General features: G+C 65.3%; 201 protein-coding genes, 3 tRNA genes, 4 pseudogenes and 1 riboswitch. Of the genes and pseudogenes, 84 read left to right on the forward strand and 124 right to left on the reverse strand.

All coding sequences use genetic code 11. The features are described 5' to 3' along the window. Window positions 1-233 precede the first annotated feature (233 nt). On the reverse strand, window positions 234-2,066 hold the full coding sequence (gene ggt, locus AB0313_RS09990; protein WP_366305297.1) for a gamma-glutamyltransferase: 1,833 nt from the start codon (window positions 2,064-2,066) through the stop codon (window positions 234-236). Window positions 2,067-2,153: 87 nt separating this feature from the next. On the opposite strand from ggt, the gene AB0313_RS09995 reads away from it, so the two are divergent. Next, window positions 2,154-3,101 carry an L-lactate dehydrogenase gene (locus tag AB0313_RS09995; protein WP_141945087.1) on the forward strand — a complete coding sequence of 316 codons (948 nt, stop codon included), beginning with the start codon at window positions 2,154-2,156 and terminating at the stop codon, window positions 3,099-3,101. Window positions 3,102-3,216: 115 nt separating this feature from the next. Continuing rightward, window positions 3,217-4,533 (forward strand): GNAT family N-acetyltransferase, encoded by a 1,317-nt coding sequence (locus tag AB0313_RS10000; RefSeq protein WP_366305299.1) that lies wholly within the window; start codon window positions 3,217-3,219, stop codon window positions 4,531-4,533. Here AB0313_RS10000 and AB0313_RS10005 read toward each other — a convergent pair. Further along, window positions 4,530-5,138, reverse strand: a complete 609-nt coding sequence (locus tag AB0313_RS10005) for an HD domain-containing protein (protein WP_141945083.1) — start codon at window positions 5,136-5,138, stop codon at window positions 4,530-4,532. The two genes, AB0313_RS10000 and AB0313_RS10005, sit on opposite strands and share 4 nt — an antisense overlap. Window positions 5,139-5,166: 28 nt before the next feature. After that, window positions 5,167-6,048, reverse strand: a complete 882-nt coding sequence (gene gluQRS, locus AB0313_RS10010) for a tRNA glutamyl-Q(34) synthetase GluQRS (RefSeq protein WP_366305301.1) — start codon at window positions 6,046-6,048, stop codon at window positions 5,167-5,169. Window positions 6,049-6,374: 326 nt separating this feature from the next. Between gluQRS and AB0313_RS10015 the strand changes: the two genes are divergently transcribed. Next, entirely contained in the window at window positions 6,375-6,836 is a 462-nt protein-coding gene (locus tag AB0313_RS10015) for an Lrp/AsnC family transcriptional regulator (protein WP_174237621.1), read from the forward strand. Window positions 6,837-6,847: 11 nt separating this feature from the next. Here AB0313_RS10015 and AB0313_RS10020 read toward each other — a convergent pair whose 3' ends face one another. After that, the gene (locus AB0313_RS10020) at window positions 6,848-7,303 is read right to left on the reverse strand and encodes an Lrp/AsnC family transcriptional regulator (RefSeq protein ID WP_307309082.1); all 456 of its coding nucleotides are present in this window, start codon (window positions 7,301-7,303) and stop codon (window positions 6,848-6,850) included. Between the two features lie 106 nt (window positions 7,304-7,409). On the opposite strand from AB0313_RS10020, the gene AB0313_RS10025 reads away from it, so the two are divergent. Beyond that, window positions 7,410-8,066, forward strand: coding sequence for a LysE family translocator (locus AB0313_RS10025; RefSeq protein ID WP_141945075.1), 657 nt, complete (start codon window positions 7,410-7,412; stop codon window positions 8,064-8,066). Here AB0313_RS10025 and AB0313_RS10030 read toward each other — a convergent pair. The 5 genes from AB0313_RS10030 to AB0313_RS10050 form a co-directional block, all read right to left on the reverse strand. Then, on the reverse strand, window positions 8,063-9,040 hold the full coding sequence (locus AB0313_RS10030) for a hypothetical protein (protein ID WP_366305304.1): 978 nt from the start codon (window positions 9,038-9,040) through the stop codon (window positions 8,063-8,065). The genes AB0313_RS10025 and AB0313_RS10030 overlap by 4 nt on opposite strands. Before the next feature lie 43 nt (window positions 9,041-9,083). After that, window positions 9,084-9,587 (reverse strand): DUF456 domain-containing protein, encoded by a 504-nt coding sequence (locus AB0313_RS10035; protein ID WP_307309091.1) that lies wholly within the window; start codon window positions 9,585-9,587, stop codon window positions 9,084-9,086. A 94-nt stretch (window positions 9,588-9,681) separates the two neighbouring features. Continuing rightward, entirely contained in the window at window positions 9,682-10,881 is a 1,200-nt protein-coding gene (locus AB0313_RS10040; RefSeq protein ID WP_366305306.1) for an NADP-dependent malic enzyme, read from the reverse strand. A 287-nt stretch (window positions 10,882-11,168) separates the two neighbouring features. Next, entirely contained in the window at window positions 11,169-11,777 is a 609-nt protein-coding gene (locus AB0313_RS10045; RefSeq protein ID WP_366305308.1) for a TetR/AcrR family transcriptional regulator, read from the reverse strand. A 136-nt stretch (window positions 11,778-11,913) separates the two neighbouring features. After that, window positions 11,914-13,200 (reverse strand): MFS transporter, encoded by a 1,287-nt coding sequence (locus AB0313_RS10050; protein ID WP_366305310.1) that lies wholly within the window; start codon window positions 13,198-13,200, stop codon window positions 11,914-11,916. 126 nt (window positions 13,201-13,326) lie between these two features. Between AB0313_RS10050 and rraA the strand changes: the two genes are divergently transcribed. The 3 genes from rraA to AB0313_RS10065 all read left to right on the forward strand — a co-directional run bounded on the left by rraA (window position 13,327) and on the right by AB0313_RS10065 (window position 17,222). Beyond that, window positions 13,327-13,821 carry a ribonuclease E activity regulator RraA gene (gene rraA, locus AB0313_RS10055; protein ID WP_141945067.1) on the forward strand — a complete coding sequence of 165 codons (495 nt, stop codon included), beginning with the start codon at window positions 13,327-13,329 and terminating at the stop codon, window positions 13,819-13,821. A gap of 96 nt (window positions 13,822-13,917) precedes the next feature. Beyond that, window positions 13,918-15,582, forward strand: coding sequence for an MDR family MFS transporter (locus AB0313_RS10060; RefSeq protein ID WP_141945065.1), 1,665 nt, complete (start codon window positions 13,918-13,920; stop codon window positions 15,580-15,582). A 200-nt stretch (window positions 15,583-15,782) separates the two neighbouring features. After that, a complete protein-coding gene (locus AB0313_RS10065; RefSeq protein ID WP_366305313.1) occupies window positions 15,783-17,222 on the forward strand; it encodes a sugar porter family MFS transporter in 1,440 nt (479 codons plus the stop codon). Between the two features lie 123 nt (window positions 17,223-17,345). On the opposite strand, the gene AB0313_RS10070 is transcribed toward AB0313_RS10065, so the two are convergent. The 6 genes from AB0313_RS10070 to AB0313_RS10095 form a co-directional block, all read right to left on the reverse strand. After that, window positions 17,346-18,572 carry an MFS transporter gene (locus AB0313_RS10070; RefSeq protein ID WP_366305315.1) on the reverse strand — a complete coding sequence of 409 codons (1,227 nt, stop codon included), beginning with the start codon at window positions 18,570-18,572 and terminating at the stop codon, window positions 17,346-17,348. A gap of 43 nt (window positions 18,573-18,615) precedes the next feature. After that, a complete protein-coding gene (locus AB0313_RS10075; protein ID WP_366305511.1) occupies window positions 18,616-19,056 on the reverse strand; it encodes a MarR family transcriptional regulator in 441 nt (146 codons plus the stop codon). Between the two features lie 41 nt (window positions 19,057-19,097). Next, a complete protein-coding gene (locus AB0313_RS10080) occupies window positions 19,098-19,589 on the reverse strand; it encodes a GNAT family N-acetyltransferase (protein WP_307309331.1) in 492 nt (163 codons plus the stop codon). A 179-nt stretch (window positions 19,590-19,768) separates the two neighbouring features. After that, window positions 19,769-20,932, reverse strand: a complete 1,164-nt coding sequence (locus tag AB0313_RS10085) for a mannitol-1-phosphate 5-dehydrogenase (RefSeq protein WP_366305316.1) — start codon at window positions 20,930-20,932, stop codon at window positions 19,769-19,771. Beyond that, window positions 20,932-22,977, reverse strand: coding sequence for a PTS mannitol transporter subunit IICBA (locus AB0313_RS10090; protein WP_366305317.1), 2,046 nt, complete (start codon window positions 22,975-22,977; stop codon window positions 20,932-20,934). The genes AB0313_RS10085 and AB0313_RS10090 overlap by 1 nt, the downstream gene beginning before the upstream one ends. An 87-nt stretch (window positions 22,978-23,064) precedes the next feature. After that, window positions 23,065-23,793 (reverse strand): TetR/AcrR family transcriptional regulator, encoded by a 729-nt coding sequence (locus AB0313_RS10095; protein ID WP_141945056.1) that lies wholly within the window; start codon window positions 23,791-23,793, stop codon window positions 23,065-23,067. Window positions 23,794-23,954: 161 nt separating this feature from the next. Between AB0313_RS10095 and ptsP the strand changes: the two genes are divergently transcribed. From ptsP to AB0313_RS10110, 3 genes are read left to right on the forward strand one after another with little or no spacing between them, the layout of a single operon-like run. After that, window positions 23,955-25,640 (forward strand): phosphoenolpyruvate--protein phosphotransferase, encoded by a 1,686-nt coding sequence (ptsP, locus tag AB0313_RS10100; protein WP_366305319.1) that lies wholly within the window; start codon window positions 23,955-23,957, stop codon window positions 25,638-25,640. Window positions 25,641-25,676: 36 nt separating this feature from the next. Further along, window positions 25,677-26,114 (forward strand): helix-turn-helix domain-containing protein, encoded by a 438-nt coding sequence (locus AB0313_RS10105; protein WP_141945052.1) that lies wholly within the window; start codon window positions 25,677-25,679, stop codon window positions 26,112-26,114. A 59-nt stretch (window positions 26,115-26,173) separates the two neighbouring features. Continuing rightward, a complete protein-coding gene (locus AB0313_RS10110) occupies window positions 26,174-26,947 on the forward strand; it encodes an alpha/beta hydrolase (protein ID WP_366305321.1) in 774 nt (257 codons plus the stop codon). 24 nt (window positions 26,948-26,971) lie between these two features. Here the strand turns inward: AB0313_RS10110 and AB0313_RS10115 are convergent. Beyond that, a pseudogene (locus AB0313_RS10115) lies at window positions 26,972-28,337 on the reverse strand (helix-turn-helix domain-containing protein). 88 nt (window positions 28,338-28,425) lie between these two features. Here AB0313_RS10115 and ald point away from each other — a divergent pair. Then, on the forward strand, window positions 28,426-29,544 hold the full coding sequence (ald, locus tag AB0313_RS10120) for an alanine dehydrogenase (protein WP_141946682.1): 1,119 nt from the start codon (window positions 28,426-28,428) through the stop codon (window positions 29,542-29,544). Between the two features lie 72 nt (window positions 29,545-29,616). On the opposite strand, the gene AB0313_RS10125 is transcribed toward ald, so the two are convergent. The 6 genes from AB0313_RS10125 to AB0313_RS10150 all read right to left on the reverse strand — a co-directional run bounded on the left by AB0313_RS10125 (window position 29,617) and on the right by AB0313_RS10150 (window position 37,580). Then, complete coding sequence (locus AB0313_RS10125; RefSeq protein WP_366305323.1) at window positions 29,617-30,678, reverse strand: Gfo/Idh/MocA family oxidoreductase; 1,062 nt, start codon at window positions 30,676-30,678, stop codon at window positions 29,617-29,619. Window positions 30,679-30,765: 87 nt separating this feature from the next. Then, window positions 30,766-32,481: an ABC transporter family substrate-binding protein gene (locus AB0313_RS10130; protein WP_141945046.1), complete on the reverse strand. Its 1,716-nt coding sequence runs from the start codon at window positions 32,479-32,481 to the stop codon at window positions 30,766-30,768. Window positions 32,482-32,531: 50 nt separating this feature from the next. Then, window positions 32,532-34,730, reverse strand: coding sequence for an ABC transporter ATP-binding protein (locus tag AB0313_RS10135; RefSeq protein WP_366305325.1), 2,199 nt, complete (start codon window positions 34,728-34,730; stop codon window positions 32,532-32,534). After that, window positions 34,727-35,716 carry an ABC transporter permease gene (locus AB0313_RS10140; protein WP_366305327.1) on the reverse strand — a complete coding sequence of 330 codons (990 nt, stop codon included), beginning with the start codon at window positions 35,714-35,716 and terminating at the stop codon, window positions 34,727-34,729. Before AB0313_RS10140 ends, AB0313_RS10135 begins: the two co-directional genes overlap by 4 nt. A 2-nt stretch (window positions 35,717-35,718) precedes the next feature. Continuing rightward, window positions 35,719-36,702: an ABC transporter permease gene (locus AB0313_RS10145; RefSeq protein WP_141945040.1), complete on the reverse strand. Its 984-nt coding sequence runs from the start codon at window positions 36,700-36,702 to the stop codon at window positions 35,719-35,721. A 266-nt stretch (window positions 36,703-36,968) separates the two neighbouring features. Then, entirely contained in the window at window positions 36,969-37,580 is a 612-nt protein-coding gene (locus AB0313_RS10150) for a helix-turn-helix domain-containing protein (protein WP_366305329.1), read from the reverse strand. A gap of 119 nt (window positions 37,581-37,699) precedes the next feature. On the opposite strand from AB0313_RS10150, the gene AB0313_RS10155 reads away from it, so the two are divergent. The 4 genes from AB0313_RS10155 to AB0313_RS10170 all read left to right on the forward strand — a co-directional run bounded on the left by AB0313_RS10155 (window position 37,700) and on the right by AB0313_RS10170 (window position 40,722). Then, window positions 37,700-38,257, forward strand: coding sequence for an NADPH-dependent FMN reductase (locus AB0313_RS10155; RefSeq protein WP_366305330.1), 558 nt, complete (start codon window positions 37,700-37,702; stop codon window positions 38,255-38,257). 186 nt (window positions 38,258-38,443) lie between these two features. Then, window positions 38,444-39,736 (forward strand): PLP-dependent aminotransferase family protein, encoded by a 1,293-nt coding sequence (locus AB0313_RS10160; RefSeq protein WP_366305331.1) that lies wholly within the window; start codon window positions 38,444-38,446, stop codon window positions 39,734-39,736. Window positions 39,737-39,780: 44 nt separating this feature from the next. Next, window positions 39,781-40,209, forward strand: coding sequence for a universal stress protein (locus AB0313_RS10165; RefSeq protein ID WP_141945033.1), 429 nt, complete (start codon window positions 39,781-39,783; stop codon window positions 40,207-40,209). Window positions 40,210-40,386: 177 nt separating this feature from the next. After that, on the forward strand, window positions 40,387-40,722 hold the full coding sequence (locus tag AB0313_RS10170; RefSeq protein ID WP_141946678.1) for a hypothetical protein: 336 nt from the start codon (window positions 40,387-40,389) through the stop codon (window positions 40,720-40,722). A gap of 46 nt (window positions 40,723-40,768) precedes the next feature. Here the strand turns inward: AB0313_RS10170 and AB0313_RS10175 are convergent, their stop codons facing one another. From AB0313_RS10175 to AB0313_RS10195, 5 genes are all read right to left on the reverse strand, one after another. Beyond that, window positions 40,769-41,386 (reverse strand): phosphatidic acid phosphatase, encoded by a 618-nt coding sequence (locus AB0313_RS10175; protein WP_366305333.1) that lies wholly within the window; start codon window positions 41,384-41,386, stop codon window positions 40,769-40,771. Window positions 41,387-41,389: 3 nt separating this feature from the next. Continuing rightward, window positions 41,390-42,874, reverse strand: coding sequence for a dihydrolipoamide acetyltransferase family protein (locus tag AB0313_RS10180; RefSeq protein ID WP_366305335.1), 1,485 nt, complete (start codon window positions 42,872-42,874; stop codon window positions 41,390-41,392). Window positions 42,875-42,881: 7 nt separating this feature from the next. Beyond that, window positions 42,882-43,862 (reverse strand): alpha-ketoacid dehydrogenase subunit beta, encoded by a 981-nt coding sequence (locus AB0313_RS10185; protein ID WP_141945029.1) that lies wholly within the window; start codon window positions 43,860-43,862, stop codon window positions 42,882-42,884. After that, a complete protein-coding gene (pdhA, locus tag AB0313_RS10190; RefSeq protein ID WP_307309161.1) occupies window positions 43,862-45,094 on the reverse strand; it encodes a pyruvate dehydrogenase (acetyl-transferring) E1 component subunit alpha in 1,233 nt (410 codons plus the stop codon). Before pdhA ends, AB0313_RS10185 begins: the two co-directional genes overlap by 1 nt. A gap of 150 nt (window positions 45,095-45,244) precedes the next feature. Beyond that, complete coding sequence (locus AB0313_RS10195) at window positions 45,245-46,363, reverse strand: histidinol-phosphate transaminase (protein ID WP_366305337.1); 1,119 nt, start codon at window positions 46,361-46,363, stop codon at window positions 45,245-45,247. Between the two features lie 103 nt (window positions 46,364-46,466). Between AB0313_RS10195 and AB0313_RS10200 the strand changes: the two genes are divergently transcribed. Continuing rightward, entirely contained in the window at window positions 46,467-46,892 is a 426-nt protein-coding gene (locus AB0313_RS10200) for a phage holin family protein (RefSeq protein ID WP_141945023.1), read from the forward strand. Window positions 46,893-47,085: 193 nt separating this feature from the next. Then, window positions 47,086-47,997, forward strand: a complete 912-nt coding sequence (locus AB0313_RS10205; RefSeq protein WP_307309167.1) for a hypothetical protein — start codon at window positions 47,086-47,088, stop codon at window positions 47,995-47,997. A 60-nt stretch (window positions 47,998-48,057) separates the two neighbouring features. Here AB0313_RS10205 and AB0313_RS10210 read toward each other — a convergent pair whose 3' ends face one another. Beyond that, window positions 48,058-49,434: a hypothetical protein gene (locus tag AB0313_RS10210; protein ID WP_366305339.1), complete on the reverse strand. Its 1,377-nt coding sequence runs from the start codon at window positions 49,432-49,434 to the stop codon at window positions 48,058-48,060. Continuing rightward, complete coding sequence (locus AB0313_RS10215; protein WP_141945019.1) at window positions 49,431-49,736, reverse strand: hypothetical protein; 306 nt, start codon at window positions 49,734-49,736, stop codon at window positions 49,431-49,433. The genes AB0313_RS10210 and AB0313_RS10215 overlap by 4 nt, the downstream gene beginning before the upstream one ends. Window positions 49,737-49,902: 166 nt before the next feature. Between AB0313_RS10215 and purB the strand changes: the two genes are divergently transcribed. Beyond that, the gene (purB, locus tag AB0313_RS10220) at window positions 49,903-51,345 is read left to right on the forward strand and encodes an adenylosuccinate lyase (protein ID WP_366305341.1); all 1,443 of its coding nucleotides are present in this window, start codon (window positions 49,903-49,905) and stop codon (window positions 51,343-51,345) included. Window positions 51,346-51,482: 137 nt separating this feature from the next. Continuing rightward, a complete protein-coding gene (locus tag AB0313_RS10225) occupies window positions 51,483-52,160 on the forward strand; it encodes a histidine phosphatase family protein (RefSeq protein ID WP_141945015.1) in 678 nt (225 codons plus the stop codon). Here AB0313_RS10225 and AB0313_RS10230 read toward each other — a convergent pair. The 3 genes from AB0313_RS10230 to AB0313_RS10240 all read right to left on the reverse strand — a co-directional run bounded on the left by AB0313_RS10230 (window position 52,157) and on the right by AB0313_RS10240 (window position 54,040). Beyond that, window positions 52,157-53,146 (reverse strand): serine/threonine-protein kinase, encoded by a 990-nt coding sequence (locus AB0313_RS10230; protein WP_366305343.1) that lies wholly within the window; start codon window positions 53,144-53,146, stop codon window positions 52,157-52,159. The two genes, AB0313_RS10225 and AB0313_RS10230, sit on opposite strands and share 4 nt — an antisense overlap. Then, window positions 53,143-53,406, reverse strand: coding sequence for a hypothetical protein (locus AB0313_RS10235; RefSeq protein ID WP_366305345.1), 264 nt, complete (start codon window positions 53,404-53,406; stop codon window positions 53,143-53,145). The genes AB0313_RS10230 and AB0313_RS10235 overlap by 4 nt, the downstream gene beginning before the upstream one ends. A 118-nt stretch (window positions 53,407-53,524) precedes the next feature. Then, window positions 53,525-54,040, reverse strand: a complete 516-nt coding sequence (locus AB0313_RS10240) for a MarR family transcriptional regulator (protein WP_307309182.1) — start codon at window positions 54,038-54,040, stop codon at window positions 53,525-53,527. A gap of 159 nt (window positions 54,041-54,199) precedes the next feature. On the opposite strand from AB0313_RS10240, the gene AB0313_RS10245 reads away from it, so the two are divergent. The 5 genes from AB0313_RS10245 to AB0313_RS10265 all read left to right on the forward strand — a co-directional run bounded on the left by AB0313_RS10245 (window position 54,200) and on the right by AB0313_RS10265 (window position 59,389). Beyond that, a complete protein-coding gene (locus AB0313_RS10245; protein ID WP_307309185.1) occupies window positions 54,200-54,703 on the forward strand; it encodes a GNAT family N-acetyltransferase in 504 nt (167 codons plus the stop codon). Window positions 54,704-54,770: 67 nt separating this feature from the next. Then, window positions 54,771-55,205, forward strand: coding sequence for a hotdog domain-containing protein (locus AB0313_RS10250; protein ID WP_366305348.1), 435 nt, complete (start codon window positions 54,771-54,773; stop codon window positions 55,203-55,205). 169 nt (window positions 55,206-55,374) lie between these two features. After that, on the forward strand, window positions 55,375-56,451 hold the full coding sequence (locus tag AB0313_RS10255) for an extracellular solute-binding protein (RefSeq protein WP_366305350.1): 1,077 nt from the start codon (window positions 55,375-55,377) through the stop codon (window positions 56,449-56,451). Between the two features lie 47 nt (window positions 56,452-56,498). Then, a complete protein-coding gene (locus tag AB0313_RS10260; protein WP_366305352.1) occupies window positions 56,499-57,569 on the forward strand; it encodes an ABC transporter ATP-binding protein in 1,071 nt (356 codons plus the stop codon). Then, on the forward strand, window positions 57,566-59,389 hold the full coding sequence (locus AB0313_RS10265; protein ID WP_366305354.1) for an iron ABC transporter permease: 1,824 nt from the start codon (window positions 57,566-57,568) through the stop codon (window positions 59,387-59,389). The genes AB0313_RS10260 and AB0313_RS10265 overlap by 4 nt, the downstream gene beginning before the upstream one ends. On the opposite strand, the gene AB0313_RS10270 is transcribed toward AB0313_RS10265, so the two are convergent. After that, on the reverse strand, window positions 59,390-60,445 hold the full coding sequence (locus AB0313_RS10270) for an FAD-dependent monooxygenase (RefSeq protein ID WP_366305356.1): 1,056 nt from the start codon (window positions 60,443-60,445) through the stop codon (window positions 59,390-59,392). It abuts the gene before it with no gap. Between the two features lie 56 nt (window positions 60,446-60,501). Between AB0313_RS10270 and AB0313_RS10275 the strand changes: the two genes are divergently transcribed. Next, on the forward strand, window positions 60,502-61,041 hold the full coding sequence (locus AB0313_RS10275) for a TetR family transcriptional regulator (protein ID WP_141945000.1): 540 nt from the start codon (window positions 60,502-60,504) through the stop codon (window positions 61,039-61,041). Window positions 61,042-61,068: 27 nt separating this feature from the next. On the opposite strand, the pseudogene AB0313_RS10280 reads toward AB0313_RS10275, so the two are convergent. The 3 genes and pseudogenes from AB0313_RS10280 to AB0313_RS10290 form a co-directional block, all read right to left on the reverse strand. Beyond that, window positions 61,069-62,258, reverse strand: a pseudogene (locus AB0313_RS10280) (4-hydroxybenzoate 3-monooxygenase). A gap of 89 nt (window positions 62,259-62,347) precedes the next feature. Beyond that, complete coding sequence (locus AB0313_RS10285; protein WP_366305358.1) at window positions 62,348-63,115, reverse strand: IclR family transcriptional regulator; 768 nt, start codon at window positions 63,113-63,115, stop codon at window positions 62,348-62,350. A 106-nt stretch (window positions 63,116-63,221) separates the two neighbouring features. Further along, window positions 63,222-64,286 carry an FUSC family protein gene (locus tag AB0313_RS10290; protein WP_366305360.1) on the reverse strand — a complete coding sequence of 355 codons (1,065 nt, stop codon included), beginning with the start codon at window positions 64,284-64,286 and terminating at the stop codon, window positions 63,222-63,224. A gap of 154 nt (window positions 64,287-64,440) precedes the next feature. Here AB0313_RS10290 and AB0313_RS10295 point away from each other — a divergent pair, with 154 nt between their 5' ends. The 6 genes from AB0313_RS10295 to AB0313_RS10320 all read left to right on the forward strand — a co-directional run bounded on the left by AB0313_RS10295 (window position 64,441) and on the right by AB0313_RS10320 (window position 70,635). Then, a complete protein-coding gene (locus AB0313_RS10295; RefSeq protein ID WP_366305362.1) occupies window positions 64,441-65,277 on the forward strand; it encodes an ACT domain-containing protein in 837 nt (278 codons plus the stop codon). Between the two features lie 259 nt (window positions 65,278-65,536). Further along, a complete protein-coding gene (locus AB0313_RS10300; RefSeq protein ID WP_366305364.1) occupies window positions 65,537-66,895 on the forward strand; it encodes an MFS transporter in 1,359 nt (452 codons plus the stop codon). 79 nt (window positions 66,896-66,974) lie between these two features. Beyond that, entirely contained in the window at window positions 66,975-67,658 is a 684-nt protein-coding gene (locus AB0313_RS10305) for a GntR family transcriptional regulator (protein WP_307309207.1), read from the forward strand. After that, window positions 67,655-68,443, forward strand: coding sequence for an aspartate/glutamate racemase family protein (locus AB0313_RS10310; RefSeq protein ID WP_366305366.1), 789 nt, complete (start codon window positions 67,655-67,657; stop codon window positions 68,441-68,443). The genes AB0313_RS10305 and AB0313_RS10310 overlap by 4 nt, the downstream gene beginning before the upstream one ends. Before the next feature lie 30 nt (window positions 68,444-68,473). Beyond that, window positions 68,474-69,901 carry an amidohydrolase family protein gene (locus tag AB0313_RS10315; protein WP_366305368.1) on the forward strand — a complete coding sequence of 476 codons (1,428 nt, stop codon included), beginning with the start codon at window positions 68,474-68,476 and terminating at the stop codon, window positions 69,899-69,901. An 8-nt stretch (window positions 69,902-69,909) separates the two neighbouring features. Next, window positions 69,910-70,635, forward strand: coding sequence for an aspartate/glutamate racemase family protein (locus tag AB0313_RS10320; protein WP_366305370.1), 726 nt, complete (start codon window positions 69,910-69,912; stop codon window positions 70,633-70,635). Window positions 70,636-70,656: 21 nt separating this feature from the next. Here AB0313_RS10320 and AB0313_RS10325 read toward each other — a convergent pair whose 3' ends face one another. The 6 genes from AB0313_RS10325 to AB0313_RS10350 all read right to left on the reverse strand — a co-directional run bounded on the left by AB0313_RS10325 (window position 70,657) and on the right by AB0313_RS10350 (window position 76,447). Then, window positions 70,657-71,577, reverse strand: coding sequence for a diacylglycerol kinase family protein (locus tag AB0313_RS10325; RefSeq protein WP_141944966.1), 921 nt, complete (start codon window positions 71,575-71,577; stop codon window positions 70,657-70,659). Window positions 71,578-71,659: 82 nt separating this feature from the next. Continuing rightward, window positions 71,660-73,033: an NAD(P)(+) transhydrogenase (Re/Si-specific) subunit beta gene (locus AB0313_RS10330; protein WP_366305372.1), complete on the reverse strand. Its 1,374-nt coding sequence runs from the start codon at window positions 73,031-73,033 to the stop codon at window positions 71,660-71,662. Beyond that, on the reverse strand, window positions 73,030-73,350 hold the full coding sequence (locus AB0313_RS10335) for an NAD(P) transhydrogenase subunit alpha (protein WP_141944961.1): 321 nt from the start codon (window positions 73,348-73,350) through the stop codon (window positions 73,030-73,032). The genes AB0313_RS10330 and AB0313_RS10335 overlap by 4 nt, the downstream gene beginning before the upstream one ends. Beyond that, window positions 73,350-74,546, reverse strand: coding sequence for a Re/Si-specific NAD(P)(+) transhydrogenase subunit alpha (locus AB0313_RS10340; RefSeq protein ID WP_366305374.1), 1,197 nt, complete (start codon window positions 74,544-74,546; stop codon window positions 73,350-73,352). Before AB0313_RS10340 ends, AB0313_RS10335 begins: the two co-directional genes overlap by 1 nt. A 143-nt stretch (window positions 74,547-74,689) precedes the next feature. Further along, window positions 74,690-75,502 (reverse strand): IclR family transcriptional regulator C-terminal domain-containing protein, encoded by an 813-nt coding sequence (locus AB0313_RS10345; RefSeq protein WP_366305376.1) that lies wholly within the window; start codon window positions 75,500-75,502, stop codon window positions 74,690-74,692. A 108-nt stretch (window positions 75,503-75,610) separates the two neighbouring features. Next, window positions 75,611-76,447 carry a shikimate dehydrogenase gene (locus AB0313_RS10350; protein ID WP_307309230.1) on the reverse strand — a complete coding sequence of 279 codons (837 nt, stop codon included), beginning with the start codon at window positions 76,445-76,447 and terminating at the stop codon, window positions 75,611-75,613. Window positions 76,448-76,591: 144 nt separating this feature from the next. On the opposite strand from AB0313_RS10350, the gene AB0313_RS10355 reads away from it, so the two are divergent. Continuing rightward, window positions 76,592-77,929, forward strand: coding sequence for an MFS transporter (locus AB0313_RS10355; RefSeq protein WP_141944955.1), 1,338 nt, complete (start codon window positions 76,592-76,594; stop codon window positions 77,927-77,929). 78 nt (window positions 77,930-78,007) lie between these two features. Here the strand turns inward: AB0313_RS10355 and AB0313_RS10360 are convergent, their stop codons facing one another. The 16 genes from AB0313_RS10360 to AB0313_RS10435 all read right to left on the reverse strand — a co-directional run bounded on the left by AB0313_RS10360 (window position 78,008) and on the right by AB0313_RS10435 (window position 93,349). Continuing rightward, the gene (locus tag AB0313_RS10360; protein ID WP_366305378.1) at window positions 78,008-78,433 is read right to left on the reverse strand and encodes a hypothetical protein; all 426 of its coding nucleotides are present in this window, start codon (window positions 78,431-78,433) and stop codon (window positions 78,008-78,010) included. Between the two features lie 7 nt (window positions 78,434-78,440). Next, window positions 78,441-79,682, reverse strand: coding sequence for an ABC transporter permease (locus AB0313_RS10365; RefSeq protein WP_141944952.1), 1,242 nt, complete (start codon window positions 79,680-79,682; stop codon window positions 78,441-78,443). Beyond that, window positions 79,679-80,398 (reverse strand): ABC transporter ATP-binding protein, encoded by a 720-nt coding sequence (locus AB0313_RS10370; protein ID WP_307309241.1) that lies wholly within the window; start codon window positions 80,396-80,398, stop codon window positions 79,679-79,681. The genes AB0313_RS10365 and AB0313_RS10370 overlap by 4 nt, the downstream gene beginning before the upstream one ends. A gap of 2 nt (window positions 80,399-80,400) precedes the next feature. Continuing rightward, entirely contained in the window at window positions 80,401-81,930 is a 1,530-nt protein-coding gene (locus AB0313_RS10375; protein WP_366305381.1) for an HlyD family efflux transporter periplasmic adaptor subunit, read from the reverse strand. A 109-nt stretch (window positions 81,931-82,039) separates the two neighbouring features. After that, window positions 82,040-82,852, reverse strand: a complete 813-nt coding sequence (locus AB0313_RS10380; protein WP_366305383.1) for an IclR family transcriptional regulator C-terminal domain-containing protein — start codon at window positions 82,850-82,852, stop codon at window positions 82,040-82,042. A 23-nt stretch (window positions 82,853-82,875) separates the two neighbouring features. After that, window positions 82,876-83,550 (reverse strand): 3-oxoacid CoA-transferase subunit B, encoded by a 675-nt coding sequence (locus AB0313_RS10385; RefSeq protein WP_366305385.1) that lies wholly within the window; start codon window positions 83,548-83,550, stop codon window positions 82,876-82,878. A gap of 1 nt (window position 83,551) precedes the next feature. After that, entirely contained in the window at window positions 83,552-84,253 is a 702-nt protein-coding gene (locus AB0313_RS10390) for a 3-oxoacid CoA-transferase subunit A (protein ID WP_366305387.1), read from the reverse strand. Window positions 84,254-84,256: 3 nt separating this feature from the next. Then, window positions 84,257-85,459, reverse strand: coding sequence for a thiolase family protein (locus tag AB0313_RS10395; RefSeq protein WP_366305389.1), 1,203 nt, complete (start codon window positions 85,457-85,459; stop codon window positions 84,257-84,259). Then, window positions 85,456-85,896 carry a 4-carboxymuconolactone decarboxylase gene (pcaC, locus tag AB0313_RS10400; RefSeq protein WP_366305391.1) on the reverse strand — a complete coding sequence of 147 codons (441 nt, stop codon included), beginning with the start codon at window positions 85,894-85,896 and terminating at the stop codon, window positions 85,456-85,458. Before pcaC ends, AB0313_RS10395 begins: the two co-directional genes overlap by 4 nt. Next, window positions 85,893-86,711 carry an alpha/beta fold hydrolase gene (locus tag AB0313_RS10405; RefSeq protein WP_366305393.1) on the reverse strand — a complete coding sequence of 273 codons (819 nt, stop codon included), beginning with the start codon at window positions 86,709-86,711 and terminating at the stop codon, window positions 85,893-85,895. Before AB0313_RS10405 ends, pcaC begins: the two co-directional genes overlap by 4 nt. Next, window positions 86,704-88,176, reverse strand: a complete 1,473-nt coding sequence (locus AB0313_RS10410; RefSeq protein WP_366305395.1) for a lyase family protein — start codon at window positions 88,174-88,176, stop codon at window positions 86,704-86,706. Before AB0313_RS10410 ends, AB0313_RS10405 begins: the two co-directional genes overlap by 8 nt. Further along, window positions 88,173-88,730: a protocatechuate 3,4-dioxygenase subunit alpha gene (gene pcaG, locus AB0313_RS10415; protein ID WP_141944929.1), complete on the reverse strand. Its 558-nt coding sequence runs from the start codon at window positions 88,728-88,730 to the stop codon at window positions 88,173-88,175. Before pcaG ends, AB0313_RS10410 begins: the two co-directional genes overlap by 4 nt. A gap of 2 nt (window positions 88,731-88,732) precedes the next feature. Continuing rightward, window positions 88,733-89,602, reverse strand: coding sequence for a protocatechuate 3,4-dioxygenase subunit beta (pcaH, locus tag AB0313_RS10420; protein WP_141944927.1), 870 nt, complete (start codon window positions 89,600-89,602; stop codon window positions 88,733-88,735). 44 nt (window positions 89,603-89,646) lie between these two features. Next, window positions 89,647-91,530: a TIM barrel protein gene (locus tag AB0313_RS10425; protein ID WP_366305398.1), complete on the reverse strand. Its 1,884-nt coding sequence runs from the start codon at window positions 91,528-91,530 to the stop codon at window positions 89,647-89,649. Continuing rightward, window positions 91,530-92,411, reverse strand: coding sequence for a shikimate dehydrogenase (locus AB0313_RS10430; RefSeq protein WP_366305400.1), 882 nt, complete (start codon window positions 92,409-92,411; stop codon window positions 91,530-91,532). The genes AB0313_RS10425 and AB0313_RS10430 overlap by 1 nt, the downstream gene beginning before the upstream one ends. A 149-nt stretch (window positions 92,412-92,560) precedes the next feature. After that, on the reverse strand, window positions 92,561-93,349 hold the full coding sequence (locus AB0313_RS10435) for an IclR family transcriptional regulator (RefSeq protein ID WP_366305514.1): 789 nt from the start codon (window positions 93,347-93,349) through the stop codon (window positions 92,561-92,563). A gap of 308 nt (window positions 93,350-93,657) precedes the next feature. Between AB0313_RS10435 and AB0313_RS10440 the strand changes: the two genes are divergently transcribed. After that, on the forward strand, window positions 93,658-94,977 hold the full coding sequence (locus AB0313_RS10440; RefSeq protein ID WP_366305402.1) for an MFS transporter: 1,320 nt from the start codon (window positions 93,658-93,660) through the stop codon (window positions 94,975-94,977). 104 nt (window positions 94,978-95,081) lie between these two features. Here the strand turns inward: AB0313_RS10440 and AB0313_RS10445 are convergent, their stop codons facing one another. The 7 genes from AB0313_RS10445 to AB0313_RS10475 all read right to left on the reverse strand — a co-directional run bounded on the left by AB0313_RS10445 (window position 95,082) and on the right by AB0313_RS10475 (window position 103,193). Next, entirely contained in the window at window positions 95,082-96,389 is a 1,308-nt protein-coding gene (locus AB0313_RS10445; RefSeq protein WP_366305404.1) for an MFS transporter, read from the reverse strand. 11 nt (window positions 96,390-96,400) lie between these two features. Next, window positions 96,401-97,837, reverse strand: coding sequence for an FGGY-family carbohydrate kinase (locus tag AB0313_RS10450; RefSeq protein WP_366305406.1), 1,437 nt, complete (start codon window positions 97,835-97,837; stop codon window positions 96,401-96,403). A 28-nt stretch (window positions 97,838-97,865) separates the two neighbouring features. Beyond that, window positions 97,866-98,609, reverse strand: coding sequence for an SDR family NAD(P)-dependent oxidoreductase (locus AB0313_RS10455; protein ID WP_366305408.1), 744 nt, complete (start codon window positions 98,607-98,609; stop codon window positions 97,866-97,868). An 81-nt stretch (window positions 98,610-98,690) separates the two neighbouring features. After that, on the reverse strand, window positions 98,691-100,133 hold the full coding sequence (locus tag AB0313_RS10460) for an FAD-binding oxidoreductase (RefSeq protein ID WP_366305410.1): 1,443 nt from the start codon (window positions 100,131-100,133) through the stop codon (window positions 98,691-98,693). Window positions 100,134-100,367: 234 nt separating this feature from the next. After that, window positions 100,368-100,973, reverse strand: coding sequence for a glycerol-3-phosphate responsive antiterminator (locus tag AB0313_RS10465; protein WP_366305412.1), 606 nt, complete (start codon window positions 100,971-100,973; stop codon window positions 100,368-100,370). Window positions 100,974-101,131: 158 nt separating this feature from the next. After that, the gene (locus tag AB0313_RS10470) at window positions 101,132-102,217 is read right to left on the reverse strand and encodes an ATP-dependent DNA ligase (protein ID WP_141944918.1); all 1,086 of its coding nucleotides are present in this window, start codon (window positions 102,215-102,217) and stop codon (window positions 101,132-101,134) included. Window positions 102,218-102,269: 52 nt separating this feature from the next. After that, on the reverse strand, window positions 102,270-103,193 hold the full coding sequence (locus tag AB0313_RS10475) for an AEC family transporter (RefSeq protein ID WP_366305414.1): 924 nt from the start codon (window positions 103,191-103,193) through the stop codon (window positions 102,270-102,272). Window positions 103,194-103,344: 151 nt separating this feature from the next. On the opposite strand from AB0313_RS10475, the gene AB0313_RS10480 reads away from it, so the two are divergent. Together AB0313_RS10480 and AB0313_RS10485 are read left to right on the forward strand one after the other, a co-directional pair. Next, window positions 103,345-104,595 (forward strand): pyridoxal phosphate-dependent aminotransferase, encoded by a 1,251-nt coding sequence (locus AB0313_RS10480; protein WP_307309280.1) that lies wholly within the window; start codon window positions 103,345-103,347, stop codon window positions 104,593-104,595. A gap of 105 nt (window positions 104,596-104,700) precedes the next feature. Next, on the forward strand, window positions 104,701-104,937 hold the full coding sequence (locus AB0313_RS10485) for a hypothetical protein (RefSeq protein WP_141944914.1): 237 nt from the start codon (window positions 104,701-104,703) through the stop codon (window positions 104,935-104,937). 78 nt (window positions 104,938-105,015) lie between these two features. Here AB0313_RS10485 and AB0313_RS10490 read toward each other — a convergent pair whose 3' ends face one another. The 3 genes from AB0313_RS10490 to AB0313_RS10500 all read right to left on the reverse strand — a co-directional run bounded on the left by AB0313_RS10490 (window position 105,016) and on the right by AB0313_RS10500 (window position 106,672). Further along, window positions 105,016-105,303, reverse strand: coding sequence for a MoaD/ThiS family protein (locus tag AB0313_RS10490; protein WP_141944912.1), 288 nt, complete (start codon window positions 105,301-105,303; stop codon window positions 105,016-105,018). Then, a complete protein-coding gene (locus tag AB0313_RS10495; protein ID WP_366305417.1) occupies window positions 105,296-106,405 on the reverse strand; it encodes an exo-alpha-sialidase in 1,110 nt (369 codons plus the stop codon). Before AB0313_RS10495 ends, AB0313_RS10490 begins: the two co-directional genes overlap by 8 nt. Before the next feature lie 66 nt (window positions 106,406-106,471). Next, a complete protein-coding gene (locus AB0313_RS10500) occupies window positions 106,472-106,672 on the reverse strand; it encodes a hypothetical protein (RefSeq protein ID WP_141944910.1) in 201 nt (66 codons plus the stop codon). Between the two features lie 275 nt (window positions 106,673-106,947). Between AB0313_RS10500 and AB0313_RS10505 the strand changes: the two genes are divergently transcribed. From AB0313_RS10505 to AB0313_RS10530, 6 genes are all read left to right on the forward strand, one after another. Then, window positions 106,948-107,814: a hypothetical protein gene (locus tag AB0313_RS10505; protein WP_366305419.1), complete on the forward strand. Its 867-nt coding sequence runs from the start codon at window positions 106,948-106,950 to the stop codon at window positions 107,812-107,814. 101 nt (window positions 107,815-107,915) lie between these two features. Further along, window positions 107,916-108,677, forward strand: coding sequence for a class F sortase (locus AB0313_RS10510; protein ID WP_366305421.1), 762 nt, complete (start codon window positions 107,916-107,918; stop codon window positions 108,675-108,677). A gap of 81 nt (window positions 108,678-108,758) precedes the next feature. Next, on the forward strand, window positions 108,759-109,271 hold the full coding sequence (locus AB0313_RS10515; protein ID WP_141944904.1) for a universal stress protein: 513 nt from the start codon (window positions 108,759-108,761) through the stop codon (window positions 109,269-109,271). A gap of 306 nt (window positions 109,272-109,577) precedes the next feature. Beyond that, the gene (locus tag AB0313_RS10520) at window positions 109,578-109,943 is read left to right on the forward strand and encodes a metal-sensitive transcriptional regulator (protein ID WP_141944902.1); all 366 of its coding nucleotides are present in this window, start codon (window positions 109,578-109,580) and stop codon (window positions 109,941-109,943) included. A gap of 56 nt (window positions 109,944-109,999) precedes the next feature. Next, entirely contained in the window at window positions 110,000-110,239 is a 240-nt protein-coding gene (locus AB0313_RS10525) for a cation transporter (RefSeq protein WP_141944900.1), read from the forward strand. A gap of 26 nt (window positions 110,240-110,265) precedes the next feature. Further along, a complete protein-coding gene (locus tag AB0313_RS10530; protein ID WP_366305424.1) occupies window positions 110,266-112,611 on the forward strand; it encodes a heavy metal translocating P-type ATPase in 2,346 nt (781 codons plus the stop codon). Here the strand turns inward: AB0313_RS10530 and AB0313_RS10535 are convergent. Next, a complete protein-coding gene (locus tag AB0313_RS10535; protein ID WP_366305426.1) occupies window positions 112,592-112,864 on the reverse strand; it encodes a DUF2277 domain-containing protein in 273 nt (90 codons plus the stop codon). The genes AB0313_RS10530 and AB0313_RS10535 overlap by 20 nt on opposite strands. 212 nt (window positions 112,865-113,076) lie before the next feature. Here AB0313_RS10535 and AB0313_RS10540 point away from each other — a divergent pair, with 212 nt between their 5' ends. Beyond that, window positions 113,077-113,340 (forward strand): WXG100 family type VII secretion target, encoded by a 264-nt coding sequence (locus tag AB0313_RS10540; RefSeq protein ID WP_141944894.1) that lies wholly within the window; start codon window positions 113,077-113,079, stop codon window positions 113,338-113,340. Between the two features lie 151 nt (window positions 113,341-113,491). On the opposite strand, the gene AB0313_RS10545 is transcribed toward AB0313_RS10540, so the two are convergent. After that, complete coding sequence (locus AB0313_RS10545; RefSeq protein ID WP_174237558.1) at window positions 113,492-114,529, reverse strand: DMT family transporter; 1,038 nt, start codon at window positions 114,527-114,529, stop codon at window positions 113,492-113,494. Window positions 114,530-114,600: 71 nt separating this feature from the next. On the opposite strand from AB0313_RS10545, the gene AB0313_RS10550 reads away from it, so the two are divergent. After that, window positions 114,601-115,146 carry a CGNR zinc finger domain-containing protein gene (locus AB0313_RS10550; RefSeq protein ID WP_307309310.1) on the forward strand — a complete coding sequence of 182 codons (546 nt, stop codon included), beginning with the start codon at window positions 114,601-114,603 and terminating at the stop codon, window positions 115,144-115,146. A gap of 1 nt (window position 115,147) precedes the next feature. Here the strand turns inward: AB0313_RS10550 and AB0313_RS10555 are convergent, their stop codons facing one another. The 3 genes from AB0313_RS10555 to AB0313_RS10565 all read right to left on the reverse strand — a co-directional run bounded on the left by AB0313_RS10555 (window position 115,148) and on the right by AB0313_RS10565 (window position 117,583). Then, on the reverse strand, window positions 115,148-115,525 hold the full coding sequence (locus AB0313_RS10555; RefSeq protein ID WP_141944890.1) for a hypothetical protein: 378 nt from the start codon (window positions 115,523-115,525) through the stop codon (window positions 115,148-115,150). Window positions 115,526-115,624: 99 nt separating this feature from the next. Beyond that, a complete protein-coding gene (locus AB0313_RS10560; RefSeq protein WP_366305429.1) occupies window positions 115,625-116,209 on the reverse strand; it encodes a hypothetical protein in 585 nt (194 codons plus the stop codon). A gap of 78 nt (window positions 116,210-116,287) precedes the next feature. Next, a complete protein-coding gene (locus AB0313_RS10565; protein WP_307309336.1) occupies window positions 116,288-117,583 on the reverse strand; it encodes an MATE family efflux transporter in 1,296 nt (431 codons plus the stop codon). 183 nt (window positions 117,584-117,766) lie between these two features. On the opposite strand from AB0313_RS10565, the gene AB0313_RS10570 reads away from it, so the two are divergent. Together AB0313_RS10570 and AB0313_RS10575 are read left to right on the forward strand one after the other, a co-directional pair. Then, complete coding sequence (locus AB0313_RS10570; protein ID WP_307309315.1) at window positions 117,767-118,201, forward strand: DoxX family protein; 435 nt, start codon at window positions 117,767-117,769, stop codon at window positions 118,199-118,201. 129 nt (window positions 118,202-118,330) lie between these two features. After that, on the forward strand, window positions 118,331-119,329 hold the full coding sequence (locus tag AB0313_RS10575) for a hotdog domain-containing protein (protein WP_366305431.1): 999 nt from the start codon (window positions 118,331-118,333) through the stop codon (window positions 119,327-119,329). On the opposite strand, the gene dnaB is transcribed toward AB0313_RS10575, so the two are convergent. Continuing rightward, entirely contained in the window at window positions 119,326-120,708 is a 1,383-nt protein-coding gene (gene dnaB / locus AB0313_RS10580) for a replicative DNA helicase (protein WP_141944884.1), read from the reverse strand. The genes AB0313_RS10575 and dnaB overlap by 4 nt on opposite strands. Before the next feature lie 750 nt (window positions 120,709-121,458). Between dnaB and AB0313_RS10585 the strand changes: the two genes are divergently transcribed. Then, window positions 121,459-122,025, forward strand: a complete 567-nt coding sequence (locus AB0313_RS10585; protein ID WP_366305433.1) for a hypothetical protein — start codon at window positions 121,459-121,461, stop codon at window positions 122,023-122,025. Here the strand turns inward: AB0313_RS10585 and AB0313_RS10590 are convergent. The 6 genes from AB0313_RS10590 to rpsF all read right to left on the reverse strand — a co-directional run bounded on the left by AB0313_RS10590 (window position 122,022) and on the right by rpsF (window position 125,483). Continuing rightward, window positions 122,022-122,648, reverse strand: coding sequence for an FMN reductase (locus AB0313_RS10590; RefSeq protein WP_141944882.1), 627 nt, complete (start codon window positions 122,646-122,648; stop codon window positions 122,022-122,024). The genes AB0313_RS10585 and AB0313_RS10590 overlap by 4 nt on opposite strands. 108 nt (window positions 122,649-122,756) lie before the next feature. Next, window positions 122,757-123,605, reverse strand: a complete 849-nt coding sequence (locus tag AB0313_RS10595) for a PhzF family phenazine biosynthesis protein (protein ID WP_366305435.1) — start codon at window positions 123,603-123,605, stop codon at window positions 122,757-122,759. A 92-nt stretch (window positions 123,606-123,697) separates the two neighbouring features. Then, on the reverse strand, window positions 123,698-124,150 hold the full coding sequence (gene rplI / locus AB0313_RS10600) for a 50S ribosomal protein L9 (RefSeq protein WP_018769834.1): 453 nt from the start codon (window positions 124,148-124,150) through the stop codon (window positions 123,698-123,700). A 17-nt stretch (window positions 124,151-124,167) separates the two neighbouring features. After that, window positions 124,168-124,407 (reverse strand): 30S ribosomal protein S18, encoded by a 240-nt coding sequence (gene rpsR, locus AB0313_RS10605; RefSeq protein ID WP_003800144.1) that lies wholly within the window; start codon window positions 124,405-124,407, stop codon window positions 124,168-124,170. 124 nt (window positions 124,408-124,531) lie between these two features. Next, window positions 124,532-125,104: a single-stranded DNA-binding protein gene (locus tag AB0313_RS10610; RefSeq protein WP_141944878.1), complete on the reverse strand. Its 573-nt coding sequence runs from the start codon at window positions 125,102-125,104 to the stop codon at window positions 124,532-124,534. Between the two features lie 73 nt (window positions 125,105-125,177). Next, the gene (gene rpsF, locus AB0313_RS10615) at window positions 125,178-125,483 is read right to left on the reverse strand and encodes a 30S ribosomal protein S6 (protein ID WP_015939036.1); all 306 of its coding nucleotides are present in this window, start codon (window positions 125,481-125,483) and stop codon (window positions 125,178-125,180) included. 375 nt (window positions 125,484-125,858) lie between these two features. Further along, window positions 125,859-126,008: riboswitch (cyclic di-AMP (ydaO/yuaA leader) on the forward strand. A 5-nt stretch (window positions 126,009-126,013) separates the two neighbouring features. Here rpsF and AB0313_RS10620 point away from each other — a divergent pair. The 3 genes from AB0313_RS10620 (at window position 126,014) to AB0313_RS10630 (ending at window position 129,915) form a co-directional block, all read left to right on the forward strand. Further along, window positions 126,014-127,108 carry a glycoside hydrolase family 16 protein gene (locus tag AB0313_RS10620; protein WP_366305438.1) on the forward strand — a complete coding sequence of 365 codons (1,095 nt, stop codon included), beginning with the start codon at window positions 126,014-126,016 and terminating at the stop codon, window positions 127,106-127,108. Between the two features lie 144 nt (window positions 127,109-127,252). Then, window positions 127,253-128,431, forward strand: a complete 1,179-nt coding sequence (locus AB0313_RS10625; RefSeq protein WP_366305440.1) for a glycosyltransferase — start codon at window positions 127,253-127,255, stop codon at window positions 128,429-128,431. Further along, entirely contained in the window at window positions 128,428-129,915 is a 1,488-nt protein-coding gene (locus AB0313_RS10630) for a lipopolysaccharide biosynthesis protein (RefSeq protein WP_160147591.1), read from the forward strand. Before AB0313_RS10625 ends, AB0313_RS10630 begins: the two co-directional genes overlap by 4 nt. Before the next feature lie 26 nt (window positions 129,916-129,941). On the opposite strand, the gene AB0313_RS10635 is transcribed toward AB0313_RS10630, so the two are convergent. From AB0313_RS10635 to AB0313_RS10665, 7 genes are all read right to left on the reverse strand, one after another. After that, on the reverse strand, window positions 129,942-130,955 hold the full coding sequence (locus AB0313_RS10635) for an aminoglycoside phosphotransferase family protein (protein WP_160147590.1): 1,014 nt from the start codon (window positions 130,953-130,955) through the stop codon (window positions 129,942-129,944). Further along, entirely contained in the window at window positions 130,952-132,925 is a 1,974-nt protein-coding gene (locus AB0313_RS10640) for a hypothetical protein (RefSeq protein WP_307304914.1), read from the reverse strand. The genes AB0313_RS10635 and AB0313_RS10640 overlap by 4 nt, the downstream gene beginning before the upstream one ends. Before the next feature lie 50 nt (window positions 132,926-132,975). Beyond that, window positions 132,976-133,779, reverse strand: a complete 804-nt coding sequence (locus tag AB0313_RS10645; RefSeq protein WP_307304917.1) for a glycoside hydrolase family 16 protein — start codon at window positions 133,777-133,779, stop codon at window positions 132,976-132,978. Between the two features lie 7 nt (window positions 133,780-133,786). Beyond that, window positions 133,787-136,000, reverse strand: a complete 2,214-nt coding sequence (locus tag AB0313_RS10650; protein WP_366305443.1) for a hypothetical protein — start codon at window positions 135,998-136,000, stop codon at window positions 133,787-133,789. A 76-nt stretch (window positions 136,001-136,076) separates the two neighbouring features. Then, a complete protein-coding gene (locus AB0313_RS10655; protein ID WP_366305445.1) occupies window positions 136,077-137,375 on the reverse strand; it encodes a glycosyltransferase in 1,299 nt (432 codons plus the stop codon). Then, the gene (locus AB0313_RS10660; protein WP_307304926.1) at window positions 137,372-138,376 is read right to left on the reverse strand and encodes a glycosyltransferase; all 1,005 of its coding nucleotides are present in this window, start codon (window positions 138,374-138,376) and stop codon (window positions 137,372-137,374) included. The genes AB0313_RS10655 and AB0313_RS10660 overlap by 4 nt, the downstream gene beginning before the upstream one ends. Next, the gene (locus AB0313_RS10665; protein WP_366305516.1) at window positions 138,369-139,271 is read right to left on the reverse strand and encodes a glycosyltransferase family 2 protein; all 903 of its coding nucleotides are present in this window, start codon (window positions 139,269-139,271) and stop codon (window positions 138,369-138,371) included. The genes AB0313_RS10660 and AB0313_RS10665 overlap by 8 nt, the downstream gene beginning before the upstream one ends. A 433-nt stretch (window positions 139,272-139,704) precedes the next feature. Here AB0313_RS10665 and AB0313_RS10670 point away from each other — a divergent pair, with 433 nt between their 5' ends. The 5 genes and pseudogenes from AB0313_RS10670 to AB0313_RS10690 all read left to right on the forward strand — a co-directional run bounded on the left by AB0313_RS10670 (window position 139,705) and on the right by AB0313_RS10690 (window position 145,777). Beyond that, the gene (locus AB0313_RS10670; RefSeq protein WP_366305447.1) at window positions 139,705-141,102 is read left to right on the forward strand and encodes a hypothetical protein; all 1,398 of its coding nucleotides are present in this window, start codon (window positions 139,705-139,707) and stop codon (window positions 141,100-141,102) included. Beyond that, window positions 141,099-141,221, forward strand: a pseudogene (locus AB0313_RS10675) (PKD domain-containing protein); the annotation flags it as partial. The gene AB0313_RS10670 and the pseudogene AB0313_RS10675, both read left to right, overlap by 4 nt. 102 nt (window positions 141,222-141,323) lie before the next feature. Next, window positions 141,324-141,944: a hypothetical protein gene (locus tag AB0313_RS10680; protein WP_366305449.1), complete on the forward strand. Its 621-nt coding sequence runs from the start codon at window positions 141,324-141,326 to the stop codon at window positions 141,942-141,944. A gap of 316 nt (window positions 141,945-142,260) precedes the next feature. Beyond that, window positions 142,261-144,948 carry a LuxR C-terminal-related transcriptional regulator gene (locus tag AB0313_RS10685; protein WP_366305451.1) on the forward strand — a complete coding sequence of 896 codons (2,688 nt, stop codon included), beginning with the start codon at window positions 142,261-142,263 and terminating at the stop codon, window positions 144,946-144,948. Between the two features lie 169 nt (window positions 144,949-145,117). Continuing rightward, window positions 145,118-145,777, forward strand: a complete 660-nt coding sequence (locus AB0313_RS10690; RefSeq protein WP_307304937.1) for a NeuD/PglB/VioB family sugar acetyltransferase — start codon at window positions 145,118-145,120, stop codon at window positions 145,775-145,777. A gap of 82 nt (window positions 145,778-145,859) precedes the next feature. On the opposite strand, the gene AB0313_RS10695 is transcribed toward AB0313_RS10690, so the two are convergent. From AB0313_RS10695 to AB0313_RS10755, 13 genes are all read right to left on the reverse strand, one after another. Beyond that, a complete protein-coding gene (locus AB0313_RS10695; RefSeq protein ID WP_366305453.1) occupies window positions 145,860-147,164 on the reverse strand; it encodes a M18 family aminopeptidase in 1,305 nt (434 codons plus the stop codon). Window positions 147,165-147,186: 22 nt separating this feature from the next. After that, window positions 147,187-148,590, reverse strand: a complete 1,404-nt coding sequence (locus AB0313_RS10700; protein WP_366305455.1) for an amino acid permease — start codon at window positions 148,588-148,590, stop codon at window positions 147,187-147,189. 277 nt (window positions 148,591-148,867) lie between these two features. Then, window positions 148,868-149,761 carry an ABC transporter permease gene (locus tag AB0313_RS10705; RefSeq protein WP_366305457.1) on the reverse strand — a complete coding sequence of 298 codons (894 nt, stop codon included), beginning with the start codon at window positions 149,759-149,761 and terminating at the stop codon, window positions 148,868-148,870. Further along, window positions 149,761-150,684 carry an ABC transporter ATP-binding protein gene (locus tag AB0313_RS10710; RefSeq protein ID WP_141944852.1) on the reverse strand — a complete coding sequence of 308 codons (924 nt, stop codon included), beginning with the start codon at window positions 150,682-150,684 and terminating at the stop codon, window positions 149,761-149,763. The genes AB0313_RS10705 and AB0313_RS10710 overlap by 1 nt, the downstream gene beginning before the upstream one ends. A gap of 141 nt (window positions 150,685-150,825) precedes the next feature. Continuing rightward, the gene (locus tag AB0313_RS10715) at window positions 150,826-152,328 is read right to left on the reverse strand and encodes a bifunctional phosphatase PAP2/diacylglycerol kinase family protein (RefSeq protein ID WP_141944849.1); all 1,503 of its coding nucleotides are present in this window, start codon (window positions 152,326-152,328) and stop codon (window positions 150,826-150,828) included. Window positions 152,329-152,350: 22 nt separating this feature from the next. Continuing rightward, window positions 152,351-153,580, reverse strand: coding sequence for an MFS transporter (locus tag AB0313_RS10720; RefSeq protein ID WP_366305459.1), 1,230 nt, complete (start codon window positions 153,578-153,580; stop codon window positions 152,351-152,353). Then, window positions 153,577-154,350 (reverse strand): DeoR/GlpR family DNA-binding transcription regulator, encoded by a 774-nt coding sequence (locus tag AB0313_RS10725; protein ID WP_366305461.1) that lies wholly within the window; start codon window positions 154,348-154,350, stop codon window positions 153,577-153,579. The genes AB0313_RS10720 and AB0313_RS10725 overlap by 4 nt, the downstream gene beginning before the upstream one ends. A 55-nt stretch (window positions 154,351-154,405) precedes the next feature. Then, a complete protein-coding gene (locus tag AB0313_RS10730) occupies window positions 154,406-156,088 on the reverse strand; it encodes an ATP-binding cassette domain-containing protein (protein WP_366305463.1) in 1,683 nt (560 codons plus the stop codon). Between the two features lie 25 nt (window positions 156,089-156,113). Next, entirely contained in the window at window positions 156,114-158,102 is a 1,989-nt protein-coding gene (locus AB0313_RS10735; protein ID WP_307304963.1) for a penicillin-binding transpeptidase domain-containing protein, read from the reverse strand. Window positions 158,103-158,168: 66 nt separating this feature from the next. Next, window positions 158,169-159,611 (reverse strand): NAD(P)/FAD-dependent oxidoreductase, encoded by a 1,443-nt coding sequence (locus AB0313_RS10740; protein WP_366305465.1) that lies wholly within the window; start codon window positions 159,609-159,611, stop codon window positions 158,169-158,171. After that, complete coding sequence (locus AB0313_RS10745) at window positions 159,604-161,067, reverse strand: glycosyltransferase 87 family protein (protein ID WP_366305467.1); 1,464 nt, start codon at window positions 161,065-161,067, stop codon at window positions 159,604-159,606. The genes AB0313_RS10740 and AB0313_RS10745 overlap by 8 nt, the downstream gene beginning before the upstream one ends. An 832-nt stretch (window positions 161,068-161,899) precedes the next feature. Next, a complete protein-coding gene (locus tag AB0313_RS10750; protein WP_141944834.1) occupies window positions 161,900-162,484 on the reverse strand; it encodes a histidine phosphatase family protein in 585 nt (194 codons plus the stop codon). Beyond that, window positions 162,481-163,989: a CCA tRNA nucleotidyltransferase gene (locus tag AB0313_RS10755; RefSeq protein WP_307304973.1), complete on the reverse strand. Its 1,509-nt coding sequence runs from the start codon at window positions 163,987-163,989 to the stop codon at window positions 162,481-162,483. Before AB0313_RS10755 ends, AB0313_RS10750 begins: the two co-directional genes overlap by 4 nt. Before the next feature lie 208 nt (window positions 163,990-164,197). On the opposite strand from AB0313_RS10755, the gene AB0313_RS10760 reads away from it, so the two are divergent. The 5 genes from AB0313_RS10760 (at window position 164,198) to trxA (ending at window position 170,315) form a co-directional block, all read left to right on the forward strand. Next, window positions 164,198-164,698, forward strand: a complete 501-nt coding sequence (locus AB0313_RS10760) for an NUDIX hydrolase (RefSeq protein ID WP_141946659.1) — start codon at window positions 164,198-164,200, stop codon at window positions 164,696-164,698. 60 nt (window positions 164,699-164,758) lie between these two features. Then, the gene (gene murJ / locus AB0313_RS10765) at window positions 164,759-166,900 is read left to right on the forward strand and encodes a murein biosynthesis integral membrane protein MurJ (RefSeq protein ID WP_366305470.1); all 2,142 of its coding nucleotides are present in this window, start codon (window positions 164,759-164,761) and stop codon (window positions 166,898-166,900) included. 153 nt (window positions 166,901-167,053) lie between these two features. Further along, window positions 167,054-168,766, forward strand: a complete 1,713-nt coding sequence (locus tag AB0313_RS10770; protein ID WP_366305472.1) for a discoidin domain-containing protein — start codon at window positions 167,054-167,056, stop codon at window positions 168,764-168,766. Window positions 168,767-168,991: 225 nt separating this feature from the next. Beyond that, on the forward strand, window positions 168,992-169,948 hold the full coding sequence (gene trxB / locus AB0313_RS10775; protein WP_307304982.1) for a thioredoxin-disulfide reductase: 957 nt from the start codon (window positions 168,992-168,994) through the stop codon (window positions 169,946-169,948). Window positions 169,949-169,988: 40 nt separating this feature from the next. Then, entirely contained in the window at window positions 169,989-170,315 is a 327-nt protein-coding gene (trxA, locus tag AB0313_RS10780; protein ID WP_141944823.1) for a thioredoxin, read from the forward strand. A gap of 3,670 nt (window positions 170,316-173,985) precedes the next feature. Here trxA and AB0313_RS10785 read toward each other — a convergent pair. From AB0313_RS10785 to rpmH, 8 genes are all read right to left on the reverse strand, one after another. Further along, a complete protein-coding gene (locus AB0313_RS10785) occupies window positions 173,986-175,287 on the reverse strand; it encodes a ParB/RepB/Spo0J family partition protein (RefSeq protein WP_366305475.1) in 1,302 nt (433 codons plus the stop codon). A gap of 66 nt (window positions 175,288-175,353) precedes the next feature. After that, on the reverse strand, window positions 175,354-176,436 hold the full coding sequence (locus AB0313_RS10790; protein WP_307304994.1) for a ParA family protein: 1,083 nt from the start codon (window positions 176,434-176,436) through the stop codon (window positions 175,354-175,356). 89 nt (window positions 176,437-176,525) lie between these two features. Next, window positions 176,526-177,176 (reverse strand): 16S rRNA (guanine(527)-N(7))-methyltransferase RsmG, encoded by a 651-nt coding sequence (rsmG, locus tag AB0313_RS10795; protein WP_141944819.1) that lies wholly within the window; start codon window positions 177,174-177,176, stop codon window positions 176,526-176,528. Window positions 177,177-177,192: 16 nt separating this feature from the next. Beyond that, window positions 177,193-177,756, reverse strand: a complete 564-nt coding sequence (locus AB0313_RS10800; RefSeq protein WP_366305477.1) for a R3H domain-containing nucleic acid-binding protein — start codon at window positions 177,754-177,756, stop codon at window positions 177,193-177,195. Then, window positions 177,756-178,721 carry a membrane protein insertase YidC gene (yidC, locus tag AB0313_RS10805; RefSeq protein WP_141944815.1) on the reverse strand — a complete coding sequence of 322 codons (966 nt, stop codon included), beginning with the start codon at window positions 178,719-178,721 and terminating at the stop codon, window positions 177,756-177,758. Before yidC ends, AB0313_RS10800 begins: the two co-directional genes overlap by 1 nt. 15 nt (window positions 178,722-178,736) lie before the next feature. Beyond that, the gene (gene yidD, locus AB0313_RS10810) at window positions 178,737-179,129 is read right to left on the reverse strand and encodes a membrane protein insertion efficiency factor YidD (RefSeq protein ID WP_174237556.1); all 393 of its coding nucleotides are present in this window, start codon (window positions 179,127-179,129) and stop codon (window positions 178,737-178,739) included. Then, the gene (gene rnpA, locus AB0313_RS10815) at window positions 179,122-179,532 is read right to left on the reverse strand and encodes a ribonuclease P protein component (protein ID WP_366305480.1); all 411 of its coding nucleotides are present in this window, start codon (window positions 179,530-179,532) and stop codon (window positions 179,122-179,124) included. The genes yidD and rnpA overlap by 8 nt, the downstream gene beginning before the upstream one ends. A gap of 40 nt (window positions 179,533-179,572) precedes the next feature. Beyond that, entirely contained in the window at window positions 179,573-179,710 is a 138-nt protein-coding gene (gene rpmH, locus AB0313_RS10820) for a 50S ribosomal protein L34 (RefSeq protein ID WP_003800212.1), read from the reverse strand. Between the two features lie 467 nt (window positions 179,711-180,177). Between rpmH and dnaA the strand changes: the two genes are divergently transcribed. The 12 genes from dnaA (at window position 180,178) to AB0313_RS10880 (ending at window position 193,426) form a co-directional block, all read left to right on the forward strand. Further along, window positions 180,178-181,599, forward strand: a complete 1,422-nt coding sequence (gene dnaA, locus AB0313_RS10825) for a chromosomal replication initiator protein DnaA (protein ID WP_018769876.1) — start codon at window positions 180,178-180,180, stop codon at window positions 181,597-181,599. A 537-nt stretch (window positions 181,600-182,136) separates the two neighbouring features. Further along, window positions 182,137-183,261, forward strand: coding sequence for a DNA polymerase III subunit beta (dnaN, locus tag AB0313_RS10830; protein WP_141944811.1), 1,125 nt, complete (start codon window positions 182,137-182,139; stop codon window positions 183,259-183,261). Window positions 183,262-183,378: 117 nt separating this feature from the next. Then, on the forward strand, window positions 183,379-184,263 hold the full coding sequence (gene gnd / locus AB0313_RS10835; protein WP_307305019.1) for a phosphogluconate dehydrogenase (NAD(+)-dependent, decarboxylating): 885 nt from the start codon (window positions 183,379-183,381) through the stop codon (window positions 184,261-184,263). A 45-nt stretch (window positions 184,264-184,308) separates the two neighbouring features. Next, window positions 184,309-185,514 carry a DNA replication/repair protein RecF gene (recF, locus tag AB0313_RS10840; RefSeq protein ID WP_307305022.1) on the forward strand — a complete coding sequence of 402 codons (1,206 nt, stop codon included), beginning with the start codon at window positions 184,309-184,311 and terminating at the stop codon, window positions 185,512-185,514. Continuing rightward, window positions 185,504-186,058, forward strand: coding sequence for a DciA family protein (locus AB0313_RS10845; protein WP_141944805.1), 555 nt, complete (start codon window positions 185,504-185,506; stop codon window positions 186,056-186,058). Before recF ends, AB0313_RS10845 begins: the two co-directional genes overlap by 11 nt. A 377-nt stretch (window positions 186,059-186,435) precedes the next feature. After that, window positions 186,436-188,520, forward strand: a complete 2,085-nt coding sequence (gene gyrB / locus AB0313_RS10850) for a DNA topoisomerase (ATP-hydrolyzing) subunit B (RefSeq protein WP_307305027.1) — start codon at window positions 186,436-186,438, stop codon at window positions 188,518-188,520. 56 nt (window positions 188,521-188,576) lie between these two features. Further along, entirely contained in the window at window positions 188,577-191,255 is a 2,679-nt protein-coding gene (gene gyrA / locus AB0313_RS10855) for a DNA gyrase subunit A (protein WP_141944801.1), read from the forward strand. Continuing rightward, the gene (locus AB0313_RS10860; protein ID WP_141944799.1) at window positions 191,248-191,898 is read left to right on the forward strand and encodes a DUF3566 domain-containing protein; all 651 of its coding nucleotides are present in this window, start codon (window positions 191,248-191,250) and stop codon (window positions 191,896-191,898) included. The genes gyrA and AB0313_RS10860 overlap by 8 nt, the downstream gene beginning before the upstream one ends. A 97-nt stretch (window positions 191,899-191,995) precedes the next feature. Further along, window positions 191,996-192,069: transfer RNA gene (locus tag AB0313_RS10865), tRNA-Ile, on the forward strand. Window positions 192,070-192,139: 70 nt separating this feature from the next. Beyond that, a complete protein-coding gene (locus AB0313_RS10870) occupies window positions 192,140-192,256 on the forward strand; it encodes a DLW-39 family protein (protein ID WP_018769884.1) in 117 nt (38 codons plus the stop codon). Window positions 192,257-192,327: 71 nt separating this feature from the next. Then, window positions 192,328-192,403 (forward strand) — tRNA-Ala (locus tag AB0313_RS10875). A gap of 84 nt (window positions 192,404-192,487) precedes the next feature. Continuing rightward, window positions 192,488-193,426, forward strand: coding sequence for a DMT family transporter (locus AB0313_RS10880; RefSeq protein ID WP_366305484.1), 939 nt, complete (start codon window positions 192,488-192,490; stop codon window positions 193,424-193,426). Between the two features lie 22 nt (window positions 193,427-193,448). On the opposite strand, the gene AB0313_RS10885 is transcribed toward AB0313_RS10880, so the two are convergent. Next, on the reverse strand, window positions 193,449-194,294 hold the full coding sequence (locus AB0313_RS10885) for a glycosyltransferase family 2 protein (protein WP_307305042.1): 846 nt from the start codon (window positions 194,292-194,294) through the stop codon (window positions 193,449-193,451). 136 nt (window positions 194,295-194,430) lie between these two features. Continuing rightward, window positions 194,431-195,360 carry a hypothetical protein gene (locus tag AB0313_RS10890; RefSeq protein WP_366305486.1) on the reverse strand — a complete coding sequence of 310 codons (930 nt, stop codon included), beginning with the start codon at window positions 195,358-195,360 and terminating at the stop codon, window positions 194,431-194,433. Between the two features lie 155 nt (window positions 195,361-195,515). On the opposite strand from AB0313_RS10890, the gene AB0313_RS10895 reads away from it, so the two are divergent. The 3 genes from AB0313_RS10895 to AB0313_RS10905 all read left to right on the forward strand — a co-directional run bounded on the left by AB0313_RS10895 (window position 195,516) and on the right by AB0313_RS10905 (window position 197,959). Next, window positions 195,516-196,061 carry a peptidylprolyl isomerase gene (locus AB0313_RS10895; RefSeq protein ID WP_307305048.1) on the forward strand — a complete coding sequence of 182 codons (546 nt, stop codon included), beginning with the start codon at window positions 195,516-195,518 and terminating at the stop codon, window positions 196,059-196,061. A 9-nt stretch (window positions 196,062-196,070) separates the two neighbouring features. Beyond that, on the forward strand, window positions 196,071-196,949 hold the full coding sequence (locus tag AB0313_RS10900) for a rhomboid family intramembrane serine protease (protein WP_141944789.1): 879 nt from the start codon (window positions 196,071-196,073) through the stop codon (window positions 196,947-196,949). Window positions 196,950-197,491: 542 nt separating this feature from the next. Next, entirely contained in the window at window positions 197,492-197,959 is a 468-nt protein-coding gene (locus tag AB0313_RS10905) for a carboxymuconolactone decarboxylase family protein (protein WP_366305489.1), read from the forward strand. A 218-nt stretch (window positions 197,960-198,177) separates the two neighbouring features. Here AB0313_RS10905 and AB0313_RS10910 read toward each other — a convergent pair whose 3' ends face one another. Next, a complete protein-coding gene (locus AB0313_RS10910) occupies window positions 198,178-198,783 on the reverse strand; it encodes a DNA-3-methyladenine glycosylase I (RefSeq protein WP_366305518.1) in 606 nt (201 codons plus the stop codon). Window positions 198,784-198,815: 32 nt separating this feature from the next. Next, on the reverse strand, window positions 198,816-199,067 hold the full coding sequence (locus AB0313_RS10915; RefSeq protein ID WP_141944788.1) for a cell division protein CrgA: 252 nt from the start codon (window positions 199,065-199,067) through the stop codon (window positions 198,816-198,818). Between the two features lie 173 nt (window positions 199,068-199,240). Here AB0313_RS10915 and AB0313_RS10920 point away from each other — a divergent pair, with 173 nt between their 5' ends. The 3 genes from AB0313_RS10920 to AB0313_RS10930 are packed head-to-tail and all read left to right on the forward strand — an operon-like array spanning window position 199,241 to window position 200,843. Beyond that, the gene (locus AB0313_RS10920; RefSeq protein ID WP_307305056.1) at window positions 199,241-200,032 is read left to right on the forward strand and encodes a class E sortase; all 792 of its coding nucleotides are present in this window, start codon (window positions 199,241-199,243) and stop codon (window positions 200,030-200,032) included. A gap of 2 nt (window positions 200,033-200,034) precedes the next feature. Next, entirely contained in the window at window positions 200,035-200,205 is a 171-nt protein-coding gene (locus AB0313_RS10925) for a hypothetical protein (RefSeq protein WP_366305491.1), read from the forward strand. Further along, a complete protein-coding gene (locus AB0313_RS10930) occupies window positions 200,202-200,843 on the forward strand; it encodes an aminodeoxychorismate/anthranilate synthase component II (RefSeq protein ID WP_141944784.1) in 642 nt (213 codons plus the stop codon). The genes AB0313_RS10925 and AB0313_RS10930 overlap by 4 nt, the downstream gene beginning before the upstream one ends. Window positions 200,844-200,868: 25 nt before the next feature. Here the strand turns inward: AB0313_RS10930 and pknB are convergent, their stop codons facing one another. Genes pknB through AB0313_RS10965 form a run of 7 tightly spaced genes read right to left on the reverse strand, consistent with a single transcriptional unit; the run spans window position 200,869 to window position 210,328 of the window. Next, window positions 200,869-202,821, reverse strand: a complete 1,953-nt coding sequence (gene pknB, locus AB0313_RS10935; protein ID WP_174237554.1) for a Stk1 family PASTA domain-containing Ser/Thr kinase — start codon at window positions 202,819-202,821, stop codon at window positions 200,869-200,871. A gap of 15 nt (window positions 202,822-202,836) precedes the next feature. Then, complete coding sequence (locus tag AB0313_RS10940; RefSeq protein ID WP_366305494.1) at window positions 202,837-204,564, reverse strand: protein kinase; 1,728 nt, start codon at window positions 204,562-204,564, stop codon at window positions 202,837-202,839. Next, window positions 204,561-206,021, reverse strand: coding sequence for a penicillin-binding protein 2 (locus AB0313_RS10945; protein WP_307305063.1), 1,461 nt, complete (start codon window positions 206,019-206,021; stop codon window positions 204,561-204,563). Before AB0313_RS10945 ends, AB0313_RS10940 begins: the two co-directional genes overlap by 4 nt. After that, window positions 206,018-207,406 (reverse strand): FtsW/RodA/SpoVE family cell cycle protein, encoded by a 1,389-nt coding sequence (locus tag AB0313_RS10950; RefSeq protein ID WP_141944778.1) that lies wholly within the window; start codon window positions 207,404-207,406, stop codon window positions 206,018-206,020. Before AB0313_RS10950 ends, AB0313_RS10945 begins: the two co-directional genes overlap by 4 nt. Continuing rightward, window positions 207,403-209,106: a protein phosphatase 2C domain-containing protein gene (locus AB0313_RS10955; protein WP_141944776.1), complete on the reverse strand. Its 1,704-nt coding sequence runs from the start codon at window positions 209,104-209,106 to the stop codon at window positions 207,403-207,405. The genes AB0313_RS10950 and AB0313_RS10955 overlap by 4 nt, the downstream gene beginning before the upstream one ends. Before the next feature lie 2 nt (window positions 209,107-209,108). Further along, the gene (locus AB0313_RS10960; protein ID WP_141944774.1) at window positions 209,109-209,591 is read right to left on the reverse strand and encodes an FHA domain-containing protein; all 483 of its coding nucleotides are present in this window, start codon (window positions 209,589-209,591) and stop codon (window positions 209,109-209,111) included. Beyond that, window positions 209,588-210,328 (reverse strand): DUF3662 and FHA domain-containing protein, encoded by a 741-nt coding sequence (locus AB0313_RS10965; protein WP_366305497.1) that lies wholly within the window; start codon window positions 210,326-210,328, stop codon window positions 209,588-209,590. The genes AB0313_RS10960 and AB0313_RS10965 overlap by 4 nt, the downstream gene beginning before the upstream one ends. Window positions 210,329-210,723: 395 nt before the next feature. Here AB0313_RS10965 and AB0313_RS10970 point away from each other — a divergent pair. Both AB0313_RS10970 and rlmN read left to right on the forward strand, forming a co-directional pair. Beyond that, window positions 210,724-210,806: transfer RNA gene (locus AB0313_RS10970), tRNA-Leu, on the forward strand. A gap of 208 nt (window positions 210,807-211,014) precedes the next feature. Beyond that, window positions 211,015-212,247 (forward strand): 23S rRNA (adenine(2503)-C(2))-methyltransferase RlmN, encoded by a 1,233-nt coding sequence (gene rlmN / locus AB0313_RS10975; RefSeq protein WP_366305499.1) that lies wholly within the window; start codon window positions 211,015-211,017, stop codon window positions 212,245-212,247. Between the two features lie 4 nt (window positions 212,248-212,251). On the opposite strand, the gene AB0313_RS10980 is transcribed toward rlmN, so the two are convergent. Further along, window positions 212,252-212,983, reverse strand: a complete 732-nt coding sequence (locus AB0313_RS10980; RefSeq protein WP_366305501.1) for a TetR/AcrR family transcriptional regulator C-terminal domain-containing protein — start codon at window positions 212,981-212,983, stop codon at window positions 212,252-212,254. A gap of 81 nt (window positions 212,984-213,064) precedes the next feature. Between AB0313_RS10980 and AB0313_RS10985 the strand changes: the two genes are divergently transcribed. After that, the gene (locus AB0313_RS10985) at window positions 213,065-214,510 is read left to right on the forward strand and encodes an NAD(P)/FAD-dependent oxidoreductase (RefSeq protein WP_366305503.1); all 1,446 of its coding nucleotides are present in this window, start codon (window positions 213,065-213,067) and stop codon (window positions 214,508-214,510) included. Window positions 214,511-214,576: 66 nt separating this feature from the next. Then, window positions 214,577-215,059: a pyridoxamine 5'-phosphate oxidase family protein gene (locus tag AB0313_RS10990; protein ID WP_141944765.1), complete on the forward strand. Its 483-nt coding sequence runs from the start codon at window positions 214,577-214,579 to the stop codon at window positions 215,057-215,059. A gap of 21 nt (window positions 215,060-215,080) precedes the next feature. On the opposite strand, the gene AB0313_RS10995 is transcribed toward AB0313_RS10990, so the two are convergent. Both AB0313_RS10995 and AB0313_RS11000 read right to left on the reverse strand, forming a co-directional pair. Continuing rightward, window positions 215,081-215,689, reverse strand: a complete 609-nt coding sequence (locus AB0313_RS10995) for a hypothetical protein (protein ID WP_141944763.1) — start codon at window positions 215,687-215,689, stop codon at window positions 215,081-215,083. Between the two features lie 60 nt (window positions 215,690-215,749). After that, on the reverse strand, window positions 215,750-216,358 hold the full coding sequence (locus AB0313_RS11000) for a hypothetical protein (protein WP_366305506.1): 609 nt from the start codon (window positions 216,356-216,358) through the stop codon (window positions 215,750-215,752). A 190-nt stretch (window positions 216,359-216,548) separates the two neighbouring features. Between AB0313_RS11000 and AB0313_RS11005 the strand changes: the two genes are divergently transcribed. Together AB0313_RS11005 and AB0313_RS11010 are read left to right on the forward strand one after the other, a co-directional pair. Then, window positions 216,549-217,106 (forward strand): NAD(P)H-dependent oxidoreductase, encoded by a 558-nt coding sequence (locus AB0313_RS11005; RefSeq protein WP_366305508.1) that lies wholly within the window; start codon window positions 216,549-216,551, stop codon window positions 217,104-217,106. 16 nt (window positions 217,107-217,122) lie between these two features. After that, window positions 217,123-217,503, forward strand: a complete 381-nt coding sequence (locus tag AB0313_RS11010) for a VOC family protein (RefSeq protein ID WP_141944757.1) — start codon at window positions 217,123-217,125, stop codon at window positions 217,501-217,503. Window positions 217,504-217,594: 91 nt separating this feature from the next. Here the strand turns inward: AB0313_RS11010 and AB0313_RS11015 are convergent, their stop codons facing one another. Continuing rightward, a complete protein-coding gene (locus AB0313_RS11015) occupies window positions 217,595-217,996 on the reverse strand; it encodes a DUF5997 family protein (protein ID WP_141944755.1) in 402 nt (133 codons plus the stop codon). Here AB0313_RS11015 and AB0313_RS11020 point away from each other — a divergent pair. Then, window positions 217,959-218,780, forward strand: coding sequence for a LysR family substrate-binding domain-containing protein (locus AB0313_RS11020; protein ID WP_366305520.1), 822 nt, complete (start codon window positions 217,959-217,961; stop codon window positions 218,778-218,780). The two genes, AB0313_RS11015 and AB0313_RS11020, sit on opposite strands and share 38 nt — an antisense overlap. Window positions 218,781-218,859: 79 nt before the next feature. On the opposite strand, the pseudogene AB0313_RS11025 reads toward AB0313_RS11020, so the two are convergent. Next, a pseudogene (locus tag AB0313_RS11025) lies at window positions 218,860-219,156 on the reverse strand (hypothetical protein); the annotation flags it as partial.

The raw sequence follows: 219,156 nt of genomic DNA on the forward strand, positions 1-219,156 counted from the left end.
CACCGCCATCGCCTCCATCCTCATGGTCATCGGCTGGTACGCCTGCCGCCACCGCATCCGCGAAATCGCCGAAACCCGCGAAGGCTTCACCGGAATGTCCCCGGTCGTCGCCAACGCTCCGGCGGACACCTTCAAGAAGTAACCGCCTTAAGCGTCCAACGGCGGCGCCTGGGTTCTGGGATTTCCAGAACCCAGGCGCCGCCGTCGGGGTTTAAACGGGCGGTTCCTTTCGGTTACTTCGCCGGTTTCACCACCATGGCCGAGCCGCCGCCGCGCCTGACGGGTTCCGCGGCAGCCAGGGTGCGTCCGTCCTCCAGGAACTCGATGGCGGTGGCTGCCCCGATCTCCGACGCGGACGTGAACGAGTCGCCGGAGGGGGTCAGCTTGTGGCCAAAGCGGGACGTCAGTGCCGCGCCGTACTTGTCGATGAAGGCAGGCTCAGCGGTGACACTCGCCGTGTTCCGCTGGGAGGCGCGGGGCGCCGCGATGGCGTCCGGGGTACTCATGCCCAGGTCAATGCGGTTGACGATGGTCTGCAGGACGGTGGTGATGATGGTGGAACCGCCCGGGGAGCCCAGCGCCAGGAAAGGCTTGCCGTCCTCCAGCAGGATGGTGGGTGACATGGAGGAACGCGGCCGCTTGCCAGGCTCAATCCGGTTGGGGTCCGTGGCGCTGTAGACCGCCGAGAAGTCCGTGAGCTCGTTATTGAGCAGGAAACCGCGGCCGGGAACAACCATGCCGGAACCGCCGGTCTGTTCAATGGTCAGCGTGTACTCCACCACGTTGCCCCACTTGTCGGAGACGGTCATGTTGGTGGTTGAAATGTTCTCCGTGTCCTTTTCATCGGCGAGCGCTGCCGGCTTGGCCGGGCAGCTGCCGTCGTAGTTGGCCACGTCCCCGGGCAGCACCGGCTTGGCTGCGGCGTGGTTCGGGTCCAGCTGGCAGGCCCGTTCCTTTCCGAAGATGGGATCGGTCAATTCTTTGGTGGGCACATTTACGAACGCCGGATCGCCCACGTACTTGCCACGGTCGGCGAAGGCCAGGGCGCTGGCTTCGAGGTAGTGGTGCAGCACGGCGGGCTGATCAGCCTTCAGGCCCGGGAGATCGAACACGTCCAGAATGTTAAGCGACTCCCCTACCGTGGTGCCGCCGCTGCTGGACGGAGCCATGCCGTACACGTCATACCCGCGGTAGTTCACGTGGGTGGGGTCCTGGTCCACAGCCTTGTAGTGGGCCAGGTCCTCGGCGGTCATGGAACCCACCGGGACCGGCAGCGTGGTGTCAGGGGACTTCGGCGGGCTCTGGACGGTCTTGGCGATCTCGTCGGCCAGCGGTCCGTTGTAGAACGCGTCCATGCCGTCGCGGGCCAGCATGCGGTAGGTGTCGGCGAGGTCGTGGTTCTTGAAGACCGAGCCCACCTCCGGCAGCTTGCCGCCCTGCAGGTACAGGTCCTTGGTGGAGGTAAATGCCTCGAACCGGGCCTGGTTGTCTTTGGTTTGGTTGCGGAAGGTATCGTCCACCACGAAGCCCCGGTCGGCCACTTTGATAGCCGGCTTCAGGGCGTCCCCGAGGCTCAGCGTTCCCCACCGCTTCAGGGCGCGTTCCCACGTGGCAGGGGTGCCGGGGACGCCCACGGAGACGCCGCTGGTGACGAGTTCCGGAGTGAACCTGTACGGCTTGTTGGTGGCGGGGTCTATGAAGGCATCCGGCTTGATCCCTGCCGGCGCCGTTTCCCGGCCGTCGATGGTGCTGACCTTCCCGGACTTTGCGTCGTAGTAGACAAAGTAGCCTCCACCGCCGATTCCGGCGCTGTACGGCTCAGTGACTCCCAGGGTTGCTGCCGCGGCGACGGCAGCGTCAACCGCGTTCCCACCCTTGCGGAGGACCTCGATGGCCGCCGCCGACGCTTCAGGATCGACGGTGCTGACCGCCCCGCCATACCCGGTGGCAGTGGGGTTTTTGTCGGTATGCCGGGGATCGGCTGACGCGGGGCTCATGGCTCCCGTGGTGACGCTCATCGCCAGCGCCGCAGTAACAGCTGCGAGCCGGCGTCCGAGATGTGGCATGGTGGCTCCTAGGTGGGGGTCGAGTGATGTGGGCCACGCTACTCTTCGGGTAGGACAGTCTCAACGACTCCGGGAAGGACTGGGACCATGGCAGGATCCAAACTGGCAGTTGTCGGCGCCGGCAGCGTAGGTACCTCGCTGGCCTACGCCGCGCTGATCCGCGGCTCGGCAGCCAATATCGCATTGTTCGATGTCAACGCGCCCAAAGCGGAGGCGGAAGCCCTGGACCTGGCGCACGGCAGCCAGTTCGCCGCGGCCTCGGCCGCTGTCAGCGGAGGCGGGGATATCGCGGTGACCGAGGGCGCCGACGTCGTGGTCATTACGGCGGGCGCCAAGCAGAACCCCGGCCAGAGCAGACTGGACCTGGCCGGCACCAATGTGCGGATCCTGGAGCAGCTGATGCCGCAACTTCTGGACCGTGCCCCTGACGCGGTCTACGTCCTGGTGACCAATCCCTGCGACGTCCTGACGGTGGCCGCCCAGCGCATTTCCGGCCTGCCCGCGGAACGGATCTTCTCCTCCGGCACGGTGCTGGACACCTCCCGGCTGCGCTGGCTCCTGGCCCGCCGTGCGGGGGTTTCAGTCACCAGCGTCCACGCCAGCATGGTTGGTGAACACGGCGACACGGAATTCCCCCTGTGGTCGGGGGCCACCATTGGTCCCGTACCCATCCGCGAGTGGACTGAAGGCGGGGAGCGGATCTTCACCTCCGAATATCTGGCCACCACCGCCCGGGAAGTGGTGCAGGCCGCCTACAAGGTCATCGCCGGGAAGGGCGCGACGAACTACGCCATCGGCCTGTCCGGCGCCAGGATCGTCGAGGCGTTGCTTCGGGACGATAATGCCGTCCTGCCCGTCTCCACCGTACTGTCCGGGCTTCACGGGATCTCCGGGGTGGCACTCTCCCTCCCCAGCGTGGTGGGCCGCGGGGGCGTGCACCGGGTCCTGGAAACACCCATGGACGACGGCGAGCTGGCGGCCCTGCGGCATTCCGCTGACACCCTGCGCAACACCATGGACGCCCTGGGCATTTGAGCGCGTGAGCCTGCGTAATGCAACGGCGCCGCAACCCTGCGCCGCAACGGTTCGCATAAGCTCACAACAGAAATGCACGCTGAACGGCTCAACGACGAACCAACAGGAGTAACGCATGACCAACTGGCGGATCAGGGATTTCCACTCGGCCGACCTGGACGGGATCCTGCACCTGTGGGAGACCCTGAAGGCCAACAACGTCGAACCCGTCTACGCCCTGTCCGAGGTCCTCGCATCCTGCGAGAAGGACCATGCCGTGGTGGCGGTACAGGGCGAACAGGTGGTGGGCGCCGCGGTGGGCCGCGCCGCGCATGACCAGGGCTGGATCGTGTTCCTGGCCACCCTGCCCGAGTACCGCGGCCGGGGCATCGGCACCTCGCTGCTGGCCGCCGTCGAAAACCGGATGGCCCCGCACGGGCTGAACAAGCTGTCGGCACTGATGCCGGAATCCGAGACCCGGGTGGAGGCCTTCCTGGGCCGCGGCTTCGCGCTGAAAAAGAACCTGCGCTACTTCGAACGCACCATTCCGGTCCAGCGCCAGGAACTCGGCGCCCTGGGCCAGCTCGGCGGCCGCGTCCTGGCCCGCGACCTGTGGGAAAACGTCGCCGGAATGCACCGGGAGAAGGAACTGCTGGAACGCCGCCTGGTCCTCCCCCTCGCGGAGGCGGACCTGGCTGATGAGTTCGGCGTGGTGCCGCCGCGCGCCGTCGTCCTCTTCGGTCCGCCCGGTACCGGCAAGACCACCTTCGCCAAGGCCATCGCCTCCCGCCTGGAGTGGCCATTCGTTGAAGTCTTCCCCTCCCGCCTGGCCGGCGACCCCCGGGGCCTGGCAGGTGCGCTGCGGGAGACCTTCCTGGAGATTGCTGAGCTGGAACATGCCGTGGTGTTCATCGACGAGGTGGAGGAGATCGCCTCACAGCGTGCCGGGGACCCGCCGTCGCCGCTGCAGGGCGTCACCAACGAGCTGCTCAAGATCATCCCGGCGTTCCGCGAGCAGCCGGGCCGGCTCCTGGTCTGCGCCACCAACTTCATCCGCGCCCTGGACTCGGCCTTCCTCCGGCACGGCCGGTTCGACTACGTCATCCCCATCGGCCTGCCGGACCGGCAGGCCCGCGCGGCCATGTGGCAGCGGTTCATCCCCGCCACCGTGGTGGACAGCGTGGACGTGGAGCTCCTGGTGGAACGGACCGAGGGCTTCTCCCCCGCTGACATCGAGTATGCCGCCCGCAGTGCCTCACAGCGCGCGCTGGAAAAGGCAGTGTACGACGACGGGGGGCTGGCCTCCGGAGGCGACGTTTCCGTCCGCGAGGCGGTGCGGAAGGGACCCTCCACCCAGGACTACCTCGACGCCATCGGTGACACCCGCACCACCGTGAGCCCCGAAGTGCAGGCGGATTTCCTGGAAGACATCGAGGCGCTGGGCCGGGTCTAATCCCCCGGCCCGGCGCCGTACCGGAGGTTTTCGTAGTCGGTGTCGTCCGCCTCGTCCAACTCTGCGTCGAATTCCTCCAGCAGCCAAGGGTTGACGCGGGCCAGGATCTTGCGGATCTCCTGCTCTTCGACGGCGGCGTAAAGTACCGGTCGGGCGTCCCGGTATTTGGTGACAGGCGGCTTGTCGGGCCACTTTTCGGCCAGCGCCTGGACGCGTTCGGGCAGTGAGTTGTGGGCATTGTCGGCGATCTTGACCAGGGCAGCATCATGGTCCCGGGCTATCTCACGAATCCCCGACAGGTAGTCATCGGGGTTGCTGTGCAGCCGGTTGGTGACCCGTTCAATGATGTCCACCGAGCGCTTTGGAACCCCCATGTCCAGCAACGCCTGCCGGGTCATGGGGGTGTCTTCGGCAATGTCGTGAAGGTAGCCGGCGATCCGGATGTCGTCGTCGAAATCCGCCAGCGCGTCCCCCACCGCCAACACGTGGTCTTTGTAAGGCCGCTTGAGCTTGTCCTTCTGGCGGTTGTGCGCCACCTCCGCCAGGACGCGGGCCGTCTCGGGCGTGAAACTGCTGGCGGCGCGGTGCTGCGGGGAATCTGGCATGCCTCCAGCCTACGGGGTGGAGCAAGTGCTAAGGGGCGGACCAGACCCACGGTTCCCGTGGCAGGCGGCTGGGATCGAACACTGCCAGGGCCCGTTCGAGTGGTCCGGGCGGGAGCCCCAGTGAGTCCAGAAGGCAGTCCCGCACAGCGCCGGAAGTAATACCCTCCGCTGCCAGGTCCGCGAGCGTCACTGCACCGTCGCGCTTGGCCAGCCTGGCGCCGTCGTGGTTCACCACCAACGGAACATGCGCATATTCCGGAACCGGAATACTTAGCCGCGACGCGAGATAGGCCTGGCGGGGGGTGGAGGGAAGCAGGTCGTCGCCGCGGACCACCTGATCGATGCCTTGTTCGGCATCGTCCACCACCACGGCGAGGTTGTAAGCGGTCACGCCGTCGTTCCGGCGCAGCACAAAGTCATCCACCGCTCCCGTGTATTCGCCGCGGAGGACGTCCCGCACGGTGTAGTCCGCCACGCCGGCGCGCAGGCGGATTGCGGCAGGGCGCATGGACCGCTTGTACTCCAGCTCCGCCGGGTCCAGGTCGCGGCATGTTCCGGGGTAGGCGCCCTGGGGCGAATGCGGGGCCGACGGCGCCTCCTGGATCTCGCGGCGCGTGCAGAAGCACTCGTAGGTCAGGCCCGCCTCCTCCAGGCGGCCAATCGCCTGGGCATATAGGCTTTCCCGGTCTGTCTGCCGGACGACGTCCCCGTCCCAGGTCACGCCCATTGCGGCCAAGTCGCGGAGCTGCACTGCCTCGGCTCCTGCCCGGGCGCGGTCCAGGTCCTCCATCCGTAACAGGAAACTGCGGCCCGTGGACCGGGCGAAGAGCCACGCAAGGATGGCCGTCCGCAGGTTGCCCACGTGCAGTTCGCCGGAAGGGCTGGGAGCAAAGCGGCCGGCGGAGGTCATACCCCCACCCTAGACGGCACAACACAAGAGCCCCTCAGCTACCGATGACTGCGGAAATCCGACCGTCGGTAGCTCAGGGGCTCTTGCCGTGTATGCAGAGTGAGCGTGGTGTGAACAAGCCTCAATCAGCGGCGGCCTCCTTGCGGGAAGCGGTGTCCAGGGTGCCGGGTGGTGTGCCGGGAATCTGTAGCCTGCGGGCAGCAGCGGTAACTTTTGCCCTTGTTGCCACTATTCCAGCAGGAACCCTACAGTTGGAGCAACAAGCGTCATCTATATTGGTCACTCTGACCAGTTCGCAGAGTTACAGCAGGCAGGAAGTGGTCAAACTGCAGGAACTGGATGCCACAGACAAGCGGATCCTCAGCGCCCTCGATGAGGATCCCCGCGTCCCGGTCATGGTCCTGGCGCAGCGGTTGGGGCTGGCACGCGGGACGGTCCAGTCGAGGCTGGAGCGGATGTCGGCATCCGGTGCCCTCCGGCCCAACAGCAGCAGGGTGCTCCCGGCGGCACTTGGCCGGGGGGTGGCGGCCGCCGTCAGCGCCGAGCTGGACCAGAGCCACCTCAACGAGGCCATCGCCGCCCTGCGCAAAATACCCGAGGTCCTGGAGTGCCATGCTCCTGCCGGCGACACGGACCTCCTCATCCGCGTGGTGGCCAAAAGCCCGGACGATCTCTACCGCGTATCCGAGGAAATACGGCTCTGCCCCGGCATTGTCCGGACGTCCACCAGCATGTTCCTCCGCGAGGTCATCCCCTACCGCACCACCGGGCTCCTCGGGGACCAGTAGGAGGAGCCTGGCTACACCGGCGGCCCGGCGTTGGATTTCAGGTTCTTCATAACCAGCGTTGAGGTCAGCCGCTCCACCCCGGGCAGGGATGTGAGCTCCGTGTCGTAAAAGCGCTGGTAGGCCGGCAGGTCTGCCGCGATGATCTTCAGCAGGTAGTCCGGTGAACCGAACAGCCGCTGGGCCTCAATGATGTTGGGATTCTCCGCCACCCGGTTCTCGAAGATCTCCATGGTGGATCTGTCCACCTGGCGCAGCGTGACAAACACGATCGCCTCGAACCCCAGGCCCACGGCAGCGGGGTCAACGTCTGCTTTATATCCGCGGATGACTCCGGACTGTTCCAGTTCCCGCAGCCTCCGGTGGCAGGGTGCCACGGTCAGTCCCACCTTCGCGGCGAGCGCAGTGGCCGTCATCCGGCCGTCCTCCTGAAGGTGGCGCAAGATAGTTCTGTCGATCGCGTCAATCACGCAATAAACCTATCGCCTCCGCTGCGGGTCCGGCGAAAAAAGGACAGCACTTTTGGGCGGATTCTCCCTATGGTTGCTCCTGAGAGCCCTTCGACAGGAGAACCCGATGAACCCCCAGCTGTTCCTGGCCTTCTTGGTGGTGGCTGCAGCCCTCGCCTGCACCCCGGGAGTGGACTGGGCCTACACCATCGCTGCGGGTCTTCGGCAACGCAGTTTCGTTCCCGCGGTTGCCGGCCTCTGCGGCGGGTATGTCCTCCACACGGTCCTTCTGGTGGCAGGGCTGGCAGCCGTACTGGCGGGGATGCCTGGCGTCCTCGGCTGGATCACCCTGGCGGGCGCGGGCTACCTGCTGTGGCTCGGGGTAGCCACCCTTCGCTCCTGGCGTGGCGCCAGCTTCAGCGCCGATGCCGGCGGAGGTTCCGGTACCCAGCTGCGCACGTTCCTGCAGGGCATGGGCACCAGCGGGATCAACCCCAAGGGCCTGCTTTTCTACGTGGCCCTCATTCCGCAGTTCATCAGTGCCGACGCCGCCCTGCCCGTGCCGGTGCAGTCGGGGTTGCTCGGCATGACGTTCGTTGCCTTGGTGGGCGTTGTTTACACGGTGGTGGCCCTGCTCTCGCGCACGCTTCTGCAGAGCCGCCCGGGTGCCGCCCGGGCTGTCACCCTGGCCAGTGGCATCATCATGGTGGCGCTGGGAGTGGTACTGCTCGGTGAGCAGCTGCTGCCGCTGCTGGCCAGCCGGTCCGTGGACCTGGTTGGCTAGTCGCCGCTGAGTTCCTTCCAGTCCTGCTCCCAGATCCGGCGCATTTCCTCGTCCTTGCGGATGGGGGCCGGAGCTTCCAGCTCCCGCTGCGGTTCGGGGTCCCCGCGCCGGCGTCCCCAGTCGCGCGGGTTCAGCGATCGGCGGCTTGATTCCAGGACCAGCAGCGCCCGGTCGGTCAGCGCGTCATTGCGAAGGGCAAGATGTGTCTTGCGGCGGCGCAGGACCTCGGCAATCGCCTGGTGCGCCGCATCCAGCCGGCCTTCCCGGCGCAGGGCGCGGGCACGGACAAGCAGCAGGGCAGCCGAGAGATCGTCCGCGTTCAGCAGCCCCTCCGTCCAGTCGATGACGGTTCGGCTGCGGCCGAGCGTGAGGGCCAGGGAACAGCGTGCAAGGGCCATGGGGAGCGACGGCGGCAGCCCGGTCAGCGCGTCGAGCGCCGCTTCCGTGCGGCCAGTCTCGCGCAGCGAGTGGGCCAGGGCCAGGAACACCGATTCCTCACTGAACAGCACGGGGATCTCCACCCGCTCGGCCAGTTCGATCCTGGTGACAATGCGGGTGAGGTAGGTGGAGGAGTAGCGGTTGGCTTCGTCGTCGTTCCTGGTGGTGAGCCCGCGCTGGAGGAGCTCGGACGCGCGCAGGTACCCGCCGTGCTTGTACACCAGCAGGCCGGCCATCAGGTAGCAGAGTCCGGCCCAGCCGGGGTAGGCGCGCGCAAGCGTGATGAGGCGTTCCGGCTCGCGGCTGGTGAAGACGGCCTCGTGGACGGCCCTGGCCGGCTTGGGCATCAGCCGTTTAAGCCGCGGCACCTCGCCGTCGATGGAGAGCAGTGCCGGGTTGCGTCCACCCAGGACCCCTGTCAGCAGGCCGCCCACTCCGCCGGCAAGGTCATGGACCGGGGTGCGGAGCTGGGCCCGCCCAAACGGGGTGAGGTCGCGGCTGTCCCAGTAGATCGGTGCAGTTTCCCCGGCGCTCATCTTTCCATGCTAACCGCGAAGAGGTAAGGGCCGGGCGGTGTGGTCAGCTCCCGGATGCAGTAATCCACACCCCGATGATCCAGGTGCTGGCAGCGAGGCAGGCCAGCGCGAATTCAGCGAGCATGCCCAGGCCTGTTGCCTTCAAGGCAGCCCAGCTGGACCGCGCCGCCGTCGGGAAGTTGCGGGTCCGGAGGAACTCACTGACCAGCAGGCCGGCAGCGAAGCCCGCGAAGAGGCCCACTACCGGGATGACGAACATGCCCACCACGCCGGCCGCGAGGGCCACCACAACGCTGCGGCTGGGAATGGCGTGCTGCTTGAGTTTCCTGCCCGTGAGGAGGGCACCGGCCGCCATCCCGGCGGCAACGAAGACCATGGCCACGGCGAAGATGACCCACCCCACCGTCCCGGCCCCGCCCCAGATGGCCCAGGCCAGCAGGCTCACGGCGATCAGGACGCTGCCGGGCAAAACCGGAATGATGATCCCGGCGACCCCCACCAGGATCGCCAGGCCGCACAGGATGGTCACCACGGTTTCGGAGCTCATGGACCCCAGTCTAGGGGGACGCTTTTAACGCCCGACGGCGGTGCCTCCTCTTCAAAAGGAGGCACCCCCGTCGTGGTTTCGGCAGGAAGAAGCCTTACTCCGCTTCCGCGGCTGCGGCGACGGCGGCGGTGACGGCGGGGGCCACACGCGGGTCCAGTGGGCTGGGGACGATGTAGTCGGCCGACAGGTCCTCGGCGGCAAGGTCCGCAATCGCACGGGCGGCCGCAAGCTTCATGGCCGGCGTGATGCGGCGGGCGCCGGCATCCAGGGCGCCCCGGAAGATGCCGGGGAACGCCAGCACGTTGTTGATCTGGTTGGGGAAATCGCTGCGGCCCGTGGCCACAACGGCTGCATACTTCACCGCCACCTCGGGCAGGACTTCGGGGTCCGGGTTGGAGAGGGCGAAGACGATGGCGTCCTCGTTCATCGAGGCCAGGTGGGCCTCGTCCAGCTTGGAGGAGGAGACACCGATGAAGACGTCGGCTCCCGCCAGCGCTTCGGCCGGTCCGCCGGTGACGCCCCGGGGGTTGCTGCGACCGGCAATGTCCGCCTTCTTGCTCCCGGGGCTGGCAGCCAGGTCTTCCCGGCCGGAGTTGATGACACCCCGGGAGTCCAGCAGCACGACGTCGCTGATGCCCGCGGCCAGCAGGATTTCGGCGACGGCGATGCCGGCGGCGCCTGCGCCGGACACCACTACTTTGAGGCCTTCCAGGCCGCGGCCGGTCACCTTGGCGGCGTTGGTCAGGGCGGCGAGGGCCACGACGGCGGTACCGTGCTGGTCGTCATGCATGACCGGGCAGTCCAGGGCTTCGATCAGCTTTTCCTCCAGCTCGAAGCAGCGCGGCGCGGAAATGTCTTCCAGGTTCACGGCGCCGAAGCTGGGGCGGAGGCGGACCAGGGTTTCCACGATCTCGTCCACGTCGGTGGTGTTGAGGACCAGCGGGATGGAGTCGAGGTCGCCGAAGGTCTTGAAGAGCGCGGACTTGCCTTCCATGACAGGCAGCGAGGCGCTGGCACCGATGTTGCCCAGGCCCAGGACGGCGGTCCCGTCGCTGACGACGACCACCAGGCGCTCGGCCCAGGTCAGGGTCCGCGCCAGTTCGGGCCGGGCGTGGATGGCACGGCTGACCTCGGCCACACCCGGGGTGTAGGCGATCGAAAGGTCCCGCTTGTTGGACAGCGGGACGGTGCTGGTCACGGACAGCTTGCCGCCCTGGTGGGCGCCGAAGATCTCGTCCTCGGTGAGGGCCGTGGCTGCTGAATTGTCGGTGGCGGTGATTGCGTCAATGGACACGTCATTGTCTCCTGGTGCTCGCCGTGGGCACACGGCACATGGGGCTGGAGCCCGGCCGGGCCCAAGCGGGGAAAGAAGTGCGACAGGAAACCCAGGGGTGGTGGGTCCATGGGAACGCCGGGGATGTTTCCGCCCTGCCGCTCCGGTGCCTCCATGGTAGGCAGGCGTGGAACGGCAGGGAGGAGCCTCTTGACACGGCATCGCAATGCCAAAACGATTAATCAGCCCTGTTAGTGGTCCACATCACGGGATTATGGCGTATTTAATCCGCTTTTGGTCTAGACCAGTTACGCGGACTTGCCTACTGTGAAGCCGGATTCAGCGGCGGGGGAGAGCCTGCCGCAGGCCTTTTTCAGGTCCTCCTCGGCTTCGAAGAGGGAAAGCCGCCGGTTGCGCACGGACTGGACCAGACCAGTGACTGTCAGGAGGAGGACCCGGGCGCCCACAGCGTCCCCGCAGGCTCCCGCCACGAGTTTTTCACTAAGTGCGTCTATCTCGCGCAGGAGTTCGGTGGTGTCCTTTTCGGGGACGTATACGCCCCGGCTGAGGCACTGCTCCACTGCGGGCTGCATGACGCGCATGTGGAAGATCTCCATCAGCAGGCCGGAGAGGGCACGGCCACGGAAGCGCGGCGAGGAACCGCGGGCACCGGACTGCAGCTCGTCCAGCTGCTGCCGGTACAGGGCGAGCATCAGGTGCGTGGGTGAGGGGAAGTAGCGGTAGAGCGTACCCAGCGGCACGTCGGCTTTCTCTGCGACCTGGGAAAGTTCCACGGCATCAAGTCCCGTGCGCGCAAACCCTGCAGCTGTCTCCAGGATCCGGGCGTAGCGGAGGCGCTGGCGTGGAGCGGAAGGCCGGGCGGCCATGGGCGGATGGTCTGAAAAAGTCTCGGGCATCAGCATTCCGGGGTTGTGTTTTAGCGGCTGCGGCCAGGAGCGCCCCCACTTCCGTACCGCCCTGCAGCCGCTTCAACTATACGGCACACCTCCGTGCCCTAATTCGTCAGCCAGCCTTACTATCGGTACTTCCGGGTCACCTGACGCCCTTGATTTTCACCACGAAGACGGCGCCGAGCAGCCCAATAACGGCAGCCGTGAGGAACAGCGTGCGGTAGCCGCCCCAATACGTCACGGCCACCAGCGCCAGGGTGGGAGCCACCACCTGGGGCAGCGAGTTGGCCACATTGATGACCCCCATGTCCCGGCCCCGGCTGACGGCGAACGGCAGGACCTGTGTCAGCAGCGCAAAGTCGACTGCCAGGTAGGCGCCAAAGCCGATGCCGAGCACTGCGGCTCCGGCGAGCGCGCCGGGCCACACGGGGAAGAAGGCCATGATGGCCCCGGCCATGGCGATAGTGGCGGACGACCCAATGACGAAAGGCTTCCGCCTGCCCGCCCGGTCGCTCCAGGGCCCGGCCACCACGGCAGTGATCATCACCATCGCCGCGTATATCCCGGTCAGGACCAGCACCCCGGCTGCGGGATCCTCATAGCCGATGACGTCGCGCAGGAAGAAGAGCAGGTACACGATGGTCAGTTGGTTGCCCACGTTGACCAGGAAGCGGGTAAGCCAGGCCCATGCGAAATCCTGGTGACGCACGGGGCTGATCCAGAAGCCCCTCAGGAACCCGGCAATCCGGAACCTGGCGTTGGCGTCCCCGGGCAAAGCCGGGTCGTTCCGGTGGAACAGGTACGGCAGCACGGACAGCAGCAGGGCGGCAGCGCACAGCCAGTAGCCCACCATGAAGTTTCCTGACACCACGGCGCCGAAAACGGCGCCGGTCAGGATGCCAAGGGTCTGGCCCATCGCCGCCAGTCCGCCCACTCCCCCGCGCTGGACCACGGGAACACGGTCCGGGACCGCGGCCGTGATGGCGGCATACGCGGCATTTGCTCCGAGCTGCACCAGGCACCAGAACAGCACCATCAGCGCCACGGCAGCCGAGAAAGACATGGCCAGCAGCGCCGCCGTTGCCAGCACGGCTCCGGCCAGCACCCACGGGGCACGGCGGCCAAAGCGCGAAGTGGTACGGTCCGAGAGCGCACCGAAGAGCGGATTGGCCACCAGGGAGACGGCAGCGCCGCACGCCGTCACCAGTGACAGGATTGCTTCCTTGCCCGGCGCGTCGATACTGATTGCCTGCTGGCCGATGAACACGTTGATGGGACCGAAGAACGCGGCATTGATACCCACGTTGACCAGCACCAGGCCCGTTACCCAGCGTGCGGTAACCTTTTCCACCGGCTCCGCGAGCGCCGCCGTGGCGCTTTTGCCTGCCGGAGCGCCGTGCGGCGGCGCGGGCGTGTTGGACAGACTCATTGGCGTAGCTCCCCTTGGTACGTCCGGTGGGCGGTGGGATCAGACTATCGTGGGCGTTGGCTGGGCCCGCGAACCTGCGCCGGCCCGCTTGCCCGCGAGCCAAGTCCAAGCATGGAGGAGAACCAGATGAGCGCACCTACACCGGCTGAAGGCACAGCGGTGAACACCGCGGACCTCTACGACGAGCGCGGCGACGGGCTGGCGTCCGTCTCACTGCAGTTCCAGTCGCTGGGCGGACGCTCACACTTCAGCGGTCCCGTCCGGACCATCCGCTGTTTCCAGGACAACGCCCTGGTGAAGTCCACCCTGGGCTCGCCCGGCAATGGCGCGGTGCTGGTGGTGGACGGTGGCGGCTCGCTGGGCACCGCCCTGATGGGGGACATGATCGCCGAAAGCGCCGTGGCCAACGGGTGGGCCGGCGTCGTCATTAATGGCGCCATCCGGGACCGGGTGGCCATCGCCCGGCTGGACCTTGGCGTCAAGGCCCTGGGCAGCAATCCGCGGAAGAGCCTGAAAACCGGCGCCGGCGAGGTGGACGTGGACCTGGTGATCGACGGCGTGACCTTCCGCCCCGGAGCCACCATCTGGTGCGATCCGGACGGCATCCTCGTGGAACCGTAGGAGGAATTTTGGCGGCCAGGGAATAGAAAGAACAGCTAAGATAGTTACTGAAAGCAACTATCGCTGCTTAAGTCCCTTTCTTCCCTTGGAGCACCCATGTCCAAAGCCACTGCCGCGCCCGGCGCCGGAGAAGTCCTGACGCGCCGCCAGATCGTCACAGTGATGGTGGGCCTGATGCTGGGCATGTTCCTGGCATCCCTTGACCAGACCATCGTCTCCACGTCCATCTACACCATTGCCAACGACCTGGACGGGCTCTCCCTGCAGGCCTGGGCCACCACCGCCTACCTGATTACGTCCACCGTCAGCACGCCGCTGTACGGCAAGCTGAGCGACATCTTCGGACGCCGCCCGCTGTACCTGACCGCCATCGCCGTGTTCCTGGTGGGCTCGCTCTACGCCGGGTCGGTCCATTCGATGACCGAACTGGCCATAGCCCGCGGCATCCAGGGCCTGGGCGCCGGCGGCCTGCTGGCACTGGCGCTGACCATCATCGGCGACATCGTCTCGCTCAAGGACCGCGCAAAGTTCCAGGGCTACTTCATGTCCGTCTTCGGGATCTCCTCGGTCCTGGGTCCGGTGGTGGGCGGCGCCTTTGCCGGTTCAGCCAACATCCTGGGCTTCGACGGCTGGCGCTGGGTGTTCTTCATCAACATCCCCATCGGCCTCGCCGCCCTGACGGTGGTGTTCCTGTTCCTGCACCTGCCTGCAAAGCACCTGAAACAGAAGATCGACTACTGGGGCGCCGCCGCCATCACCGTGGCCATCGTGCCGCTCCTCCTGGTCGCTGAGCAGGGCCGCACCTGGGGCTGGACCTCCACCAACTCCTTCCTCTGCTACGGGCTGGGCGCCGTGGGCATTGCCTGGTTCCTGCTGGCCGAAAAGCGGGCCGGCGACTACGCCCTGATCCCGCTGCGGCTCTTCCACAACGTGACGTTCGGGCTCTCCTCGCTGCTGAACTTCATCATCGGCATCGGCATGTTCGGCGCCATCGCCATGCTCCCCATGTACCTGCAGCTGGTGAAGGGCCTCACGCCCACCGAGGCCGGCCTGATGATGATCACCTTCACCGTGGGCATCCTGTTCGGGTCCATCACGGCAGGCCGCACCATCTCGGCGTCCGGCACGTTCCGCATCTTCCCCATCATGGGCACAGGCATCCTGACCGCCGCCGCCCTGGTGATGGGTTTCTCCCTCGGGGTGGACACCGGCCTCTGGGTGCCGGGCCTGATCGCCGTGTTCTTCGGCGTGGGCCTGGGCTTCTGCATGCAGCCCCTCACCCTGGCCATGCAGACCTCGGTTCCGCCGCGGGACATGGGCGTGGGAACGTCGTCCGCGGCGTTCTTCCGCTCCATGGGCGGCGCGGTGGGAACCGCCGTCTTCATCTCCATGCTGTTCAGCCTGGCCGCTGACAGGATTGCCGAGGGCATGAAGACCGCCACCACCGATCCGGCCTACCTTGCAGTCCTGAAGGACCCGGCAGTCGCATCGGACCCGGCCAACGCCAAGCTGTACGACTTCTTCAAGAACGGCGCGTCCAACGATTCGCTGAACGACACCAGCTGGCTGCACACCGCCAACAGCACCCTGACCAGGCCCATCACCGAGGGCTTCGCCACCTCCATCGACACGGTGATGCTGACCGCCGCGGCCCTGACCGGCCTGGCGTTCCTCATCAGCTTCGCCTTGCCCCGGAAGAAGCTGACCGACCAGAAAGCATCCCCGCAGGACGAGGACAACATGCAGATTCCGGCCCACTAGGCCGGAAGGGCAGGGAACGGACGACGACGGCGGCACGGCCCGCCGTCGTCGTCCTGCTTTAAGGAGGACAAGAGGCGCCAAGTGGAACATGGGCCGGTGACGTGCCACACTGTTTAGCGCGTGTGCGCCGGCCCCTCTGGCCGGTACCGCAGCCGACGACGTCCGCACCGCATCCATAGAACCCAAACCCAGGGAGAACCATGCCCACTGCACAGGAGCAGACCACCACCGGGATACCGCGGCGGGTGATCTGGCTGGCGCTCGCGGGGGCGGTGGGCGGATTCCTCTTCGGCTTTGACTCGTCCGTGGTCAACGGCGCCGTGGACGCCATGAAGGAAGAATTCGCGCTGTCCGAGGCCGTCACCGGCTTCGCCGTCGCCATCGCCCTGCTGGGCTGTGCCGCCGGAGCCTTCCTGGCAGGCAAGGTGGCCGACCGGTATGGACGCATCCCGGCCATGAAGCTGGGCGCCCTGCTGTTCCTGGTCAGCGCCATCGGTACGGGATTCGCGTTCGGCGTGTGGGACCTGGTGTTCTGGCGCCTGGTAGGCGGACTGGGCATCGGCCTGGCCTCCGTGATCGCGCCCGCATACATCTCCGAGATTTCGCCGCGCAAGGTCCGCGGCCGCCTCGCGTCGCTGCAGCAGCTGGCCATCACCACCGGTATCTTTGCCGCCCTGCTCTCGGACGCGCTCTTTGCCACCAGTGCAGGCGGCGCGGACCAGTCGTTCTGGCTGGGCATCGAGTCGTGGCGCTGGATGTTCCTGGCCGCTGCCGTACCGGCCGTCGTCTACGGCTGGGTCGCCTTCACCCTGCCCGAGTCCCCGCGGTTCCTGGTCTTCCAGGGCAAGGAGGACGAGGCCCGGAAGATCTTCGCCTCCATCGCCCCCGGGGAGGACACCGACCGGCATATCCGTGACATCCGGGAGGCCATCGAGGAAGACAAGCTGGCGGGCCAAAAAGGGTCCCTCCGCGGTAAGACGTTCGGCCTGCAGGCAGTGGTCTGGGTGGGCATCATCCTGTCCGTGCTGCAGCAGTTCGTGGGCATCAACGTGATCTTCTACTACTCCACCACGCTGTGGAAGGCCGTGGGCTTCCAGGAAAAGGACTCCCTGGCCATCTCGGTGGCCACCTCCATCACCAACATCCTGGTAACCCTGGTGGCCATCGCTTTGGTGGACCGCGTGGGGCGCCGCCCCATCCTCCTGACCGGCTCCGTGGGCATGGCCGTGTCCCTCGGCGCCATGGCGCTGGCGTTCTCTTCGGCAAAGGGCAGCGGCGAAGACATCACCCTGCCCGGCGCCTGGGGACCCGTCGCGCTGGTGGCCGCCAACGTCTTCGTGGTCAGCTTCGGCGCGTCATGGGGGCCGCTGGTGTGGGTGCTCCTCGGCGAGATCTTCCCCTCCAAGATCCGTGCCCGTGCGCTCGGCCTGGCGGCTGCGGCACAGTGGGTGGCCAACTTCGTGATCACCCTCAGCTTCCCGGTGATGGCCGCGGTTTCGCTGCCGCTGACCTACGCCATGTATGCCCTGTTCGCCGCGGCGTCCTTCTTCTTTGTCATGTTCAAGGTGCCGGAGACCAACGGCATGTCCCTGGAACAGGCCGACACCCTGTTCGTACCCAAGGGGTCCGCCAAGGCCTAGGAACGCCCCATCACGTTCCGCGGTTTATCCCCCGACGCTCCATCAGCTCCCGCGGTTAAACAGCAAACCCTCCATCACATGTCGTGATGGAGGGTTTGCTGTTTCCTGCGGGGGGAACGGCGGTTAGACGACGTGCGGTTCGTGCGAGGACAGGTAGGCGCGGCCGCCAAACGCGATTGCGATGGCCACCACCATGGCCACGGCCCCGGCGAAGAACGGTACCTGCGGGCCAAAGTGCTCGCCCAGCTGCGCGGCCGCGAACGGGGCCAGGGCGCCGCCCATCCAGCGGACAAAGTTGTAGCCGGAGGATGCCACGGGGCGGGGTGAGTCAGAGACGCCCATGGCCAGCTCGGTATAGATGGTGTTGTTGACTCCCAGCAGGGCGCCGGCAACAATCACCAGGACGACGACGGCAGGAACGGAGTGCCCGGCCGCCAGTCCCAGCCCGGCCAGGTCCAGCATGAGCAGGAACAGCGTGCCCGTGAGTACCTTGACGGCGCCGAAGCGGGCCTGCAGCGGGGGTGCCACGAAGACGGAGAATACGGCCACGGCCACCCCCCAGCCGAAGAAGACGCCGCCAATGCCGTAGGCATTCATGCCCAGGATGAACGGCGTGAAGGCCAGGATGGTGAAGAAGCCGTAGTTGTAGAACAGGCCGCTTGCCGCCGTCGTCCGCAGGCCCTTGTGCCCGAGTGCCAGCAGGGGGTCGCGCAGGCGGACCTTGCGCTCGGGCAGCGGGGTCTTGGGCAGCAGGGCGATCAGGGCGATGAAGGCGGCAGCCATCAGCACGGCGGTGCCGAAGAACGGGGCGCGCCACTGCCAGCCGCCAAGGAGGGCGCCGAGCAGCGGGCCGAGGGAAATGCCCAGGCCCAGGGCGGCTTCGTACAGGATGATGGCCGTTCCGGCGCCGCCGCTGGCCACGCCCACGATCACGGCGAGGGCGGTGGCCACGAACAGGGCATTGCCCAGCCCCCAGCCGGCACGGAAGCCCACCAGCTCCCCGACGCTTCCGGACAGGCCGGACAGCGAGGAGAAGACGACGATCACGGCCAGGCCGATCAGCAGTGTCTTCTTACCGCCGATCCGGGAGGAAACGAAGCCCGTGATCAGCATGGCCAGCGCGGTGACCATGAAGTAGCTGGTGAAGAGCAGGGAGACCTGGCTTTGCGTTGCCTCGAGGTTGGTGGCGATGGCGGGGAGGATGGGATCCACCAGGCCGATGCCCATGAAGGCGAACACTGCGGCGAGGGCGGTGGCCCACACCGCCTTGGGCTGCTTCAGGAACGAGGCCTTTTCAGCCTGCAGGGTGTTTTCTGGTGCTTGCAGGGTTTCTGCGAGCTGGCCGTCCATGGAGGGTACTCCTAAGTTCGAGGCTGGTTTGGTACTGATCAGTTCAGTTCTGGATGAATGCATTGATCTTGTCGATGACCGGCAGGGCGTCCGCCAGGGCTTTGCGGTCCTGGTCGGTGAGGGTGCCGAGGATCTCGGCCATCACCTGGTTGCGGCGCTTGTTCGCGGAGTCGACGGCGGCACGGCCTTCGTCAGTCAGGATCACCCGGACAGCGCGGGAGTCGGTTGGGTCCGGCTCCCGCCGGGCAAGGCCGGCGCGTTCAAGCTTGATGATCTGCTCCGTAGCGCTGGGTACACGCACGCCGAGGTTCCGGGCAATCTCGCCGACGCGCTGGCCTTCTCCCATCAACATCTTGAGGGTGCTGAGCTGGGCGGCGCTGAGTTCACCGTCGGCGTCCAGGCGCCGAACGAGGTAAACACCGTGTCGGAGGGCTTCGCGGAACCCGCTGGCGAGTTCCTGCAGTTGGACATCGTTCGTATTCATCATTAGGTAGCCTAACAGTTAGGGTGCCTAACGGTCAAGGGTTAAAGCTTCAGCTTCATGCCCACATGGCTTCCTTCGAACCCGAGCTGCCCGTAGAACCGTTGGGCCGCTGAACGGCTCGCATGGGTGGTCAGCTGCATCAGGCTGCAGCCGCGCCTCCTTGACTCCCCGATTGCCCACCCCACCATGAGCTTCCCCACGCCCTGGCCGCGAAGTGCTGCCGCTACCCGGACGCCCTCAAGCTGCGAGCGCCAGGCTCCCTGCCTGGAGATGCCGGGGAGGAAGCTCAGCTGGAAGGTGGCAACCACCGGGCCGCCCGGTTCGCCTGGCGGCACCAGCCCGCCCACCAGCAGCAGGTGGTTGGGATCGGCCTCGATCGCCTCGAAAGCGCGCAGGTACGGCTCCATGTCCTCGGCAATTTCGCGGCCTGCGCCCAGGGCATCGTCTGCCAGCAGCCGCACCATGGCAGGCAGGTCGTCGCGGGTGGCATGGCGCAGGCGGAACGTGCCGCCTTCAACCTCGGCGGTGAACACGACAGGAGCGGCATCGTCAGTAGGGATCACCCGCCCAGCTTGGCACAGGAAAAGAACGACGCCGGCACTCGCGGAAGTGCCGGCGTCGTCCTGATGCGGCGTTGCCGGAATTCCTGCAGGATCTGATGGAGCGTGGCGTCAGGGGGTGCAGGAAGTGATGGCGCGTGGCAGGGGGTGGCTCAGGCGGGGGTGCCGGCCATTTCCGCCTGCCGTTCCTCCACCAAGGTGGCAACGGCGTTGAACAGCGGGTGCCCGGGCTCGAGGCCGGTGATCCTGGCCGTGGCGTCAGCGGGGTTCTCGGACCCCAGGATGGCCGCGAGCTCGGTGGCCTCGGCATCGGCGGGATCGTTGAACCGAAGGGCGGACGCAATGGCACCCAGCAGGGCCTCCGGCACCACGCCGCGTTCGGCGAGTTCCGCGGCCGGGCCGATGAAGCGCTCGTGCCGGCCCAGCTTCCGGAGAGGAGCCCGGCCCACCCTGTTCACGGTGTCCGGCAGGTACGGGTTCGTGAACCTGGCCAGGATCTTCCGGACGTAGGCCTCCTGCTCATCGTTGCTGAACTCGTGCTTGGCCACCAGGAGCTGCTTGGTCTCCTCCAGCACTGCGCGCACATCCTCGGCCACGTCCTGGTCCGCCATGGCCTCGGAGATTTTCTCCAGGCCTGCTTCGAACCCGAAGTACGCCGCCGAGGCGTGCCCGGTGTTGACCGTGAACAGCTTCCGTTCGATGTACGGCGAGAGGTCGTCCACGAAGGTGGCTCCGGGGATTACCGGGGCGGCATCACCAAAGGCGGTCCGGTCGATGACCCACTCGTAGAAGGTTTCCACGGTAACGTCCAGGCCCTGCCCCGCCTCCTGGTTGGGCACGATCCGGTCCACGGCGGTGTTGGCGAAAACCGCCTTCCCATCCAGCACAGCGGCGGTGACCCCCGGCTGGGAGGCCACCTCCTTTGCCAGGATGTCCGTGGCGTTGATCGCGTTCTCGCAGGCCATCACCTGCAGGGGCGCCATGCCGGGCTCCCTGGCAACGATGCCCTTGGCGATCACGGGCGCCACGAACTTCAGGATGTGCGGCCCCACGGCGGTGGTGACGATGTCCGCCGTCGCAATTTCCTGGACCAGCTCCGCTTCCTGGGCGTTGGAGTTCAGGGCCCGGAAGTTGTCCACCGTGCGCACCGCGGGGTTCTCGCCCACCTCATGCACGGCGTAGCTGTCCGCTTCCTTGAGCCGGTTGATGAGTTCCTCGGCGACGTCCGCGAACACCACCTCGTAGCCTGCGTCGTGCAGGAGCAGGCCCACGAAGCCGCGGCCGATGTTGCCGGCACCAAAATGTACTGCCTTCACTACGCGTTGACCTTTCCGAAGAGCTCAAGGACTTCGTCCTCGGACGTGGCAGCCTCAAGCCGTGCCACCTGCTCCTTGTTCGTGAAGACCTTGGCGATGGAGGACAGGATGTGCAGGTGTTCGTTGTTGATGCCTGCGACACCCACCACGAACTTAACTTCCTTGCCGTTCCAGTCGATGCCTTCGGGGTAGCGGATGACGGACACTGCCGACTTGCGGATATGGTCCTTGGCGGCGTTGGTGCCGTGCGGGATGGCAAGGAAGCTGCCCATGTAGGTGGACACCGATTCCTCGCGTTCGTGCATGGCGGCGATGTAGCCTTCGTCCACGGCGCCACGGGCCAGCAGCAGCCTGCCCGCCTCGTCAATTGCGGCGTCGCGGGTGGTGGCGGAACCGGTCAGGATTACGCTTTCGCGCGCCAGGATCTCCGGGGAGCCTGCCGGTGCCGCGGCAGCGGCTGCGGGCTGGGCGTCCAGCGGCGCGTTGGCGGCGTGCGCGCCGTGGGTGGCACCGGCGTCGCCTGCTTCGCCCTCGGTGTTGCTCTCCCGGACCAGCTCTACGATCTCGTCATAGCGTGGGCTATTCATGAAGTTGTCCACGGAGTAGTGGACGGCACTGGAGGTGACCGGCTTGGCGCGTTCGGTCAGGTCCTGGTGGGTGACCACAACGTCGTAGGTGTCGCTGAGGTTGGCGATGGAGGCGTTGGTGACCTTGACGTCCGGGAACCCGGCCGCCTTGATCTTGTTCCGCAGCACCGAGGCGCCCATGGCGCTGGAGCCCATGCCGGCGTCGCAAGCGAAGACGATGTTCCGCACCGGGCCGGCGAGGACGCCCACTCCGCCGCGGCCGGCGGCAGCGGCGCCTGCGGCGGTCCCTGCACCGGCACCGGTGAGCGTGGAAGCAACGGAGCTCTTCTTGCCCTTCATTGCCTCCATGCGGGAAGTGGCGTCGCCGAGGTCCGCCTCGTCACTGTGCTTGGTGGTCCGCAGGATCACCGAGGAGACCAGGAAGGACACCGTCGCGGCGAGCACCACCGACAGGATCACGCCGAAGTAACTGTCGCGGGAGGTCTGCGCCAGCACGGCGAAGATGGAACCAGGCGCGGCCGGTGCCACGAGGCCCGAGTTGGTGATGGCCAGGGTGGCGATGCCGGTCATGCCGCCGGCGATCGTGCCCAGGATCAGCAGCGGGCGCATCAGGACGTACGGGAAGTAGATCTCGTGGATGCCGCCGAAGAACTGGATGATGGCCGCGCCGGGCGCCGATGCCTTGGCAGCGCCGCGGCCGAAGAACGTGTAAGCGAGCAGCAGGCCCAGGCCGGGGCCGGGGTTGGCCTCCAGCAGGAACAGGATGGACTTGCCCTGCTCCAGGGACTGCTGCACGCCCAGCGGGGTGAGCACGCCGTGGTTGATGGCGTTGTTGAGGAACAGGACCTTGGCGGGTTCGATGAAGATGCTGGTCAGCGGCAGCAGGCCGTTGTGGACCAGGAACTGCACGAAGTTTCCCGCGGCCGTACTGAAGGCGGTAACCAGGGGCGATATGCCGTAGAAGCCCAGCAATGCCAGGAGCGCACCCCAGATGCCTGCGGAGAAGTTGTTGACCAGCATTTCGAAGCCGGGGCGGATCTTGCCGTCCCAGATCATATCGATCTTCTTCATGGTCCAGCCGCCCAGGGGGCCCATGATCATGGCGCCGATGAACATCGGGATGCCGGCGCCCACGATCACGCCCATGGTGCCGATGGCACCGACCACGCCGCCGCGGACGTCGTAGACCATCTTGCCGCCGGTGTAACCGATGAGCAGCGGCAGGAGGTAGGTGATCATGGGGCCTACCAGGCCAATATTGGGCTTCCCATCAGTCTCGCCGAAACCACCGAGCTGCGGAACGGGCAGCCAGCCCTTCTCGATGAAGAGGGCGGTGATGATGCCCCAGGCGATGAACGCGCCAATGTTGGGCATGATCATGCCGGACAGGAATGTCCCGAACTTTTGGACGTGCACGCGCGCGCTGGTGCGGGGTTTTGCAACTGTCTCTGTTGCCATGTGATTTCCTAACCGTCATTCCTGCTGCTCCGCAGGATTGGTCCGATGATTACGACGACGTACTGCTGGGTATTGCGGGTTGTGGGGCTAACCGGCCGGGCTGGTGGAGATCCGGTGCAGCCATTCGAGGAAAAGCTTGAGTTCCGAGCTGGAAAGCTGGTCAGAGTGCGAGGCCTGAAGTGCGGCGTTCAGGGCGATCGCTGCCACCACCACCGAGGACTTCCCGGTGCCGCCCGTGGCCGGGCCGCTGGCGGGCTCGGCGGACACTGCGAAGATCATGGCGTCCCGGGTCATGGTGGACAGTTCAAGGTTGCGTTCGGTGGCGGGCTCCGCAATCAGCATCAGCGTCACGCCCACGTTGGCCGCCAGGATGGACCTGGCCGCCTCCCTGGGCTGGACGTTGAGCTGGCCCGCCGCCGCTGCCTTGTTCAGCATCTCCTCCATCAGCGCCTCGGCGTCAGCCACGATGGCCGGCCGGCTTTCCGGGCGGATGTTGCCGAACATCACCAAGTACAACTCGGGCTGGTTCAGGCCGAACTGGACGTGGTTGTCCCACATTCTCCGGATGTCCTCAAGAGGCTGTCCGGAGGGGGCGAAGTCCCTTTCGCCCGCGACATATTCTTCAAACCCTGCGGCGACGACGGCGTCGAACAGACCTTCCTTGTCACCGAAGTGGTGGTACAGCGTAGGAGCCGACACCCCTGCCAGCTGGGTGATCTGGCGGGTGGAGACCGGAGCCCCCGCGGAATTTGCCAGCAGTTCCGCGGCAGCACGGAGCAGCCGCATTTTGGGGGGAAGCTGGCCATCCAAACTCATAACCGCTACCCTAGCACCTATAGCGTTGCTATATGAACTGAATCACATACAATTTTTTCAGGCACGTTTCCTGCCCCTGGACGTAGCAGTCCTCCGGCGGACCCGGCACGGCGCCGGAGAACTTGGCGGGCCTGTCTACCGGCAGAGAATGAGGACCTTCAGTGCAGAACTTCCCAGGAGTAGGCGTCAGCCCCGGCCGTATCATCGGCACCATCCGGCAGATGCCCAAACCCATCAGTGAGCCTCCCGCCGGTGAACAGCTGGCACCGGACACCACTGCCGAGGAAGCCACTGCAGCACTGAAAGCGGCCTCCCAGGCCGTCCATGACGAACTGAAGGAGCGCGCCGCGCACGCCGTAGGCGATGGCAAGGCGGTACTGGAAGCCACGGCACTCATGGCCAAGGACACCATGCTGATCAAGGGCGCGGCCAAGCTGGTGGCCCGGGGCACCTCCGCCGAACGGGCCATTTGGGAATCCGGCTCCTCCGTGTCCGAAATGCTGCACAACCTGGGCGGTTACATGGCCGAGCGCGCCACCGACGTCCTGGACGTCCGCGCACGCATCGTGGCCGAGCTGCGGGGCGTGCCCGCACCCGGCATTCCCGCCTCCAGCACCCCGTTCGTCCTGGTGGCGGAGGACCTTGCCCCTGCCGACACCGCCACGCTTGATCCCAACAAGGTGCTGGCACTGGTTACCGCGGGCGGCGGCCCCCAGTCGCACACCGCCATCATCGCCCGCTCCCTGGGCCTGCCGGCCGTGGTTGCTGCCGTGGGCGTCGACGAACTGCCGGACGGCACCGAGGTGTACGTGGACGGCGCGGCCGGCCTCATCACCGCCGAGCCCGATGAATCCCTCCGCGCGACGGCGGAGGCATGGGCTGCCACGGCGTCGCTGCTGGCTGAGTTCACCGGCACGGGCACGACGGCGGACGGCCACGAAGTGCCGTTGCTCGCCAACGTGGGCGGCGGCAAGGACGCAGAAGCGGCCGCGAAGCTGGGCGCCCAGGGTGTGGGCCTGTTCCGCACGGAGTTCTGCTTCCTGGAACGGGACACCGAACCGTCCGTTGAGGAACAGGCGGCCGCCTACAAGAGCGTCTTCGATGCCTTCCCGGGCAAGAAGGTGGTCCTGCGCACCCTGGACGCGGGCGCCGACAAGCCGCTGCCCTTCCTCACCGACTCCACGGAGCCCAACCCGGCCCTCGGCGTCCGCGGCTACCGCACCGACTTCACCACCCCCGGCGTCCTGGACCGGCAGCTCGAAGCCATTGCACTGGCGCAGCAGCAGTCCCAAGCCGACGTCTGGGTCATGGCCCCCATGATCTCCACAGCGGAGGAAGCCTCCCGCTTCGCCTCCATGTGCGCAGACGCCGGGATCAAGACCCCCGGCGTGATGGTTGAAGTCCCCTCGGCTGCCCTGACCGCCGAGTCCATACTCCGCGAAGTCGCCTTCGCCAGCCTGGGCACCAATGACCTCACCCAGTACGCCATGGCCGCGGACCGCCAGCTCGGCCCGCTGGCCAACCTGAACACCCCGTGGCAGCCCGCGGTCCTGCGCCTCGTGGGGCTGACGGTGGAGGGGTCCCGGGCGGAAGGCCACAACAAGCCCGTTGGCGTCTGTGGTGAGGCTGCCGCGGACCCGGCCCTCGCCGTCGTCCTCACCGGCCTTGGCGTCAGCACCCTCTCCATGACGGCGCGTTCGCTCGCCGCTGTGGCAGCGGTCCTGAAGACAGTCACCCTGTCCGAAGCCCAGGAACTGGCCAAGCTGGCCCTGTCCGCACCGAGCGCCACCGAAGCCCGCGCGTGGGTGCGGGAGAAGCTGCCCGTACTCGAGGAGCTGGGCCTCTAACCCCGCCGCCGGCCGCACGCGGGATAGGCTACGTCCATGGCACTGATAGCCCCCCGCGTCACGGCCGGCCTCCCTGCCGGTGAGGCCCGCAGCCTTGCGCGCTCCCTCGAGGACAGCAATGACATCACCGTCTTCGTGGACGGCACCGTCCACCGCCTGCCCGGGCAGGCCCGGGACGCTGTCGTGGATCTGCTCGCCAGGCTCAGCCGCGGCGAAACTGTGACGGTCAGCAGTGTGGAGGAGATGCTCACCACCTCACGGGCAGCCGAACTCGCGGGCATTTCGCACACCTACCTGCGGAACATGACGGACCGCGGCGAGATTCCCGTGGAGTACCGGGGGTCGCACCGCCGGATCCGGACAGCCGACATCATGGCGTGGCTGGAGCAACAGAAGGCCGCCGCCCAAAAACACGCGGACCAAAAGCGCAAACACGAGAAGGCTGCCGCGGACCCCGCCGGCGCAGGTAAATAGTGCTGCCCCGATTGTTCCGCGTGCGGGGCCGGAAGGACCCGCGGCTTCAGGCAACCGAGGTGGAAGCAAACGGACTCAGGGGCCGCATCCTCTGGGCCGGCGGAACTCCCGCCCCGGCACCGGACGCCGCCGGCTCCGCAGCACCCGCCTACATCCTCATCCACGGCATCGGCGTTTCCCACCGCTACCTCCGGCGGCTCCACCACGAACTCGCCGCCGTCGCCCCCACCTATTCCCTGGATTTGCCGGGCTTTGCCGGCACGCCAAAACCCGGGCGGCAGCTGTCCGTGGCGGACTATGGCGCCTTCATCGCCCAGGCGCTGAAAGCGAACGGCATCAGGTCGTACATCCTGGTGGGCCACTCCATGGGCGCACAGTTCGCCATCGAGACGGCCCTCTACGCCCCCGGGCAGGCGCAGCGGCTGGTCCTGATGGGTCCGGTCGTGGACGCGCGGCACCGTAGTATCCGGCGGCAGGGCCTGGCGCTGTTCCTGGACGCGCTCCTCCGGGAAAGTGCCTCCTCCAACTGGCTCGTCTTCTCGGACTACTTCCGCTGCGGCCCGCGCTGGTACTTCACTATGTTGCCCGTGATGTTGGCCTACCCCACGGAGTCGAGGCTGGCAGGGATCAACGTTCCCGTGCTGGTCCTGCGCGGCAACCATGACCAGGTGGCCGGTGCCGACTGGTCGCTCCGGCTTTCGCAGGTGGTGCCGCAGGGCAGCTTCGTTGAAATTGCCCGGGCAGGACACGTGGCCCAGCACCTGCGCCCGCGCGAAGTGGCAGCCGCGATCAGGTCCTTTGCCGGTTCACCGGATGGAGCGGCCGCCGGGTAGCTCTGGTCCCGGGCCTTGATTTCCTCAGATGCGCGGCCGCGACGCCCACCGGCGCATCTTGAGTGCGGCGTGCAGTTCCAGCCGGGGCAGGCCCTTCAACGGGTCCACCCCCAGCAGCTGCCGGATCCGGCCCAGCCTGTTGTAAATGCTGCTGCGGTGCAGGTGGAGCCTGGTGGCCACGTCCTGGACGGAACCGTCGTTGTCATAGAGCAGCTCAAGGACAGGGATGAGCTCGCCGTTGCGGTCATGGTCCTCCAGCATCCGGAAGTACACGGAGCCCGAGTCAGCCCAGGCGCCCACCCCTCCCCCGGCCGAGGCCAGGAGCTGGTACACGCCGGTGGACCGGCAGTCCACCAGCTCGCCAAGCTGGGAATCCACCGCCGCCGCCTGGGCTGCCACCCGGGACTGCCGGTACGCCTCCGAGAGCTGGCGGGTTTTGGCAAAGCCCTCGCTGATGCCCAGGATGATCCGGTGCACCGGGCGGCCGGAACGCTTGGCCAGCTCAAGCTGGTAGTGGACCAAAAGCTGGGCGTGGTTGGCCCGGCCCGTGGTCTCGCGGAACAACACCACGGAGTGCGTTTCCGTTCCGGCACTGAAGAGCGCGGCATCCATTCCCACCGTTGCCTGCAGGGCGGTGGACCGATGGATCAGGGTGGACGCGATGGGGTCAGGTCCGCTGGCCCATCCGTCCGCGTCCAGCACCGTGACCATCTGCCATGGACCCCGGCCCTGGACTTCCTTCCAGCCCGCCACCGCGGCCACCGCATTGGGCTCCCCGGAACATGCCAGCAGGAACTCCCGCTCACGGCCCCGGCGGAACTCGGATTCAGCCGTATTTGAGTCAAGCAGAAGGCCTGACAGCAGCTCAAGCTCATGGTTGACGCCCGGCAACTGCGTGAGGATCGCCGTCGGGCTTTCCTCTGCCGACTCCTGCTGCACCCACAGGTAGCCCACTCTGAAACCCCGGACCATCAGCGGGACGCAGACGCGGCCCAGCATGCCGAGCTCCGGGTTGGCGGGAATCACGACGGGGCGGACGGCCGTGGCGATTCCGTGCGAGAGCTGCCATGCGCTCACGTCCGCCGGGACCTTCTTGCTCAACAGGAAATTCACGCGCACCCTGTCGGCATGCGACTGGTTGGAGCTGTAGGCGAGCAGGAGGCCGTCCAGGTCCTCAAGGGACAACCCGCGGCCCAGCTTCTGGGCCACCTGCTCGACGAGCTGTTCCACATCCTGCTGCTGCATGGGGCAACACTACTGCCTTGGCGGCGCGACAGACGAACCAACAGGAGGCGGCACCTGACGCTTCAGGACTCGACAGGTGTCGAGCCGACGGTATGAAAAACCGCGGAATATCAAGGTTGTTAACGTCCCAGGTTTGACAGCCCATGTCGCCTGGCTCACAGCCGGATTTATCGTTGAAACACGAAAGCATTTCCGCATTTCCGGCCCACCGGCCCTACAAACTGGAGCAGACGATGATCATCGGCGTCCCCAAAGAAATCAAGAACAACGAATTCCGCGTGGCCATCACCGCCGCCGGTGTCCACGAATTCCTTACCCACGGCCACACCGTCCTCGTAGAGCGCGGGGCCGGCCTGGGTTCGGGCATCACCGACGAGGAATACTCGATCGCCGGCGCCGAGATCGTCAACGAAGCCGATGACGTCTGGGCACGCGCCGACATGGTGATGAAGGTCAAGGAGCCCATCAAGTCCGAGTACCACCGCTTCCGCAAGGGCCTGATCCTCTTCACCTACCTGCACCTGGCAGCCGAGCCGGAACTGACCAAGGAACTCATCAACTCCGGCGTCACCGCCATCGCCTACGAAACCGTCCAGGAGGGCCGCTCCCTCCCGCTGCTGGCACCGATGTCCGAAGTTGCCGGCCGCCTGTCCGTCCAGGTCGGCGCCACCTCGCTGATGGCCCCCGCCGGCGGCAAGGGCGTGCTCATGGGCGGCGTGCCCGGCGTCCGCCCCGCCAAGGTGGTTGTCCTGGGCGCCGGTGTTGCCGGCACCAACGCAGCAGCCATGGCCCTGGGCCTGGGCGCCGACGTCACCATCCTGGACATCAACATTAACCGCCTGCGCGAACTGGACGCCCTGTACCAGGGCCGGCTGAAGACGGTGGCCTCCAACAAGTACGAGATCGAAAAGTCCGTGGTGGACGCGGACCTGGTCATCGGCTCAGTCCTGATCCCCGGTGCCAAGGCCCCCAAGCTGGTCACCAACGACCTCGTGGCCCGGATGAAGCCCGGCTCGGTCCTGGTGGACATCGCCGTGGACCAGGGCGGCTGCTTCGAGGACACCCACCCCACCACGCACCAGGAACCCACCTACAAGGTGCACAACACCATCTTCTACTGCGTCGCCAACATGCCGGGCGCCGTCCCCAACACCTCCACCTACGCTCTGACCAACGTCACCCTGCGCTACGCGGTTTCCCTGGCGAACCTGGGCGTCAAGGCCGCCTTCGACCGCGACCCCGCCCTCGCCGCCGGGCTCAACATCGCCGCCGGCCACGTGGCCCACCACTCCGTGTCCGAGGCCCACGGCCTGCCCCTCGTCGCTGACTGGCACGAGCTGGTTTCCGCCTAGTCACCCTTCATCGATTGCTCCGTAGTTGTCCTTTTGAACGCTCAGAACGGCAATTACGGAGCAATCGATCACTCATTTAAATACGCGTGCGGCTTCGATAACCTTCAGGACCTCCACGGCATCCTCCGGGTTTACGGGGAGGGGCAACTGTGAACTGGCGCCGCCGTCGAGGATTTTCGCTGCCAGCATGCGGTAGAACTCGGGGTAGTTCCCCCGTTCCGTGGGGAGCCGGTCCAGGTGTCCGTCCCGGCCCAGGAACCCGGCCCATTCCGTGTCTTCCCGGCCGTAGGCAGGGTCCAAAGGGCTGCCACCGGCAGCAAGGTAGGGCTCCTGAGGGTCCACGCCGTTCTTGGTGAAGCCGCCGATGGAGCCAAGGACACGGAAGCGGGGCCCCTGCTGTGCGCACAGCACATTCATGCTGAGATGGCTGGTCACCCCGGAATCATGGCGCAGAACCAGGAAAACATCGTCATCCGCACGCTCGTCGGACCGCCGAGCCTTCAGCTCGGCGTGGAGCACCGTGGCGGGTCCAAACAGCTGCAGGGCCTGGTCGATGAGGTGGCTGCCAAGATCGAAGAGCACCCCACCTCCGTCCGCCGCCGTGGCCCGCGCCTTCCACGCCTTGGCGATGGCCGGGGACCAGCGCTCGAAACGTGATTCGAACCGCGTCACGGCGCCGAAGGCCTGGGCAGCCAGCAACTTCTGCAGGGTGAGGAAATCGCCGTCCCACCTCCGGTTGTGGAACACGGTCAGCACCCGGCCCAGCTGCCGCGCCAGCTCAACCAGCTCCTGCCCCTGCGCGCTGGTGACCGCGAACGGTTTGTCCACCACAACATCCAGCCCTGCTTCCAGGGCGGCCCTGGCCAGCGGATGGTGCGTCGCCGGCGGCGTGGCCAGCACCACCAGGTCAAGGTCCGTTGCCCGTTTAAGGACCTCCGCTACGTCGCGCACCACATCAACCCCCGGAAGCCGGGATGAGGCACCCGCCTGCCGCCCGGCGTCGGACGTTGCAATGACGTCCAGCGAATAGCTGGGGTCGGCAGACAGCAGCGGGGCGTGGAATACGCTCCCTGCCAGCCCGTAGCCGACGACGGCGGTGCGGATGCTGCGCGGGGAGCCTTCGGTTCCGGTCATGGAAGCTACGCTACCCCTCGGTGCGCACTGTTAAACAGGGCTGGCACCCCTGGTCACCAGGGGTGCCAGCCTGTCCGCTGGGCTGTGTTACTTCTTTTCCCAGCCGATGGTGGTCCAGTCCGGAACCTGGGACAGGCTCTGGAACAGCGACGGGCCGTAGTTGGCCAGGCCGGAACGGACGAAGGAGATCTGCGGGCCGTTGAAGACCACGCCCATGGAGTAGTACTTGGCCATGTGCTCCTTCTCCACGTCCATGGCTGCCTTGTTGCGGGCGGCGTTGTCCTCGATGGAAGCGAGGTCGGCGATCTTCTTATCCAGCTCGGCGTCGCCCAGCTTGTTCTCGTTGACCTTGGAGTCGTAGTACTGCTTGACCGCATCAGTGGCATCGGGACCAACGGTGTAGCCGGAAATGCTCAGATCGAATTCGCGGCTGCCCAGGACCTTGCCGAAGTCGGCGGAGGCGCGCTGGTCAATCCCGACATCCATGCCGCCGGCCTGGAGCTGCTTCTGCAGGGTCTGGGCCACTGCGAGGGTGGTGGGATCATCACCGAAGTTGCTGATCTTGAAGGCAGCGGGCTTGCCGTCCTTTTCCATGATGCCGTTGGCGTTGGCCGTGTAGCCGGCGTCGGTGAGGACCTTCTTGGCGGCATCGGGTCCGGTCTCCTTGACCGGGTAGTTGTCCTGGTAGTAGTCGGAAAACGGCATCAGCATCATGGATCCGGAGCTGGGCTCCTCCCAGTTGAGGCCGTTGAAGCGGACCTTCCGGAGGGCTTCGCGGTCCACGGCGGCGAAGATTGCCTTGCGCACGTTGACGTCGGTGATGCGCTGGGCGTTGAGGTTCAGGCCGCCGGCAAAGAGCCGCTGGCCGCGCCGGATGTCGGTGTCCTTGGTGCCGTCAAGCTGCTTGTAGAGGGAGATGGTGTTGGCGTTCATGGCGTCGATCTCGCCGTTCTTGAACGCAGCAATCTGCGCGCTGGTCTCCAGCTGGCGGAAGGTCACGTTGGACAGGACGGGCTTCTGGCCCCACCACTTGTCGTTCGGCACCATGGTCACCGTCTTGGCCGCGGCATCGTACTGGTCCAGCTTGAAGGGACCGGCCATCCACTCGGGGTGCAGGTTGCCGTTGAAGCCCTCGTTGAAGATCTTGGGGGTGTTGACGGCGGGGTGGATGAGGCCGAAGAAAAGCGAATCCACCGGGAACACCGGACGGCTGGTCTTGACAATGACTTCTTTGTCGTTGCTGCCGGCCTCGACGGAATCGACGAACTCGTAGGCGCCTGAGCTGACGATGTCATAGCCGGCGTCCGGGCTCTTGAGGATGTTCCAGGTGTTCTTGAAGGCCCTGACGTCGATGGGGGTGCCGTCATTGTAGGTGGCCTTGGGGTTCACCTTGATGGTGATGGTCTGCTTGCCGTCCTTGACCACGCTGTCCACCGACTCGCAGAAGTCCGGGTTGGGGGTGACCTTGCCCTTGAAGTCCACCTTCCAGCAGCCGCCAATGCCGCCGCTGTTCATTGCCACCGGGTTCATGGGGACCTGAAGTGCGGAGTTGTCAGCGCTGTTGCCGTTGTTGGAGAAGCCGTTGAAGTCAGGGCCGATGTTGCCCACGGGAAGGGTGACCTTGCCGCCCTGCTGAAGATCGGCTGCCGGCTTCTCGTTAATGCTGATCAGTTTGGAGAGGTCGCTCCCCGAGTCCTGTCCCTTTGCTGTCTCCGGACCGCTGGCACCGCCACCGCCGCAGGCCGTCAGCGCCAGGGCCGCAGCAATGGCTGCAGCTCCGGCGATCCTGTTCAGTTTCCTCATGGTTTTCCCTTCATTGTGGTGCGAGTGGTGGTGCTTGGGGTCGAGAAATCTCAGGGGGAATGGTGCTCCGCGGTTTCGTGGACCACCAGCATGTCCTCATCCAGTTCCCCGTCAGGGAAGAAGCATGCGAACCGCTGGTCTGCGGTGGAGGCCGCGGCTTCCAGTGGCGGTTCCAGGGTGAGGCACTTTTCCTGCTTGGCCGGCGGCAGCGCCGCAAAGACGGGACAACGGGTGGCGAAGTTGCACCCCTTGGGAGCCTGCAGCGGCGAGGGCAGGTCGCCCTGGAGGATGATCCGTTCGCGGGTGCGTTCCAGCTGCGGGTCCGGTACGGGGATGGCGGAGAGGAGCGCGCGGGTGTACGGGTGCCGGGGGTTATCGAAGACGCGGTCCACCGCGCCGATCTCCACGATCTTCCCGAGGTACATGACCGCCACGCGGTTGGAGATGTGGCGCACCACCGATAGATCGTGCGCCACGAGCAGGTAGCTCAGGCCCAGGTCTGCGCGCAGGTGGTCCAGCAGATTGATAACGCCGGCCTGGACAGACACGTCAAGGGCTGAGACGGGCTCGTCCAGGACCACCAGCTTGGGGTTCACCGCGAGGGCCCGGGCGATTCCGATCCGCTGGCGCTGGCCGCCGGAGAACTGGTTGGGGAAGCGGTTGACGTGGTCCGGCTGCAGGCCCACCAGCTTCATCAGTTCCATGATCCGTTTCCTGATGGCGTCCCGGCCCATGCCGGCGTTCTCCAGGGGTTCGGCCAGGACTTCGTAGACGGTGAACCGGGGATCCAGCGCGCCGGTGGGGTCCTGGAACACCATCTGGAGTTCGCGCCGCATCCCGGCTTTGGTCTTCGCGTCGGCCGCCTGCTTGTTGCTGAGGCTCCCGATCACCACCTCACCGTCCTGGCCGGGGTGGAACTCCATGATTTCCAGCAGGGTGGTGGTCTTTCCCGAGCCCGACTCGCCCACAATGGAGAAGCACTCGCCTTCGCGGATGTCGAAGCTCACGCCGTCCACGGCCTTGACGGTGCCGATTTTCCGCTTGATCAGGGCACCCCTGGTCAAGGGGAAGTGCTTGCGCACCTCCTTGAGCTGCAGCACGGTCCGACGCTCGTCCCGGGGTACTGTGTCGAAGCGGGACACCGGCACCGGCGGGGCAGCGAACACGTCGTGGACATCCACGGAGCCGCCAAGGGATCCCGACTTGATGCAGGCGGCACGGTGCAGCGTACCAGCGCCGACCGGTTCCAGGCCCGGCTCACCGTCGAGGCAAGCGTCCGACGCGAGCGGGCAACGGGGGGCGAACGAGCAACCCGTGGGAGGGGTCAGAAGGTTCGGCGGCATCCCTTCGATGGGAACCAGCGAGGTCTTTTCCGTCACGTCCACCCGGGGGACGGCGCCGAGCAGCCCCAGGGTGTAGGGCATACGGGGACTGTAGTAGATATCGTCCACGGCGCCGGTTTCCACCGGCTTTCCCGCGTACATGACCATGATGTCGTCTGCCATCCCGGCCACCACACCAAGATCGTGCGTGATCATGACGACGGCGGCGCCGGTCTCCTCCTGCGCCGTGTGGAGCACCTCAAGGACCTGGGCCTGGATGGTAACGTCCAGGGCCGTCGTCGGCTCATCGGCGATCAGGACGCGCGGGTTGTTGGCGATGGCAATGGCAATCATGACGCGCTGGCGCATCCCGCCGGAGAATTCGTGCGGGAACGCCTTCAACCGTTCCCTGGGGCTTGGAATACCCACCATGGCCAGGAGTTCGACGGCGCGTGCTTCCTTTGCCTTCCTGCTCATGGCGGGGTGGTGGATGGTCAGCGCCTCGATGATTTGCGTGCCGACGGTAAACACAGGGGTCAGCGAGGAGAGGGGGTCCTGGAAGACCATGGCAAGGTCGTTGCCGCGGAACGCGCACATGTCCTTGTCGCTCAGTCCCAGCAGTTCCCGGCCCTTGAGCCGTACGGAACCGGAGACCTGGGCCGTTGGCGGGAGCAGTCCCATGATGGCCAGCGAGGTGACGGACTTGCCCGACCCCGATTCACCCACGATTCCCAGCGTCTTCCCGGGCAGGAGGTCGAAGTCGACGCCCCTGACAGCGTGGACCACGCCGTTTTCGGAGTTGAACCGGACATTCAGGCCCCGAACGGACAGGACGGCATCGGCAGGGGCATGCAGCCCCGCCGCGTGCAGGCGCTCCACGCCGGCCCGGGCTGGTTCGGTGGCTCCGGTGGTGGTTTTGCTGCTCATGCCGCCTTCTTTTCCGCGCTGGTCTTGCGGGCTTTGGCCTTCTTGGCTTTTCCGGTGGAACTTGAGCTGGGATCAAAGGCGTCCCGCAGGCCATCGTTCATCATGGCCAGGGAGCCGGTCAGCAGGAACATCACCGTGAGTGGTACCCAGAACATCCAGGGGAAGGTCTGCACCTGGGAGGTGGCGCCCCCGATCAGTACGCCGAGGCTCACGTCCGGCACCTTGATGCCGATGCCGATGAACGAAAAGGCCACCTCGGCCAGGATCGCCGCCGTGACGCCGCGGGTGATGTCCAGGATCAGGAGGGAACCAATGTTCGGAACCAGGTGCCGCCACACGATGCGCCGCGGCGGGACGCCCATGTACTGGGCTGCCTTGACGAAGTCCCGCTGCATCAGCGACATCGACATGGAACGGATCAGGCGAGCCGTTCCCATCCAGCTGAACACCAGCAGGACGATGATCAGCAGCAGCCAGGAAGGAACGTCGCGCGTAAGGCCCGCACCTCCGCCGCTGGTGGCGACGGCGACCACCAGGAGCGCCGGCATCATGATCAGCGCCTCCAGGATGAACAGCATCACCTTGTCCACCTTGCCGCCGAAGTAGGCCATGGTGCAGCCGTAGACGGCGGCGATCAGGACTGACACCAGGCCCACCACAAGGCCGATGAGGATGGAGATCCTGGTGCCCTCGACGGTCATGGCATAGAGGTCGATTCCCGCCTGGGACGTCCCAAGATAGTGGTCGGCGGACGGCGGCATCCCGATGTTGAAGGGGTCGATGGTTTCCTTGTCCCACGGCGTGAAGAACCCGCCGATGAACGAGAAGACCGTCAGGGCCACAAAGATGGCGAGGCCCGCCACTGCCGTCCTGTTGCGCAGGAACCGGCGGAAGATGATGGTGTTCTTGCCGATGACGACGTCGGCACTTTCCAGGTGCGCGTCCTGCGCCACCGCTGCCGGGTCAACGGCGTTCAGGTTGGTCATGGCTACTGCACCCGTACTCTGGGGTCGACAAGCGTGGTGGCGAAGTCCGCCAGGATGGCGCCGATGGCGAAGATGACAGAGCCGTAGGCCAGCGTTGCCGTGGCTGCGTTGACGTCCTGCAGGGAGATGGCGTCGATGCTCCAGGAGCCAACGCCGGGCCAGGCGAAGATCTTTTCGGCGAAAAACCCGCCGGCGAAAATGGCCGGGACGGTGAAAGCGATGCTCTGGGCCACGGGGATGAAGGAAACGCGGAGGGCGTGCCGGGCGATTGCCCGGTTCCGGCTTAAGCCCTTGGCCCGGGCGGTCCGGACAAAGTCTGCATTGACGTTGTCCAGCAGGTATTGCCGCTGCGCGATCTGGTAGGCGCCCCAGCCCACCAGCGTGATGGCAACCGTGGGCACCACATAATGCGCCAGCAGGTCAACGAACTGGGGCCATCCGGGGGCAACCCCTGGCGTGGAGATGCCGGTGACGAAGAAGATCCGGTCACCCACGGTTTCGTTGATGCTGATGGCACCCAACTGCACCAGGAAGTAGGCGATGGGAGCAGGAACGATGTAGGCGAGGTAACTATAGGACGTGATGACGCGGTCCTGGAACTTGTACTGCCGCGCCGCCGAGTAGACACCCAGTGCGACCCCGATGACGAGGGTCAGGATGATGGACGCCAGGAAGAGCCGGGTGGAAATCCAGACCCGGTCCCCGAACTCGGCGTTGATGTATGCCCCGTTGGGGCTCCGGCCCCAGTCCCACCGGGTAACAATTGCGGTGAGCCAGTCCACGTAGCGCTGCCACGGGCTGAGGTCCGGGTCCAGGCCCTTCAACCGCATGGAGTTGGCGACTTGTTCCGGAGTGGGCCGGGGAATGCGTTCCTGCTCCAGAAGCGCCGGCTTAAGCGAGCTGACCGCCAGGAAATAGCCGGCGGACGTGGTGAGGAAGATCATCACCACATACGTGATGCCGCGCTTGGCGAGGTACTTGAGCATGGGCGCCGCTGCATCCTTCCGTCTTCCCCGGACGAGTACGGATTGTGCCGCCTGACCGGGTCCTGCACCAGCGGTAACTGGCCTTCCCGCAGCCTCATGGGCCTGTCCTGGTGGACTATGTCGCGGGTCACATTCCAGAGGAAACTATCACAAGGCCCAAGCCGAAAAGGGCGCGAATACCCAGAAATCCGGCGCGCCGTATCAGATCGTTATGAATAGTTCTGTGAAGTTGTTTTGACTGGACGCAGGGAACCGCAATGCGTATTCTACGTGGCCATTACAACCCGTGTGACAAGATCACGCCACGACACTGCCAGTCGCTCAGTTGTGACGCCATGCTGACGGATGAGGTGCAGGAGCCGCTCCGGGTCCAGAGTGGCGGTCAGGGATCCGGCCATCAGCCACGGTTCCGGTGAACGGAAGCCCGCCTCGCGAAGCAGCATCTCCACATGCCGGTTCCAGAGAGCAACGGCCGGGACCTCGAACCTTCCCCTGACTGCGTGTCCGGCGGCCAGGACCAGGTCCCCGTACTCCACCACGTAGGCAATCCGCTCGGCCCCAAAGGCCAGGAGACGGTCCAGTGGCGGGGCGCCGGGTCCCAGTGGCGGCGGCCCGAACAGGAAGCGTGCCTGGAAGGCGGCCTCGGAGTCGTCCAGGAGGGTCAGCATCAGTCCGGCCCGGCTGCCGAACCGCCGGAAGACCGTACCCTTGCCCACGCCGGCACGCTCCGCCAAGCGGTCCATGGTGAGTGCGGCCACGCCACCCTCCTCAATGAGATCGCGGGCGGCCAGCAGGAGGCGCTCCCGGTTCCTGGCGGCATCACTGCGTTCCGCGGCTGCTGCCGGCGTCATGTCCGGGCGCACTGGGATGGAACTCACAAGGACAGTGTAGTCATCGGAAATACAACCGGACCGTGGTCCGTTTAGTCTAGTGAAGGCTCCCCGAGCCCCAGTTTCGACCGCAAGCGGCCCCCGCCGCCCAGCTACCAGGAGTTCCCATGACCAAGAGCACAGTCTTGACCCTTGTCGGCAGCCTCCGCGCCGAGTCCACCAACCAGAAGCTGGCCGAGGCAATCCAGCTCAACGCCCCCGAGCAGGTTGACGTCGTCATCCACGAAAGCCTGGGCAACATCCCGTTCTACAACGAGGACATCGACGTGGAGGGCAAGGTTCCGGCTGCCGCAGCGGCACTTCGCGCAGCAGCCGAGAAGGCCGATACCGTCCTGCTGGTCACCCCGGAACACAACGGCACCGTTCCTGCGGCCCTGAAAAATGCCATCGACTGGCTGTCCCGCCCCTTCGGCGCCGGCGCGCTGTCAGGCAAGCCGACTGCCGTCGTGGGCACCGCCTTCGGCCAGTACGGCGGAGTCTGGGCCCAGAATGAAGCCCGCAAGGCAGCCGGCATCGCAGGCGCCCACATCCTCGAGGACGTAAAGCTCGCCGTCCCGGGCTCCATGGTTCGCTTCGCCGAGGTGCACCCCAAGGATGACGCCGAGGTAGTGGAGCAGATCAAGGGCATCTTCGACGCCCTTGCCGCTTCCGCACAGGCAGCCTAGTCAGGCCTGCCCCGCACGGTGCCCGGTACGCGTTAAGCGTGCCGGGCACCGCCCGTTTCCCCGCCCGAAGTTCCGCGGCCAGCCATTCTCCCAACCGATACCTTGGCGGGACCACGTATATCTGACGTAGCCGTAAGGATAAACAAACGTTGCTTTGCGGGCAACGCCTGGCTGTATCCTGACCCTGTGACCCACGAAACACTTGACACGTCCGCAGGCACCCTCCCCGCGGAGGCCATTGATGCGATCGAGCGCGCCGCCACGTCGGCCCACCGCCATGACGAGCTGTTTTCGGAGCGCGCAGCCAACATCCGCCAGTCCGCCGTGCGCGATGTCTTCGACATTTCCATGCGGCCCGGCCTGGTGTCCCTTGCCGGCGGAAGCCCGTACCTGCAGTCCCTTCCCATGGAGCGGCTGGCAGCGACGGCAGCCAGGATCATTGCAGAGGACGGCCTGACCGCCCTCCAGTACGGCGCTGGCCAAGGTACCGCCGAACTCCGGGCGCAGATATGCGAAGTCATGTCAGCGGAAGGCATCGTGGATGCCCGCCCCGAAAACGTGGTGATCACCGCAGGCTCCCAATCGGCACAGGACGTGGCCACCAAGCTGTTCTGCAACCCGGGCGACGTGGTGCTGGTAGAGGACCCCACCTACGTGGGCGCATTGAACACATTCGAGGCCTACCAGGTCCAGGTGGAGACCGTGGAAATGGACCGGGATGGCCTCGTGCCGCACCTTCTGGAGGCGCGGATAGCGGCCCTCCAGCTGGCTGGAAAGACCATCAAGTTCCTCTACACGATTCCCAACTTCAACAACCCCTCAGGCATCACCCTGGCCCAGGAACGCCGGCAGCAGGTGGTCGATATATGCAGCAGAGCGAATATCATAGTGCTCGAGGACAATCCCTACGGCCTGCTTCGCTTTGAGGGCGATCCCCTCCCTCCCCTGCGGGCCGGCAATCCGGACGACGTCATCTACCTGGGCTCCTTCTCCAAGATCTTCGCTCCGGGCCTTCGCATCGGTTGGGCCCTCGTCCCGGAGCACCTGCAGCGCCGCTATTATCTCGCGGCGGAATCTGTAACGCTCTGCCCGCCGGCCTTCAACCAGATGCTGGTCTCCGCCTACCTGCGCGACTACGACTGGAAGGGACAGATCGCTACCTACCGGGGACTGTATGCCGAGCGGTGCCGCGCCATGCTGGCCGCACTCAAGGAGTACATGCCCGCCGGAAGCACTTGGACCAGCCCGCAGGGCGGCTTCTTCGTCTGGGTGACGCTGCCTGAAGGCGTTGACACCTACCCGCTCCTGCACAAGGCGATCGACGCCGGCGTCGTGTTCATCCCCGGCGCGGCCTTCACGCCGTCGGACGAGCCATCCAACAAGCTCAGGCTCGCTTTCAGTGCCGTGCCTCCGGACGCCATCGCCGAAGGGGTGCGCCGCTTGGCGCCGGTGCTGCAGGAAGCCATCGCCGCGCTGTAGCGTAAGCCACACGAGAGCCGAAGACCGAGCAAAGGAACATGCATATGGCTGGAATCATCGTTGTAGGGGTGGACGGCAGTGAGACCGCGAAGAAGGCGGCGGAATCGGCAAGGGACCTGGCCGCAGGCATGGACGCTTCGCTGCACGTCGTCTCAGCCTTCGACAGCGACCGCACGGAGGTCTTCGGCAGCGGCAGCGACCGCTGGATCGTTTCCGACGCCGATGCCGCGGAGCAGGTGGCCCGCACGGTGGCCGAATCACTGGGCGGCGACACCCCCGTCACGTATTCCGCAGCGCGCGGCCGCCCCGCCGACGCCCTCATCAAGGAAGCTGTGCGGATGGACGCACGCATCATCGTGGTAGGAAACCGGCGCATGCACGGCATCGGCCGGGTGCTCGGCAGCGTGGCCAACAGCGTAGCCCACAACGCCCCCTGCGACGTATATATCGCCAACACCTACGAAACCGATTAAGCCACCCCCAACCGCCGGGGAGTAACGCGGAACACCCTCCGTGGTGGCGGATATCGCTGCGGGGGGTGTCCGTTCTCACCGCAATACCACCCTTTCAGCTGATGGCGCAACGATAAAATTGGGTAGGCCCCCAAAGGCGTGGACTCTGAAGAATCCACCTCCAGCGAAGGGCTTACCTTGATCACTCTGCAGCGCCGCCAGCTTGTTGGCCACGATATCCTCCTGGCCCGCCATGGCAACCACATCAGCTCCATGCGGGTGGACCGAAGCAATGACCGGGTGGTGGCCCTGCTTGATGACGGCAGCCTGGACAGCGCACCGAACCTCATCAGTCCCACTCTGCAGCTGCCTGCGACCGTACGCAGCGTCCTGCGCGAGGACTGGAAGATGCTCAGCGCATGGGCCGGCATGGCCGCGCTGGTGGGTGGCCTGATGACCGCAGCCGCAGTGGTGCTGGGAACAACGGCCGATCCCGCTATCCTCGACGCCCTCAGTTCCTACAACGCCTACTAGGCTCCACACCCCCGCCGCGCTGCCCCGCACGGCGAAGGGGCCTTTTTCAGTGCACCATCCAGCCCTGCAGCAGCCACCAAATCCCGGCCATGACTACGCCGCCGAAAAGCGAACCGGCCACCACCTGAGCCAGGGAGTGGGCCCGCAGCACCACCCGTGACCAGCTGACTGCGGGGATCAGCAGCAGCAGCGGGGCCCACCCGGAACCCAGTATCAGCACCGATACGACGGCGGCGCAGGACATGGCAGCGGCATGGCCACTCATCTTCCAGAAGGGGCTGACGGCGGCCATGACGGCCACGCCGCCCACCACCGCCAGGACCATCGCAACCACGGCCGGGGGCGCCCCAACGGCGTTGAGCACGAGCAACCCTACGGCGATGCTGCCCAGCGCCATTAGGAGTACGGGCGCACGCTGCTTCCGGTCGCTTACGTGGTGGTCTGTGACCTTCCCCATCCTGACCAGGACCAGCAGCACCACAAGCGGCAGCACGCAGACAAAGAGGGCCGCCAGCGCTCCATAACCAATGGTCTCGGGAAATCCAGGCTGTGACAGTGGACTGATCAGCAGCTGCAGGCTCACCACCACCGGCGGCTGGAGGACCTCCGTCACCCAGGTGGCGGTGCGGTTCTTCAGCCGGATTGCGCCGTTGGTCGCCGTCACTGCCTAGTCCAGGAGCAGCGCGGGCTCTTCCAGGATGGCCGCGACGTCAGCCATGAAGCGGGCCGACAGATCACCATCCACCACCCGGTGGTCGAAGGATCCGCCCAGCGTGGTGATCCAGCGGGGAATCACCTCGCCGTCCAGGACCCAGGGTTTCTGCTTGATGGTTCCGAAGGCAACGATGGCCACCTCGCCGGGATTGATGATCGGAGTCCCCGTGTCAATGCCCAGCGCACCGATGTTGGTGATGGTGAGCGTCCCGCCCTGCATCTCCGCCGGCTGCGTTTTGCCGGCCCTGGCAGTGGTGGCCAGGTTGTTCAGCGCCTGGGCCAGCTCCTTGAGTGACAGGTCCTGGGCGTTCTTGATGTTCGGCACCATCAGGCCGCGCGGTGTGGCTGCGGCAATGCCCAGGTTCATGAAGTGCTTGACCTGGATCTCGGCGCTGCCGTCTCCGTTGTCCACCCAGGCTGCGTTCACGCTGGGGTTGCGGGCGGCAGCCCAGATGACGGCCTTGGCCAGGATGAGGAGCGGGGAAACCTTGATGCCTTCAAAGTCACGGGAGGCCTTGAGCCGCTTGACGAACTCCATCGTGCGGCTGGCGTCGACGTCCACGAAGATGCTTACGTGCGGTGCAGCGAAGGCCGATTCCACCATTGCCTTGGCCGTGGCCTTGCGGACGCCCTTGACCGGAATCCGCTCCACCCTCTGGCCCTGCGGTTTTCCCGCCTTGCCCCAGAAGCCGTCCGCCTTGTCCAGTTCGGCATCGCGCTGCGCCTGGTAGCTGACCAGGTCCTCACGGGTTACCTCGCCATGGGAACCGGTGGCGACGACGTCCGCAAGGTCGATGCCGAGGTCCCGGGCAATCTTACGGACGGGCGGCTTGGCCAGGACGCGGTTGACCAGGCCGGTGATGGTGCCGCCGAAGGTGGGGCGGTTGTCGACGGCGGCCGCGGCGTCCGCGGACACCGCGGCGGGGGTGCGGGGCTGGACGGGCTCCACCTGGGGGGCGTTCACCGTCACGGCGGACGCCGGACTGGCGGTGTTTGAGCCGGTCGAAATCCGCGGGCGCCGCTTGACGGCGTCGGCCTTGGGGCCTGAACCCACCAGCGGACCGCCGGCCGGGGCACTTCCGCCCGCACCGCCGTCGGGCGTTTCCTCCCCTGCGACGTCCTCCGGCAGCTTGCCGTACAGCGGCTGGGCCGGTGCCTTGGGGGCGGGGACATCCGCGGGCGTGGGGTCGCCGTCCACCTGGTCGGTGACGCTGATGATGGCGGTGCCGACGTCGACCGTCACTCCTTCCTCCACCAGCAGTTCGGTGACGGTCCCGGCAAACGGGGATGGCAGTTCCACGATGGACTTGGCGGTTTCGATCTCGCACAGGACGTCATTGATGGCGACGGCGTCACCCGGTTTGACCTTCCAGGAGACGATTTCCGCTTCGGTCAGGCCCTCGCCGACATCGGGCAGGTTGAACTTGTTCAGGGTCATGGTGTCCTCAGTAGGAGAAGGCGCGGTCCAGCGCCTCCAGGATGCGGTCGATGTCCGGAAGGTAGTCTTCCTCCACCTTGGCAACGGGGTACGGCATGTGGAAGCCGCCGACGCGGATCACCGGCGATTCAAGCGAGTGGAAGGCGCGTTCGCTGATGCGGGCTGCGATTTCGCCGCCGATCCCGCCGAACGTGGGCGCCTCATGCGCCACGATCAGGCGCCCGGTCTTCTGCACTGAGGCGGTGACGGTGTCGAAGTCGATCGGCGAGATGGACCGCAGGTCGATGACCTCGACGCTCCGGCCGTCCTCCGCTGCGGCGTTGGCAGCCGCAAGTGCCACGGGAACCAGGGGGCCGTAGGCAACGACGGTTGCGTCCGTGCCTTCCCGCAGCACGTGCGCCTTGAAGGGGTCTTCCGCCGGGCCCTGGTCCTCGACGTCCACCTCGCCCTTGAGCCAATAGCGGCGCTTGGGTTCGAAAATGATCACCGGGTCCTGGCAGGCGACGGCCTGCTGGATCATCCAGTAGGCGTCGTGCGGGTTGGACGGTGTGATGATGCGCAGGCCGGCTGTATGGGCGAACAGTGCCTCCGGGGATTCGGAGTGGTGCTCCACTGAGCCGATGCCGCCGCCGTAGGGAATCCGGATCACTACCGGCACTGTGAGGTTGCCGTGGCTGCGGGCGTGCATTTTTGCCAGCTGGGTGGTGATCTGGTTGAAGCCGGGGAAGACGAAACCGTCGAACTGGATCTCGCAGACGGGGCTGTATCCGCGCAGGGCCAGGCCGATTGCGGTTCCGATGATGCCGGATTCAGCCAGCGGGGTGTCCACCACGCGGTCCGGGCCGAACTCGCCGATCAGCCCGTCAGTGACGCGGTAAACGCCGCCCAGCGGGCCGATATCCTCGCCCATCAACAGCGATTTGGGGTTGCCGGCCAGGGTGGCCCTCAGGCCTTCGTTGATGGCCTTGGCGATGGTCATGGTGGGCATCAGTGGCCTGCCTTTGCTGCCTGTCCGGCGGTCTCTTCCCCGTCGGCGAATCCTGCACTGTACTCCTCGAACCACGCCAGTTCCTCGGCCACCAGGGGGTGCGCTTCGGCATAAACGTTGGCGAAGGACTGCCGGATGTCAGGGTTTTCCAGATCGTGGGCGGTCCGCCGGACATAGGCGGCGAGCTCGTCACCGTCGGCCTTGACCTTGGCAAAGAAGGCGTCGTCGGCCAGGCCTTCGGCACGCAGGTACTTCTCAAGCCTGGCCAGCGGATCCTTGGCCCGCCAGGCGTCCTCCTCCGCCGACTGGCGGTACTTGGTGGGATCATCGGCGGTGGTGTGCGCGCCCACCCTGTAGGTGAAGGCCTCGATCAGGACCGGTCCGTTGCCTTGGCGGGCATGCTCCAGCGCCCACTCCGTGACCGCGTGCACGGCAATGACGTCGTTGCCGTCCACCCGGATGCCGGGGAAGCCGTACCCCTTGGCACGGTTGGAGAGGGGAACCCGGGTCTGGACGTTGGTGGGAACCGAGATGGCCCAGTGGTTGTTCTGGCAGAAGAACACGACGGGGGCCTTGTACGAGGAGGCGAAGACCATTGACTCGTGGACGTCGCCTTCCGAGCTGGCCCCATCGCCAAAGTAGGCGATCACCGCGGCATCTGGCTTCTGGCCTGCGCCGTCCGATGCTGCGGAGAGCTTCTGGTCCCGCTGGATGCCCATTGCATAGCCAACGGCGTGGAGGGTCTGTGCCGCCAGGACCAGCGTGTACAGGTGGAAGTTGGTGTCCTTGGGGTTCCAGCCGCCGTTGGACACTCCGCGGAACTGGCGCAGGAGCTCGGCAAGGTCCACGTTGCGGGTCAGTGCCACGCCGTGCTCACGGTACGTGGGAAAGATATAGTCCTGCGGCTGGCTGGCCCGGCCGGAGCCGATCTGCGCTGCTTCCTGGCCCGTAAGCGGCACCCACAGGGCCAACTGGCCCTGCCGCTGCAGGGCGGTTGCCTCGACGTCGAACCGGCGGATGGCAGCCATGTCGGCGTAGAGGCCGCGCAGGTCCTCAGGGGTGAGCTTGTCCGCATATCCGCTGAACACCGGATCAGTGCCCAGCTTTCCGTCAGGCGCGAGCAACTGCACCATCTGGGCCGGTGGCTCGCCCATGACGGCTTCAGCATCGGCTTCCCGCTGGTCGTCTACCGCTGTTCCGTCGAACTCGGTGGAAGGCAGATGAGTGCCCATACCGTTCTCCTCGCTTGCCGCATCCGGATGCAATGCAATGTCGCTGGGATATATGCCGCAAACGGAATACATTCCGTTTGCGGCATATACATTGGCTTACTGATCCTAACTTTATCTTCGGTAAGTAGCGGAAGGGCTACTTGTTAAGTGCTAGGAAGTTACGGGCGCCTTTGTATAGTCGGCACACAACTCAAGGAAGCGGGTATTCGCCTCGGGTTCACCGATGCTGACCCGGACGCCCTCTCCGGCGAAAGCCCGCACCGAGAGGGCACGCGAGCCTGCGAGCTCAGCGAAAGCAGCACTTTCAGCCCCGAGGGCAAGCCATACGAAGTTCCCCTGGGGATCGGGGATGGTCCATCCGAGCTTCCGAAGGCCCGCGGTTACGCGGTCCCGTTCGTCCACGAGTTTTTGTACCCTTTCCACAACCTGGGCGTAATTCTCAAGGGAAACAATTGCCGCCGCTTCGGCTATCTGGGACACGGCGAAAGGGGTTGCCGCAACCCGAAGGTACTGGGTGAGTTCCGGGTGGGAGACGCTGTAACCGACGCGCAGCCCGGCCAGGCCGTGGGCTTTGGAGAACGTCCGGAGCACCACAACGTTGGGGTATTTGCGGTACAGGTCTATTCCGTCCACGGAGTCCTGCGCCCTGACGAACTCCTGGTAGGCCTCGTCGATCACCACCACTACATCTGCCGGGACCGACCGGATGAAGGCCTCCGTTTCTGCTGCGGTGAGGGCCGGGCCGGTGGGGTTGTTGGGCGTGCAGAGGAGGATGACTTTGGTGCGGGCACTCACGGCGGCCGCCATGGCTTCCAGGTCGTGCCGCCCGTCCGGGGTCAAGGGGACGCGGACGCTCTCTGCCCCTGCCAGGCCCACGCTGATGGGGTATGCCTCGAACGAGCGCCAGGCATAGATGACTTCGTCGGCCTTGCCGTCGTCATTCTGGCCCGCAAAAGCTGCGAGGATCTGGTTCAGGGCGCCCAGGCTTCCGGCGCCGGTGACGATGTCACCGGCGGGAACGCCCAGGAACCCCGACAGCGCCGCACGGAGCTTGCTGCTCAGCGGGTCCGGGTAGCGGTTGAAGTCCGTCTGGTGTGAAATTGCATCGAGGACGGCCGGAATCGGCGGCAGCGGGTTCTCATTCGAGGACAGCTTGTAGCTGGCCAGTCCACTGACGGCGGCAGGCGGCTTTCCTGCCACGTAGCGGGGCAGGCGGCTCAGCACCGGGCGCGGCGGAACTCCGCCCGCCGCGGTCTCAGATGAAGTCATGGCCCCTAGCCTACTTCCAGCCCCTGCGCGGAGCGGGGGCTGGCCGGCTGAATTTGGTGGCCGGCGCCAACCACGCGGCAGGACCATATGGAAGCATAGTGGCATGGGTTCGTTCCTCCTTCGGGTCATCGTTAATGCCGCAGCCCTCTGGGTGGCCAGCTGGGTCCTGCCGGGCATGGACATTTCCAGCACTGCGGCATCCGACGCGGTGGCCCGGAGCGGTATTTCACAGGACACCCAGACCGTCGGGGTTGTCCTGGCTTATCTCTTCATCGGCCTGATCTTCGGCGTCGTGAACGCGTTCGTGCGGCCGCTGGTGCGACTGCTTGCACTTCCCATCACCATCCTGACCCTTGGCCTTTTCGCGATCGTCATCAATGCAGCGATGCTGTACCTGACGGCCTGGATCAGCAGTTACACCCCGGTGCACCTCACCATCGATTCGTTCTTCTGGACTGCCGTCCTGGCCGCAATCATCATTTCCCTGGTTTCACTGGTGGCGGGGTTGCTGCCGGGCGGCCGGCGCTGACCTTCCTCCAAGGGCCTGCCCGTCTGAGTACGCGTGCGCCCGGAAACAGGTACCCAACAGGTGCCGGTCCCCGTTACAGCTCTCCAAATTCCAGTACCGGCCACCCATGACCCTGCAGCGGTCTGCCTTCTAGGCTGCAAGCCGGGCCGGCAAATGGCCCGTACTGTCAGTTCCGGAATTTTGGGGGCCACACATGAAGCCCATAAAAACCCTGCTCGCTGCCTGCCTGCTTCTTGCCTGGCCAGGGGCCCCGGCCTGCGCAGATGCCGGGGCCGGCAGCACGGCGCCCCTGGCCGCGGTGCTGGGCAACGACATCTCCTGGCCCCAATGCGGCGGCGATCTTCCTGCCCCCTCTGCCTTCGCGGTGGTGGGCGTCAATGGAGGGCGGCCGGACACAGTCAACCCGTGCCTGGCTGCCCAGCTTGCCTGGGCGGACCAAAGCGTGGATCCACAGGGGGCCAAGCAGGCTGCTGTATACGTGAACACTGCAGCCCCAGGGCCGGCGGAGTCCCTGTGGTGGCCCGCAAACAACACCTACCAAAGCGTGGAAATCGCGAATCCTTACGGGATGTGCGGCGGGGATGCCTCTCCAGCCTGCGCGTTCATCCATGGCTACGCCATGGCGTCCAGCGCCGCGGCCGCCCTGAAGGATGCGGGCGGCAATGCCATGCGGCAGATGTGGTGGCTGGACGTCGAAACCGGTAACAGCTGGCAATGGGACAAGGCAGTCAATACGGCGGAGCTGGAGGGCATGACCGCTTATCTGCAGGGGGCAGGGGCCGAAGTGGGCATCTACTCCTCTGGATACCAGTTCAATGAAATTGTGGGCGACGTCAGTCCGCGCAGCAACCTGTACAACCTCCAGAACTGGCTGGCGGGCGCCTACTCCGCAGAGTCAGCGCAGGAGTATTGCGCTGCCGCCCCTTTGACCCCGGGTGGAACCGTCACCACCACGCAGTTCACGGCAGACGACCTGGACTATGACTACCGCTGCCCTGCCCCCGCCCCGGCACCGGCTCCATCACCGGCTGCCCAGCCGGCTCCTGCACCGGACAAGACGCGCTCGAATCTGTATGCCGAACTGCACGCCGCCCAAATCTCGTAAGTCCAGCTGCCGGGTGCGGACTGGGTCAGCTGCAGCCGGAATTTTCTGCAGGCTGGTCATTTACCGGGCACCCGGCTGCGGCCGTCCGGAAAAGGGGTCACGGCGATCCTTGGGAGCCGGGGGCGGCGGGGTCCTGGACAGGGAGAAACGGGTGGCAGTGACAGCACCGCCCGCGCCCAGGACAGCACCCAGCGCCGCCGTGGACCGGACCAGCGACGGGTCTTTGCTGAGACCTACCTGGCGGGCCGCCTCCTCGTAGCCACCGAGGCGATGCCCGGGCCCCAGGCCCGCATCTTCCCCATCAGGGGTAGTCACCGGGTTGGTCATGGTGACTGTCACCGTGTCCCGGGCATCCGGATTCGGAGCTCCGTCTGCGCCGGGGACCCAGTCCGCTTCATGCTCCAGATGCAGGGAACTCACCCCCGTTCCCGGTGTAATTCCGCCGACCGGTGATCCTGCAGTCAGCACGTACCGGACATCGTAAGTACGGAGGAAACGCGGATCGGCAGCGAGGTTCATGGCATGGATGCCGCCCTGGCTGTAACCCACCGCTACCACTGGGGCCCCCTGCTTGGCACCGGCGGCCTCGAGTGCCTCAAGGACGGCGGCATTCACTTCGGAGGAACCATAAAGCATTCCTTCGGCGATGCCTGCTTCATCGAACGGGTTGGAACCACCCGCTCGAATGCCTGCTGGCTCGGTGCCGGGGATGATAACGACGTAGGCGGTTTCCGCTCCGTTTGGCACCTCGAGGACTTCCATGAAGCCGGGGCCGCGTGCCTCTATCTGTCGTATCCGCGCCAGCAGGCCCGACGGCGAAGCCTCAAGTTCCACTGCCACTTCTTCTTCCCGCTGCACCCCGATGTGCCTCGGCCTGAAACCCGAGGCGAGGCCAAACACGGCATCCCGCACCCACGGGTTATGTGCAATGTTGGCTTTCATCACCGAAGCCCGCGCGCCGAGCTGGTTCACGAGCCATTCGGCGGTTTGCCCGTCGGCGGCCTTGGAGGCGAGGATCACGAGAGCCGAACGCAGGAGCTCATGCGGGCTGCGGTAGCCGAAGAACCGTCCGGCAGCAGCGCGGTCTTCGGCGTTCTCATAGTCCAGGATGCAACTGCGGACCCCGGCGCTGATCCGCTGCATTTCAGTGCGGACAGTCCGCAGCGCCCACCCGCTGTCCCGCACGCTTGCCACATGGCCCACATCTGACCACGCAGCCTGGTGGTCCACCCGGCACAGCTCGTCCAGGATCCGCCCGGCCTCCTCCTCAGCCCGCAGGAGGTCCTGTGCCAGCCATTCGAGCTTTTCGGCACCTGCAGTAAGTTCCTCAAGCTGCACACTGATGCCGCATGTGCCGCCGCGCACGCTGAGGCTGCCATCCCGGGAAGGGCCGTAGAGCCTGATGCCCCCATCTCCCGGCGGAGGCGCGGCGCTCATCCTGGCCAGCCGGAAGGAGCGAGTGGCCGGGCGCCGTCTTCCTGGGCCCGCCGTGCCACCGCGCGTCCCGCTTCCTCCAGCCGGTCGAGCGCACGGCGCAGGCTGGCTGCCTGATGGGCAACAGCATCCCGGTATGCCCGGCCAGCCGGAGATTGCCAGTCGAGCATCTGGATGTCCTGGAACCCGCCAAGCACCTTTTCCACCCCGGCGCTGCAGGACGCAAGACGTCCCGAGAGCGACTGCAGCTGGGCCGCCAGCTGCTGCGGGCTGCCCCCTGTCCCGTCCATCAGACCATTCCCCATGCCAGCTTCCCGTCCCGGCCCTTCCGGCCAGGTGATCCTCCTGGCCCTGCTGCTTCCAACGCTAGGGGCGCGCCCCACGCGCGGTAAGTGCCGACGTCGGCTATGTGGACAAGTAACGTGGACCCCGCGCTTAAGGCGCCGCCAGACTTCATGAAAGAATCAGTACATGCCTGAAACTGCCGCCACCGCTGATACCCGCACGCCCTCAGGACGCCTGGCCCTCGCCGCGTCATCTGAGAAAATCGCGCTTGGACCCCTCGACGGCCGTTACCAGGCCGCCGTCGCGCCTCTCGTGGACTACCTGTCCGAGGCAGCGCTGAACCGTGACCGCGTGGCCGTTGAAGTCGAATGGCTCATCCACCTGACCAGCAACAACGTCCTTCCCGGCGCCGGACCGCTCAGCACAGAACAGCAGGACCAGCTCCGCGCGATCGTCACTGAGTTCGATGCGAACTCAGTGACGGAGCTCGCCGAGATCGAAGCCGTCACCGTCCACGACGTGAAGGCCGTGGAGTACTACATCGGGCGCCGGTTGCCCGCCATCGGCATCGAAAACCTGACTGCCATGGTCCACTTCGGCTGCACCTCCGAGGACATTAACAACCTGTCCTACGCCCTCGGCATCAAAGGTGCCGTGGAGGACGTGTGGCTGCCCGCCGCCCGCAAGCTCGTGGCGCAGATCAGCACCATGGCCGAGGAAAACCGCGCCGTTCCCATGCTGTCCCGCACGCACGGCCAGCCTGCCACTCCCACCACGCTGGGCAAGGAGCTGGCCGTCATCGCGCACCGCCTGACCCGCCAGCTCGACCGGATCGCCAAGACCGAATACCTGGGCAAGATCAACGGCGCCACCGGCACCTACGCCGCCCACGTGGCCTCCGTTCCGGGTGCCGACTGGCAGCAGGTATCCAAGTCGTTCGTCGAGGGCCTGGGGCTCACCTGGAACCCTTTGACCACCCAGATCGAAAGCCACGACTGGCAGGCCGAGCTGTACGCCGACGTCGCGCGCTTCAACCGCATCCTGCACAACGTCTGCACGGACATCTGGAGCTACATCTCCATCGGCTACTTCGCGCAGATCCCGGTTGCCGGCGCCACGGGTTCGTCCACCATGCCGCACAAGGTCAACCCGATCCGCTTCGAAAACGCCGAGGCCAACCTGGAGATCTCCTCCGGCCTGCTGGACGTCCTGGGCTCCACCCTGGTGACCTCCCGCTGGCAGCGCGACCTCACCGATTCCTCCAGCCAGCGCAACATCGGCGTGGCCTTCGGCCACTCCCTGCTGGCCATCTCGAACGTTGCCAAGGGCCTGGAGCGCCTGGACGTTGCCGAGGACGTGCTGGCCGGAGATCTGGACACCAACTGGGAGGTACTCGGCGAGGCGATCCAGATGGTGATGCGTGCCGAGGCGATCGCCGGCGTCGAAGGCATGGAGAACCCCTACGAGCGCCTCAAGGACCTCACCCGCGGCCAGCGGGTGGACGCGGCGCGCATGCAGGAATTCGTGCAGGGCCTGGGCCTTTCCGCGGAAGCCGAAGCCCGGCTCCTGGCCCTCACGCCCGGCAAATACACCGGCATCGCCGACCAGCTGGTGGACCACCTGAAGTAAGGCTACGGGCAGGTCAAAACGTACGACGGCGGCGCCGGGCCCGGGAGGGTCCGGCGCCGCCGCCATATCCCGGCTTGGGTTACGGCCTGCCGCTGGTGCGTGTGAGCCGGTGTCCGATCGGGTGGGAAACTGGAATCATGAGGCTGCTCCTGATCCGACACGGCGAAACTCCCGGCAACGTCCTGGGCCAACTGGACACCGACCACCCCGGCCCAGGGTTGACCGAACTGGGTGAACGCCAGGCCGAGGCCATGGCACGGGCGCTGGCCAACGAGCGCATCGCGGCACTCTACGCCTCCACGCTGATCCGGACGCAGATCACCGCCGCCCCGCTGGCCCGCCTGCATTCCCTGGATATCGAAGTCCTGGACGGCCTGCATGAAATCGAGGCCGGCTCCCTGGAGAAACTCACGGACCACGAATCCCACAAGCGCTACATGGGGACGGTCATCTCCTGGGCCGCAGGGAACCTGGACCAGCGCATGCCGGCGGGACCCGACGGCCATGCCTTCTTCGAACGCTTCGACGCTGCGATCGCGAACGTGGTGGAGCGGGCAGTACGGGAACGGCACGGAACGGCTGCCGTGGTCAGCCACGGCGCCGCCATCCGCACCTGGGCCGGCCTGCGGGCCCGGGGTGCAGGCCACGATTTCGCGGCACGGCACATCCTGGCGAACACCGGAATCGTGGCAGTCGAAGGCAGCCTGGACGCCGGGTGGAACCTGATCCACTGGGATGGAAGCCCGGTGGGCGGCCTCGCCCTGGCAGACCCGACGGCGGAGGATCCGACAGGACGGGATGTGGCGGCGCCCTAGGCCCGCTGCCGGTGGCGCCGGGCCGGGAATACCAGCATTGCTGAACACGGGCGGACGGCGCCTCGGTTGCGCACGGTACCTTCGCCGCGCTCGATGCTTTGGCGGGGTCTGATACCTGAATTCATAAACTGCGCCGCCGGGATGAGGCGGCCGGCCATCGCGGCGGCGGCTGCCGCCGTCGGGCGTTCATGGGGATTCATGGCGGTGAGGTGACGCAGGAGGACGCTCCAGTCGCCGAGGGTGTCCGGGATTTCCGGCGACCGCAGCGTACGGGCCACCAGGGACTCGATGGCAGTCCCTGGGAACGCCTTGGCCCCTATGAGAAGCTCCAGCAGCACGAGCCCCATGGAGTACACGTCCCAGGAAGGGTCTGTTGCTCCGCCAGCTGCTTGCTCCGGGCTCATGTAGTGCACGGTTCCTGAAGAGATGCCGGGTTCCGGAGCCGCGCCGGCTGCAGCAGCAATCCCAAAGTCAATGATCCTTACAGGGCTTCTTCGCAGCCCGCTAAGCATCAGGTTGGCAGGTTTGATGTCGCGGTGCACCAGCCCTCTGGCGTGGAGGTGCGCAAGCGCGTCGAAGAGGCCGCGGGCCCAGCGTGCTACCTCGCCGGGCTGGGGGCGTTGCCCCCGGCCGACCTCGGCCAGGCTGGTCCCCAATGCGAGTTCCTGCACCAGGAAGGGCCGTCCCGACTGCGGGCCGCCGCCCGGCATGACCCCGTGCGCAATGAGCCGCACAATGGAGGGGTTTCTAAGGCCGCCCAGGACGCCGGCTTCGTTGCGGAGCCGTTGGTGCTGTTTGGGGCCGTTGGCCGCCGCAATTTTGACTGCGACGTCGGGCCCGCCCTCCAGGTCCACCGCACGGAAGACCTCGGCGGCAGAGCCCCGGCCCAGTCGTTCCCTGAGCTGGTAGCGCCCGGAAATGGGAGGGCGCCCGTCGGCTTCCAGGGCCAGTTGCGGGGCCGGTCGGCTCGCTTCGCTGACACTCATGCCGTCAGCGCCATGGACGCGTGATCCTGGCGTGATCCGGCGATCCCTGCATCGAGCTGGAAGCCGCAGCTGCAGCGCCATACCGGGGGAAGCGTGGTGCCATCGGCCCCCATGGACGCAAACGTGTAGCTGGCGCCCTCCCAACCAATTGCCGGCGTGACGAGCTGCATGCGTGTGCCGCAGTGGACCGCCGGTTCTCCCTGCGGCGCTGTGGTGCCGTCCAGGGAGGAAGGGGTCAGGCCCGGAACTGGGGCACCCAAGCGGGGATCAGGCGGCGAAACTTCGAGGAAAGTAACCAACACACTCACGACTCCGTTGGGAAGCAACAGCAGGAACAATCGTAAGCTTACATATAACTAGGCTGACTAGCTAGTCAGGCTAGTGAACTTTTAATTCTTCGCTTTCGTGCACCTGGAGTGACTCCGTCATCCGCTGGAGAAAATCGACCACGATGCGCGCTTCCTCCGCGGACAGGCTCTCCGCAACGGCCATCATGCGGCGGTGCATTGCGCCGAGGGTCTCGCGCACCTCTTTGTCCGATTCAACCGTGGGAACGACGACCACCGAGCGGCGGTCCGAGGGATGCGCTTCGCGGCGGACGTGGCCACTGGCCACCAAGCGGTCAATGAGCGAGGTGGTGGAGGCGCTAGTAATATTGAGGAACTTACTCAGGTCCTTGGGAACAACCTGCTTGCCCGAAGCCTGCACCCTCAGCAGGTACCGCAGGGCGAGGATGTCCGTCTCCCCCATCCCCATGGAGTCCCTGGTGCTGCGGCGGATCTCAGTCTCAGCCGCCCTGTAGTCCCGCAGTGACTTCAACACCGCCGCACTGTAGTCCAGCTGCCCGTCGGGTCCGTACCAGTAGCCGGATCCCTCGTTGCCCGTAGAAACCATGGCATCATTCTAGACCAGCTGATAACTAGCCTGCCAAGCGACCTCTGCATGGCCTACCGGCCGCGAAACGTTATCCGGGCCCTAACGGACGGGAAACACCGGCGTAACCGTGCCCCCGTAGCCTTGTGAGGCATACCCCTCCGGCGAATCGAGGCAGTCATGCAGACCAATCCCAGGCTTAACATCCGCCAGGTTTCCTGGTCCAATCCCGTCGGCGCCGACCTGCGCCGGGCCCAGCAGGCCGAACTGGACGCGCGCTTTGGCCGGGCCGACCACGAACCGGGGCCGCCGCCGTCGGGCGCTGACTGTGCCGTATTCCTCGTGGCGTACGACAAAGGCTCCGGCCAGCCCGTCGGGTGCGGCGGACTTCGCCTCCTGGATGGATCCACCGCGGAAATCAAACGCCTCTACGTCCTGCCCTACACGCGGGGCTCCGGGGTTGCGAGCTCCATCCTGGCAGCCCTCGAAGCAGAGGCATTCCGGCAGGGCATCACCCGCATCAAGGCCGAAGCGGGGTCGGCGCAGCCGGACGGGCGCAACTTCTACCAAAATTCCGGGTTCGAACCAATCCCCAACTTCGGCCCGTACGCCGGCGTGGAGCACTCATACTGCTACGCCAAAAGCATCAACGCCCACAGCGCGGCCCAGACCGCCATGGCCTGACAGCCGCCCTGTTCGGCGTCGCCGTCATACTGGCCCGGGGGCCGGACCGTTCAGCTAACCTCACCCTATGGAAACAGCAGACATCACTTTCCGGACCCGCAAGTGGGTGCGGCCCGAGGACCTCAATGCCAACGGGACGCTCTTCGGCGGCAGCCTGCTGAAGTGGATTGACGAAGAAGCCGCCATCTATGCCATCCTCCAACTCGGCAATGGGCGCGCAGTGACCAAGTACATCTCGGAGATCAACTTCGTCAGCTCGGCTGTCCAGGGCGACCTCATCGAGATGGGCCTGACAGCCACCCGGTTCGGCCGCACCTCGCTGACCATGAGGGCCGAAGTCCGCAACATGATCACCAGGCAGAGCATCCTCACCATCGAGGAAATCGTGTTCGTGAACCTGAACCAGGACGGCAAGCCAGAGCCGCACGGCTACACGGAAATCACGTACGACAGGGACCGCATCCCCACCCACCACCTCAGCGCAACGGCGCCCAAGGACTGAACGTTCTTCCCCGGTTCACGCCAGGGACCTCCACCGTTTCTCCAGCTGGTCAAAAATGAGCAGCCGGGCTGTTTATCGAATCGATAGCCATAACAGCCCGCAATTCACCCTGCCCGGCTATAGGCTGTGCGGACATGCTCCGATTCCAGTCCAGAAATGAGTCCTGATCGTGCGTAAATTGCAGACTTTGGTTGCCGCCGCCGTTGCCGCCACCCTTCTCGCCGGATGCGGCGGAGCTTCCACCCCTCCAGCCTCATCCGGGGACGCTTCCGGGGCCCCGGCAGGTGCATCGGGGGACACCCTTGTGGTCTACACCAACTCCAACGGTGAAGGCCGCGGTGACTGGCTCACGGCCAAGGCGGCGGCTGCCGGGTTCAAAATCGAGATTGTCGGAGCGGGCGGCGCCGATGCCACCAACAAGTTGATTGCCGAGAAGAATAACCCCATCGCGGACGTCGCTTTCGGCCTGAACAACATGTACTTCTCGCAGATCAAGAACGAGGGTGCTTTGGAGGCGTACCAGCCCGCGTGGGCCGGGGACGTTGACAAGGGTCTTGGCGACGGAGAGACATACTGGCCCCTGGTAAAGCAGGCCATCCTCCTGGGCTACAACTCGGACAAGATCAGCAAGGATGCCGCGCCCAAGGACTGGACGGACCTGTGGACCAAGGACCAGTTCAAAAGCCGCTATGAACGGGTGACGGGGCTGGGCACGGCTACGGCGCAGCTGGTTTTCGCCGGCATCCTTTCCCGTTACCGCGATGACTCGGGGAATCTGGGGATTTCCGACGACGGCTGGAAGCAGGTGGAGCAGTACTTCAAGAATGGCAGCCCCGCTGTAGCCAAGACGGACCTCTTTGCCCGTATCGCCTCGGGCGACGTGGACATGGGCCAGATGCCGTCCTCGATCATTGCCGACCGTGAGAAGTCCTTCAAGGTGAACGTGGACACGGTGATCCCTTCAGTGGGGGTCCCCCTTGCCGTGGAGCAGATAGCCCTGGTGAAGGGGACGAAAAAGAAGGAACAGGCGCAGAAGTTCATCGACTGGTTCGGCAGCGCCGATGTGCAGGGTGAGTTCGCGCAGCAGTTCAATTCCATGCCGGTCAACAAGGGCGCCCAGGCGAAGGCAAACCCCGAGGTGGTTGGCTTTTTCGCAAACCTCAAACAGCAGGACATCGACTGGGACTTCGTCCAGAAGAACATGGGCGCATGGGTGGAAAAAATCGAGCTTGAATACATGACGTAACCCGTCCTGCCCGCCACCGTTCCCGCGTCCCCACAGACAGGCTTGCCATGATCCGCTTGGAAGACATCGAAGTTACTTTTGGCGATTTCACTGCCATTCCGCACCTGGACCTGCATGTGCGGCCCGGCGAGTTCTTCACCCTGCTGGGGCCGTCCGGTTGCGGAAAGACAACGGCCCTGCGCACCCTGGCAGGCTTCATCCAGCCATCCAGGGGCACTGTCAGGGTGGACGGAAAAGACGTGACCCGGCTGCCAAGCGATAAACGCCAGGTGGGCATGGTGTTCCAGAACTACGCCCTGTTCCCCAGCATGAGCGTATGGGAGAACATCGCTTTTGGGCTTCGCGTTCGAAAAGAGAAACCTGCAGACAGCGACCGCCTGGTGCGGGACATTGCACGGCGGGTGGAGCTCAGTGATGAGCAACTCGCCAAGAACGTGGCCGAGCTCTCGGGCGGCCAGCAGCAGCGCGTGGCTGTTGCCCGGGCCTTGGTGCTGCGGCCCAAAATCCTACTGCTTGATGAGCCCCTGTCCAACCTCGATGCCAAGCTCCGCCATCAACTGCGGCAGCAGCTCAAGGACCTGCAGAGTGAATTCGGCATCACTACCGTGTACGTCACCCATGACCAGGACGAAGCCCTTGCCATGAGTGACCGTGTCGCGGTGTTCAACAAGGGCGTCATTGAGCAGGTGGGGACACCCCAGGAAATCTACGACCAGGCGGCCACGGAGTTCGTCTGCAACTTCATCGGCGACAGCTCCGTCCTGACCCCGGAGTTTGTCGCAGAGCTCAACCGGTTCTCCGGGGTAAGCCTCAGCACGGACGCCAGGTCATACCTTCGGGTGGAAAAGGCTTCCCTGGACCAGCCTGCTGACGAAGGGACTGCCGTCGGGCTTCCCGCCACGGTGCTTTCCCGCACCTATCACGGCCTGCACAGCCGGTATGTGGTCCGCAGCCATGGCGCGGACATCCGACTCCTGGTCCGGGAGGACGGCGGCGCTCATCCCGAGACAGGCGCCAACACCACCGTCTATGTCCGCCCCAGGCACGTCCTCCAGTACCATCCTGACACTGGTGTTTCGCTGGGCCAGGACCAGGACGAGGCAGTTGCCTTGCCATGAGCGGCAACACCAGAGTGCGCCATATGGCCCGTTCACCCTTCGTCCTGGTGGTGGGCATCGTCCTGACCTGGTTTATCGCCGCCTTCCTGGTGTGGCCAAACATCAACATCCTGATTGCCACGTTCTTTCCCGACGGCAGCTTCTCGGGCCGCGCTGCTGAAAAGCTGTTCTCATCGCAGCGTGCCATGAAGGCATTGGGCAACAGCTTCCTGCTGGCCGCGGCACTGTCCCTGACCGTCAACCTGGTGGGCGTCTTCATCGTCCTGGTGACTCACTACTTCCGGATCCGCGGCTCGAGGATCCTGTTCCTGGGATATGCCACCACCTTCATCTATGGCGGCATCGTGCTGGCGGCCGGGTACAAATTCATTTATGGGGACAGGGGCATCGTGACATCTCTGCTGGTCCGGGTTGTCCCCGGAATGGACCCCGGCTGGTTTTCCGGGTTCTTTGCCGTGCTGGCTGTCATGACCTTTGCCACCACCACCAACCACATGCTGTTCGTTGCCAACGCCCTCAAAGGCATCGACTACCAGACCATCGAAGCCGCGCGGAACCTTGGCGCGTCCACGTGGACCATCCTGCGGCGCATCGTCCTGCCAATGCTCAAGCCCACGCTGTTCGCCGTCACCATCCTGTCCTTCCTCACCGGACTGGGTGCCCTCAGCGCCCCGCAGGTGCTGGGCGGCCGCGATTTCCAGACCATCACACCGATGATCCTGACGTTCACAAACAGCCCCACGTCGCGTGACCTCGCGGCGCTGCTGGCCGTGATCCTTGGCGTGGCCACCATGGTGATGCTCGCCGTGATGTCCCGCCTGGAGAAGGGCGGGACGTACTTTTCGGTATCCAAAGTTTCCTCTGAGCTGCAAAAACAGGAGATCAGCAACCCGGCGGCCAACCTTGCCGTGCATGCCGTGGCATACCTCCTTTTTGCCATCTACACCCTGCCGGTGGTGTTGATCGTGCTCTATTCTTTTGCCGACGGCGCGGCTATCCAGACCGGACAGCTCTCACTGGCAAACCTGACCCTGGACAACTACGAACGCGTCCTCACCCAGCAGTCCGGGCTCCGGCCCTTCATCGTCAGCGTCGTCTACAGCGCCCTGGCCGCTGCCATCGCGGTCGGAGGGCTCCTCTTCGTGGCCCGGCTGCTGCAGAAGTACAAGAACTGGGTTGCTTCGGCTTTTGAATTCCTCCTGCATATCCCCTGGATCCTGCCTTCTGCGCTACTGGCACTGGGCCTGATCGTGAGCTACGACCACCCCAGCCCGCTGGTCGGCGGCGCGGTTCTCACCGGCACCACGGTGATCCTGCTGATCGCGTTCGTCATTGTGAAGATCCCGTTCACGCTTCGAATGCTCAAGGCGTCCTTTGCCTCCGTCAACTCCTCACTGGAGGAGGCGGCAGCAATCATGGGAGCCAAGACACTGTATGTCTTCAGACGGATCCTCCTGCCGCTGGTGCTCCCTGCAGCGGCTGCCATCACGGCTCTGAACTTTAACAGCCTGCTGGATGACTATGACACCGCCATCTTCCTGGCCCACCCCCTGGTGCAGCCGCTGGGTCTGGTGATCAAGTCCAACACGGACGGTGCCGAGGGCACCGAGGGCATAGCGAATACCTTCGTCTATACCGTGCTCCTCATGATCATCACCGGCGTGACGATGTACCTGGTGTACGGCAGGTCGGGGCGGCGGAGGACCAGGAAGCCCCTTCCCGCCGCACCTCCCGCAGGGCCGCTCCCCGCCTCGGGCATTGCCGCCGACCAGGCGACTGCTCAGGATGACCCCGCCCGCCCGGCCGCAGCCGTCCGCTGATCAACCGCCCGCATGGCTGCCGACGGCGGGAGGTTCCTTCCGCCGTCGGGCCAGGTTGAGCAGGGCGTCACGGACGGGCTGGCCACCTTCCGCCAGGGCTACCCGCATCATCACCGCCGAGGCGCGGCTAAGCGCCCGGGTCCGCAGCCACCGCTGCCTGTTGTAGGCGGCAAGTGCCTTCCCCCGCGGCAGGCTGTTCAAGAGGTCCGCCAGGGTGACGGCATCCACCAATGATTCACACGCGCCGCGCCCCAGGTTGGGCATCATGGCATGGGCCGCGTCGCCTGCCAGTACGGCGGTGCCGCGGACGTAGGACCGCAGCGGGGGCGTGGTCCAGATCCGCTGGGCGAGGGAAAGTTCCGGGACCGCGGCGGCAAGCACCGCACTGATGGCGGGAGCGTGGCCGGCAAAGCGGTCCCGGGCCTGCCCAAGAGCCTCCTCAACGTCTATGCCGTTGGGGCCAAGCCCGGAGCGCCAGCTGGCATACCAATTGGTTCCGCCTGGGGACGCTGCGATGCCGAACAGGTCCCCGCGCCCCCAGTATTCGCCCACCTCATCGGGATTGACCGGCGCCGGGATGGTGCCCCGAACGGCAAGGCAAGACGTTGCCCTCGCGTCCGTCGCGGCGCCCCAGACCTGGTGGCGGACCAGGCTGTGAACACCGTCGGCACCCACCACGAGGCCGTCAGCGGGAGGCAATGACCGCAGGTTGCTGGTGACGCGGCGGACGCTTCCCGGGACGGCCCGGTCGAGGAGCGTCAGCAGATCAACCCTGGACATCCCAAACAGCTCGCCGCCGCTGACCGTGGCCCAGGGCTCACCAGCCGCATTGCGGATGGATCCGCTGCCCAGGATGGGACTGACCGCACGGGCCTGGCCCAGGATGCCGATCCGGGCGAGGGCCCGCTGGGCATTGGGCCACATAGCGAGGACGGTGCCAACGGTGGGCAGCTCCGGCCGTTTCTCGTAGACAGTGACCTGGAAACGGTCCGGTTCCAGGCACGCCGCGAGGGCCAGCCCTGCGATTCCACCACCAACGATCGAGATCGTTTCCATGCCCCAATTTTACTACTTTTGTAGTTTATTGGAAGGGGTCCCATTACACTGAATCCATGCCCGACCGACGCACCCAACTGCTTGACGCAGCACTCAGCGTCGTGGCGGACAAGGGAATGAAGGGCCTCACCCACCGGGCAGTGGACGCGGCCGCTGGCCTGGCCGAAGGCACCACGTCCAACTACTACCGCAGCCGGGCAGCGTTGGTGGAAGCGGTCCTGGACCGCCTGCTCCAGCTGGACGCCGAACTTCTGCAGGACGTGGGTCCGGCAGGAACCCCACGGGACGTTGACCAGCTGGCAGGACAGCTGGCGGGGATGGTACTGGCGCTTTCCCGGCAGCATTCAGGCCTTACCCGGGCCCGGCTGGCCCTTTCGCTGGACCGTCCCGAAGCCGTGACAGCCGGGCACCACCTCCTGCTCGGCGGACTCGAACAGATGCTGGCAACACTTGGAGTGCCTGCCCCCGCGGCCCGGGCACGGGACGTGGCGGATTACGCGGACGGCGCCCTGCTGCACCTGCTCACGGTGCGCCGCGAAGACGATCCCAACCCCAAAGCCATCGCCGCCACCATCCGGCGCCTGCTGATGCACTGACGCCCCCGGGCCGCCGTCGTACTCCTGTCAGGAAGCTCCGGGCCAGCCCGTGTAAGCCTCGGCGAGGTAGGCCATGCCGTGCCGGGAGGAGACCACCGAGTTCAGTTCGCCGAGCTGCTGCCGGGCACGGGAAAAGTCGTCGGCGTCCGCGGGAGTGTGAAGCATGGTGGTCATCCAGTACGAGAACTGCTGCGCCTTCCACACCCGGTCCAGGGCACGGTCGCTGTAGCCCTCGAGGATTGCGTCGGAGCCGGAGTTGTAGTGGCTGTCCAGCCCCTCGAACAGGACCCGGACGTCGTTAATGGCGAGATTAAGGCCCTTGCTCCGGTGGGCGGCACCGTGTGGGCGGCGTCGCCCGCCAGGAACAGGTTGCCGTGGCGCATGGGGGTGTGGACGAAACTGCGGAACGGCAGCACCATCTTCTCCAGGACCGGGCCTTCCTTGAGCTCGAAGCCGTTGCCGTTGACGCGGCTGCGGAATTCGGCCCAGATCCTGTCGTCATCCCAGTCCGCCGCGTTTTCCCCGGGGTCGCACTGGAAATACATCCGCTGCATGGTTTCGGTGCGCTGGCTGATCAGGGCGAAGCCGTTGGCCGAGTTGGCGTAGATGAGTTCGTCGGAGCTGCGCGGCGCCTGGGCCAGGATGCCGAACCAGGCGAAGGGATATTCGTGGAAGTACCACTTGCGGCGCCCCTCGGGGATCTGGACCCGGCAGTGGCTGCGTGAGCCGTCCGCGCCCACCAGGAAGTCGGCCTGGATCTCGAAGTCGAGGCCGTCGGCATCGGTGAACCAGACCTTCGGCTTTGCCTCCAGGTCATGGACGGACGTGTTTGTGACGCTGTAGCGGACATCGCCGCCGTCATCCTTCCGGCGCGCGGCCAGGTCCAGGAAGACGTCCGTCTGCGGGTACAGCCACACGGACTCCCCCACCAGGCCTTTGAAGTCGATGCGGTGGCTTTCGCCGTTAAAGCGCAGTTCGATGCCGTCATGCCGGTCGCCGTCGCGCAGCACCCGGTCCGAGACGCCGCTGTCCACCAGCAGGTTGACGGTCCCGTGCTCCAGGATGCCGGCACGCACCGTGTGGGCGATTTCCTCGTGGCTGCGGATCTCGATCACCGTTGACTCGATCCCCGCCGTGGACAGCAGGTGGGAGAGCATAAGGCCCGCGGGACCGCCGCCCATGATGGCTACCTGCGTGGTGACGACTTTTCGTGCCATGGTCTGTTTCTCGCTTCATTGCGGGGCCGCCGTTGGCGTACCGGTTGTTTCCTCTGCCCATCAGTGTGCGCGAAAGAGAGTGACCTCCGTTACGGCAATTCCGCTGAATGGTGCCAGGAATCAGCAAGCTGCCGGGCGATCCCCCGGGCGGCCGTCTGCAGCGCCGGTACCAGCGCCTGGAGGCGCATCTCGCGGAGGGGAACCACGACGCCGAGCGAAGCCACCGCGAGATGCCTGCGGTTGAGGACCGGGACGGCTATGCCCCAGGTGTCCGGGTCCACCGCGGCCTTGAGCTGCGCGTATCCCTCCCGGCAGGTTTCGGCGAGCAGCGCCCGGACGGCGTCCGGCCCGGCCATCCCGTCAGGGTCGGGCAACTGGCCGAGGTATTCCTCCTGCACCGCCTTGTCCTGGTGCGCCATCAGCGCCAGGCCAGCGGACGAAATGTGGACAGGCATCCTTCCTGCCACCTGGGCCCGGTTGGCCACCGAACCCCGCCGGGACAGCCGCTCGACGAACAACACCTCCCAGCCATCCAGGACCGCCAGGTTCACATTCTGGTTCAGGACCTGCTGGATGTCCTCCATGAACGGCATGGCGGCCTGTCGAAGGGCGAGCGTGGGGGACGCCCTGTTCACCAACTCCCACAACCGGACGCCGGGGCGGACCGTGCCGCCGGGCGCGGTCTCGAGCAACCGGTGGGCGGCGAGTTGGCCCACCAGCCGGTGCGTGGTGGTCAGCGGCAGGCCCGCCCGCTGGGCAAGTTCGCTGAGCTGCAGGGCGGTGACATCCGGCGGGAAGGCGGAGATCAACCGGACAATCCGGTCCACCACCGAATCACCGGATTGTGAGTTGGCCACCGCTGACACCCGCTTCCATTCAATGGGGAATCCAGCGTACCCCGGAAAGGACGCGGCAGGGTGCCGAGTCGCCCCCCCGGACAGGTGCGGCGAAAGGGAAAGGCGGTCAGGCCGTCGTCGCGCTTTGCCTGGCACGGCGCCAGGCCCCGGGGGCCAGCACCACGGCGATGCCGACGGCGGCGCCAATGACGGTCTCGATGATGCGGTCGCGCAGCAGGGCGGACGGCGAGGCGGGGACCACCAGGAGTGTGGAGACCAGCGCCAGTGGTGTCACGAAGACCTGGGCCAGGAGGTACTGGCGGATGATAAACATCTCGGCGCCGAACTGGCAGAGCGCCATCACCAGCACGGTCTGCCAGGGCTGCAGGCCTATCAGCAGGACCGCGGCCAGGACCAGCAGTCCCAGGACGGTCCCGATGATCCTTTGGATGCCGCGGCGTACCCGGTGCCGGGTGGTGTGGCCTACCAGGGGAACCACGGCGGCCACCATGGCCCAGTAATTGTGCCCGAATCCCAGCCGGCCGCCTGCCCACGTGGCCAGCGAGCCGGCAAGTCCCGCGGCCACCAGGTAGCCGGACCCTTCAAGCCACGCTGTTCGCTTCTCAGCGCGGGTCCGCCGGATCCGGGGAGGCCTGGTCCAGGGGGTCCGGTGGCTGGCGATGATGCGGGAAGAGAAGCCCACCAACAGCGCGAAAACGGTGGTGAGGACTGCCACCAGCATGCCCTGCCACAAGGGTGGCTGGTTGGGAATGGAGGCGATGGCGGCGAACGCGAAGATGTGGAAGAGCGAACCGGCCGGCCGCAGCCTCAGCCAGGAGATGGCGACGGAGCAGGCGCCGGCCACCAGCGTTGTGGCCAGGACCAGCAGCCAGGTGTGGGTGGCGGCGTCCAGGCCCCAGACCGGTCCCATCCGCGCCGCGACCGCCGCCAGGAAGATCACCAGCAGCATCAGCAGCCCTGCCCGCAGCTGCAGCACGAAGCGGACCGCATGTGGTTCGCCGCGGCCGTAGATCCCGGTGAAGGCGCCAAAGGACGCGAAGATTGCCAGGTCCAGCCTGTTCAGCAGCACCAGTGTGATGAGGGGGACAAAGACGCCCACCGCGCACCTGAACGCAGGGTGGTGGTCCTTGTTGCCAGGGCCAATGCTGAACATTTCGGCAAGCATCTTCACGGGCAGCGCCTTCCTGGGGGTAAATTCTGACGGGCGGCGGCGCTGACGTTCCGGATAAATCCTACGGCGCGTGCTACCGAAAGCCCCCGTCGCGTTCCCATGAATGGAATCGGAAGGCAACGCGGCGGTAACAGCGCCGCACGATGCTTGATCCATGAAGCGCCTTCCACACAACACGCCCGCCGCCGAGCTTCGCTGTGAGGTGTGCGGCCAGATGCCCGAGCCGCCCAAGGGACGCCTGACCCTGGCGAACGTGGCGGCGATGCTGCCCATCGAGCTGCTGGTGCATGCCCTGGTACTGGAGGCCCACCTCCCCTACGTGGCGAAGGTGCTGGTGCTGACCTTCACTGCAACGGTCCTGGTGATCTGGGTGGCCGAGCCGTCAGCCGCCCGGATCCTGCTCCGCTGGCTGCACGCGCCGGCCCTGCGGCGCCGCCGGCAGCTGGCGGCAGCCCCTTCGCTGTGGCGCGCCCGGACCGTACTGCGGGACCAGCCCGGCTCACTGCAGCGGATTACACGCGCGCTGGCGCGGCTGGACACCAACATTTTGAGCATCCACGTCCACCCCGTGCCGGGCGGCGTCCTGGACGAGTTTGTGTTGTCCGTGCCGGGGGACGTGGGCGAGAGTGAGTTGCTGGCGGCACTGCACGACGGCGGGGGAACCGGCGCCCATGCGTGGCCCACCACGGCGCTGGCCATGGCCGACGGGCAGACCGGGGCGCTCACCCTCGCGGCGCGGATCGCCGCAGCCCCGGACGAACTGCCGCTGGCGGTGGCCGAGCTGCTGCACGCACGGATCATCCCGCCGTCGGACGCCGGCACCAGCGCCGCCGACGACGGGACGTACCTCAAGATCCCCACTGCATGGCAGGGGCCTATTGCCTTTTCCCGGCCCGGGGAACCCTTCACGCCGGCAGAGTCGGCCCGCGCCCACCGGCTTGCGGAGCTGGCCGAGATACTTTCCCACCGGCGCGAGGACTCCCCGGCATAGCCAGCCGGGGGCAGTCACAATCCGTTCGCACGGCCTGCCGGCGCGGGGACAGCAAGAAACCCTTGACAGTGGCGGGAGTCACTCCTACCTTTGATTTTGGGATCCCAAGTTGGGATCCCAAAAATGCGGCAGCACCTGGCGCTCCGGATCGCCTGGCGCACCGCCCTCCCGCCCGGCAGGCGCACCTGCCCTGCCGGGCGGACTCCATGCACCTTACGCTCCCTCCCCCATCCGTAAACTTCCCCGTGAAGGAGAAGCTGTGTCCATCCCAAACACTGAAACAACGGCCACGCCAGACGAGGCCGCAGCCCTGACCACCGAACAATCCGGAAAGGGCGGCACGCAACGGCGCACTGCCGTCCGCTGGAAGCTCTTCCTGCTGCTCCTGGTCCTGGTGTCCGTCAATTACATCGACCGCGGATCCATCTCCGTGGCGCTGCCCATCATCCAGAAGGAATTCAACCTGGCGCCCGAACTGGTGGGCCTGCTGCTGTCCGCCTTCTTCTGGACCTACGCCCTGATGCAGGTCCCCGTCGGCTGGCTGATCGACAAGTTCGGGCCGCGCAAGGTCATGACGGCGTCCTGCCTCGGCTGGGGCGCAGCCACGGCGGCGTCCGGCATGGCCGGCGGCTTCCTGAGCATGTTCATTGCCCGTCTGGGCATCGGCGTCACCGAGGCCGGGGTGATGCCCGCCGGCGGCAAGCTCAATGCCATCTGGATGCACAAGTCCGAACGCGGCCGCGGCGCCACCATCCTGGACGCCGGCGCACCGCTCGGCGCAGGGCTGGGCGGCATCATCATCGCCGGCCTCATCGCCTCCACCGGGAGTTGGCGCTGGTCCTTCGTCATCGCCGGTGCGGCCACCGTCCTCATGGGCCTCGCCGTTTGGTGGTACGTCCGGGACAATCCCCGCCAGCACCGCGGCGTCAACGACGCCGAGGCCTCCTACATCGAAGCCTCGCATGCCGCCGAGGACGCCGAGGCAGCCGTGGATGGCAGCAAGGGCAGGCGCGGCCTGCTCCCCTACCTCAAGTTCCGCTCCTTCTGGGCCATGTGCCTGGGCTGGCTGGGATTCAACGGCGTCTTCTACGGCCTGCTGACCTGGGGCCCGCTGTACCTGGCCCAGGCCAAGGGCTTCGACCTGAAAACCATCGGCTGGTCCACGCTGGTCATCTTCGGTGCCGGCTTCGTCGGCGAAATCATCGGCGGCACCATCGCCGACAAATGGCGGGCATCCGGCGCATCGGCAAACCTGGTGATGCGAACCCTCCTGGGCATCTCCAGCGCCATCGTGGTGGCCGGCCTGGTGGGCGTCACCGTGGTCCCGGACGCAACCACCGCCGTCGTCCTGCTCTCGCTCGTCCTGTTCTTCCTGCGCTGGGTGGGCCTGTTCTGGAGCATCCCGGCCATCCTGGGCGGACGCACCAACGCCGGCGTCCTGGGCGGTGCCATGAACCTCAGCGGCAACATCTCCGGCTTCGTCACCCCCATCGTCGTCGGCCTGATCGTCGGGGCCACCGGTTCCTACACCTGGGCCCTGCTGTACTTCGTCGGTTCCGCAGTGATCATGGGCGCCTCAGTCCTCACCCTGAACTACAACAAACGGCTTCCTGTCTAAGCTGACCCTCGCAGGGAAACTTGCAACCAACGCCCCCGCAGCCGGGAGCAGTGCCAACGAGAATCCGAAATGGAGCATCATGCTGACCGCAGAAGAGACCCAGGACAAGGACCGCCCCCTTCGCGAGACTGTCCGGGACACCCTCCGCACCCGGATCTTCGAAGGACACTACGCTCCCGGCACGCGGCTGGTGGAACGCGACCTCGCTGCGGAATTCTCCGTCTCCCGGCTGCCGGTGCGCGAGGCCCTGCGGATGCTCCGCCAGGAAGGCCTTATCAGCGACCGGGGCGCCCGCGGGGCCGAGGTGAGCAGCCTCAGCCCCAAGGACGTGGAAGACCTCTTCGACGTCCGCCAATCCCTGGAGGTGCTGGCCTGCCGGCTCGCCGCCAAGCGGGCCACCACGGAAGACCTGGCCTACCTCGAGGGTCTGCTGGACAACGCGGAGGCCTTCCTGGCCAAGGGTTCGGTCATGGAGGCACACCGCGCCAACAGCGAATTCCATGACGCCATCACGGCCATCGCGGACAACAACTTCCTCAAGTCCGCCCTGGAACCCCTCCAGGGCCGCATGCACTGGCTGTTCCGGCACGTCAGCGACCTGCCCGAGCTCATCCGCGAACACCGCGAACTGTACGCCGCCATCGCCAGCGGCGACCCGGACAAGGCAGCCGCCCAGTCCGCTTCCCACATTGGCAAGTACCGGGACCAGTTCCCCGAAGACTTCCAAAAGACCGAACCAGAATTCCACCGGAAGAGAAAATGAAACTCCTGGTCATCAACCCCAACATCAGTGCCGACGTCACGGCGCTGATCGAATCCGAGGCCCTCCGCGCCGCCTCCCCCGGCACCGAGCTGCTGGTCCGGACCGCCGGCCACGGCGTGGAGTACATCGAGACCCGCTTCGAAGCACTCATCGCCGCCGGCGCTGTAGCCGAAATCATCGCCGAACACACCCGGCCCGGGGCAGACCCTGTGGACGCCGTGGTGGTGGCTGCCTTCGGCGACCCCGGCATGCCGGCACTCAAGGAAATGGCGGACGTCCCCGTCATCGGCATCACCGAGGCCGCCCTGTCCGCGGCAGCGCTGCTGGGCCACCGGTTCTCCATCATCGCCATCTCCGACCGCATCAAACCCTGGTACCGGGAGTGCGTGGAGCGCTTCGGCCTGGCGGGACGGCTTGCTTCCATCCGCTCCATCAACGACTCCCTCACCAGCATCGCCTCCGTCCAGCAGGACTTCCGGGACACCCTGCTGGCACTCAGCCGGCAGGCCGTAGCCGAGGACGGCGCCGACGTCGTCATCCTTGCAGGCGCACCACTGGCCGGGCTGGCCCGCGACCTCAAGGGACAAATCCCCGTACCGGTGGTTGACGGGATCTCGGCCGGGATCCGCGTGGCGGAGGCCGTGGCCGCGCTGCAGTCCGGCCTGCACCGCGCCGGCGCCTTCGCCCCACCGCCGGCCAAGGACCGCAAGGGCCTTTCCGGCAACCTGGACGCAGTCTTCGCCGCCCGCCAGGAGCCCGCCGGCACTCCGCAGCCCGCAGCCTAAGCAGACTTCACCATTCCAGGAAGGACACCGATGTCCCACCAGCCAGACCTTGTTATTTCCAATGCCACCGTGGTGAACAGCGACGGCCGCCGGGAAGCCCACATCGTGGTTTCCGAGGGCCGGATCGCAGCCCTCGTGGATGCCGCCCAGCCCGTCCCGACAGCCGGCCGCACCATCGATGCCATGGGCAAGCTCGTGATCCCCGGCGGCGTGGACGGACACTGCCACGTGGCGCAGGTGACCGGCCGCTTCCGCACGCTGGACGACTACCGCACCACGTCCACGGCAGCCCTGTGGGGCGGGACCACCACCATCATCGACTTCGGCATCCCCCGGGACGCCCAGGAAAGTCCCCTGGCCGCCGTCCTGCACAAGAAGGAACTCGCCACCCAGTCCCGGTGCGACGTGGCCCTCCACGGTGCCGTCATCAGCTGGGACGAAACGGTGCCGTGGCAGCTCGAACAGCTGGCCGCGGAAGGCGTCCGTTCGGTGAAGATGTACACCACGAACCGCGGCACCACCATGGCAGACGGCGATACCATCCTGAAGGTGATGCGGGAGATGGTCCGCCTGGACGGGCTCACGTACATCCATGCCGAGCACGACCCCATCATTGCCGACTGCACGGAACAGCACGCCCAGGACGGCCGGATCGGCATCGAGCACCTGCACCGGACCCGGCCTGAGCTGGCTGAGGAGATCTCCGTGAAGGAGACCCTGGCCATGGCCGAATACACGGGCGCGCCGGTCTATTTTGTCCACCAGTCCACACCCGGCGCCGTGGACCTGGTGGCACAGGCACGTGACCGCGGCCTCGACGCATACTCCGAAACCTGCCCGCACTACGTCACCCTGGACGACTCCGTCTACGCGTCCACCTTCCCCGAGTGGTTTGCCTGCTGCCCGCCCATGCGCAGCGCGGAAACCGTGGCGGCCCTCAAGGAGCGGCTGGTGTCCGGTGCCATCCACGCCATGTCCTCCGACCACTCCTGCTACGACCTGTCGCAGAAACGCGAGCGCACCGACGACGTGCGTGCCATGCCGCACGGACTCCCCGGCGTGGAGACGCGCATGCCGGTCACCTTCACGGCCATGACGTCCGCAGGTGCCACGGTGGAGCAGTTCGTCAGCGCATTCTCCGCCGAACCCGCACGGATCAACGCCGTCCCCGGCAAGGGCCGCATCGCCGAGGGGTTCGACGCCGACCTGGTGATCTTCGACCCCGCCGAGGAACGCACGGTGGACGGCGCAGCACTGCACATGGGAACTGACTTCTCGCCCTTTGACGGGACGGCGTTCACGGGCTGGCCCGACGTCGTTGTTTCCAACGGCCGCGTGGTCCTGGACAGGGACGGCTTCCATGACCCCGGAGCCACCGGCCGTTTTATCCACCGCAACTGCTTCAGGGAGCATCAATCAACAGCCGCCGAATCCCACCAGCCCGCCGGGATCTTCTAGGAGCCTCCATGCCTGCAACTACACGCCCCCGCCGCATCGGCATGATCGTGCCGTCCTCCAACACCTGCCTGGAACCCCAGACGTACCGCATCCTGGGCGGCCGGGACGACGTCACGGTGCACTTCACCCGGATCCCCGTCACCCGGATCGCCCTCGATGACTCCTCCGACCGCCAGTTCGACCCCGCGGTCATGCGCGGGGCGGCACAGCTGCTGGCGACGGCGGACGTGGACGTGATTGCCTGGAACGGCACGTCCGGCTCATGGCTGGGGTCGTCCCACGACCGGGAACTGGCCGCGGAGATCACCGGCGCCACGGGTATACCCGCCACCACCTCCACGCTGGCCTACCTCGAGGCATTCCGGGCCTTCGGCACCGAACGGATCGGCCTGTTCACGCCCTACACGGAGGACGTGAACCGCCAGGTGATCGCCTGCTATGAGCGCGAAGGGATTAAAACCGTGGACCACCGGGCCCTGGGCCTGAGCGACAACGAGTCCTTCGCCCGCGTCAGCGACGACGAGATGCGCCCGGGCTCCCTGGAACTGGCCGCCGCGGCGCCCGACGCCCTGGTGTACCTGTGCACCAACCTGTACGGGGCCAACATCACCGCGGAAATCGAGGAAACCACCGGTGTTCCGGTCCTGGATTCCGTGGCCGTCACGCTCTGGCACGCCTTGAAGCTCGCGGACGCGCCGCTGCTGGACTTCCGCTGGGGCCGGCTGCTGGGGTAGAACCCCTGCATCCGCAGGTCCCTACATCCGCAGGGTCAGGGCACCGGGCTCCATGGTCATGAGCACGTGCTTACCCTGGCCCTCGTGGTCGCCGTCCAGCTGGTAGTCGTCCTTGTGTTCCAGGGTGATCTCAACGGTCTTGCCCTGGAAGTACTCCACGGCGGTGTCCTTGCCCCGGCCCTTGCCGATCATCCCTGCCACCACGGAGAGCCAGCCCAGCTTGCCGTGGTGGGGTGCCAGGACGGCAATGTCCAGCAGGCCGTCGTCGATTTTGGCGTCCGGGAAGATTTCCAGGCCGCCCTGGACCTTGCCGCAGTTGCCCACCATGACGCTGCGCACGCCGCGGTGGACCACTGATTGGCCGTCGATCACCACGGTTGCCTTCACGGGCTTTCCGGGCAGGTTACGGATGCCGGCATCCACGTAGGCCAGCCAGCCCACTTTGTCTTTCAGGTCCTCGTTGGTGTCCGCCATGATGGTGGCGTCGTAGCCCATGCCGGCCATGACCAGGAACAGCTGGTCCTTGTCCGGGTCGCTGCGGCGGGCACGGACCACGTCGATCTTCCGTTCGGTACCGATCAGCGCACCGGCCATGGCGCCGTCGTAATCGGTGACGTCCATGCCCAGGTTGCGGGCCAGCAGGTTCCCGGTGCCCAGGGGCAGCAGGCCCATGGGGGTCTCGCCGCCGGAGAGCACCTCGGCCACGCAGCGCACGGTCCCGTCACCCCCTGCAGCGATCACGATGTCCGCCCCCTGCTCCAGCGCTTCCTTGGCCTGCCCCACGCCGGGATCCTCCTTGGTGGTCTCAAGCCAGATGGCTTCCCCCCAGCCGTTTTCCACGCAGTGCTTGGCCACCAGGCCGCGCACGTCGATGTCCACCGGCTTGGCGGGGTTGACGATGATGGCGGCGCGCTTGGGTGAAGTGGAGCTGATGTCAGTCATGGCGTCCTCTGATGGCGGATGGAAAGCAAGCTTCTGAAAGAAGGGTAACCCGGCACGGGGGTGGTCACGCGCAGCGCGGGGCCTACAGGGCCTTCACCGCGCCCAGCACCTGGGCCAGGGATTCCTTGGCATCGCCAAACAACAGCGAGGTCTGCGGTTCATACAGCAGGTCATTTTCGATGCCCGCGAATCCCGGCCGCATGGACCGCTTCAGGAACACCACCTGCCGCGCCTCCGCCACTTCCAGGATGGGCATGCCGTAGATCGGGGACCCGGAAGAGGTCTTGGCGGCCGGGTTCACCACGTCGTTGGCACCCACCACCAAAGCCACGTCCGCGGTCTTGAACTCCGGATTGATCTCGCCCATCTCCTTCAGTGACTCGTACGGCACATTGGCCTCGGCCAGGAGTACATTCATGTGCCCGGGCATGCGGCCGGCCACCGGATGAATGGCGAAATCCACCTCGATCCCCCGGGCCTCCAAAGCCAGCGCCAGTTCCGCGGCCGTGTGCTGGCCCTGGGCCACCGCAAGTCCGTACCCGGGGACGATGATCACGCGCTGGGCGTAGCCCAGCAGGACCGCCACGTCCTCCGGCGAGGACGAGCGCACCGGACGCTCGCTCACGGCGGTGGATCCCGCCGTCGAGCCTCCCCGGAAAGCACCGAACAGGATGCCCGCCACGCTGCGCCCCATGGCCGCCGCCATGGCCCGGGTGAGGATGGTGCCGGAGGCGCCCACCAGGGTGCCGGCCACCACCAGCAGGACGTTGCCCAGCACCAGGCCGGACGCCGCGACGGCCAGTCCGGTGAACGCGTTGAGCAGCGAGATGACGATGGGCACGTCGGCGCCGCCCACGGGCAGCACCAGCAGGACACCGGCGGCGAGGCCCAGGACCAGCAGGAGGACCGCAAGGGGCAGCGAAGCGGTCATCACCACGGCCACGCCGGCGGCCACCGCGGCCAGCAGGACCACGGCCATCACCACGGGAAGCCCGGGGAACACCACCGGGCGGGTGGTCATGAGCTCCTGCAGCTTGGCGAAGGTGATGCCTGATCCGGCAAAGGACACGGCGCCCACCAGGAGCGTGAAGACAATGGCCACGCGCACCCAGGGATTTTCCGCGTGGCCCAGCTCCAACAGCGCCACCAGGGCCGCCGCCCCGCCGCCTACGCCGTTGAACAGGGCCACCAGCTGCGGCATCTGGGTCATTTTCACGCGGCGTGCCACCGGAGCTGCCACCGCGGAACCGACCGCAATGGCGGCCAGGATCCAGGGAACGTTCTCCAGCCGGGCGGACAGGAAAACAGTGGCGACGGCGATCAGCGCCCCTAGTGCACCCACCAGGTTTCCGCGGCGGGCGGTGCGGGGAGAGCTGAGCCCGCGCAGGGCCAGAATGAAGCAGACCGCCGCGGCGAGGTAGAGCAAGGAGGTCCAGACCGGATCGAGGACGCTCATTTGCCGCCTGCCTTGGGCTCCGCGCCTGTCCTGGCGGCGTCCTTTTTCGCGTGGAACATGTGCAGCATCCGGTCCGTCACCACGAACCCGCCCACCAGGTTGGCGGTGGCAAGGACGACGGCGAGCAGCGCCACGGCCAGGACCCACGGGTTGGCTGCCTGGCCGGCCACGATGATGGCACCCACCAGGATGATGCCGTGGATGGCGTTGGCGCCGGACATCAGCGGGGTGTGCAAAGTGCTGGAGACCTTGGACACCACTTCGAAGCCAACGAACACTGCCAGGACCGTGATGGTCAGCAGGGCTGTTCCGTCCATCAGAGCGCTCCTTCCTGCCGGGCCACAGCTGCCGGTGTCCCTGCTGCCGTAGCCGCACGTGCTGCCAGCAGCTCCGCGGTGGGCTGGTGCCGTACCTCCCCGGCGTGGGTGAGGCAGGCGCCCGCCACCACTTCGTCATCGAAGTCGAGGACAAGCGCACCGTCCCGGACCATGAGTGCCAACAGGTTGGCCACGTTTTTGGCGTAGAGGCGGGAGGCGTCCGAGGCCATGGCGGAGGCGGCGTCCTTCAGCCCCACCAGCGTGATGTGCCCGGTGCCGTCGCCCGTGGGGATGGGGATGTCCCGGCCGGGCACGGAGCCCTCCACGTTCCCGCCGGACTCTGCCGCCAGGTCGACGACGACCGAGCCCGGGCGCATGCCCTGCACCATCTCGCGGGTCACCAGGAGGGGCGCCGGGCGCCCGGGGACGGCCGCCGTCGTAATCAATACGTCCGACTGCGCCACGTGCGGTGCCAGCAGCTGCCGTTGCCGGGTGCCGGCGTCGGAGCTTAGCTGGCGGGCATAGCCGCCGGCTGCCTCCGCGGTCTCGAGGTCCAGCCTGATGAAGGTGCCGCCCATGGACGCCACCTCATCGGCGGACGCCGGGCGGATGTCGTTGGCGAAGACGCGGGCACCCAGGCGCTTGGCCGTGCCAATGGCCTGCAGCCCGGCCACACCGGCCCCGAGCACCAGCACGCGGGCCGGCGGGATGGTGCCCGCGGCAGTCATGTACAGGGGGAAGAAGCGGGGCAGCCGGATGGCGGCCTCCAGTACGCTGCGGTACCCGGCCACCAGCGCCTGGGACGTCAGGGCGTCCATGGACTGGGCGCGGGAAATGCGGGGCACCAGTTCCAGGGCAAAGGAGGTCACCCCGTTGTCCGCGAGCGCCTGGACTGCCGGGAGTTCGGACGACGGCGACGCGAGCCCCACGGTCACGGCTCCCTTTTTGAGGCACGCGGCAACGCGCGGGTCCAGGGGACGGACGTGGGCCAGGATGTCGACGGCGGAGATGTCCAGTTCCGGAACAACGGCCGCACCGGCGTTGTGGTATTCGGCGTCTGCGTGTCCGGCCCCGTTCCCCGCACCGGCTTCCACGGCGACGTCAAGTCCCATCCCGGTCAACTGCCTGACGGTATCCGGCGTGGCAGCCACACGCCGCTCACCCTCCCGGCGTTCCCGCGGAATCCCCAGTTTCACCCGCCGACTCCTCTTCCTGACGAGCAATGCAGCGGCTCTGCTGCACGCAGTTGGCTAGAGTCTAGGGCCACTGCTGCCGCTGCGGGAGTAGTGACGCCGGCTTCGGTGGCAAAGCGTTACCTCAGCCGCACCGGGAACCTCGGTCAGTGCGCGGCCCGGCCCGCTTTGGGGGTGGCAGGGGCGGCCTTGGGTACCGGTCCGCCGTAGTCGAGCGCGATGCGCCGTGCGGCTTCCATCAGCTGGGGCAGGACTGACGCTTCGATGTCCTGGGCCGCAGCCCTGTGGGTCTGCAGCGAAACGTTGGCCGCGGCCACAACCTCATGTCCGCGCAGGACCGGGACGGCCACGCCCCGCAGGCCTTCCTCCAGTTCCTGCGACACCATGGCCCAGCCCCTGGTCCTTGCCGCCTCCACCTCGGCACGCAGGTCCTCGACGCTGCCGATGGAGCGGTCGGTGAAGCGTTGCAGCCGGACCGAGTGGAGGTAGTCCTCCAGCTGCGGCGCGGGGAGCCCCGCAAGGAGGACCCTGCCCATGGAGGTGGCCCAGGCCGGGAAGCGGGTACCCACCGTGATGGACACGCTCAGCAGGCGCGGTGAGGGTATACAGGCGACGTAGACCACGTCACCGCCATCCAGGATGCACAGCGACGTTGTCTCATTGAGCTCCGCCGCCAGGTCCCTCAGATGCGGCTCGGCCACCCGGGGCAGCGTCAGTGCGGCCAGGTATGACCGGCCCACATCCAGGGACCGCGCCGTCAGCTCGAAAGCCGGCCCGTCAGCACGGAGGTAGCCAAGGTCGGCGAGGGTGAGCAGGAAGCGCCGGGCAGATGCCCGGGTCATGTCCGTCCGGGCGGCCACCTGCGACACGGTAAGGCGGGGCTGGTCCGGGGTGAAGGCCAGCAGGACATCAAAGGCCTTCTCAACCGACTTAACGAAGTAGCCTGCCTGCTCCTCCACGTTGCTGTTCCCCTCCGAACCAACCGGGCATGCCGGCACGGGACTGCCGGTCTTTCGCACCTGTTCGATCATATCGGGCGGGGAAGACCCCGCCCGGCGACGGCCAGCCTAGTGGGTATCCCGAAGCCGGACGAGCGTGTCCTGCAGCAGACTGCCCGCTCCGCTGTCCAGGCCCAGAAGTGGCACCATGGCCACCGCCTGCTCCCGAAGGTGGTCCCACCCGTCGATGCACCGCACGCCCATTGCCTGTGCGCAGGCAACGGTGGCGGTGGTATGCCGGGCGTACACGAAGTCGTACAGGACGGCATCCGGGGCCAGTGCGGCACCGCCCCAGGCCGGCACGTCAGACCTGCTTTTTCCAATGGGCGTCGCGTTGACGATCAGGGAAGCACCAGCGGCGGCCTCCTGGGCTTGCTCCCACGTGACGCCGCGCGCGTCGAGGCCCAGCTCGCGCGCAAGCTCCAGCAACTCCGCGGAAGCATGGGGATCGCGGTCGGTGATGGACACAGCCCCCACGTGTTTCCGGATGGCAATGAGGGCCGCACGGGCGGCTCCCCCTGCTCCGAGCAGGAGGGCATGGCGCTGGTAGGTGTTGCCGAGCAGCACTTCGGCAGCGGTGATGTCGGTGTTGTGGCCTTCCAGGCCGCCGCCCGCCCGCAGAAGCAGGTTGCAGGCCCCGCTCAGCCGCACGGACTCGTCAGCATTATCGGCTGTTTCAGCTGCCCAGTGCTTGTGCGGCATGGTCACGTTGGCGGCGAGCATATCCCGTTCCAGGAGCCTCCTGCGGACCTGCGCAAGATCGCCGTGGGGTGGGACATCCCATGCCTCGTACGTCCAGCCGTTGCCCAGCCGGGCCAGAACCGGATTCCAAAGCCCGGGCGACATGGCCTGGGAAGCCGCCGACCCGATCAGGACCAGCCGGAAAGCCTGGGTGCGAGGTTCCATACAAAGATCCACCTTCCGCCGACATCGACGTTGTGATTGCCGTCACCGGCTAGTATCCTCTTTCTAGGCGCATTTCGCACACTTGTTCGGAATGCGTACAAATTAGAAAAAGATCCCCACCTTCAGCGTGGAAGGGACCCCACAATGACCAACATCGCAGCAGGAGCCCAGGCCCAGTCGACGCCTGAGGCGCAGCGCCGTCTCAGGCGCGCAAAAAAGGCAGCGTTGGCAGCCTTCCTCGGCGGCGCACTGGAGTACTACGACTTCTTCATCTACGCCACGGCCGCCTCCCTCGTCTTCTCAAAGATCTTCTTCCCTGCGGGCGATCCCACCGTGGCGCTCATCGCGTCCTTCGCCACCTTCGGTGTCGCCTACGTCGCGAGGCCGTTCGGCGCAGTGGTGTTCGGGCACCTGGGTGACAAGATCGGCCGCAAGAACACCCTCGTGCTCACCCTCGTCCTGATGGGCAGCGCCACCTTCCTGATCGGCGCCCTGCCGGACTTCAGCCTGGCAGGTTACTGGGCCCCCGGACTGCTGGTGGTGCTGCGCCTGCTGCAGGGCCTGTCCGCCGGCGCTGAAACCGCCGGCGCTTCGGCCTTGTCCACGGAGGAAGCCCCCGAGGGCCGCCGTGGTTTCTTCGCCAGCTTCGCCATGAGCGGCATTTCGGCCGGCATCGTGCTGGCGTCCCTTGCCTTCCTGCCCGTGGCTGCCATGAGTGAAGCAGACCGGATCGCCTGGGGCTGGCGGATTCCGTTCTGGCTCTCCCTGGTGGTCCTCATCGTCGCCTATCTCGTACGCCGCTCCCTGGAGGAACCGGAGGTCTTCGAGGAAAAGCATGACCACGGCGAACTGGTGAAGCTCCCCTTCGCCAAGATGTTCCAGACCCACCCCGCCCAGTTCTTCCAGGTGGCGCTGATGTCCTTCGAGACCGTCACCAACACCTTCATGCAGTCCTTTGGCCTGGCCTATGCGGTTTCGGTGGGCGTCCCGGCCTCCACCATGCTGTGGGTCAGCATCCTGGGCAACGTCCTGGCCATCGTCAGCCAGCCCCTGCTGGCGCGGATGTCGGACACCTTTGGCCGCCGCCCCATCTTCATCGGGGGCGTGCTTGGTTCCGGGGCCATGATCTTCGTGTACTTCTGGGTCATTTCCACCGCGAACATCCCCATGATCTTCCTGACCAGCACCCTGATCACGGCCGGCACCTACGCCATGTCCAATGCCATCTACCCGGCCTGGTTCGCGGAGCTGTTCAACGTCAAGGTCCGCTATTCGGGCATGGCCATCGGCCTGCAGATCGGCATCCTCTGCGCCGGCTTCACGCCGCTGCTCGGCACTGCCCTGGTGGGTGCGGACAAGGCGAACTGGGGACCGGCTGCCTGGATCGTTGCCGGTTCATCCGTCCTTGCCGTCGCAGGTGCCTGGTGGGCGCGCGAGACCGCCAAGACCCCGTTGCGCGAGCTGGGCAACCACGTGCGGTAGGGGCCTTCCCGGCAACGCAGCAAACAAAAGGCGCACGACGGCGGGAGGCACCCGCCGTCGTCCGTTCCCTTTTTCGCCTTATTGTCCGGCCGGCGCCGCCGGGGCGCTGGCCGGGGCTGTAGCCCCGTTGTTCTGGCTACGCCGTCCCTGGCCCGGTGTTTGGGTCCCGGCATTGTTGCCGTTGCCGGCACCCGCGCGGCCATTGGTTCCCTGGAAGTTCCCCGCATTGGTGCGGGCGCCCCGGGCACCCATGTCCAGCTGTTTCTGCACCATGGAGCCGCCGAAGAACCCGGCCACCACCAACAGCACGCACACCAGGACCTTCGTGGAGCGGCCCGGCGTATAACGCTTCCTGGGAATGAAGGGCTCGTCGTCGGGTTGGACCTCTGCGGGTTCGTCGGGGAAGGGCGCGGGCTCCCCGCCCGAGGCCGTCAGGAAGACCGGAGCCGGCAGAGCCTCGGTGACGTCGGCGGTGTCCGGATTGCTTGGACTGGAACTGTTCACTGGTTTCCTATTCATAGCGGAGGGCATCAATGGGCCGCAGCTTCGCGGCCTTGTTGGCGGGGTAGACCCCAAATACCAGTCCAATGACGGCGGATACCGCCAGGGACAGCCAGACTGTCCATGCCTGCACCTCGGGTTGTACACCGAGAACCGGGAATGCGCTGCCGGCGAAGCCGACGGCGATCCCGGCCACTCCACCGATTACGGAAATCACCAGGGATTCGATCAGGAACTGCGTCACGATGCTGCCCCTGGACGCACCGATGGCCTTCCGGATGCCGATCTCGCGGGTACGTTCGGTCACGGTGACCAGCATGATGTTCATGACGCCGATCCCTCCCACCAGGAGGCTGATGGCCGCCACGGCGCCGAGCAGGATGGTCAGTGTCTGGGTGGTGTTGGTGGCGGTCGTGAGGATCTGCGCCTGGTTGCGCACCTGGTAGTCGCGGTTGGTGGAGTCAACGTGGTGGCGGGCGTCCAGGATCATCTGGATCTCGTTTTGTGCCTGGTTCATGACGTCCGCGGAGGCAGCCTGCACGGTAATCGATGCCAGTGTGGGCGCGTACCCGGTGAATTTGTTCTGCGCGGCGGAGAACGGCACCACCACGATGTCATCCGGATCGTTCAGGCCCGTGGACCCCTTGACTGCGAGGACGCCGGACACCGTGAAGTTCTGGCCGTTCAGCTGGATGGTCTGGCCCACCGCGGAACCGGTGGCGTTGCCGAAGAGGTCGCTGGCCACCGTGTTGCCGATGACGGCCACGGGGTTCCCCGCCTGCTGGTCGGCGTCGGTAAAGGACGCCCCGGACGCCATGGCGCTGTTGGTGATATCGAAGTACGACGCCGTGGTCCCCAGGAAGCTCGCCACGGAATGGGTGGCGCTGGTGTACGTTGCGGTGACGCCCTGCGCCTGGGCGATCGGTGCCGTCCGGGCCACATCCGGCGCCAGCACAGCGTCCGTGAGCGCGTGCTCGTCGTCGAGGGTGAGGTTGGTGCTGCGGGTGCGGCTTGTCCCGGCCTGGCCGCCCGTGCTGCGTCCCCCCACGCTGGTGGAACGGCTGACGGTCAGGACGTTCGTGCCCAGCTTGCCGATCTGGGCCTTGATGTTGTTGCTGGTCCCGGCCCCGACCGCGAGCAGGATGATGACAGCGGCAATGCCGATCAGGATTCCCAGCGTGGTGAGTACCGAACGCATCTTGTTGGCGGCCACCCCGGACAGGGCGAACCGCGCGGATTCGAGAAGGTTCACGGCGCCACCGCAAAGGTTCCCGCGGGCACCGGTTGCTGCCGGACATCGGAGACGATCCTGCCGTCCTGCATCCGCACCACCCGGCCGGCACGCTCTGCTACGTCCATTTCGTGGGTGATCATCACGATGGTCCGCCCACTGGCGTGCAGGGTCCCGAAAAGATCCAGGATCTCGGCCGAGGACCGCGAATCCAGCGCTCCGGTGGGCTCATCGGCCAGAAGGAGGACCGGGTTGGTCACCAGGGCCCTGGCGATGGCGACGCGCTGCTGCTGGCCGCCCGAAAGCTGCGACGGCTTGTGTCCCGCCCGGCTGGACAGTCCCACGGTATCCAGCATGGCAAGCGCGCGGCTGCGCCGCTCGTGCCGCCCCACTTTCGCGTAGGCGAGCGGCATGGCCACATTGTCCACGGCCCTGGTCCTTGAGATCAGGTTGAAGTTCTGGAACACAAAGCCGATCTTGCGGTTGCGGATCTGTGCCTGCTGGTATTCATCCAGTTCCCGGGTGTTGATGCCGTCCAGGCGGTAGCTTCCCGTGCTCGGGGCATCGAGGCAGCCGATGATGTTCATCATGGTGGACTTGCCGGATCCCGAAGCCCCAATAATGGCCACGAAGTCGCCCCGCTCGATCGAGATGTCCACCTTGTCCAGTGCGCGGACCTCAGCCTCGCCCCTGCCGTAGACCTTGCTGACGCCGGACAGTTCGATGACAGTGGGCATGCCTACTGGCCGCCGTTCCGGGCGCCGCCCCGGTTGCTGCCGCCGCCCAGCCCCCCGGCGCCGAAGCCGCCGCCGGTCGGGGTGCTGCCGGTGTCAAGGGTGCTGGAGATGGCGGGCAGTTCAACCTGGTCCCCTTCGGCGAGGCCGGTCAGGACCTGGGTACGCCCGTTGGCGCTGATCCCCGCGGTGACCGTTACCGGTGTGGGGGTGCCGTTTTTCAGGACGTTGACCGTCTGCCGGTTACCCGTAGTGGTGATGGCCAGGCTGGGGACCACCAGGGCGTCGTCGGCCGTGGCCGTCGTGACCGAAATGTTGGCACTCTGGCCAAGCCTCAGCCCTGCCGGGGGATTGGCGATGGAGACCGTCACCGGGTAGGTGACCACGCCGTTGGTCGTGCTCGCGGTCTGGGCTATGGAGACCACCTTGCCGGTGACTGGTGCCGCGGCCGGGTCCTGTGCCAGTGCGGGAAAAGTGAATTGGGCCGTCTGGTCCGGTTTCATGCTGGTGACGTCGGATTCAGAGAAGCCAGCCACCACCTGCAGGTGGCCCGTGTCGCTGATGGTGACCAGGCCGCTGCCGGAGCTTGCCCCGCCGGACGACGAGCTCGCCGACGAGGCGGACGCGGCCGCCCCGGTGCCGCCACTGGCTGCCGTCCCGGAGGAACCTGCCGAGGAAGCCGGGGAGGACCCCGTCAGCGCGCCGGCCGTCGCACTGACCGACGTGACGGTTCCGGCCACGGGTGAGGTCAGATTGCAGGCGGCGAGGTTTGCCTTGTCGGTGTCGACGGCGAGTTGGGCGCTGGTGACGTTGGTGCCCCCTGCCGAGGCCGCGCTGTTCTGGGCGTTGCCCAGGGCGGTGGTGGCGGAGGCGACCTGCTGCTTGTCCTTGAGCTGCGTGGACGCCTCCTGGTTCTGGGCCTGGGTCAGCGCGGCCTGGTCCTTGGCCAGCTGGTTTTGGGCTGCCGCCACCGGGTCCGTCCAGTTGGCAGGTTTCGGGCTGGGGACGGGCACGGACTGCGCGGCAGTCACGGCAGCGTTATCGGCATCGACAGCTTTCTGGGCCGCGGACACAGTTGCCGACTGCTGGGACGCGTCCAGGCCGGCGGACTGCTGGGCGTTGACCAGGGCCTGGTTTGCGGTGGCCACCTGCCCGGCGGCGGATACCTGCTGCTGGTTGGCCTGGGCCGTCACTGAATCGAGTTGGGCCTGGGCGGCGTTGAGGGCGTTCTGGGCGTTGGTGGGATCGATGGACAGCAGCGGCTGGCCGGCAGTCACCTGCTGGCCCAGTGTTGCTGCCACCGAAAGGATCACGCCGCTGCAGTTTTGCGCGTTGACCACCGTGGTGGTTTGCGGGGCGACATTGCCCGAGGCTGTGGCCACCGATGAGATGGCTGCCTTGCTCACCGTTACCGTTCTCGTGGCCGCCGCCGGGGTGGTGGATCCAGCCGCGGTAGCCGTGAGATAGGTGCCTGCGCCGAGGGCCACGATGACGGCGCCCAGGCCCAGGTTGATAACGAGGGTTTTTGAGGTCATGGCTGGACCCTAAAAGGGCCGCCTGAAGAAATGCCGTGAAATTAGTGGGAGCAGGGCGATTGAGACTTAATGTTTCGTTCCAACCAGGTTCACCCGCCTGCAAATGGAGCTACCCCCGCGCAGTGAGGTCTGCGGAGATGAGCGTGGCGGTGGCCATGATTTCCTTTGCCACCGACGCGAGGTAGCCTTCGGGGTCAGGCTTGGCCTCGACTGACTGGGCCTGCAGCGACACGTTCACGGCTGCCACCACCTTGGCACCGTCATACACGGGCGCCGCGACGGACATGAGGCCAAGTTCCAGTTCCTGGTTGAGCAGGCACCAGCCTTGCGCGCGGACGGTTTCCAGGACGGCCAGCAACTCGGCCGCTGTGCCCAGGGCACGCGGAGTAAGCGGCTTGATGTCCGCGGCCGCCAGGTACTCCTTGAGCTCGGCAGGGGGCAGGTGCGCGAGCAGTACACGGCCCATCGACGTGGCGTACGCGGGGAAGCGGGTGCCCACTGTGATGCCGATGGTCATGATCCGGCGGGTGGTGACCCGGGCAATGTAGGCGATGTCGGTGCCGTCCAGCACGGCAGCGGAGGTGGACTCGCCCAGCTTCAGGGACAGTTCCTCCAGGTGTGGCTGCGCCAGCTGTGGCAGGGACAGCCCCGAGAGGTACGCGTACCCCAGCTGGAGGACCTTGGCCGTCAGGGCGAACGTCTTGCCGTCGGTCCGGACGTACCCCAGTTCCACCAGGGTGTGCAGGAACCGGCGGGCGGTGGCGCGCGTCAGGTCGGTGCGGGAGGCGACCTCGCTGAGCGTCATGACGGGACGCTCAGCGTCGAAGGCCCGGATCACGGCCAGGCCCCGGGCCAGCGACTGGACATACTGGTCGCTGGCCTGCGGGGCTGTCCTGGTCTCTGTCCCTGCGGCGTCGGTCATGGTTACCAATCCTAGGGGCGTCCTCAGGCAGACGCGGCCTTGAGGGGGACGGGGATGAGCTCCTGGAGTTCTTCGAGGGTGCAGCCGAAGGTTTCGCGGACGGTCACGCCCTCGGGTCCGGTGAGGAACACGCCCCTGTCGGTGTAGACGCGGGTGACGCAGCCGACGCCGGTGACCGGGTAGGTGCAGGCGTCCACGATCTTCGAGGCGCCCTCGCGCGTGAGGAGGGTCATCATGACGAAGACGTCCTTGGCGCCGGTGGCGAGGTCCATGGCACCGCCGACGGCGGGAATCGCGCCGTGTGCGCCAGTGTGCCAGTTGGCCAGGTCGCCGGTGACGGAGACTTGGAACGCGCCCAGCACGCAGATGTCCAGGTGCCCACCACGCATCATCGCGAACGAGTCCGCGTGGTGGAAGTACGACGCGCCGGGGAGTTCGGTGACCGGAATCTTGCCGGCGTTGATCAGGTCCTCGTCGATCTCATCCCCCTTGGCCTCGGGGCCCATGCCGAGCATGCCGTTCTCCGTGTGGAGGGTGATGTTCTGTTCCTCGGTGAGGTAGTTGGACACCAGCGTTGGCTGGCCGATGCCCAGGTTCACGAAGGACCCGGGCGCGATGTCGCGGGCTACCAGCTTGGCGAGGTCATCGCGGCCGAGGGCGGTTTCGGAGGTCTTGATGCTGGTGTCGGTGAGGCTCATTTCAGGCCGCCTTTCCTGCCGTGGTGGAGGTGCCCAGGCCGCTGCCGGCAACCTTGACGATGCTGTTGACGAAGATGCCGGGGGTCACGATGTTCTCCGGGTCCAGGCCGCCGGTGGGGACGATCTCGGACACCTGCACAATGGTGTGTTTCGCGGCGGCGGCCATGATGGGGCCGAAGTTGCGGGCGGTCTTGCGGTAGACGAGGTTGCCTTTCCCGTCCGCCTTGAGTGCCTTGATCAGTGCGACGTCGGCGTGGATGGGGGTCTCGAAGACCTGCCATTTGCCGTCCAGGAACCGGGTTTCCTTGCCCTCGGCCAGCATGGTGCCGTAGCCGGTGGGGGTGAAGAACCCGCCGATCCCGGCACCGGCGGCGCGGATCCGTTCGGCCAGGTTTCCCTGCGGCACCAGTTCGAGCTCGATCTGGCCGGCCTTGTACTTGGCGTCGAAGTGCCAGGAATCGGACTGCCGCGGGAAGGAACAGATCATCTTCTTCACCCGGCCTTCCTTGATGAGCAGCGCCAGGCCCTGGTCACCCTGCCCGGCGTTGTTGTTCACCACGGTCAGGTCGGTGGCGCCGCAGTCCAGCAGCGCGTCGATCAGTTCGAAGGGCTGGCCGGCGTTGCCGAACCCGCCGATCATCACGGTGGAGCCGTCCTTGATGCCGGCCACGGCATCCTGGACCGAATCAACAAAGTTGAGCATGGCTTATGCCTTTCCGTTTGAAGCAGTCACGTTTTCAAGCACCACGGCCAGGCCCTGGCCCACGCCGATGCAGATGGCGGCCACGCCCCAGCGTTCACCGGAGGCCTGCAGGGACCGGGCCAGGGTGCCCAGGATCCGGGTCCCGGAAGCACCTAGCGGGTGGCCCATCGCGATGGCGCCGCCGTGCCGGTTCACAATGTTGTGGTCGATGCCCCAGGCGTTGATGCAGGCCAGGGACTGCGCGGCGAACGCTTCGTTAAGTTCGACGGCGCCCACTTGGTCCCAGCTGATGCCCGCCTTCGCGAGGGCCTTGTTCGCCGCCTCGACGGGGGCGTAGCCGAAGTACTGCGGATCATTGGCGTGCGCGCCGCGCCCGGCGATGCGGGCCAGCGGATCCAACCCCAGCAGCCCGGCGGCCGCCTCAGACCCGATCCACGCCGCGGAGGCGCCGTCGGACAACGGCGACGCATTGCCGGCGGTAACCGTGCCGTTCTCGGTCCGGAACACCGTCTTGAGCCCCGCAAGCTTCTCCGCGGACGAGCCGGGGCGCACCCCTTCGTCCCGCACCAGGTCCGTTCCCGGCACCGGAGCCACCAGGTTGTCATAGAACCCCTCGTCCCAGGCGGCGGCGGACAGGTTGTGCGAGGCCGCGGCGAACTCGTCCTGCGCCTCCCGGGTGACCCCGTACTTCTCGCGGAGCCGCTCGGTGGCCTCGCCCAGGGAGATGGTCCACTCCTTGGGCATCGCCTTGTTCACCAGGCGCCAGCCCAGCGTGGTGGACGCCAGGGTCATGTCGCCGGCCGGGTACGGCTTCTCCGTCTTCGGCAGCACCCACGGGGCACGGGACATCGATTCCGCACCACCGACGAGCAGCAGGTCGGCGTCGCCGGCATTGATCTGGCGGGACGCGATGATCGCCGCATCCAGCGAGGACCCACAGAGCCGGTTTACGGTCGTGCCCGGGATCGACACCGGCAGCCCGGCCAGCAGGGTGCCCATCCGGGCGATGTTGCGGTTTTCCTCGCCGGCGCCGTTCGCGTTGCCGAACACCACCTCATCAATCCGCTCAACATCAAGACCCGGAGCGCGCCGCACCGACTCCTTGATCACGTGCGCGGCAAGGTCATCCGGACGCACAGCGGCAAGCCCGGAGCCGAACTTACCGAACGGGGTGCGCACGGCGTCGTACACAAAAGCCTGGTTCATGAAGGTTCATCCATTTCTTTGAAGGCCTGCTGGGCGGTCTTGAAGGCGGTGTTGGCGGAGGGAACTCCGCAGTAGATGGCGGTCTGCAGCAGGATTTCCTTGATCTCGTCCCTGCTGAGGCCGTTGGTGATGGCAGCACGGATGTGCATGGCCAACTCCTCCCAGTGGCCGTGCGCCACCATGGCGGTAATGGTGACCGCGGAGCGCATCTGCCGGGTCAGGCCGGGACGGGTCCAGATGCCGCCCCAGGCGATGCGGGTGATCATGTCCTGGAAGTCGTCGGTGAACTCGTCCTTGTTGGCGTTGGCACGGTCCACGTGTGCATCACCCAGGACTTCACGCCGGACCACCATGCCGCCGTCGTAAATTTCCTGGCTGGTGGCGCCGGGTTGGACTACGCCGCGACGGTCAGCAGACTGCCGTTCCGCGCCGCTCATTTGGCTGCCGCCCGCGATTCGACCCAGCTGATCAGGCTGCGCATGAGATCGGCGAGATGCGCCGGGGCCTCGGCGGGAGCCAGGTGGGCGATCCCCTCGATGGTGACAGCCGTGGCGGTGCCGCCCCCGGCGGTGATGCCCGCAGCCACTTCCTCCGCCATGGCCGGGGTAGCCACACCGTCCAGTGCACCGGCGATGACCTGGGTGGGGACGGTGATGCCGCCGAGCTCATTGCGGACGTCAAAGGCGGCCAGCGCTTCGCAGCAGAAGGCGTAGCTGAAACGGTCCGCGTCCCGGAGGGAATGCAGGAGCCGGCTGCTGAATTCGGGTTCCCGGTCCATGAAGCCCGGGGCGAACCAGCGCTGCGCGGAGCCCTGGATCATTACCGGCGTGCCCTGGGTGCGGACGGTTTCGGCGCGCTCCAGCCAGCCCTCGGGGGTACCGATCTTGGCGCCGCTGTTCTGCACGGACAGGCTCTTGAGACGCTCCCCGTGCCTGATGCCCAGGTGGAGCCCCACGGCACCCCCCAGGGAAACACCGGCGTAGTGGAAATTCTCACCGGGGGCGATCGAATCAACCAGGTCCACCAGAGCGTCAGCCAGCGCGGCGACGTCGAACGCGTCGGTGGCGACCGGAGAAACCCCGTGGCCTGGCAGGTCCCACGCCACCACGTCGTAGTCATGACCGAGCAGGGATGCCACCCTGTTCCACAGGATCGACGAGGTGCCCAGGGACGGACCGGCCACGACCAGGGGGTGGTCGCCCAGGGGTCGCTGGGGGGACAGCAGCGCTGCTTTCAGGGCCGGTTTAGCCATGGGAAGCTCCATTCGCGTCGGGGGAAACAAAGTCAGGGAAGGCTGCCAGGATGCGGCGGGTAATCTCCGCCGACTGGCCAAGGTAGCTGGCGGGGTCCAGGAGCTCTTCCAGCCGTGCATCAGGGACGACGACGGCGGGAACTGCGTCACGGACCAGCTTGCGGTACGTGGCGGCCTGCTCTGCGGGGGGCACCTGCAGCGTTTGGTCCACCACGTGCTGCAGCTGCTGCTTGCCGCTGCGGCCGTCCTGCTCCGTCAGCAGTGGGGCCACTGCGGTGCTAACGCCTTCGGCCAGCAGCAGCGGTCCGGCAAGCTCCAGGTTGCGGCGCATGGCGGCCGGGAACACGCCCAGCCCTTCGGCGAGTTCCCGGATGTGCCCGGCCGCACCGAGGGTGAGGGCCAGCAGCTGCCGCAGTGCCGGCCACTCGGTATGCCAGGCCCCGTCCGGGCGTTCGTCGTTGAAGTTGGCGGCCGCCACGTGCAGCTGGGCTGCCAGCTGTGGCGCCTGCAGGGCGGCACTGCGGACCAGGACGGACAGTACGGGGTTCTGTTTCTGCGGCATGGCGGAGGACACCCCGCGGCCGGCGGCGCGCGGCTCGGCGAGCTCGGCCACTTCCGGACGGCTCAGGAACAGGACATCCGCGGCGATCTTGCCGAAGGCGTCCAGTACAGAGGCGAGAGCGTGCCCGAGGGACGTAATGGCAAGGCGGTTGGTGTGCCAGGGAGCCGGGGCCGGGGCCAGGCCAAGCTGGGCTGCCAGGTTGTCGGCAAGGCTGAACGGCGTCGCATGCGAGCCCTCTGTCAGCACGGTTCCGGCCGCGAGAGTTCCGGCCGCACCGCCGAACTGGACCGGGAACTGCAGTGCCTCCAGCTGGCGGCCCGCGGCGGCCACGCCCTGGAACCACTGCGCCGCCCGAAGCCCGAAGGTGTAAGGAAGCGAATGCTGCGTCAGGCTCCTGCCCACGCACAGGGTGTCCCCATGCTGCCCGGCCAGGTGCGCGAGCGCCGCCGTGGTGCCTTTCAGGTCCGCCAGGACCGCGTGGACGGTGTTGCGGGCCAGCAGCATCAGGGCGGTGTCCAGGACGTCCTGGCTGGTCAGCGAGGTGTGGACCGCCCGCGCCGCACCAACTCCGGCGGTGTCCAGCGCCGCAACCTTCTTCCGGAGGTCCGCCAGCAGCGGGATTACCGGGTTGCCGCCGCCCTGGGCACGCACCGCGATATCGGCCAGGTCGTAGCGCCCCGCCTCAGCGGCGGAGGCCACGACGGCGGCGGCACCGGCAGGTGCCAGGCCCGCCCGTTGCAGCACGGCGGCCCAGCCCGATTCGACGGCGAGGATCGCCGCCATCACTGCCCGGTCCCCCGTCAGTGCCGCCACCAACGGTGACGCTGAGACGGGACTGAGCAGGCCGGCGTCGGCCTCTTCCGCGAAGGCGCGCAGATCTCCCGTGGCGGCGGCGTGAGTCACTGGAAGTCCAGGAAGACCGTCTCGTCCCCGCCCTGGAGACGGATGTCCCAGGTGAGGCCGCCGTCGGGATCGCGGCGGGCGATCAGCGTCTTGCGGCGCTCGGGGTCGAGCGCGCTGAGCAGGGGATCGTTGGCCAGGGCCTCGGTGTCCTCGGGGAGGTAGATGCGGGTGAACAGGCGGTTGGTGAGGCCCCGGGCGAAGAGCGCCACGGAGATGAAGGGTGCGGCACCCGGCTTGGTGGGGCCGGGGTTGACGGTGGTGAAGGTGAACACGCCGGTGTTGCCCACGGCGCCGCGGCCCCAGCCGGTGAAGGTGTAGCCGTCACGGACCAGGGACCCGGTGCGCTGGACGATGTTGCCCTCCGCGTCGGGCTGCCAGATTTCCAGGATGGCGTCCGGAATGGTGTGCCCGGCGCCGTCATACACGGTGCCCTGCAGGCGGATGGAACCGGGTGAGCCCGGGGCCAGGAGTTCGTTGTCCTTCTCGAACGGGAGGGCGTAGCCGTAGAACGGGCCCACGGTCTGGCCGGGGGTGGGTACCAGTTTGGTGCTCATCTCTACTCCTCATCCCCGGCGTCGCCGTATGCTTCATTTTCGGTCCAGGTCCGCTTGGGACCGGTCAGGACGATGTCCCAGTTGTAGCCGAGTGCCCACTCGGGTTCGGTGAGGCTGTGGTCGTAGGTGGCCACCAGCCGGTCGCGGGCGTCCTGGTCCACGATGGTCTGGTAGATGGGGTCCAGCGGGAAGAGCTGGTCTCCGGGGAAGTACATCTGGGTGATGATGCGCTGCGTGAATTCGGTGCCGAACAGCGAAAAGTGGATGTGCGCCGGGCGCCACGCGTTCAGGTGGTTCTTCCACGGGTAGGCGCCGGGCTTGATGGTGGTAAACCGGTACGAGCCGTCCGGGCCGGTGATGCAGCGGCCGATACCCGTGAAGTTGGGGTCGATCGGGGCAGGGTGCTGGTCGCGCTTGTGGATGTAGCGGCCGGAAGAGTTGGCCTGCCAGATCTCCACCAGCTGCCCGGCTACCGGGCGGCCGTCGCCGTCCAGGACCTTGCCGGAGACGATGATGCGCTCACCGAGCGGTTCGCCGTTGTGCTGGATGGTCAGGTCCGATTCCAGCGCGTGCACGTCCTGGTGCCCGAACGCCGGCGAGTACAGCTCGATGGTCTCGGGGTCGGCGTGCTGCAGGCTCTTGGTGGGGTGGCGCAGGATGCTGCTGCGGTACGGCGGGTAGTCCAGGCGGGGCTGGATCTCGGCCTGGGCGCCGTCCTTGAGCGCGCGCTGGTAAGCCTCGCCGATGGCGCTGATCTCTGCGCTGAGGTCCGCCTGGGATTCGATGGCCTTGTCCAGCTGGTGGGCAGCCTTCGGTTCGGCCGGGGGCACGAGTTCCTCGGACTCCAGCTCTGAAGTGATGTCTTCCGGCACGGCTGGCTCCTTTCTGATCTGTTGATTGTCTTGCGTCTGTGGCTTTATGGGCGAGGGCTGCGGTGCAGCGAGTCGTACTGCACGGCGTGGCGCACCGGAGCATTCGGGGCGCCGTAGCCGTCATAGTTTCCGCGGCGCTCCACCATCTCGAAGAACACACTGCCCACCGTGGCCGTATAGAAGTGCAGGAATTCGCCGTCGGCGTCGCGGTCGAACAGCAGGTTGAGTTCCTGGAGGGTGGCCAGGAATTCCGGCTCAAGATCAAACCGGGCGTCAAGGTCCTCGTAGTAGTTGGCCGGGATCTGCAGGAATTCCAGGCCCCGGTCCCGCGCGGCGCGGGCCGTTGCCACGAGGTCGTCCACGGCGAAGGCGATGTGCTCCTGGTAGGTCTTGCGGGCCTCGTTCCGCGCCTGCTGGATGGGGGCGAGGTTCAGGACGAGCCGAACCGCACCGTGGGAGGTCTGCATGACCTGGGAACGGACCAGGCCGCTGGGGCTGGGCACCTCGGCGAACGGCTGCGGCTCCAGGGCCAGGGCGCTGGTGTAGAAGAGGACGGCCTCGTCGAAGTGCTGCCACGGCTGGGCGAGGTTGACGTGGTCAATGACCGCACTGGCCCCCGCGGAGGGGTGTTCCAGCCCTTCCCCAAATTCGTGCGTCCAGGCAGCCGTTCCGTCCGGGCTGCCCTGGCAGAGGAAGATCTCGGTGGAGTCCGGCGCGGAAATGCCCTGGAACACTTCCTCGTCCGCCTGGACCTTGCGGGCCACCACCGGGGCCTTGAGCTGCTGCGCCCGGGCGGAGGCAATCACGGGGGAATCGACGTCGAACCCCAGCGCCGCGATGGCGGGTTCCGCGTGCCGCGCCGCCTGTTCATTGATGATCACCCGGGCCTGGCCCATGGTCCACAGCTGGACGTCCTTGGTGCGGTGCCGGCCCTCGAACGCGAAGCCGAGCTGGCCAAGGAGCTTCTCCAGCTGCGCGGTATCGTCCGCCTTCACTTCGGCGAAGTTGAACCCGGCTGGTTCGTTCACCTTGGGCAGCGTGGCCAGTTCCATGGGATAACGACGGCGGTTCGCGCCGCCGCTGCCCTGCGCGGCGTCCGTGGAGGTGCCCGCGAGCCACTTGGCGCTCTGTTCCTCCAGCCAGATGAGCGAGCGCATGGCGTCCACCGCGGTGCGTTCGACGTCGGACTGCCGGAAGACGTCGTTGAAGACCTCCAGCGAGACCGGCCCGGTGTAGCCGGCGCGGACCACGTGGCCCATGAACTTGGCCAGCTCGAACTGCCCCTCACCCGGGAAGACCCGGTAGTGGCGGCTCCAGGACAGGACGTCCATGGAGAGCTTGGGGGCGTCGGCTACCTGGACGAAGAAGATCTTGTCCGGGTTGAAGGCCTCGATGTGGGAGGTCTCCCAGTCGCGGGACAGGATGTGGAAGGAGTCCAGGCAGGTGCCGAGGTTGGGGTGGTCCACCATCTCCACGAGGCGGTGGGCGTGCTCGTAGTCGTTGACGTACTTGCCCCAGGCCAGTGCCTCGTAGGCGACTTTGATGCCGTGGTCGCCGGCGAGGTTGGCGAGCTGCGCCAGCTGTTCGGCGCGGACGGTGTCGTCGTCAATCGTGGCGGTGGCAACGTTGGAGCAGACCAGGACAGTGTCCATGCCCAGGCGGGACATGAGCTTGAATTTCGCTTCCGCGCGGCGGAGGTTGGCTTTCAGCAGGTCAGGGGTGACGCCGTCGAAATCCCGGAACGGCTGGTACAGGTCCAGGCCCAGGCCCAGGTCCGCGGCCATCATGCGTACCTCTTCGGGGCTGAGGGGCGAGGTAACCAAGTCCTGCTCGAAGATCTCGATGCCGTCGAAGCCCGCGATGGCGCAGGCGTGCATCTTTTCCTTCAGCGTGCCGGAGAGGCAGACGGTGGCGATTCCAGTGCGCATCAGGCGGCCACCTCCTCGGCGGCCACGAGTTCGAGGAAGTGCGAGCGCATGCGGTCAGGATCCGCGACCAGGCCGGTGAAGATGCGGAACGCGTCGGCGGCCTGGCCCACGGCCATGCGACCGCCGTCCAGGACGTCGCAGCCTTTGGCGCGGGCGCCGCGCACCAGTTCGGTCTCGATGGGCCGGTAGACAATATCCGCCACCCAGTGCCGGGATTCGACCAGGTCGAGGTCCAGGGGGACCCCGGGGTGGGCTGCCATCCCCACCGGGGTGCAGTGCACCAGGCCGTCGGCCAGGGGCATCAGCTGCGGCAGCTCCGCCGTCGCGCCTGCCTTGATGGTGCGGCCGGGGAAGAAGCCGGACAGCTCGGCTGCCCGGGCTGCGGCCCGCGCGGGGTCAACATCCACCAGGTGCAGCGTGCGGACTCCGGCGGTCAGCAGGGCATAGGCGACGGCGGAGCCGGCGCCACCGGCGCCAAGCTGCACCACGCGGTCCAGCCTGGCTCCGGGCAGGCCGGTAGCCAGCGCTGCAGCGAAGCCCGAGAAGTCGGTGTTGTGGCCGATGAAGCGGCCGTCGCGGATGACCACGGTGTTGACGGCGCCCAGCCGGCGGGCGTCCGGGCTCACCTCATCGAGGTGTTGAAGGACCAGCTGCTTGCAGGGGTGCGTGATGTTCAGGCCATTGAAGCCCAGGGTGCGGGCGCTCTGCAGGATGGCGCCCACAGACTCACCGGGCAGTCCCAGCTCCAGAAGGTCGATAGGCCGGTACAGGTAGCGCAGGCCCTGCACGTCGCCTTCCCGTTCGTGCATGGGCGGCGTGAGCGAGGGCATCACGCCATCACCAACCAGTCCCACGAGGTAGGACTCAGTTCGATTGCTCATGCGGGCAGCTCCTTTGGTACGGCACCGGATACGCATAACTGGCTGCGTAGCGGGTGATAGGGATTACAGTACAGCAAATGTTCACTTATCGCACTAGTGTTCTAGATACGAACAAATTGGGCAGGAAGAGCCCGCGACCCGGATGACTCCTACCGTTGCGGCAGCCGGGCGGCCAGTTCTGCGGCAGCTTCCTGCAGCAGGGGCACGTGGGCGGTCAGCCCCTCGAGGTCCAGCCGGAACACCGGCACGGCAGTTGCCAGCGAAGCGAAGGCATGCCCCTGGTCATTGAGCAGCGGTACGGCCACCGCGCGCATGCCGGCCTCGTTTTCCTCGTCCATGACGGCGTAGCCCTGTCGGCGCACCTTCTCGATTTCAGCCCTGAAGGCATCGCGGTCCGTGATGGATTTCCCGGTGAGCGCCTCCAGCGGAAGCTCGGCCAGCAGCTTTTCACGCTCCGCATCCTCCGCGAACGCCACCAGGGCCTTGCCCACCGCCGTAGTGGAGAGCGACCCGAGGTGGCCGGGGTCGCTGGTCACGCGGAAAGTCTGCGGCCCATCCACCTTGCTGACGGTCAGGTGGTGCAGGCCGTCGCGGACACTGAGGATGGTTGCTTCGCCGGTTTGCTCAGTGACGCGGCGGAGGATGGGCATGGCCGTCCCGGCAAAGCCATGGTGGTTGGAGACACGCTGTCCCAACTGGAAGATTCTCAGGCCCAGGTGGTAGCGGCGCCCGTCCGGCTCATAGTCGACAAAGCCATCGCGGGTCAGGGAGCCAAGCAGCCGGTAGGTGGTGCTGAACGGAAGCTCCGCCCGGCGCGATATGTCCGCGGCGGTAGCGCCACGCGGTTCGTCACCCAGCAGGACGAGCAGGCCAAGGGCCTTGCCCACCATGTCCGTGCGGTCCGCAGGACGCGCGCCGACCTTCCCCGCCGGAGGCATGGCATTTACGGGTTCTGCGGCCGTTGCGGCGACAGCGGATTCTTCATTGGCCGCTGTGGTTTGGTTCACACTCATAACTCCATATTGCCACAATGTGAGAGCTGCTTCTAGATGATGATTATTTTTCTTGACAGGTGACAGCCCTCACAGTCATAGTTTCTATATCGCACAAGTAGCTCCCACAATGTGGCTACTTATGCCGGGTCTTTTCCGGACTCCAGCCGCATCGCACCCCGCCCGCACCAAGGCAGCGGCGGCTGCGACCCCCAGATCCATCCGCGACAATGTCGTCACACCAAAGGAACACCATGAGCAAGACACTTCCGTCCGCAGGGGCGGGTGCCCTCACCTCCGCCGGGACGCCCAGGAAGGCTGCCCTCGCCAGCTTCCTCGGCAGCGCCGTCGAGTACTACGACTTCTTTATCTTTGGCTCCGCAGCGGCGCTGATCTTTCCCACCGTCTTCTTCCCCAGTGCGGATGCCAACGCTGCCATCATGTCCTTCGCCACCTTCGGGTTCGCCTACGTGGCCCGGCCCATCGGCGCCATCATCCTGGGCCACTTCGGCGACCGGGTGGGCCGCCAGAAGGTCCTGATGTTCACTTTGGTGCTCATGGGTGCATCCACCTTCGTCATCGGCTGCCTGCCGGACTTCCGCACGGTTGGCTGGTGGGCTCCGGCCCTGCTGGTACTGGCCCGCCTCTGCCAGGGCCTCTCCGCCGCGGGAGAGCAGGCCGGCGCTTCTTCCATGACCCTGGAGCACGCCCCGGACAACCGCCGTTCATTCTTCACCTCGTGGACCCTCACCGGCACCCAGGGCGGCCAGATCCTCGCAGCCCTGGTATTCATCCCCGTCCTGACCCTGCCGGATGAGATCAAGTTCGGCATCGGCTGGCGCATCCCGTTCTGGCTCAGCGCCGCCGTGGTTGTTGTAGCGTTCCTGATCCGCCGCACCCTGCACGAACCGCCCGCCTTCGAAGAGGCCCGGAAGACAGCCCAGATCGCCAAGCTGCCCGTAGCGGACCTGCTCAAGGGCCACTGGCGCGACGTGCTCCGCGTGATCTGCTGCGCATTCATCGCCGCGGTCTCCACCGTTTTCGGCACCCTGGCCATCAGCTACGCCAAGACCGTGGCCGGCGTGGACGGCACCACTACCCTGTGGCTGGTGGTTGCTGCCAACATCGTGGCCCTGGGCACCCAGCCGTTCTTTGGGATGCTGGCGGACAGGATCGGCCGCAAGCCCGTCTTCATCTACGGCGCCCTGGCCAGCGCCGTCCTCACGCCCGTGTTCCTGCTGAGCCTGGAGTCCCACAGCGTCCCCCTGATGTTCCTGGCCGCGATCGGTTACTTCTCCGGCGGCTACGCAGCCGCCAACGCGGTCTGGCCATCTTTCTACGCGGAAATGTTCAGCACGAAGGTCCGCTTCTCCGGCCTGGCCATCGGAACCCAGCTGGGCTTCCTGATGGCAGGCTTCGCACCGGCCATCGTGGCTGCGATGGGCGGCATCAAGCCCGGCGGCTGGGTGCAGATCACCATCTTCACCGGCATCATCTGCGCCGTTGCGGCTGTGTCCGCCCTGACCGCCAAGGAATCCTTCCGGACCCCCACCAAGGAACTGGGCCTGAAGTAGGGGCGCCCCCACCCTAGTCACGAAACCGGCGAAGCCCGCCACCCCCAGGAATGGCCAGGGGGTGGCGGGCTTGGTCGTGGGCTGGAGGGCCAGCGAAAAGCAGGCTAGATCGTGCTCGGCGATGGCTCCATGGCGCTGGCAGTCTCGACGTTCCGGCGTTTCCTCATCAGGACTGCGAAGTAAACCGCGGCCGCAGCCCCCACCAGCCCAATGCCGGCCGTGACAAGGAAGAACAAACTATTTGCCCCTGCCACATCGTCACCGAAGGCGGTGTAGATAGCGCCACTGATCTGCGGAATAACGATGTCGGGGAGGTAACCCACGAAGGAAATGATTCCGATGGCCACACCGGTCGCCGCGGCAGGGACACGGCAATCATCAAGCAGTGACCAGTAGATCCCACGGATTGCGTACAGGAAGAGGCCAACAACCACCACCAACACGTAGGCCAGGCCATTCGAACCGCTTGGCAGGAGGCTCAGGCTGATGAACCCGAGGGCTGCGACAACCATTGAAACCGCCAGGACCCGGCTCTTGCCGAGCCTGTCTGCGAGGAAGCCTCCTCCGAACCCGCCGATCGGGCGCATCCACAGGACGATCACCGTCACTACGCCCGCATTGACCGGGCTCACGGCGTGATTCACGTTGAGGTACCCGGAGAAGTAGTAGTGTCCCCAGAACAGCGTGTAACCACAGAAGAGGACCAGGCTCATCACCCATACCTCGCGGATTTTCAGGATTCGACGTACCGCGGCGAAAGTCGACTCAACCGGTTCTCCGTGGGACCCTGCGCTCTTTTGCTGAGCATCGGAAAGTACGAAGAAGACAAGGACGGCGATAACGATGAGCACTGCACAGTACATGTAGACCACGGCCTGGAAGCCTGCCCGCGTCTGGGTGATGTCGGAGGTTCCGTCCCCGGCAAACAGCGCGAAGAGACCGACTGCGCAACTGGCCAGAATTGCTTCCACCAGTCCCCGGCCGCCGTCGAGCGCACCAAAATAAGTACCTTCCTCATTCTTATCCGCCAGCAGGCTGACAGTTTTGAGAATTGCGCTCCAAAATGTAAAGACTGTGGCAAATCCCCAGACAAGGTATACGTAGACCAGGGTGGACTTGTCCGGTACCTGCGCGTAGAAGAGGCCCGTCACCGCCGTGAGCACCAGCGAAAATGTAATGAGGTAGCGCACGGAGATCTTGTCGGCCAACCATCCGCTGGGTATGTAGCCGATTACGAAGATGATCCCGAGCATGGAGTACAGGCCTGCCAACTCTGAGTTGCTGAGGTGAAAGACGGCTAAGATTGTGGATTCAAAGTTCTGTCGAAGGTACACCAGCGGGTAGATTGAGCCCGCCGCGAGAATGAGCAAAACAAGCTGAAAAATCTTCTTTGATTTGCCGAGCTTGAGCATGGAATAGCTCCTTATTTATCAGATAGTATTTTGTGGATTTTTTCCAGGATGGGGTCCGTGTGCATCGGTATTTCAGCCGCCACGGTGCACAACTGCCCGTACAGTGCGGCGTCCTGCGGGTTGGGCTCGAAGCGGTCCTCGCGCCGAACCATGTGGGCACATGCTTCGTCGAAGTCAGGGTAGATTCCGCACGCGACGGCAACGCAGATGGCGGCACCGAGACCGGCGGCGTTCCGGACAACATTCCGGACCACTGGAATATTGAAGACGTCGGCGAAGATCTGCATCATGAGATCGCTGTTTGAGCCGCCACCCGAGACAACAAGGGTCCTGAGGTTCATGTCTCTTTCGGCGGTCATGGCAGCCATGTTTTGCTTCATTGTGAAGGCGATGCCTTCCAGGACGGCGCGGTACATGTGTGCGTAACCGTGCCGTTCGTCGAAGCCGATGAACATTCCTTTCTTGAAGGGCTTGTTCGGTGGCGCGAGCCAGTCAAGAACGCACAGCAGACCGTCGCTTCCTGCCGGAATATCCGAGGCCAACTGGTTCAGGCGCTCCTCGGCGCTGGCTCCGGCCTCTGCAGCAGCACGGGCGTTCTCCGTACCGAACAGGTCACGCAGCCAGGAGACCGTCCACATGCCCCTCCGGATGCCGGCGCATTCGTATATGTAGCGGTATGGCTCGGCGGCAAAGTTCGAGAAGTATGTCCGCGGTTCGGCCGCAAATTCCTTCCCAACAACCATCCCGGCAATGTAGGTGCCCAGCGAGACAAGGCCCGTTGCGTCGTCGCGGAGGCCGGAACCCAACGCTTCGGCAGCCTTGTCGTTGGCGGTGTGGACCACCGGTATGCCCTGGGGGATCCCCGTGCGCTCTGCGAAGGAGGCGTTCACAAAGCCACCCACGTCGCCGGGCATCTGTAACCGGTACAACATGTCACTGGCCACGTTGAACGACGTGAACTTTTCCCGATCGTCAAACCAGTCCCACGTGCGGCCATCCATGGGCCAGGGTCCGATGTAGTTGGCCGCGGTGTCCGTGAGCTCACCGGTGAGCCGCCCCATGAGATACCCCGAAGCGGTGGTGACGTAAGCGACGTCGTCGTTGTTGTGCTCATACGCCTTGGAGAGACGGTGGTCCATCCAGCTTTGGACAGGCTCGGCGAGGGTCCCGTCCGTGCGAACAAGGGCCCGACAGCACCGGATGGTGCACAATCCAACGCCGATGATGTCCTTGGGGTCTCCGGGAAAGGCTTTCATCGCCCGGGAGGCTGCGGCAACGATGGAGTCGTAAAGGTCGTCGTCAGGGTGTTCCGCGATACCCTCCCCGGGGGTATGCATGGGAGCCAACGGCTCACTTGCCTCGCATACGATGTGGCCGTTCGTGTCGAAGATGACTACCTTCGAGCTTTGGGATCCACCATCAAGTCCGATGATGTAGTTGGTGGTCATGTCATTTCCTCATCTGCTTTGACGGCGCCTAGCGCACCAGATAGCCGCCGTCGACGCTCAGGATGTGGCCATTGACGTAGTCGGACGCCCGGCTGGCCAGGAATACTGTCGCGCCCATGAGGTCCTGGGTCTGGCCCCAGCGGTTTGCCGGGATGTGGTCCAGGACCCGGCGATTGGCTTCCGGGTCAGATCTGGTGGCAGTGGTTAGTTCGGTTGCGTAGTAGCCGGGCGCAATGCCGTTGACCTGCACACCGAACTGGGCCAACTCGTCGCAGTAGGCCTTGGTGAATCCTGCAATGCCGTGCTTGGTGGCTGCATACGCCGGTGACCATTGTCCTCCCAGGAATGTGAAGACCGAGCAGATGTTGATGATCTTGCCGCTGCCCTGCGGAACCATGTGCTTGGCGCACTCGTGGGACATTTCGAAGGCTGCTGTCAGGTTCAGCGCCACCATTGGGTCCCACTGTTCGCGGGTGTAGTTGAGGACGTCGGGTTCGTTGATGCTGCGTCCGGCACAATTGACGAGAATGTCAACGCTTCCAAACTCGGATATGCAGGCATCCACAACCTTTTTAGGGTTTCCCTTTTCCGTGATGTCGGACATGATGTAGGCGTATTTTGCACCGGCTTCCTCAACCATGGTCGCCGTGCTGCCATCGTCAGGCATGATGCTGGCTGCCAATACGTTGGCTCCTGCCTTGGCCAGCGCAAGTGAGAAGGCTTGACCGAGGCCGGTATTTCCGCCGGTTACGATCGCATTCTTGCCTTTCAATGAGAAAAAGCTCATTTGAAAATCGGCAATGTTCAAATCGGGCATACAAACTCCCTGGTTCTTAATTGGTAATGAGCTGGATCAGAGAGGGAAGATTGTCCCTGGATTCATGATTCCGTTCGGGTCGAAGGCAGACTTGAGAGCTTCCAGCATGTACAGCGAGGAGCCGTATTCTTCTGCGAGAAAGTGCGTCCGGTGCTTGCCCACACCGTGGTGATGGCACATTGAACCGCCGAGCTTGAGCGTTTCCTCCACGATGATGTTCTGGATCGGGTCGTGGTAGGCCGTGCGTTCCTCGGTGGGGTCCACGTCTATCTTGTAGTAATAGACGAAATACATATTTGTTCCATTGAGATAGCTGTGGCTGGAGTGGCCACCCAGGAGGCTGAATTGTGCCGGCACTTCCTTCCGGATTCGTGCAATGGCATTGTTGTAAATGTCGTTGATGACACTCCAGTTTCCGGAGATCTCAGTGGTGAAGCCGTTGTTCAATGTCTCGCGTATCTCCACCCTTTCCTCTTCGATTTTGGAGACGTCCCAGTTCAGGTGGTTGAACCAGTCCTCGATCAGCGAGTCTGCGACGCGATCAGCCGTATTGAAGGAGGAGACAATCTGCTCGATGGCTTTCCCGGTGGCATCGGCGATGAGCTCGGGACCCTCCGCCATGAAAATCAGTACGCAACGGCCTTCGGAAAAATGCCCGAAGTGGTACAGCCCATCCTCCTTGTCGTAAAGGCGGGCAACAGAAGGCTTGTAGCCCTGGGCCACTACTTCCCGGAGGATTTCGAAGCCGGTCTTCATGTCGTCCAGCAGATAACCGTAGAACCGGTTATTTTCAGGGAAGTAGCGGAAGATCTTGACGCTTACCTCGGTGATGAAGTTGAGGGCTCCCTCGTTTCCAAGCACCAGGTGGCGGATGTCCGGTCCGGCCGCCCGGCGCGGGACGTTCTTGATTCGGCAAATCTCACCATTGGCAAACACCGTTTCCACGCCGACGAGCATGTCCTCGATGCCACCGTAGAGAGTCGAGAACTGTCCAATGGACCGCGTTGCAACGAGGCCGCCGAACTGCGCGATTGGCTTGGACTGCGGGGAGTGCCCGGTCGTGTAGCCGATCTTTCGAAGTTCGTCCTCAAGATCCTGCAGCCGAACGCCGCACTGGACCGTCGCCAGCATGTTTTCGGTGTCAATGTTGATGATCTCGTTCATTGATGACCCGTCAACAACGACAGAATTCTCAACGACGGTTTCAAGGCCGCCCTCGGTTGCTGACCCTCCGGTCTTGGGTACGACGCTGATTCCGTATTCGTTCGCCAGTTTTAGTACTGACGAAACTTCTTCCGGGGTCCCGGGCCTGACGACTGCCGCCGGCAGCGGCAATGAATAAATGCCAAAGACATTCTCGACTTTGTAATAGCGATCGACGCTGTTCTCCCGCAGCGTTTGCTCATCCGTGATGACGCGGTCGCTGCCGAGGATATCGACGTAGGCGCTTACGATCTCTTCGCGTTTGAGGGTTGTCAATTTGTCTGTTTCCGTTCATTTTAGGCATTGGCGCTTTTGCGCGCTGGCTCAACCTCCACCTTGTCCAGGAAAGGCACAAAAAAAGAGAACAGCGATCCCCTTGGAATTGGGGGCCGCTGTTCTCTAATTTTTAGCAACCGTCACGGGCAGAGCCCGGAACAAGTATGAAGTTTTAAGTTGAGAAGGACTCTAGCATGTGGCCGGAGGTCTGCCTAGGGGCAGTTCGAATTTCTGCTACATGCGCCAGACGTCCCGGTTTGACGAAGCCACTGCTGTGGCACCTGCGCCCAGCGCCCCGATCACGTCCTCCTTGTCGCACACCAGGCCGCCGGCAATCAGCGGAAGATCTATGTCTTCGCAAACCCAGGAGATCACGCGGGGCATGCATCCCGGCAGGATCTCAATAGCGTCTGCGCCTGATACGGAAACCTGTTTGGGCAGATTGTTGTAGCTGAACGAGTCAATCAGGAAGAGGCGGTGAATCGACAGGAATCCCGCCGTCTTCGCCGCCCGTACCATGGCAGCCTTTGAGCTGAGAATGCCGTCCACATGGGTGTTTGTTCTGAGGAAATCAACCACGACCGGCTTGCTGGCGAAGCCATCAAGGAGATCCACATCGACAAAAACCGTCTTGCCCGCCGACTTGAGCGTCTCCACGATCCCTCTGATCGACATCACGGATCCAAAGAGGACAAAGACAACAGGGCACGGCGCCGTCAGAACTGCCCGCAAGCCATCCTCATCCTTGATGCTGGCGATCACTGGGTGATCCGACAGCATGGCATTTATCCTGGCAGATTCATCCCGCGCATGGCGGCTCTTGGTCGGTGATTCTGCCACAGCATTTATCTCCTGGTGTAATGATCTGTCCCGTTGTGCGGAAGCCAATGGGCTGCCATCTTCGGGAACGGTTCAACAATGGTATCCCCGGCCCAGCGCCCCCGTATCTGTTGGATACGTACCGTGGCGGACCCGCCTGCGGCCACGCACCACCGTGGTTACCTGCCGGTCTCCAACACTGAGGCGAGGTCGAAGTTCACCGGCTCCTCCAGCTGCTCATAGGTGCACGATTCCGGATCCCGGTCCGGGCGCCAGCGGTTGAACTGGGCCGTGTGGCGGAACCTCTCGCCCTCCATGTGGTCGTAGCGGACCTCCACCACCAATTCGGGCCGCAACGGGACAAAGGACAGGTCTTTCCCGGCGCTCCACCTGCTGCCTTCGGCATTCCGCGGGGTCCGTTCGCCTTCTGCCTGTTTGGCCCACGCCCAGGGATGGTTGTCGAAGTCCGTCACCAGGGGCTGGAGCTGTTCGAACAGTTCCTGGCGCCGTTTCATCGGGAAGGCGCCGATCACGCCCACGCTGGCCAGGCCGCCGTCGTCCTTGTACAGGCCCAGCAGCAGCGAGCCAATGGCGTCCGGCCCGCTCTTGTGCAGCCGGTAGCCGGCCACAACGCAGTCCGCGGTGCGCTCGTGCTTGACCTTGAACATGACGCGCTTGTCCGGCTCATACCGGCCGTCCAGGCGTTTGGCCACGATGCCGTCCAGTCCGGCGCCCTCGAACTGCTCAAACCACCGCGCCGCCGTGTCCTTGTCCGTGGTGGCGGCCGTCAGGTGCACGGGTGCCTTGCTGGCCGCGAGCGCCTTCTCCAGCGCCGCACGCCGCTCCGCAAAAGGCCTGCCGGTATAGTCGTCGGCGTCCAGGGCCAGGAGGTCGAAGGCCACGAAACTTGCCGGTGTCTGCTGTGCCAGCAGTTGTACCCGGCTGGCGGCGGGATGGATCCTTTGCTGCAGGGCGTCGAAATCAAGCCGGTCACCGGAGGCACCCACCAGGATGATTTCGCCGTCCACCACGCAGCGCGGCGGCAGGTTTTCCTTGAGCGCCGCAACGAGTTCCGGGAAATAGCGGGTCATGGGCTTTTCATTGCGGCTGCCGATCTCCAGGTCATCCCCGTCGCGGAAAATGATGGACCGGAACCCGTCCCACTTGGGTTCATAGCTGAGCTCCCCGCCTCCCGGGATTCCGTCGATGCCGCTGACGGCCTTGGCGAGCATGGGCGGGACGGGCGGCATCACGGGAAGTTCCATGTGCCCATTCTTGCCCGGCCGGCGCCCCGGGCGGTAGGGTGGCGCGCGCTTGTCAGGCCGCCAGCAGCCAGACGACCAGGACCAGGACCGGGGCTGCGGCGGCCGTGGTGAGCAGGATGGTTTCGCGTGCCACCGCCACGCCGCGCCCGTACTTGCTCGCGAACAGGAACACGTTCTGCGCCGACGGAAGGGCTGCCATGAGCACGACCCCCAGGAGCATGCGGTGGTCCAGGTTGAAGAGGAAACGTCCGACGACGAACGCCACCGCCGGCATCACGGCGGACTTCAGTGCCGTGGCGGTGAGGATTTCCGCTGTGTGCCCCCCGCTGCGGAGCATCGTGGTCCCGCGCAGCGACATGCCGAAGGCCAGGAGCACCACCGGGACCGCCGCGCCCCCCAGGAGGGTCAACGGCGCCATCACCGGGGACGGCAGCTGCACGTGGAACGCGGCGAGGACCACGCCCAGGAGCGAGGCGATGATCAGGGGGTTGCGGAAGGGCTGGGTCAGGACCAGCCTTGGTGAGAACCGGCCGGCCTCGGAGAGGTCCAGCAGGGTCAGGACCAACGGGGCGAACAGGAGCAGCTGGACCAGGAGGACGGGAGCCACCGCCGTGGCGTCACCCAATGCGTAGAGCGTGATGGGTATGCCGATGTTGTTGGCGTTCACGTAGGACCCGGCCATCGCGCCGACCGCCGTTTCGGCCATGGGCCGCCGGAACCAGATCCTGCTGGCGGCCACGTACAGCAGTCCGGTGACCGCGGCTGTGATCATGGCCAGCGGCACATAGGCGGAGAAGACCACGGAGAGGTCCGATTTCAGCACGACGGTAAAGAGCAGCACCGGATTGGTGATGAAGAAGGCGGTCCGGGTCAGTGCGGAGATGGTGGGTTCATCGCCCAGGCCGCACCGCGCGGCGACATAACCCACGGCAATGACGACGCCGATCACCGCCAGTCCGATGAGCACACCGCCCACGTGGGGTACTTCCTTCCGCTACCGCCATGCACTACTGCGGAATGGCAGTACTACAAGTCCCAAACTTATCCGATGGGCGCGGCGATGCCGGGAGGCGTCCACAGTATGGCCCGGCTGCCATCCGCTGCCCGGCTTTGTGAAAAAATCAGCCATGCACGCCATGCAGCATTCCAGCAAGCTCGAGAACGTCCGGTACGAACTCCGGGGGCCGATCCTCCAGGCAGCCAAGAACATGGAGGCCGAGGGCCACCGGATCCTGAAGATGAATCTCGGGGACACGGCACCGTTCGGCCTGGAAGCACCGGAGTCGGTGGTGGTCGACATGATCCACCACCTGCGCGGCGCCCAGGGCTACAGCGACTCGAAAGGCATCTTCACCGCCCGGACGGCCATCTCGCAGTACTACCAGACCCGTGGACTGATGAACATTGGGGTCGAGGACATCGTGATCGGCAACGGCGTCAGCGAACTGATTTCCATGTGCCTCCAGGCGTTCATGGAGAACGGCGACCAGATCCTGGTCCCGGCGCCGGACTATCCCCTCTGGACGGCCGCCGTGACCCTCACCGGCGGCAAGCCCGTGCACTATCTTTGCGACGAGGCGGACAACTGGTGGCCGGACATGGCCGATGTGGAGGCAAAAATCACCAGCCGTACCAAGGGCATCGTGATCATCAACCCGAACAATCCCACCGGCGCCGTCTACCCTCGCCACATTTTGGAGCAGTTCGCGGCCCTGGCGCGGAAGCACAACCTGGTCCTGTTCTCGGACGAAATCTACGAGAAGGTGCTGTACGGCGGTGCCACCCACATCCACACGGCATCCGTAGCCGAGGACGTGTGTTGCCTGACGTTCAGCGGCCTGTCCAAGGCGTACCGCATGCCCGGCTACCGGGCAGGATGGGTGGCCGTCACCGGGCCGCTGGCCGCCACTGCGGCCTACCGGGAAGGACTGGAGTTACTGGCCTCCCTGCGCCTGTGCGCCAACGTTCCTGCCCAGCACGCCATCCAGACCTGCCTGGGCGGGTATCAAAGCATTGAGGCACTGGTGAAACCGGGCGGCAGGCTGCGCGAGCAGCGGGACCTCGCCCACAAACTTCTCACGGCCATTCCCGGTGTCACCTGTGTTCCTGCGTCCGGCGCCATGTACCTCTTTCCGCGGCTGGACCCGGAGCTCTATCCGATCGCCAGCGACGAGCAGTTTGTGCTGGATCTGCTCAAGGACCAGAAGATCCTCGTATCCCACGGCTCGGCTTTCAACTGGCCCACCCCGGACCACTTCCGGTTCGTCATCCTTCCGTCGGTCCGCGAGATTGAGGAAGCCGTGCGGCGGATCTCCACGTTCCTGGCCGCCTACCGCAACCGTGAGGCGGACTACGAGGTGGAAACAGTTGCGGATTAAAGAACTAACCGGTCCCTAACAGCCAGGAAACCGGTCGGCAACATTGGACGCACACACTGGTTAGTGCAGGCAAGAGCCGGCACCAGCTCCAGCCAGGAGGCCCCGATGTTGAAGAAAGCGACCCCGCATGTAACCAGAGTGCGCGCCCTGGACCAGCTCCACCGCGGCGACGAAATCGAAGCCCGCCTTTCGGTGGGGCCGTCCTACGACGACGTGGTGATCCGCCGCGGCAGCGTGCAGGAAACGGCACCCGGAATTGGCGTGGTGTGGATCCTGGACCGGATCACGGGCGTCCGGAAAGCCATCAATACCGATGAGTGCAGCGTCTGGCGGGTGGCGTAGGAGCTGTGACCCGGAAGCCGGATCCGGTACGGCGGGTGTAGTCAGCCAGGACTGCCCGCCAGCCATCGGCCCTTCGCGTCACCCGCCTGCAACGGACTGGATCACCAGGACCTCCTGTCCCGGTGAGACCTGGGTTTCCATGCCCTGCAGCCGCCGCACCTCATTGCCGTCGACATAGATGTTGACGAACCTCCTGAGCGACCCGGTTTCGTCGCGGAGCCGCCTGCCAAGTACGGCATACTCCGCGGCAACCGCATCAAGCAGGCTTGCCACCGTCACCGGCCCGTCGGCGGGCGCAGTCAGTACGGACTGCCCGCCGGCCAGGGGCTGCAGAACGCTGGGGAGCAGCAGCACAATGTCAGGCACCGGCCACCACTGCCGCCCGGACACACAGGACATCGGGCAAGTGGGAGGCCACCTCCCTGAACGTTTCCCCTTCATCCGCACTCGCGTAAACCGTGCCGCCGCGCGTACCAAAGTAGACGCCTGCCGGTTCAGCGCTGTCCACCGACGCTGCGTCCCTGAGCACACTGTTGTACTCATGGTCGGGAAGGCCCGCGCTCAGGTGCTTCCAGGTATTTCCGGCGTCGTCCGTGCGGTGGACGGCGAGCTTCCCATCCGGAGGGATGCGTTCGCCGTCGGCCTTGAGCGGCACCACCCACGCGGTGCCTTCGCGCCTGGGATGGGTCAGCATCACGAAGCCAAAGTCGGCCGGCAGGCCCTCGGCGATGGACTTCCAGGTGTCCGCATTGTCGTCTGTCCGGTACACGCCGTGGTGGTTCTGGGCGTAAAGGCGTCCCGCCGCCCCGGCGTCGGCGGCGATCTTGTGCACGCACTGGCCGAACTCGGGGTTGGGGTCCGGCATGAAGTAGGCCGAGATCCCTTTGTTGCGCGGTTCCCAGGAGGCGCCGGCATCGAGCGATCGGTAGACCCCACCGGTGCTCATGGCTACGTGCACCGTTTCGCCGGCCGGGTCCACAACGATTGAATGCGCTGCGGCGCCGCCGTAGCCCGCTCCCCACTCGCTGCGGTGCGGGTGGTCCCACAGGCCGCGGTTCAACTCGAAGTGTTCGCCGCCATCCGTGGATTTCCACACGGAAATCGGCTCGGCCCCTGCCCACACCACTCCGGGCCGGGACCCGGCGTCCGGGTAGATCTGCCAGACGCGCTCCAGTGCAGCCCCCGTGTCCGCAGGGAATCTGATGGCGCCCTGTTCCGGTTCGGTCCAGGTGGCACCCAGGTCATCCGAGTGCGCAACCGTGGGTCCCCAGTGCGGGCTGCGGACCCCCACCAGGATCCGGGTACGGCCTTCCCTCGTATCGATCCCGATGCTGGGAATCTCCGCCATCAGGAAATGCGGGCCGGTCAGGGACCAGTCCTGCCTGTCCGGGCTCGTGGCCAGCCACAGCCCCTTTTTCGTGCCGATTGCCAGGACAAATGTTTCTGACGCCGTTGCCATGCGGACCATGCAACCACCGGATGGGCCCCGGCGCAACGGTTTTCAGCCCTGCAAACCCCCCGTCCCGGCGGGGGATCAGTCCACGAACTCCGACTGGGTCTCGATGAAATCCCAGTCCGCCGCCGTCAGGACGCCGGCCGGGTTCCCCGGATGGGGACCGCCGGCCTCCGCGATGCCTTGGAGCACCGGAAGGGGCAGATCCTCCGCACGGAGGTTTTGCCGCAGCCACTCCTTGCTGGCCAGGTCCAGGTCCAGCCACCACATGAAGATTTCCACCGCTCACCTCCTTCACCCATTTAAAACGGTAGGCGTGGCCGTGGCCGTGGACAAGGTGCTCCCGCAGAAGCAGGTAACCGGGACGAGACTTCGGGTACTGGCAGGTAACTTGCCTGGCCAGCCGGGGGAAAAGACAAGTACCCCCTACTGGCGACTGCCTTCGGCGGCGCCCCTAGCCTGAAATCTCAAAGCAAGCTGACCGTGCTGCTGAGGCATAGGGCTTAACCGCTGGCCTTCCCTCGCCATGGTCCGTTTGACATATCTGGGGAGAAAAAATGAAACGCACCTTAGCAACAATGGGGGTGATGGGGCTTGGCCTTATCAGCCTCACAGCACCGGCCATCGCGGCTTCCGACCAGGCTGCGCTAGCCCACTCGGACGGAAGCGCCGTGATCCCGCTGGAATTCAATGTCAACGGCACCAACAACGGCGGCGGCAACGCCGGCGGCGGAACTGACAATGGCGGCGGCAACGGCGGAACCAACAACGGCGGCGGCAACGGCAACGGCGGCGGAACCAACAACGGCGGCGGCAACGGCAACGGCGGCGGAACCAACAACGGCGGCGGCAACGGCGGCGGAACCAACAACGGCGGCGGCGGAACCAACACTGGCGGCGGCAACGGCAACGGCAACGGCGGCGGAACCAACAACGGCGGCGGCAACGGCGGCGGAACCAACAACGGCGGCGGCAACGGCAACGGCGGCGGCACCAACACCGGCGGCGGCGGCACCAACACCGGCGGCGGCGGCAACGGCAACGGCGGCGGCACCAACACCGGCGGCGGCGGCACCAACACCGGCGGCGGCGGCACCAACACCGGCGGCGGCGGAACCAACACCGGCGGCGGCGGAACCAACACTGGCGGCGGCGGCACCAGCACCGGTGTAACCAACACCGGAACAGGTCTCGTCACTGTGGTTCCGAACGCTACAGCCCCCGCCCAGACGCCGACTTCCGCACCCAAGGCTGCTGTCCCGGCCCCGGTCGCCGTCGGAACCAACCAGGGCTACAACGCCCAGACCGCGGTGGGAGCACCCGATGGCCTGCCGGGGTGGCTCGCCGGCCTGGGAGCGCTGGCTGCCGCGGGGACCGCAGTGGCAGTACGGCGCCAGTCGCGTCCGCTGCACACCGGCGGCTAGCCGGAACACCGCCACCGCCCGTGGCCCCTGACAAGGAAGGCGTTCTGCCAGTGCCCGGCGGGGCGCCTTCCTTCCACCCCCGCCGACCCGTAAGGAATGCAATGGGCCAGGATCGAAGCCGGCACGCAGCGCCCATGCGGCGCGGCATCCTGCGGTGGAACCGGGGCGATCTGGCCATCTTGGTGTGTGGATTCCTCGCCTTCCTGTCGTTCACGTTCGGCGCTCCCCTGTTCCAGCCTTCGGCCCTGTCCCACCCCACAGCCCTAGCCCGCCCTGCGCCGTTGCCTGCCGCCAGGACTGCCCCTGCGGCCCCAGCACCCTCTGATGGCGGGGCCGCGGCCGGAGCAGCTGGGCCTGCCCAGCCTGCGGAAGCCCAAACGCCGAGCTCTTCGGAAGCAGCAGGGCCCGAAGTTCCGGCCGCAGCCCCGCCCATCCACATCCGTTATCCGTCGGCAGCCTTCGACGTGGCCATCCATCCACTGGACCTGGACGGTGAAGCCCAGTCCAGCCGGACTATCGAACCGCCCGCAACGAAGGATGGCTATTGGCTGACGCCGTTCGGAGTCCCGGGGAAAGGCTCCGGCAACACCACCTACGTCATTGGCCACAGCTGGGAAGGCGCGGATGCCCCTTTCAACCACCTCAGTTCGGCGGCGGCCGTCGGCGACCACATTGAGGTGGAAACCGCAGCCGGAACCATCAGCTACCGGGTGGACAGCATCACGACGTACCTGAAGTCCGGACTCAAGGACAGCGCCGTGTGGGACATGGTGCCCAACCGGCTTGTCCTCATCAGCTGCTACACCGAGGACCCGTGGGGCAAGAACGTGGTGGTCACGGCATACCCCGCCGACCCCCAGTAGCCGCCCGGGCGGCGGTGCTGCGCGTCTTTCCGGGCCGAACGGACCTGTTCACACCCCGCGGCCAGGCGGACAATTGGCCGCATGACAGGGGAACACATCAATACTGCTCCGCTGCTGGTGGGGATCATGCCCAAGCAGCACCCGGAGGTCCTCCAAACTGCGGCCATGCTGGCTGCCCGGCTGGGGGTGCCTTTGGTCTGCGCCTATGTGGACGAGGCCAGCTACCTGGTGGAATGGGATCCTGCCCGGTCCGCGCACCGCCTTTCACTGCACCCCGATGCCGACGACGACATGCTGGCCCTCACCACAGGCCTGAAGTCGCAGGTCCAGGCCACGGTGGACAACCTGCCGCCGGACCGCGGGACGCTGGACTGGTCCTTCCGCACACTCACCGGCGATCCGGCCCGGGCCCTGGGCCAGGTGGCAGCCGAATTGGATTCCCCGATCATCATTGTTGGCACTTCCGAACGGGGATTCTCGCACTGGCTCTCGGAGGCCCTCAATGGATCGGTGGGGGCGTGGCTGAGCCATCACCAAAGCCGCCCGGTCCTGGTGGTGCCCTACCGGATGCCGGCGCATGAAGACCGGCCTTAGCGTGGGCTTTCCGGCAAAATACCCGGCATTGGGGCCTGCTTAAAGTAAAGCGAAAGTAGTTATTCGGGATGCTGGCGCAGTGCCGTACCAGCCAGTAAGCTGGTTCAAGCAAGGCCGATCCACCCAGGTGGAAGCCGGAATTGCCCAAGAGCTGCTCCGGAGTGCGTATCCCCCAATAACGCACTCCGGAGCTTTTTTGTGCCCTGAACGCCTTCGTCACAGTGCCACCAATTCATGGCCGGGTTCCGGTCGGATACCCCATAGGGGTACTTGTGCTGATACCCCTATGGGGTATATGTTTGCGGCATGGACGCCACTGAAGAAGCCGTTGCCACCGTGGCAGCTACGGGGTCGGCCCCCGATGCCCGAACTGTGCAAGAGCACGGGTACACGGGAAACAAAGACGCGTACCTGCGGCGCCTGAAGCGCATTGAGGGCCAGGTGCGGGGCATCGCCCGGATGGTGGATGAGGACAAGTACTGCATCGACATCCTGACCCAGGTTGCCGCCGTCACCAAGGCCCTGCACGCCGTCAGCCTTGGCCTGGTGGAGGAACACATCGGCCACTGCGTGGTGGGGGCGGCCTCCGAGCCGGATCCCGATGCACGTGCCGAAGCCATTGACGCCAAGGTAAAGGAAGCTGCCGACGCCATTGGCCGCCTGCTGCGCTGACCCCAGAGTCCACAATCCACCCCGGCCAGCACCGGCACCACATGAAGGAGCAAGCCATGAGCACCACCTCACCCACCACCACAACCGTCAGCGTCTCGGGCATGACCTGCGGACACTGCGTGTCGGCAGTCAGCGAAGAACTGGAAGCCATCGACGGCGTTGAAGCAGTGGCCGTGGACCTGAACGCCGGCGGTATCTCCACCGTGACCATCACTTCAGGCAAGGAACTCTCCCCCGCGGAAATCGGCGAAGCCGTCGCCGAAGCCGGCTACCTGGTGGTGGCCAACGAAGCCTAGAACCCCTCCCAACACTGAAAGGTGACATGAGCCAGGAACTGCTGCACCCGCCGGGCACCCGCGTTGTCGAACTGGACATCGAGGGGATGACCTGCGCCTCCTGCGTCAACCGCGTGGAGAAGAAGCTCGGCAAGCTCGAGGGAGTGGCCGCCACCGTCAACCTGCCACTCGAGTCGGCCTACGTCACGGTCCCGGAGGGCATCACTGACGAGCAGCTCACCGCAACGGTGGAAGCAGCTGGTTACAAGGCAAAAGTCCGGCCACAACACACCCCTGCTCCGGAAACCGGGCCCGCGGACCAGCCAGCCGCGATTCCCGCTTCCCGGCTTCGCCCGCGCCTGGTCCTGGCCGCCATCCTGACCGTCCCGGTGTTCCTGGTGAGCATGGTCCCGGCGCTCCAGTTCCCCAACTGGGGCTGGGTGGCTGCGGTACTGGCGCTGCCGGTGGTCACGTGGGCGGCCTGGCCCTTCCACCGCGCGGCTGCCATCAACGCCCGGCACCTCGCCTCCACCATGGACACGCTGGTGTCCCTCGGAGTGGCGGCGGCGTACCTGTTTTCAGCGTGGCAGCTGCTGGCCGACCCCGGCATGACGGCGCATCCGGGCATGGAGGACATGTCCGGCGGCCTGTACTTCGAGGTTGCCTCCGTGGTCACTGCATTCCTGCTCCTGGGCCGGTACCTGGAGGCCAACGCCAAAAAGAAGGCCGGGGACGCCCTGCAGGCCCTGCTGAACCTGGGGGCCAAAGACGCCACGGTCCTGCGCAACGGAAGCGAACAGAAGATTCCCGCCGACCGTCTGCGGGTGGGCGACGTCCTGGTGGTCCGCCCGGGTGAGAAGATAGCCACCGATGGGGTGGTGGTGGACGGCGCTTCCGCCGTGGACGCCTCCCTGGTCACCGGCGAATCGGTTCCCGTGGAGGTCGGTCCTGACAGCCGGGTCACCGGTGCCACCATCAACACGTCCGGCCGCCTGCTGGTGCGGGCCACCCGGGTCGGCTCCGAGACCACCCTTGCCCAGATGGCCCGGCTGGTGTCGCAGGCCCAGACCGGCAAGGCCCCCATCGCACGGCTCGCGGACCGCATCAGCGCCGTCTTCGTCCCGGTGGTCCTGGGCATCGCCGTCCTGACGTTCGTGCTCTGGCTCCTATTGGCCGGTCCGGACGCCGATGGCGGCCATCTGCGGCAAGCCTTCACGGCCGCCGTCGCCGTCCTGGTGATTGCCTGCCCCTGCGCCCTCGGCCTGGCCACCCCGGTGGGCCTGCTCACCGGCACCGGACGGGGTGCACAGCTGGGCATCCTGATCAAGGGCCCGCAGGTCCTGGAGGACACCCGCACGGTGGACACCATCCTGCTGGACAAGACCGGGACCGTCACCACGGGCGTCCTGGCCGTGGATGCCATGTCAGCCTTCAGTGGTTTCCATGACCGCGAGGTCCTCCGTCTGGCGGGAGCCGTGGAGACCGCCTCCGAACACCCGGTGGCACACGCCATTGCGGCAGCAGCGGCGTCGGCCGCACGGTCGGGAGATGCTGTGAACGACGGCGGCATCCTCCCGCAGGTGCAGGATTTCGCTTCCGCCCCGGGGGGCGGAGTGTCCGGAACCGTTGAGGGCAGGCACGTAACGGCCGGTCGGAGCGGTTGGCTGCTGGGGAACGGAATCGCGCTGGATGCCTCGCAACAAGCCCAGCTCGCGGCTGCCGAGGAAGGGGGTGCCACCGCCATCTGCGTGGCAGTTGACGGCACCCCGGCCGGAATCATCAGCCTGCGGGACACCGTCAAGGAAGGTTCCGCCGACGCCGTCGCGCGCCTGAAAGGGCTGGGCCTGCGGCCCATCCTGCTGACCGGGGACAATGCCGCGGTCGCTGCCCGGGTTGCTGCCGCCGTCGGCATCGCTCCCGGCGATGTCTACGCCGGCGTCCTGCCGGAAGGGAAAGTCGAGGCAGTGCGGACGCTCCAGGCCGGCGGCGCGACGGTGGCCATGGCGGGAGACGGCGTCAACGATGCCGCCGCACTGGCGCAGGCCGACCTGGGCATTGCCATGGGTTCGGGGACGGACGTGGCCATCGAAGCCGCGGACCTGACGGTGATGGGCAGCGACCTTGCCCAGGTGGCGCAGGCCATCGAACTGTCCCGGAGGACCCTTTCCACCATCAAGACCAACCTGTTCTGGGCGTTCTTCTACAACGCGATGGGAATCCCCGTTGCCGCCCTGGGGCTGCTCAACCCGATGATCGCGGGCGCCGCCATGGCTGCCAGCTCAGTCCTGGTGGTCACCAACTCGCTGCGGCTGCGCAGCTTCGGACGGCACCAAAGCCAGGCCCAGGCCAAAGGGGCACGCTCCAGGACCAGGGTCAGGCCGCACCGTACCTGACCGCGGCACGGGCCCTCGCCTTGGCCGCCTCCGCCTCCCGGTCCTTGGGCGGCGCCTGCGTCACCAGCGAATCCAGCAGATGCTGCGTGATGTGCGCGATCTCATGCACGGCCTCGTCAAACGCTTCCTGGTTGGCCTTGGACGGCTTGGTACTGCCGCTGATCTTGCGGACATACTGCAGTGCGGCCGCATGCACTTCCTCGGACGTGGAGTGTGGCTCGAAGTTGTGGAGGGTTCGGATATTCCGGCACATACCGCCATGCTAGGCTCTCCGAATGCCTGGGATCGACCCCCTTTTTTCATGGTCTCCACCCGGCGTCATGGGAAGCCCGGCATGGGCAGCGCTGCCCATCGACACTGTTTGGGGGCCGGGATAGGTTTTAGGCAATGGATCTTCCGGATGAGCCGGGGGGCCGCTGGGGATGCCGATCTGGTTCGGATCCACGACCTATCAAGGAGAAACTGATGGCTATTTGGGGTGCAGACGTTGAGCAGCTTCGCCAGCTCGGCAGCAAGCTTCAGGCAGGCGCGTCCGAGATCGAGACGCAGAAGTCCACCCTCACCAAGGTTCTGGGCAGCACCAACTGGGAAGGCCCGGACGCCACCAAGTTCCGCAACGAGTGGTCCGGTACCCACACCGCCATGCTCACCAAGGTTGCCGAGGCACTGAAGGAAGCCGGCGCGCAGGCCAAGCGCAACGCCGAGGAGCAGAGCCAGGCATCCCACTAGGCTTACCGCCGGTATCCGGAAAGGGCAGGGAGACCATGCGGTGTCCCTGCCCTTTCCTGTTTGCGTCCGACGTCGGCACTCAGCCAAGGAGCCGCAGCGCCCACGGCCGGGGCCGGCTTCACTGGGGCCGCCCCTAAGGGGACGGGCCCGGCTAAGGGACGGGCTCGACGTCGTTCGCGTGCTCCAGCGGTGAGGCCCCCGTCTGCGCAGCCTTCCCGCCAGCCAGGGCGGCAGAGGCCCGCAGCTCGTCGAGCCGGACCAGGATGACCCCACCGACGATCAGGACGCCGCCCAGGAGCTGGATCGCGCCCGGCAGCTCCCCGAGCAGCAGCCACGCCCACACCACGGCAAACAGAACCTCGGTGAGTGACACGAAGGAGGCCACCTTGGAACCCAGGGCCCTGGCTGCCATGATGCCCGAGACGTAGGCCAGGACGGTGGCCAGCACCACCAGCCCCGCGAGGGAGACCCACCAGGGCGTGGTCCAGGCACCCAGTGTGGTGTCCTCAGTATTGAAGGCCATGGGGAGCAGGCCGGTGGCGGCAGCGAGCCACATGGCCGCGGCACCCACCATGAGTCCGCCCGACGCCAGCACAATGGCCGGAAGTGTGTCATTTTCCTTGGCCGTGATGAAGAAATAGATGGCCAGGCATACCGCTGCAGCCATGCCCCAAAGGACCCCCACCACGTCCACCTTCACGGCGCCTGTGAGGTCCAGGACCAGGACCAGCCCTGCCAGGGACAGCAGCGTCCCGCCGGCAGTCAGCACGCGCGGGCGGCGGCGGCTGGCAGCCCAGAGCCACAGGACGATAATCACCGGAGCCAGGTACTCCAGGAGGAGCGCGACGCCCACGGACAGACGCGCCACCGCGTTGAAGTAGAACAACTGGCAGGCCGCCACGCCGACGAGCCCGAACAGCACAATGGTGAGCCAGTTGTCCCGCAGCTGGTGCCAGCGCCCCTTCAGTGCGGACACGGCGGGGACCGCAAGGATTAGGGCGGCGCCTGTGAGGCGGGCGGTGACGGCCGCCCCGGGGGACCAGCCGGTTTCCAGCAGTGACTTGGCGAACGAGCCGGACAGGCCGAAGACGGCAGAGGAGAACAGCGCGATGCCGAGCCCGGATGCCAGGAAGCCGGTCCTTGTACCGGGCAGCTCCGGGGCGGAGATGGGGTTTTTGGCGGCAGGCACCGTTGCCTCCTGTCAGGAGTAAAGTGGGGTAATGCTCATGACACTACGCTTCGGTGCTGTAAGGAGTCAACATGGTTTTCGCCCCTGACACTGAAGTGGCACTGCGGACGGTGGTGAACCTCATCAACACGGCCACGAACGGCAGGGAGGGGCTGGCCTCCATTGCCGATCTGGACAGCTTCCTGGACGCTGAAGGATTCTCCGGGGCACGCAGCAGGGATGCCGCCGAACTCGAGAGCGTGCGGCAGCTGCGCAGCGAACTTGCCGCGGTATGGACGGCGGACGAGGACACCGCCGTGGAGGCGGTCAACCGGCTGCTGCGGGACGCCAACGCGCTGCCCCAGCTGATGAAGCACGACGGGTGGGACTGGCACCTGCATGCCACCGCGCGCGAGGCACCGCTGGCGGACCGGATGGGCACCGAGGCTGCCATGGCCCTGGCTGACGTGATCCGAAGCAAGGAGAGGGACCGGCTGCGCATGTGCGCGTCAGAGGACTGCGACGCCGCCGTGCTGGACCTGAGCCGGAACCGGTCCAAGCGCTACTGCGATACCGGCAACTGCGCCAACCGGGCCCACGTTGCCGCCTACCGCGCCAGGCAGGCCGCGGCGGGCTAGCTTAGCCCCGGTCTGGTCCGCCCGTGCCATCGCCCGAAGCCGTCGGGTCCTGGCTGCCGGGAGCACCGAACCCATGGCCGGGCCGGCCCTGCGGGGATGGTTTGGGCGCCGAGCTCAGGTTTACGCCCGACCCCTTGCCCAGGTGTTCAGCGTTCTCCTTGTAGCTCATCGACAGCATTGCCGCGATCACCAGGGTGACGATGAAGGCGATGCCCGCCGCGGTGAAGGCAAGGTCGAACCGGGGCGTACGGGCGCTTCCGCCGGAGGCAAAGATCAATACGGCGACGAAGGCGACAACGGCCCAGAATGCGGAAAACATCAGCGGCCCCTTCACCGAGGTCCGCAGCTTGCGCGGTTTTCCCTGATGCTGGTCAGCCACGGTGGTTCCTCCCTGCAGGCGGCGCTGGGCCGGCCTGGTGTACGAATTGCGGTGTCGCGCCAATCTTTCTACAGAAAGTAGAAGGGCACTCCCCCTAGTTTACGGCTTTCCTGCAACGCCGCGGGCATCATGCCGCAGCGTCAGGCCCGAAAGTACCCACAGGACGCCCGAAACAATCGCTCCTCCGCCGGTGACGCCAAGCAGGGCATGGGCGCCGAGGCTGACGAAGAACGGCAGCAGCGCCGCTGTGCCAATCCCGATGACCCCGGACGCGATCCAGTCACGCGCAAGCACATGGCGGCCCCTGTGCCGCAGGCCGCAGGCGAGTTCGAGGAGGCCTGCCACTCCCAGACCCAGGGCTGCTATCACCCCGAATAACAGGTCACTGTGCAGGAGGAGCACGGCGAAGCCGGCACCGGCCAGGACCGCTCCGGCGGCGGACAGCATCTTGCCCGAGTTCTGTGCGAGCCCCGCTGCCGGGACGGTCCGCAGGGACACCAGGCCGGCCGCCAGCAGGTAAAGGCCGCCGGCCCAGCCCATGACCTCAACGGAGGGAGACGTCCAGAAGACCGTCACTGCGCCAAACACCAGGGCAGCGGCGGCGCGGAGCAGGACCGGCCTCCAGAGGTCGATGCGGGGGGTGGTTGCGGGAGCAGCGCCCGCGGGGGTGGATGGTTGCGTCACCGGTCCAGTTTAGTGGGGGCTGCTGGGAGGTCTAACCGGACGGGCTGCCCGGGGCCCTTCGGTAGGCGCAACCGCGGTTCAGCCCGCACCGAGCACCATCCACCGGTCTGACCGGGCACGCAGGCCCAGGGTTACCGCGCGTGCCGCCATGTACCCAAGCGCGAAAACCGCCCAAAGCCAGCCGAGCCCGGGAGCCCCCGCGGCGCCGGACAGGGCAACCCATACCAGCAGCGGCGAGTAGACGCCAAGGTTCACCAGGCCGGCCAGGGCGAGATACTGCGCGTCGCCGGCACCGATCAGCACACCATCCAGGACAAAGACGTAGCCGGCAATAGGCTGGCCGGCGGCCAGGACCCAGAGGGCAAGGGCCAGGACGTGCTGCACCTGCGGGTCGGGCGTGAACAGCGCACCGGCCCAGGGGGCTGCCGCGGCCAGGAGCAGGCCGGTCACCACCCCGAAACCCGCGCCCCAGCGGATCATGGTGCCGGTCAACAGCCTTGCCCGCGCCGCATTGGACGCGCCAAGCTCTTTCCCAATGAGCGCCTGCGCGGCGATTGCCAGGGCGTCCAGGGCGAACGCAAGGAACGAAAAAATGGTCATGGCCAGCTGGTGGGCTGCGAGGTTGACTTCACCCTGCGCGGTGGCCACCAGCACCGTCGCCAGGATGGCGGTGCGGAGGCTGAGTGTACGCAGCATGAGCCATGAGCCCACGCGCGTCATGGTGCGGATGCCCCGCCAACTTGGCAGCAGGGCCACGCCGTGGCGCACGGCGCTCCGGCGGACCATCACTACATACACCGCTGCCATGGCCCATTGCGCAACACTGGTGCCCAGGGCCGAACCCACCACCGACAGGCCCAAACCATAGACAAGCCAGAGGTTCAGCACGATGTTCGCACCGAAGCCGGCAGTAGCCACCACCAGGGGCGTCCGGGTGTCCTGCAACCCTCGGAGCACCCCGGTGCCGGCAAAGATCAACAGCATCGCCACCAGGCCCGGCATGGACCATCGGAAGTATTCGATGGCATAGGTCCGAACGCTGTCTTCGGCACCAAGCAGGCCGATGAGCGGGTCAGCAGCCGCGAAGCCGGCAGCTGCGAGGAACACGCCGAGGAGCAGTGCCAGCCAGACGCCGTCGCGCCCCGCTGCGAGGGCCTTGCCCAACTGCCCCTCGCCCAGGGCCCGGGCAACAGCGGGCGTCGTGGAGTAAGCCAGGAAGACCATGAGCCCCACAATGGTCTGCAGCACGGCGGAGGCGAGCCCCACTCCCGCGAGCTGGGCGACGCCGAGGTGTCCCACGATGGCGGAATCCGCCAACAGGAAGAGGGGCTCCGCCACCAGTGCACCGAAGGCCGGAACGGCGAGGCGGAGGATCTCCCTGGCCGGCCCCCGGCTTCCGGCCGCGGACGTGGACGTGGACGTGGACGTGGGAGCAGGCTGGTGGGGCACGGTGCCAGCCTAACCGGGGCAACCCATGGAAAGGAGCCGTCATGAGAAGGCCCACTCTCTCCAAGAGATAGTTGACAGTTCAACTATCTCTTGGAGAGAGTGGGATCCATGAACCATTCACGACTGACCACCACAGCCCTTACCGCCCTTCGGATCATCCTCGGCTTCCTCTTCGCGGCCCACGGGTGGCAGAAGTTCACTGAGTGGACCATAGCCGGCACCCAGGCGTCGTTCGCCAAGATGGGCGTACCGGCCGCCGACGTCATGGCGCCCGCCGTTGCGGTCCTTGAACTGGCAGGCGGTATTGCCCTGATCCTTGGGGTCCTCACCCGCGTGGTTGCCGCACTCCTTGTCCTGGACATGCTGGGCGCCCTCTTCCTGGTGCATGCCCCGGCAGGTATCTTCGCCGCAAACGGAGGATATGAGCTTGTCCTGCTCCTGGCCACAGCAGCCTTCGCACTGGCGCTCACCGGCGCCGGCCGCCTGTCCCTCGACCGCCTCCTCTTCAGCCGCAGCAATTCGAGGTTGTCAGTCCTGGCCTAGCGGACTCTTCCAGAGACCTGCGACGGCGGTTGTGCACCCGGGTGCGCGGCCGCCGCCGCACTTTAACCGCCGGCAGTCCCCCGCAGGACCGAACCGGCCGGTAACCTGCGCCGTCAGTAAGATCGCAGCATGACTGAGACCGGCCGCCCCAACTCCGTAACCCTCCGATTCCTGGCCGCTCCCACCGACGTGGGCCACAGCGGCTCCGTGGACGCCGGCACCGTGCTCGAGTGGGTGGACAAGGCTGCGTATGCCGCAGCGGTGGGATGGGCCAAGTCCTACTGCGTGACCGCCTACGTGGGAAACATCCACTTTGCCGATCCAGTCAACAGCGGCGACATGGTGGAAGTGGAGGCCACGATCGTCTACACGGGCCGGTCCTCCATGCAAATCCACACCGTGGTCTCGTCCGGGGATCCGAAGGGCGGCCCGGCCACGATGCGCAGTCAGTGCATGGTGATCTTTGTGGCCGTCGGCGAGGACGGCAAACCCATTCCAGTGCAGCAGTTCGAGCCCGCGACGCCTGCCGAGATCGAGCAGCGCGACCACGCGCTGGCCAGGATCAAGGTCCGTGAGCGGATCGTCGAAGCTATGAACGGGCAGGAATATACCGATGCCGGAACGGCGGAGCGGGTGACCTTGCGCTTCATGGCCGCCCCCACCGACGTTAATTGGGGCGGCAAGGTCCATGGCGGCATCGTCATGAAATGGATCGACGAGGCCGCCTATGTGTGTGCCTCACGCTACTGCGGACGGGACACCGTTGCAGTCTTCTCCGGCGGCGTGCGCTTCTACCGGCCCCTGCTGATCGGCCATGTGGTGGAGGTCGAAGCCCGGCTGGTCTACACCGGCACCAAGGGCATGCATATCGCTGTCCACGTCCGGTCCGGCGACCCAAAGGGCCGGGAGCTGCACCTCACCACGTACTGCCTCACGGTGATGGTGGCCCGCGACGGCGACGGCAACTCGGTGCCGGTCCCCGCCTGGGTGCCGGTCAGCGGGGAGGACAAGCGGCTCCACGCACATGCCCGCGAGCTCCTGGAAATCCGGGGGACAGCTCCGGGCAACCGGCTGCCCAACCACCTGCTGGCCGGCGCGGCTCCCGCAGCCGCCGCTAACGGAGCCTAGAAGCCGCCGCCCCCCGAGTCGCCCGCCATGTTGGCGAATCGGGAGTAATGGCCCTGGAACGCCACCACGATGTCTTTGGTGGGGCCGTTACGGTGCTTGGCCACCAGGATGTCCGCTTCCCCTGCGCGGGGCGATTCCTTGTCATAGACGTCTTCACGGTGCAGCAGGATCACCATGTCGGCGTCCTGTTCGATGGAACCTGACTCACGGAGGTCAGAGACCATGGGCCGCTTGTCCTGGCGCTGTTCCGAGCCACGGTTCAGCTGCGACAGGGCGATCACGGGCACCTGGAGTTCCTTGGCGAGGAGCTTGAGCGCACGGGAAAACTCGGAAACTTCCTGCTGGCGCGATTCCACCTTCTTGCCTGAGCTCATCAGCTGCAGGTAGTCGAGGATGACCAGCTTGAGATCATGCTGCTGCTTCAGCCGGCGGCACTTGGCCCGGATTTCCATCAGGGACATATTGGGGCTGTCGTCAATGAACAGCGGGGCATCGTTCATCCTGCCCATGGTGGTGGCAATCTTCGACCACTGCTCGTCCTTGATGGTTCCCTTGCGCAGGTCCTGGAGTCCAATGGTGGCCTCGGCGGAGAGCAGGCGCATGGCGATCTCGTTCCGGCCCATTTCCAGGGAGAACATCACCGTGGAGAGGTTGTTCTTGATGGCTGCGGAGCGGGCGAAATCCAAGGCAAAGGTGGATTTACCGACGGCCGGGCGGGCGGCGATGACGATCATCTGGCCCGGGTGTAGTCCGTGGGTCAGTTCATCAAGTTCGTAGAAGCCGGTGGGCACACCGGTCATGCCCTCCCCGCGGTGGCCGGACGCCTCGATCTCGTCCACCGTTGACTCCATGACGTCCTTCAGCACCACATAGTCTTCGGCGGTGCGGCGTTCCGCTACGGCATAAACCTCTGCCTGCGCCTGGTTGACCAGGTCCTCCACCTCGCCGTCGGAGCCATAACCCAGCTGCACGATCTTGGTTCCGGCGTTTACCAGCCGGCGGAGCACTGCGCGCTCGGCCACGATCTCCGCGTAATACCCGGCGTTGGCCGCGGTGGGAACGGTCTGGATGAGCTCGTGGAGGTAGGCCGGGCCGCCGATCCTGTTGATTTCAGCGCGCTTGGTCAGCTCGTCGGACACAGTGACGGCGTCCGCGGGCTCGCCCCGGCCGTAGAGGTCGATGATGGCCTCATAGATGGTCTCGTGTGCCGGGCGGTAGAAATCCTGCCCGCGGAGGATCTCCACCACATCCGCAATGGCATCCTTGGACAGCATCATGCCGCCCAGGACCGACTGTTCGGCCGCGATGTCCTGGGGAGGTTTGCGGCTCGCATCCGATCCACGGGTTGCCTCGACGGGGTCCAGATGCGCGATTGACAAAGCTGCCGTCCTCCATTTGTACCGGGTGTGCCCCGGTGGTCCATCCTGTTCGCAGCCGCCAATACAACCGCCGCCACCTGTCCAGGTTTACAACCAGGCCGCGACAATCGGATGCGGGGTCGGCCACACCTCCGACCGGGACTTATCCCCAGATTCCACAGTTTTCCACAGAGGGTGTGGAAAACTGGTGGAGGGCCGCGTCCAGGCTGCAGCTGGAACACCCGTAGTCCGGCCGCGAAGAACAGGTACCCCGCTACGGTAGCCCCGGTTGCGCCAGCGGCAAAGCCAACATGCCACGACCTCTGTGGATAACCTGTGCAGTATGTGGCATAGCTTGTGCACAGCCTGTGGGGAAATCTGTGGACAAAATAAAAATTTGAGCAGCATCGCCCTCCTGAACTGCGAAAACACTGCAGGCCGCATGTGGACTGAATATTTCTTCCAGGGAATTTCATCCACAGGGGTGGGCCGGGTGCTTGGGTGTGCGGGGAGGAGTCCGTCGCCTTCGAAAGGGTCAGGAGCGGAAGCGTGGCGCTCCTCATATTCCGCGTCTGGATTTTGTGCAATCCCCCCGGACCTGTACGCGGCCCGGTACATATTGCTGTGGATAACCAGGATCAGGCTTAATATCTAGGTACGCCCGGGAGTGCAGGAGCACAACCGGCAGCAGGAAGATAAGGCCGGCCGAAGGGCCGGCTCGGCAACCGCACCTGGCAGCGGCCAGGAAGTTACACAGAACGGCTTGTGAAAATGGAATCCCTCGCGGTCCCGGTCCTTATCCTGCTCGCGGTGGTAGCGGGGGTCACGCTGGCCTACCGCGCGGTCCGGAAACGCAGAACAGCCGATGATGCCGCCCGGCCCCAGCCTTCCGTCTCCGCCAAAGAGCTTGCCCGCGCAGCGGCCGACAGGCTGTCGGAAGACCAACACCGTCGGCTCTACGCCCTGATCGCCCAGGACCAGGGCTTGGCCGCCATCAAGCTTTACCACGAGGTCACAGGAGACGGCGTCCGGGCATCACGTGATGCCGTCGGCGCTCTCACTGCCCACCCGCAGCCCTATCGGAGCCAGGCGCCGCAGCAGGTCGCCGAACAAGACGAGGACCAACCAACGCGGTTCCCGTACCGCTACCGCGCCATTGCCAGCAAGGGCGATGTCACCCGGGAAGTAAGCAGCAACATGCTCAACGACGAGATCTACGGCAGGATCCGGACCCTGGCCCGCAACGGTGAGACGGAGGCCGCGGCGAACGCCTTGACGCGGCACTCTGATATTTCAATCACGCAGGCACGGGAGTTCATCGCCCTGCTGGACGATTAGCGCGGCCCAGCAATGCCGGCGAGCAACTGCTCGAACGGGAGGGACTCCAGCGGAGCGGGCTTCCTGCCGGGCTGGGGCCCTTCGAGCAGCCGTGTGAACTCGCCGGCGGCGCGTTCAATCCGGTCCCCGAGCGACCCTCCGCCCTCTTCAGCGCTCCCCCAGTCCTGGGGTCCTGCAAAGACGCCGGTGGCAGCCATGCGGGTGCGGAGGTAGCTGAACAGCGGCCGCATGGCGTAGTCAAGGACCATCTGGTGCCGGTCGGTGCCGCCGGTGGCGCCCAGCAGGACCGCCTTTCCGTCCAGCGACTTGGGGTCCAGAACATCTATGAAGGACTTGAAGAGGCCACTGTAGGACGCACTGAACACAGGGGTCACCGCGATGATTCCGTCCGATGCCTCCACCGCTGCGATCACCTCCGCCAGGCGGGGGGCGGCGTAGCCGGTGACGAAGTTGTTGGCAATGTCCACGGCCAGGTCGCGGAGCTCCACGACGTCCACGTCCACCTGGTATCCGCCGGCCATAAGCTGGCGCCGGGCAGCTGCTGCCAACTGGTCCGCCAGCAGGCGGCTGGAGGAGGGTACGCCGAGCCCTGCAGAAAGGACGGTGATGCGGCGGGTTTCCATGGCATTCTCCTGGTGCTTGTTCTATCCATCATATATGCGTTTGCATCTACATGAGTGAACTGCTTGCGCCAGGAAAGTATTCCCGCCCGACTAACAGGCCTGCCCCTGTTAGAGCATCACGCTTCCCCGAATGCCGGTGGTGGAGTAGCCGCCCACCCAGATGTCCCCATCTTCGGCACTGACGTGGATGCGGCCCGCCCGGCCCAGGACAGTCCCCTGCGACGCCACGTACCGCTCCGGGGCCCTGCCGGTCTCCATCAGCCACTGCGCTGCTCCGGCATTGAAGCTGCCGGTGACAGGATCCTCCGCCATCGCATCACCGGGCAGGAACGTGCGGACTTCGAAGTCGGGCCCGTCGCCGGCAGGGCAAGGACCAATGGCACCGATCTTCAGGTTGCCCATGGCCGTATAGTCCGGCGCGAGGGCCAACACCTGCTCGGCAGTCTCGAGCAGGACCCCGATCCATTCGGGACCGTTCACCAGCCAGGACGCGTCGAGGATGTCTTCTGCGCGCACCCTTAGCGCCGCGGCCAGCTGCCGCCGGACCGACGCTTCCACGGCGCCGAATCGTGTCAGGGGCGGCGCGGCGAAAGCCAGCCTGCCGCCGTCGCGCTTTACCCGGACCAGCCCGGCAGCGCATTCCTGCACCACATAGCCGTCGGATTTGGGAACTCCGCCGGCTTCCAGCCACGTATGGGCCGAGCCCAGCGTTGGGTGCCCCGCGAAGGGAAACTCTTCCGTGCCCGTGAAGATCCTGACCCGGTAGTCGGCGCGCGGGTCCTTCGGCGGCAGGAGGAAGGTGCTTTCAGAAAGGTTGGTCCAGTTCGCAAACTGCTGCATCGTTGCTGAGTCCAGGCCCTCGGCATCAAGGACAACGGCGAGCGGGTTGCCCCGGTAGGGCTGGCCGGAGAAAACGTCGACCTGCTGGAAGGGGCGGCTGCGCGCTGTCGGATTCACCGGAGCAGGTTACCACCGGCACATGCGAAGACCCCCACCGCCGGAATCCGGCGATGGGGGTCTTCTGCAGTCGTAACTGCCGGGCCGTAGGGCTACTTGCCTGCCACTACGTCGAGCTCGATCACAGCGGCAACGTCAGCGTGGAGGCGGACGTTGGCCTGGTAGGAACCGACCGACTTGATGTGTGCGGGCAGTTCAACCTTGCGCTTGTCGATCTTGCCAAGGCCAGCGGCCTCAACAGCGTCAGCAACGTCGCCCTGCTTGACGGTGCCGAACAGGCGGCCGGACTCGCCAGCCTTGACGACCAGCTTGACCGGCTTGGCGGACAGCGCAGCAGCCTGCTTCTGAGCATCTTCCAGGGAAGCGTGCTCGCGGGCGGCGCGGGCAGCCTTGATGGACTCAACCTGCTTCTCGCCACCCTTCGACCAGGTCAGGGCGAAGTTGCGCGGCAGGAGGTAGTTACGTGCGTAACCGTCCTTGACCTCGACAACATCGCCAGCTGCACCGAGACCGGTGACTTCGTGGGTCAAAATGAGCTTTGCCATGTTAGTTAATCCCTTCCTTAGCCGCGGCCAGCGCCGGAGTAAGGCAGCAGAGCAACTTCGCGGGCGTTCTTGATTGCCTGGGCGATCTTGCGCTGTTCCTGCACCGTAACGCCGGTAACGCGACGGGCGCGGATCTTGCCGCGGTCGGAGATGAACTTGCGCAGCAATGCTACGTCCTTGTAGTCGATGACAGTGATGTCAGCGGCCTTCAAGGGGTTGGACTTTGGTTTGGGCTTACGGAGTTCAGCCTTAGCCATCGTGGAGCTCCTATTCTAGGGAGCCCGTGGATATTGATCCACGGGATGGTGGTGGTCCGACGGCGGCAGCAGCTTGAGTGCGTTGCGCACCCTTGCCGTCCCGGCGCCGGGCCGTTGTTTGGGTTTAGAAGGGAGGTTCGGAATCGGGGCCGTTGCCCCAGCCGCCTGCGTTGGACACACCGGGCGTGGCCCAGGGATCGTCCTGTGCAGCCTGCTGGTTGCCGCCGCCCCAGCCTCCACCGGAGTTGCCGCCCTGGTTTCCACCAGAGTTGCCGCCTCCGAAGCCACCGCCGCCGCCACCGCCGAAGCCGCCGCCACCTTGGCCGCCGGAGCGCTGGGTACGGTTGACCTTGGCATTTGCGTAGCGCAGGCTGGGGCCGATTTCGTCGACCTCAAGCTCGATAACGGTGCGCTTTTCGCCTTCTTTTGTTTCGTAGGAACGGCTCTTCAGGCGGCCGGTCACGATAACGCGCATTCCCTTGGTCAGGGATTCGGCAACGTTCTCGGCTGCTTCACGCCACACCGCGGCGCGGAGGAACAGGGTCTCCCCGTCCTTCCACTCGTTGGACTGGCGATCAAAGGTACGGGGGGTGGAAGCAATGGTGAAGTTCGCTACTGCGGAACCCGACGGTGTGAACCGCAATTCCGGGTCATTGGTGAGGTTACCGATGACCGTAATGGTGGTCTCGCCTGCCATCTACTGCCTCCTTGTTCGATCCTGGGTGAAGAGTGCGTTTCCTGCGGGGTAAAGAATGAGGACCATTGCTGAATTACTCAGCAACAACCTTCTGCTCTTCGGGGCGGGTGATCTTGGTGCGCATGATGGTCTCGTTAAGAGACAGCTGGCGGTCAAGTTCCTTGGCGGTCTCCGGCTTGGCAGTGAAGTTCACCACGGCGTAGATACCTTCGGACTTCTTCTTGATGTCGTAAGCCAGACGGCGACGGCCCCAGATGTCAACCTTCTCGATGGTTCCACCATCGTTGGTGATGACGTTCAGGAACTTCTGAAGCGACGGCTCAACGGTACGCTCTTCGACCTCGGGGTCGATGATTACCATCAATTCGTAAGGACGCATATGTGAACCCACCTCCTTTGGGCTAAGCGGTTACGGCATTTCCGTAACAGGAGGTTCATTTGCGATTCCATGCAATGCCTCGCCTCCGGAACGGGGGCAGGACGCAGCACAGACTTCAATATCCTAGTGCATTTGGACCCGATAGGCGATTCGCGCTTGACTCAAGGCTAGTCCCGTGATGCCTGCCGCGGCGTCCCTGGCCGGGCTATGTGGATAACCCGCCGCCCGTCACGTCCGGGAAAGCGATACCCCTTGAGCGGTACACCAGGACGTGAGGCCCGTTACCTAATTGTGATTTTCGCCGGCGTGTCGTGTACGGTCATGGGGGGCCGCCCCCAGCCGGCCTCAATCCCGGAGGACGCCCAGCTCTGCCGCCTCCGTGATCCACCAAGTTTCCAGGCAGAGGCGGGGGACCCGAGTGTCACGGGCCTGGCTTACGCCTGCCCTCGGGGTGAAGCCGCATCCAGGCGGCCGGATGGCCTCATCCGAACCCGACAGCTAACTCCGCAGGCGTTGAGAGGTAAAACCCCATGCCCGCATTCCTTAAAAGCAGCGCGAACCCGGCGCACCGTTATCAAAATGAAACCGCCCCTGCCACCGCCACCCCGCCAATGCCGGCGGCCAAGCGAAAAGTGAGCCGGCTGCCTTTGCCCCTCACGGCCGGACTCGCCGCCGCACTCCTTGGCGCTGCGTCCCTTGGCCTCGGCCTTGCCCAGGGCAATGACACGGCGGACGTGGCCCGAGTGGCCAGCGCCGCCGGCACCGGCAGTGAAGCAACGCCGCAAACTGCGACTGCTCCCCCCTCCGCCGCACCGGCTCCCGCCCCCGCAGTCGAGGCCCCTCCGGCACCCGCACCCTCCCCGGCCCAGCCCTCCGCCCCGGCGGCGGCACCTGCCGGGCCGGCTCCCGCGGGCGACTCCCCCATCGCCGTGGCGCCCGCCGCGGCGCAGCTGGCAAACAGCGGCACCCCGATGCCGACCGGCGTTCCCGGCAACTGGACCATGACCTTCGCGGACGAGTTCAACGGAAACGGCCTGGACAGCGCCAAGTGGGCCAGCTGCTGGTTCTCGCCCGGCTGCGGCACCATGAACAAAGTCTCCACCAGCCCCTCCAACGTTTCGGTGGCCAACGGGAACCTTGTCCTGGGGCTCAGCTCTTCCACGTCCGGCGCCCTCGTGTCCACCAACCCCAAGGGCGGTGCCGGCAGCGGCTTCCAGTTCACCACCGGCTATGTCGAGGCACGCATCAAATTCCCGGGCAACGGCAACGGGCTCTACAACTGGCCCGCCTTCTGGACCACGGGACAGTCCTGGCCCGCCACCGGCGAGAATGACATCGCCGAGGTACTCCAGGCCAAGATGACCGTTAACTACCACTCGTCGTCCGGCTCGCAGAACCAGGGTGGCGTCGGCGGCAACTGGGCCAACGAGTACCACACGTTCGGGCTGCACCGGATGGCCAACTCGTCGGACGTGTATTTTGACGGCGTCAAAGTTAAGTCCTATCCCACCAATGACGGCAATGCCCCTCAGTACATCGTCCTGAATGTGGGTGCCTCATCCACCAACCCCGCCTACGGACCCCAGTCCCAGGTCCTGGTGGACTACGTGCGCGCCTGGCAGTAGCCGGCCCCTTACCACCGGGTGAGGGGGGCGACGGCGGGACCTCCCGCCGTCGCCCCCTTTCCCGCGGCTTTCCTCAAGGTTGCCTAAAGCAACCGCTCCATGGGAAGTGTGATCCATTACACTCTTGCAATGAGGCTCCTGTACGTGACGGAAAGCGTGCCCAACCGGGATCCGGAACTTGGGGACGGAAGCTCGATGATTCCGTACGAGGTCATCCTGCACCTTCCGGCAGAAGTTGCCGTCACCCTGCTGACTTTTTCCGGCCCGGTCCCCGTACCTGCAGAAATCAGGGATCGCTGCGACTCCGTCTACGAACTGGCCCCCCGGGAAGAACTTTCAGCCTTTGTCCGCTCCCTGGGGGGCCTGGCGGGGCTGGGGAAGCACCGCCGTGACACCCCTTCCGCCCGCGCGGCAGCCGCACGTTTGTCGCAAGGCAGGGACGCCACCCTCATCCACGGCCCCCACGCCCTTTTCCTGTCCCACGAGGTGTCCGGGCCCGTTGTGCTGCAAACAGTGGATCCCTGGTCCATCCGCGCCGGCATGGACACCGCCATTGCGCACACGCTCCGGCCCGCCTACCGGCTGCGTGAACAACTGGCGGCACGGGCTGAACGGCAACTGCCGGTGCGGGCACGCCTCCTGACCGTCGGGGCACAGGATGCCGCCGTGTGGGCGGCAAAACTGGGCCGCCCGGTGAGGAGCATCCCCAACGGAACTGCGGTGGGGAGCCGCACCCGCCGTGAGCGTGGCACACCCGTCGTGTGCTTTGCCGGCAGCCTGAATTACGCCCCGAACGTGGACAGCGCCACCGTTCTGGTAAAGACGATCGCGCCGCGGGTGTGGCAGGAAGTTCCGAACACCCGGTTTGTCATCGCGGGGCGCCGGCCCACACCGGCGGTCCAGGCACTGGCCGGCCCGCGGGTGGACGTCCTGGCAAACGTTCCCTCCATCCTGGACGTCTTCCACGGGTCGGACGTGGCAGTCTTCCCCGACGAACATGGCGTGGGCATCCGCAACTCCGTGCTGGAAGCCCTCGCTGCAGGGCTGCCCGTGGTGGCCACCCCGGTGGCGGCCAGGGAACTGCCCGCGCACCCGCTGATGACCGTGGAAGGCAGCCGGGACCGGCTTGTCCGCAGGATAGTGGAACTTCTCACCGCGCCGGAACTGCCGCAGGGGACTCCTGCAGCCGTTCCGGCGAGAGGTCCGGCAGGAGAGGTCCGGTCATGGGACACCGTGGCCGGCGAATACCTGGCGGAAGTACGGGAGGCCGCGGCCTCCCCATCCCCGGCCGGCCGGCTTTCGCCGACGAACGGGCAACCGTGACGTACGCGCCGGGGGAACTGGAACGCAAAGGGGTCCGGGGAGCCCTGTGGCAGGGGCTGGCCTTCGCCTCGGGCAGGGTGATCGTCCTGGTGACCACGGTGGTGCTCGCTCGGCTGCTGTCGCCCGCGGAATATGGCCTCGTCGCCCTTGCGCTGGTACTTATGGCATACGCGGAGACCATTGCCGACGCCGGCGTGGGCCAGGCCCTGGTCTACCTGCCCAGGACGCAGGTCATAGCGCGCTCGGCCCTCCTGCTGTCCGTCACCCTGGGGGCGGTCCTGGCCGTTGCGGCGGTGCTTGCGGCGGACACCGTGGAGGATCTCGTCGGGCTGGACGGTGTGGCTCCGCTGGTACAGGTCCTTGGAGTTTCCGTGCTGGCCACCGCTTGCGGAGCCGTCCCCGAGGCGATCATGCGCCGCGACCTCAAGTTCCGGCAGCTGACGGCCGCTCCGGTGCTGCGCGCCGCGACCATGGGAGCGGTGACCCTTTACCTGGCCTTCACCGGCCACGGGGCCTGGTCACTCGCGGTGGGAACAGCCGCAGGATCGGTGGCCTACGCCGCCACCTGCTGGTTCCTGGTCCGTCACGAGGCTCCCTGGCAGATCTGGCGCGTGAGCAGGAGCGCCATTGCCGAGAATGTCCGCTTCGGCGCTCCCGTCGCAGGCAGCACCATGCTGGCCAGGGCGATCTTCGACGTCGACTACCTGGTCATCGGCATCATGCTTGGCGCCAACGCGCTGGGCCTTTACACCCTTGCCTTCCGCCTGCCCGAAGCACTGATCCTCAATGTGTTCTTTGTACTTTCCACCGTCCTGTTTCCCCTGTATACGCAGGTCCGCGGCGACCGGCAGCGGCTGCGCGACGGGTACTTGAAGAGCGTCACTGTCCAGGCGCTGTACGGCATTACGGCAGGAGTGGGACTCGCCGTGGTGGCACCGGTCCTGGTGCCGGTCCTGTTCGGGCAGCGGTGGGATGACTCGGTTACCCCGCTGGTCTTCCTCGCGCTGTACGCGGCGGCCCGGTCCCTGGGCGCGGGTGCCAATGATGTCTACAAAGCCCTTGGCAGGCCCGGGCTCTCCATCTGGATCTCCGTGGTCCGGCTTGCCGTCCTCCTCCCGGCGCTGGTCTTCGCCACCCGCTGGGGCATAGTGGGGGTCGCGTGCGCCCAGATGGTGGTCGCCGTGGTCTTTGCGTTCGGCATGCAGGCTGTGGCGGCCAAGGTGATGGGAACCAGGGTGCGGCGCTTGATGCGGGCCGCCGCCCCCGGCCTGCTGTGCGGCGCCGGAGTCGCCCTGGTGGGGCTTCTGAACCTGGCCCGGCATGCGCTGGGCCCTGTCCCCACCCTGATTGCCATGGTGGTTGCCGGCATAGCGGTGGCGTACGCTGTGCTGCGCTTCGGCTACCGGGACCTGCACGATGAGATACTCGGCCTTTTCAGGCACCACCCGAAAACGCCGGACGACGCAGAGGGCCGGTCATCCTGAGGCTTCCCACGTCCTGCGGTTTTGCCCTAGGCGGCGTCCAGGGCATGCCGCCACAGCCAGAAGTCCCTGTCCGCCAGGAGGGTGGCGCGCACTTTCTCGTTGCCCTGTGAAAGCCCAGGTGCGGCTTCCTGCGCCAGGCGGTCAGCGAGCGTTGCCGTGGACCGGGCCCAGGTTGCGATGACCAGCAGGGGAAACAGTGATTCGTCCACTCCCCTCATTCCCAGGTGGAGTGACAGCGGCCCATGCGCCCAACCGCCGTGGCCAAACGCCTTGTCGAAGGCAGCAAGCTGGGCCTCCCTCACGAACGCCTGTTCACTGGACTCGCTTAAGTACTGCAGATAGAACACCAGGTCGTGCCCGGGGACACCGCCGGTAAGGGAACGTTCCCAATCCATGACCTGCAGGGGAGCGCCAGGCTTAACCAGCAGGTTGGGGTGGCTCAGGTCGCCGTGTTCGATCACCGCGGGCAGTTGCGCGCGCTGAAGAGGCCCGAGGACGGCGTGCGTGCGCTCAACCAGTTCACAGGTCTGCGCATCCTGCCCGGACAAGGCCTCGAGCGCCGCCAGCGGATCCCTGACCGTGCGCTGGTACCAGTCCACGTTGTCCGCGGCGGGACGGGTGCAGGGAAGTGCCCCGACGAACTCGGTTCCGGTGGCTACGGCGGAGGAAAGGTCCGCCGCCACTGCCCTGGGGTCGAGGGGCGTCCCGGTCAGGGCGGTTTCGACGAGGACCGTGTAGGCACCCATGTCCCGGATCCCCACCAGCCGGGGAACACCAGCGCCCGGGCTGTCGACGACGGCAGAGAGTTGGGCCAGCATGGCAGCCTCACGGCGGACTCCGGTGTTGTCGCCGGGCTGGCGGGGCACCTTTACCACCAGGGCCGGCTCGGTGTGCCGGGCAGGGAAGATCAGGGCCACTACATGCCGTGAGGTCGCAAAGCGCGGCGTCAGGAGCAGCGTCTCCCAGCGCTTCCCCAGGCCGTACCCGTCAAGGGCCAACTCGTTATAGTGGTCTTGCAGGAACTGGTCCACGAAATTCACGGCTGCTCCTTCCCTTCGGGCCGGCGCCCCGTGATGGTGCCCTCCGGCACCAGGAGGTCGAAGACGCGCAGGGCCAGTGCAGTATGGACCGCCGCAGCTTTCAGCGCCCCGAAACGCACATCTTTCCGCAAACCGAGGGTGTCGCGGATGGACACGCGGGACTGCACCGGAACCAGCCGTGCAGTGCGCTGGCGGTTGGGTGCGTTCCAGTAAAGGGCAATGTCCCGGTACCCCCGGCGTTCCAGCGTCCTCTTCCAGCCCCTCAGCGTGCGCGGACCCGAGCGCTGGAGAAGGGACCGGCTGGCTTCGACGCAGATCCAGCCTCCGGGCTCCAATGCCAGTCCTGCACTGTCAAGCTGGCCACGGCCGGGCGAGGCGAGCAGCACCACGTCGCACGTCCTGCCGCCGGCTACGGTTTCCGGGTCCGCCAGGCGCACGGCTTCCGGGTCCAGCAGCCGCAGGGCCGCCTGCGCCTCGGGGCTGAGGCTCCCGCCGAAACCAAGCGCGCGCGGCTGCAGGACGGGAAGGAGGAACCGCCAGTCCAGGAACCGCCAAAGATGCAGGGCGAGGGCCTCCCCTGCGACGGCTTCCGGGGCGGGACCGGCCTGGGGCAGCCGGCTGGCAGCCGAGGCCGGCGGTGGAGGGGTGCCACCTGTTGCTTTTTGGGCGCCGCCTGCGAAAATTTCCCACACGATGCCGGTTGCGACGCGCTGCACCACGTCCGCCGGCTGGGCTGCATCGACCACCCTGCTGGCGGGGAGCCGGCCGGCCAACTCGAGGTAGTCGTTCCGCCACGATTCCAGGACCTCCGGGCTGTGTTCGCCCTTCCGCTCAAACATGACGTCGCCGGGGACATCGAGCACCAGAAGGACATCAGGGGCGGGGATCACGGCCAGGGCGAGCGCATTGCTGATCGCCGCAAGCGGACCGCGGGAGGAGCCGCCGAGCAAGGCGTCATACGCCACGCGATCCATCAGCACCACCTTGCCCATGGCCCGGTAGAACCTGGCCAGGAGGCCGCCCCGCACCAGCCGGTAAACCTTCTTGGCCGTTCGTCCGCCCGGTATCCGGTTGAGCACGGCATCCCACGGCCCCGCCCCCCACAGGCCCATGTACACGTACTTGGTGGGCAGGGGAACGTCGGCATGCAGGCCGTTCAACAGTGTGGTTTTACCGGCCCCGTCCGGAGCCATGACGCCCAACAAGGGAGTGTGCCCCTGCACCCGGGCACCGGCGTGCCTCAACGTTCCGTTGACTGCTGATATGAACCTGGAGCTGAAACTGCCACTCCAGGATGCCCTCATCCGGGCCGCAATGGCGGGCGCTTCCTCGAACCGTCCTGCCAGGACCAGGTTCAACATGTCGGTCGCCAGCCCCGCACCCACCCTGCGCCTGACCGACTCCGCCATCCTGCCGCCGTCGGCCGCCACCCTGGCAGCCGCCCGGGCGCCCTCCTGACGCTCCTGCGCGACGCCGCCCTTGTCCATGAAAAGGTGCAGCAGCAGCAGCCACGCCTGGTCTGACGGGTCCGGCACCCAGCAGGAGCCATGGCGGACCCGGCGCCGAAGGCACCGGGGTGCCCAGGACGTACGCCACTGCTGGCGGGGGCCGAACGCCAAGGCCGAGACAATGTCGAGCTTGATCCACGCGCCTGCGTCCGCGGAGTAGCAGAAGTAGAATCTGTGGCTGCCATGGCCCCAGGCCACGACGCGGCAGAACCCCGCGTCCGCCATCAAGGCGTCCAGCCGGGGAAGGAGCCGGCTGTCCACGAGGATGTCCACGTCTCCCCGGGGCAGGGCCAGATCGTCCCAGCCCCGGACCAGGAGCCATGGCAGCCCTGCCGCGTCGAGGACCCGGAACGCTTTAGCCACCACGGGATGGATCTGGTCGCTTCCCGGCGCCGCGTCCCCGACTGTACGGGAGGCGTTCCCCGGCTCCCGGGGAACGGGCAGGTCACTTGCCGTATCCATGGTGCAATCCCCCGAACCGGTTCCAGCCGCAGCGGCGGCCACAGCCTTGTTTACCGTGTGTACGCATACTGCACCACCCAATCGACCTGTATGTGCCCGGCAACGTCCGTCGCGGGAAAAGTACTGGTGGCGTCGTCGGCCGTTTCCACCTGGAGAGTCCAGCGCATTGGCGTATGGGGTACGCCTTTGGGTTTGGTTGTCTGGTCCACCAGTTGGTCATCCAGGAACCACTGCACCAGGCCGGGCTTCCATTCGATGGTGGCTACATGCCACTGGCCCGGGCTGGACGAAGAGTATTTCCGGTCACCGGGATCAAACTGCATGCCGTTGGACGTCCGGGTCCCCCTGATCGCGGAGTTCCCGTAGAGGGATCCGTCCAGGCCCCCTTCCGGCCAATCGATTTCCCCCTCGTTCCAGTTGTCGCTGGCAGGCCACAGGAGGAACGCGATCTTGTAGCCCGGGATGGAGTCATAGCGGAACCGCACAGAGTATCTTCCATAGGTCTGGCCGGTGTAACCGAACGGTATGGCGCTGGCCACCCGGGGCCTGTTATTCGAATAGTGGAGGTAGAAGTCCAGGTAGCCGTCGTGTACCGAAAGGACATCGTCGGGGGTATACGTGCCATAGCCCGAGGAATCGGAAAACCCGGCATAACCTCTCATGTCGGGGCCGTACACCTGGCCCACGGCTCCCAAAGGAGCAGGTACATCGAAGTCCTGGACCATCGTCTGGCGCCACGAGGGCAGGTTCCCCCTGGGCGCTTCGGTGACCCTGGAGGAGTCCCCCTGAAGCGCCAGCAGGACAGCCCCGACGATGGACAACGACGTCACGGTGATCAGCGACAGCTGGTACACCCGTCCCCTATTTTCCCCAGTCAGCACGGGTAACCTCGTAAATCCTCACAGACTTGTTTTCAAAAACCAGCTCGGTGCCCCGTGCGACGTTCAGGTCATGCTCAAGCGGGACGAGGACATCCGTGGGGAACTTCCGGAGAACGCCGGTGGACGTGCGCTGCTGCAGGTCGGAGACCACCACGAAGATGCGGTCCGAGGGCCTCAGCTTGGCGGCGGCCCGGGTCTTGTCAACGTAGGCAAGCATGTCGTCACCCGTAAAGGGCGGGCCCGCGCTGTGCAGCTTCGGTGCAACGGAAACCATTTGGCCGCTGCGGAGGAAGAAGGAGTAGTGCGAGCCGATGAGCAGCGGCAGGTGGTAGTTGGTCTCCACCACGGCGTCACCGCGCTGGACGTTCGAATCCAGCCAGCGGCTGGCAGCCACGTCTGCCGCCGGTACCCGTACGTTGGCCTCGTTCTGGAAATACACGGTGGTAAAGAGCACCGCCATTACCGAGATCGCAGACGCTGCCCCCACAACCGCCTTCCTGCCGGGGCGCGTGCCGGACCAGAAGAGCCAGGCTGCGCCGATGGAGAGCCACGGAAGGGCAAACATGAAGACCCGAAGCCTGCCTTCCCCGCCGTAGGACGTTCCGAACAGCCCAATGATGGGTGTTGCCGCGAGCGTCCCCACGAGGAGGGTGGTGCGGACGTGGCCGCGAAGGAAGTTGCGGAGGAAGCCCAACCCGGCAAGCAGGGCAGTAAACAGGGACAGGGCCAGCGCCTCCCTGGCCAGCCACCGGCCGGACAGGAGGGACGGTCCGGGTCCGCCGGCCACGCTCTTGTAGCCGGCGTTCGCCAGGAAATCGAAGCCGCTCAGCAGGCCGTACTTTTCCTTCACGAACTCCGCGTTGGGAAGGAGGTAGAGCAAGGCCATCAACAGGAGCGCCGGGGCGAGCCACGCGGGCTTAAAGTAGAGGGCGATGAAGAGCGGGAACAACCCCAGGATGGCCAGGTAGGGCGTCAACTGGTGGCTCATGACGATCATCGCCTGCAGGACCAGGACGGCAGCCACTGCCAGTGCCTGCTGGCGGCCGCTGAAGGACCTGGTCTCTTCAGGTTCCGGCGCGGATTTGGAGAACCGGGTTGCCAGCCTCTGCTCGAGCGACACCACCCAGGCGGCCGGGCTTCCGCGAAGGAAGGTGAGAATCACCAGGCACATGGTCAAGTGCAGGGTGTAGGCAAAGGCCTGCGGCGAAAAGTAGTTCTGGTTCAGCCAGTTTGAAAGTGCAAAGACCAGCGCACTGGTCCAGGAGATGCGGCGGTTCTTCGTCAGGGTCCTGGCAATTGCGAGGACCAGTGCCACGTTCATCAGCGCAAACACCGGCTCCGCCCATCCCGCGTAGGACAGGGCATCCTTGTAGCCGCCGGATTCGCCAACGAACGCACTGAACAGGAAGAACCCGGGCCAGCGGTTGTAGATGTCAATATTCGGGTCGAACTGGCCGGTGCTCTGGATCAGGTCTGTCACGGCGATGTGCTTGTACGTCCAGGGCAGCCGCGGGACGCTGGTCAGCAGGCCGGCAGATGAATAGAGGATGACCACCAGCCCGGTGAGCGAGGCTCCCGGAAGCCATCCGGAATGCCGGCCGGGACGGGCGGTGCTCCAGATGCACAACGCGACAACCAGCGCCAGCGAAACGTACCAGGTGACCGGGAACGCGGCCAGGAGCCCGAGATCACCCAAGTGCGGGTTCGTCAATCCCAGCGTCGCCGCCCACATGACCATGGCACCCACGAAAACCAGCCAGGGCACATAGGTGCCGCGCTGCGGGCGTTGCAGCCGGACAACGGAGGGCAACGGGGTGCGTGGGCCTGGTACCAGCAGGGCAGCCACAGCTGCAATCAGGATGCCGACGGCGGCGGGCCGGGGATTCCAGAGCTGGAGCCACCCCATAACGGCAGCGGTCAGGGCGAAGGCAGTTGCACCGGCAACGATCGTGAAGACCAGGCGTGCAACAGGATCCACGTGGCGGACCCAGCGCACCAGGGCCCAGCCCGGGATGGCGAGGCACACCAGGATTTTGGCGCCCGCGATGGACTCACCGCCGATGTCGAACAGGATCAGAAACGCCGTCACGGCAGCGAGCAGGGCCAGGACGTATTCGGCATAGCCTGGCCCGTGCCACCGTGAAGTGCGGGAGTTCATCGGGCCGGACACGTCACCCCTGATGAGAAGCGCCATACTGTTTCAACTCCTGGATAGTTCTTGCCGCTGACGGAGCGGGCCTCCGCGACCAGCACACATGCTGACTGTTGCCTTAGCTGCCCGCGGCCCTGCGCGCCTGCAGATATTTGTAGGGTCCGAACGCCACAGCCAGCAGCTGCAGCCAGACGAGCCTGGCGGCCTGCGCCTCAAGGGACCCATGGACCGGGGGGCCCTGGAGCGCGGGCTGGACGGCACGCGGGCGGTGGTTGAAGAACTCAAGGCCCACCCCCCAGCTCCTGGCCAGCGCCAGCCTTGCCGTCCGGGGGTCCATCATGACCTTGGTCATCCAGGCCCCCAGCCCGTTTCCGTAGCCGCGGGCCTGCACCCGGAGGTCTTCAAGCCCGTCCCTGTGGCGGTGCCAGACAATGGCCGCCGGCTGGACCACCAGGGCGTGTCCTTCGAGGATCACCCTGGTGAACATGTCAATGTCCTCGCCGCCTCCGGTTGGGGTTCCGACCCCCAGGGCGGGATCGAAACCGCCAAGTCGGAGGGCTGCCTGGCGCCTCAGCGCGAAGTTGGCCCCCGTCCCGAAGGCTCCGGGACTGAAGGGAAATTTCGGAAGTCCGGCGGGCGGGTCTGCCAGCGAGTAGACCTGCGGAACCAGGCTCCGTGACCAGCTGACCTTGGAGTCGAAGTAGCCTTGGGCAGGTGTACGGAGTTCCCCCGCCGGAACCAGGCCCGTCACGCATGCCGCCCCCGGGACAGCATCGAACGCCGCCGCGATTTCCCGCAACCAGGACCTGTCCACCACCACGTCATCGTCCGTAAAGGCCACGAGATCTCCCCGTGCGTGGCGGAGGCCGGTATTCCTGGCGTGGGAGAGGCCCGGAACGGGTTCCGTCACCAGCCGTACCCGCAGGTCCCGGAACTCCTGGCACACCAGTTCTTCCGTGGCGTGCGTTGCCGGCGCGTTGTCCACCACGACGACGTCAAAATGCGGGTAATCCAGTGCGAGGATGGTCATCAGCGCACCGCGCAGCTGCTCGGTGCGATCCCTCGTGCAGACCACCACCGTGATGTGCGGAGCGGCTACCGCCGCGGGAAATGACGGAACTGGAGGCAGTGCCGCCAGGGCGTCCTCGAAGACAGCCCGGTCCACGATTCCCGCCGGCGACGGCACATCGACAAATCCCCGCACAGCCCCCGACGCGCGCACCAGCAGCCGTGCCCGTTCGTATCCAGCATGGTTCTCCAGTTCAAAGCGGGAGCAGTCCGCAAGGTCCTCCAGGTCCACCGACCCGATCCACCTTGCCCCCGGCCACGCCGGGGGCAACCGGGACTCCATGGCGGGCACCAGGATCAGTGCCTCGCCCTGGAGCTCCTCGAGCACCTGGCTGGCGCCTTCGCTCATTGGACTTCCCTCCACTGGCCGCCGGCTGGGGCCAGGACCTGGCCCTCTTCTTCGGGGCCTGTCCAATGCTGGAGGCGGCGTCCCTGGAAGTATCCGGCGGCTGTGCAGGCCAGGACCGCGATTACCGCGCCGGCGCGGCCCAGCCCATCGGCGCTGCCCTCGCGCCCCCAGGATTTGAGGCCGGTGAACACCGCGCGGGGAAGCACGCTGCGGACATAGCGGCGTTCCGGTCCCAGCGCCCGTTTGTGGCCTACGAGCTGGCTGACCTGTGCTTTGGACAGTCCCTCCGACCACGACCTGGACAGCATGTAGCGCCACGTTCCGCGGGAGGCGGGCACGTGGTGGTGGACCAGTGCCGCGGGTTCATAGACGATGCGGGATCCCGGCATTCCCATCCGCGAGCGGATGCAGATTTCGGTCTCCTCGCATCCCAGCGGCAAGGTGCCTTTGCGGCCAAGGGACTGGTTGAAGCCACCCACCTGCCGCAGCACCTCAAGCCGGAAGGACATGTTGGCGCCGATGACGTTACGGACCTCCGACGCCACCCGGGGCAGGCCGCGGTGGCTGCAGCCGACGATCCAGTCCAGTTCCTCGGCGAAGTAGCCCGGACGGCCGGATTCCCACAGGGGGACAACTTTCCCGCCCACGGCCAGGACGTCGGGGTCGTCGTACAGCGCAACCAGCCGTTCCAGCCAGTCCGGCGCGGCCTCGGCGTCGTCGTCAAGGAAGGCGACGATGTCCGATTCAGCGAGCCCGACGCCGGTGTTCCGGGCCCCGGACAAGCCCGGAAGGCCTGTGCTCTCGACTACGGCAACGTCGTCGACGATCTCGACGAGCCGCTCGTACAAATCTTCGTTGTGGTCGATGACAACCAGGACCTGGTCCGGGGACAACGTCTGGTTGCGGACGGATTCGATGACGTCCAGCAGCATGCCCCACCGCCCTGAGGTGTAGGCACAGATCACCACTGTCACGGACAGCGGCTTGGCGCGGTCAAGCATGCTGCGTCACCGCCGTCGCAATCCAGGTGTCCTGCGGTTTCACTGCCGGCGCGAGGACGCTGTGCGGATCCACGGGGAGCCTCGGGAACCGGACGTTGGAGTAGGTGTACTTCACGCGGCGAAGCGCTTCGGGCCGGGCACCGGCCGTGGGCGCCTCCCAGAGCGTGCATTCCCGGGCCAGCGTATGCAGCACCCGCCACCCGTCGCGGAACGTCTGGAGGTTGGATGCCCCTGATATGCGGTCCAGCTCAAGGCTGGGCACTTCGGCGATCCGCAGGCCCCCCCTTGCGGCGCGGACAATGAGCTCGGTTTCGATCTCAAAGCCGTCGGACTGCAGTTCAAGGACCTCCAGGCATTCACGCCGGAAGGCGATGTACCCGTAGCAGAGGTCGGAGTAGTTGCTGTGCAGAACAGCGTTCGCAAGTCCGGTCAACGCCCTGTTGCCGGCTTTCCGCAGCCGGGTCAGGTCCTCGGACCCGCCACCGGTTACGTGCCGGGAACCTTTGACGAAATCGAAATCGTGCTGGAGCGGGGCAACGAACCAGCCGATCTCCTGCGGGTCCATGCTTCCGTCCGCGTCCAGCATCACGATGATGTCCCCGGTTGCGGCCGCAAAGCCGGCGCGGAGTGCCACACCTTTCCCTTTACGGGTTTCGTTAACCACCACCACGTCGGCACGCAGTGCTTTGGCCACTTCTACGGTGTTGTCTTGAGAACGCCCGTCCACGATGATCACTTCATCGACATAGGAGGGCATCCGGCGAAGAACCCAGGGAAGGTTCTTTTCCTCGTTCAAGGTGGGGATGACCACGCTGATTGAGGCTTGTGGAGATAAGAGTCCCGGCTCCGAAAACAGAGCTGGAAGTTGGGGCGAAATCGACAATTGCCTCACCACTTCATGACAGTTCGGATTCTTGACAATGCCCGCCGGCCATTTGGCCGCGGCATCAACGCTTAATCCGGTCATGGGTCTGGTCGCTGTCCCCCAGCAACCCACCGCCAATCCTCTGGCCGTTCCGGAAGACTACCCCCTACCTAATGCGGGTATCACGAGTAGTAGGTACTCGCTTTTTACCTAGGGTTTACCCCTGTTGGGCAAGTAAAGGGCTCGGGGACGGTGGAATTCATTAGGTATAGGGGATTGCGGAAGACCCAAAAAGCGTTGGGTAGGGGATGCGGAAAACCCCTTTTTAGGTAAGTCACCTGCATTGCCCCGACGGGGGACCGGGCATACGCTTCTCGGTACTTGGGGGCTGAAGGGCTGTTGTGGACTGGGCCAACGGGCGGACGTTCCCCCACTTTGTTTCCTATGCCCCAGGAGTTCCGCTATGAAGCTCAGACGCACCCATCTTCTCAGAAGAACAGGCCAGGCCCTCGGCGTTGCCCTGGTCCTTGCAGCCTCCGTCCTCGGCCTGCCGGGCGCGGCCGTGGCCGACACCGTTTACGGCACCCAGAGCATTGCCTACTCAGGAGTGTCCAATCCGCCAACCTCGGACAAGCCACAGAGCAAGCTGTGGTTCAATGACGGCTCCTGGTGGGCGGATATGTGGAAGTCCGGAACGGGCTGGAGCATTTTCCGGCTGGACCGGGCAACCAAGACCTGGGTGGACACCGGAGTGGTCAACGACACCAGGGGCACCACCCTGGCGGACACGCTGTGGGACGGATCCCACCTCTACATCGCTTCGCACGTCGTGACCATCACCGGTGACGGGACTCCCAATCCATCCCTCTCCGGCTCGCCGGCGAAGCTCTACCGGTACAGCTATGCGGGCGGCAAGTACACGCTGGACAGCGGCTTCCCCACCACCATCACCAACAATTCCAGTGAGTCCATGACCATTGACAAGGACACCACCGGCAGGGTCTGGGCCACTTGGACACAAGTCGCGGGGAACTCAACGTCCGGATTTACCAACACGGTGTACATGAACGCGGCCACCAACAGCGGGGCCTCGTGGGGTACACCGTTTGTCCTTCCCGTCAGCAACCCGCACCCTGCTCCGGACGACATCTCGGCCGTGGTGGCCTTCGGCAACGGCCAGGTGGGCGTCATGTGGAGCGACCATCTGGCAAATACGGTCTGGTGGGCAACGCACAAGGATTCGGATGCCGCGGCGTCGTCCTGGAAAGTCCAGCCCGCCCTGCGCGGGAACGGCCAGTCCGATGACCACCTGAACCTCAAGACCCTGCAGGCCGACACCAGCGGCCGGGTCTTTGCGGCGGTCAAGACGAGCCTGAACGACATCTCCAGTGACAAGACCCTGCCGCAGCTGATCCTCCTGGTCTTCAAGCCAGGCACGGGGGCGTTCACGCAGTCCACCATTGCCGCGACCGGCGACTGCGTATCTCGTCCGCAGATCGTGCTGGACACCCAGAACAACCTGGTGCGGGAGTTTCACACCGCACCGCCCACGTCTGTTTCGGGCTGTGCCTATTCCGGCGTAGCGGGCAGCATCTACGAGAAGACCGCGTCCATGGACAACCCTGTCTTTGGGTCCGGACGCGGAACACCGATCATGCAGGCTGCGTCGTCGTCGAACATCAATGACGTGACCACCAGCAAACAGAGCGTGAACAACACCACCGGTCTGGTAGCCATGGCCAGCGACAATGTGGCCAAGCGCTACTGGTTCTCGGACCGGCCGCTGGGCACCGCGCCCCCCGCGGGTCAGGCACCCGTTGCTTCGTTCACCCCAATCCCACTTCGGGCACCGCGCCACTGAACGTCACCTTCACTGACACCTCCACGAATGCGCCCACCTCCTGGGCATGGGATTTCGGCGACGGCGGAACATCCACCGCGCAGAATGCCACCCATTCGTACACGGCGGCGGGCACCTACACGGCCAAGCTGACGGCGACCAACAGCAGCGGCTCGTCCTCGGCAAGCACCACGATTAGCGTAGGGACCACCCCTCCCCCGGCAACCGGGGGGATCACCGTGGTGAACTCCAGCACGGCAAACTCGGGAACCGCCGTGACGACCGCCGCTGTACCGGTTCCCACCGGCACCGCTGCAGGGGACGTCCTGGTCGCGGCCATCACCACGGACCTCAACCCGTCCTTGACCGCCCCGGCCGGCTGGACGGCAATCGTCAACGGCCAGTCGATCAACAGTTCGTCCACATCAGGGGCACGGTCGTTCGCGTACTACAAGGTGGTGGGTGCCTCGGATCCGTCAACGTACAACTGGACCCTCAGCTCCGCGGCCAAGTGGGGCGGCGGCATCACAGCCTACCGCGGCGTCAACAACACCACACCACTGGACAGTTCAGTGGTTACTGCCGCCGACACCAGCTACTCGGCCACCAGCATCACGGTGGGCAGCGTTACGACGGCTACCAACGGTGCCATGCTGATCGGCGGAGTGGCATGTGACTGCAGTTCACCGGTGGTGACCCCGCCTTCCGGCTGGACCGAGCGCTGGGAGGCTGCGGCAGGCCAAATTGCGGAGTTGGCGGACAAACCGCAGCCGACCGCGGGCGCCAGCGGAACAGCCACCTGGACCCTTAGTGCCGCGCGGGCTGTGGCGGCCTGGCGTACAGCGCTCAAGCCGGCCGCCTAACGGGAACGCATAACTGAACAGCAACTGAATAGATAACTGAATATGGAACAGGGAGGGGTTCCGGCCAGCCGTTACACGGCAGGCCGGAATTCCTTCCTTTAAGGACGGAGAGCCGGCCCGAGCCGGCTGCCCCTGACAGGTCTTGATCAATTACGGGGGTCAATCTTGATGCAATCCAGCGGCACGGGGTGTGGTGCGTCCGCTGGTTGCCGGGCTATATTCGCATGTACCGGCAGAAGCGCTCTGGGGAGCGGGAGCCGGGACCTAACCGGCAGTGCAAGAATGCGGTCTCCTTCTTTGACGAATTGGGGACGCCATGGCGCTTATCGGCCGAAGCAAAGATCTGGACCGAATCCTTTCGGTCATTCGCTGCCCCAAGGAAAGCGCCCTGGCCGTGGTTGGCCGCAGGGGCATCGGTAAATCCGCTCTTCTTTCAGAGATTCCCACCCTTTCCGATTACCGGACCTTATTCTTGGCAGCCACTGCTGCTGAATCGGATTGGGCATTGTCCGGTATAACGGCGCTCCTCTACGACATGGATGATCCGGTCCTGAACCGGATTGCCGAAAGGCTCCTGCAGGACACCACCGGGGCAATGAGCGTACCCGCAGTCTCCAGCATGCTGATCAACGGACTGCACGAGCGCTCCACATCCCGAACCGTGATTGTCATAGACGATGCCGACCGATTGGACGCGTGCAGCCAGGCAGTCATTGGGTTCATGGCCCGGCGCCTGACCGGAACAGACATCGTCCTGGTTGCCGGCTTACGGGATGAGTCTCCGGAGAGCCAGTTCAGCGGCCTTCCGGTCCTCCGCCTTGGCCCCCTCAGCGACAGCGACACCGTTCGGATGCTGGAGGGCATCCCGGCCAAAAGGACCACGACGGCGGCAGCCCACGCAGTTGCCGCAGCCGCCGGTGGGAACCCCCGTGCCGCCGTCGACCTTTACGGGCTGCTGCTGGACCGGCACACCGAAGGCCAGTACGCCCTGCCCGTCCCGCTGCCCTCCACGGGCAGCTTTGACGCAGAGTTCGCCACAGCTGTCGGCACGTTATCCGCCGGCGCGCGCAGCGTCCTGGACCTGCTTGCGCTGTCATTCCGCAGCGACATTTCGACGGTCAGGGACATTGCTCCGCAAGTGTGGACGAGCGTCGACGAGTTACTGGCCGCCGGAATGGTGAACCGGTCCGGACCGCATCTGATGGTCGTGGACCAACTCCTGCGGGGATACGTATTCTCGGCCATGGCGCCGGCAGTCCGGACGGCCAACCACCAGGCCCTGGCGGAAGCAGCCAAAGCCACCGACCCGTACGCGGCCAGGTGGCACCTGAGTTACATCGCCCTGGACCGGAACACCCCGTTTGAGTTGCTCGGCCATGCTGAGGACTTGATCCGGAATGGTGACGTGCGTTTCGCAGTCGAACACATCGAGCGCGCCCTCGCCATTAATCCCGGGGAACCGGAAACCGCCGCGCCCCTTACCAGCATCGCCGAGCTGCTGTTCAACCACGGCGAATTCGTCTATGCGCAGCGCTATTTGGAATGGGCGAAGCGGGTTACCCGTGACCACGCACTGATCCTCCGGCTCAGCGGACTGTCCCTTAAGATCCAATTTGTCCAGGGGGCCTCGGTCCGGTCCAGCACCGTGCTTCGGCTTGTCAAGGACTTCGGACATCAGGACCCCTCCTATTCCGCCGGCCTTCTGGCCACCTGCGCCCTCTACTTCGCCGAACGGTGGGAACTGCAGGAAGCATCGGACCTCCTGCAGCAGGGCAGCACGTTCCAAGGTTCGGCTTCCACGCACTCCCTCGCCATGGCAGAGCATGCCAGGCTGCTGATCGACACCCTTAGCGGTGACACGACCGCCCTTGGGCGGAAGCACGAACAGACCAGGACGGCCGGAGTTGCCGGCCTCCTGGTGCGGGCGCGGGCCCTCACTTATGCAGAGCACTACGAAAGCGCCAACGAAGCCTTTGCCCTGCTGCGCAGTTCGACAGAACCGGGCCACCGTAACTGTCGGGAAACGGCGGCCTTCATGGCTGTGGACAACGAAGTCCGCGCAGGCAATGTTCGTGCGGCGGTCAGGCTGATCAACGAACTCGAAAGGTCGGAACCTGGGGCCGCCTACTACCGTGGACTGCTTCACCTCTTCAGGGTTTGGCGTGCGTACTCCGTGGGTGATGACGCACAGGCCCGCGTCTGCGCTGCGGAGGCGCTCCGGTGGGCTGCGGCTGACAGCCACCCCGGCCTCTTGGCGCAGATTGCGGCCTGCCAGGGCCACTTCGCACTGCTGAGGGGTGACCTGGCCGAATCCGTGGCCCAGTTGTCACGGGCTGCCGAGATCGGTATGGAGTTTGGCAACCCAACCCTCCTGCGCTGTGAGGCGGACCTGGTGGAGGCACTGGTCCGCCTGGGACGGCACAACGAGGCAACCCAGGCATTGTTGCGCCTGGAAAGCCGCTCCGTGGGGCTGAAGTCGCCGTGGCTGATGATGGCGGTGGCGCGCAGCCGCGCGATGCTGGCGGACGGTGAGCAGTCGCTCCAGCTCTTCAGCCAGGCCGCCGAAACCAGGACCGCGAACAGGCTCGAACGCGCCAGGACGTTGATGTGCTACGCGGAACGCCTGCACGCTTTTGGCAGACTGCGCGACTCACGGGATGCGCTGCTGAGGGCCAAAGTCATGCTGGACGAGGCAGGGGCGGATGCGTGGACCCGGCACCTGGATGCCCTGCTCCTGGACGAACGCATGGAGCCTGTCCGCCCACAGGGCAATCCGGCCATGCTGATGCTCAGCGACGACGAGCGCGCCTTGGCCAAGATGGTGGCGAGAGGGATGCGCAACAAGGAAATTGCCGCCACGTTGTACGTATCCGTGCGCACTGTGGAGGTACGCCTCACCACGATCTACCGGAAACTTGGAGTCGAGTCCCGGGCGCAGCTGACTGCCCTCGCCGCGGATAAGGGGACCACCGCCGCGCAGCCCTATGTCCTGCCCGTTCTGTAGGGAACCACAAGGACAAAACCCGCAGTTTCCGCACTGTGGCCCTCCCAACCACACAAAAACCCAAAGCTTCGCCGTCGGGGCTCCCGGTGTGGCTACCTTGGCACTCACCGGTGAAACCGGGACGGGAAGGAACGACCATGAGAGCGCTGCCAGCAGGCAAGGCCGGTGTATGAGCGAACTGATTCTGGTGGGCGCCAGCGGCCTTGCCCGGGAGGTACTGGCGATGGTCCGAAGCAGCGGGCAATACGACGTTGTCGGCATGCTCGACGACGACAGGGAAATGGCCGGGGTTTCCGTGGACGGTGCTCCCGTGCTGGGCACGGTAGAGGACGCCGGCAGGTACACCCACGCCTTCATGCTGGTGTGCATGGAATTCGGGCGGCAAAGGGAATCGGTGGTGGACCGCCTGGAACTGCTGGGCATCCGGGAGACGCGCTATGCCACTGCAGTCGACCCAACCGTGCAATATCCGGAGGGCTGCTCGGTGGGGAGGGGCAGCATCCTGCTCCGGAACGTCACGCTCACTGCCTCCGTCACCTTGGGGTGCCACGTGGTTGCGATGCCGTCGGTGACATTCCTGCACGACGACGATGTGGCGGACTTCGCCACTTTCGCTGCGGGAGTGTCGCTTGGCGGCGGAGTCCGGATCGGCCGGGCCGCCTACCTTGGGATGAATTCGAGTGTCCGTGAGCGAACCTCGGTGGGAGCCTACGCGACCGTGGGAATGGGGGCCGCGGTGTTGAGCAACGTGCCGGAGGGAGAAACCTGGATTGGTGTCCCGGCGCACGAGATCGACCACGACGGATACGGATGGGGAGGCTTGCGATGAGGTCCTGAAGCAGGCACGGAAGGCCTGTGACCTCGAGAGTAACGGGTGCGGTCCACCAGCCCCGCTATCACCGCGCGGTCGTCTACCTGGCCGGGGTCCGGAAGAACAGCTCGGTCACGGCGGCCAGGCGGAGGGGATCCTCCACCCCACAGAGCTCACGGGCAGAGTGCATGGACAGCAGCGGCACACCTACGTCCACGGTCCGGATCCCCAGCCGCGTGGCGGTGAGCGGGCCGATGGTGGAGCCGCAGGGCACCACGTTGTTGGACACGAACTCCTGGTAGGGAACCTCCGCTTCGCCGCAGAGACGGGCCCAGAACGCCGCTCCGAACGCGTCAGTGGCGTAGCGCTGGTTGGCGTTGATTTTCAGGAGCGGACCCCCGTTCAGCACTGGGTGGTTGGCGGGGTCGTGCCGTTCGGGGTAGTTCGGGTGGACGGCGTGCCCGGCGTCGGCAGAGAGGCAGAACGACGCCGCCAGGGCCTGCCGCCGCTGGCTCACCGTGGCGCCCAGTCCATCGGAGATGCGCACCAGCACATCTTCAAGGATTGGTCCGCACGCGCCGGAGCGGGAGTTGGAGCCGATTTCCTCGTGGTCGAAGGCGGCCAGGACAGCAACCGGCCCACCGGCGGCGCCGGAGGCGGCATGGGCAATCAACGCGGCCAGCCCGGCGTGCGTGGCCGAAAGGTTGTCCAACCGCCCTGATGCGAAGAACTCCCCCTTGCCCCCGAAAACCGCGGGCGCCTGCGTGTCCGCGATGACGACGTCGTATCCGCCAATCTGGCCCGGATCGACGGAGGCTCCGGCAACCGAGGCCGCCAGGACGCCCAGCAGGTCTGAATCGGAAGGATTCCCCAGCCCCCACACCGGGTTCATGTGGCGCTGCTTGTCCAGGGTGAGGCCCTCGTTCACCGCGCGGTCCAAGTGGATGGCCAGCTGCGGGAAGCGGAGCAGGGGTCCGGTGGCAGCCAGGTGCTCCGTGCCGTCAAGCAGGACCAGCCGGCCCGCGAGCCGCAGTTCGCGGTCCAGCCAGGAGTTCAGCAGGGGGCCGCCGTAGATTTCCACCCCCGCCTGGAGCCAGCCGTGCGCACCGGTGGTGGGCCTGGGCTTGAGCTTGAAGGACGGCGAATCCGTGTGCGCGCCGAGGATGTTGAACCCGGTGGCAGCGCCGGCGCCCTCGGGGACGACCCATGCGATCAGGGCGCCGTCGCGGATGATGAAGAAGGAGCCCGGGCCCCCCTCCCACGGCTGCAGTTCGTCCAGGCGGGTGAACCCGGCTTCCTCCAGCCGCCTGCCCCCCTCATGCGCAGCGTGGAAGCTCGACGGCGACGCGCTGACGTAGGCGCCAAGGTCCTGGATGTGGTCTGCAGCAGAGGGGGGCAAAGGCATGCTCCCGAGTCTAGCGCCGCACCTACTCGGCGGGTGCCGGCGCAGGTTCAGTGGCCACCACCGGGCTTCCGGCGGCTGCACCCTTGCCCCGGTAGCGGAGCACGCCCACGGCCACCACCACGGCGGCCAGCGCCAGGGAGAGCAGCAGCGATTCGCGGGTGGATTCCTCGATCACCATGCCGATGAGCAGGGCCACGATGCTGATGATCGCTGCCCAGGTGAGGTACGGGAAGAGCCACATCTTCAGCTGCAGGTCCTGGGCTGCGGCACCCATCCGGCGGCGGAGGATCAGCTGGGATGCGGAGATGACCAGCCACACGAACAGTGCAATGGCGCCTGAGGTGTTGACCAGGAAGAGGAACACGGTGTCCGGGGCAATGTAGTTCAGCCCGACCGTCACGAAGCCCACCACGGTGGAGGCGAGGACGGCGGCGGCGGGAACGCCGCGGCGGGAGATGCGGGTCCAGGAGCGCGGCGCGTCACCGCGGGTGGAGAGGGAGAACAGCATGCGGCTGGCCGTGTAGAGGCCGGAGTTGAGGCAGGAGAGCACCGAGGTGAGGACAACGACGTCCATGATGGTGCCGGCGCCCGGGATGCCGAACAGTTCGATGACGGCCACGTAGGGGCTCTTGGCCACGGAGGCGGAGTTCCAGGGGAGCAGGGTGACCACAATGGCAATGGAGCCGATGTAGAAGACCAGGATGCGCCAGACGGTGGACTTGACGGCCTTCTTGACGGCGTCCACGGGGTTTTCCGATTCGCCGGCCGCGATGGTGGCGATTTCTGCCCCGAAGAAGGAGAAGACCACCACCAGGATGCCGGCCAGGACCGCTCCCGGACCGTTGGGCATGAAGCCGCCGTTGTTGACCAGGTTGCTCAGGCCGGGTGCGGGGACTCCGGGGATGAGGCCGAGGATGGCGGCAACGCCAAAGATGAGGAAGAGGACGATGGCCGCTACCTTGATGGAGGCGAACCAGAACTCGAACTCGCCGTAGGACTTTACGGAACCGAGGTTGGTGAGGGTCAGCAGCACCATAAGGGCAAGGGCCCACACCCACTGGTCGATGCCCGGCACCCAGCGGTGCATGATGGCAGCACCGGCTGTGGCTTCGATACCGAGGACGATGATCCAGAACCAGGCGTAGAGCCAGCCGATGCTGAACCCTGCCCAGCGGCCCAGTGCCTTGTCCGCGTAGGTGGAGAAGGATCCCGTTTCGGGGTTTGCTGCGGCCATCTCGCCCAGCATGCGCATCACCAGGATGACCACCAGTCCGGCGGCCGCATAGGCGACGAGGATGCCGGGTCCGGCCTGCTGGATCGCCGCCCCCGAGCCGACGAAGAGTCCTGCGCCAATGACACCGGCGATGGCGATCATGGACAGGTGCCTGGGTTTCAGGGACTTTGAGAGTTGCTGGTCAGCATGCATGGAAGCGCCGTCCTTGTTGGGGAAATAGCATTGGTTGAGCGACGTGCCGTGGCGGCCACGGGGAGACCGTGTGTTGCACCACATCGTCGTTTCACCCTAGGTCCGCCATTATGCGCCGTGCTTTGTGCAGTCCAACAGATCTGGTTGGCGCCAACAGGACGTGCCTCCAAGCTGGAACCATCAGGGGCAACGGACGTTTTCTCACAGGAAAATTTGTAATGTGCCCGAAACCACGCGCCGGGCTGCTCGTTGGGCCCGGGAAGCCGGGCGCAACCTCCTAGACGTCCCGTCTTTTGAGCAGGACCGCAGCGAGCAGGACCGGAATGACCACCCATGCGCCGAGGACCAGCCCCGCCTGCCAGGCCTCGAGGGTGTCCGGGACGTGCTGGGCGGCAGCCACGGGATCCACCGTGTTTCCGGGGAGGTACTTCCGGGCCTCCTTGAAAAAGTCGCCCGGGATGAGCTGGAAAGCGATGGGTGCCACAAAGAAGATGCCCACCAGGCTCATGATGCCTCCTGCGGAGTTCCGCAGCAGCGTGCCCAGGGCCATGCCGATGGCGGCGACGGCTGCCACGTAGATGCTGTTGACCAGGAGGAGCTTCGCTGACTGTGAACTGCCCAGGTCCAGCTTCAGGCCGTAGTTGTCCAGGATTGGCACCGCCACCATTCCCGCAACCCAGATGGATACTGCGGTAACTGCGAACGACGTCACCATTACCACCACCAGTTTGGCCGCGAAGGCGGGAAGCCGTTTGGGCACCGCCGCGAAGGTGGAACGGGCCATGCCGGTGGTGAATTCCGAACTCATGAGGAGTACCCCGAGGGACCCCAGGATCAGCTGGGCAAAGGCGATACCCGAGGTGGGGGCGCTCACGGCGAGGTCACCGCCCTGGGCTGCCATCCGCCCCGCGGCCTGGGGGTCGCGCGTGGCCGCGTCCGTGAACTGGCCTGTCCCCCAGGCGGACAGTGCCCCGAAGCCGACCATGACCACGGCCGTGGAGGCGAGCAGGATCAGCGTTGAGAGGAGGCTGCGGAATTTGATGATCTCCGAATTAAGGACCCGGAAGAAGGTGGGGCCGGGCTGCGACCGCCTCCCACCAAAGTGGACTGGCGCGGAGAAGGAGGGTGCGGGTTCGTGAGGGGAAGTGGATTCAGCGGTCGGGGAGCTCATCAGTTACCTGCCTCCGCAGCGGACAGGGAGTGGTATTCGACGTCGTCCTTGGTGAGCTCCATGTAGGCCTCCTCAAGGCTGGCAACCAGGGGTGTGAGTTCGTAGATCAGGACCTGGTTTTCCAAGGCCAAAGCGGCGATCGTCCTGGCCTGCAGGCCGGTTACTTCCAGCATCTCAGGTTCGGGAACTTCAATGGACGCACCGCGTGCGGCGAGCAGCTGGCGGAGCGTGTCCGGCTGGTCGGTCCGGACCCGCACCCGGGACTGTCCGCTGCCGGTAATGATGTCGCGGATAGGGGCATCGGCTATCACCCTTCCGCGCCCGATCACGATGAGGTGGTCGGCTGTCTGGGCCATCTCACTCATCAGGTGGCTGGAAAGGAATACTGTCCGCCCCTGGCCTGCCAGGTACCGCACCAGGTTCCGGACCCAGACCACCCCCTCCGGATCGAGGCCGTTGACCGGCTCGTCCAGAATGAGGGTTTGCGGGTCGCCCAACAGGGCGGCAGCGATACCCAGCCGTTGCCCCATGCCAAGCGAAAATCCGCCGGCCTTCTTGCGCGCCACCGCGTCCAGCCCCGTCATGCCGATCACCTCGTGCACCCTCGCTTTGGGAATGCCGTGCGTGGCCGCCATGGCCAGCAGGTGGTTGTAGGCGCTGCGGCTGGTGTGGACGGCTTTGGCATCAAGGAGGGCGCCCACCTCACGCAGGGGTGCCTTGTGCTGCGCGTACCGCAGGCCGTTCACAGTGACGGATCCCGATGTGGGGCGGTCCAATCCCATGATCATCCGCATGGTGGTGGACTTCCCTGCCCCATTGGGTCCCAGGAAGCCCGTAACCTGTCCTGCCCTGACGGTGAAGCTCACGCCGGCTACGGCGGTCTTGGCGCCGTAGATCTTGGTCAGTCCGTTTGCCTCGATCATCAAAAGTCCTTTGAACGGCAGCACCGGGCTGCTGGACGGCGGTGGGTGGTGTGCATTCCCCACGCTACCGACGCCAGTCCTGCTTTTGACCCTTCCCAGGGATGATTCAGGGGTGAATCAGGGTCATTTGCCGGACAAGGGTTATCGATTCGGATGCGGGGAGTAGTACGTAAGTGCCCGGGGACGGACGCGGTAGGTCACGCTGCGGACCCCTGCCAATGCCTCGCCGTCAACTGCCAGCGCCATCGGTGCGCCGCCGGCATCGATCCTGGCCTCTGTTGCCTCCCTCAGGTGCGTAATCCTGGAACTTGCCACGGTCCCCGTCAGGACGGACCACAGCAGCCGGAGCCTGGCGAAGGTTTCGTCGGCGGTAATCATCCGGACATCCAAAACCCCGTCATCCATCACCGGCCGGATCAGGGGAGCGTGGTCACGGGGGTAGTAGCGCCCACGCCCCAGGTAGGCGATCCACACTTTGTGCTCCACTCCGTCCACGGTCAGCGTCGTCGGTGTCCCGGCCGTGAAGGTCCTGAACATTGCCACGACGCCCGCCAATGGCTTACCAAGCGCCGGCTGCAGGTGCTCCCGGCGGCGCACGAAGTTGGGGTAGAGGCCGACGCTGGACGTGTTGAGCATAACCAGCTCGGAAACTTCGGGGTTCCCGGGCAGTCCGCGTTCGGCGGTGACCACGCCAATGTCTGCCAGTGCGGCCTCACCCTTGCTGGCTGCTTCCTCCGCGTCTTTCAGGCTGCCTGTGCCCGCGTCGCGGGCAAAGTGGTTGAGGGTCCCGCCGGGCAGGACCAGCAGGGGCAAAGAGCGTTCGACGGCGGCAGCCGCCGCAGCGCCGACAGTTCCGTCCCCGCCCCACACACCCAGGGCGAGGGTCCCCGGGAAGTCCGCCGCAGCGTTGATCCGCTGGACCAGGTCTTCATCCGGTTGAACGGTATTTATATGCGCTTTGGGAAATACTTCCTGGAGCGCGGCCGCGGTTTCTTCCTTGAAGGAACCGCCCAGCGTGTTGACCACGATGCTCAGGCCCGCACCGTCCGGCAGTTGCGGAGCGCTGGTCCAGGAGCGGGTGGTTTGCGGGATGGGCGGCCGGACCGGCCACCAATGGCGGGTCACCAGGGCGGCGCCTGCACCCAGGGCTGATCCGAAAAGGACATCGGATGGCCAGTGGGCGCCGGTGTGGACCCTCGAGTAGGCGACGCCCAAGGCAGCGGGTGCCAACGCAACTCCCAGAGCGGGACGGACAAGCCCTGCTCCGACTGCGAACGCAACCGCCGACGCTGAATGCCCGGACGGCATCGAAGAGCTGGTGGGCTGCGGATGCACGAAGCGGAAGACGGGCAGGTGCTCCGGCAAGGGCCGGGCGCGGGGAAGCAGCGTCTTGAACACCACGTTGGTGACGGTGGAGGCCACCCCCTGGGCCAGCAGCCCGTGCAGCGCCGCCCTGCGCGTCTTGCCCGGAAACAGGGCCAGGACTGCCGCTGTTCCTATCCACAGCTTTCCCTGGTTGGCCGAGGCGGACAGGCGCCGGAAGAAGACATCATGGTCTCCCCCGGGCAGTCTTGAAACATGCGCCAAGAGGTATCTATCGATGCGGCTGATCCAGGTCCGGCCCCGTGGCCTGCTGCTGTGCATGTGATCACCCTAACCCCAACCGTTACTCCCGTTGAGTGGACTCTTGAACGGAGGACTCCTGACCGGCCTGGAGCGGCTTCGCCGCCCCTGCAAGCAGCAGTGCCACCAGGATTGGCAGCATGATGGCCAGGAGCGCGGTATGGATCCCGGTGAGGTCACCGAGGTAGCCAAGCACCGGCGGCCCGGCAAGGAAAGATATATACCCCAAAGTGGATACTACGGACACCCGAGCGGCTGACTGCCGCGGATCGTCGGAAGCAGCGGACATCCCCATCGGAAAGGCGAGGGCGGCACCCACACCCCACAGGGCTGCCCCAACCCCGGCCAGCCAGATACTGGATGCCAGCACAAAGAGGCCCAGTCCGGCGGCTGCGGCCGCCATGCTGGCGCGGAGTACCGCAACGCGCCCGTACTTGTCGATGACGCGGCCGCCGAGGAACCGCATTGCCGTCATGGCAAGGACGAACAGGGCGAACATCAGGGCGCCGGTGGATTCCGAGGTGGCAAGGCCGTCAACGGACGCCTTGGCGATCCAGTCATTGCCGGCGCCTTCGGTCAGGGTGGCACCCAGGACCACCACTCCGATGAGCAGCGTCCTGCCGTCCCGCCACGCGGACGGTCCCTTGGCTGGTTTCAGCTCCCCGGCAACGGGAGCCGACGATACGTGGGGAAGGAAGTAGCGGGGCACGGTCAAGGCGACCAGCACCACAACGGCTGCGATCACCAGGAGGTGCAGCGGCAGGTCGACTCCCAGCGTGGACAGCCCTGCCCCGACAAGGGCCCCTACGAAGGCACCACCGCTGAAGGCAGCATGGAACTGGGGCATGATGGTCCGCCGGAGCTTGTGCTCCACATCCGCGCCTTCGATGTTCTGCGCCACGTCCCACAGTCCGATGCCGATGCCGAAGAAGAACAGTGACACCGCCGTCCCGGCAATGGACGTGGCCGAAAGCGACAGTGCGATGCCCACGCCTGCGGCCGCAGCCAGGAGGCCGGCGAAACGCACGGTGTTGGCGGTACCGATCCTGCCAACCACCAGCCCGGCGGTGGGAAGCGCAAGCAGGGAGCCGATGGCCGTGCAGAGCAGGAGCGTGCCCATTTGGCCGGAGGTGATGTGCAGCGTCTGGGTGACGGCAGGGATCCTGGCCGCCCAACTGGCGAACACCAGCCCATTGATACCGAAGACCACGAAAGTGGCTGCGCCGGCGGCTTTCAATCCTGCGTGCTGCTCCATACCGGTATTGGTGCTCATACGCTCACTACTTCCACGGAGTACTTATCGAATTCGGCTTTGTCCTGCGTGCTGAACTTCCGGTCCGTGACGATGACGTCCACCCGATCCAGGCCTGCCACGAGGACCCGGGCGCTGGCCTCCCACTTCGATGCTGAGGCGGCCAGCACCACCCGTGCCGCGGATTCAAGGCCGGCTCTCTTGATGGCCGCGTCCTCCAGGTCATGTGCCAGCAGCCCGTCCCTGAAATCCACCGCACAGGGGGTGACCACGGCAGTATCGAAACGGAGTGACCTGATATTGGATTCGGCCAGCGGTCCGCGGAAACAGAGTTCCCCGGGCACCACACTGCCGCCCGGCAGCAGCAAGGCAGGCCGCGGGCCTGCACCGCCGTCGCCCTCTGCTGCCGCATTGAGCGCCTGCAGGGACATGGGCATCAGGGTCACATCGCGTCCCGCCAGGGCCCGCGCCACAGCGGTGGCTGTGCTTCCGCTGTCCAGCCAGACGTGTTCGCGGTCAGCCAGCAGGCGGGCGACCGCCACAGCTATGCGGCTCTTCGCTTCACGGTCTTCCAGTTCACGCTGCCCGTAGCCGGGATTCACCCCGTGGCCAATGAGGCTTCTGGCGCCGCCGTGGACCCTCCGGAGGACGCCGTGGCCTGCGAGCACCTCCAGGTCGCGGCGGATGGTTGCTCCTGAAGCAGCACAGGCCTGCATGAGCTCTTCCACGCTTGCCTCGGGCTGCCGCCGGAGGATGTCGGCGATGGTCCGATGCCGCTCATCCGTCTTCATGATCAAATGCTAGCAATTTGTGATCATTCGCTCAGAGCAAGAAGGGCACATTTGTTCAGCGGGCGCGTTCAACCCTCTGCTCGTCCCACACCGGCTCCGCGGATTCGTACACCTTCCCGTCGGAGCCGAATACGAGGAACCGGTCGAATGTCCGCGCGAACCAGCGGTCGTGGGTCACCGCGAGGACAGTTCCTTCGAAGTGGTCGATGGCCCGCTCCAGGGCTTCCGCCGAGTGCAGGTCCAGGTTGTCGGTGGGCTCATCCAGGAGCAGCAGCGTGGCCCCGCTGAGCTGCAGGAGCAGGATCTGGAAGCGGGCCTGCTGGCCGCCGGAGAGGGACTCATACTTCTGCTCGGACTGCCCCGCCAGGCCGTATCCATCCAGGGCACCCGCGGCCGCCTCACGACCCAGGCCGGACCGGTGTTCGTCGCCCCGGTGCAGGATGTCCAGCAGGGTCTTGCCCAGGAGATCGGGCCGGACGTGGGTCTGGGCAAAGAACCCGGGCCGGATCCGTGCACCGAGCTTCACGGTGCCTTCGTGCGGTACTTCTGCGATCACCACATCCGAGACCGGCATGTGCTCGCGTTCAGGGTCTGTGCCGCCGGTGGCAAGCAGGCGCAGGAAGTGGGACTTGCCGGAGCCGTTGGAGCCCAGCACGCCCACGCGGTCACCGAACCACACCTCCGTGGAGAACGGTTTCATCAGGCCAGTCAGCTCCAGCCGCTCCGCCACGATGGCCCGTTTAGCGGTCCGCCCGCCCTTGAGCCGCATCTGGACGTTCTGCTCGATGGGCAGCGCCTCGGGCGGACCGGCCTCGAGGAACTTGGCCAGCCTGGTCTGGGCCGCGTGGTACCGGTTGGCCATATCCGAGCGGAAGGCAGCCTTGTTCTTGTACATGTTGACGAGTTCCTTGAGCTTGACGTGCTCCTCGTCCCAGCGCTTGCGCAGCTCTTCGAAGCGGGCGTTCCGGTCCGCGCGGGCCTCCACATAGGATTCGAATCCGCCGCCGTGGATCCAGGCGGATGCGCCGTTGATCCCGGGCTCCAGCGTGACGATCCGTCCCGCGGCATTGTTCAGCAGCTCGCGGTCGTGGCTGATGAAGAAAACGGTCTTCTTTGACTCGTTGAGCATTTCCTCGAGCCAGCGCTTGCCCGGCACGTCCAGGTAGTTGTCCGGTTCGTCCAGCAGCAGCAGATCGTCCGGCCCGGCGAACAGTGCCTCGAGTACCAGGCGTTTCTGCTCACCGCCGGAAAAGCTCGACGCCGGGCGGTGCTGTGCGCGGTCGAACGGCAGTCCCAGCGCGGCCATGCAGACCTCGTCCCAGACAGTTTCCACGTCGTAGCCGCCGGCATCCCCCCAGTCCGCGATCGCCTGGGCGTACCGCATCTGGGTGGGTTCGTCGTCGTGCTCCATCATGGCCAGCTCCGCATCGTCAACCTCGCGGGCAGCGGCGGCGAGGGCCGGGGGAGCGGCGGTCACCAGGAGGTCCCTGACGGTGGAGCCGTCGCGGACCTGGCCCACGAACTGCCGCATGATGCCCATGTTTCCGGACCGTCCAATGACGCCCTCGTCCGGCACCAGGTCCCCCGCGATGATCCTGAACAGTGTGGTCTTGCCCGTCCCATTAGGCCCGATCAGCGCGGTCTTGGTGCCGTCCGGCACCTTGAAGGTGACCCCGTTCAGGAGTTGGGTGCCATCGGAGAGGAAGTAGTCAATGCCGGAAACGTCAATATGGGCCACGCCGTCCATCCTCCCATGCCTGTTCCTAGCCGGCGCCGGTGAGGAACTGCTTCAGCAGCGGACCGGAGGTGGTGGCACCCAGGCCGCCGTCCTCCACGAATACGGCAACCGCCAGGTCCCCGTGGGTGGCAACGATCCAGGCGTGGGTCTTGGGGGGATTGTCGGTGCCGAACTCCGCCGTTCCGGTCTTGGCACCCACAGGTGCGCCGGGAACGCTGGCGAGGAAGCCCGCGTGGCCGGAGGTGACCACGGCACGCATCATGTCAGCCAGCGATGCCGCCTCTGCTGCCGTGATGGGCTTGTCCGACGCCGTGGAGGGTGCTTCCGCGGTGGCGGTCGCTGACGCTTCGGCAGCCGGAGCGGTGGACCCGGCCGTTGTCCCGGCGGCGGGAGCACCGGCGTCGGGGTTCAGGACCAGCTGCACCGACACCGGGGCACCCTTGGCCACGGACCCGGCCATGATCGCTGCAGCCAGCGGGGAGAGCAGCACCTTGCCCTGGCCGATCATCGACGCGGCGTGTTCGGTCCCCTGCGCCTCGCCCGGGACGGATCCCAGGAAGGCTTCCGCGCCGAGCTTAGGCGCCTCCACTGCCACGCCCATGGACGTGGCGGCAGCCTCAAGCTGGCCCTGGGACACGCTGTCCCGCTGGGAGATGAAGGCCGTGTTGCAGGAGTGCGCAAAGGCATCGCGCAGCGTCACGGCACCCAACGAGCTCGCGGGGTAGCCCTCGGAGTTTTTGAAGGTCCGCCCGTCCACGGTGAGCGTGGGCGTGCATTGGACCGTGGAGTCGGGCGTCATGCCGTTGCGGAACATGGCCAGCGAATCCACCATCTTGAAGATGGAACCCGGCGCATACTGTCCCAGCATGGCGGTGTTGTAGCCGTTGCTGCCCGGGCCGGATGCTGCCGCGAGCAGAGCGCCGGTGGAGGGACGAAGGGCCACGATGGCTGACGCAGGCCCCACCCCTTCCAGGGTGCTTTCCGCCAGCGTCTGCAGCCGCGGATCCAGCGTGGTCTTCAAGGGGGTGCCGGGTTTGGGCTCCACCTGGAAAAGCACGCGCCGGGGATCCGTGCCTGCGGACTGGATCTGTTCGCGGGTCAGGTCGGCGCGCTGGGCGCGGATCACCACGGCGTCTGATCCGCGGAGCTGCTCATCGTACTGCTGCTGGAGACCGCCGGTACCGGTGACGTCGCCCGGGGTCAGGGCGCCGTTTGATGCCTGGATCTGCTCCGCGGAGGCTTCGCCCACGGAGCCAAGGACAGCGCGGGCGAACGTCCGGCTGGGGGCCAGCGGGATGGAGTCGGGTATGCCTCGGGCACCCGGGATGGCCTGGATCTGCTGGTCGCTAATGGTGCGGCCTTCTTCCCGCAAAGTAATGGCGGAAACGAAGGCCTGTGCCCCGGCTGCCTTGACCTGCTGCGCGTACGCGGCCGGATCCACCCCCACCAGCGCGGCGAGCTTGCCGGCGGAATCGGCTGGATCCGCCCCGCCCAGCAGCGGTTTGTCGATGCCCACGTTCACCACGGGGCGATAGGTCACCAGCGGCACATCGCCGGCGCCCAGGATGTCGGCGCGTTTGGGGGACTGGGAGCCCTTGGTCACGATCTCGCCGTCCGCGAGGCCGGGGGCCAGCATGGCCGGGGTCCAGGCGGTGAGCCACTTGTCGCCGGACTTCCTGAAGTTCGCCGCGATGGTGTACTTCCACTCGGCGTCGCCGAACTTCCAGGTGTAGTCCAGGGGAGCGGAAGCTTTGTCCCCGTCCAGCGTGAGTCCGCCTGCCCGGACGGTCGGCTTTTGCGGGTCCAGGGCTGCGAAAACCTGGTGGAGCTGGTCGTTGGCGGCGGCGGCGTCCTTGCCGTCGAAAGCAACGGATCCTACATCCAGCGCTGAGACCGCACCGGCCAATTGCTGTGCGGCGGCTTCGGCACCGGATTTTCCGTCATCGCAGGCCACCAGTGTGGTTCCAAGAATGAGCGCAGCTATGGCAAGCGAAAGTTTTGTTGAGTTCCCCATCGCGCCATTATCCCCCGGACCGCCGACATGACAGGACAGCCGGTCATAAGCCCTGGCCCTCGAGGCCTAGGAGGGACCCAGGTCCGGAACGGGCAGCTTGAACACATCACGCAGGGCGTGCCGTGCAGCATGCATTCCCGGCATGCCCGTGACCCCCGGGCCGGGCGGGGTTGACGACGAGCACAGGTATACCCCCAGCAGCGGTGTGCGCCAGGGGACAGGAGAGACCACCGGCTTCTGGATAAGCCCCCGCACATCCATGATGCCGGCGCTGAAGTCACCACCGATGTAGTTGCGGTTGTACTCGGCCAGTTCCGCCGCGGTGATGACGTGTGATTCAACCACCAGGTCGCGGAAACCGGGTGCGAAGCGCTCCAGCTGGGCCACCACCTGGCTGGTCATGTCCCGCGTGGAGCCGGAGGGGACATGGCAGTACGTCCAGAGTGTGTGCCTGCCCGCCGGGGCACGGCTGGGGTCGAAGCTGGACGGCTGGGCCACGAGCACATAGGGCCGGTCGGGGTGGCGTCCGGCACTGACTTCGTTCTCCGATCGCGCCAGTTCGGCCCGCGTGCCGCCCACATGGACCGTGCCGGCGTCGGAAAGTCCGGGAGCCTGCCAAGGCACCGGCCCGGAGAGGATGAAGTCCACCTTGCAGGACCCGTTACCGTACCGGAAGCGCTCCAGCGCCCTACGGTAGTGAACGGGAAGCGAATCCCGCGCCATGTCCAGGAGCCCCTTGGGCGCAACGTCCAGCAGGGTGGCCCGCGCGGCAGGAAGCTGTTCAAGCCGGTCTATCGGGGCTTCAGTATGGATGATGCCGCCGTGGGCACGGATGTCATCCGCCAGTGCTGTCGAAATGGCCGCGGAGCCGCCGCGGGGGATGGGCCAGCCACCTGCGTGCCCCAGGGCACCGAGCATGAGTCCGGCTCCGGCTGCGGCCAGGGAGGGCAGATGGGAGATGGCATGGGCTGCCACCCCGCTGAGGAGGGCCGGCGCAAGCTCTTCCCGGAACCTGAGGTTCCACAGCCCCGTTCCCTGTTCCAGCGTCCGCAGGCCGTAAATGCCGGCCACCAGCGGATTCCGCGGAATCCGGAGGAGCTGGTTCTGGGTGAAGTCCATGACGTCGTCGATGTTGTGGACCAGCGGTTCCATGAGCCGCCGGTAGGCCGGTCCGTCCTGGCCAAGTCCCTCTGCGGTGGCGTCCAGGGACTTGTAGGCCAGGGCTGCCTTGCCGCCCTCCAGCGGCGAGCCAAACGACACCTCGGGGGTGATCAGTTCCACCCTGCGCGGCAGTTCGAAGGCGCGGAAGAAAGGGGAGGCCAGGGCCATGGGATGCACGGCGGAACAGACGTCGTGGAAGTGCCCCGGCTGCATTAACTCGGTGGTCCGCGTTCCGCCGCCGATTTTTGTTGCGGCCTCGAAAACCTCCACTGACAGCCCGGCCCGCGCCATCACCGCTGCCGCAGAGAGTCCGTTGGGGCCGGCACCTACTACCGTCACATCAGGCATGGGACCCTGCTTTCAAGGGAAGGGCGGGAACGGCGCGCCGCCGTAAACGCAGGCGGACCCGGTCAGGTGCGCCCGCGAAGGGGCCTCCGTGGGGATCGTCCACGTGGTGGCGCCGGATGGGGTCGTGCGCGGGGTCGAAGATGTCCCAGACGACGCGTGCCATCAAATAGGCCACCGCGACCATGTGGGCGGCGACGGCCAGCACGTAGTAGGGCATGTCCAGGTTGTGCTGGGAGGGGCCGGCGCTGGTCACCTGTCCAAGGTACAACCAGATCGCAGCCCAATGCAGGGCTTCGACGCCCTGCCACACGAGGAAGTCGCGCCACCGCGGCCTGGCAAGGGCCAGCAGCGGAACCAGCCACACCACGTACTGGGGCGAATAGACCTTGCCGGTAAGGATGAACGCGGCCACGACCAGGAACGCGAGCTGCGCCAGGCGGGGGCGGCGGGGCGCCATCAAGGCAACGGCGGCAATGCCTGCACACGCCAGGACAAACAGCCCCACGGACAGGACGCTGACGCCGTCGGCAGAAAGCCCGGCCCAGCCCACCCGGCCCGCCACCAGGTTGTAGGCAAACCAGGCTGAACTGTATCCCGCACCCCGCTCCGCGCTGTATTGGAAGAAGTAGGCCCAGCCTGGAGGATTGACTGCCACGAACGGCACGTTGACCACCAGCCACGCTGCAGCAGCAGCACCGCCTGTGACCAGCAGCGGCCGCCACCGTCCCGTTCGCAGCGCAAGCAGGAGGATGGGTCCCAGCACCAGCACCGGGTACAACTTCACAGCAGTGGCCAGGCCGATCAAAATGCCGGCAGCCACCAGGCGCCCCCGCGCGAAAAAGTACATCCCCATAGCCAGCAGGCACGCAGCCCAAAGGTCCCAGTTGATGGTTCCTGCCAGGACAATTCCCGGGGCCAGGGCCACCATCGCCGCGTCCCAGGGCCGCCGGCCGGGCATCCGCGCAATCACCAGGACCAGCGCCATGAACACCGCCGCCAGCAGCACGGCGTTGATGTCGAAGTAGGCCAGGGACCGGGCATTGGCGTCTCCGCCGGGGACCAGCCAGGCAGTGACTCCGGCAATCAGTGCGATCAGCACCGGGTATTCGAACTGGCTGCCGCTGCCCAGGATGGGAAAGATTCCCGCCGCCATTCCGCGGTTCCGGAACAGCTCCGGGAAATCCGAGTAGCAGGTGGCATAGAACTGCGTGGGCGTCTCCCAGCCGTTTACCCGGCAGTAGCCCTTCAGCAGCAGCCCCACCAAGGCCGCCAGCGCGGTGAGGACAATGAGTACCCGCTCCACCGTGTAGATGCCGGGGGAGACCAGCCCGGGGGCCGCCCTGGTCCCAAGGGGCCCACCGATTAACTCAGTGAAGTTCCGGAGCAATGCGTCGCTGCGGCTGGGCACCACGATGCGGGACCGTGGTCCATCCTCCGCCGGCAGGGTCTCGTGCATGGGTTCGAGCTTACCGCCGGCCCCGTCCCCCGGGATCGGTGTCCCGCGGGATCAGGGCCGGCTGTCAACGCAGGCCACCTAACTGCTGGTGCATGAGAACGAACACGTCGTTCCGATGCTGCTCCAGCTGGGCGCTGTTAAATGAACTTCGGCGCTGCAGGGGACGGGACAGGAGTCCCAGGAGTTTTCGTATCAAAGGAGGCACCTCCTCTCTTAAATAACAGGCGCAAAAAAGGGCGCGGCAAATAAGCCCATTTTTGCTGCGAAAGAAGCGCGACAATACGGGCATGCGAATTTCAGCGAGGGAATTGGCGGAAATTGCACATAAGCACAATCACGAAGCGTCCGGCCGTCGCGGTAAGCCATGGGCGGCATTACAGGGACGCCACACCGGGCCCTTCGAAAGAAAGGACTATCCGGAGACGGGGCGCGGGCTATGCCAACAGCTGTGCCGTGGAGCCGGCGATGAAACCGCAATTTACTGCCATCAGGGCAGCCGAAGGGGCAGCCCCTTGGCGTGTCCTGGCCGGGAAGCTGGTCCGGTCAGCGGCGCCAGAGTACGTCCGGATGGACGGCTGTACGGCAGGACACGGAATCCATCCTGGCTGCGCGTGCGGAATCAGCAAAGGCCGGGAACGCATTGATGACGGCATTCCATTCGCCAGTCAAAGTCATCATTATCCCAACCTCCTTTTCTGCTGTCCGCCGCGTTCGTTGCCAAGCGGTTCGGGACCCAGGCAGATCACCTTGGGGTCAGGAATAAAGGTACCCCAGGAATGCAGGGAAAGCCAGCAATTCCCGGAAAACAATTAAAGGAGTTTAAAAAGAAGGTTTAGAGCCCCCACCGCACAATGGCCGGGGTCTTTTTGTCCCATCCCAAAGTGCAGACCTTGGCCGTCCCCAGGACAAAGTGCCGGCCTTCCGTGGGCGGCAATTCCAGCCAGCGTGCCGTGAGGATGCGGGAGAAATGTCCATGCGCCACGATCAGCACATTGTCCATGCCGGATTCCAGGACCCGGCCGATGATCTTGTCTGCCCTCGCAGCCACCTCATCCAGCGTCTCGCCGTTGGGCACGCCGTGTGTCCAGATCAGATAGTCGGGATTGTCCTTGCGGATCAGGTCCGAACTGATCCCCTCATAATCGCCATAGTTCCATTCGACGGCGAGCGGCTCGTGCCGGGCATCGGGGAAGCCGGCGAGTTCCGCCGTCCGCCGTGCCCGCCGAAGGGGGGACGTGAGCACCAGGTCGAAGTCCACGCCGTCCAGCACCTTGCGGGCCTCCACGGCCTGCTGTTCGCCTTCCACGGTCAGGGGCAGGTCCGTCAGGCCGGTGTACTGCCCGCTCTTGGACCATTCGGTTTCCCCGTGGCGGAGGATCCAGAGCTGGGGGCGCGGGGCAAAGGCGGAATTGGTCACTTGGACTCCTCAACAGGTGAAGGTTCGACGACGGCGGGAGAAGCTTCGGCGGCGGGTCCGGCAGGTGCCGATTCAGGCTGTTCTGCCCACCAGCGGAGCAGGCGCGCCTCTGCTTCCTCCGTGGGCAACGGTCCGTGTTCCATCCGCTCGTTCAGGAGGAACTTGTAGGCGCGCCCCACGACCGGCCCGGGCTTCAGATCCAGCAGGGCCATGATCCTGGCGCCGTCCAGGTCCGGGCGCACCGCGTCCAAAGATTCCTGTTCGCGCAGTGCCGCGATTCGCGATTCCAGGTCGTCGTAAGCAAAAGCCAGGCGTTCCGCCTTGCGCTGGTTGCGGGTGGTGACATCAGAGCGGGTGAGCCGGTGCAGGCGTTCCAGCAGGGGACCGGCGTCGGTGACGTAGCGACGCACGGCGGAGTCGCTCCAGCCGGCGTCGCCGTAGCCATAGAAGCGCATGTGGAGTTCCACCAGCCGCGCCACGGCCTTAGTGGTGTCATTGTCGAACCGCAGCGCCTTCATCCTCTTCGTGGTGAGCTTGGCGCCCACCATGTCGTGGTGGCGGAAGCTCACGGCGCCGCCTGGTTCGAATCGGCGCGTCGCCGGTTTCCCGACGTCGTGCATTAACGCCGCAAAACGGAGAACGAAGTCTGGCCCGGGCACGGGGCCTTCGGCGTCCGTTTCCAGTTCAGCCGCCTGTTCCAGGACCTGGAGGGAATGCTGGTAGACGTCCTTGTGCCGGTGGTGCTCGTCGGATTCAAGGCGGAGGGCTGATACTTCCGGCAGCACGTGCTCTGCCAGCCCCGTCTCGACCAGCAGGTCGATTCCTGTCCGCGGCCGGGCGCCGCACACCAGCTTGACCAGTTCGTCCCGCACCCGCTCCGCGGAAATGATCCTGATCCGGTCCGCCATGCCCGTCATGGCATCCCGGACGTCGTCGCGGACTGAAACCCCCAACTGTGCAGCGAAGCGGGCGGCCCGCATCATGCGCAGCGGGTCATCGGAGAAGGATGCCTCCGGCGCGCCGGGCGTGGCCAGCACTGACGCGTGGAGATCCCGCACGCCCCCGAAAGGGTCCACCAACTCCATGGAGGGCAGCCTCAGCGCCATGGCATTGATGGTGAAGTCGCGGCGCTGCAGGTCATCCGTCAGGGAGGAACCGAATGCCACCACCGGTTTGCGGGAATCGGGATCGTAGGCTTCGGCCCGGTAGGTGGTGATCTCGATCTGGAAGCCGGCCTTGCGCATGCCGATGGTGCCGAACGCCCGGCCGATCTCCCAGAAGTTGTCCGCCCACTTCTTGATCAGTGCAACGGTCTGGTCAGGGGTGGCGTCGGTGGTGAAGTCCAGGTCCGGGGACGTCCGGCCCAGGAACAGGTCGCGCACGGGACCGCCCACCAAAGACAGCTCGTGGCCGGCGTCCACGAAGCGCTGTCCGAGCTCGAGGACCACGGGATCCACGGTGAAATCGACAGTGTGGGTATCAATCTTGCGTTGTGCGTGCGACATAGTTCCTTAAGCTTGGCAGAAACCTGCGCCCTGGCAGTCCAAAAAGGCGTCACGATCCGCGCTGATTGGCCTTCCCTTCCGGAAAGTACGTCATATCCCGTCCATGTTGGTGTCATGTTCCGGTCATCACGGGAGGGCAACAGTCGTTAGAGTGGACCTCATGGCCCATCCAGTACCGAGCGCTCCAGGCAGGAGGACAAACGCACCATTGCCGTCGGCAATCGGGGCGCACGTTGCCCCTGCCCAGCAATCGGCGCCGGCGTCGCTGCCCACAGTGGAGGAAGTCTCCGCCGGCGGCGTTGTGGTGGACACATCCGACGCCGAACTGAGGGTGGCGATCATCGCCCGCCTTAACAGGGGCGGACGCCTCGAGTGGTGCCTTCCCAAGGGCCACCCGGAGGGCGAGGAAAACAACGAACAGGCCGCTGTCCGGGAAATTGCCGAGGAAACGGGCATCGAGGGCGTCATCCTGGCGCCACTGGGCAGCATCGACTACTGGTTCACGGTAAGTGGCCACCGGGTCCACAAGACAGTGCACCATTACCTCCTGCGGGCCACGGGCGGCGAACTCACCATTGAGAACGACCCCGACCAGGAAGCCGTGGATGTGGCCTGGGTGCCCATCCAGGAGCTGGCGCGGAAGCTGTCCTTCCCCAACGAACGCCGCATCGCGGACCTGGCCCGCGAAGTCCTGCCCGGGCACCTTTAAGCCCGGACGCCCCCGTCGTCATTGCGGTGTTATGTGCGCACGGGTGAGACGATGAAGTCGATGTCAGCTACCAACTTCCCTTCCGACCGGTCCAGCCGGCCCGATGACGCGGCGCCCGACGGCGTGCCCCCGGAGCCGGCGGCTCCGGACGTTTCCCAGCCCGCCGCCACAGGCGTGAGCGAGACGCGGTCCAGCGCCATCATGGCTGCCGGCACGCTGGTTTCGCGCTTCCTGGGCTTCGGCAAGACATGGATGCTCGGCACCGCCCTGGGCCTTGGCTCCACGGTCAATGACACGTTCATCAACGCCAACAACCTGCCAAACCTGATCTTCCTCCTGGTGGCCGGCGGCGTGTTCAACGCCGTGCTGGTCCCGCAGATCATCAAGGCGAGCAAGGCTCCGGACAGGGGAGCGGACTACATCAGCCGGCTGCTGACGCTGGCTGTCCTGCTCCTGTTCGGCCTGACGGCGCTGGTCACCCTGGCGGCCCCAGGGGTCATCGAACTGACAACCCAGGGCTACTCACCGCAACAAAAGGCCCTGGCCGTCACCTTCGCGTTCTGGTGCCTGCCACAGATCTTCTTCTACGGCCTCTACGCGTTGCTGACGCAGGTGCTGAACGCCAACGGTGCCTTCGGCCCCGCCATGTGGGCGCCCATCCTGAACAACGTGGTCGCCATCGCAGGGCTGGGCATGTTCATCTGGATCTTCGGCACAAACGAGGCCAACGCCCACACAATCGATAACTGGGGATCGAGCCAGACACTGCTGGTGGCCGGGTTCTCCACCATCGGCGTACTGTCCCAGACCGCCATCCTGCTGGTCCCGGTCTTCCGGCTGAAGCTCGGACTACGGCCCAGGTTCGGCTGGCGCGGCGTGGGACTGGGCCACGCCGCCCGGCTGAGCGTGTGGACGCTCCTGACGGCCGCCGTCGGGCAACTGGCCTTCCTGTACGTCATGCGCATTGCCACCATTCCAGGCGCCGAACGCATCCGGCTGCAGGAGGCGGGGGACCCCTCCGCCTACACCCTTCCGGGCAACGCGGTCCTTGAGGTGGCCAGCCAGCTGTACCTGCTGCCGCACTCGATTATTGCCCTGTCCCTGGCCACCGTGCTGTTCAACCGGATGACCCGTGCCTCGCAGGAAGGCAACCGTGCCGAACTGCGCGACGCCCTGTCGCACGGACTGCGGACCATGGCCGTAGCCACCGTGTTCGGCGCCCTGGCCCTGTTTGCCCTGGCCGGTCCGCTGGGCATGTTCTTCTCTGGCGGCAGCAGGCAGGACGGGGTCATGCTCGCCCAGACGCTCACCATCCTGGCCCTCAGCACGCCCTTCATGAGCGCCAACTTCATGATGTCCCGGGTGTTCTATGCCAACGAGGACGCCCGCACCCCCTTCTATGTGCAGCTGCTGCTCGCGGTGGTCTACGTAGTCGGTGCCTTCGCCATCCAGTTCCTGCCTGTAGGCCAGATCATCTACGCCATCGCCATCCTCTACATGGTGGGCAACATCCTCTCCGTGGTCATCAGCGCGTTCTTCCTGCGGCGAATGCTGGGCCATCTGGACGGCGCGCGGATTGCCAACTCATACATCCGGATGGGCTACGCGGCACTGGGATCTGCGATTGCCGGGGCGGGCGCGCTCTGGCTGATGGGCAGCTACAACCCGAACGGCTTCGCGTGGCAGAACCGGATTACTGCGCTCGTGACGCTCGTCGTGGTCGGGCCCGTCATGCTGGCCGTCTACTTTGTCCTCCTCAGGCTTTTCCGCGTCTCCGAGCTCAGCGACATGCTCCGGCCCCTGCTGGGCAGGCTTGGCCGCGGCGGAGGGGCGCCTGCACCGGAAGCCGGGGACGCGCCGTCGTCCGCTCCTGCCAACGGAGCGGACGGGGACCGCGGGCAGCGTCCTGAACGTGCCACAACGTCCGTGGACACTGGCCTGATTCCCCGGATCTCCGGGGAATTTGATGCCGTTTCCTTCCGTGCGGGGCCGGATCCGGAGCGTGGTGCCCGCCGTCCGGAAGCGTACGACGCCGGCGCGCAGGACGGTGACGATGGCGCCTACCTGCCGGGTGAGGACCAGCCCAGCACGGCACGTGGGGGCCTGCTCAGCGAACAAATTCCGCTTCCTGGGCGCCGCACGTACCAGGGGAAGGCCGGGGAAAACCCGTATTTCAAGTCCCGGAGCCAGCGCAAAAAGTGACTCCGGTGCCCGTCTTCTCCACAGCCGCGCGGGGCGGATCGGCTAGGATCGAACAGGTACAGGGGTAGTTGCATTCAGGGTGGGCCGTCCGCGGCGCCTGAACGGCGGTTGCATCATCGAGGCCGGCAATCCCGGACAGTCTAGGAGGAACACGTGTCCAACCCGATCGATGTCGGATCAGTACTGGGCGGCCGCTACAAGGTCACCGCCACAGTGTTGACCTCGCATGACCACGATCTGGTGCTGGACGGTGTGGACCAGGTCCTCAACCGCCCGGTCAGCATCCTGGTTGCCGGACCGGAGAACACTGAACAGGTTGCCCAGAGCGCCCGCGAGGTTGCCACCGGCGAACGCCCCGGGACTGTGCAGGTCCTGGACCTCGGCGTTACTGAGGATGCCACCTACCTCATCACCAACCACACATCCGCAGCGGATCTGCTGGACCTGGTGGTCGCACCCAATCCGCCTTACGTGGAGCCCTTCTTCACGGACACCCTGGGCAGTGAAATTTTTGGCCAGCCGCGGTCGCACGAGCCTGAGCCCTACGACGAGGAAGACCACGTCGAGGCTGGTTACATCAACTACGCCGATTCACACCCCAGCCAGGTTGATCCTTACCCTTCCGCTCCGCCCCTGCCGCCCAGGGCCGCCGATCGTCCCGCTGCCCGGCAGCCGGCTCCACAGGTTTCCACGCAGGGCCGTACCGGTTCCGCGGCTGCGGCAGCTGCCGGGCCTGCCGCCGTTGGCGGTGCTGCGGCCTCAGTTGGTTCGGCTGCTGGCCTTTCTGCTGGTGCCAAGGCAGGATCCGGTGCGTCCCGGGTTGATCCCGACGCAACCGCCGCCCAGCCCATAGCGGAGGGCGCTGCATCGCCCTCCCCGCGGGGAGGCTCCGCAGACGTGGACACGGGGCCCAACGACACGGCTGCTGCTGCCACCCAGGCCCAGCCGGCCGTTCGGTCAGACCCGTCCACCCAGGCCCAGCCGTCCGCGCAACCGTCCGCGCACGAACAGAAGCCGAAGGTTTCCCTGTGGTCCGAGGACGACTACGCGCAGACCATGGACCAGGACCACTACGGGGACAATGAGGACGCCCCGCAGGAGGTACGCCCGGTCCAGGGTAAATCCGCTCTCTTCGCCCGTGCGGCAGCACCCGCCGCAGCAGGGGTCTCCTTCGCAGACCGCGATGATTACGAAGACGACCACGACGAGCCCGAAAGGCAGCCCCGGTCCATGCGGTGGCTGGTAGGCGGACTTCTGGCTGTAGTTCTGATCGCTGGCCTGATCTTCGCCGTCACCAACCTGGGCAGCCTCTTCAAATCAGAACCCCAGGCCAACCCTCCGGCAGCTCCGGCCACCACCAACGGTGCGCAGGCTTCTGCACCGGCAACGCAGGCAGCTCCGTCAAAACCGCCCGTAGTTCCGCCCGTCATCGAGAGCGTGACCCGGCAAGGTAACTTCGATTTCGCAGCCACCTTTGATGGCGACCTGGTCAAGGCGTACGACGGCAATGCGGCCAGCTACTGGTCCGACATGGAGTTTGCCACGGAGAACTGGGGTGGCTTGGCCCCGCAGGGCGTCCCGCTCGTGGTGAAGCTGAAGAGCCCGTCCACTATTTCGTCCATCACACTTTCACAGCTGGGGGGATCCGGCGGCAACATCACGGTTTCCACCAATGACAAGCCTTCCACCGACGGTGCCAAGGTTGTGGGCTCCAACAGCTTCACCTCGACGGACCTCAATATGCCCCTGGCGGAACCCGTGCAGGCACAGTATGTAATTATCTCGATCAACTCCCTCCCCAAGCTGGCGGCTCCGAAAACCCGTTACGGCTACGGCATCCGGTTGGCTGAAATCAAGGTCCAGTAGCCCCTCCTTCCCCCAGCACATCTGACTGCAGCAGATCACTGCTGCCGTGAGTTCATACGCGGCAGGTATGTACTCTGGAAAGTGCGTCCCGCGGCGGCCGGTCCTCGGCCTTGCCCAGTGGTGCACCGTGCCCGGGCGTTGGAATATTCAGCATACGGACATAGTTGTCACATGTGCCCGGCCTCCACGGTGGGGCGAGTCGGATAAGGAAGAGGTTCACGGTCAGTGACCATCGAAGAAAAGACGGCGTCAGACGTTCGCGACGTCATCATTGTGGGCTCGGGCCCGGCGGGCTACACAGCAGCTGTCTACACCGCCAGGGCAAACCTCAAGCCTCTACTGTTGGCTGGGTCTGTGACCGCAGGCGGCGAGCTGATGAATACCACGGACGTGGAGAACTATCCGGGGTTCCCGGAGGGAATCATGGGTCCGGACCTCATGGAAAACTTCGAGAAGCAGGCCGCACGCTTTGGCACTGAAATCCAGTTCGAAGATGTAACCGGCGTCGATTTGGAGGGCCCGGTCAAGACTGTCACGATCGCCACGGGGGAGAGCTTCAGGACCAAGGCAGTCATCCTGTCCACGGGCTCGGCGTACAGGGAGCTGGGCCTGCCCAATGAGAAGCGGCTTTCGGGACACGGCGTCAGCTGGTGCGCAACCTGTGACGGTTTCTTTTTCAAAGACCAGGACATTGCAGTCATCGGCGGCGGTGACTCCGCCATGGAAGAGGCCCTCTTCCTCACCAAGTTTGCCAAGTCGGTCACGGTAGTCCACCGTCGCGCTTCGCTCAAGGCCTCCAAGATCATGGCGGACAGGGCACTGGCGCATGACAAGATCAAGTTCATCTGGAACAGTACCGTGGACGATGTATTGGGGACCGACAAGGTAACCGGTCTCCGTTTGAAGAACCTCCTGGACGGCTCCTTGTCCGACCTTGCAGTGACGGGTGTTTTCGTCGCCATCGGCAACGATCCACGTACCGACCTCGTCAAAGACGTGCTCGAACTGACTGAAGCGGGGACCATCGCGGTGGAGGGCCGAAGTTCCAGGACCAGCCTCCCCGGTGTTTTCGCTGCCGGCGATGTGGTCGATCCAACCTACCGCCAGGCAATCACGGCCTCAGGCTCTGGTTGTGTGGCCGCCATTGATGTTGAGCACTACTTGGCAGACCTGCAGTCCTGACCAGACTGTGCCGCTATTATCCGAAGAGAAAGATAAGGTTATGAGCAACGCTAAAGATGTAACTGACGCCAGTTTCAACACGGATGTACTTTCTTCCGAGAAGCCCGTTATTGTTGACTTCTGGGCAGAGTGGTGCGGTCCCTGCCGTAAACTTGGCCCTATCTTGGACGAAATTTCCGTCGAGTACAGCGAAAAAGTGGACGTCGTCAAGGTCAATGTAGACGATAACCCTGCCATCGCTGCCGAGTATGGGATTACCTCCATCCCTGCCGTTTATCTTTTCCAGGGTGGAGAAGTGAAGAACACGGTGATTGGCGCCAAGCCGAAGCAGTTCTTCGAGAAGGAATTCTCTGACGTCCTGTCCTGATCAACGTCCCCCCGCAGGGGAGCAGCGGTCTGCAGCAGTAAAGAGGCGGTCATTTCCCCCAGGGATGTGGCCGCCTCTTTGCTATGTCTGTACGTGCCCTTCCTTGGACAACTCGCGCCGGCCCGATATGGGGAGGGGTGCCGTGCGCGTGAGGCGATGTTCAGATCTGTTTCACGTGAAACAGAGGTTGGGCGCGTCTGGCCAAACTGCTGTCCAGCTGAGATCTGGAGACGACGATCATCCGGCGCGACCCCTGTGGATCAATAAAGGACCGATCCACGACATCTCCCGCGCAGCCCCGGTCAACAGTTGGTCGCACAAACCTCCAACGCGTAGAACCGCGAAGTGAGAGACCATGGATTCGCGCCGCTTCGCACGAAGTATCGAGGACTCTGGTAATCCCAACGTTCACTCGGGTGATCCTGTTTCACGTGAAACAGCTGCGATTTGAGCTGACTTCTGCAGCCTGCGCTGAGCAGCAGAAAGCCCAACCGCCAAGGCGGCATTTTGCATGGATTGGGCCCCTTCTTGAAGTGAACAATATGAAACATCACCTAAAGAGCTTAAGTAGGCGCTAGGCCTTGGTCCTGACATAGCTCGAAGATCCACTATCGGGCGGCCGTCACTAGGGGAAGGGCGGCTGCTGAATTTAGTCAACGCCTGCTGCTACGTACCCACGGCGAACCCCATCCGTTTGCATGTGTGCCGGTCTATCCCGGGCGATGACCAACTGGGAAATTATCGAGTGCACACTGACCCCGGGAGAAGATCACGTTTCACGTGAAACATTCCCGTGTGTCTTGGACCCCAATACTGGCTCCGCAGAAAAGGGGCATCGGGGGAGCCGGTCCTGTCCGACATCTCCTTGGGTTCCGGGAGCGAGTGCCCGTCATATCCAGCTTGGACCAATAACGGGACCGGTGGCCCATAGTTGCTGTGGCAACCACTAAAGCATTGTCCGGCCTTGCATCAAGCTGCGCTGCGACTTCATAAACCATCGCCATACCTTTCGCGGTACAGCGTGGACGGGGTGCGCCACCGCGCTGCGAGGGCAAGGGGCAAGGGGCAAGACATGGGACTCGTGGGCATTGGCGCTGCCACCCAGCGATCGAATCGACGCACTAGGCTCCCACTTTGTGGCGGCCAAGCCGGCCACCCGGTCGCGCCCAAGCGAACGCAGTACATCCCGAAGCGGACATAGTCGCGGGGGAAGGCGGGGGAGGGAGCGCAATCGCCGGAGGAACTCGCAGCCACAGTGGGACCCGGGGTTTCTTTGAAATCCAGGCGATAACGCCCCCGACATCAACTTGGCCATCCAATCCAGGCGACTTCTATCCACACTTTTATCCACAGGCGCTTGCCGAGATATCCACACCGTTATCCACAAGCCTGCGTACCGCCAACCCCCTACCGTGCAGAGTGGCCTGCATCGCGAAAGCGTAATGACCAGTTCAAGTTACACCTCGCTACGCTCCTCCCAGCGCGCGCCTATGTCGTCCGAGTGCTCGTTTGAGCACCAAACTAGTGCGCGCTCATCCGTTTACAGGTGACAACTGCTCCAGAGCCAGACGTATCTGACAGTGCTGGCCGACTAGGGGCAAATGTTTCACGTGAAACCCAGCCACCGAAGCTGCAAGCACAGGGTGACTGCGAACGGTAAACGCCGAACAGCGTCGGCCAGTGATGCCCGGTGGGCGGAAAATCCACAGCCGCTGCGCCTGAATATCCACAGTCTTATCCACAGGGTTATCCACCTCACCTTCAGCCCTCCAATGGGGGCGCGGGGCTTGCTTTTGGCTGAGGCTCCTGCAGGCACGCCCACGGGCCAGCACGGGCGCTGCAGCGTAATCCACCATCGCATGGTCGGTCGTCCCTTCCGTATGCGAGCTCGCGTCGGCCTTATCGCACGTAGGAGCAATGCCGCGAAGGGCAGGCGATCGTTCCTCGACGAATCGATGACGTCCGTCGGCAGAGACGCTGTTCCGGGCCCAGGGCCATAAAGTTCATTTGTGATCAGGAGCGCCGGGGGAGCGCCCTCTGCACCCGGATCACCCACTCCCGCCGCCGTACGTGCTCGACTCCACATCGAGAATTCTGGCATCCACTGCGAAGACTGCAGTACTACGGCCGCTTGGGATTCCCATCGCGCAATCCCAAACAGGGGGAGTCACGGGCATCTCACTTCAGGTGCACCCGTGGCTACCACCAAGCGTCGCTGCCGTTTGCCTGTGCGAGTATTGTCTTTCCCCACCTTAGACATTCGTCCCCGCCAACTATCAAAGAGCTTGGCTACGCCGCGGCGGGGTTTAGGGGTCGAACGTGCCCGGGAGTCACGGTCCAACGGGAATTACCAGAACCAAGACTAAGGGGAGTCTCACAGTCACCTCAACTTTCATCGCACCGGGCCCGGGGCGATCGGCCGGATAGTCCGTTTCACGCGAAGCCGCGGAGCATCGTCGCTGTCTGCGGCATGACCCCCTGAGAAGCCGGCGGAGAAGTTTGCCCATGAAAGGAGCTCCCCTGCTACCCCATCGCGAGCTAAGGTTTCACGTGAAACACTCCACTTTCAGGGCTGGGAATCCGGCATGCCCCTCCGTCGGATAAACCCCACCGGACATATCCCGCCCACGGGATAGGCAGGGGATAACTTTCATCAGGATGAACCGAAACCTACACCGCGAGGACCCACCATGCTTTACGTGGACGTCTGCGCGGTACCGGCCCACGGAGTGTGGCGGATTTCCGGAGTAGACTCAACCACCGCGCGGCAAGACATCGGGACCGGTATCATTCAAACACCGTTGACACGCACTAATCCACCCCACAACTTGGCGCTAGCCGCAACGTCCCGTCCGGAATCACATGCCCCAAGCTGGGAAGCGCCATGATCGGTCTCTGATGTGGTTGAAGGGCAATAGGCATAGGACGCCCTTGGCGACTACTCACCTCACCACCGATTGGAGGCGGCGGCCCACAATATGGGCAAACCAGCGTCCTAGTATTCGATTCGGGAGGTACAGCAGATCGCCAGCTATCGCAGACAGTCCCTCAATTAGTTCCGCTTTGACTGCTGAAGGGATCTATCCCCGTCGAAAGCTAGAATTTGCCTAGGAGGGCCATAAAACGCAGCAGCAGCTGCCGAAGGACTGAGAATCGCGTAGGAAGTGTGACTCGATGGGCTGCGACGCCCTACCCAGGGCATAACCTCTTTGTTGTACCGGGGCTCACGAACCGTTTCACGTGAAACGTACCTGGACGGGACGGGGACAGTCAGTTGCACATTTCACCCGCACCGAAATGCGGCCGAGCCCGACTGAGCCTCCACGCCCGAAAAACCGCAGTGCGACACTCGCTACTAGTGATATTCAAGCAGAAAAACGCTCGCTTTCCCACGAAAGCTGTCTCAGGAGTGAGGGGATCGGCAAGTCCCCGCCAATCGTGGCGGCGCTCTAAAGCGCAGACAAGAACATGCGCACCATCTCGCGACGTCGATTCGACAGCATTCGCAGGAAGACGCCCATAAAGCATGCATCAGCAAAGCCGATGTGACTGCCACAGACAACCCAGCCACAAGTTTGTGGCCACTCGAACCCATGAACGGGAAACTCTGAGAATGGCAGCAGAAACACCAGAGGCCCCGCTCGTCGTGAACGGGGCCTCAGGAGAGGTACTAGTTTGTAGAACCAGGCGCTAGAACGTCCATGATGCGGTTAAGGTCCTCTACGCTGGCAAATTCAATGCTGACCTTGCCCTTACGGACTCCGAGCGAGATCTTTACGTTGGTATCAAGCCGGTCTGACAGCGAGGACGCGAGGTAGTCCAGGCGTTCGTGCCGCGCACCCGGACGTGGGATGTTGTTCTTGGCCGGCTTGGCGGGATCCTGGTAAAGCGTCACGGCTTCCTCGGTGGCCCGCACGGACATGCCTTCCGCCACAATCCGTTGGGCCAGTCGCTCCATTGCGGCGGCATCAGGGAGCGAAAGAAGTGCACGGGCGTGGCCCGCGGACAACACTCCCGCTGCAACCCGCCGCTGCACAAGCGGGGGCAGTTTCAAGAGACGCAGTGTGTTGGACACCTGCGGCCGTGAACGGCCGATACGGTCCGCCAGTTGCTCGTGGGTTGTACCGAAGTCCTCGAGGAGCTGCTGGTACGCTGCAGCCTCTTCCAGGGGGTTCAGCTGGCTGCGGTGGAGGTTCTCCAGCAGCGCGTCGCGGAGGAGGTCGTCATCGGTGGTGTCACGGATAATCGCCGGGATGGTGTCGAGCCCTGCAGCCTGGACAGCGCGCCACCGGCGTTCACCCATAACAAGTTCATAGGATTCACTACCGGATTCGGTTGAAGTACGGACAACAATTGGCTGCAGCACGCCAATTTCGCGGACCGAGTGCACCAACTCAGCCATGTCATCCTCATCGAAGACATTCCGGGGCTGTTTCCGGTTCGGGTGGATGTCGGCCACGGGGATCTCAGCGAACCGTGCACCGGGAACTTCAACAAGCTCAACGCCCGAGTCACCGGACCTCCCTTCCTCAACGATCGGCTCGGAAGGGCTCGGAACATCCGAAGGCTGCGCAACAGCGGGAACCTCTGTGGCCGGGTCCGCTTCAACAGGTGATTTGGGGCCGACCGGGCTGGCCGGCGAGGACTCTCGCGCAGCTGTCTTTTTCACCGGAGCAGTGGAAGCGGGCTTCTTCTCGTCACTGCCCTTTCCTGGGACTGACTTTGAGTCGGCAGACTTGGCTGAAGACGAACGGGCAGCGGGAACGTCCGCTTCCCTGTCCGGCGCCTTTACTGCTGCATCCTCAGTGTCTGCCGGCACCTGCTCTGACGGGTCCGTCTTTCGACGGCCTTCCGGGAAGAACAAATCCACAGGCCGCGATACCGCCCCACTGTTCCCGGAACCATTGGACGCGGCGGAACTTGGAATCAGTGCGCCAAGACCGCGGCCTAGGCCCCGTCGCTTTTCGCTCATGGGTAAATCCCTCCAGTGGTAGAGCCGGGTACAGCCCGGCTCCGATGCGTTGCGGTATTGAAGATTCTAGCGTTCCGCTATTTCAGCGGCGGCTTCCAAATAGGACAGGGCCCCACTCGACGAGGGGTCGTAAGTCATGACCGTCTGTTGGTAGCTCGGAGCTTCGGAAATCCGCACAGACCGCGGGACGACGGCCGACAGCACCTGATCGGGGAAATGCTGGCGTACTTCCGCCGCGACCTGGGCAGCTAGATTGGTGCGCCCGTCATACATGGTGAGCAGGATGGTCGAAACGACAAGGTCAGCGTTGAGGTGCTTCTGGATCATCTCGATGTTCTTGAGGAGCTGGCTAAGACCCTCAAGAGCGTAGTACTCGCACTGAATGGGGATCAGCACTTCACTTGCCGCGCAGAAAGCGTTGACCGTCAACAGGCCCAGGCTGGGGGGACAGTCGATGAAGACGTAGTCCAGACGCTCCTCACCGTTCTTCTCCCGCGTCTTCGCATAGACGTCAATGGCGCGGCGCAGGCGCTGCTCGCGGGCCACCAGGGACACGAGCTCAATCTCCGCACCTGCAAGGTGGATCGTAGCGGGCGCGCAAATCAGCTTGCCGATATCGGGGCATGGAGCCACCACATCAGCAAGGGGGACGTCGTTGATCAAAACATCATAGATGCTGTCAACGTCCGCATGGTGTTCGATACCCAAAGCGGTGGAGGCGTTGCCCTGGGGATCAATGTCAATAACCATGACGTTCAAGCCCGCGGCTGCCAGGGCGGCCGCGATGTTTACGGTGGTGGTGGTTTTCCCAACCCCGCCCTTTTGGTTTGACACCGTGAAGATGCGGGTTTCCTCAGGGCGAGGGAGCTGGCGTCCCATCAGCCGCTCACGACGCTTGGTCTCGTGCGCAAGCTCCCTGGCAATCGGGCTGGAATCGTCGATCGCGTCGATGACATTGGATCGACCAGCAGAGGTTGTTTCACGTGAAACTGCGTTACTTGGGGAGGAGGAAGAAACCGCTTTAGGGTGATTCCCACCCCTGCCAGGGGCCATACCGGTCCCTGCGAGGCCGGACCCAGCGACAGAACGTGCCGACCCCAAGGACACAAACGGCGGGATCCGTTGTGCGGAGGCTTCACTACTGGTCACTGGGGCACACTCACTCTCGTTCAGCCAATTTTGCTGCCGTTATCTAGCCTAACTGCTCCAGCCTGCTGACAGCCGTCAGCAGGCCCGCATCAGGACTTCTTTTGCGGCTTGTCCACCACGATGCGGACCACTGTGGTGGGTTCCTCCAGGAGGTTGTCGCCTACAGTGAGCACGGACGTCTCCACGCCACCCAGCTTGCGGATGGTTTTGGCTGCCTTTTCGATTTCCTCACCGGCGCTGCGACCCTTGATGGCCACGACTTCGCCGCGGCCACCGAGCAGCGGAATGGTGAGGCCGGCAAGGTTGGTCAGGGCCGAGACGGCCCTTGCCGTCACCACGTCAGCGTCCACGTGGCCCACAGCAAGCTCTGCGCGCGTACGCATCACCGTGACGTTGTCCAGGCCAAGATCGTCCACTACTTCCTGAAGCCAGATCACCCTGCGCTCCAGCGGCTCGATAAGGGTGAGTTCAAGATCGGGCCGTGCGATGGCCAGGCAAAGGCCGGGCAGTCCGGCGCCGCTTCCGACATCGGCAACGTGGCTTCCCTGCGGGATCTCACTTTCGATGACTGCACAGTTGAGCACGTGGCGGCTCCACAATCTGGGCACCTCGCGCGGGCCAATCAGGCCCCGTTCAGTCCCCGACGTGGCCAAATGCTCGACGTAGCGCTTTGCCAGGTCCAGGCGGTCGCCGAAGATTTTCTCGGCGGCGCGCAGCTCTGCTGCCGTGATGTCAACCATTATGGGCAAGCATTCCCTAGTCCGCGGAAACAACAATATGGCGTCCGGCGCCTTCGCCCTCGGACTCACTCACCAGTCCGAGATCGGCAACGGCGTCATGCACAATCTTGCGTTCGTAGGCACTCATCGGTTCCAGCGCGACGGACTTGCCGGTTTCCTTGACGGAGGCTGCGGCGTCCTCGGCGATCTTTTGCAGATGCCCGGTACGCTCCTGCCGGTAGCCGTTGATGTCCAGGACCAGGCGGGATCGGTTCTCTGTACCAGACAGGACTGCAAGCCGCGTCAGTTCCTGGAGGGCTTCAAGGACCTCACCGTCCTCTCCAACCAAACCTTCCAGTCCTTCCGCTTCCTCGTCGGCGACGATGGAAATATACGTGCGGCCGTTGCGGACCTCGATGTCGATGTCACCATCGATATCGGCAATGTCCAGCAGTTCTTCCAGGTAGTCGGCAGCGACGTCCCCCTCTTCCTCGAGGCGGCTGACGGCGGAAACTTTGGCGGCGGAAGCGTCCTGGTTCACGGAAGCATCCTGATCTTCGATCTCTCCAGAAAGGGCGTGCTCGGTGCTCTCGGCAGACATTACTTCTTCTTCCTGTTCTTGCGCTGGGGCTGGACGCGCTGTCCCTTGATCTCAACTGCGGCAGCCGCGGCGGCGTCGGATGCCTCATCCCGCTTGCCGCTCAGGACGGACAGCGCCGGCAGGCCCTTGGCGGCACGGCGTTCGGCGAGGGCCCTGGCTGCCGGGGAACCAGGCGTCGGCATGCGGCGGATGACGAAGAACTGCTGGCCCATGGTCCAGAGGTTGGTGGTGGTCCAGTAGATCAGGACGCCGATAGGGAAGTTGATGCCGCCGACACCGAACACTAGGGGCAGGATGTAGAGCATCATCTTCTGCTGCCGCATGAAGGGGCTGGCCATGGCTTCTTCAGACATGTTCTTCGCCATGATCTGCTTCTGGGTGATGAACTGGGAGGCCGTCATGGCCAGGATCATCACGATTGAGAGCACCACGACGGCAACGTTGCCGGCGCCGCCGTGCAGCAGGGCTGCGGACAGCGGGGCCCCGAAGATGCTTGACGCGTCGAACTCGACAACCTGCTCGTGGCTCATGGCCCCGATGCCGGCACCCTGGTCCTTGGCCTGCGAGATGCCCGAGAGCACCTGGAACAGTGCGAAGAAGAAGGGCATCTGGATCAGCATGGGCAGGCAGGCGGAGAACGGGTTGGTCCCGTGCTTCTTGTACATTGCCATCTGTTCCTGGGCCATGGCCTGGCGGGACAGCTGGTCGGTCTTGCCCTTGTACTTTTCCTGAAGCTTCTTCAGGTCCGGCTGCAGCAGTTGCATGCCGCGCTGGGCCTTGATCTGCTTGACGAATACCGGAATCAGCGCGGCACGGATAACCAACACCAGCCCGATGATGGCCAGCGTCCAGGTCCAGCCGTTCGCAGCGGGCATGCCAATGCTGCTAAGCCCGTCGTGGAACGCCACCATGATGAACGAAACCAGCCACTTGAACGGGGCGATTATTGTCCCAAAGATGTCCATACTTATCCCTATTCGTCAGGCCGCACTGCGGCCTTCTTCATCAGTCCGAACAACCAGGTACCTGTCCGGATTGTTCAGCACAACAATTGTGGGGGTCCGGCCCTCGGGCCATTCCCGGTGCCCGGCGGGGACGTGGTCCACTCCGCCGGGATTCCATGGGTGGCAGTGGCCAAGGCGCCGGACTGCCAGCCAGCTTCCCTTGACGGCACCATGGACGGTGACCGCTTCAAGGGCGTACGCCGAGCATGAAGGGAAAAACCGGCAAACCGGGCCATACAAGGGAGAAACCACCTTGCGGTAGGCCATCAGCAGAAGAATGAGGATATTCCGGGGCAGGTTCCAGAGGAATCTTCCGACGGCGGCCAGCACCTTTCGGAAACGGGCGACGACGGCGGTGGCGTTAGGCACGCGTTGTCCCCTCCTGTGTTGTACCGGCCGAACCTGTGGCGGCAACCCGTGAAGGGCGGCCGGCCAGCCGGCTCAGCGTAGAGCCCAGTGCAGCGTTGTAGTCCGACAGCAGCTGGTCCCAGCTGGCATTGGCGGACGCAGGAAGTGCCCGCACCACGACAGCGAGTCCCGTGCCGTGCTCGCTCAGCGAGGCGGCAGCTGCTTCCCTCAGTCTCCTCTTAACGAGGTTCCTGACCACAGCGTTCCCTACACTCTTGGAAACAATGAATCCGATCCGGCTCGGTTCGTCGGCAGCAATGGCTGCCGCATATAACACTACGTTCCGGCGCCCATTGCGGACACCGGAACGTACAGTTGTTGAAAAATCGGTTGAGGTCCTCAAGCGGTTGCGGGCGGCCAGCACCTTAAACTCGCAAAGGGATGTCTACCGACAAGCCAGTTATTTAGGCCGACAGTTCGGTACGGCCCTTGCCACGACGGGCTGCCAGGATGGCGCGGCCGGCACGGGTACGCATACGAAGGCGGAAGCCGTGCTTCTTGGCTCGACGGCGGTTATTCGGCTGAAAAGTCCGCTTGCTCACGTTAGTTACTCCAGTGGATCAAAGGTGCGCCCACCCGATCAGTATGGGGAAGAACTGGCCGACGCTAAGTTTTGTATGTGCACGCTTACCCCGGCTCCCCAGGCGCACTGCACTTGGAAAGTTCAAATGGGGCCGAAAAGCGGACACAAAGGACTTCACAACGTTAGGGCAATCCGATAGGCGGAGTCAAACCGGAGAAGCCGCGGCGGGATGTCCCCAGCTGTGCCTAAGTATCCCCAACAGCCTGTGGATGAAGTGGCTCACAAGGCTGTCTTACGAACCACACCGGTGTAATTATCCACAGCCGGATAGCCAGCTATCTTCTAGGCTTTTCATCACCTAGAGTGTCCCAGTAGCCGATTATCCACGGGCTGTGCATAACCCTGTGGATGAAGTTGGGCCAGGACCTGGTTCCGGACTTGGGCTGCAAACAACGCAGGCACGGCAAGTTTTGAGGGAACCGATTGATGACAGTAGACGAAGCCAACCACGCCAATACTGTCGGAAGTTCCTGGCGCCGGGTTGTCAGCCTGCTGGAACAGGACCACCGCGTTTCCCCACGTCAGCGGGGCTTTGTCATTCTTGCCCAAGCGCAGGGGCTCATTGGCTCAACCCTCCTGGTGGCTGTCCCCAACGAGCTGACGCGTGAAGTGCTGCAGACCCAGGTCAAGGATGCGCTCGATGATGCCCTGCACAACGTGTTCTCCGAGGACATCCGCTGTGCCATCGATGTCGACACGGATCTGGTTCCCATCCACGAGGAGCCGGAGCCCGTCGTTGAACCAGCGTACGCGCCTGACCAGTTGATCGAGCAGAAGCCTCAGCCCATGCTGCCCAGCACTTCGCACGAATTCGGCCGGCTGAACCCCAAGTACGTCTTCGATACTTTCGTGATCGGTTCCTCCAACCGGTTTGCCCACGCCGCTGCAGTCGCCGTTGCTGAAGCTCCGGCCAAGGCATACAACCCGCTGTTCATTTACGGAGACTCCGGGCTGGGCAAGACCCACCTCCTGCACGCCATTGGGCATTACGCCCGGCGCCTCTATAGCGGCATCCGGGTGCGGTACGTCAACTCAGAGGAATTCACCAACGACTTCATCAACTCCATCCGGGACGATGAGGGCGCCAGCTTCAAGACCACGTACCGCAATGTCGATGTCCTGCTGATCGATGACATCCAGTTCCTGGCCGGCAAGGACCGGACGCTGGAGGAGTTCTTCCACACGTTCAATTCCCTGCACAACAACAACAAGCAGGTGGTCATCACCTCGGACCAGCCGCCCAAGCTGTTGGCAGGGTTCGAGGACCGCATGAAGTCCCGCTTCGAGTGGGGCCTGCTGACCGACATCCAGCCGCCGGAGCTTGAAACCCGGATCGCCATCCTCCGGAAGAAGGCACTGAGCGAGGGCCTCTCGGCACCGGATGACGCCCTGGAATACATCGCGTCCAAAATCTCCAGCAACATCCGTGAACTCGAGGGCGCACTGATCCGGGTCACCGCTTTCGCCAGCCTGAACCGCCAGCCCGTGGACGTGGCCTTGGCCGAGATGGTGTTGAAGGACCTGATCACCGACGACGGTGCGCAGGAGATCACGTCGGCCCAGATCCTCCAGCAGACGGCTGACTACTTCAAGCTCAGCATGGAAGAGCTTTGCAGCAAGTCCCGTACCCGCACCCTGGTCACGGCGCGTCAGATCGCAATGTACCTCTGCCGGGAACTCACTGACATGTCGCTTCCCAAGATCGGCCAGGAGCTCGGTGGCCGTGACCACACCACCGTGATCCACGCCGACCGGAAGATCCGGGAACTCATGGCGGAGCGCCGTGTGATTTACAACCAGGTTACGGAACTGACCAACCGGATCAAACAGCAGCAGCGGGACTCCTGATCCACAGCGGGCCCGGCACTCTATACCTTATTAACAGGGGTATGTGGATAAGCCTGTGGATACTTAAGGGGACAAGCGCGGTTAATGGGCTTAAAACCCTTAAGCCGTCTGTGGATCGTTAAAAATGCCGTTTTGCGTTGTCCCCATCCACACCCTGTTTAAAACCCAGGTAACGCACACACCGTGAACAGGGCTTAACCGCGGATCCGTGGGGCAGGATCCGGTTATCCACAGTTTCCACAGCAGTTATTAACACTACGAATCCCAAAAAATTGAAATCCCTCAAACAACAAGATCGATCCGCCCGTTCGTCGAGGGGGCCTGCCGGCCCCAGGAAGGGACGGGCCTGTTCCTGGGGGATGGGTTAATCCCCGTTCTTCCGGCTAAGCTGTCAGCAGCGCTCCCATCCCTGGGTTTTCGTGTGGTTTCCGTCTTCATGGACCATGCACCAGCCGGGGTGCGCCCAACTTCTTCCGGAGTTTCCCCGCGAAATTCCCGGGTTTACATGGCAGCAGCAATGAAAGGCGGCACCCTTCCGTGAAGTTCAGAGTTGATCGGGACGTCCTGGCAGAAGCCGTTACCTGGACAGCCCGGTCCTTGTCTCCGCGGCCGCCGGTACCCGTTCTCTCCGGCCTTCTCCTGAAGGCCGAAGCTGGAACCGTGAGCCTCTCCAGCTTTGACTACGAGACCTCGGCGCGACTTGAGATCACCGCTGACATCAGGGACGAGGGCACCATCCTGGTCTCGGGCCGCTTGCTTGCCGACATCTGCCGCAGCCTGCCTTCCGCGCCGGTTGACGTTGAAACCGATGGCAACAAGGTCACCCTCACCTGCCGCCGAAGCAGCTTCCACCTGGCCACCATGCCGGAAGCTGAATATCCTCCCTTGCCGGCGTTGCCGGCCATCAGTGGAACTGTCCCAGGAGACGCTTTCGCCCAGGCTGTCTCCCAGGTCATCATCGCCGCCAGCAAGGACGACACGTTGCCCATCCTTACCGGCGTGCGCATGGAGATCGAAGACGACCTCATCACGCTCCTGGCTACGGACCGCTACCGGCTTGCCATGCGCGAAGTGCCGTGGAAGCCGGTCACCCCGGGCATCTCCACCAGTGCCCTGGTCAAGGCCAAAACCCTCAACGAGGTAGCAAAAACCCTGGGCAACAGCGGGGACATCAACCTGGCTTTGTCGGACGACGACAGCAGGCTCATTGGTTTCGAAAGCGGGGGGCGCACCACCACCTCCCTGCTGGTGGATGGCGATTACCCCAAGATCCGCTCGCTGTTCCCCGAATCAACCCCCATCCACGCCACAGTCCAGACACAGGAACTGGTCGAGGCCGTGCGGCGTGTTTCACTGGTGGCCGAGCGCAACACACCGGTCCGCCTTGCCTTCACTGCTGGCCTGCTCAACCTGGACGCGGGTACCGGTGAGGATGCGCAGGCGTCAGAGGAGCTGGAGGCGCAGCTTTCAGGTGACGACATCACGGTCGCATTCAACCCGCATTACCTCATCGAGGGGCTGAGCGTCATCGAGACCAAATTTGTCCGGTTTTCCTTCACCACGGCACCCAAGCCCGCCATGATCACCGCGCAGGCAGACGCCGACGGCGAGGACCAGGACGACTACCGCTACCTGGTCATGCCGGTCCGCCTTCCCAACTAGTCCCCGCCGCCTCCCTTGCCTCGCAAGCTCGGCCAGGGAACCCGGGCGGCGTGGGCCCACCCATCGGCTCCCACCGCCAACCCCGTTCCTCCCTCTAGCGCAGAAAAGAGTTCCACCATGCACATTGGACTGATCGGCCTCGGCAAAATGGGATTCAACATGCGTGAGCGGCTGCGCAAGGGAGGCCTGGAGGTTACCGGGTACGACCGCAATCCTGATGTCACCGACGTCACCACGGTGGATGACCTTATCGCCGCCGTCCCCGTCCCGAGGATCATCTGGGTGATGGTTCCCTCCGGACCCATCACGGACGCCGTGATCACTGACCTGAGCGAAAAGCTGCAGCCAGGAGACCTTGTCATCGACGGCGGCAACTCCCGCTTCACGGAAGACCAGAAACATGGCGAACTGCTCGCCGCCAAGGGCATCCGCTTCGCTGACTGCGGCGTGTCCGGTGGAGTCTGGGGGCTGCAGAACGGTTACGGACTGATGGCGGGCGGCGATGCCGCAGATATCGAGCGGGCACTGCCCGTCTTTGATGCGCTGCGGCCGGAAGGCGAAAGGGCGGATAGCTTTGTCCACGTTGGCGGCATTGGCGCCGGCCATTACGCCAAGATGGTGCACAACGGAATCGAATACGGCCTGATGCAGGCGTACGCCGAGGGTTACGAACTGCTCGCCGCCAAGGACATTGTCACCGACCTGCCGGGTACGTTCCGGGCTTGGCAGAAGGGGACAGTGGTCCGTTCCTGGCTCCTTGACCTCATGGTCAAGGCGCTCGACGAGGATCCCGGCCTGGCTTCGATCGATGATTACGTGGAGGACTCCGGCGAGGGCCGGTGGACCGTGGAAGAGGCCATTGCCAACGCCGTGCCCGCACCGGCCATCACGGCTGCACTGTTCGCCCGCTTTGCATCGAGGGAAGACACGTCGCCTGCCATGAAAATGGTTTCCGCGCTGCGCCACCAGTTCGGTGGCCACGCAACCCGCCCTTCCAAGTAGCACCCACAGGGAACCGGCAGCGTTCCCGGAATTGCCGAAAACCGCGTGTATCTGGAACACCTTTCACTGACCGACTTCCGCAGTTACGCCCAGGTCGACCTCACCCTGGGCCCCGGAGTCACCGTTTTGGTTGGTTCCAACGGCATCGGCAAAACCAACCTGATGGAAGCCATTGGTTACCTGGCCACTTTGAGCTCACACAGGGTCAGTTCCGATGCTCCGCTGCTGAGGTTCGGAACTGAGCGCGCTTTGGTCCGCGCCCGGCTGGTCCGCGGCAGCCAAACCACGGTACTTGAACTGGAGATCAACGCCGGCCGTGCAAACCGTGGACGTATCAACCGCAGCAACCCCGTCCGTGCCCGTGACCTGCTCGGCATCTGCCAGACGGTGCTGTTCGCTCCGGAGGACCTGGCCCTGGTCAAGGGAGACCCGTCCAACCGGCGCCGTTTCCTGGATGAGCTGTTGGCCAGCCTTATCCCGCGCCATGCAGCCACCCGCAGCGACTACGACCGCGTCCTGAAACAGCGCAACGCCCTGCTCAAATCGGCACGCGCCGGCCGGTTTACGGCCGCCCATGAATCCACGCTCGACGTGTGGGACCAGCACATGGCCAGGGCCGGGGCGGAACTGCTGCATGCACGGCTGGAACTGGTGGACCGGCTTCGCCCCCACCTGACCCGCGCCTACGCTGAGCTTACGGATGCGTCCAAACCCGCTGACGCCACGTACCGTTCAACGCTGCAGAACCAGATGGACGACGACGGCGTCCCGGCCGGCAGCGTGCAGCCCGCCCCAGGCGGCGGTTCTTCGGGAGAGCAGGATGACCTGCGCCGTCTTTCGGTGGACCAACTCACAGAGCGGTACGTGCAGGCATTCGCCGAGTCCCGCAGGAAGGAACTGGAACGGGGCATCTCCCTGGTTGGCCCCCACCGCGACGAACTGGAACTGATGCTCGGGCAGGCACCTGCCAAGGGGTACGCCTCGCACGGCGAAACCTGGTCCATGTGCCTGTCGCTCCGGTTGGCCTCCTACTACGTCATGCTGGACGACGCCCGGACCGGAGGCTCGGCCCCTATCCTCATCCTGGACGATGTGTTCGCCGAACTTGACGTGCAGCGGCGGCGTAAACTGGCGGCAATAGTCTCCGGCGCGGAACAGGTCCTGGTGACCGCCGCCGTCGACGCCGATATCCCGGAAGAACTTTCCGGGCGGCGGGTGAAGGTCATTCCGGGAGGTATTGATGAGCAGTGACCAGGGCGGCGGCCCCCGGCCCGGCCGCGAGCCAGACAACATCGATGCCCCGCAGGCCGCACTGAACCGGATGCGCGAAGCCGCGGCTGCCCGCGGCGAAGTCCGGCGGAAAGTGGCGCGGCCCGGCTCAGCAAAGTCCAAAGGCAGCATCCGGGACACCCGTGGCTTCAGCCAGTTCCATGCCACGGGCCGCGATCCGCTGGGCCTTGGAAAAGTTGTGGGCCGGCTCGTGGCCGAGCGGGGCTGGACCTCGCCCGTGGCCGTCGGCTCAGTGATGGCGGAGTGGGCCACCTTGGTGGGGCCGGAAATCTCGGCCCATTGCACGCCCGAGAGCTTCACCGACACCACCCTGCACGTGAGGTGCGATTCCACGGCATGGGCCACCCAGCTGAGGCTTTTGAGCAGCAGCCTGCTTGAGAAATTCCGCCGGGAGCTTGGGGACGGCGTGGTGACCAGCATCCAGGTTCTGGGCCCTTCGGCACCCAGCTGGCGCAAGGGCGGCCGCAGCGTCAATGGCCGCGGCCCCCGGGACACTTACGGATAGACGAAAACCCGGGTCTTGAAACTGGGCCCACGGGCGTGTAGGGCGCTGCGGGGGCCGATGCGTGTATAGGCACCCGGAGGCCGCACCGCTGGGCCGCCCTAGGCCGGGCGCAGCGCCTCACACAGCCATATTCGCTGGCAGCGAAGGCCCTGGAATGCAAGGATCTGTGGCTGTTCGCGGTAGAATAGCAGCAGATAACTGGGCGCGGATGAAACGTTGACTTCAGTCCGTTCTCCGCGCGCTTCCCGTGTGCGGAGAACGGATCACCATCGTCAGCACGTCACCGGCGCCATAAGTTTGTGCCTTTTGGCGGGTGGCTTTTCCCTGGGAAGAGAAACCGGCCGGCCGTCATCGAGAACAGAGGAGTCGCAGCGCCTGTGGCTAACGACAATACAGATATTCTGGCAGCAGATACAGCAGTCGAGGATGGCCGCGCCCCTGATACCCCCCCTGCGGCGGCCACACCGCGGGAATACGGCGCCAGCGACATCACCGTCCTCGAAGGCCTTGAGGCTGTGCGCAAGCGCCCCGGCATGTACATCGGCTCCACCGGCCCCCGCGGTCTCCACCATCTTGTTTACGAGGTGGTGGACAACTCGGTGGATGAGGCACTTGCAGGCTACTGCAGCCACATTGAAGTAGTCCTGCAGGCCGACGGCGGAGTCAAGGTTGTCGATGACGGCCGCGGCATTCCCGTGGACATGCACCCTACCGAACACAAACCCACCGTCGAAGTGGTCATGACCATCCTGCACGCCGGGGGCAAGTTCGGCGGCGGCGGATACGCGGTTTCCGGCGGCCTGCACGGCGTAGGTATTTCCGTTGTCAACGCCCTGTCCAGCCGCGTGGATACCGAAGTGCGGCGCCAGGGACACGTATGGCGCATGTCGTTCGCCGACGGCGGCAAGCCCCAGGGCAGCCTGGTCAAGGGTGAAGAGACGGACACCACCGGTACCACGCAGACCTTCTACCCCGATCCTGCGATCTTCGAAACCACCGAATTCGACTTCGAGACACTGCGCGCCCGCTTCCAGCAGATGGCCTTCCTGAACAAGGGCCTCCGCATCACGTTGACGGATGAGCGCGCGGCGGCCGAGGATACCGACGGGGACCTGGACCTCGACGACCTCAGCACCGAGGGTGAGGTCAGCGCCGAACACCGCACGGTGGTGTACCAGTACGACGAAGGCCTGCTGGACTACGTCAAGCACCTGAACTCGGGCAAGAAGGTGGAGGTGGTCCACGAGGACGTCATCGCCTTCGAAACCGAGGACACCGAACGCAAGATTGCCCTGGAAATGGCCATGCAGTGGACCAGCGCCTACTCCGAGAGCGTCCACACCTACGCCAACACCATCAACACCCACGAAGGCGGCACCCACGAAGAAGGTTTCCGTGCTGCGCTGACATCCCTCATCAACCGGTACGCCAGGGAGAAGGGGATCATCAAGGACAAGGATGACAACCTCACGGGTGATGACATCCGCGAGGGCCTTACCGCCGTCATCTCCGTCAAACTGGCCGAACCGCAGTTCGAGGGCCAGACCAAGACCAAGCTGGGCAACTCGGAAGTGAAGGGCTTTGTCCAGCGGGTGGTCACCGACGGCCTTGGCGACTGGCTGGAACGCAATCCGGGGCCTGCCCGCGATGTCATCCGCAAGGCGATCTCGGCCGCGCAGGCCAGGATGGCGGCGAGGAAGGCCCGGGACAATGCCCGGCGAAAGAGCCCGCTGGAGTCCTTCGGCATGCCCGGGAAGCTTTCCGACTGTTCCTCCAAGGATCCGGAAAAATGCGAGGTCTACATCGTCGAGGGCGACTCGGCCGGCGGTTCCGCCAAGCGCGGCCGGAATCCCGAAACCCAGGCCATCCTGCCCCTCCGTGGCAAGATCCTGAACGTGGAGCGTGCCCGGCTGGACAAGGCCCTGGGGAACGCCGAGGTCCAGTCCATGATCACTGCCTTCGGCACGGGCATCGGCGAGGACTTCGACCTTGCCAAGCTGAGGTACCACAAGATCGTGCTCATGGCCGACGCCGACGTGGATGGCCAGCACATCACCACCCTGCTGATGACCCTGCTGTTCCGCTACATGCGGCCGCTGATCGAGAACGGCTACGTGTACCTCGCCCAGCCTCCGCTGTACCGGATCAAGTGGTCCAACGCGCCGCACGACTACGTCTACAGCGACCGTGAACGTGACGCCAAGCTAGTGGCAGGCCAGGCGGCCGGCCGCCGTATTCCCAAGGATAACGGTATCCAGCGCTACAAGGGCCTTGGCGAGATGGACTACACCGAACTGTGGGACACCACTATGGACCCGGACCACCGCACCCTGTTGCAGGTGACCATGGACGACGCTCTTGCCGCCGACCAGATCTTCTCCGTCCTCATGGGCGAAGACGTGGAATCACGCCGCAACTTCATCCAGCAGAACGCCAAGGACGTCAGGTTCCTGGATATCTAAGGATCCACTCCCAAAGTATTCGGAACCAGACATATACCTGAAACGGAAAATAAAGAATGAGCGACGAAACACCCGAGATTCCCGCCCCTGAGGCCGGAGAACCGGACACCGTTCTTGAAGGCGATGTGCTGATCGACCGCGTTGAGCAGGTTGACCTGCAGACGGAAATGCAGCGTTCCTACCTGGACTACGCCATGGCCGTCATCGTGGGCCGCGCCCTCCCCGACGTCCGGGACGGGCTCAAGCCCGTGCACCGGCGCGTCCTGTACGCGATGTTCGACGGCGGCTACCGTCCCGACCGTTCCTTCAACAAGTGCGCCCGCGTGGTGGGCGAGGTCATGGGTCAGTACCACCCCCACGGTGACACTGCCATCTACGACGCCTTGGTGCGCCTGATCCAGGACTGGACCATGCGCTACCCGCTGGCGCTGGGACAGGGCAACTTCGGTTCCCCAGGCAACGACGGCGCCGCCGCACCACGGTACACCGAAACCAAGATGGCTCCGCTGGCCATGGAGATGGTCCGCGACATCGACGAGGAAACGGTCGACTTCCAGGACAACTACGACGGCAAGAACCAGGAACCCACCATCCTGCCGGCCAGGTTCCCCAACTTGCTCGTCAACGGTTCCTCCGGCATCGCCGTGGGCATGGCCACGAACATCCCGCCGCACAACCTCAGGGAAGTCGCCGACGGCGTGCAGTGGTACCTGGCCAACCCCGGTGCCACCCGCGAGGAACTCCTCGAGGAACTGCTGGTTCGGGTCAAGGGCCCGGACTTCCCAACCGGTGCCACCATCCTGGGACACAAGGGCATCGAGGATGCCTACCGCACCGGCCGCGGTTCGGTGACCATGCGCGCCGTGGTTGCGGTGGAGGAACTGCAGGGCCGCACCTGCCTGGTGGTCACGGAACTTCCGTACCAGGCCAACCCCGACAACCTGGCAATCAAGATCGCTGAACTGGTCAAGGACGGCAAGATCCAGGGCATCGCCGACCTCCGCGACGAAACGTCGGGCCGCACCGGCCAGCGCCTGGTGATCGTGCTGAAGCGTGACGCCGTGCCCAAGGTGGTGCTGAACAACCTCTACAAGCACACCGAACTGCAGAGCAACTTCTCCGCCAACATGCTGGCCATCGTGGACGGCGTGCCGCGCACCCTGAGCCTTGACGCGTTCATCCGCCACTGGGTGACGCACCAGATGGACGTCATTGCGCGCCGCACCCGGTACCGGCTGCGCAAGGCCGAAGAAGAAGCCCACATCCTGCGGGCGCTCCTGAAGGCGCTGGACATGCTGGACGAGGTCATCGCCCTGATCCGTGCATCCAGCACCACCGAAGCCGCGCGGGACGGGCTCATGGAGTTGCTGGACATCGACGAGCTCCAGGCCCGGGCCATCCTGGACATGCAGCTGCGCCGACTGGCCGCCCTGGAACGCCAGCGAATCCAGGAAAAGCATGCCGAACTCGAAGCGCTGATCACCGAATACAAGGAGATCCTGGGCTCCGAGCAGCGCCAGCGCGAAATCATCAGCACCGAGCTGGGCGAAATCGTGGACAAGCACGGCGACGACCGGCGCACCAGGATCCTGATGGGCTACGACGGCGACATGTCCATGGAGGACCTGATCCCCGAAGAGGAGATGGTGGTCACCATCACCCGCGGCGGATACGTCAAGCGCACCCGCAGTGACAACTACCGGTCACAGCAGCGCGGCGGCAAGGGCATCAAGGGCGCCCAGCTGCGCGGCGACGACGTCGTGGAGCATTTCTTCGTCACCACCACCCATCACTGGCTCCTGTTCTTCACCAACCTGGGCCGCGTATACCGCGCCAAGGCATACGAATTGATGGAAGCCGGAAGGGACGCCAAGGGCCAGCACGTGGCCAACCTGCTGGCGTTCCAGCCCGATGAACACATCGCCCAGGTGCTGGACCTGAAGGATTACCAGCAGGCGCCGTACCTGGTGCTGGCCACCAAGAGGGGGCTGGTGAAGAAGACCAGGCTTGAGGACTACGACACCAACCGTTCCGCGGGCGTGATCGCCATTAACCTGCGTGACGGCGATGAACTGGTCTCCGCCCAGCTCGTTTCGGAAACCGACGACCTCTTCCTGGTCTCCCGCAAGGGCCAGTCAATCCGGTTCACGGCGACCGACGACGCGCTGCGTCCCATGGGACGGGCAACATCCGGCGTCACCGGCATGAAGTTCCGCGAAGACGACGAACTGCTGGCCGCAGACGTCGTCACGGACGGTTCGTTCGTGTTCATCGTCACCGAGGGCGGATATGCCAAGCGCACGGCGGTGGAGGAATACCGGCTCCAGGGCCGTGGCGGCCTGGGCATCAAGGTGGGCAAGTACCAGGAGGAACGCGGCCATTTGGTGGGCGCGCTCATCGTCCAGGAAGAAGATGAAGTCCTGGTGGTCATGGAGGGCGGCAAGGTTGTCCGGTCCTCCGTTGCCGGTGTTCCTGCAAAGGGACGTGACACCATGGGCGTCATCTTTGCCAAGCCGGACAAGAATGACCGCATCATCGAGGTGGCACGCAACAGCGAACGCGGCCTCGAGGACGAGGAATCCGCCGGGGATGACGTAACGTTGGCTGAAGATGGCGGGACCGCTGGGGAATCCGCCGCGCCAGCAATGGCAGAAGAAACACCGGCCGTTGAGTCAGAGGACGCCTCGGGCGACGCTGAGCCGAACGAAGACAACACGGAGGTAACGAGTGAGTAATTCCGACTCATTTCCCAAGCCGAACAGCACTGTTCCCGAGGGGAACCGGCCTTCAGCGGCGCCCCGCGTGAACGCACCTGTCCGTCCGCAGCAGCGCCCCTCAACCCCCGCCGCGGCGCCGGGCCAGCGGCCTGCTGTCCCTTCCCAGCGGCCACAGCAGGGCGATCGTCCCGTGCAGCCGGGCCAGCGGCCTTTCCAGGGCCAGCAGGGCCAGCGGCCTGCGCCCGGATCTTCCAGCCAGGGCACCCCCGGCCTGGTCAAGCCGGCACCCAAGGCAAAGGTTCGCCGGGCGCGGTTGCTGATCAGCAAGGTGGACCCCTGGTCCGTCCTGAAGATGGCATTCCTGCTTTCCGTGGCACTGGGCATCGTCACCGTGGTGGCAGCCATCGTCCTGTGGACCGTGCTTGACCTGACCGGCATCTTTGACCAGGTGGACAGCCTGCTCGGCACGCTCGCCGGTTCTGAAAGCGGAGGTTTCGAGCTGAAGAAGGTTGCCTCGCTGGGACAGGTGGCGTCATTCGCCACCATCATCGCCGTGGTCAACGTGGTCCTGCTGACCGCGCTGTCCATGCTTTCCGCCGTGCTCTACAACATCTCCGCCACCCTCGTGGGCGGCATCGGCGTGACCCTCACTGACGATTAGGAAGCCATTTCCGCCGGCTCCACGCCGGCGGAAAGGCCCGATTTGAGATCGGGCCGGGGTGTGCTGTAAAGTCATGTCTCGGCCCGATGAGGGATCGGGGCGTATAGCTCAGGCGGTTAGAGCGCTTCGCTGATAACGAAGAGGTCCCAGGTTCAAGTCCTGGTACGCCCACGGAACCTGTGCAGGTTTCAAACGGAGGTTGGGTCCGGATTCGTCCGTACACGGCCGGAACGGGGAGCACGTGAAGAAGTTGCTTGTATTGGCAGCGGCAATCGCGGGTATCCTGGTCTACCGCAAAGCACAGGAATCCGAAGCCCGGAAGACGGTCTGGAGCAAGTCAACCGATACGGTGGACTAGGCCGGACACCCGCGCCGGGGGCGGTCAGAAGCCCTCAGGTTCTAGGGTATGATGGACGGGTTGCTTCTTATGGGGGCATGGCGCAATTGGTAGCGCACCTGCTTTGCAAGCAGGGGGTTCGGGGTTCGAGTCCCCGTGCCTCCACCATAAGAAAGTCCCGGTCAGCGGAAACGCAGACCGGGACTTTTCGCTTTCCATCGCCACGCGTAACCAGGATCAAGGGGGGCTGCAGTGAACTTCTTCTTCGCGGCCCTGGGCGTCCTGGGCGTGGCCTCCTCAGGGCCCCTCGTCGCAGCCACCCTGGGCGCAACCAGCGTCAGCGCCCTTGCCATCGCCTTCTGGCGCAACGCCATCGGTGCCGCTGTCATGGCCACACCCACCCTGGTCCGCGAGCCGCGGCAGTTCGGCAGGGTAACCGGCAGGGAATTCCGCTGGTCGTCCCTGGCGGCCGTCGCCCTTGCCCTGCACTTTGCCTGCTTCATCACCTCACTCCAGCTCACCTCGGTAGCCGCCGCCACCGCCCTGGTGTGCTTGCAGTCAGCGTGGATCGCCGTGTTCCAGCTGTTCCGCGGCACCCGCCACCGGTGGCAGGTACTGGCCGGGCTGGGAATTGCCTTCGGCGGAGTGGTGGCGATTACGGGCTTTGATCTGGGGACCTCCCCCCGGGCCGTCACGGGCGATCTGCTGGCGATGGCCGGAGGGGCGCTTGCAGGCCTGTACACCCTGGCCGGAGGCAAAGCCCGGCAGAGCATGACCACCGGAACCTACACGACGCTTTGCTATGGGATGTGCGCCGCCCTTGTGGCTGTGCTGGCCCTCTGCGCGGGCCAGCCCTTATCCGGGTTCGAGCCGGCAGGGTGGCTTGGCATCGCAGCCATCACCGTCTGCGCCCAATTGGTGGGCCATACCGCCTTCAACCACCTGCTTGCCACCATGAGCCCGCTGATCGTTTCCATGATCATCCTCCTTGAGATCCCGGGGGCAGCGCTGCTGGCGGCGCTCTTCCTGCACGAGACCCTGCCGGCAGGCACTTATGCGGGACTCGGCCTCATTTTGGCGGGGCTGGCCGTCGTCGTCCTGGGCCAAAGAACCGGCAGGAACGGAAGGCGCGCAAGTGCGCCCCAGGAGGAACCGCCGTCGGAACGCCTCGCGGAACTGGGAACCGACTGAGCCCTACTGATCGACCTGAGGGCTACTGACCGCCGCGGCGCACTGGCTGGGCGGTGTTGACGGTGTGAATGGCCCTGAGGAGCTTGGCGGGGAAGTACACCGAGAAGAAGACCACCATGGGGGCCTTGAGCGCCATCTTCTTGACGTTGTGCGCCTTGTAGGTCCGGTCGAAGCGGGTGACGTAGTAGCGGTAGTCCCGCGGTGAATCCTCCAGGCGGCGCGCGGACATGCCGGACACCATCTGCGGCCAGTAGCGTACGGGAAGCTCATGGTCAGCCAGGTGCAGGGACAAATCGATGTCCTCGTGCATTTCGTCCTTTTCGTCCCGGCAGGTCTCCGGGCGGATGGTCTCCCAGGCGGTGGCACGCAGGGCCATGTTTGAGCCGAACAGGAAATGGTACTGGTGCTTGGCCAGCTTCAGCATGAGCTGGCGCATTTTGTCATCCGCCTTGAGCCCGAAGCGGCGCATGGGCATGTCGTAGTAAACCACGGGGCCGGTGGCAGCCTGGACGGACGGGTCCGCGAAAGCCTTTTGCACCTGCTCCACCCAGTCGGGTTCGACAATGGAGTCCGCGTCAATGCGCCCCAGGATGTCCCCGGTGGCGCTGTCCAGGCCAAAGTTCCGGGTGGGAATCAGCCCCTGCTCACGGTCCTGGCTCAGCAGGATAATGGGACTCTCCGGATACTCGAGCTGCATCTGGCGGACAATCTCAGCGGTCCGGTCTTTGGAAAGGTTGTCCACCACGATGATCTCGTGCGCAGGAACACTCTGGTAGATGGCGGCAATCAGGCACTGCCTGATGACGCTCTCCTCGTTGTACGCCGGGATGACGATGGACACGCGGAGCTGTACGGCTGCGTCATTCACGAAAATCCCCAGAGGATCGGTTGGCTGGCATCACTTCAAATCTAGCATCCGGGAGTTTCCTGCCCGCGGCCCGAACACAGGCACAGGAAAGGGGCCCCGCTGTCAAGCGGAGCCCCTTTCCTGTGTGGCGGGAAGACTAGGCCTGGCTGCCGCCGTTGTCCTCCTTGGTAGCGGACTTGGCGTCCTCGGCCACGTGCTTGGCCTTCTCAGCGGCGTCCGCGGACTTGTCCTTTGTACTCTCCGCAGCGTCACCGGCTTTGTCTGCTGCGGCACCCGCAGCAGAACCCGTTGCAGCTGCAGCTTTGTCGGCGGCCTCTGCGGCGGTGTCTTTGACATCGCTCACCGTGGTGGCAGGAACGGGGGCCGGAGTCGGCGTCACGGGGGAAGGAGTCTTCCAGGGGTCCTCCACCGGCTTGGATGCCTTCCATGCTGCAACACCCGCGGCAACGGCAGCTGCCACGACGCCGAACACCAGCCAGCCGCGCTTCTTTTTGGGCTCCGGCTGCGCCAGCTGTACGTCCACCGCGCGGCTTGCTCCGGCGGCGGCAGCCTTCAGCTGCGTTCCCGTTGCCTGCGCCTGTTCCTGGATGGCTTGGATGATGCCCGCATCGCCCAGCTTCTGCGCCATCGCGTCCACCCGGGACGGCGTGTTTTCCAGCGTGCGGTGAACTGCCTCTGAAGCCACTCCGATCTGGTCCGAGAGGCGGGGAAGGTACTCCACCACTACGCGGTCGCGGGCATTCAGGACAACAGGCGTTGCCTTGTCCAGGGCTTCGTGCAGCTTGGGCGAGGCGCCTTCGACGACGTCGTTGATCTTGGGTGCCAAGTGTGCCAGCCCGTCCTGGATCCGCGGAGTTACCGTGGCAACACCGTCAGCCAGGTTATGCGCTGCCGACTTCAGGCCTTCCTGGATCTTGGGAGATGCAGTATCCAGGCTCTGCTGGAGGCGGGGAACAGCCCAGTCCACAGCGGCTTCCACCCGCGGCGCCGCCCAATCCTTCGCGTTTACCACGGCACTGGTCACCGACTGCTCAAGGTCCCGGGCAATACGATCCGATTTCTTCACAACTACCTCCCGATTAATGTGACGGTTCTGTCGCTAGCCTACGTGCCCAGATCTTCGCGGGCTATTCACTCTGCGGATTTTAGGGGGATTTCACCCAACGCGGAACTGCCTCCGCAGCCGTGGCCGGCCCGGACCGGCATGGGAGAATGGGGCCTATGACTGCCATCGCAACCGCAAAAGCAACCATCCACACCAGCCTCGGCGACATCAAGGTCAACCTCTTCGGCAACCACGCGCCCAAGACGGTCAAGAACTTCATCGGGCTCGCCACCGGCGAGCAGGCGTGGACCCACCCGGAAACCGGCGAGGACAAAGCCGGCACACCGCTCTACAACGGAACCATCTTCCACCGCATCATCAAGGACTTCATGATCCAGGCCGGCGATCCCCTGGGCCGTGGAACCGGCGGCCCCGGCTACCGCTTCGACGATGAGATCCACCCGGAACTGAGCTTCAACCAGCCCTACAAGCTGGCCATGGCCAACGCCGGCATCCAGATGGGCAAGGGCACCAACGGTTCACAGTTCTTCATCACCACCATTCCCACGGACTGGCTCCAGGGCAAGCACACCATCTTCGGTGAAGTGGCTGACGAGGAATCCAAGAAGGTAGTCGACGCCATCGAAGGCGTCCGCACCGGCATGGGCGACCGCCCCGTTGAGGACGTCATCATCAACAGCATCGACATCGAACAGCTGTAACGCTCCACCATGAGTTACGGAATTCCGTCGGCCGAGCCGTCCGCCCAGGTCCCGGTTTGCCCGCGGCACCCGGACCGGCCGTCCTACGTGCGTTGCCAGCGCTGCGGGCGCCCGGCATGCCCCGACTGCCAGCGGGCGGCCGCCGTCGGATTCCAATGCGTTGACTGCGTCAACGAAACAAAACGTACGACGCCGGAGGTGCGGACCGTCTACGGCGGTGCCGTTGCCAGCGGGAAACCTTTGGTGACGTTCGCAATCATTGCGGTCTGCGCGGTACTCCAGGTCCTGCAGTTCATCATTCCCAATGAGGGTGTCTACCAGACCCTGGCCTTCGCCAACATCTACGCAGAACCCAAGTACGGCGAGTTCGAACCGTGGCGGATGCTCACCTCGGCATTCCTGCACTCCCCGGACAACCTGCTCCATATTCTGCTCAACATGTACACGCTGTGGATCTTCGGCCAGGCCCTGGAACCGATCCTGGGCCGCGTGCGGTTCCTGGCGCTGTTCCTTATCTCCGCCCTGGGCGGGTCCGTGGGGTATCTCCTGCTGACCCCGCTCTATGTCCCCGGCCAGCAACTCTTCGGGGTGGTGGGGGCGTCCGGGGCGATCTTCGGCCTCTTCGGCGCCATGCTGCTGGTGCAGCGGCAGCGCGGTGGCGACACCCGCCAGTTGTGGGTGCTGATCGCCATCAACGGGGTCATCGGCTTCCTGGTCCCACAGATCGCCTGGCAGGCGCACCTTGGTGGACTGGTCACCGGCGGCCTGTGTGCAGCCGTCATCGCCTACACGCCGCGTGGCCCCCGGCAGCCGCTCATCCAGGCGCTCGGCCTGGCCGCCGTCCTTGCACTGCTCATTGCCGCGAGCTGGCTCAGGGTGACGCTTTAGCCCTCTCCCGTTCTCCGAACGTCAGCTGCCCCTTCACCTTCGGGTGTGGGGGCAGCCTGCTTTTCCACACCCCTTATCCACAGTGTGCGTAACTTACACAGCTGTAGTTCCGGTGATAATGCCCGGTACGCTGGCGTTGTCGATGGTCCCGTTCCGGTGTCAGGGGCATTTCTCCACACCTGTGGATATCTATTGGGGATATCACTGTGTGTAAGTGGATAAGCGGCACGTCCAAGCCAGCGTTGTGGACAAGCAGGCCCGCGCCGGCCCGCTGCAACAGGAAACCACGGCTCGCCGTAGGGTTATCGACAGAGTTTTGCACATTGTTAATAAGTGACAGGGGTGTAGTTCAACGGCACGTTTATCCCACCGCAGTAGGGATGGGGCGGTTTTCCGGAAGGATTTCCACGCGGTTTCCCACAGCTGTGGATAACTTGTGGGTATTGCCATGTTGGTAAGTGGATGAGACCCGCGTCCGGGCCGGGTCCATCCTGCCTATGATGGTTGCCTGCCAAAGCCGTTCTAACCGACAAAGGACACCCGTGGGCGTTACCGAACACCTGTACCTGGACAAACAGCATCCGGCCCTGTGGAAGTCGATCAGCGGGTTGGGACTCAAGGTGCAGGAAGCTGCCGAAGAAGCCGGGTTGGGGCGGGGGCTGCTGGAACTGCTCAACGTGCGGATCTCGCAAATCAACGGCTGCGCTTACTGCCTGGACCTCCACGTGCGGCGGGCCGGGGAGGTGGGGGAAAGTGCCCAGCGGTTGGCGGTACTGCCCGCGTGGCGCGAGACCACGCTGTTCACCGACAAAGAGCGCGCTGCCCTGGCGTTGGCGGAGAGCATCACCGAATTGCCGGACCAGCGCGTGCGTGAGCATGCAGAAGCCTTCGCTCGGGAGTGCCTTTCGGCCGAAGAGTTCTCGGCCGTGAGCTGGGTGGCCGTGACCATGAATGCGTTCAACCGGGTATCCATCACCAGCCACCACCCCGTCAGGCGGGACCGGCCATAGCCTGCGCGACCTGCAGCCCTTCCGCAGGCGTGCAGCCGTTATCCACAGGTGTTCCACACTGTTAATAACGGCATGTGTGGGGTGGGTTTAGCCTCAGGAAGCTGCAATATGGGGATGGGCAGGGCTTCGCGTAGCAGAACCTTATGGTTTTCCACATTGTGGATAACCTTCCCAACAGCTGGGGATAACTGTAACGTCGCAGGCTGGCGGCCGGTGGGCTAGCCGGGCCAAATCCCCGATGAGCCCCGGCGGTGGCTGCCCAGGAGGTGGGTGTCCACCATGCCCACAGCCTCCATCAGGGCGAACATGGTGGTGGGTCCAACAAAGGAGAAACCGCGCTTCCGCAGCGCCTTGGAGAGGGCAACGGACTCCGCCGACTGCGTGGGGATATCCGTGACCTCCGTCGGCCTGGGGGTGCTGGAGGGGCGGAAACTCCATACGAAGTCGACCAGGCCGCCGTCCTTGCGGAGCTCAACGGTGGCCTGCGCATTCTTTACCGTTGCAAGAATTTTCAAACGGTTCCTGATAATGCCGGTGTCCTGCATCAACCGTTCCACGTCTGCGGTGCCGAACAAGGCGACAACGTCCGGATCGAAGCCGGCAAAGGCTGCACGGAACGCAGGACGCCTGCGCAGGATGGTGGCCCAGGAGAGGCCCGCCTGGAAGCCTTCCAGGCAAATCCGTTCGTAGAGGCCCTGCTCATCCGTGACGGGCAGCCCCCATTCCCGGTCGTAATACGTGCGCATGAGGGGATCCGCGGCGGCCCAGGCAGGCCGGGCAAGCCCGTCCTCGCCGATGATCACGCCGGTTGCATCGGGAGCCAGTGCAGTCCTCCTCGGTAGGGTCCCGGGGCGTGCTAGGAACGCCAGCGGGTGGTCATCAGGAACCCAACGATGGCAATGCCGAAGCCTGCCACGATGTTCCACGACTGCCAGGCCTGGACGGGAAAGCGGCCCTCGCTGATGTAAAACGTAATGATCCAAAACAGGCCGATAATCATGAGGCCGAACATCACCGGCTTGAACCACACTGGATTGGGCTTGTAGGCCTGCTGGGAAGCCGGCTGGGCGCTGGGGGCAGTCTTCTTGCGAGGCCTTGACTCGGGCACTGGCTCTCCTTGGCGGGCTGGGCAAGCTCGGCGTCCGCGGCTTGGTATCCTGCAAGAAGGAAATTGCCAGCGGTCTGCGCGATCTTGGTCAAATCTGGATTCTTACTAGCAGCCAATTCTAGCCGCAGTTGATGGGCAACCAGTGCCCAGGGTGAACGCCCGGAGGAGAACGCGTGGTATTGCAGGAGAAGGCGGGGGCCGCCACCGGGCCCGCCCCCCGTCGTGCCCTGCTGCGCGGCACGGTGCAGGTGCTGGGCGAGCTGTTGATTACCGCAGGCATCATCCTCCTGCTCTTCGTAGCCTGGCAGTTGTGGTGGACCAATGTGGAATCAGATGCCAAGCAGAGCCAGGTCATCAAGCAATTTGCCCAGGACCTGGGGACCCCGGCCCCGGCTCCTACCGCAACAGCCCATCCCGGTTCGCCTGCCCCTGAAGATTTCGGCAAGCCCGTCGTGGGAACCGCTCCCGGCCACGCGGGAACCATCGGCATCATGTATATTCCCCGGTTCGGTGCCACCTACACCCGCCCCATCGTGCAGGGAACCAGCCAGGACGTCCTGGACACCCTGGGAATCGGCCACTACAGCAATACGGCAATGCCGGGGGCCATTGGCAACTTTGCCGTTGCGGGACACCGCCAAACCCACGGCGCGGTGCTGGACAATATCCACACCCTGGTGCCCGGCGACAAGATCTACGTCCAGACGAAGGACGGTTACTACATCTACGTCTTCCGGAACAACCAGATCGTCATGCCCTCCCGCACCGACGTCCTGGATCCGGTACCCACCCAGCCCGGCGTCGCGCCCACCGAAAGCTACCTGACCATGACCAGCTGCAACCCCCGTTTCGGCGCGGAAGAACGCATCATCGCCTACGCCCTGCTGGACAGCTGGCGCCCTGCAGCGGCGGGACCGCCGGCTGAGATCGCCGCGCAGGTTGCGGCCGCCACCGGAAGGAGCTGACAGTGTACGCCTGGATATTCCGCCACCTCCCCGGACCGCTCTGGGTCAGGATCTCCATCTCGCTGGTACTGGTGTTCATTGCCCTGGTACTGATGGTCCAGTTCCTTTTCCCCTGGATGTCCCACTTCACCCAATTCACCGACTCGACGATTGGTTCTCCAGACCAGCCATGACCGCAACCAAGATCCTTGTAGTGGATAACTACGACAGCTTTGTCTACACCCTGGTGGGCTATCTCCAGGAACTCGGCGCCGAGACCACCGTGGTCCGCAATGACGACGTGACGCTGGCGGAGGCAATTGAGCTTGCCAGCACCCGGGACGGCGTCCTGATCTCTCCCGGCCCGGGCAATCCTGCTGAGGCGGGGGTCTGCATCGAGCTGATCAAGTGGTGCGGTGAGAACAGCGTTCCCATGTTCGGCGTGTGCCTGGGCCACCAGGCTCTGGCGGAGGCCTTCGGCGGGAAGGTAACCCACGCCCCTGAGCTCATGCACGGCAAGACATCCCAGGTGGAGCACGTCGGCACCAGTGTTTTCGCCGGGCTCCCCTCCCCCGTCACAGCTACCCGCTACCACTCGCTCGCGGCCGTCCGGGAATCCATCCCTGATGTCCTGGAGATCACTGCGCAAACGGCTTCTGGCGTCGTCATGGGTCTGCAGCACAGGACTGCCCCGCTGTGCGGAGTGCAGTTCCATCCCGAATCGGTCCTCACCGAAGGGGGGTACCAGATGCTCGGGAACTGGCTGGAGTCGCTGGGAATGAAGGGCGCGGCCGCCAGGGCAGCGAAGCTCAGCCCGCTGATCCAGCACTAGCCGGGACCAGCCCGGGCACAGGCTGTCAGCCCTTCCTGGTGGGCTTCGGCGTCGGGCTGGATGACGGCGTCGGGGTGTCCGTGGGGGAGGGTGTGGGCGCCGGTGCCTTCGCCACCACGATCGTGATCGTCTTTCCCTGGTCAACCGCCGCATTGGCGGGGTCGCTCTGGTCCGTGACTTTCCCCGGCTCCACCTGCGAGTTCTCCGCCTCAACCACCGAAGGGACCAGGCCCAGCTGCTTCAAGGCAGCCTCGGCCTCGTCACGGCCAAGGCCCCGCAGTTCCGGGACCACGACTTTGCCGGTGGAAACGATGAGCTCCACGCTGCTGCCAACGCCAACGCTTTGACCCGGGGCCGGGTTGGAGGTGATCACTATTCCGGCCGGTACCGTGGCACTGTTGGCGGTGGTGGTGGACGGTGATCCCACCAGGCCCACCTGGCGCAGGATGTCCCGGGCAGCCGCCTCCGTCTTGCCGGGAAGGACATCCGGAACCTTCACTGAGCTGGGCCCCTGGGAGACGTTGAGGACAACTTCAGCACCCGGATCCAGGGACGCCCCGGCTGCGGGGTCCGTCCCGATGGCGGTTCCCTTAGGCACGGTGTCGTTTGACGACCGAGCGATTTTGGGGCGGAGGCCCGCGTTATACAGTTCCTGCAGCGCCGCGGTTTCGGTCATGGCAGCCACCGACGGGATCTGGATCTTGGGCGCAGCCGGAACGGGACGGTTGACCGTCTGGTAGAGCCACAAGCCACCGCCGGCGAGGATCAGCAGGGTGAAGATCACCAAGGTGGCAATCCAGGCACGACGCCGTGACTTCTGATGGGTGGTCCGCTCGCGTTCCTGGGGGAAGCCGAGCGGGAGTTCATCGTCAGCTCCGTGCCCGTCTGCCAGCTCCAGCGGAGCCGCCGGGACGCCGTCGTCATGGAAAAGGCTGGTGGCAGCGAGGCGACCTGTGGGCGCCTCATCGGCGAAACCTGCCCCCGCCGCCCCGAAAGCCTCGGTGGGCGGCGCGGCCTCGGGGACATGGTCGTTGGGATCGGTGGGCGCCTCGGAAGCCGGGACGGGCGGTAGGGCCACGCCGGCCTTGGCGGCGCGGAGGGCCCGCCGGAAAGCTGCGGCATCCTGGAACCTGTCGTCCCGGTTTTTCTGCAGGGCCTTGGCCAGCACGGTGTCCAGCGCAGGTGTCACCTGTGGATTGAGGCTGCTGGCCGGCTCTGGAATTTCCCGGACGTGCTGGTAGGCCACGGATACCGGGCTGTCCCCGACGAACGGTGGCCGCGAAGTCAGCATTTCGTAGAGCAGGCATGCAGCAGAATACAGGTCGCTGCGGGCGTCCACGGTTTCGCCCCGGGCTTGTTCCGGTGAAAGGTACTGCGCCGTTCCCACCACTGCCTGCGTCTGGGTCATGGTGGCGGAGGAATCGGCGATGGCGCGGGCGATGCCGAAGTCCATGACCTTCACCGAATTGGCGCCCTGGCAGTACATCACGTTGGCAGGTTTGATGTCCCGGTGCACAATCCCTGCCTTGTGGCTGTACTCAAGGGCTCCGAGTACGCCCAGGCAGTAGTCAATGGCCTGGTCGATGGTGACATCATTGGCACGAATCAGATCGCGCAGCGTCTTGCCTTCAACGTATTCCATCACGATGTAGGGCACCCGCACGTCCTCGCCGCTGCCCTCATGGACCAGATGCTCGCCGGTGTCGAAGATGGCCACGATGGACGGGTGGTTCAGGGCCGCCACCGCCTGGGCTTCACGCTTGAAGCGGGCCTGGAACTGTGGGTCCCGGGCCATGTCCGGCCGCAGCAGCTTGATGGCAACGGTCCTGCCAAGGCGGGTATCGGTGCCCTTGTAGACGTCCGCCATGCCGCCGCGGCCAATGAGGTTGCCCAGCTCGTAGCGGCCGCTCAGGACACGCCGGTTGTCCACCGGAAGGCTGTCCTCCCGGTGCAACGGAGTGCGTGGTGACTCATTCACTGGTGATCCCGATGTTTACGGTGCGCAGGTCGGAGGCGTCCCAGGCGTCTGGCCGGCCGCGCAGGTTGGCAGGGGCGAGATGGGCGTGGGCCCCGCTACCGGGGACGAGGAGGTTGGGGCAGCCGTCGGTGCCGCCGTGGTGGGGGCAGGAGCCGGGGCGGTGGCGTAGACAACAGTGATCAAGGATCCCTTGGGCACCGTTCCGGTCGGGTTCAACTCAAGCACGGTTCCCGGGGCGGCGGAGGTGCTCTCCTGTGGGAGGACCGTTACCTGAAGCCCCATGGCGGCCAGGGCCGACTGCACCTGGCGGTAGTCCTTGCCCAGGTACGCGGCCGGAATCACGTTCACCGTGGCCTGTGTGGGCGTCGGCGTGGGCGTAGGAGTAGGGGTGTTCCGCGTTTGGGTAGGCGTAGCGGACGGAGTGGTCGGGGTGGGGAAGGCCGACGCCGTGGGCGTGCTGCTGGCCGTGGCGCTTGTCGTGGGGTTGCCGGCAGGCGAAAAGAGGCCTGCCTGGTTCAGGAGGAAACCCACGAGCGCAAACAGGAGCAGCAGGATCAGGGCGATCAGGGGCCATGTCCAGGGGCTGCGGCCCTTGCGGCGGGGCTCATCGGAGGGCTCGTCGTCGTACGTCTCGTCCTCTTGGTCCCAGTTCCGCTCGGCAGCCAATGCGTTGGCCCGGGCAAGTGGTCCCGGCGCACGCTCCGCACCATCGGCAGTCGCACCATGGGCACCGGCAGCCATTGCGGCGGCAGCGCCGGCCGCACCTGCCCCGAGCACCGGCAGGGCGGAGGTGGCGGTGGATGAATCCCGGTGGGTGCCAATGACACCGGTGGGGGCGGTGGCGGTGTCAACAGGGGCAGTGATGGGACCGGTGTCGGCGTCGAAAAGAAGCATGCCGGGCACAGCGGCACGTGCTGCGCTGATATCGCCGTTGCGGATGGCTTCAGCAGCTTCGGCCAACTTGATGGCATTGGCAGGACGGTCCTTGGGGTCCTTGGCCAGCATCGACATCAGGAGCGCGCGCACAGGAGCAGGCAGGGTTTCTGAAAGCGGAGGCGGTGCGTCGTTCACCTGGGCCAGTGCGATGGCAATCTGCGACTCACCGGAGAACGGCCGGTGGCCGCTGAGGCATTCGTATCCGATGACGCCCAGTGAGTAGATGTCCGAAGAGCCGGTGGCCGTCTGGCCGGTCGCCTGCTCAGGAGCCAGGTACTGCGCTGTACCCATGACCTGTCCGGTCTGCGTGAGCGGCACCTGGTCGGCCAGGCGGGCGATGCCGAAGTCTGTGACTTTGACACGGCCGTCGGGGGTGATGAGGAGGTTGCCCGGCTTGACGTCGCGGTGGACCAGGCCCTGGGCGTGGGCGACTGCCAGGGCGCGCGCGGTCTGGGCGATGATCGAGAGTGTCCGGTCCGGCGAGAGGACCTGTTCGTGCTCGATGATGCTGCTCAGCGGCTGGCCCGGGACCAGTTCCATGACCAGGTACGCCGAGCCCTCTTCTTCGCCGTAATCGAAGACGTTGGCGATCCCCACATGGTTCAGGAGGGCGGTGTGGCGGGCTTCGGCACGGAAACGCTGGAGGAAGCCGGGGTCACCCGTGTATTCCTCTTTCAGCACCTTGATGGCGACGATGCGGCCCAGGACGAGGTCTTTGGCCTTCCAGACTTCCCCCATGCCGCCGATCGCGATCCGCGTGGTCAGCTGGAATCTGCCGCCGAGGGTGATTCCCGTTGTAGGCCTCACTTATTCAACACCGCCTCAAAAATCTTCTTCGCGTTAGGACTGGTTAGCTTTGCGCCCGCGTAGATGTCTACGCCTTCCATGACGATCGTGACACTGACCTTGGGGTTGTCCGCGGGGGCGAACCCGGTGAACCACGAGTTGTTCAGGCCATTGCCCAGTTCGGCGGTGCCGGTCTTGCCAGCCACCTGGACGCCGGGGACTGCTGCGGACTTGGCGATGCCATCGGTGACCACGCTGGTCATCCATTCAGTGATCTGCTTGGCGATGTCGGGAGTGGTGGACGTCCTCAGCTGCGCCGGCTTGGGCTCGTCGATCACCCGCAGGTCCGGGGACCTCAGTGTCTTGACCAGGGTGGGCGCCATCTGTGCCCCGCCATTGGCGATGGCCGACGTCATCATGTTGACCTGCAGGGGAGTGACGCGGACGTCCTTCTGGCCGATTGCCGACTGGGCAAGGCCTGGTTTGTCCAGGTTGTCCGGGAAGCCGTTGCCCAGCGCATGGCCGAGCTTCAGCTGGTCCCCGACATCCTCGCCGAAGCCAAACTTCTTGGCCTGGTCCGCAATGGCGTTGCGGCCAAGGTCCAGCGCGATGCTGGCGAACGGGGTGTTGCAGGACTGCTGCAGGGCGAAAGCGAAGCTGGCAGTGTCGCGGGTGTAGCAGTTGCCGCCGGCATAGTTAGGCAGCTTGTACTGGATGCCGTCGAAGGGCATTTCGGCGGGGTTGGGCAGGACGCTGTCCTTGTTGTACTTCCCGGAGGCCAGGGCGGCTGCGGTGTCCACAAGCTTGAAGACAGATCCGGGAGCGAGGAGCTCGCCCGTGGGACCGCTGACGTTCTGGTTCAGGTTGATGCCCGGAACCTTGACCAGCTCGTTCATGTTGGCACCCTCGGCCGCAGGGTCCTGTGTGGCCACAAGGTTGGGGTTATAGGACGGCTTGGAGGCCATGGCCAGGATGGCACCGGTCTTGGGATTGCTCACCACGATCGATCCACGCTGTCCGTCCGGAATCAGGCTGTAGGCGAGTTGCTGGATCTGCGGGTCAATGGTGAGTTCCACCGATGCGCCCTTGGGCTGGTTGCCCAGGAAGAGCTGGCCCACCCGGTCAAGGAAGAGCTGGTCGGAGTTGCCCGCGAGTTCGGCGCCCATGGCCTGTTCCAGGCCGGTGGCTCCGTAGTTCTTCGAAAAGTATCCGGTGATCCCCGCGTACAGTTCAGGCTGGGCGTAGGTGCGCTGGAACTTACAGGTCTCGGATCCGGTGTCCACCGACTCGGCCACAGGGGTGCCGCCCACGATAATGGCACCACGGTCATTGCAGTAGTTCTGCAGGATGGCACGCTGGTTCAGCGGGTTGGTCTTGAGATCGTCAGCACCCACCACCTGTACGTAGCTGATGGCGCCGAAGATCAGCGCAAACATCGCAACGGCGGCGACCCAAGAATGACGTATCGCCTGGTTCATGCCTGCTTCACCGCCTCAGTTGGAGTATCAATTCCTGTTGCCGCAGCCGTTCCTGCCGGCGGAAGTGGTGTGGTGTCCACCGGGCCGCGCGCGGCATGGGAAATCATCAGCAGCAGACCCACGATGATCCAGTTGGCCAGCAATGATGATCCGCCGGCTGCAAGGAAAGGTGTTGTCAGACCGGTTAGCGGAATGAGCCGGGTCACGCCACCGATCACGACGAAGCATTGAAGGGCAACCGCGAAGGACAGGCCGCAGGCGAGCAGCTTGCCGAACGAGTCGCGCGTGCCCAGCGCTGCGCGGAAGCCCCGGGTGAAGAACATCAGGTACAGCAGGACGATGGCGAACAGGCCGATCAGGCCCAGTTCCTCGCCAAGGGAGGCGATGATCATGTCACTGTTGGCGAAGGGAACCAGGTCGGGCCGCCCCTGGGCAAGGCCGGTCCCCACCAGGCCACCGTTGGCCATGCCGAACAGCCCCTCAATCACCTGCCGGCTGCCGTTCTCGTAGACGTCGGGTGAGAAGGCGTTGAGCCATCCGTAGATGCGCTGCTGCACGTGGGAGAACACCTGTGCCGCCACGAAGCCGCCCCCAATGATCAGGGCCACGCCGATCACCACCCAACTGATCCGGCTCGTGGCCACATAGATCATGACGATGAACAGCCCGAAGAACAGCAGCGACGACCCGAGGTCCCGCTGGAAGACCAGCACGCCAATGCTGACCAGCCATGCGGTGATCATGGGGCCCATGTCCTTGAACCGTGGAAACTGCATGGGTCCGATCTTGCGTCCCGCGAGCAGGATGAGGTCCCGGTTCGATGAAAGATAACCGGCAAAGAATATAGCCAGGGTAATTTTTGCCACTTCACCCGGCTGGAACGTCATGGACCCAACCTTGATCCACACTTGCGCACCGAGGATTTCGCCGGCTCCGATCCCCGGCACGAGCGGCATGATCAGCAACAGAGCGGAGGCTGCAAGGGAGATGAAGGTGAACCGCCGCAGGATGCGGTGGTCTTTAAGGAAGAACACGACTGCAATGGAGACCGCCATCGCGAGAAGGGTCCAGCGCAGCTGGTTGTTCCCCGTGTCGCCGCCGGGAGGGTCCAGGCGGTGGATCATCGCCAGGCCCAGCCCGTTCAAGGCGACTGCGATTGGAAGTATTACCGGATCTGCATATTTAGCACGGAAGCGCAGTACGGCGTGGAACGCCAAGGCGGCGATGGCCAAGAGGCTGGACTGGAACCAGAAGTCGGAGTCGAACGCCTTTTCCTGGTCCACACCCACCAGCATGTTGGCGCCGATGCCCACCACCAGGGCCAGCAACAGCAGCGCCAGCTCGACGTTGCGGCGAGGCTTGGGCATAGTGCTTACCTGGCTCATTTGGCCGCCTCGCAGGTGATGGTGGGGGTGGGAGAGGGCGAAGGTGCCGGAGGTGCGGAGGCATTCGGGGCCGGCGGAGGAGCGGCGCTGGCAGGAGGTGCGCTGGGGGTTGGTGCGGAGGGAGTGGCTGAACCCGATGGCTTGGGGCACTCCTCCTCCGGTGACGTGGTTCCCGTGAGTTCGAGGTTCTTCACGATCCGCTGGGCGTCGTAGAGGTCATTGGCCGGAACCGTCTGGCGGACCCGCTGCTGCGAGAAGGGCGGCAGGGAGTCCATGCGGATATCAGTCACGGCTTCCAGGGAGGACAGCTGGATGGGCCCAAGCCTCTGGGATACGCCGTTGAAAATGGCCACGCGGGAATCGAACTCGCCCACGTAGTAGCGGGTCTGTGTCCAGGCGTAGCCGAGCCAGAGACCAACCGCCACCACAACCACCACGGCCGCCGCAACGGACCACGCAACCCAGCGGCGGGGCCGCAGCGGCACGAGGTTGTCCTCACCGTCGCCGGCAGGTTCAGCCTTATGGGTCAGAAGGGTAGCGGCGCGCCGGGCCACGGTACGGCCGGCCACGGTGGGGATTGATCCGGATTCGGCGGCGGCCGCAGCCGCCCCGACCAGTTCATGCGGACGGGAGGCGAGTTCTTCCCGAAGTACCTCAGCAGAAAGATGTTCCCCCAGATTGGGGTCCGTGCTGCCGGATTCCGTTGCTTGGCCGTCGCTGGTGTCCGCTTCAGCGTCCTGGTCGTTCCCGGTGGTACCGGCCTTCGCCGCGGCGCCGCTGCCATCCGCCGCAGTGCCGGCGGTCTCTTTATCCCCGGCGGGACTGGCGGGAGTGGTGGCGGAGGCCGCCGCGGCCGCACTTGACGCGGCAGCGGGTTTGCCGCCCTGGAGCGGGCGGACGACGTCGACGGCGGCAGTGCTGACGTCGTCGGGCGTTTCTTCCACGATGTCCACCACGACCACGGTGACGTTGTCCGGTGACCCCGCCTCCAGCGTCAGTTCAACCAGGGTTTCCGCGCATTCGTGCAGGTTATGCGTCTCCCGGACCGTCCGCTCCACGGCATGCCCGGCCACGTAGTTGAGCCCGTCGGAGCACAGCAGCCAGCGGTCCCCGGGCCGGGCGTCAAGGGTGTCCAGGTCGAGCTCAGGGCTGGCGTCCACATCGCCGAGGACCCGCATGAGGACGTTCTTGTGCGGGTGGGTTTCGGCTTCCTCGGGGCGCAGCCTGCCTTCGTCGATCAGGCGTTGGACGAAGGTATGGTCCACGCTGATCTGCTTGAATTCGCCGTCACGGAGGCGGTAGGCACGAGAGTCGCCAATATGTGCGAAGTGCAGTTTGCCGCCTGCAAGCAGGAGCGCGGTAACGGTGGTGCCCATGCCCGCCAGTTTGGGGTTGATGTGCACCAGTTCGGACAGCAGCGAGTTTGCCGTCTGGATTTCGTCGGCGAGGACTGTCCCGGCCTCGTCCCCGTGGTCGGGACTGTCCAGGTGGATCATGTCCAGGACGGTTGCGGCCGAGGCAACGTCACCGCCGGCATGCCCGCCCATGCCGTCCGCCACAACAGCGAGATGGCGGCCCGCGTAGGCGGAATCGTCATTTTTCGAACGGATCCGGCCGACGTCGGAGCGCGCCGCGAAGCGCATGATAAGGGGCCGCTCAGCCGGACTGGAGCCGGTTGCGGGGTTTTCAGGCACGGCCACGGTTACGGCCTCAATTCAATGACCGTCTTGCCGATTCTCACGGGTACCCCTGGCTCGACCGGCAGGGCACGGGTAAGTTGCTGGTCACCGAGGTAGGTCCCGTTGGTGGAGCCAAGGTCTTCGATAAACCAGCGGCTGCCCTGCGGGAAAAGCCTGGCGTGGCGGCCGGACGCGTAGTCGTCCTCCAGGACCAGTGTGGCTTCCTGGGCGCGGCCCAGCAGGATGGGACTGGCTGCCAGCGGCACGGTCCTGCCTTTGAGCGGACCTTCAACCACCACCAGTTGCCGCGCCTGCTGCTTCACCGGCTGCGGCGGTGCCTCGGCAAGTTCCGGGTTCCGCCGGATCTGCCGGGCCGTGGGTGCGCCGGCCGCGGCCTTCCGGCCCAGCATCAGGTCCCGGCGCATGGCGGAGACGATGCTGAAAATGAGCACCCAGAGGAGCAGCAGGAAGCCGAACCGCAGCGCGGTGATGGTCAGGTCGCTCATGCGTGGCCACCCGGGCTGGCAGGAAGCAGGCGGAAAATGATCTTTGTCCGTCCCATCGTGATGGTGGAGCCGTCGGTGAGTTCCGTGCTTCCGGAGACTTTCTGGCCGTTGACGTAGCTGCCGTTGGTGGAGCCGAGGTCCACTGCGCTGGTAACGCCGTTCGCCGTATGGATCTCAAGGTGGCGCCGGGACACGCCAGTGTCCTCGATGTGGATGTCTGCGTCGGATGACCGGCCCAGGATGATGGAGGGGGCGTTCAACGAATAGCGCTGGCCATCGATGTCCAGCACGGGCTGGAGCCTGACAGGCTGCCTGCTGGGAGCTGCGGGGACGTTCGGCCTGGGCTGCGGGGCGGCCCCGCCCTGGGACTTCTCGGTGGTGGAGGCAATCTCAAAATCCCCGGCGCGAAGCCCAGCATCCCGGCGGAAGGAGATCCGCACCGGGCCCTGGAGGATGTAGCCCTGGCTGCGCACATGGTTGATCACCACATCGCAGAGTTCCTCGGCCAGGGGAGTGCCCCATTCCTGGGCCCGGCCGAAGTCGTCATCACTGAGTTGGACATCGAAGACGTTGGGTACCAGGGTGCGCCCGGCCGCTACTGTGAGGGCCTTGTGGTCCACCTCCCGGCGGAGCCGGCTGGCGATTTCCACAGGTTCAACCTGGGCTTTGGAACCGGTGGAGAAGACGCCGCGGACGGCCTTTTCAATGCCACGTTCAACCTTGTCCAGCAGACCCATGGTGCTTCTCCTTTCCCCCCGGCTCCGGGGCAGTAGTTTGTTGCTGACCAGCACCTGCAGGGCAGTCCACCGCTGCGCGGTTGACCCGCCGGCAGTGCCCGCTCCTACATCCGATACTACTTGCCACCTCTGTGAATGGCCTTAATCCGCAACGGCCGGCCGCCCGCAAAAGCCCGATTCCGGCAGTGGCGTGGGCCGCCGGCACGCCATCCTGCTGCTGCCAATGGTCCTGCCCGGCCCCCGCTTCCTTACGGTTTCTGCGCACTCTGCACACTGTCACAGAGGGCTGGTGGAGGCCGATTGGTAATTTCCCGCTCATGTCCGTTATGCTTGATCTCGCTGCTTTTACGAGGCACGGATGCAGAAAAACGGTCCGGCTGAGTGGAAGAAGTTGCGCGCGAGTGGCGGAACGGCAGACGCGCTGGCTTCAGGTGCCAGTGTCCGAAAGGGCGTGGGGGTTCAAATCCCCCCTCGCGCACGCAGATGAAGGAGCCCCGGTCTTAGGACCGGGGCTCCTTTGCGTTTCCGGCATCTGACAAATTGCACCGCGGGCCGGACGTCGCACCCACGCGTTCCCTGGTGGTTTGTCCGCTGGCGGGTGCTTTGGCGCCTCGCCGTGTGTACGACGGCGGGGCGTCGCCCGGCAGGATGGGCGGCGGTTTGACCGCCATGGGATGATAGAGGGGATGACTTCCCCCACTTCTCCTTCTGGAAATCCTGTTCGCGCGCCCCGGGAAGCCGCCGGTGCCCGCCCGCAGGTCGTGCCCACCGCCGAGGGCTGGGAGCAGGCCCGTACCGTCGAAGGCCGTCCGCTCCTCCAGTTCGCGTCCCCCCGGGTAAAGCAACCGCCGGTTCACCTGGCCGACATGACCCTGGCGGAGCGCGGTGAAAAGTTGAAGGAGCTTGGCCTCCCGGCTTTCCGTGCCAAGCAGCTCTCCACGCACTACTTCCAGCACTGGACCGTGGATCCGGAGCGCATGAGCGACCTGCCCAAGGCAGGCCGTGAGGAGCTGGTCTCCCAGATGTTCCCGCCGCTGCTCACCGAGGTGCGGCGAAACCGTACCGATAAAGGGGACACCATCAAGTTCCTCTGGCGGCTCTTCGACGGGGCCCTGGTGGAGTCCGTCCTGATGCGCTACCCGGGCCGCATCACCCTTTGTGTCTCATCGCAGGCCGGCTGCGGCATGAACTGTCCCTTCTGCGCCACCGGCCAGGCCGGATTGACCCGCAACATGTCCACAGCGGAGATCGTTGACCAAGTGGTGGCTGCGAACCGCGTCATCGCGGCAGGCGAGCTGGGCCCGAAGGAGCACGACGACGAGCGGGTCACCAACATCGTGTTCATGGGCATGGGGGAGCCGCTGGCCAACTACAAGCGCGTGATGGCCGCCCTGCACCGCTTCGTGGACCCCTCGCCTGAAGGCCTGGGAATGTCGGCCCGGAACATCACCGTTTCTACGGTCGGCCTTGTCCCTGCCATCCGCAAGCTCGCGGACGAGGACCTGCCGGTCACATTTGCGCTGTCCCTGCATGCCCCCGACGATGAGCTCCGGGATGAGCTGATTCCGGTCAACAACCGCTGGAAAGTGGATGAAGCGCTCGACGCCGCCTACGACTACTACCGAAAGACAGGCCGCCGGGTCAGCATCGAGTATGCCTTGATCAAGGACATGAATGACCACCCCTGGCGTGCAGACCTCCTGGGCAAGAAGCTGAACCAGCGCGGACGCGGCTGGGTGCACGTTAACCCCATCCCGCTCAACCCCACCCCGGGGTCCATCTGGACTGCGTCGGACAAGGAAGTGGAACAGGAGTTCATTGCGCGGCTCCGTGCCACCGGGGTGCCCTGCACCCTCCGTGACACCCGCGGCAAGGAAATCGACGGCGCCTGCGGCCAGCTCGCGGCGGCCGAGAGCTAGGCGACTACCGGCCCCGCAGCGCCCCCAGCCCGGAGATCAAGGCCTCCAGTCCCATCCTGAAGGCCGTGTCCGCCGGGCGGCCCAGCTCCTGCGCGTTGGCTTCAGCGCGCCCACCGGAAGGATCCGCGTCCCGGGCCGAACTCCGCACCGCTGCGGTGAAATAGGGCGTGGCGCCGGCCATTGAACCCGACTCGAAGATGTCCTCCGGCGCCGTGACATCGTACGCAGACCCGAAGATGAACGACTCCAGCGCCACGATCGCGGGAACGATGCGCTCCTGCGGGAAGCCGGCGTCGGAAAAGCCTTTGCTGACGGTCTCATACATGGCCAGCGTCTGGGGCGCGTTTGTGACCGGCAGGACTGCAATGACGGGGATCAGCGGAGTGTGCTCCGCGAAGACGTTCCGGTAGCTCCAGGCCCAGGTGCGGACCGCGTCCTCCCAATTTCCGGCCGCGAAGGCTGAAACGTCCACGAGCGACATCAGATGGTCTTCCACCAGAAGCAGGACGTCCTGCTTTGAGGCCACATGGTTGTAAAGGGCGGACGGCGCCACGTCGAGGACCTTGGCCAGGGCCGCCATGGTCAGCCCTTCATAGCCTTTGCGGCTGGCCAGTTCCAGCGCTGCCGCCGTGATTCCCGACTTGTCCAGCACCGCCGCCGACGGGCGTCCGGCCCGCCTTTTTTGCCCTGCCCCGTTGCTGGTGGGGCGTCCCCGTGCGGCTGATACTGCCGGCATTGCTGCCCTTTCGTTGACGTCCCCTGCATTATTCCACCCGGTACTTCCGCTCCTGCCAGGCACCGGTTATAGTTCTAATAAATGAATGACATTCATTTAGTGGTTCCTGTCACGAAGGGCCGCAGAGAGGACATCATGCTGAACCTGAACCGCGACGTCGTAGTCGTTGGAGCCGGGCCGTCCGGACTCACGGCCGCCCGCGAATTGAAGAAGGCCGGCCTCACCGTAGCCGTGCTCGAGGCCCGCGACCGCGTGGGTGGCCGCACCTGGACGGACACGGTGGACGGCGCCATGCTCGAAATCGGGGGCCAGTGGGTTTCCCCGGACCAGACCGCCCTCCTGGAGCTGCTGGAGGAACTGAACCTGGAGACCTACCCGCGCTACCGCGACGGGGAGTCCATCTACATTGGCACCGACGGCTCACCCATTCGCTACACGGGCGACACCTTTCCCGTGGACGCCCCGACCGCCGTCGAAATGGACCGTCTTGTGGCCCTCCTGGACGGTCTCGCCGCCGAGATCGGACCAACAGAGCCGTGGGCGCACCCCAAGGCCCGCGAGCTGGACACCATTTCCTTCCATCACTGGCTGCGGCAGAACTCAACCAACGAGGAAGCCTGCAAGAACATCGGCCTGTTCATCGCCGGCGGCATGCTCACAAAGCCGGCGCACTCCTTCTCCGCCCTTCAGGCAATCCTGATGGCCGCCTCCGCGGGCTCGTTCACCCACTTGACGGACGAGGATTTCATCCTGGACCGGCGCGTAGTGGGCGGGATGCAGCAGGTCTCCCTGCTGCAGGCGCAGGAGTTGGGTGGCGACGTCGTCCTCAACTCGCCGGTGCGCACCATCAACTGGGAGCCGGACGGCGACGGCGGCCACCGCACCACCGTCGAATCGGACCGAGCCACGGTCAACGCCCGCTTCGTGATCATGGCCGTGCCGCCCAACCTCTACTCGCGTGTCTCCTATAACCCGCCGCTGCCCCGCCGGCAGCACCAGATGCACCAGCACCAGTCCCTGGGCCTGGTCATCAAGGTGCACGCCGTCTACAGCACCCCGTTCTGGCGCGATAAGGGCTTGTCCGGGACAGGCTTCGGCGCCGACGCCCTGGTCCAGGAGGTCTACGACAACACCAACCACGGCGACCCGCGCGGCACTCTGGTGGGTTTCATCTCGGACGAGAAGGCCGACGCCATGTTCGAGCTGTCCGCCGAAGACCGCAAAAAAGCCATCCTGGAATCCATCGCCGGCTACCTCGGTGAGGAGGCGCTGACGCCGGAGGTCTACTACGAGTCCGACTGGGGCTCGGAGGAATGGACCCGCGGCGCGTACGCTGCCAGCTACGACCTGGGCGGCCTCCACCGCTACGGCAAGGACCAGCACGCACCGGTTGGTCCCATCTACTGGTCTTCCTCCGACCTTGCGGCCGAGGGGTACCAGCACGTGGACGGGGCAATCCGCATGGGCCGCATCACGGCCGCCCGGATCGCCGAGGTGGCAAAGATTCCGGTGACCGCCGGCTGGTAAATAAGCATGCTTACTAATAGGCTGGCGGCGGGGAGCGTCCCCGACTTCAGACGAACGAGGTGAGGCATGACTGACGCCCAGAGCATCAGCAAGGTTACGGAGATCATCAACGATTCCAGGATCGGGATGGTCACCACCATCAACGAAGAAGGCGCCCTCGTCAGCCGGCCCCTGGCCGTCCAGGAGGTAAAGGACGACGGCGACATGTGGTTCTTCACGGGCCTTGGCACCTCCCAGGTTGCGCATGTCCGGGCTGATTCGCGCGTCAACGTCTCCTTTGGCAAGAACACCGAGTGGGTGTCCGTGGCCGGGACCGCACAGGTAGTCACGGACCGGACCAAAATCCGCGAGCTGTGGAACCAGGCCGTTGAAGCCTGGTTCCCGGACGGCCCGGACACCCCCGAGGTGTGCCTGCTGCACATCGACTCGGACTCCGCTGAGTACTGGACCAGCCCGGGCGGCACAGCCGCCACCGTCCTGCAATGGGTCAAGTCCAAGGTCACCCATGACCGGATGAGTGTCGGCGAAAGCGGCACCGTGGAACTGTAGTACGGACGGTGGGCGGGGCGGCTAAGGCTGCTCCGCCCCTTTCAATGCCTGCAGGACCGCCGGAAACAGCACCCCGCTCCGTCCCCACACCGGATCCAGGATTTCCACATACCAGGAATCCGCGAGCAGCAGGGCGAGGGCATCGTTGGTCTCCTCCGCCCAGTCCCGGATCTGTGCCTCCTCCACGGGACTCTCGCTGGAGCCAAGCACGGTAGTGATTTCAGCTCCTGCCAGCGTCACGGGGATGGCGGCGCTGCTGGCTTCGCCCGGCGCATGGCCAACGGAAACCAGCTCGGTGCGGGTGGACAGCGCCAGCAACTGGCCAGCAACCCCTGCACTGCAGAAACCGGTGACGTATTCACGCTGCGCCGCCCCCTCGGCGAGGATTCCCGGCTGCGATTCCTTGGTGAACAGTCCGTTGCGGTTCAGCCCGGCCAGCGCCGGGGCGATCGGCCTGGTCTCGTCGTCGAACGCGGCGGCCAAATGCCCCGGCTGATAGGAACTGCCGCCCTCCAGCCAGCGGGCGGTCAATTCACCGGCAGCCTCCAGGGTGGTGGCCTGCCGCCAGACCCCGCGGTCCTCCAGCAGCCGGCCGTACTCGTCATGGACCGGCAATTCCTCAGGCTTCATCCTGGGATGCTACCGCCGGCCTGCGGGGCGGCCGCAACCCGGCCGACACGGCACTTAACCTCAGGCACCCTGCTCCAAAGGCAGCGCGGACGGAATTCCCGCCGCCCGTTCGGCTGCCGCCAGGGACGCGGCCAGGCTTCCGACGGCCTCCGGGTAGCCCTGGTGTGCCGCCTCCCGCAGCCGGTCCGCCGTCCGCATGGCCTTGATCAGCGCAGACGTTTCAGGCAGCCGGACGTCGGTCAGCGCCGGATAATCGATGCTGTAGGCGGGATCAAGTTCGTAACGCCGCCACCGGACCATGAGTTCATCATGCTGCGCCCTGGCAGCCTGGTGGACTGAACGCTGCTGCCGCTGTTCACGCCGGGCGGCACGCCGGGCAAGGAACCTGGGGGTTGTTCGGTGGGCGGCAATTCCCGCAGCAGTGCCGGCCCCCGCCAGGACCAGTCCGGCCCACGGCGATACCAGTGCTGGGATCAACAAAGCGGGGATGGCCACGCAGGCGCCCAGGAAAAGGTCCCAGAACACCTGGTCCGGAGCTTCATCCGGTGAACTGCCCGCGGGAGCCAGCATCCGGCGTCGGACAACGAACACCGTGCCGGCCACGCTTGCCACCAACACCGGGCCGCACAGGAGCACCACCCAAGCGCCGTGGAACAGGGACTCAGCCATTGCCATCGCACACCTCCGGGCGCCATAGCCCCGGCCGGAAAGCCCGGGCTGGTCCTTTCCATTGGACCCCCTTCCAACAGGGGGGTCAATGCCCGGGTGCGCCGGAATAAAAGCACGCAGCCCGGGCATTTTGCTTTATATGGGCCTTCCACCCACAGGTCCATGGTCCTGTCCGGAAAGGAGGACGGTCATGGTAAAGATCGCAGTAGTGGCGGGCAGCACCCGACCCGGGCGGCACAGCAGGCAGGTGGCGGACTGGGTACTCAGGCGCGCGAGGGAACGCGGCGGTGCCACCTTTGACCTGCTCGACGTGGCGGATTTCAATCTTCCCCTCCTGGACGAGCCAATGCCGCCGTCCCGGGGCAACTACCAGCACGAACACACAAAACGGTGGGCCGCGGCCGTCAACGGGTTTGATGGGTACCTCTTTGTCACTGCCGAATACAACCACTCTGTGCCCGGCGCCCTGAAGAACGCGCTGGACTTCCTGTACGCGGAATGGAACAACAAGGCTGCCGGCTTTGTGAGCTACGGGAGCGCCGGCGGCATCCGGGCCGTGGAACACCTCAGGCTTATTGCGGCCGAACTCCAGATGGCCGACGTCCGGGCCCAGGTATCCCTGCCGTTCGCCACGGAGTTCCAGGGTTACGCAGCCTTCACCCCCTCCGAGACCGCGGAGCAGGCTTTGCAGGCATTGTTCGACCAGCTGATTTCGTGGTCGGCAGCCCTGCAGGCCGTCAGGGGCTGACGGGTACCGTGGAAGCATGCGAATCAAAATGTGCAGCATCCACGTCAAGGACCCCGCGGCCGCCCATGCCTTTTACACCGGGACCCTGGGTTTCGACACGCTCATGGCGATGCCTGAACACAACCTGTACATCATCAAGGATCCGGGAGCGGACGACAGTTCAGTTGGGCTGCTCCTGGAGCCCAGCGACAACCCGATCGGCGCGGACTATATGAACGCCGTGCGCGAGGCCGGGCTGCCCGCCATCGTTTTTGGGGTTCCGGACGTGCAGGCGGAGTATGACCGGCTTGTGGCTGCCGGCGTCAGCTTCAAGATCCCGCCCACCTCGGATCCGTTCGGTACCAGCGCCGTGTTTGACGACGGCTGCGGCAATTACGTGCAGATCCACCAGGACTAACGGTCCGCGATGCAACAGAAGCGTTGTTCGCGCATCCGGACCTTCAAGGCCCTGAGGGGCGGACAAGCTTCTGCAATGCGGCTGCGGGCTATCAGGCCTGGGCGCGGTCCTTCTTGGCCTGCTTCTTTGCGGCTTCCTCCTTGACCCGCTGGGCTTCGGCGCGGACGGCCGCGTGCGTGGCCCGCTCGGTGACCAGCCACTGTGGGGGAGCCTGGAGCAGCGCGGTGATCTCCGCCGTCGTCAACGCTTCCTCAACCCCGCCGCGGGCAAGGCCGCTGATGGAAACATTCAGCTTCTGGGCGACAACCGGGCGGGGGTGGGGGCCGTTGCGGCGCAGTTCCGCCAGCCATTCCGGCGGGTTGGCCTGGAGCTCGGCGAATTCCTCGCGGGTAATGGTTGAATCCTGGAACTCCTGCGGAGCTGCCGGCAGGTAGATGCCAAGTTTCTTGGCTACGGTGGCCGGCTTCATGGACTGGGAGTTTGCAGAGGTCATGCTTCAAGGGTATCCGGGCGGCGGGTACTGTGAAGACGTGCCCGCTGACGATTCCCCCACGACTGATGCCCAAGCCGCGCCTGAGGAGGCTGCGCCGCGGGTGCTCCGCATTACCTATGTGCCAGGGGTAACGCCGGGCAAGTGGATCCGCCGGTGGGAGGAACGGATGCCCAATATTCCCCTCCAGGCATTTATGGTCGACGACGGCGCCCAACTTGGCGGCCTCCGCGACGGCAGCGCCGACATGGGATTTGTCCGCCTTCCCGTGGAGCGGGAGGGTCTCAGCCTCATACCCCTTTATGAGGAGCAACCGGTGGTGGTGGCTCCGAAGGGCCACGAGATCTCGGTGTTCGAGGAAGTGGCCCTTGCCGACCTTGACCAGGAATCCTTCCTTGACGTCGCGGCCCTGGGCGGCCCGGAGGCTTCTCTGCAGGTGGTTGCTGCGGGCGCCGGGCTGGTGATCCTTCCCATGTCCGTGGCCCGCCACTTCAATGTCAAGGACACCGTGGTACGCAGGCTGACAGGCGCGGGCGGCACCGGGATTGCGCTGGCGTGGCCCACGGACGCCACCGACGAGGTGCTCGAGGAGTTCATCGGCATCGTTCGCGGGCGCACCGCGCAGAGCTCGCGCCAGCCCTCCGCCCAGCCGGCAACGGTGAAGAAGGAGCCCAAGCCCGACCGCAGGGGGACCGGCACCAAAAAAGGCCCCAAGGTGGCGCAGCGGTACGCGCCCAACCCGGACAAGGGCCGCGGACGGGGTTCACGGAAAAAGGGGAAACGCTAGCCCCGTCTTCGGGCAGCAGTGAAGCCGGCCCGCAGGGTGCGGAACCGGCTTCGCTGGTGTTACTGGCTAGCCACGCAGGCTAGGTGTTTTGGATGTTGTCTTTGGCGTCTGTGGCGTGGTCTTTGACGTCGGTGGCGGCTTGTTGGCCTTCGGTTTTGACGTTTTGGGTGGCGTCGGTGGCGGTTGCTTTGACGTTTTCCATGGCGTCCTGGGCGGGTTCCTTGAGGTCCTGGGCGACGGTTTTGGCGGCGTCGGTGACCTGGGTTGCCAGGGGTTGGGCTGCGGTTTTGAGTTGGTCCGCGGCTTCGCGTTCTTTCTCGCTGGCCGGGATCAGGGAGGAGATCAGCATGCCGGCGCCGAAGGCGATGAGTCCGGC

Source organism: Pseudarthrobacter sp. NPDC080039 (assembly GCF_040702335.1).
Taxonomy (GTDB): domain Bacteria; phylum Actinomycetota; class Actinomycetes; order Actinomycetales; family Micrococcaceae; genus Arthrobacter; species Arthrobacter enclensis_A.

Excerpts from the sequence above, each read along its gene's own strand:
- AB0313_RS10930 (WP_141944784.1), top strand. The coding sequence starts at position 200,202 with ATGACCGCAACCAAGATCCTTGTAGTGGATAACTACGACAGCTTTGTC.
- AB0313_RS10315 (WP_366305368.1), top strand. The coding sequence starts at position 68,474 with ATGTCCCACCAGCCAGACCTTGTTATTTCCAATGCCACCGTGGTGAAC.
- AB0313_RS10035 (WP_307309091.1), bottom strand. The coding sequence starts at position 9,587 with ATGAGCTCCGAAACCGTGGTGACCATCCTGTGCGGCCTGGCGATCCTG.
- AB0313_RS10310 (WP_366305366.1), top strand. The coding sequence starts at position 67,655 with ATGAAACTCCTGGTCATCAACCCCAACATCAGTGCCGACGTCACGGCG.
- AB0313_RS10590 (WP_141944882.1), bottom strand. The coding sequence starts at position 122,648 with ATGGAAACCCGCCGCATCACCGTCCTTTCTGCAGGGCTCGGCGTACCC.
- gluQRS (WP_366305301.1), bottom strand. The coding sequence starts at position 6,048 with ATGACCTCCGCCGGCCGCTTTGCTCCCAGCCCTTCCGGCGAACTGCAC.
- pcaG (WP_141944929.1), bottom strand. The coding sequence starts at position 88,730 with ATGAGCACCAAACTGGTACCCACCCCCGGCCAGACCGTGGGCCCGTTC.
- AB0313_RS10510 (WP_366305421.1), top strand. The coding sequence starts at position 107,916 with ATGGGCCAGGATCGAAGCCGGCACGCAGCGCCCATGCGGCGCGGCATC.
- AB0313_RS10610 (WP_141944878.1), bottom strand. The coding sequence starts at position 125,104 with ATGGCAGGCGAGACCACCATTACGGTCATCGGTAACCTCACCAATGAC.
- AB0313_RS10800 (WP_366305477.1), bottom strand. The coding sequence starts at position 177,756 with ATGTCTGCCGAGAGCACCGAGCACGCCCTTTCTGGAGAGATCGAAGAT.
- AB0313_RS10660 (WP_307304926.1), bottom strand. The coding sequence starts at position 138,376 with ATGCTTGACCGCGCCAAGCCGCTGTCCGTGACAGTGGTGATCTGTGCC.
- AB0313_RS10025 (WP_141945075.1), top strand. The coding sequence starts at position 7,410 with ATGAACCCCCAGCTGTTCCTGGCCTTCTTGGTGGTGGCTGCAGCCCTC.
- AB0313_RS10495 (WP_366305417.1), bottom strand. The coding sequence starts at position 106,405 with ATGGTCCGCATGGCAACGGCGTCAGAAACATTTGTCCTGGCAATCGGC.
- rplI (WP_018769834.1), bottom strand. The coding sequence starts at position 124,150 with ATGGCAAAGCTCATTTTGACCCACGAAGTCACCGGTCTCGGTGCAGCT.
- AB0313_RS10785 (WP_366305475.1), bottom strand. The coding sequence starts at position 175,287 with ATGAGCGAAAAGCGACGGGGCCTAGGCCGCGGTCTTGGCGCACTGATT.
- AB0313_RS10485 (WP_141944914.1), top strand. The coding sequence starts at position 104,701 with ATGTTGAAGAAAGCGACCCCGCATGTAACCAGAGTGCGCGCCCTGGAC.
- AB0313_RS10895 (WP_307305048.1), top strand. The coding sequence starts at position 195,516 with ATGACTGCCATCGCAACCGCAAAAGCAACCATCCACACCAGCCTCGGC.
- trxA (WP_141944823.1), top strand. The coding sequence starts at position 169,989 with ATGAGCAACGCTAAAGATGTAACTGACGCCAGTTTCAACACGGATGTA.
- AB0313_RS11005 (WP_366305508.1), top strand. The coding sequence starts at position 216,549 with ATGGTAAAGATCGCAGTAGTGGCGGGCAGCACCCGACCCGGGCGGCAC.
- gyrA (WP_141944801.1), top strand. The coding sequence starts at position 188,577 with ATGAGCGACGAAACACCCGAGATTCCCGCCCCTGAGGCCGGAGAACCG.
- AB0313_RS10390 (WP_366305387.1), bottom strand. The coding sequence starts at position 84,253 with ATGCTCAACTTTGTTGATTCGGTCCAGGATGCCGTGGCCGGCATCAAG.
- AB0313_RS10355 (WP_141944955.1), top strand. The coding sequence starts at position 76,592 with ATGACCAACATCGCAGCAGGAGCCCAGGCCCAGTCGACGCCTGAGGCG.
- AB0313_RS10670 (WP_366305447.1), top strand. The coding sequence starts at position 139,705 with ATGAAGCTCAGACGCACCCATCTTCTCAGAAGAACAGGCCAGGCCCTC.
- AB0313_RS10990 (WP_141944765.1), top strand. The coding sequence starts at position 214,577 with ATGACTGACGCCCAGAGCATCAGCAAGGTTACGGAGATCATCAACGAT.
- AB0313_RS10270 (WP_366305356.1), bottom strand. The coding sequence starts at position 60,445 with ATGGAAACGATCTCGATCGTTGGTGGTGGAATCGCAGGGCTGGCCCTC.
- AB0313_RS10685 (WP_366305451.1), top strand. The coding sequence starts at position 142,261 with ATGGCGCTTATCGGCCGAAGCAAAGATCTGGACCGAATCCTTTCGGTC.
- AB0313_RS10275 (WP_141945000.1), top strand. The coding sequence starts at position 60,502 with ATGCCCGACCGACGCACCCAACTGCTTGACGCAGCACTCAGCGTCGTG.
- rlmN (WP_366305499.1), top strand. The coding sequence starts at position 211,015 with ATGACTTCCCCCACTTCTCCTTCTGGAAATCCTGTTCGCGCGCCCCGG.
- rpsR (WP_003800144.1), bottom strand. The coding sequence starts at position 124,407 with ATGGCTAAGGCTGAACTCCGTAAGCCCAAACCAAAGTCCAACCCCTTG.
- AB0313_RS10945 (WP_307305063.1), bottom strand. The coding sequence starts at position 206,021 with ATGAACCAGGCGATACGTCATTCTTGGGTCGCCGCCGTTGCGATGTTT.
- ald (WP_141946682.1), top strand. The coding sequence starts at position 28,426 with ATGATCATCGGCGTCCCCAAAGAAATCAAGAACAACGAATTCCGCGTG.
- rsmG (WP_141944819.1), bottom strand. The coding sequence starts at position 177,176 with ATGGTTGACATCACGGCAGCAGAGCTGCGCGCCGCCGAGAAAATCTTC.
- yidC (WP_141944815.1), bottom strand. The coding sequence starts at position 178,721 with ATGGACATCTTTGGGACAATAATCGCCCCGTTCAAGTGGCTGGTTTCG.
- AB0313_RS10005 (WP_141945083.1), bottom strand. The coding sequence starts at position 5,138 with ATGCCAGATTCCCCGCAGCACCGCGCCGCCAGCAGTTTCACGCCCGAG.
- AB0313_RS10950 (WP_141944778.1), bottom strand. The coding sequence starts at position 207,406 with ATGAGCCAGGTAAGCACTATGCCCAAGCCTCGCCGCAACGTCGAGCTG.
- AB0313_RS10225 (WP_141945015.1), top strand. The coding sequence starts at position 51,483 with ATGAGGCTGCTCCTGATCCGACACGGCGAAACTCCCGGCAACGTCCTG.
- AB0313_RS10130 (WP_141945046.1), bottom strand. The coding sequence starts at position 32,481 with ATGAGGAAACTGAACAGGATCGCCGGAGCTGCAGCCATTGCTGCGGCC.
- AB0313_RS10450 (WP_366305406.1), bottom strand. The coding sequence starts at position 97,837 with ATGACCACCAACTACATCATCGGACTTGATGGTGGATCCCAAAGCTCG.
- AB0313_RS10505 (WP_366305419.1), top strand. The coding sequence starts at position 106,948 with ATGAAACGCACCTTAGCAACAATGGGGGTGATGGGGCTTGGCCTTATC.
- AB0313_RS10395 (WP_366305389.1), bottom strand. The coding sequence starts at position 85,459 with ATGAACCAGGCTTTTGTGTACGACGCCGTGCGCACCCCGTTCGGTAAG.
- AB0313_RS10445 (WP_366305404.1), bottom strand. The coding sequence starts at position 96,389 with ATGCTCAAGCTCGGCAAATCAAAGAAGATTTTTCAGCTTGTTTTGCTC.
- AB0313_RS10725 (WP_366305461.1), bottom strand. The coding sequence starts at position 154,350 with ATGAAGACGGATGAGCGGCATCGGACCATCGCCGACATCCTCCGGCGG.
- AB0313_RS10705 (WP_366305457.1), bottom strand. The coding sequence starts at position 149,761 with ATGAGCTCCCCGACCGCTGAATCCACTTCCCCTCACGAACCCGCACCC.
- AB0313_RS10210 (WP_366305339.1), bottom strand. The coding sequence starts at position 49,434 with ATGAGCGCCGCGCCTCCGCCGGGAGATGGGGGCATCAGGCTCTACGGC.
- AB0313_RS10525 (WP_141944900.1), top strand. The coding sequence starts at position 110,000 with ATGAGCACCACCTCACCCACCACCACAACCGTCAGCGTCTCGGGCATG.
- AB0313_RS10335 (WP_141944961.1), bottom strand. The coding sequence starts at position 73,350 with ATGGACGGAACAGCCCTGCTGACCATCACGGTCCTGGCAGTGTTCGTT.
- AB0313_RS10140 (WP_366305327.1), bottom strand. The coding sequence starts at position 35,716 with ATGACCAACCTGAACGCCGTTGACCCGGCAGCGGTGGCGCAGGACGCG.
- rraA (WP_141945067.1), top strand. The coding sequence starts at position 13,327 with ATGAGCGCACCTACACCGGCTGAAGGCACAGCGGTGAACACCGCGGAC.
- ggt (WP_366305297.1), bottom strand. The coding sequence starts at position 2,066 with ATGCCACATCTCGGACGCCGGCTCGCAGCTGTTACTGCGGCGCTGGCG.
- AB0313_RS10650 (WP_366305443.1), bottom strand. The coding sequence starts at position 136,000 with ATGGCGCTTCTCATCAGGGGTGACGTGTCCGGCCCGATGAACTCCCGC.
- AB0313_RS10710 (WP_141944852.1), bottom strand. The coding sequence starts at position 150,684 with ATGATCGAGGCAAACGGACTGACCAAGATCTACGGCGCCAAGACCGCC.
- AB0313_RS10325 (WP_141944966.1), bottom strand. The coding sequence starts at position 71,577 with ATGACTGACATCAGCTCCACTTCACCCAAGCGCGCCGCCATCATCGTC.
- AB0313_RS10295 (WP_366305362.1), top strand. The coding sequence starts at position 64,441 with ATGAAGCGCCTTCCACACAACACGCCCGCCGCCGAGCTTCGCTGTGAG.
- AB0313_RS10720 (WP_366305459.1), bottom strand. The coding sequence starts at position 153,580 with ATGAGCACCAATACCGGTATGGAGCAGCACGCAGGATTGAAAGCCGCC.
- AB0313_RS11010 (WP_141944757.1), top strand. The coding sequence starts at position 217,123 with ATGCGAATCAAAATGTGCAGCATCCACGTCAAGGACCCCGCGGCCGCC.
- AB0313_RS10135 (WP_366305325.1), bottom strand. The coding sequence starts at position 34,730 with ATGAGCAGCAAAACCACCACCGGAGCCACCGAACCAGCCCGGGCCGGC.
- AB0313_RS10230 (WP_366305343.1), bottom strand. The coding sequence starts at position 53,146 with ATGAGTGTCAGCGAAGCGAGCCGACCGGCCCCGCAACTGGCCCTGGAA.
- AB0313_RS10205 (WP_307309167.1), top strand. The coding sequence starts at position 47,086 with ATGAAGCCCATAAAAACCCTGCTCGCTGCCTGCCTGCTTCTTGCCTGG.
- AB0313_RS10060 (WP_141945065.1), top strand. The coding sequence starts at position 13,918 with ATGTCCAAAGCCACTGCCGCGCCCGGCGCCGGAGAAGTCCTGACGCGC.
- AB0313_RS10980 (WP_366305501.1), bottom strand. The coding sequence starts at position 212,983 with ATGCCGGCAGTATCAGCCGCACGGGGACGCCCCACCAGCAACGGGGCA.
- AB0313_RS10480 (WP_307309280.1), top strand. The coding sequence starts at position 103,345 with ATGCACGCCATGCAGCATTCCAGCAAGCTCGAGAACGTCCGGTACGAA.
- AB0313_RS10250 (WP_366305348.1), top strand. The coding sequence starts at position 54,771 with ATGGAAACAGCAGACATCACTTTCCGGACCCGCAAGTGGGTGCGGCCC.
- AB0313_RS10095 (WP_141945056.1), bottom strand. The coding sequence starts at position 23,793 with ATGAGTTTGGATGGCCAGCTTCCCCCCAAAATGCGGCTGCTCCGTGCT.
- gnd (WP_307305019.1), top strand. The coding sequence starts at position 183,379 with ATGCACATTGGACTGATCGGCCTCGGCAAAATGGGATTCAACATGCGT.
- AB0313_RS10575 (WP_366305431.1), top strand. The coding sequence starts at position 118,331 with ATGACTGAGACCGGCCGCCCCAACTCCGTAACCCTCCGATTCCTGGCC.
- murJ (WP_366305470.1), top strand. The coding sequence starts at position 164,759 with ATGTCAGCTACCAACTTCCCTTCCGACCGGTCCAGCCGGCCCGATGAC.
- AB0313_RS10125 (WP_366305323.1), bottom strand. The coding sequence starts at position 30,678 with ATGACCGGAACCGAAGGCTCCCCGCGCAGCATCCGCACCGCCGTCGTC.
- AB0313_RS10330 (WP_366305372.1), bottom strand. The coding sequence starts at position 73,033 with ATGAGCGTCCTCGATCCGGTCTGGACCTCCTTGCTCTACCTCGCCGCG.
- AB0313_RS10640 (WP_307304914.1), bottom strand. The coding sequence starts at position 132,925 with ATGGATACGGCAAGTGACCTGCCCGTTCCCCGGGAGCCGGGGAACGCC.
- AB0313_RS10520 (WP_141944902.1), top strand. The coding sequence starts at position 109,578 with ATGGACGCCACTGAAGAAGCCGTTGCCACCGTGGCAGCTACGGGGTCG.
- AB0313_RS10985 (WP_366305503.1), top strand. The coding sequence starts at position 213,065 with ATGAATGACATTCATTTAGTGGTTCCTGTCACGAAGGGCCGCAGAGAG.
- AB0313_RS10370 (WP_307309241.1), bottom strand. The coding sequence starts at position 80,398 with ATGCCCACTGTCATCGAACTGTCCGGCGTCAGCAAGGTCTACGGCAGG.
- AB0313_RS10375 (WP_366305381.1), bottom strand. The coding sequence starts at position 81,930 with ATGACCTCAAAAACCCTCGTTATCAACCTGGGCCTGGGCGCCGTCATC.
- AB0313_RS10090 (WP_366305317.1), bottom strand. The coding sequence starts at position 22,977 with ATGGCAACAGAGACAGTTGCAAAACCCCGCACCAGCGCGCGCGTGCAC.
- AB0313_RS10305 (WP_307309207.1), top strand. The coding sequence starts at position 66,975 with ATGCTGACCGCAGAAGAGACCCAGGACAAGGACCGCCCCCTTCGCGAG.
- AB0313_RS11015 (WP_141944755.1), bottom strand. The coding sequence starts at position 217,996 with ATGACCTCTGCAAACTCCCAGTCCATGAAGCCGGCCACCGTAGCCAAG.
- AB0313_RS10715 (WP_141944849.1), bottom strand. The coding sequence starts at position 152,328 with ATGCACAGCAGCAGGCCACGGGGCCGGACCTGGATCAGCCGCATCGAT.
- AB0313_RS10050 (WP_366305310.1), bottom strand. The coding sequence starts at position 13,200 with ATGAGTCTGTCCAACACGCCCGCGCCGCCGCACGGCGCTCCGGCAGGC.
- AB0313_RS10620 (WP_366305438.1), top strand. The coding sequence starts at position 126,014 with ATGCCCGCATTCCTTAAAAGCAGCGCGAACCCGGCGCACCGTTATCAA.
- AB0313_RS10965 (WP_366305497.1), bottom strand. The coding sequence starts at position 210,328 with ATGGGTCTGCTGGACAAGGTTGAACGTGGCATTGAAAAGGCCGTCCGC.
- AB0313_RS10740 (WP_366305465.1), bottom strand. The coding sequence starts at position 159,611 with ATGCCTGATGTGACGGTAGTAGGTGCCGGCCCCAACGGACTCTCTGCG.
- AB0313_RS10240 (WP_307309182.1), bottom strand. The coding sequence starts at position 54,040 with ATGGTTTCTACGGGCAACGAGGGATCCGGCTACTGGTACGGACCCGAC.
- AB0313_RS10165 (WP_141945033.1), top strand. The coding sequence starts at position 39,781 with ATGGCTGGAATCATCGTTGTAGGGGTGGACGGCAGTGAGACCGCGAAG.
- AB0313_RS10180 (WP_366305335.1), bottom strand. The coding sequence starts at position 42,874 with ATGACCCTGAACAAGTTCAACCTGCCCGATGTCGGCGAGGGCCTGACC.
- AB0313_RS10145 (WP_141945040.1), bottom strand. The coding sequence starts at position 36,702 with ATGCTCAAGTACCTCGCCAAGCGCGGCATCACGTATGTGGTGATGATC.
- AB0313_RS10320 (WP_366305370.1), top strand. The coding sequence starts at position 69,910 with ATGCCTGCAACTACACGCCCCCGCCGCATCGGCATGATCGTGCCGTCC.
- purB (WP_366305341.1), top strand. The coding sequence starts at position 49,903 with ATGCCTGAAACTGCCGCCACCGCTGATACCCGCACGCCCTCAGGACGC.
- AB0313_RS10550 (WP_307309310.1), top strand. The coding sequence starts at position 114,601 with ATGGTTTTCGCCCCTGACACTGAAGTGGCACTGCGGACGGTGGTGAAC.
- AB0313_RS10430 (WP_366305400.1), bottom strand. The coding sequence starts at position 92,411 with ATGAGCAATCGAACTGAGTCCTACCTCGTGGGACTGGTTGGTGATGGC.
- AB0313_RS10070 (WP_366305315.1), bottom strand. The coding sequence starts at position 18,572 with ATGGACGGCCAGCTCGCAGAAACCCTGCAAGCACCAGAAAACACCCTG.
- dnaA (WP_018769876.1), top strand. The coding sequence starts at position 180,178 with ATGACAGTAGACGAAGCCAACCACGCCAATACTGTCGGAAGTTCCTGG.
- AB0313_RS10655 (WP_366305445.1), bottom strand. The coding sequence starts at position 137,375 with ATGAGCGAAGGCGCCAGCCAGGTGCTCGAGGAGCTCCAGGGCGAGGCA.
- AB0313_RS10690 (WP_307304937.1), top strand. The coding sequence starts at position 145,118 with ATGAGCGAACTGATTCTGGTGGGCGCCAGCGGCCTTGCCCGGGAGGTA.
- AB0313_RS10695 (WP_366305453.1), bottom strand. The coding sequence starts at position 147,164 with ATGCCTTTGCCCCCCTCTGCTGCAGACCACATCCAGGACCTTGGCGCC.
- AB0313_RS10030 (WP_366305304.1), bottom strand. The coding sequence starts at position 9,040 with ATGAGCGCCGGGGAAACTGCACCGATCTACTGGGACAGCCGCGACCTC.
- AB0313_RS10435 (WP_366305514.1), bottom strand. The coding sequence starts at position 93,349 with ATGCCTCCGGCGGGGAAGGTCGGCGCGCGTCCTGCGGACCGCACGGAC.
- AB0313_RS10515 (WP_141944904.1), top strand. The coding sequence starts at position 108,759 with ATGACAGGGGAACACATCAATACTGCTCCGCTGCTGGTGGGGATCATG.
- rpsF (WP_015939036.1), bottom strand. The coding sequence starts at position 125,483 with ATGCGTCCTTACGAATTGATGGTAATCATCGACCCCGAGGTCGAAGAG.
- AB0313_RS10995 (WP_141944763.1), bottom strand. The coding sequence starts at position 215,689 with ATGAAGCCTGAGGAATTGCCGGTCCATGACGAGTACGGCCGGCTGCTG.
- AB0313_RS10960 (WP_141944774.1), bottom strand. The coding sequence starts at position 209,591 with ATGAGCGACCTGACCATCACCGCGCTGCGGTTCGGCTTCCTGCTGCTC.
- AB0313_RS10215 (WP_141945019.1), bottom strand. The coding sequence starts at position 49,736 with ATGGGGAATGGTCTGATGGACGGGACAGGGGGCAGCCCGCAGCAGCTG.
- AB0313_RS10155 (WP_366305330.1), top strand. The coding sequence starts at position 37,700 with ATGACCAAGAGCACAGTCTTGACCCTTGTCGGCAGCCTCCGCGCCGAG.
- AB0313_RS10700 (WP_366305455.1), bottom strand. The coding sequence starts at position 148,590 with ATGCATGCTGACCAGCAACTCTCAAAGTCCCTGAAACCCAGGCACCTG.
- AB0313_RS10530 (WP_366305424.1), top strand. The coding sequence starts at position 110,266 with ATGAGCCAGGAACTGCTGCACCCGCCGGGCACCCGCGTTGTCGAACTG.
- pdhA (WP_307309161.1), bottom strand. The coding sequence starts at position 45,094 with ATGGGCACTCATCTGCCTTCCACCGAGTTCGACGGAACAGCGGTAGAC.
- AB0313_RS10075 (WP_366305511.1), bottom strand. The coding sequence starts at position 19,056 with ATGAATACGAACGATGTCCAACTGCAGGAACTCGCCAGCGGGTTCCGC.
- AB0313_RS10735 (WP_307304963.1), bottom strand. The coding sequence starts at position 158,102 with ATGGGGAACTCAACAAAACTTTCGCTTGCCATAGCTGCGCTCATTCTT.
- AB0313_RS10260 (WP_366305352.1), top strand. The coding sequence starts at position 56,499 with ATGATCCGCTTGGAAGACATCGAAGTTACTTTTGGCGATTTCACTGCC.
- AB0313_RS10440 (WP_366305402.1), top strand. The coding sequence starts at position 93,658 with ATGAGCAAGACACTTCCGTCCGCAGGGGCGGGTGCCCTCACCTCCGCC.
- AB0313_RS10350 (WP_307309230.1), bottom strand. The coding sequence starts at position 76,447 with ATGGAACCTCGCACCCAGGCTTTCCGGCTGGTCCTGATCGGGTCGGCG.
- AB0313_RS10755 (WP_307304973.1), bottom strand. The coding sequence starts at position 163,989 with ATGTCGCACGCACAACGCAAGATTGATACCCACACTGTCGATTTCACC.
- AB0313_RS10900 (WP_141944789.1), top strand. The coding sequence starts at position 196,071 with ATGAGTTACGGAATTCCGTCGGCCGAGCCGTCCGCCCAGGTCCCGGTT.
- AB0313_RS10535 (WP_366305426.1), bottom strand. The coding sequence starts at position 112,864 with ATGTGCCGGAATATCCGAACCCTCCACAACTTCGAGCCACACTCCACG.
- AB0313_RS10380 (WP_366305383.1), bottom strand. The coding sequence starts at position 82,852 with ATGACCGACGCCGCAGGGACAGAGACCAGGACAGCCCCGCAGGCCAGC.
- AB0313_RS10185 (WP_141945029.1), bottom strand. The coding sequence starts at position 43,862 with ATGCCCACCATGACCATCGCCAAGGCCATCAACGAAGGCCTGAGGGCC.
- AB0313_RS10745 (WP_366305467.1), bottom strand. The coding sequence starts at position 161,067 with ATGCACGAGACCCTGCCGGCGGAGGATGGACCACGGTCCCGCATCGTG.
- AB0313_RS10000 (WP_366305299.1), top strand. The coding sequence starts at position 3,217 with ATGACCAACTGGCGGATCAGGGATTTCCACTCGGCCGACCTGGACGGG.
- AB0313_RS10105 (WP_141945052.1), top strand. The coding sequence starts at position 25,677 with ATGGCACTGATAGCCCCCCGCGTCACGGCCGGCCTCCCTGCCGGTGAG.
- AB0313_RS09995 (WP_141945087.1), top strand. The coding sequence starts at position 2,154 with ATGGCAGGATCCAAACTGGCAGTTGTCGGCGCCGGCAGCGTAGGTACC.
- pcaC (WP_366305391.1), bottom strand. The coding sequence starts at position 85,896 with ATGAGCGGCGCGGAACGGCAGTCTGCTGACCGTCGCGGCGTAGTCCAA.
- AB0313_RS10265 (WP_366305354.1), top strand. The coding sequence starts at position 57,566 with ATGAGCGGCAACACCAGAGTGCGCCATATGGCCCGTTCACCCTTCGTC.
- AB0313_RS10045 (WP_366305308.1), bottom strand. The coding sequence starts at position 11,777 with ATGCCCGAGACTTTTTCAGACCATCCGCCCATGGCCGCCCGGCCTTCC.
- AB0313_RS10845 (WP_141944805.1), top strand. The coding sequence starts at position 185,504 with ATGAGCAGTGACCAGGGCGGCGGCCCCCGGCCCGGCCGCGAGCCAGAC.
- AB0313_RS10405 (WP_366305393.1), bottom strand. The coding sequence starts at position 86,711 with ATGGCTAAACCGGCCCTGAAAGCAGCGCTGCTGTCCCCCCAGCGACCC.
- AB0313_RS10425 (WP_366305398.1), bottom strand. The coding sequence starts at position 91,530 with ATGCGCACTGGAATCGCCACCGTCTGCCTCTCCGGCACGCTGAAGGAA.
- AB0313_RS10245 (WP_307309185.1), top strand. The coding sequence starts at position 54,200 with ATGCAGACCAATCCCAGGCTTAACATCCGCCAGGTTTCCTGGTCCAAT.
- AB0313_RS10385 (WP_366305385.1), bottom strand. The coding sequence starts at position 83,550 with ATGAGCCTCACCGACACCAGCATCAAGACCTCCGAAACCGCCCTCGGC.
- AB0313_RS10195 (WP_366305337.1), bottom strand. The coding sequence starts at position 46,363 with ATGACTTCATCTGAGACCGCGGCGGGCGGAGTTCCGCCGCGCCCGGTG.
- AB0313_RS10470 (WP_141944918.1), bottom strand. The coding sequence starts at position 102,217 with ATGGAACTTCCCGTGATGCCGCCCGTCCCGCCCATGCTCGCCAAGGCC.
- AB0313_RS10585 (WP_366305433.1), top strand. The coding sequence starts at position 121,459 with ATGGAATCCCTCGCGGTCCCGGTCCTTATCCTGCTCGCGGTGGTAGCG.
- AB0313_RS10065 (WP_366305313.1), top strand. The coding sequence starts at position 15,783 with ATGCCCACTGCACAGGAGCAGACCACCACCGGGATACCGCGGCGGGTG.
- AB0313_RS10570 (WP_307309315.1), top strand. The coding sequence starts at position 117,767 with ATGAACCATTCACGACTGACCACCACAGCCCTTACCGCCCTTCGGATC.
- AB0313_RS10200 (WP_141945023.1), top strand. The coding sequence starts at position 46,467 with ATGGGTTCGTTCCTCCTTCGGGTCATCGTTAATGCCGCAGCCCTCTGG.
- AB0313_RS11000 (WP_366305506.1), bottom strand. The coding sequence starts at position 216,358 with ATGGCTGAGTCCCTGTTCCACGGCGCTTGGGTGGTGCTCCTGTGCGGC.
- AB0313_RS10540 (WP_141944894.1), top strand. The coding sequence starts at position 113,077 with ATGGCTATTTGGGGTGCAGACGTTGAGCAGCTTCGCCAGCTCGGCAGC.